Below are 161,563 nucleotides of genomic sequence, written 5' to 3' on the forward strand. Positions count from 1 at the left end.
CGACCAGTGGGGCGTGGAACTCGGCAAGGTCCTCGCCAAACGCGTCGAACCCGCCCTCACCGACGGCGCGGACGTCCCCGGCCTCGACGCCTCGACCAAGGCCCTCGTCGCCAGGTACCGGCAGCTGCGCGGCCGTAGCTGACCGTCCCCGAGCCGCGGCTGCCTCGGCGCCCCCTCTTGCGCGTGCAGTGCGCCCGCGAGAGGGGGCGGGTGTGCGTCCGTCCGCCCGCCGGGCTCAGGCCACCGCGCTCAGCGTGTCCGCCATGCGCCTGCGGGCGGCGCGGGCCGCGGGCAGCGCCGCCAGTCCCGCCGCCCCCAGCACCGCCGCCGTGCCCAGCAGGAGCAGCAGCCCGGGGGAGGGGGACCGGGCGATCCCCGCGCCGATGCCGCTGGAGCTGCCCTCGGCGTCGATCAGCAGGCGGGCCAGCGGCACGCCCAGCGCGGTGGCCGCGACGGCCGCGGCCAGGGCCGTACAGCTCGTCGCCGTGACGGTGATGGCGGTGATCTGCCGCGGGGACATGCCGATCGCCCGCAGCGCCAGCACGTCCCGCTCGCCCTCGCGGACACTGCCGCCGATCGCCGTGAGCAGCTCGACCAGCCCGATGAGGGCCAGGACGGCGATCAGCCCGGCGACGACCGCGCGCAGCGGGGACAGCCCGTCGGCGGGGTTCGTCACGGGGTGCACGTCCAGGTGGCCCCGGCCGGCCGAGGTGAGCGCGGCGGCCACGCGGTGCGGGTCGGCACCGGGACGCAGACGCAGTTCGCAGAAGGCGGGGGACAGCCCCGGATTGTTCTCGCGCAGGGCGTCCAGGGAGGTCGTCACCACCCGGCCGGCGTTCTGCGGTTCGATGCTCCGGCCCACGATGTGCAGGATCTGCGGCCGGTCGCCCACGGTGATCCGCACCCAGTCACCGACCCGCGCGTGCAGCAGGTCCAGCAGTCCTTGGCCGGCCACCGCCTCGTCCGGTCCGCTCGCGGCGCGGCCCTCGGCGAGCGCGTACGGGTAGGGCTCGTCCCGGGTGCCGATGCCGCGCAGCGCTACGGTCCCGGTCTGCCCGGGGACCAGCGCGGCCTCCTCCACGCCCGGATAGGCGGCGGCGACCCCCGGGTCTCGTGCCGCCAGGGCCCGTACCCCCGCCGGGTCCACGTCGCTGTCGTAGCGCACCGTGAGCGCGGTCGGCAGGCCCATGTGCCCGGGGCTGTCGTGGAACCGGTCGATGGTGGTCCACGCGCTCAGCGCCACCACGATCAGCACCAGCGGCAGCGTCAGCCGGGCCACCGTCGCGAGGGACCGGCCGCGTCCCGCGAACGCCCTGTGGCAGCCGAGGACCAGCGCTGCCGGCAGCCGCAGCCCCAGCGCCCGCCGGGTCAGGCCGGTCAGCCGGCCGCCCGCCGGCGCGGCCGGCCGGGGCACCGGGACCGGAGGCACCCGGCCCGCCCGCCAGGCCGCGAGCCCCGTGGTCAGACCGATGAACAGCACCGCGCCCACCGGTATCAGGAACAGCGCCGGGGTGTGCCCGGGCAGTCCCTGCCACACGCCGACGGCGTCCCCGAGCCGCCCCGGGACCCGGCGGCCCAGGGCCTCGGTGAGCGCGGCCGCGGCCACGGAGCCGAGCAGGGCGTACGCGAGGTGCTGGAGCAGAAAGACCCGTACCACCTGGCCCGGGGTGAAACCGATCGCCTTGAGCACCGACAGGTCCCGCAGGTGCCCGCGGATGCGGGTCGCGATCGCGCCGTGCACCGCCAGTCCGGCGGCGATCAGGGCGCCGAGACCGAACAGCCCGAGCACCTGCCCCAGCAGCCGGTTGTCGCCCTGTGCCGCGGAGCGCGCCTGCTGCCAGGTGGAGACCTCGCCGACCGCGCCCGAGCCCAGCGCGGTGACGGCGCGCTGCACCACGTAGTCCGTGTCGGCCGGATCGTCCAGCCGCAGTCCGATCACCTGGCCGCCGAAGGCGCGCACGGCCGACGGCGGCGCCCACACCAGACCCGGCTGTTCACCCGGGCTGTAGTGGGGTTCGGCGCTCTCCGCGACGCCCTCGACGGTGAGGGTGCGGGTGGTGCCGGGCAGGGTCAGGGTGTCCCCGGGCTCGGCCAGCAGGGACCGGGCCAGGCCGCTCTCCAGCACCACACCGTGCGGCTCGGCCGGGTCCAGCCAGTGACCGGCGGTGAGCAGCGGGCGGCCGACGGCGGGCAGGCCGGGGGTGCCGCGCAGTTCGACGGAGGCGCGGGTGCCGCGTACGGAGACGGTGGCGGCCTCGGTGCGGTAGGGCCCGGCGACGGAGTCGACGCCGTCCAGCCGGGCGAGCCTGCGGGCGTCCGCCGAGGGCACGGTGTGGATCCACACGTGGGCCCCGCGTGCCTGCGTGAAGACCCGCTGCCAGGGGTTCGTGGCGTAGCCGAACAGGGCGGTGGCCAGCAGCAGCGACGCGACGATGCCGGCGGTGGCCAGCACGAGGAACAGCGCCTCGCCGCGGTGCGTGCGCAGATCGGAGTGCGCCCAGCGCAGGGTGGCCCGCACGCGTCTCAGCCCCTCGCCCCGCACGGCACCGCCGCGCACGCCGTCAGCGCCGCCGGCCGGGCCGCCGGCCGTCCCGCCGCCGTCCCCGCCATCAGTCCCTCAGCTCCAGCACACCGGATATGCCACCGCGCCGGGAGGGGGCGCCGTCCAGGGCGGCGTCGTCGGCTATGCGGCCGTCGAAGAAGCTGATCACCCGGTCCGCGGCGCTGGCCAGCCGGGCGTCGTGCGTGACCAGCACGATGGTCTGGCCGCGCCCGTGGAAGCGGGACAGCAGCCGCATCACCTCGCGGGTGCCCTTGCTGTCGAGACTGCCCGCGGGCTCGTCCGCGAGCAGCAGCGGCGGATGGTTGACCAGGGCCCGGGCGAGCGCGACCCGCTGCTGCTCGCCGCCGGACAGCTCGCCGGGCATGCTGCGTTCCTTGCCCTTCAGGCCCAGCTCGGCGAGGAGGGCCTCGCGCTCGGCGCGTGCCTTCTTCGGCGGGACGCCGGCGAGCAGGGCGGGCAGCTCGACGTTGTCGGCTACGGACAGGTCCGACACCAGGTTGAAGAACTGGAAGACGATGCCGATGGCCTTGCGGCGCTCCACCGCCCAGCGCGCCTCGCCGAAGGAGTCCGTGCACCGGCCGTCCAGCCAGATGCTGCCCTCGTCCGGCCGCTGCAGCCCGCCCAGCAGGTGCAGCAGCGTCGACTTCCCGGCCCCGGAGGGCCCGGTGATCGCGACGAACTCGCCCGGCGCGACGGCCAGGTCCACCCCGCGCACGGCGTGCGCGGGCGCGCCCTCGCCGTGGTGGGTCTTCACGAGCCCTTCGGCGCGCAGCAGGGGAGCGGCAGAGCCGTCGCTCATTCCAGCTCCTCCAGTTCCTCCTGGCACCGCTCCAGCCAGTCGAGGTCGGCCTGCAGGTGCAGCATCGCGCCCTCGATCAGCAGATGGGCGATTCGGTTGTCCCGGTTCTCGGCCGCGGCCAGTTTCGAGAGATTGCGCATGGTGTTGAGGTACTGGCGCCGCTGCCTGTTGATGAGGGCGATCTGGTCGGCGAGACCGGTCTGCGGGGCGAGGGCGAGCTTCATGAAGAACTCGTCCCGCACCCGAGGCTCGTCCTCGGTCTCCTCGAACCAGGCGTGCAGCGCCTCCCGCCCGGCGTCGGTGAGGTGGTAGACCTTCTTGTTGGGCCGGCTGGACTGCTCGACGTCCTCGCCCTCGATCAGTCCCGACTTCTCGAGGCGGCCGAGGGTGACGTAGATCTGGCCGACGTTCGGCTGAGGGTACGCGGAGCCCAGCAGGAGCTCAAGGTCCTGCTTCAGCTCGTAACCGTGGGCGGCGCCGCGCGCGAGGAGTGCCAGGAGGGGCAGGCGCACTCGTGCTGTCCTCCTAGTCTGCGTAATGTGCTCCAGGCCCTAGTATCGCCCATACCTAACAGGTATACATGGCCTCTGACTCCCGGGCGAGGGTGCCCGGAGCCGGGTGTACGTGTTCAGGGAGGAACCTATGCGGTGGATGCGCGCCGCCGGTAGGGGCCTTCTCGCCCTCGTCGTGATCATGACCGGGTACGTCGCCTCCGGCGCCCGCGCCGGCGAGGGCGCCGTCCAGGGGCGCGGCCCGCTCACCCTCGCCACGGCCGGCGACCTCACCGGCTACCTCGGCCCGCTGCTCCAGGGCTGGAACCGTACCCACCCCGGCGAGAAGGTCACGCTGGTCGAGCTGCCGGACTCCGCGGACGAGACCCACGCGCAGATGACCACCGACCTCAGCGGCGGCGACCGCGGCCGCTTCGACGTCCTGAACATCGACGTCAACTGGACCTCGGAGTTCGCGGCGGCCGGCTGGATCCGCCCGCTGCCCCGCGACCGCTTCCCGCTGAAGAGCTTCCTGCGGCCGGTCGTGGACACGGCCACCTACGACGGACGCCTGTACGCCGTCCCCTACGTCACCAACGCCGGGCTGCTGCTGTACCGCAAGGACGTCCTCGACAAGGAGGGCGTGCCGCCGCCGCGCACCTGGGCCGAGCTGGAGCACGACGCGAAGACCATCGCGCCCAGGTACGGCCTCGGCGGCTACGCGGGCCAGTTCCTGCCCTACGAGGGCCTCACCGTGAACGCGGCCGAGGCGGTGTACTCGGCGGGCGGCACGATCCTCGGCTCCGAGGGCACCCGGGTCACCGTCGACTCCGCCGCCGCCCGCGAGGGCATCGGCTTCCTCGCCCGCGGCGTACGGGAGGGCTGGATACCGAAACAGGCACTGACGTACAAGGAGGAGGAGTCCAAGCAGGCGTTCCAGGACGGCAGGCTGCTCTTCCTGCGCAACTGGCCCTACGCCTACGCCGTCGCCTCCGCCAAGGGCTCGAAGGTCGCCGGGCGGATCGGAGCCGTGCCGCTGCCCGGTCCCGACGGGCCGGGCCGGAGCGTGCTCGGCGGCTCCAACCTCGCGGTCAACTCCCGTGCCCGGCACCCCGACTCCGCCGCGCGCCTGATCGCCTACCTCACCAGCGCGCCCGTCCAGCGGCAGGTGCTCACCCGGGGCGCACTGCCCCCCGTGCGCGCCGCGCTGTACGAAGACCCCGCACTGGTGAAGCGCTTCCCCTACCTGCCGACGCTGCGCGCCGCCGTCGTCACCGCCTCGCCGCGCCCCAAGAGCGCGCACTACGACCAGGTCAGCCTGGTGGTACAGGCGGTCGTGCAGGACGCGCTCGCCGGGCGTCAGACGCCCGGACAGGCCGTGCGCCGACTGGCGCGCGAGCTCGACGCCATCGCGCGCCGATAAGCCCTCCCTAGTTACTTGTTAAGTAACGCCGCCATCACGACTGCTGTCACCTTGGGGTGAAATGCCCTTATTTGAACGGTGGACCGGCCGGTAACGTCTGTTCATCTCATTGACACCCTCAAGCGACGCCTACCTAACATGCATGCATAACAGCCCCTCTTCAGAGACAGGTCCACTGGGTTGAACAGGCATCATTGGTGGCGTGACGCGGTGATCTACCAGGTCTACGTGCGCAGCTTCCTGGACAGCACCGGCGACGGCGTCGGCGATCTGGCCGGCGTCCGAGCCGGGCTCCCGTACCTGAAGAAGCTCGGCGTCGACGGCATCTGGCTGAGCCCGTTCTACCCCTCGCCGCAGCACGACCACGGCTACGACGTGGCCGACTACTGCGGCGTCGACCCGCTCTTCGGCGACCTCGACGAGTTCGACCTGCTGATGGCGGCCGCCCGGCGGCTCGGCATCAAGGTCCTCCTCGACATCGTCCCCAACCACTGCTCCAGCGAGCACCCCTGGTTCCGCGAGGCGCTCGAGGACGCGCCCGGCGGCCCGGCCCGCGCCCGCTTCCACTTCGCCGACGGCCGCGGCCCCGACGGCAGCGAGCCGCCCAACAACTGGCACGCCATGTTCGGCGGCCCCGCCTGGAGCAGGGTGACCGGGCCCGACGGCCGCCCCGGCCAGTGGTACCTGCACATGTTCACGCCCGAGCAGCCCGACTGGAACTGGCGCAACCCGGAGGTCCCCGCCGAGTTCGAGCGCGTCCTGCGCTTCTGGCTCGACCGGGGCGTGGACGGTTTCCGCATCGACGTCGCCGCCGGCCTGTTCAAGCACCCCGAACTGCCAGACTCCGACGACCCCGAGGCCGACGCCCGCACCCGCGACTCGGTCAACCCGCTCGCCTGGAACCAGCCCGAGGTGCACGAGGTGTGGCGCCGCTGGCGCTCCATATGCGAGGAGTACACCGGCCGCGACGGCCGCGAACGCCTCCTCGTCGGCGAGGTCTCCGTCCCCACCGCCCGCGAACACGCCCGCTACGTCCGGCCCGACGAACTCCACCAGGCCTTCTTCTTCGACCTGCTCGGCGCCCACTGGGACCCCGACGCCTTCCGCAAGGTCATCTCCGAGGCCATGCAGGACATCGCCGGCACGGGCTCCACCGTCACCTGGGTTCTCAACAACCACGACCAGGTCCGCACGGTCACCCGCTACGGCGAGCCCGCCACCGAGGGCAGCGGCCTCGGCGCCGCCCGCGCCCGCGCCGCCGCGCTGCTGATGCTGGCGCTGCCCGGCGCCGCGTACATCTACCAGGGCGAGGAGCTGGGCCTGCCCGAGGTCGTCGACCTGCCCGACGACGTGCTCACCGACCCGATCTTCCACCGCACCGGAAGCCGCGCCCGCATCCGCGACGGCTGCCGGGTGCCGCTGCCCTGGTCCGGACAGGCCTCCCCGTTCGGATTCACCTCCGGCGCGGACGGCGCCCGGCCCTGGCTGCCGCAGCCGTCGTACTTCGCCGAGTACGCCACCGACCGCGCCCTCGCCGACACGCAGTCCTTCTGGCACCTGTACCGCGACGGCCTCCAGCTGCGGCACTCCCTGCCCCAGCTGGGCGAGGGCACCCTGCGCTGGCTGGACACCCCGCCCGGCGTGCTCGCCTTCGACCGCGGTGACGGACTGGTCTGCGCCGTCAACTTCGGCACGGCCCCCACGCCCGCACCGGTCCCCGGCACCCCCCTGCTCTCCAGCGGCCCCTGCCCGCCCGGCGTCCTGTCCGGATCCACGGCGGCCTGGTGGCTCGCCGACCTCTGATCCACCGTCCACACCCATTTCCCTGAAGGGACATCGATGATGATGCGACGACGTACCACCCTGCTCACGAGCTGCACCGCGCTCACCCTCGCCCTCGGCGCCACCGCGTGCGGCGGCGACGACGTCTCCGCGGGCGGCGGTGACAAGGCACTGAGCGGCCAGACGGTCACCGTGGCCGGCGTCTGGTCCGGCAGCGAGCAGAAGAACTTCCAGAAGGTGCTGGACGCGTTCAGCGAGAAGACCGGCGCCAAGACCCAGTTCGTCTCCACCGGTGACAACGTCTCCACCGTCGTCGGCAGCAAGATCGAGGGCGGCAACGCGCCCGACGTCGTGATGGTCCCGCAGGTCGGCGTGCTCCAGCAGTTCGCGAAGAAGGGCTGGCTCAAGCCGCTCTCCGGCACCGCCCGGCAGACCATCGGCGCCGACTACGCGCCCGTGTGGAAGAAGTACGGCAGCGTCGACGGCACCCTGTACGGCCTCTACTTCAAGGCCGCCCACAAGTCGACCGTCTGGTACAGCCCCGACGCCCTCGCCCAGGCCGGGGTCAAGGCGCCCAAGACGTACGACGCGCTGCTCAAGGCCGGGCACACCGTCTCCGACTCCGGCCTCGCCGCGTTCTCGGTCGCCGGACAGGACGGCTGGACCCTCACCGACTGGTTCGAGAACATCTACCTCTCCCAGGCCGGGCCCCAGAAGTACGACGCCCTCGCCGCGCACGAGCTCAAGTGGACCGACGCGAGCGTGGTCAAGGCCCTCGGCACGCTCGGCAGGCTCTTCAAGGACAAGCAGCTGGTCGCCGGCGGCCAGAAGGAGGCCCTGAACACCGACTTCCCCGGCTCGGTGGAGAAGGTGTTCGGGCCCGAGCCCAAGGCGGGCATGGTGTACGAGGGCGACTTCGTCGCCGGTGTCGCCCACGACCAGTACGGCAAGGCGATCGGCAAGGACGCGGACTTCTTCCCCTTCCCCGCGGTCGACGGCGGCAAGGCCCCGGTGGTCAGCGGCGGTGACGCGGCGGTCGTCCTCAAGGACGGCAAGAACGCCAAGGCCGGTATGAAGCTCCTCGAGTACCTCGCGACCCCCGAGGCGTCCGCCGTGTGGGCGAAGGCGGGCGGCTTCCTGTCCCCGAACAAGAAGCTCGACCTCGCCTCCTACGGCGACGACGTCACCCGCGCCACCGCCAAGTCCCTGGTGGGCGCCGGGGACTCGGTCCGCTTCGACATGTCCGACCAGGCCCCGGCGGCCTTCGGCGGCACCAAGGGCGCCGGCGAGTGGAAGCTGCTGCAGGACTTCCTGCGTGACCCGTCCGACCCGAAGGGCACCGCGGCCAAGCTCGAAGCCGCGGCGGCCAAGGCCTACCAGGACTGAGCCGCGCCATGTCCGCCACCACACTCGTGAAACAGCAGGCGGGCCCGCGGGCCGCCGGCCCGGCGCCCGCGCGCCGCGGCCGGCGGCGCGCCCGGCTGATCGCCCTGCTCTTCGTCTTCCCCGCGCTGCTCCTGCTCGGCGCGCTCGTCGTCTACCCGGTGCTGTTCTCCGTCGGCCGGAGCTTCTTCGACGCATCCGGCACCCGGTTCGTCGGCGGCGACAACTACGCCGAGATGTTCCGCGACCCGGCCACACTGAAAGCCATCCGCAACACCACCATCTGGGTGGTGGTGGCCCCCGCCCTGCTGACCGGCCTCGGGCTGATCCTGGCCGTGCTGGTGGAGAAGGTCCGCTGGGCGACCGCCTTCAAGCTGCTGCTGTTCATGCCGATGGCGGTCTCCTTCCTCGCCGCCGGCATCATCTTCCGGCTCGCCTACGACGAGGACCCGGACAAGGGCGTCCTCAACGCCGCCGTCGTCTCGGTCCACGACGCCTTCAAGGACCCGTCGGCGTACCCGACGGCCCGGGGGCGTCAGGGCGTGCTGACCCAGGGACGCGACGGCTCCTACGGCACGACCGCCGCGACGGGCCGGACGGTGACGCTGCCCATGGTCGGCGTCCTGCCGGCGGACCTGCCCCGGGACGCGGCGCCGGCGCACCGGGCGGCCGCCGCCGGGGCCCGCCCCGACGAGCTGCGCGGCGTCGTCTACCTGGACTTCACCCCCGGCGGGGGAGGCAGGCAGGGCGTGGTCGACCGGCGCGAGAGCGGACTGCCCGGCATGAAGGTCGAGGCGGTACGGGCGGGGAGGACGGTCGCGAGCACGACGACCGCCGCCGACGGGTCCTTCCGCTTCTCGGGGCTGGACGGCGGCTCGTACGCGGTGCGGCTGCCCGCCGCCAACTTCGCCGCGCCCTACCAGGGGGTCTCCTGGCTCGGACCGACGCTCGTCACCCCGGCGATCATCGGCGCGTACCTGTGGATCTGGACGGGCTTCGCCATGGTGCTGATCGGCGCGGGCCTGTCGAGCCTGCCCCGGGACGCGCTGGAGGCGGCCCGGATGGACGGCGCGAACGAGTGGCAGATCTTCCGCCGGATCACCGTCCCGCTGCTCGCGCCCGTACTCACCGTGGTCTTCGTGACCCTCGTGATCAACGTGATGAAGGTCTTCGACCTCGTCTACATCATCGCGCCGGGACCGGTGCAGGAGGACGCCACCGTCCTCGCGACCCAGATGTGGCTCGTGTCCTTCGGCGGCGGCAACAACCAGGGTCTCGGCAGCGCCCTCGGAGTGCTCCTGCTGCTCCTGGTCATCCCCGCGATGGTGTTCAACGTCCGCCGTTTCCGAAGGAGTCAGCGATGAGGGCGATGAACGCGATCCGGCGGGGCCTGGCCAACGGACTGGTGCAGGCGTTCCTCGTGGTGATCGGCCTGGTGTGGCTGACCCCGCTCGCGGGACTGTTCCTGTCCTCGCTCCGGTCGGTCCAGGACACCGCCAAGGGCGGCTGGTGGACGGCGCTCGCCAGTCCCGGCCGGCTGTCCTTCGACAACTACTCGGCGCTGCTGAAGAACTCCGGCATGACGCAGGCGTTCTGGAACACCGTGCTGATCTCGGTGCCGACCACCTTCCTGGTCGTCGTCATCGCGGCGCTGGCCGGATACGCCTTCGCCTGGCTGGACTTCCCGTTCCGGGAGCCGCTGTTCCTGCTGGTGGTCGCCCTGCTGGTGGTGCCGGTGCAGATCGGCCTGCTGCCGGTGGCCAAACTCTTCGGGCAGCTGGGCCTGTTCGGCACCATCCCCGGCGTCGTCCTGTTCCACGTGGCCTACGGACTGCCGTTCGCGGTGTTCCTGCTCCGCAACTACTTCGCGGAGATGCCCAAGGAGATGCTGGAGGCGGCCCGGATGGACGGCGGCACCGAGTGGCGCATCTTCACCCGGCTGGTACTGCCGGTGGGCCGCCCGGCCATCGCCTCCCTCGCCATCTTCCAGTTCCTGTGGGTCTGGAACGACATGCTGGTGGCCCTGCTCTTCGCCGACAGCTCCTCCCAGCCCCTGACCGTCCAGCTCCAGTCCCAGATCCGCCAGTTCGGCAGCAACATCGACGTCCTGGCCCCGGGCGCCTTCCTGTCCCTGATCGTGCCGGTGGTGGTGTTCTTCGCCTTCCAGCGGCACTTCGTCCAGGGCGTCATGGCAGGCTCGGTGAAATGACCCCACCTGACGGGGGTCGCACGGAGGCGGCCGGAACCCCGGCCGCCTCCGCGTCGGGCGCCGTCAGGTGACGCGCCCTCAGCCGTGGAAGGTGATGTAGCCGTTGCCGTCCCGGTCGTCGCGGGACTTGGTGTAGGCGTGGGTGTCCGCGTGGGCGCCGGACGGCTTGTACAGGTAGATGGTGTCCTTGTCGTTGTTCCAGAGGAAGTTGCAGTTCTGGCGGTAGACGACGTTCTTCGCGTCCGAGTCGGTGCCGTGGCCCCCGCGCAGCTTCACGTAGTCGCCCGGACCGAGGTAGTGATCGGCACGGAAGGTGAACTTGTTGCTGGTGGTGGTGTCCTTGACCACGTAACCCTTGAGGTTCACGGTCGCGGTGCGCGAGTAGTTCTTGATCGTCACGTACTCGCTCTTGGAGTTGCCGGTGCTGCAGCTGTTGGAGTCCCGCCCCGGAGCGTCGTACTGGACGCCCTTGACCTTCAGGGCGGAGGAGTACTCGGCGGCCTGGGCCGGGGCCGAGACGACGACGGCGAGAGTGCCGGCCGCCACGGTTGCGGCCAGCGCGAAGCGTATACGCATGAGGTCCCCCCTCAATGGTGCGGATGGAGCGGCAGGAGCTTACACAAAAGATGGCCGGTACATGAGGTTCCGGTGCGGAAAGTGTGAAGAACCTGACTGAGGGGGTGTCACGCAAAACGGGAGGAGGGCGGCGAAGGGGTCGTCCCCTCGCCGCCCTCGGAGCCTCACACGCTCAGGGCGAAGCCGGTGGGTACAGCGACCGCGGCAGGTTGGAGGCCGCCGCGGCGTCCAGCAGCCACAGCGTGCGCGCCCGGCCGTACGCCCCCGCCGCCGGCGCCTGCACCTCGCCCGCGCCCGACAGGGCGATGGCCGCGGCCTCCGCCTTGTCCTGGCCGGCCGCGAGGAGCCACACCTCGCGGGCCGCCCGGATCGCCGGGAGGGTCAGGCTGATCCGGGTCGGCGGCGGCTTCGGCGCCCCGTGCACCCCGACCACCGTGCGCTCGGTCTCCCGCACGGCGGGCAACTCCGGGAAGAGCGAGGCCACATGGGTGTCCGGGCCGACGCCCAGCATCAGCACGTCGAAGGTGGGGACCGAGCCGTGGTTGCCCGGCCCGGCTGCCTTCGCCAGTTCGGCGGCGTAGGCCTCCGCCGCCGCGTCGACGTCCGCGCCGTAGGGGCCGTCGGAGGCGGGCATGGCGTGCACGCGCTCCGGGTCCAGCGGCACGGAGTCCAGCAGCGCCTCGCGGGCCTGCGTGACATTGCGCTCGGGATCGCCCTCGGGCAGGTAGCGCTCGTCGCCCCACCACAGGTCGATGCGGCCCCAGTCCACGGCGTCCCGGGCGGGAGCCGCCGCCAGCGCGGCCAGCAGACCGTTGCCGTTGCGGCCGCCCGTGAGCACCACGGACGCGGCGCCCCTGGAGGCCTGCGCGTCCACGATCCGGGTGATCAGGCGGGCCGCGGCGGCCTGCGCCATCAGCTCCTTGTCACGGTGGACGACCAGCTGCGGAGTGCTCACTTCGCCGCCGCCTTCCTCGCCGGGGCCTTCTTCGCGGTCCGCGCCGCGGCCTTCTTCGCGGGCGCCGTCGCGGCCTCCTCCGCCGGCTCGGCCCCGGCCGGGGGCTCGTCCGCCGCGGGCTGCTGCTCCGGCACCGTGTTCAGCCGCTCCACGCCGTAGCGCAGCGCCGACGCGTAGGTGTCGTCCGGGTCGAGCCGGCGCAGTTCCTCCGCGATCAGCTCGGCGGTGTCCCGCCGCTTGAGCGCCACCGCGCGGGCCGGCTGGCCCTCGATGGACAGCGTGGCCAGCGAGCCGTCCGCGCGGTCCAGGACGATCGGGCCGCAGCTCGTGTCCAGCCGCACCGCGGTGAGCCCCGGACCGGACGACAGCGACCGCTTCACCCGCACGTCCAGCCGGTCCGCCAGCCACATCGCCAGCAGTTCGCAGCTCGGGTTGAACTCCTCGCCCTCCACCTCGACGGCCCGCACCTCGCAGACCACCTGGTCCAGCGCGGCCGCGAGCATCGAGCGCCACGGGGTGATCCGGGTCCACGACAGGTCCGTGTCGCCGGGCGTGTAGGCCTCGGCGCGGGCGGACAGCTCCCGCACGGGCTGCTCGGCGGCGTAGGTGTCGGTGACCCGGCGCTGGGCGAGCGCGCCGAGGGGGTCCTTGGCCGGGTCCAGCGGCGCGTTCACCGGCCACCACACGACGACGGGGGCGTCCGGCAGCAGCAGCGGCAGCACGACCGAGTCGGCATGGTCGGACACCTCGCCGTACAGCCGGAGCACGACCGTCTCGCCGGTGCCCGCGTCCGCGCCCACCCGGACCTCCGCGTCCAGCCGCGAGGACGTGCGGTCGCGCGGGCTGCGCGAGACCCGTTTGATGACCACCAGCGTGCGCGAGGGGTGCTCGCGCGAGGCGTCGTTGGCGGCCTTCAGGGAGTCGTAGGCGTTCTCCTCGTCGGTGACGATGACGAGGGTCAGGACCATGCCGACGGCGGGTGTGCCGATGGCCCGGCGGCCCCTGACGAGCGCCTTGTTGATGTCGCCGGCGGTGGTGTCGGTCAGGTCTATCTTCATGGCCGGCGCCAGCTCCGTCCGTCTCGTGCGAGCATCTCGTCCGCCTCGGCCGGCCCCCAGGTGCCCGACTTGTACTGTGCGGGCCTGCCGTGCGCGTCCCAGTGCTGCTCGATCGGGTCGAGGATCTTCCAGGACAGCTCGACCTCCTCCGTGCGCGGGAAGAGGTTGGCGTCGCCGAGCAGCACGTCCAGGATGAGCCGCTCGTACGCCTCCGGGCTGGACTCCGTGAAGGACTCGCCGTAGGCGAAGTCCATGGACACGTCCCGGATCTCCATCGAGGTGCCGGGCACCTTCGACCCGAAGCGGACCGTGATGCCCTCGTCGGGCTGGACGCGGATGACGATCGCGTTCTGCCCCAGCTCCTCCGTCGCCGTGTGGTCGAAGGGGGAGTGCGGGGCCCGCTGGAAGACGACCGCGATCTCCGTCACCCGGCGGCCGAGCCGCTTGCCGGTGCGCAGGTAGAAGGGGACGCCCGCCCAGCGGCGGTTGTCTATCTCCAGCTTGACCGCCGCGTAGGTGTCGGTCTTCGACTTCTGGTCGATGCCCTCTTCCTCGAGGTACCCGATGACCTTCTCGCCGCCCTGCCAGCCGGCCGCGTACTGGCCGCGCACGGTGTCGCGGCTCAGGTCCCTCGGCAGCCGGACGGCGCCCAGCACCTTGGTCTTCTCCGCGGCCAGCGCGTCCGCGCCGAAGGAGGCGGGCTCCTCCATGGCGGTGAGCGCCATCAGCTGGAGCAGGTGGTTCTGGATGACGTCCCGGGCGGCGCCGATGCCGTCGTAGTAGCCGGCCCGGCCGCCGATGCCGATGTCCTCGGCCATCGTGATCTGCACGTGGTCCACGAAGGACCGGTTCCAGATCGGCTCGAACATCGTGTTGGCGAAGCGCAGCGCCAAAATGTTCTGGACGGTCTCCTTGCCGAGGTAGTGGTCGATCCGGAACACCTGGTCCGGCTCGAACACCTCGTGCACGATCCCGTTCAGCTCCTCGGCCGACCGCAGGTCGTGCCCGAACGGCTTCTCGATGACCGCGCGCCGCCAGGAACCCCCGGTCTGGTCGGCGAGGCCGTGCTTCTTCAGCTGCTGGATGACGACGGGGAAGGAGCGCGGCGGCACCGACAGGTAGAAGGCGAAGTTGCCGCCCGTGCCCTGGGCCTTGTCCAGTTCGTCGATGGTGGAGCGCAGCCGCTCGAACGCGTCGTCGTCGTCGAAGGTGCCCTGGACGAAGCGCATCCCCTGGATGAGCTGCTGCCAGACCTCCTCGCGGAACGGGGTGCGGGCGTGCGCCTTGACGGCGTCGTGGACCTCCTGCGCGAAGTCCTCGTTCTCCCACTCGCGGCGGGCGAAGCCCACCAGCGAGAAGCCCGGCGGCAGCAGACCCCGGTTGGCGAGGTCGTACACCGCGGGCATCAGCTTCTTGCGGGACAGGTCGCCCGTGACCCCGAAGATGACCAGGCCCGACGGCCCCGCGATGCGCGGGAGCCGTCGGTCGGCCGGGTCACGAAGCGGGTTCGCTCCGGAACCGGAAACGGGTGACAAGTCAGCCCTCCGAGGGGGCGAGGCGCTCGAGCTCCGCCTGGGTCGACTTCAGCAGGTCGTTCCAGGACGCCTCGAACTTCTCGACGCCCTCCTCCTCCAGCACCCGCACGACGTCGTCGTACGAGATGCCGAGCTTCTCCAGCGCGTCGAGGTCGGCGCGGGCCTGCTCGTAGGTGCCGGCGACGGTGTTGCCGGTGATCTCGCCGTGGTCCTCGGTGGCCTCCAGCGTGGCCTCCGGCATGGTGTTGACCGTGTTCGGCGCGACCAGCTCGGTGACGTACAGGGTGTCCTGGTACGCCGGGTCCTTCACACCGGTCGACGCCCACAGCGGACGCTGCCTGTTGGCGCCCGCGTTCTCCAGCGCGTTCCAGCGGTCGGAGGAGAACACCTCCTCGTACGCCTGGTAGGCCAGGCGCGCGTTGGCGACGGCGGCCTTGCCGCGCAGCGCCTTGGCCTCGTCGGTACCAAGATCCTCCAGGCGCTTGTCGATCTCGGTGTCCACGCGGGAAACGAAGAAGGACGCCACCGAGTGGATCTTCGACAGGTCGAGGCCGCGCTCCTTGGCCCTCTCCAGGCCGGTCAGGTAGGCGTCCATGACCTTGCGGTAGCGCTCCAGGGAGAAGATCAGCGTGACGTTGACGCTGATGCCGAGCCCGATCGTGTCGGCGATCGCCGGCAGGCCCGCCTGGGTGGCCGGGATCTTGATGAGGGTGTTCGGGCGGTCGACCAGCCAGGCCAGCTGCTTGGCCTCGGCGACCGTCGCCTTCTCGTCGTGCGCGAGGCGCGGGTCGACCTCGATGGAGACCCGGCCGTCCTGACCGCCGGTGGCGTCGAAGACGGGGCGCAGGATGTCGGCGGCGTCCCGGACGTCCGCCGTGGTGATCATGCGGATGGCCTCTTCGACGGTGACCTTGCGGGCGGCGAGGTCCGACAGCTGCTGGTCGTAGCCGTCGCCCTGCGAGATCGCCTTCTGGAAGATCGTCGGGTTGGTGGTGACGCCCACGACGTGCTGCTGGTCGATCAGCTCGGCGAGGTTGCCGGACGTGATCCGCTTGCGCGACAGGTCGTCCAGCCAGATCGCGACGCCTTCCTCGGAGAGGCGCTTGAGTGCGTCTGTCATGGAATTACATCTCCTACGTGTCGTATATGAGCGTCAGCGCTGGGCGGCGGCGATGGATTCCCGGGCCTTGGCGGCCACGTTCTCGGCGGTGAAGCCGAACTCGCGGAAGAGCACCTTGCCGTCGGCGGAAGCACCGAAGTGCTCCAGGGAAACGATGCGGCCGGCGTCCCCGACGTACTTGTGCCAGGTCAGACCGATGCCCGCCTCCACGGCGACACGGGCCTTCACGGACGGCGGCAGCACGGAGTCCCGGTACCCCTGGTCCTGCTGCTCGAACCACTCCACGGACGGCATCGACACCACGCGCGTGGGCACGCCCTCGGCCTGGAGCCGCTCGCGGGCCTCGACCGCCACGTGCACCTCGGAACCGGTGGCGATCAGGATCACCTGCGCCTCGCCGCCGTCGGCCTCGAACAGCACGTAGCCGCCCTTGGCCGCGTCCTCGTTCGGCTCGTACGTCGGCACGCCCTGACGGGTGAGGGCGAGGCCGTGCGGCTGCCCCTTGCCGAACTCCTTGGTCCAGCGCCCGAGGATCTCGCGCCAGGCGATCGCGGTCTCGTTCGCGTCCGCCGGGCGGACGATGTTCAGACCCGGGATGGCGCGCAGCGAGGCCAGGTGCTCGACCGGCTGGTGGGTGGGGCCGTCCTCGCCGAGGCCGATGGAGTCGTGCGTCCACACGTACGTCACCGGCAGGTGCATCAGGGCCGACAGGCGCACGGCGTTGCGCATGTAGTCGGAGAAGACGAGGAAGGTGCCGCCGTAGATCCGGGTGTTGCCGTGCAGGGCGATGCCGTTCATCTCGGCGCCCATGGAGTGCTCGCGGATGCCGAAGTGGATCGTGCGGCCGTACGGGTTGGCCTCGGGCAGCGGGTTGCCCTCGGGGAGGAACGAGCTGTCCTTGTCGATGGTGGTGTTGTTCGATCCGGCCAGGTCGGCGGAGCCGCCCCACAGCTCGGGGATCACCGCGCCGAGCGCCTGCAGCACCTTGCCGGAGGCGGCACGCGTGGCGACGGCCTTGCCCGGCTCGAACACCGGGAGCTTCTCCTCCCAGCCGGTGGGCAGCTCGCCCCTGGCGATCCGGTCGAAGTCGGCGGCCCGCTCGGGGTTGCCGTCCCGCCACACCTGCAGGGACTTCTCCCACTCGGCCTTCGCCTCGGCGCCCCGCTCCAGCGCCTTGCGGGCGTGGCCGATGACCTCGTCGGAGACCTCGAAGGTCTGCTCGGGGTCGAAGCCGAGGACGCGCTTGGTCGCCGCGACCTCCTCGTCGCCCAGGGCGGAGCCGTGCGCGGCCTCGGTGTTCTGGGCGTTCGGGGCCGGCCAGGCGATGATCGAGCGCATCGCGATGAACGACGGACGGTCCGTGACCCGCTTGGCCTCCTGGATCGCCGCGAACAGCGCGGCCGGGTCCAGGTCGCCGTCGGCCTTGGGCTCCACACGCTGCACGTGCCAGCCGTAGGCCTCGTACCGCTTGACGGTGTCCTCGGAGACGGCCGTCTCGGTGTCGCCCTCGATCGAGATGTGGTTGTCGTCCCACAGCAGGATCAGGTTGCCGAGCTTCTGGTGGCCGGCCAGCGAGGACGCCTCGGCGGAGATGCCCTCCTGCAGGCAGCCGTCACCGGCGATGCAGTAGACGAAGTGGTCGAACGGGGACTCGCCCCGCGGGGCCTCCGGATCGAACAGGCCGCGCTCGTAGCGGGCGGCCATCGCCATGCCCACCGCGTTGGCCACACCCTGGCCCAGCGGGCCGGTGGTGGTCTCCACACCCTTGGTGTGCCCGTACTCCGGGTGACCGGGGGTCTTCGAACCCCACGTCCGGAAGGCCTTCAGGTCGTCCAGCTCCAGGCCGAAGCCGGCCAGGTAGAGCTGGGTGTAGAGGGTCAGGGACGAGTGGCCGGCTGACAGCACGAAGCGGTCGCGGCCGACCCACTCCGGGTCGGCCGGGTCATGCCGCATCACCTTCTGGAAGAGGGTGTAGGCGGCAGGCGCCAGGCTCATCGCCGTACCGGGATGGCCGTTGCCGACCTTCTGTACGGCGTCGGCGGCCAGGACACGGGCGGTGTCCACGGCCCGCTGGTCCAGGTCGGTCCACTCAAGGTCTGTGGTGGTCGGCTTGGTGCTCACCCTGGGTCAGGGCTCCTCTCCACATGTCGGTCGCCGGTCTTCGGGGCGCGCGGCCCACCCGGCCGCCGGCGTGCTTCTGCCCGCCGGCCGCTGCCGAGCCTACCCCTGTGAGGACGTGCATTTTTTCGAGTGTTTCCAGACTGACGGGACTCAGTGCGATCCGCCTCCCGACTGGCCGGCAAGGCATTTGGCACATGAATACGGAGCTGCTCATCTGACCGCTCAATCGAGTGCCGGGGGACCTCGAACGAGGCGCGTGCCAACACGAGCGCACCCCCGCGAAGGCCGGGGTCTGGGCAACGTCTAAAGTGGCGTGGTACGCGCGAGCCTTTACCGCCCGTTCACACGGGAGGCTCGCTGGGATGTCTCTGTCAGGGGTGTGCGTGACGGCCGTCGAATCCCGGCCTGGGGGCACCTCCCAGGCCCTCCGGGCCCTGGGGGAGGGTGCGCTCGGAGCGAGCCAAAGCCCGGTTCACCGGCCGTTCGGGGCCCGTGTCAAGGCGTTCGTGGCGCTGACCAAGCCGCGGATCATCGAGCTGCTGCTCATCACCACCGTTCCGGTGATGTTCCTGGCGCAGCAGGGGGTGCCCGACCTGACGCTGGTCCTGCTCACCTGCGTCGGCGGCTACCTGTCCGCGGGCGGCGCCAACGCGCTGAACATGTACATCGACCGGGACATCGACGCCCTGATGGACCGCACCTCGCAGCGGCCGCTGGTGACCGGCATGGTCAGCCCGCGCGAGTGCCTGGCCTTCGGCATCACCCTGGCGGTCGTCTCGACGCTGCTCTTCGGCCTCACCGTCAACTGGCTGAGTGCCTGGCTGTCACTCGGAGCGCTCCTCTTCTACGTCGTCGTCTACACGATGATCCTCAAACGGCGTACGGCGCAGAACATCGTGTGGGGCGGCATCGCGGGCTGCATGCCGGTGCTGATCGGCTGGTCGGCCGTCACGAACTCGCTCTCCTGGGCGCCGGTCGTCCTCTTCCTGGTCATCTTCTTCTGGACGCCGCCGCACTACTGGCCGCTGTCGATGAAGGTCAAGGACGACTACGCGCGCGTGGGCGTGCCGATGCTGCCGGTCGTCGCCTCCAACAAGGTCGTCGCCCGGCAGATCGTGATCTACAGCTGGGTGATGGTCGCGGTCTCGCTGCTCCTCACCCCCCTCGGCTACACCGGCTGGTTCTACACGGCCGTCGCGCTGGCCGCGGGCGGCTGGTGGCTGTGGGAGGCGCACGCCCTGCAGAACCGTGCCCGGGCCGAGGTGACGGGCGGCAAGCTGAAGGAGATGCGGCTCTTCCACTGGTCCATCACCTACGTCTCGCTGCTGTTCGTGGCGATCGCGGTGGACCCGTTCCTGCGCTGACCCGCCGGATCGCCGTTCCGGCACGCCGGGCGTACGTCACAGGGCCCTCCTCTCGCCAGTCGATCTACCGCTGAGTAGCATCCTGACCATGGCAGACACGCAGCAGGTTGACGCGAGGGCCGAGCGCAAGGTCTCCCGGCTCGCCCACCAGATCAGCGCCTTCGCGAAGGCGCACGGCGGCGCGGAGGGCCAGGTGGCCTACATCGGCGAACGCGGCGCCCGGATCGTCCTCGTCGGCGAGGACGGCGGCTGGGGCGATCTGGTGGCGCCCAGCACGGAGATCGCCCGCAAGGCCGTGGAGAAGGCCGGCATCACCGTCCACGAATCCTTCGACGGCGAGTTCGCGGCGAAGGTGAGGACGGGGCCGTACGAGTGGAGCCGCATGGCCGGGATCCAGGTGGGCGGCCCGGCCAACGGCTGAGCGGCCCGCCCCCGGGGGCGCGACCGCGACCTCCACCCCCGTTCACCCGTTAGGACGTGTGAGCCAGCGCAGCGCCACGCGTCCTACGGGGAGCCCCGGATGATCGAAACGCCGTCCCTCGTGGACCAGTACTGCCACGGCGTACTGCGCACGGAACTGGGCCTCGGCACCTTCGAGGCCCGGCTGGCCCGCACCGAGGGACCACCGGCTCCCGGCACCACCCTCTTCGACACCCAGACCGGCTTCGCGCTACGGCGCTGGTGTCCGCCCCTGCTCGGCCTGGAACCGCACTGCCCGCCCGCCCGCTACCTGGCCCGGCGCCGGGAACTGGGCGCCCTGGAGGCGGGGCGCAGACTGCTGCGGGGCAGCGGGATCACCGCCTACCTCGTCGACACGGGCCTGCCCGGCGACCTCACCGGCCCCGCCGACATGGCCTGCGACGGCGACGCCGACGCCCGCGAGATCGTCCGGCTGGAACTGCTGGCCGAGCAGGTCGCCGACACCTCCGGCACCGTCGAGTCCTTCCTCGCCAATCTCGCCGAGTCCGTGCACACGGCCGCCGCGACCGCGGTCGCCTTCACCTCCGTCGCCGGCCTCCGGCACGGCCTGGCCCTCGCCCCGGAACCGCCGGGGCCGGGGGAGGTCCGGGGCGCGGCGGGCCGCTGGCTGGCCGGGCGGCCGGTCGGCGGCCCGCTCACCGACCACGTGCTGCTGCGGCACCTGCTGTGGATCGCCGTCTCCTCCGGGCTGCCGCTGCAGCTGCACGCCGGGCTCGGTGAGCCGGGCGCCCGCACCGACCGCGCGGACCCGGTGCTGCTGACCGACTTCGTGCGGGCCACGGCCGGCCACGGCACCGACCTCGTGCTGCTGCACGGCTACCCGTACCACCGCAACGCCGCCCACCTGGCCGGCGTCTTCCCGCACGTCTACGCCGACTCGGGTGCCGCGCTCGTACGCACCGGCGCCCGGGCGGCCGCTGTCCTCGCCGAGATCCTGGAGCTGGCCCCCTTCGGCAAGATCCTCTTCTCGACCGGCGCGCACAGCCTGCCCGAACTGCACGTGATCGGCGCCCGGCTGTTCCGCGACGCCCTGGGCCGTGTGCTCGGCACCTGGGTGGCCGAGGGGGCCTGGTGCCTGGAGGACGCCCAGCGGGTGGCCGGCATGATCGCGGCGGGCAACGCCCGGCGGGTGTACGGGCTGGAATGAGCCCTGTGCACGGGGGCCGTCCCCGTACAGACTGGGGTATGCCGACCGAAGCACTCCTCGACCGTTTCCTGCGGGACCTCGCGCCCCTGCGTCCCCTCGCGCTCTGGGCGCACGGCTCACTGGCCGGCGGGGACTACCAGGAGGGCCGCAGCGACCTCGACCTGATCGCCGTGGTGCCCGGGCCCCTGGGGCCGCGGCAGGCCCTGCGGGTCGCGAGGACGCACCGCGCACTGCGCGCGGAGCCGCTCGCGGCGAGACTCCACTGCAGCTACCTGACCCCGGCCACGACGGGCGACCCCGGGCGGTCACATCTCACCTGGGCCCACGACAGTCTGCTGCGCCGCCCCGTCACCCCCGTCACCCGTCGTGAACTGCATGACTTCGGCCGGGTGCTGCACGGAGAGGCGCCGGCCGCACTGCTTCCCCCGGTACCGGACCGGCAGCTCACCGGCTTCGTCGTACGCGACCAGCGCGACTACTGGCGCCCGGCGGTGGACCGGCGCCGGCGCTGGCGGCAGGACGCCTGGGTCGACCTGGGCCTGCTGACCTTCGCCCGGGCCACCGTGACCCTGCGGGAGGGCCGGCTGATCTCCAAGAAGGAGGCCCTCGACGAGCTGCCCCGCCTGGGTGCCCCCGCCGAGGTCGTCCAGGACGTCGCCCGGCGCCGCTACGGCGACCCCGCTCCCCGGGACGGCGCCTGGACCGAGCGCCGCGCCGGACTGACCCGCGGCTACCTGGGCCCGGCGATCGACGCGCTGGTGGCCCGGTACGGCTGAGTCACGCGCGCGTGGTGACCGGCACCTCGGCCGGGGTGCCGGTCAGGCCGGGGGCGGCCTCCGGGCGCTCGCGCAGGGACAGCAGGACGCGCAGGGTGCCGATCCACACCAGGCACGAGCCCAGCATGTGCAGGCCGACGAGCACCTCGGGCAGGTGCGTGAAGTACTGCACGTACCCGAGCACGCCCTGGGCGAGCAGGATGAGGAACAGCTCCCGCGTCCGCCCCAGCGGGCCCCGGGGCGCGTCCACCGCCTTCAGCACGAACCACAGCGCGAAGGTCAGCGTGACCACGATCCAGGCGAGCACCGCGTGCAGCTTGGCCACCGTCTCCCAGTCGATCGGGATGCGGGCCACCTCGGTGGAGTCGCCGGCGTGCGGCCCGGCCCCGGTGACCACCGTGCCCACCGCGATGAGCAGCGCGGACGCGGTCACCAGGAACCACACCAGCTGCTGCACCGCCTTGCCGACCAGCGGGCGCGGCGCCTCGTCGCCCTCGCGGGTGCGCTGCCACATCGCCGTGGCCAGGGCGATCAGCGCCGAGGAGAGCAGGAAGTGCGCGGCCACCGTGTACGGGTTGAGGCCGACCAGCACCACGATGCCGCCGAGCACCGCGTTGCCCATGACCACCCAGAACTGGGCCCAGCCCAGCCGGGTCAGGCTGCGCCGCCAGGGCTTCTCGGAACGGGCCGCGATGATCGCCCAGCCGACGGCCGCGCACAGCACGTACGTCAGCATGCGGTTGCCGAACTCGACGACCCCGTGGAAGCCCATGGCCCGGGTGGTGGTCAGCGAGTCGTCGGTGCAGGTGGGCCAGGTCGGACAGCCGAGGCCCGAGCCGGTCAGCCGGACCGCGCCGCCGGTGACCACGATGATCACCGCCATCACGAGCGCGGCGAGGGCCGCCCGCTGGACGGTCCGGGGGTCCGGGGTCCAGCGGCCGGCGATGAAGGCGAGCGGGTTGCGCAGGGCCGCCACGGCGTCGGCGGGGGTCAGCTTTGGCACGTGCACCATCGTAGGCCGCCGCTTGTGCACTCTTTCACGAGGGTGCGTGTGGCCTTACTCCCAGCGGAAGAACCGGCCCGCCGCCGCCAGCCCCACGACCGCCCACACGGCGAGGACGCCCAGGTCGCCCCACGGCATCCCGGCCCCGTGCTGCAGCACGTCGCGCAGGCCGTCGGAGAGTGCCGAGATCGGCAGCAGACCGAGCACGTGCCGGCCGGCCGCGCCGAACTTCTCCAGCGGGACGATGACCCCGCCCCCGACGAGCAGCAGCAGGAAGACCAGGTTGGCGGCGGCCAGCGTCGCCTCGGCCTTCAGGGTCCCGGCCATCAGCAGGCCGAGCCCGGAGAACGCGGCGGTGCCGAACACCAGCAGGAGCAGGACGGCGAGCGGGTCGCCGTGCGGGGACCAGCCCAGCGCGAAGGCGATCACCGTCAGCAGGATCACCTGGAGGACCTCCGTGACCAGCACGGACGCCGTCTTCGCGGTCATCAGGCCCCAGCGGGGCAGCGGGGAGGAGGCCAGCCGCTTGAGGACGCCGTAGCGGCGCTCGAAGCCGGTCGCGATGGCCTGGCCCGTGAACGCCGTCGACATCACGGCGAGCGCCAGGATGCCGGGCGCGAGGAAGTCGACGGCCTCGCCCTTGCCGGTGTCGACGATGTCCACGGTGCTGAAGAGCACCAGCAGCAGAGTCGGGATGACGACCGTCAGCAGCAGCTGCTCGCCGTTGCGCAGCAGCATCTTCGTCTCCAGCACCGCCTGCGCCGCGATCATGCGGGGGAGCGGTGCGGCACCCGGCTTGGGGGTGTACGTACCCGAGGCGGTGGTCATGAGCGCAGCTCCTTGCCGGTCAGCTCCAGACTGTGTCGTCCCGGGGGGCGACCCCCGGACCCCCGGCCGGTCTCGGTGCGGGGCGGAATCATGAGCGCAGCTCCTTGCCGGTCAGCTCCAGGAAGACGTCCTCGAGGGTGTGCCGTTCGACCGAGATCCGGTCCGGCATCACCCCGTGCTGGGCGCACCACGAGGTCACCGTGGCCAGCAGCTGCGGATCCACCTTGCCGGCGACCCGGTAGCTGCCCGGGGTCAGCTCGGCGGCCGTGCAGTCGGCCGGGAGGGCCTTGAGCAGGGAGCCCACGTCGAGGCCGGGCCGGCCGGTGAAGCGCAGGGTGTTCTCGGCGCCGCCCCGGCACAGCTCCTCGGGGGAGCCGTGGGCGATGACCCGGCCGCCGTCGATGATCGCCACGTCGTCGGCGAGCTGCTCGGCCTCCTCCATGTGGTGCGTGGTGAGGATGACCGAGACGCCGTCGCCGCGCAGGTCCCTCACCAGGTCCCAGGTGGCCCGGCGGGCCTGCGGGTCGAGGCCGGCCGTCGGCTCGTCCAGGAACACCAGTTCCGGGCGGCCCACCACGGCCATGGCGAGCGCGAGCCGCTGCTGCTGGCCGCCGGACAGCCGCCGGTAGGAGGTCCGGCCGCAGGAGCCGAGCCCGAGGCGTTCGATCAGCGCGTCCACGTCCAGCGGGTGCGCGTGCAGCCGGGCGACGTGCCGCAGCATCTCGTCGGCCCGGGCGCCGGAGTAGACACCCCCGGACTGGAGCATCACCCCGATGCGGGGACGCAGCTCGGCGGACTGCCGCACCGGGTCGAGGCCCAGGACGCGCACCGTGCCGGAATCCGGCTTCCGGTACCCCTCGCAGGTCTCGACCGTGGTCGTCTTCCCCGCCCCGTTGGGGCCGAGTACGGCGGTCACGCCCGCCCGGGCCACCAGGTCCAGCCCATCCACCGCGGTCTTCGTGCCGTACCGCTTCACCAGGGCCTGGACCTGGACCACGGGCTCACTTCGCATGGGTCCAGAGTCTAGGGAGAACGCCGGCGCCTCAGACGCGGGGGTGCTGGAACTCCTCCTCACGGGGCCGGTGCACCGGCAGCCAGCGCTGCGCGTAGGCCACCGCGTCCGCCACCGGGAACAGCCGGGCCTCGGCCGCGCCCACCGTGCCGCGGACGACGGGCCGGTCCCGCTCGAAGTCGTGGCCCAGCTCGTCGAAGCGGTCCGAGGTGATCGACACCTCGGTCACCGTCTCCCAGCCGCCGCCCGGGGCCGGCCGGCCGACGCTCACCAGCGGCGACGGTATGCGGTACTCGGCCAGGTGGAAGCTGGTGCAGGCGTCGTAATCCGCGCCGAGCAGCAGCACGCGGGCGCCGAGGCGCTCCAGCCGGGCGAGCGGGCTGTGCTCGCCGAGCCGGCAGTCGCGGGCGTGCCCGTCGACGATGCCGGCCGCACGCGGGCCGAGGGCCGCGAAGGACGTCTGCGGGTGCGCGCTGCGCAGGGCGCCCGGCCAGGTCCGCACGGTCTCGGGTATCACGCCCACGCCGAGCGAGCGGGTGATCGCGGGATCGTACGGGGGCATCGTGGCGCGGATCCGGTCCCACCACTCCTCGGGCACCGGGGGATTCGCCCACGCGGCCGGGTCGGACTGGTCACCGGTCTGGGTGGGGACGACGAGCGTGCCGGACGGGCCGAGCGTGTCGAGCAGTGCCCGGACGACGGCCACGGCGCCTCCGTTCACCCAGCCGAGGGAACTCAGCGAGGAGTGCACGAGGAGTGTCTCGCCGGCCTCCACACCCAGCAGGCGCAGCTGTGCGGCGATGCCGTCGCGGGTGAGGAGCGGGCCGGCCGGAGGGGGCGTGGGCATGGTCCGGGAGTCTCCCGGAGGACGGCCCGCGGCGCCACCGAATTGCCTGGTCGGGGGTCTGCGGTCATCGACCGGCGGATCGAACGCGCAGGTCGGATTAGGTATGCCTAAGTGATGCAGGGCACCGCGCGGTGATCCGGACGGCGCTTGTCAGTCTCCGCGGAATTACGCAACAATGGCGTTGTGAAAAACGTCGGCGAGGCTCGGGAGACCCCCACGGGGGCCCCTCAGGAGGAACTCGCGGCCGGTGTGCGCTCGGACCGCTCGACGCGCAACCGGGTCGCGCGGTCCCTCCTGGACCACGGCCCGTCGACCGTCGCCGAGCTCGCCGGCCGGCTGGGCCTGACCCAGGCGGCCGTCCGCCGCCACCTGGACGCGCTGGCCGCCGACGACGTCGTGGAGGCCCGCGAGCAGCGGGTGTACGGCACGCGCACGCGCGGCCGACCCGCGAAGGCCTTCGCGCTCACCGACTGCGGCCGGGACGCCTTCGACCAGTCGTACGACAAGCTGGCCGCGGACGCCATGCGCTGGATCGCCGAGCGCGAGGGCGGCCCGCAGGCGATCGCCGCCTTCGCCCGCGCCCGGATCGCCGCGCAGGCGAGCGCCTACCGCGACGCGATCGAGAGCGTGAGCCCCGACAAACGCGCCGAAGCGCTGGCCAAGGCCTTGAGCGCGGACGGGTACGCTGCTACGGCGCGCAGCGCACCGGTCGGCGAGCAGCTCTGCCAGCACCACTGCCCGGTCGCCCACGTCGCGGAGCAGTTCCCGCAGCTGTGCGAGGCGGAGACGGAGATCTTCGCGGAGCTGCTGGGAACCCATGTCCAACGGCTGGCGACCATCGCGCACGGCGACGGCGTCTGCACGACGTTCATCCCCAAGATTTCCACTGACGCACCTGCAAGCACGGCCGGGAGGAACCCCGCATGACTCTCCCCACGGAGACTGCTCACCCCGAACTCGAGGGCCTGGGCAAGTACGAATACGGCTGGGCCGACTCCGACGTGGCCGGTGCCTCCGCCAGGCGCGGTCTGGGCGAGGACGTCGTCCGCGACATCTCGGACAAGAAGTCCGAGCCGGAGTGGATGACCAAGCTGCGCCTGAAGGGCCTGAAGCTCTTCGAGAAGAAGCCCATGCCGAACTGGGGCTCGGACCTGTCGGGCATCGACTTCGACAACATCAAGTACTTCGTGCGCTCCACGGAGAAGCAGGCGGAGTCCTGGGAGGACCTGCCCGAGGACATCAAGAACACCTACGACAAGCTGGGCATCCCGGAGGCCGAGAAGCAGCGCCTCGTCGCCGGTGTCGCCGCCCAGTACGAGTCGGAGGTCGTCTACCACCAGATCCGTGAGGACCTGGAGGAGCAGGGCGTCATCTTCCTCGACACCGACACCGCCCTGAAGGAGCACCCGGAGCTCTTCAAGGAGTACTTCGGCACGGTCATCCCCGCCGGTGACAACAAGTTCGCCTCCCTGAACACGGCCGTGTGGTCGGGCGGCTCCTTCATCTACGTGCCCCCGGGCGTCCACGTGGAGATCCCGCTGCAGGCCTACTTCCGCATCAACACGGAGAACATGGGCCAGTTCGAGCGGACCCTGATCATCGTCGACGAGGGCGCCTACGTGCACTACGTCGAGGGCTGCACGGCGCCGATCTACAAGTCCGACTCGCTGCACTCCGCGGTCGTCGAGATCATCGTCAAGAAGAACGCCCGCTGCCGTTACACGACCATCCAGAACTGGTCGAACAACGTCTACAACCTGGTCACCAAGCGCGCCGTGGCCTACGAGGGCGCGACCATGGAGTGGATCGACGGCAACATCGGCTCCAAGGTGACGATGAAGTACCCGGCCGTCTACCTGATGGGCGAGCACGCCAAGGGCGAGACCCTGTCCATCGCCTTCGCGGGCGAGGGCCAGCACCAGGACGCCGGCTCCAAGATGGTCCACATGGCGCCGAACACCTCGTCCAACATCGTCTCCAAGTCGGTGGCGCGCGGCGGCGGCCGCACCTCGTACCGCGGCCTGGTCGAGATCGGCGAGGGCGCCGCGGGCTCCAAGTCCAACGTGCTCTGCGACGCGCTGCTGGTCGACACCATCTCCCGCTCCGACACGTACCCCTACGTGGACGTCCGCGAGGACGACGTGTCCATGGGCCACGAGGCGACCGTCTCCAAGGTCTCCGAGGACCAGCTCTTCTACCTGATGAGCCGTGGTCTGTCCGAGTTCGAGGCGATGGCGATGATCGTGCGCGGCTTCGTCGAGCCGATCGCCAAGGAACTCCCCATGGAGTACGCCCTCGAGCTCAACCGGCTGATCGAGCTCCAGATGGAAGGCGCGGTCGGCTGATCGCCGCCGCCGGTTCCGTCAAGCCACTCACGTAAGAAAGCGAGCAGACCGACAGCCATGGCTGAGGCCCAGAACTCCCCCACCCCCGACTCCTCTCGGGCGGGGGGAACCCCACCCGTGGGCTCGACCACCGCGGGCCAGATCGCGGTGGCCGCCGAGTCGACCGTCGCCACGCGCATGAGCGTGCCCCCGTCCTTCGACGTGGCGGACTTCCCGGTCCCGCACGGCCGCGAGGAGGAGTGGCGGTTCACTCCCCTGGAGCGCCTGCGCGGCCTGCACGACGGCACCGCCGTCGCGAACGGCGCGGGCGTGAAGGTCGCCGTCGAGGCCCCCGAGGGCGTCACCGTCGAGACCGTCGGCCGCGACGACGCGCGGATCGGCAAGGCGGGCACCCCGGTGGACCGTGTCGCCGCCCAGGCGTACTCGGCGTTCGAGCAGGCCGGCGTGGTCACCGTCCCCAAGGAGACGGTGCTCACCCAGCCGATCCGCATCGCCGTGCACGGCGAGGGCGGGGTCGCCTTCGGCCACCAGGTCATCGAGCTGGGCGCCTTCGCCGAGGCCGTCGTGGTCATCGACCACACCGGCGACGCGGTCCTCGCCGCGAACGTCGAGTACCTCCTGGGCGACGGTGCCAAGCTGACCGTCGTCTCCGTCCAGGACTGGGACGCCAAGGCCGTCCACGTGGCCCAGCACAACGCGCTGATCGGCCGGGACGCCTCCTTCAAGTCCGTGGTCGTCACCTTCGGCGGCGACCTGGTCCGGCTGCACCCGCGCGTGGAGTACGCCGGTCCCGGTGGCGAGGCCGAGCTGCTCGGCCTGTACTTCACCGACTCCGGGCAGCACCAGGAGCACCGGCTGCTGGTCACGCACAACACCCCGCACTGCAAGTCCAACGTCGTCTACAAGGGCGCCCTCCAGGGCGACGCCGCGCACGCGGTCTGGATCGGTGACGTGCTCATCGAGGCCAAGGCCGAGGGCACGGACACCTACGAGATGAACCGCAACCTGGTCCTCACGGACGGCGCGCGCGTCGACTCGGTGCCGAACCTGGAGATCGAGACCGGCGAGATCGTCGGCGCCGGACACGCCTCCGCCACCGGCCGCTTCGACGACGAGCAGCTCTTCTACCTGATGGCCCGCGGCATCCCGGAGCAGGACGCCCGCCGCCTGGTGGTCCGCGGCTTCTTCGCCGAGCTGGTCCAGCAGATCGGTGTCGCCGACATCGAGGAGCGCCTGCTCGCCAAGATCGAGGAGGAGCTGGAGGCCTCGGTCGCATGACGCCGTTCGTACGCGCCTGCGGGCTGAGCGAGCTGGAGGAGGACACCCCGAAGCGGGTGGAACTCGACGGCACGCCGGTCTCGGTCGTGAAGACCGAGGGCGAGGTGTTCGCCATCCACGACATCTGCTCCCACGCGAACGTCTCGCTCTCCGAGGGCGAGGTGGAGGACTGCCAGATCGAGTGCTGGCTGCACGGCTCCGCCTTCGACCTGCGCACCGGCAAGCCGTCCGGCCTCCCGGCCACGCGCCCCGTCCCCGTATACCCCGTAAAGATCGAAGGGGACGACGTTCTCGTCTCCCTCACCCAGGAGTCCTGAGGCACCCATGGCAACGCTTGAAATCCGAGACCTGCACGTCACCGTCGAGGCCGACAACGCCACGAAGGAGATCCTCAAGGGCGTCGACCTCACCGTGAAGCAGGGCGAGACGCACGCCATCATGGGCCCCAACGGCTCGGGCAAGTCGACCCTCGCCTACTCGCTCGCGGGTCACCCCAAGTACACGATCACCGGCGGCACCGTGCTGCTCGACGGCGAGGACGTCCTGGAGATGTCCGTCGACGAGCGCGCCCGCGCGGGCCTGTTCCTGGCGATGCAGTACCCGGTCGAGGTCCCCGGCGTCTCGGTCTCCAACTTCCTGCGCACCTCCGCCACCGCCATCCGCGGCGAGGCCCCCAAGCTGCGCACCTGGGTCAAGGAGGTCAAGGAGACCATGGAGCGTCTCCACATGGACCCCTCCTTCGCCGAGCGCAACGTCAACGAGGGCTTCTCCGGCGGTGAGAAGAAGCGCCACGAGATCCTCCAGCTCGAACTGCTCAAGCCGAAGGTCGCGATCCTCGACGAGACCGACTCCGGCCTGGACGTCGACGCGCTCCGCATCGTCTCCGAGGGCGTCAACCGCGTCCGCGAGACCGGCGAGGTCGGCACCCTGCTGATCACGCACTACACGCGCATCCTGCGCTACATCAAGCCCGACCACGTCCACGTGTTCGCCGGCGGCCGCATCGTCGAGTCCGGCGGCCCCGAGCTCGCGGACAAGCTGGAGAACGAGGGCTACGAGGCATACGTGAAGGGTGGCGCATCCGCGTGACACAGCTGCCGGGCCTCCTCGACACCGAGGCGATCCGCAAGGACTTCCCCGTTCTGGACCGAGTCGTCCACGACGGCCGGAAGCTCGTGTACCTGGACAACGCGGCGACGTCGCAGAAGCCGCGCCAGGTACTGGACGCCCTGAGCGAGTACTACGAGCGCTACAACGCCAACGTCCACCGCGGTGTGCATGTGCTCGCCGAGGAGGCCACGGCGCTGTACGAGGGCGCGCGCGACAAGGTCGCCGAGTTCATCAACGCGCCCAGCCGCGACGAGGTGATCTTCACCAAGAACGCCTCCGAGTCGCTGAACCTCGTGGCCAACATGCTGGGCTGGGCCGACGAGCCCTACCGGGTGGACCACGAGACCGAGATCGTCATCACCGAGATGGAGCACCACTCCAACATCGTGCCGTGGCAGCTGCTCGCGCAGCGCACGGGCGCGAAGCTGAAGTGGTTCGGGCTGACCGACGACGGCCGGCTCGACCTGTCCAACATCGACGAGGTCATCACGGAGAAGACGAAGATCGTCTCCTTCGTGCTGGTGTCGAACATCCTGGGCACGGTCAATCCGGTCGAGGCGATAATCCGGCGTGCGCAGGAAGTCGGCGCGCTGGTCTGCATCGACGCCTCCCAGGCCGCCCCGCACATGCCGCTGGACGTGCAGGCGCTCCAGGCCGACTTCGTGGCCTTCACCGGCCACAAGATGTGCGGCCCGACCGGCATCGGCGTCCTGTGGGGCCGCCAGGAGCTGCTGGAGGACCTGCCCCCGTTCCTCGGCGGCGGCGAGATGATCGAGACCGTCTCGATGCACTCCTCGACGTACGCCCCGGCGCCGCACAAGTTCGAGGCGGGCACGCCCCCGATCGCCCAGGCGGTCGGCCTCGGCGCGGCCATCGACTACCTCGGCTCGATCGGCATGGACAAGATCCTCGCCCACGAGCACGCGCTCACCGAGTACGCGGTGAAGCGGCTCGCCGAGGTGCCGGACCTGAGGATCATCGGCCCGACCACGGCCGAGGACCGCGGGGCCGCGATCTCCTTCACGCTGGGCGACATCCACCCGCACGACGTGGGCCAGGTCCTCGACGAGCAGGGCATCGCGGTGCGCGTCGGCCACCACTGCGCGCGGCCCGTCTGCCTCCGTTACGGAATTCCTGCGACCACGCGGGCGTCGTTCTATCTGTACTCCACGCCGGCCGAGATCGACGCACTGGTCGAGGGGCTGGAGCACGTACGGAACTTCTTCGGCTGACGGGACGAGCGATCGCATGAAGCTGGATTCGATGTACCAGGAAGTCATCCTGGACCACTACAAGAACCCGCACGGGCGGGGCTTGCGGGATGGCGACGCCGAGGTGCACCACGTGAACCCGACGTGCGGCGACGAGATCACCCTCCGGGTGAAGTACGACGGTACGAAGATCGAGGACGTCAGCTACGAGGGCCAGGGCTGCTCCATCAGCCAGGCCTCGGCCTCCGTGCTGAACGAGCTGCTGGTCGGCAAGGACCTGTCCGACGCGCAGAAGATCCAGGAGACCTTCCTGGAGCTGATGCAGTCCAAGGGCAGGATCGAGCCGGACGACGCCATGGAGGAGGTGCTGGAGGACGCGGTCGCGTTCGCCGGTGTCTCCAAGTACCCGGCACGGGTCAAGTGCGCCCTCCTGAGCTGGATGGCGTGGAAGGACGCGACGGCCCAGGCGCTGGGTGGCGCCGACGCCGAAAGGAAGACGGCATGACCGACACCGCAGAGATGAAGCCCGCCTCGGAGGAGGAGCTTCGCGAGGCCCTGATGGACGTCGTGGACCCCGAGCTGGGCATCGACGTCGTCAACCTCGGCCTGATCTACGGCATCCACGTCGACGACGCGAACATCGCGACCGTCGACATGACCCTGACGTCGGCGGCCTGCCCGCTGACCGACGTCATCGAGGACCAGGCCAAGTCCGCCACGGACGGGCTGGTCAACGAGCTGCGCATCAACTGGGTCTGGATGCCGCCGTGGGGTCCGGACAAGATCACGGACGACGGCCGCGAGCAGCTCCGGGCGCTCGGGTTCAACGTCTGAGGACGCCTCGCGCGTGAAGCGGCGGCACCGCGTGTGCCGCCGCTTCCGCGTACCCGGGCCGCCCCGCCCACCCGGGGAAGGGCCACGCCAGGGTGCGCGGCCCCGGCCGACCCCTCGCGCACGCGCCCGGCACATGAGACGCCCCCGGCGGCGGTTGGCCTCGGCGACCCCGCCCACGTTAGGTTTTCCCCATGACCGACTCTGCTTCCCGCACCACCGGCGCCGTCGCCGCCGGCCTCGCCACGATCGCCTCCGACGGCACCGTTCTCGACACCTGGTTCCCGTCCCCCGAGCTGGTCGCCGAGCCGGGCCCGGCCGGCACCGAGCGGCTGACCGCCGAGCGGGCGTCGGAGCTGCTGGGCGGCGGCGCGACCGCGGCCGTCGGCCCGGACAGCCGCCGGGGCGTCGAGGTGGTCGCGGTCCGCACGGTCATCGCCTCCCTGGACGAGAAGCCGATCGACGCGCACGACGTCTACCTGCGGCTGCACCTCCTCTCGCACCGCCTGGTCAAGCCGCACGGCCAGAGCCTGGACGGCGTCTTCGGTCACCTCGCCAACGTCGCCTGGACCTCGCTCGGCCCGGTCGCCGTGGACGACATCGAGAAGGTGCGGCTCAACGCCCGCGCCGAGGGCCTGCACCTCCAGGTCACCTCGATCGACAAGTTCCCGCGCATGACGGACTACGTCGCCCCCAAGGGCGTGCGCATCGCCGACGCCGACCGGGTCCGGCTGGGCGCCCACCTCGCCGAGGGCACCACGGTCATGCACGAGGGCTTCGTCAACTTCAACGCCGGCACCCTCGGCACCTCCATGGTCGAGGGCCGCATCTCCGCGGGCGTCGTGGTCGGCAACGGCTCCGACATCGGCGGCGGCGCCTCAACCATGGGCACCCTGTCCGGCGGCGGCAACGTGATCATCTCGATCGGCGAGCGCTGCCTGATCGGCGCCGAGGCGGGCGTCGGCATCGCGCTCGGCGACGAGTGCGTGGTCGAGGCCGGCCTCTACATCACCGCGGGCACGCAGGTCACCATGCCCGACGGCCAGATCGTCAAGGCCCGCGAGCTGAACGGCGCCTCCAACATCCTCTTCCGCCGCAACTCGGTCACCGGCAAGGTCGAGGCCCGCCCGAACAACGCGGTCTGGGGCGGCCTGAACGACATCCTGCACAGCCACAACTGACCGACGGCGGTCACCATCGAGCGCCCTTCCGCGGTCCGGGAGGGCGCTCGCAGGCGGGACCCCGAGCCGGCTGGAACCCCGGCTCACGTGCGTGCGTCCTCCAGTGCACCATGTTCCGCTTCAGCGCCCACCTCACCGGCCCCCTGGCCTCATCTGTCCGCCAGCTGTGCGATTTCGCCTGGACACAGACCAGAGCGTGCGCCTTCGCCATCGCGCTGCTGTCCGGCGTGGCGGTGTCGACCCAGCTGCCCGGCCTGCCGGTGGCCCGGTACGACCTGCTCGTCGTCTACGGCGTGCTGCTCACCCTCCTTTTCTGGCTGCGTGGCTGGGAGAGCGGGCGCGACATCGCCGTCATCGGCGTCTGCCATGTCATCGGCCTGGCGTTCGAGCTGGTGAAGGTGTCCCTCGGCTCGTGGAGCTACCCGGAGCCGGCCGTGCTGAAGTTCGCCGGTGTGCCGCTGTACGGGGGGTTCCTCTACGCGGCCGTCGGCAGTTACGTCTGCCGGGCCTGGCACCTCTTCGACCTCGAACTGGTCCGCTACCGGCCCAGGGCGACAGCAGCGGTGGCCGCGGCCGTCTACCTCAACTTCTTCAGTCACCACTGGCTGCCCGATGTGCGCTGGCCGCTGGCCGGACTGCTGGTGGCCGTCACAGCGGGCACCTCCGCCCGGTTCACGGTGCGCGGGGTACGCCGGCAGATGCCGCTGGCCGTGTCGTTCGTCCTGATCGGCTTCTTCCTGTGGGTGGCGGAGAACCTCGCCACCTACGCGGGCGCCTGGCGCTACCCCTACCAGCTGCACGGCTGGCAGCCCGTCGGCGTCGAGAAGTTCGGCGCATGGTCCCTGCTGATCAGCATCACGGTCGTCCTGGTGGCCGCGAGCCGCCCGAGTGCCGCTCACCGGCCGGGCTGACCGAGTCGCCGTCGTCAGGCGACGCCCGCTGCCCGGCGGGCCGTCCGCCCGGCAGACACCGCCTGATTTTTCGTCACCGCAGGCATAGCGGAGGTGCGCGGCGGGCGTCTCGAGGGATACAGGGCCCGGACATCACGTCGGCCCCGAGAAGAGAAGGTGACGATGGATGCCGAAGCGCAGGAGAGTTTTCAACAGTTCGTGGCCGCTAGATCCTCGGCCCTGCTGAAGACGGCCGTCCTGCTGACCGGCGGGGACCGGCACGCGGCCGAGGATCTGCTGCAGAACGCGCTGATCAGGACGGCCGAACGATGGCAGCGGATCGACGAGCCGGAGGCCTACGTCCGGCGGGTCCTGTACCGGCAGCAGATCAGCCGGTGGCGGCTGAAGTGGCCGCGCCGGGAGGTCCCGGTCGCCGAGTTGCCCGAGGCGGGCCACGCTCCGGACGCCTCCGGGGCCGCCGAGCAGCGCCTGCTGCTGCGCACCGCCCTGTCCAAGCTCACCGCCCGCCAGCGCACCGTGCTGGTGCTGCGCTACTTCGAGGACCTGCCCGAGGCCGACGTGGCCCGGCAGCTGGGCTGTTCCGTCGGCACCGTGCGGTCGACCACCCACCGCTCCCTCGCCCGGCTGCGCACCCTCGCGCCCGAGCTGACCGCGCCCGACGGCGCCGCCCCGCGGCCGTCGCGCGACTTCTCGCCCGTGGAGGTGCGTCCGTGAACGTCGAGGAACTGGTGCGCGACTCCCTGCGGGAGATGGCGCGGGAAGCCCGGCCGGCGGCCGCGGACCTCGCCGACCGGGTGCTGGAGCTGCGCCGCAGGCGCCGTACGCGCCGAATCACCGTGTCCGCGGTGTCCGCCGCGGCCGTGGCCGCCGTCGCCGTCGCCGTGCCGCTCACGGACGGCGGCGGGCGGGACGTACGGCCGGCGCACATCACGGACGGCCGTGTCGCGGCACACGCCGACCAGTCGCCGCCGCGCGAGCTGATCGGTGCGGGCGACGCCCTCATGGCCGGTTACAGCACCCAAAAGGGGGTCGATCAGCCCAACAAGGACAGGATCCTCACACGGACCTACCGGCTGCTGGATCCCGGGACCAGGACCTACCGGAAGGACGACCGCTGGGCCTTCGCGACCGTCGCGCCCGGCGCCCGGATGGCCGCGGTGCTGGAGCGCGACCTGCCGGCCTCCCGGGTCGGGCTGCTGGACCTGGCCGACGGCGAGGTCAAGCGCTGGGTCCCGGTGCCGCAGGGTGCCGGCGCGGCCGTCTTCTCGCCCGACGGCGGCAAGCTGCTCGTCACCACGTACGCGAAGAACCCCGACCGGGCCTACTGGAGCGCGAGGATCCAGGAGAACGGCACGATGCAGCCGCAGGGGGTGCCCAGCCGGACGGGGTTCACCCTGATCGACGTCGCCGCGGGAACGGGCCAATGGCACAAGCTGCCCTACTGGAAGGACCGATATGGCGAGGCACTCAACGCACGCGCGGATCTGGAGTTCAGTCACGACGGGAAGTTCCTGTGGGAAGCCGTGGAGACGAGCCCGGGCCGCAAGTACCACGCCCTCGACGGCACGGACGTCCGGGCACCCGCTGTAGAAAGCCACCTGTGGCCCTCCGTCGAGGCCGGCCTGTCGCCCGACGGCAGGCTTGCGGCCGGTGCCTTCGCCGGGCGGGGCAAGGAGATCGCGTCCGCCATCGACGACCCCGTCACCGGCCGCCGCGTCACCACGGTGCCGGGTCAGCAGCTGCTGGCCTGGGCGGACGGCAGGCGGCTGATCGCCTGGGGCATCGGCGGCGACGGCGACGAGTTCCACCAGCGACTCGTGCTCGTCACCGTCGGCAGTCAGAAGGTCCGGCCGCTCAGCGGCTTCCGCTCGCCCAGGGACAACAGCGCCGGCCGCTGGGAGCCGCTGTTCACGACCCGCTGACCAGCTCCTCGTACAGCCCCAGCAGCCCGTCGGCCGTCTCCCGGCCGGCGGGCAGCAGGGGCCGGCGCACCGGGCCCGCGGGCAGGCCGAGCCGGCCGAGGAGGGCCTTCGCGGTGACCGTGCCCGGCAGGCCCGCGCCCATCATCGCCTCGATCAGCGGTGTCGCCCTCAGCTGCAGTCGCCTCGCCCGGCCGGTGTCGCCCGCGTCGAAGGCGTCCAGGATCGCGGCCATGTGGGCCGGTACGGCGTTGCCGACGGTGGTCACACAGCCCGCCGCGCCGACCGCGTACAGCGCGAGGACGTGCTCGTCGCAACCCGCGTAGTACGCCAACTCCGTTCGCTCCAGCACCTTCTGGGTGCCCAGGAAGTCGTAGGAGCAGTCCTTGACGGCCACGATCCCGGGGTGGCCGGCGAGGCGGATCATCGTCTCCGGCTCGATCCGGGTGCCGGTACGGCCCGGGATGTCGTAGACCATCACCGGCAGACCGCTCGCGTCGGCGACTTCGAGGAAGTGGGCGGCCACGGCCTCCTGCGGCGGCCTGCTGTAGTACGGCGTCACCACCAGCACGCCGTCCGCGCCGGCCTTCTCGGCGGCAAGGGCCAGTTCGGCCGTGTGCCGCGTGTCGGCCGTGCCCACGCCCGCCACCAGCGCGGCCCGGTCGCCGACCGCCCCGCGGACGGCCGCGATCAGCTCGGTCTTCTCCGCGTCCGTCGTGGTGGGCGACTCGCCCGTCGTGCCGCTCAGGACCAGTCCGTCGCACCCCTCGGCCACCAGCCGCGCGGCCAGGCCCGCGGCGCCGTCCAGGTCGAGGGCCCCCTCCTCGGTGAACGGCGTGATCATCGCGCAGAGCGTGCGGCCGAAGGGCCGCGGGGGGTGCTGTGTGCTCGTCATGGGAGTAGTCTCGCCCCGGCTTCGGTGAAGCTCTACTTAATTCTGCTACGTAGTATTGATAAGCAAGGCTGACGCATTCGCCCCATGAGGCGTCGTCCTGTGTCCAACTCGTACCTCATGGGTCACTATGGCCGGAGGGTCACCGACGTCAGGTCATGGGAGGCACCATGAAGCTCGGCAAGGCACTGGCCACCGGAGTCGCCGAGGACCGGCCGCTCGTCCAGAAGGAGGAGGCACACCTCCCCGTCGAACCCGTCCGCACCGAACCGGCCCAGCCGGACCGCGAAGAGGCTCCGGCCGCCCGATGAGGCTTCGGCTCCCGGTGGAACGCCCGACGGAGCCGCCGACCGGATACAAGATCGCCCACCCGGTGCTGTCCCAGGACGGCACCCGGGCCGGGTTCACCGGCGTGCCGCTGGGCGGCGCGCGTCCTGCTGCCCGTCTGCGCGGGCTGTGCGCGCAGACGTACCTCGGTCTCGCTCGCCGGGTTCGCCCGGCTGGCCGGAGAGGGACTGCGGGTGATGCCGGGAGCCGGCGCCGGGCCGGGCCCGGCCGCCGGGCCGGCGCGCGGCGCCGACCCGGGCGTGCCCGAACTCGTGGCCCAGGCGGCACTGTTGCAGGCACGCCTGGACTGGTACCAGACCCAGCTCGCCCGCCTCGGTGAACGTGGCGCGGCAGACGGCGAGCACGGCTGAACGCGCTCCTGCCGGGGTACCCGGACACCCTGGTGCGGACCGGGTACCCGGTCGGCGCGGACGCCGACGCGATAGGGAAAGGGCACACCGATGACGGACAGCACCCCGCAGGGATCGGGCGCCAAGGGCCCCGACGAGCTGCGCCGGCAGGTCGAGCAGACCAGGAACCAGCTCGGCGACACCGTCGCACAGCTGGTGGAGAAGACCGATGTGAAGGGCCGGGCGCGCGCCCGGGCCGCGGACCTGAGGGACAAGGCCGGTGCCATGACCGTCCAGCTGCGCGCGAGCGCCGCGCACGCCGGTCACACCGTGCAGGACAAGGCGGCCAGGACAGGGCACCTGGTGCACGACAGGGCCGGGCACGCCGGTCATGTCGTCCAGGACCGGGCCAGCCGGGCCGGTCACGCCGTGCAGCACCGGGCCGGGCAGGCCGGCCACGCCGTGCACGACTCCGTCCCGCGGACGCTGCGTGACACGCTGCGCGCGGCCGGGCGGCATCCGGTGCCGGTTCTGGCCGCCGGCGTGCTGGGGGCGGCCGCCGTCGCGGTGGGCGTCGCCCGGCGCAGGCCCCCGGAGCCGACGGGAATCGCCCGGTACCGGTACGCGGTGGCGGCGGGCGTCGCTCGCTACAGGCGGGCCATGGCGACGGACATCGCCCGGTACAGGCGGGCCATGGATGCGGAGATCGCCCGGTACAGGCGGGCCATGGAGACGGAGATCGCCCGGCGCGGGCGGCACGACCCCTGCTGACCGCCTCAGGGACACCGCACGGGTCGGTGCGAGGACCGGATGGACGGGGCCGGCCGAACGGTGTGTTCGGCCGGCCCCGAACCGATGGAGCTACGGACGGAACCGCAGCACCTGCGGGTCGTGGTCGCTGATCTGGTCGTTGAACTCCGAGTTGACGTGCACGCTGTCGTACTCGAAGTCGCAGCCGCGCCGGATCGCCGGGCTGATCAGGATCTGGTCCAGGACCTGCTGGTTGCCCTGGTAGTCATAGGTGTAACGCTCGCTCCTCGGCAGCGACTTGATCGCCGACCACAGCTCGCCGTCGCCCTCCAGGATCTTCGCGGTCCCGGAGAACTCGAAGTCGTTCATGTCGCCGAGGGCGATGACGTCGGCGTTCTTCTGGACGTCCAGGAGGTTCTTGACGAACGCGTGCACCACGGCCGCCTGCGCGTGGCGCTGGACCTCCGAGCTGCGCACCGGCGGCTGGTACTGGGAGGCCAGTCCCTGGTCGCCGCCCTTGGAGTTGAGGTGGTTGGCGATCACGAAGACCGACTTGCCGCGGAAGACGAACTCGCCGGCCAGCGGCTTGCGGCTGTTCGCCCAGGCCGCGTTCGCCGGGTCGATCCGGCCCGGGGAGGCCGTCAGCTGTGCCTTGCCGTGCACCTTGGTGACACCGACCGCGGTGGTCGAGTCGCCGCCCGCGCGGTCCGTGAAGGACACCCGCTCGGGGTTGAACAGGAACACCTGGCGGATGTTGCCGCCGGGCTCGCCGCCGTCCTGGTCGTTGACCGGGTCGATGGCGCGCCAGTCGTACTTCGGGCCGCCGGCCGCGACGATCGCGTCGATCAGCTTGGTCACGGTCTGGCTCGCATCGACCGTGCCGTCGTCCTTGGCGCCGTTGTCGTCCTGGATCTCCTCCAGGGACACGATGTCCGGCGACTGCAGGTGGTTCACGATCGCGGAGGCGTGCTTGTCGAACGTGGCGTCCGACGGGTCGAGGTTCTCGACGTTGTACGTCGCCACCGCCAGCTCGCGGCTCGACTGCCTGCGCGTCGTCTCGCGCTCCAGACCGGCGCTGTCCAGCGTGCCCAGCTTGCTCGCGACGAGGGTGTAGCCGCCGTACTGGTTGAAGTCCAGCGGGCCGGTGGTGGCGCCCTCCAGGGTGTCACCGACGTTCGCCTTCGGGAAGTCGGCGGTGGCGCCGAGCGACTGGACCTGCAGCCGGCCGGTGTTCTGGGACGTGTAGGAGCCGTAGACCGTGCCGCCGCGGCGGTTGCGGTGCTCCCACGGCTTCACGGTGACCCACAGCTCGCTGTACGGGTCGGTCGCGGTGACCACGCGGGCGTCGGCGACCTGGACGTTCATGCCCTCGAGGGACTCGTAGTAGTCCAGGGCGTACGCCGACGGGTCCAGGGTCAGGCCGTTGACGGAGCCGGCGGCGGCCGTGTCGCCCTGCGGGGCGTAGGCGTCCGGCACCGCGTCCTCGTCGACCACGACCGGCGCCGGAACGGCGTTGCCGGTGGAGACGGTGGCGACCGTCGGCTTGGTGATCTCCGTCAGCGACTGGTTGCCGGACGAGGCGCCGCCCGGGACGTACTCGGAGACCGTGCCGGTCACCGTCACCGAGTCGCCGACGGCGGCCTTCGGCGTGGAGCCGGTGAAGACGAACACGCCTTCGCTGGTGGCCGGGTTGTCGTCCGGAGCCGCGTCCTGCAGCCAGAAGCCCTTGGAGGAGCCGTAGGTGCGGACGGCCGTGACGATGCCGGGCACGTCCGTGACCTTCTGCCCGGCGAACGGCGATATCCGGGTCGTGCCCTGGATGTCGTGGACGCGCACCGACTCGGCGTGCGCGGGGGAAGTGAGGACGACGGCGGACGCCGCGCTGCAGACGGCGGCGACGGTGAGCGCGGCGAGGCGCGCGGAAGACCTGCTCGGCAAGGAAATCCCTCCGGGGACGTGACGATGCGCCGGGACGAGGGTGGAACGGGAGCGTGTGGGGCCCGTAGCCCTCAGTGACGCCCGTAGAGCCGAGTGAACAGTTGTCCCCCCAACTTCTACGCGCGTCAATGTCCTGCCTGAGCCCGGGAGTTGTCAAGGTTTCGGCCAGGTGCGGCCCCCGGCGGGGAGATGAACCGGGCGGCATGGGTGGAAATCCGTCTAGGCTGAGCGGCTGAGCCCGTTTCACGGTCCGAGGAGAACCAGCCGATGTCAGACAGCTCCCCCCTGCCGCCCGTTCGGCTGCACCCCGAAGCGGAGCTGGCGCGCGCCGCGCTGTCCACGCCGGTGCTCTCCCGCGCCGCCCGTCTCGCCCGCTGGGCCGGATCCGGAACCCGCGTGGACGCCGGCGGCGGACTGGTCGACGAACAGCTTCCGGACGCCGCCGGACTCCTCGGGCTGAGCGGCGACGACGCCGCCGCCTGCGCGAGCGAGGCCTGGCGGGTCGCCGTGGACGCGGGCCTGGTCGAGATCGTGGACGAGGACGCCGGGACGGTCCGGGCCGGGGCCGCGCTGGCCCGGCTCACCGGTGGCTCCCCGCACGACGTGCTCACCGTGTGGCTCGCCGCCCTGGAGACGATCGTGGCGGACGCGAGCGTGCCCGACCTGGACGATCTGGTCGACGCCCTGGACGAGGGCGGACAGGTCGATTTCTCGTCACTCGACTGGGACCCGGAGGCCGAGGCGGACTTCCTCGACGGAGTCCTCGGCAACCTCTACCTGCTGACCGTCAGTGAGGACGGCCCCGGCGAGGCGGCGGTCCCGCTGCCCGCCCTGGCCGCGTCGGTGATCGTGCCGGACGGCATGGGCGAGCCCAGCAACGACGTCCTGGAACAGGTCTCCGACGCGATGATGCGGCTCGACGACCAGTTCCGGATGCTGGAGCCGATCGGGCTGGTCGAGTACCAGCCGGTGGACGAGGCGCTGATGGCCGACGCCGACGAGGAGCCCGCCGCCCCGGTGGACGACACCGACGTCTCCCGCTACGGCATGGTGCGCCTCACCCCGCTCGGCGTCTACGGGCTGCGGACGCGGCTGCTGGAAGCCGGCGTCACGGCGCCCGCCGTCGGTGAACTCGTCGACAAGGGCGCGGACGCGCTGCTCGACGGCACGGCGGGCTTCGGGCAGGCCGCTGCCCGGGCCGAGACCGAGCAGTGGCTGGCCCGACGAGAATCACTGGCCGCCGCACGGGAGTTGCTGGCGGCGGCGCGCGGAGCGGACGCCGGGGCGCCGCTGCGCAGGCTGCGCTGCCAGCAGGCGCTGTCGCTGGTGGGCCCGGAGGCCGAGCCGGCGCTGCGGGAGGTCCTCGACGATCCCGAACTGGGCGGTCTCGCCCGGGTGTGGCTGAGCGAACGGGGCGCCGCCGAGGTGCCGGCGCCCTCGCCGGAGCTGGTCTTCTGGCTGACCATCGACACGGTCGCCGCGCAGTTGCAGGCCGAGGGGAACTCGGACGAGCTGCAGGCGCTGGTGGAGGGGCTCGCCGAGCAGCACAGCGGGTTCTTCGCCGCGGCCTGGCGGGTGGGCCATCCCGCCACCGCGGACGTGCTGGAGGCGATGGGCCGGCTGCACCCCGACAGGAAGGTGGCCAAGGAGGCCCGCAAGGCCGCGTTCAAGGCGCGCTCCCAGCAAGGGAGTTGACGGACCCGGCTGGCGGCGGACGCGATCGGTGCGCGGCCGGGCCGCGGTGCGGTGCACACGGGTTCGCGAACCCGGGCCCGTGAAGTAGCACTGCGTTCAACTGCCGTTCAGAAGTGGACGGGAACGTGTGCGCCGAACCGAGGCCCCCCACCCTCCACGGCACCGACACCGTCACAGGAGACACCATGCCGCTCACCCGCAGGGACTTCGCCAGAAAATCCGCGATCACCGGTGCCGGGGTCGCCCTCGCGGGCAGCGTCGGCGCGCTCGCCACCGCGCCGAACGCCCTCGCGTCCACGGAGACCGACGCCGAGGGCGTGGACGGCGCGCCGGCGCACGGCCACCACGGCGTCGGCTACGGACCGCTGCTCCCCGACCCGGACGGCATCCTCGCCCTGCCCGAGGGCTTCGAGTACCGGATCATCACCTACAGCGGCCGGACCACGCTGGAGTCCGGCGAGTTCACCCCGTCCAACCACGACGGCACCGCCACCTTCGACGGCCCCCGCGGTACCACCCTCCTCGTCAACAACCACGAACTGGCCGGCGCCCGCGCCCAGTGGCCGCACCCGGTGCCGCTCACCGAGGGCCTCGTCTACGACCCGGCGGCGGCCGGCGGCTGCACCGTCGTCGAGGTCCGCCGCGGCGGCGAGGTCGCCGAGTGGGTCGGCATCGCCGGCACCGCCACCAACTGCGCGGGTGGCAGGACCCCGTGGGGCACCTGGCTGACCTGTGAGGAGACCGAGGACAAGGCCGGTAAGAACGGCTTCACCAAGGACCACGGCTACGTCTTCGAGGTCGACCCTGAGGACCGGCGGGCCAACCGCGACCCGAAGCCGATCAAGGCGCTCGGCCGCTACGCCCACGAGGCCGTCGTCGTCGACCCCAAGCGCGGCCACCTCTTCCTCACCGAGGACGCGTCCGGCCCCAACGGCCTGCTCTACCGCTGGACCCCGCCGGAGGGCTTCCGCCACGGCCGCGGCCGGCTGCGCACCCTCGCCGACGACGCCGGCGTGCTCCAGGCCTTCAAGTGCTTCGACTCCGGGGGCCAGTTCGTGGACGACCTGTCCCGCGCCACGAAGACCGGCACCGTCTACGGCGTCGACTGGGTGGACGTCCCCGACCGCGACGCCCGGACCGTCTCCGTGCGCAAGCAGTTCACCGACGGCCAGGTCACCCGCGCCCGCAAGCTGGAGGGCATGTGGTGGGGTGACGGCGGCGCCTACATCGTCTCCTCCTTCGCCCGCGCGGAGAGCCCCGTCCAGCACGACGGGCAGGTCTGGTTCTACGACCCCAAGCGCCGCACTCTGACCCTCAAGGTCCTGCTCGGCGTGAACCCCGCCCCGGCCGCGGACGGCGCCTTCGACGGGCCCGACAACATCACGGTCTCCCCGTACGGCGGCCTGGTCATCGCCGAGGACGGCGAGGGCGTCCAGCACCTGTTCGGGGCCACCGACAGCGGCCGCACCTACCCGATCGCCCGCAACGAGCTGAACATCGGCACCGACGAGGCGCCCGAGTACAGCGAGTTCACCGGCGTCACCTTCTCGCCCGACGGCCGCACCCTGTTCGCCAACATCCAGACGCCGGGCATCATGCTGGCCATCACGGGGCCCTGGAAGCGGCAGAAGCGGTAATCAATTCATTCGCGCGACCCGCGGCCGTCCTCCTAGGGTGATGCACGTCCAGGTGCGACAGGCAGGACCTACTTCCGCTGATAACGGGGAGGCCGCGGGTTCGAATCCCGCCACCGGTACGACAGGCCGGTGTAGCTCAGGGGCAGAGCACCAACACGTCGGTTCCGCCGCCCTCGGTCTCTGGACACACGAACTCACGCACCTCCCGGTGCGAGGCGACGGCTGCTTCTCCGCCAGGAGATCACCACCGTTGCCGGCCCGACCTCGGGAGGCGTGGCACATGGTGGGTGTCCGGTGCGCAGGCAGCGGTTACTCCATCGGATCGGACGGTTGCGGGTTCGAGTCCCGTCGACGACCACTGGGTCGGTGTAGCTCAATCGGCAGAGCATCCGGAAAAGTCCGTCGCCGACCTCGGTTCTCGGGCACCCTCCATTTGCCGCGCTCTCCCGGACACGACACGAATTCGGGGGAATTCACCATGGCGCGATTCAACACGCGAGCCGCCAAGGCGCAGCCGACGTCGGCGGTGATCTCGACCGGCCGCACCCTGCGGACCCACCAGGGCGGGCGCGGCCAGGAGCGCGACCCGCGCTCGGAGCTGTTCCTCCTCGCGGTGTCCCACTTCGTCGCGGACACGTTCTACGAGAAGGCCGAGGACCGCGACGCCCGGTACACCCGCCTCGTGCGCGATCTCGCCGTGAGCGACGCGGCCTGGACGGCCGGCCTGCTGAGCTGGCTGCGCGGTGAGGGCAACATGCGCACGGCCGCGGTCGTGGGCGCCGCCGAGTACGTCCACGCACGCCTAGCGGCCGGCGCGACCGGCGGGCCGGCGAACCGGCAGGTCGTCCAGAGCGTGCTGCGCCGCCCGGACGAGCCGGGCGAACTGCTGGCGTACTGGACGTCGACGTACGGCCGTGCCGTGCCCAAGCCCGTCAAGCGCGGTGTCGCCGACGCCGTGCGCCGGCTGTACCACGCCAAGTCGCTGCTGAAGTACGACACCGCGTCCAGGGGTTACCGTTTCGGCGACATCCTCAACCTCGTGCACGCCTCGCCGGACCCGGACAAGCCGTGGCAGGGCGACCTGTTCCGGTACGCGCTCGACCGGCGGCACCACCCGGAGACGGCGGTGCCGCCCGCCGCGCTGCCGGTGCTCACCGCACACCGCGAGCTGATGGCCCTGCCGGTCGCCGAGCGGCGGGCGGTCGTCACGGCACCCGGTGGCGCCGAGCGGCTGGCCGCGGCCGGGATCACCTGGGAGGCGCTGGCCGGCTGGCTGCAGGGACCGATGGACAGGGCGGCCTGGGAGGCCGTGATCCCGTCGATGGGCCCGATGGCACTGGTCCGCAACCTGCGCAACTTCGACGAGGCCGGGGTCTGCGACGAGGCCGCCGCCCAGGTCGCGGCACGGATCAGCGACCCGGAGCAGGTGGCGCGCTCGCGGCAGTTCCCCTTCCGCTACCTGGCCGCCTACCAGCACGCGCCCTCGCTGCGCTGGTCCTACCCGCTGGAGCGGGCGCTCGGCCACTCGCTGGCCAACGTGCCCGCGCTGCCGGGCCGGACGCTGGTGCTCGTCGACCGGTCGGGCTCGATGTTCTGGTCGCGGCTGTCCGAGCGGTCGCAGCTCAGCCGGGCCGACGCGGCGGCGATCTTCGGCACCGCGCTCGCGCTGCGGGCGGCCGACGCCGATCTCGTGCAGTTCGGCTCGACCAGCGAGCGGGTGGGGTACCGCACGGGCGAGTCGGTGCTGAAGGTCCTGGACCGCTTCGGCGACCTGGGCGGCACCGACACCACCGAGGCGGTGCGCCGGCACTACAGGGGGCACGACCGGGTGCTGATCGTCACCGACGAGCAGTACGCCCCGAACCGGCACGGTGACCCGACCGCCCAGATCCCCGCCCACGTCCCGGTCTACACCTGGAACCTGGAGGGCTACCAGGCGGGCCACGGCCCGTCGGGCACGGGGAACCGGCACACCTTCGGCGGCCTGTCGGACGCGGCCTTCCGGATGGTGCCGCTGCTGGAGGCCGCCCGTGACGCCCGCTGGCCGTGGGAGTCCTGAACCCACAGCCGGCCGGTGGACGTGGCCCGCACTGCTACGGGGGGTGCGGGCCACACTCCTGCCCGGGGCGCCTCGTCCCTTGGGCCTGCGCCGACGCGCTCCGGGGCGGCAGGGCCATGATGGAGACGTGCCCCGTCCCCCGGCGCCGGGCCCGGCCGCGGTTCCGGGCCGCCTCGAGTCGGCGCCCACGCCCCGGACCGCCGTCGCCTGGCTGCCGCCGGCCGTGCTGTGGCCCGCCATCCAGGGCGTCCGTGCCGAGCACGACCCGCAGATACGCCGCTGGCCGCCCCACGTGAACCTGCTCTTCGGCTTCGTACCGGAGGAGGACTTCCCGGCGGCGCTCCCGCTGCTGGCCGCCGCGGCCGCGGAGCGCGAGCCCTTCGACATCCGGCTCGGCGGTGTCCGTTCCTTCCGCCACCGGGCATACGCGACCGTGTGGCTCGACCCCGCGGCGGACGGCGCCGCACCGTGGACGGAGCTGCGGCGCGCGCTGGCGGAGCCCTTCCCGTACTGCGCGGACCGCTTCCCGCGCTTCACCCCGCACCTCTCGCTCGGCCGCACCCGGGCCCCGCGCGAGCTGGCGGCCGAATGCGCCGCCCGGCTCGGCGTGCTGCAGGCGCGGGTGGCCGGGATCGCCGTGCTGTCCCGCCGCGGTGACGGCCCCATGCGCACCCGCGCCACGATCGCCCTGGGCACCGGTTCGGTAGTCCGCCGGACCGGCCCGGACCCGGCCGCCACCTGCGGGTACGAGTCGCCGGAACGGTACTGACCGCTCGGCGGCGCGCGGGCTCCCGGTAGTGTGCGCGAGAGGATCCCCGGTTCCCAAGGAGTACGTGGATGGCGCAGGCCAGGCCCATGCGCGCGGACGCTCGGCGCAATTACGAGCGGTTGCTGCAGGTGGCGGCGGAGGCCTTCGCCGAGCACGGGGAGAACGCGTCGCTGGAGCGGATCGCCAGGCGGGCGGGCGTCGGCGCGGGCACGCTCTACCGGCACTTCCCGACCCGGCACGCGCTGCTGGAGGCGGCGTACGTGGACCGGATCGAGGCGCTGGGCAGGCGGGCCGACGAGCTGGCGCAGCGGTTGCCGCCGGGAGAGGCGCTGACCGAGTGGCTGCACGAGCTGTGCGTCGCCACCATCCAGCTGCGGGGCATGAAGGCCCTGCTGGGGGCGGCGGTCGCGGACGGTGGCGCGGCTGCGGCGACGGCCTGCGGTACGGCGGTGCAGGGCGCGGCGGGCCGGCTGGTGGCGGCGGCGCGGGCGCAGGGTGCCGTGCGCGCCGACCTGGAGCCGATCGAGCTGCTGCGGCTCGCGCACGGGGTGGCCACGGCCTCGGAGCTGGCGAACAGGCGGGGCGAGGAGATCCGCCGGTACCTGACGCTGCTGACGGAGGGGCTGCGGCCGTAGCCCACAGGGGTACGACGCCCGTGGGGGCGGGGGAGGGGCCGGTGCCGGCTCCCCGCCCGCCGCCGTGGGGGCTACAGCGCCAGCGCTCCGGGCTCGACCATGTTGCGCACCGTCCGTGCCTTCACGAAGTCGCCCATCGCGGTCATGTCCCACTCGCCGGAGAACTGGCGGATGAGCTTGGCCATCATCACGCCGGTCTGCGGCTCGGCGTGGGTGAGGTCGAAGCGGACCAGTTCCTCGCCGGTCGCCGGGTCGACAAGGCGGCAGTAGGCCTTGGCGACCTCGGTGAACTTCTGGCCGGAGAAGGAGTTCACCGTGAAGACGAGTCCGGTGACCTCCTGGGGCAGCCGGCCGAGGTCGACCACGATGACCTCGTCGTCGCCGCCGCCCTCGCCGGTCAGGTTGTCACCGGAGTGCTTCACCGCGCCGCTCAGGATCGACAGCTTGCCGAAGTAGCAGCTGTCGACGTGGTTGCGCTGCGGGCCGTAGGCGATGACCGAGGCGTCCAGGTCGATGTCCGCGCCGCGGAAGGCGGGCTCCCAGCCGAGGCCCATCTGCACCCGGGAGAGCAGTGGGCGGCCGCCCTTGACCAGGGAGACGGTCTGGTTCTTCTGCAGGCTGACCCGGCCCTTGTCCAGGTTGATCTTCCCGGCGCCCGGGGCCGGCGGGGCCGGGGCCGCGGGCGGCGCCGGCGGGGTCACCTGGGACTGCATGGCGGGCGGCGGGGGAGCCACGGGCCGCGGCGGGGTGCCCGGGTGCGGCGGGGCGACCGGCTGCGGGGGTGCGGCCGGCTGGGGCGGGGCGGTCGGCGCGGACGCCGGTTCCTCCACCGTCACACCGAAGTCCGTCGCGATGCCCGCCAGCCCCTCGGCGTACCCCTGGCCGACCGCGCGGGCCTTCCACTGGCCGTTGCGACGGTAGATCTCCACGACCACCAGGGCGGTCTCGGTGCCCAGGCGCGGCGGCGTGAACGTGGCGAGTTCCGTGCCGCCGTCCGCGTCGCGGATCGTCGCCGTCGGCTCGATGCCCTGGAAGGTCTGGCCTGCCGCGTCGGGGCTGGCCGTGACCACGATCTTCTCGATGTCCGCGGGCACCGCGGCGGTGTCCACCGTGATCGCGTCGGGGGCCGCCCCGCCGCCGGACCGGTACGTCACGCCCGGTCCGGCAGGCTGGTTGTAGAAGATGAAGTCGTCGTCGGAACGCACCTTGCCGTCGGCGGTGAGCAGCAGGCCCGACACGTCGAGCCGCACCGGGGCGGCGACGTCCACCGTCACACGCGCGGTGGAGAGAGGGATGTTCGAGCCAGGGGTCATAGCTGTCATGCCGGGTGAACGAACGACACCGCTTTACCGTTCCCTTACCCGCCGAACGGGTTACGGCACCACGAGGATCTTGCGCCCCACCCCCGCCGCGAACTGCTCCAGCGCCTGCGGGTACCGCTCCAGCGGGATCCGGTCGCTGATGAACACGTCGGGGTCCAGCACGCCGTTCGCGAACAGCTCCGCCGCCCGCTCGAAGCTGTGCAGCACCGCCATGGAGCCGGTGATGGTGATCTCCTGGTTGTAGATCCGGTACGGGTCGATGGTCACGCGTGTCGCGGAGTCGGACACCCCGAACTGCAGGAACGTGCCCGCCTTCGCCACCCGGCCGAGGCCGTCCTGGATCGCGGCCGCGTTGCCGGTCGCGTCGATGACGAGGTCCCAGCCCTGCGGCCGGTCCAGCTCGTCCGCGTTCGCGGCCGACGCCGTGACGCCGAGGCGCCGCGCCGTCTCCAGCCGGCCCGGGTTCCGGTCGACGACGTCCACCCGGGCCGCGCCCGTCCGCTTGGCCAGCTCCAGCATCATCAGTCCCATCGTCCCGGAGCCGTAGACCAGGACGTGGGCGCCGAGGCGCGACCGGAGCACGTCGTAGCCGCGCACCGCGCAGGACAGCGGCTCGATCAGGGCCGCGTCCTCGGTGCGCACGTGCTCGGGCAGCTTCACGCAGTTCGCCACGGGGGCCACCGCGTACCGGGCGGCTCCGCCGGCCGTCGTCACGCCGATCGCGGCATAGCGCTCGCACAGGTTGTTGTGGCCGGTACGGCAGTAGCGGCATTCGTGGCAGTGCAGGTTCGGGTCCACGGCCACCCGGTCGCCGACCGCGACCTCCGTGACCCGGGTGCCGGTGCCGACCACCGTACCCGCGAACTCGTGCCCGGGGACGATGGGCAGCTTGGGGGCGAACTCGCCCTGGAGGATGTGCAGATCGGTGCCGCACAGGCCGCAGGCGGCGACCTCCACGACGACCTCGCGGGGTCCCGGCGTCGGGTCGGGGACCTCGGTGACGACGGCGCGCCCCACGGACTCGATGACGGCGGCCTTCATTTCACGGCTCCCAGCGACAGGCCCTGGACCAGCTTGTCCTGGGCGGCGAACCCCGCGGCGAGCACCGGCAGGGAGACGACGAGCGACGCGGCGCACACCTTGGCCAGGAACAGGCCCTGGCTGGTGATGAAGCCGGTCAGGAAGACGGGGGCGGTCTCGGCGACCACGCCCGTGAGGACCCGGGCGAACAGCAGCTCGTTCCAGCTGAAGATGAAGCAGATCAGGGCGGTCGCCGCGATGCCGGGCAGGGCGATCGGGGCCACCACGCGGGCGAGGATCACCGGCAGCCGGGCGCCGTCGACCCGCGCCGCCTCGATGACGGCCACCGGCACCTCGGCGAGGAAGGACTGCATCATCCACACCGCGATCGGCAGGTTCATGGAGGTGTAGAGGACGACCAGGAGCCAGATGTTGTCGAGCAGCCCGGCGTTCTTCGCGAAGAGGTAGACCGGCAGCAGGCCCGCCACGGCCGGCAGCATCTTCGTGGAGAGGAAGAAGAACAGCACGTCCGTCCACTTACGCACCGGCCGGATCGACAGCGCGTAGGCCGCGGGGAGGGCGAGCAGCAGCACGCAGGCGGTGGAGACCACCGAGGCCACCGTGGAGTTGATCAGCGCGGGCCAGGGGCTCGCCCCGCCGCCGGTGCCGAAGAACTCGCGGTAGCCGTCCAGGGTGAGGGAGGCGGCGAAGGAGGGCGGGTTGGTCGCCGCGTCCGCCTCGGAGTGGAAGGACGTCAGGGCCATCCAGGCGATGGGCAGGAAGAACAGGATGCCGGCCAGCCAGGCCACCAGGCCCAGGCCGGTTCCGGTGCGCACCCTGCGCTTGACGACGGTGTCGCTCATGCGCGGGACACCTCCTCGCGGAACAGGGACGACACCACGCGCAGGGCGAGGGTCGCGATGACGATCGAGCCGATGACCACCAGGACGCCCGCCGCCGAGGCGAGCCCGTTCTCGTGGGCCTGGTAGAAGCTCTGGTAGACGGTGTAGGGCAGGTTGGCGGTGCCGAGACCGCCGGAGGTGATCGTGAAGACCGCGTCGAAGTTCTGGACGATGTAGATCGACCCGAGCAGGGCGCCGAGTTCCAGGTAGCGGCGCAGGTGGGGCAGGGTCAGGTGGCGGAAGATCTGCCAGTCGCTCGCGCCGTCGACCCGGGCGGCCTCTATCTGCTGCTGGTCCCGGCTCTGCAGTCCGGCCAGCAGGATCAGCATCATGAACGGCGTCCACTGCCACACCAGGGAGGCCTCGACCGCGAGCAGCGGGGTGTGCGAGATCCAGTCCGGCTGGGGACCGCCCACATAGTGCAACAAGCCATTGAACAGGCCGTATTCAGGGTTGTAGAGCACATGCTTCCAGAGCAGGGCCGCGGCCACCGGGACCACCAGGAACGGGGCGATGAGCAGGGTCCGCACGGCGCCCCTGCCGCGGAAGGGCCGGTCCAGCAGCAGCGCCAGGACCAGTCCCAGCACCAGGCTGGCCAGCACCACCGCCGTCGTGAGCAGCACGGTCGTCCACACCGAGTGGCGCAGGTCCGCGTCGGTGAGCACCTGGTGGTAGTTGTCGAGGCCGGTGAAGCGGCGGGCCCTGGGGTAGAGGGCGTTCCAGTCGAAGAAGGAGATCACCAGCGTGGCCACGAACGGGAGCTGGGTCACCGCGACCATGAAGACCAGGGCCGGCAGCAGCGGGGCGCGGGTGGCCCAGGCGCGCAGCCGGGCCGAGGGCCGCCGGACCTGAGGTGCGGAGGCGGTCGCGATCGGGGCTGTGGTCGTCGCCGTCATCGTCCCTCGTACTCCTCGGAGATCTTCTCGGCGAGGGCCTGCGACTTCCGCAGGGCCGAGCCGACGGACTGGCGCCCGGCGATGGCCGCGCTGATCTCCTGGGAGACCTTCGTGCCGAGGTCGGTGAACTCGGGGATGCCGACGAACTGGATGCCGGGCACGGGACGCGGCTGCACGCCGGGGTCGTCGGGGCGGGCGTTCTCGATGGCCTGCCTGGTCATGTCCTGGAAGGACGCGGCGGCCTTGCGGTAGGCGGCGTTCTCGTACGTCGAGGCCCGTTTGCCGGCCGGGACGTCCGACCAGCCGCTGGTGTCGCCGACCAGCCGCTCGTAGCCCTTGCCCGATGCCCAGGAGACGAACTTCCAGGCCTTGCCGGGGTTGCGGGACGCCTTCTGGATGCCCCAGGCCCAGGTGTAGAGCCAGCCGGAGGACCGGGTCCGCTCCACGGGGGCGGGGGCGTAACCGATCTTGCCCCTGACCGGGGATCCCGCCGCCTCCAGCAGTCCGGCCGCGGAGGTGGCGTCGTACCACATGGCGACCTTCCCCTGGGTCATGTTGTTCAGGCACTCGGCGAAACCGGACTGGGCGGCGCCGGACTCGCCGTGCTCGCGGACCAGGTCGACGTAGAACTTCGTCGCCTTGGTGAACTCCGGTGAGTCCAGCCGCGCCTTCCAGTCCTTGTCGAACCAGGTTCCGCCGAAGGTGTTGACGACCGTGGTGAGCGGTGCCATCACCTCGCCCCAGCCGGGCAGGCCGCGCAGGCAGACGCCCTTCATGCCGGGCCGGGCGCCGTCCGCCTCGGCGGCGAGGCCGGCCACCTGCCGCCAGGTGGGGTGCGCGGGCATCGTCAGGCCCTTCGCCGCGAACACGTCCTTGCGGTACATGAGGAAGGACGACTCGCCGTAGAAGGGCTGTCCGTAGAGCCTGCCGTCGTCGCCGGTGAGGGACTGGCGCATGGACGCGAGGACGTCCTGCTCGTCGTACGACGGGTCCTTGGCGACGTAGCCGTTCATCTCGTGCAGCCAGCCGTTGCGGGCGTAGATGGGTATCTCGTAGTTGGAGAGGGTGGCCACGTCGTACTGGCCGGCCTGGTTGGCGAAGTCCTGGCTGATCTTGTCGCGGACGTCGTTCTCCGGCAGGACCGTGAAGTTGACCTTGATGCCGGTCTCCCGGGTGAAGTGGGCGGCGGTCAGCTTCCGCAACTCGGTCATCTGGGGGTTGTTGACCATCAGCACGTTGATGGAGTCGCCGGAGCCGGTTCCGCCGGCACCGGCCCAGCAGCCGGTGAGCAGAGGGGCGAGCAGCGTCCCGGCGGCGGCCGTGGCGAGCGCGGCTCGCGGCCTCCGTCGGCTCGGGGTGCGCATGGATCACTCCTGGGTGAATGGCGGGATAGGGGGAGATAAGGGGCGCGCGTGGGTGTGCGCGCGCCCGGGGGAGCGGGGAGGAGGGCAGGGGAGGGGAGGGGAGGGGAGGGGACGGTCGGTGGATCAGACCCGGATGACCTGCGGGCCCAGCAGGGAGTAGCGGTGGGCCTCGGCGGCCGGCAGCAGGGTGCTCGTCACGATGGCCTCCAGCGCGTCGATCCCGGCGAACCGGCAGAAGCCGGCCACCCCGAACTTGGTGTGCACGCCGGCGAAGACGGTGCGCCGCGCGGCGCGGACGGCCTGGGCCTTGACCTCGGCGACCGCCGGGTCCGGGGTGGTGAGACCGTGCTCGCGGGAGATGCCGTTGGCGCCGATGTAGGCGAGGTCGATCACGAAGCCCGCCAGCATCTTCGTCGTCCAGTGGTCGACGGTCGCCAGCGTGCCGGCCCGGACCCGGCCGCCGAGGAGCAGGACCGAGACGTGTTCGGCCCCGGCCAGGGCGCCCGCGACCGGGAGGGACGCGGTGACCACGGTCAGCGGCCGGCCGGCAGGCAGGGACTGGGCGATGAGCTGCGGGGTGAAGCCCTCGTCCACGAAGACCGTCTCCGCCTCGCCGAGCAGCTCGGCCGCGGCGGCCGCGATCCGGCGCTTCTCGGGTACGTGGCTGGTGGCGCGGAAGGCGAGCGTCGTCTCGAACCCGGCGCTCTCGACCGGGTGGGCGCCGCCGTGCGTCCGGCGGACCAGGCCGTGGTCCTCCAGTGCGCGCAGGTCGCGCCGGACGGTCTCCCGGGCCACGCCCAGCTCGGCGGCGAGCGCGGTGACGTCGACCGAGCCGGCCGCGCGTGCGGCCCGCACGATCGCGTGCCGGCGTTCCTCCGCCGTCCTGGTGTTCATGCGCTCACCCGCTTCCTTGCCGAGGTGCCCGTTCGGTCCCACGGGAGAAGTTCTACAGCGGGCGTGCGGCGCGGACCAGGTCTGTCGTGCAACCGATCCTGCCCGTGTGTGCCCGTTCGGCGCCTGGTGTGCCCGTCGCGGACCTGCGCGGCCGTTCCGGTGACGGGTGGGATCGGGCGGCCCGGATGCCCGAATGCGGCGGCGGGCGGGCCCGTTCGGTGCCCGCCCGCCGCCGTGAGCGATCGTTTCCGGCCCGCGGGCCGCCCGCGTCAGTACGGCCAGCGGGGCGGGTCGGTCACGAAGTGGCCGCCGAGGTGGCTGTGCGCCGGGTTCTCGGGGTCGAGCTCGCCCTGTTCGGCGATGAGCTTGTTTGCGTAGGGCTCGGAGTCGTCCTGGGGTTCGTAACCGAGCGCCCGCGCGCTCGTGAGGTCCCACCACAGGCGGGTGTTGGCCGAGGAGCCGTGGACCACGGTGTGGCCGACCCCCTCGGCGGTCAGGGCCGCGTGGAAGAGGCGGGCGCCGTCGGCCGGGCTCATCCACACCGAGAGCATGCGCACGCTGGTCGGCTCCGGGAAGCAGGAGCCGATGCGCACGGAGACGGTCTCCAGGCCGTGCTTGTCCCAGTAGAGCTGGGCGAGGTCCTCACCGAAGGACTTGGACAGGCCGTAGAAGGTGTCGGGGCGGCGCGGGGTGCCGACGGGGATCAGCGCCTCGCCCGCGCGCGGGGCGGGGGTGAAACCGACGGCGTGGTTCGAGGAGGCGAAGACGATCCGGGGCACGCCTTCGAGGCGGGCGGCCTCGTACACGTTGTAGGTGCCCTCGATGTTCGACCTCAGGATCTTCCCGAACGGCGCCTCCAGGGAGATGCCCGCGAGATGGATGATCGCGTCCACGCCCCGCACCGCCTCGCGCAGCGAGTCCGCGTCGGTGAGGTCGGCGGTGATCGCGTCGGGCTCGCCCTCGATGGGGCGTACGTCGAACAGGCGCAGCGTGTAGCCGTACTCGGGCAGCAGGGACCGCATCAGGCTGCCGAGCCCGCCGGCGGCGCCGGTGAGCAGGACGGTGCGGGGAGCGGGCATCCTCGGTCTCCTTGATCGCCTCGATCGACTGGTGAACGGCCCTGTGCATGGACACCATTCACATCCGTGGACACGCTAGGAAGGGGTGGCTGATCTCGTCAAGTGTGCCGTGGGGTGGGGAAATCGGCTGCCGTGTCGCGGGTGCGCCCGCTTGACCCGTGCCGAGAGGGGCCCGTAGCGTGGAGGCGTTCAGAAATATAAACAGCGATCAGAATTATGCACCGCCAGGGAGCGCCCGTGACGCCAGCCCCTCTCGCCGACCGGCTCCGCGAACCGAGCGGACCGCTGTTCTTCCCCGTCACGGCCTACGGCCCCGGCCCCGGCGCGCCCGTCGACCTCGCCGTCTACCGCGCCCATGTGCGCGAAGGCGTCGCGGCCGGCGCCGCCGCCGTCTTCGCCTGCTGCGGCACCGGTGAGTTCCACGCCCTGCTGCCGGAGGAGTTCGAGGCCTGCGTCCGGGCCGCGGTCGAGGCGGCCGAGGGGCGGGTGCCCGTCGTCGCCGGCACCGGCTACGGCACCGCGCTCGCCGTGCGCCACGCGCGCATCGCCGAGGAGGCGGGCGCCGACGGACTGCTCGCCATGCCCCCGTACCTGGTGGTCGCCGGGCAGGAGGGCCTGCTGCGCCACTACCGCGAGATCGCCGCCGCCACCCCCCTGCCCGTCATCGTCTACCAGCGCGACAACGCCGTCTTCGCCCCGGACACCGTCGCCGCGCTCGCCCGCACCGACGGCGTCATCGGCCTGAAGGACGGCCTCGGCGACCTCGACCTCATGCAGCGGACCGTCAGCGCCGTGCGCACCGAGGTCCCCGGCGACTTCCTGTACTTCAACGGCCTGCCGACCGCCGAGCAGACCCAGCTCGCCTACCGCGCCCTCGGCATCACCCTGTACTCCTCGGCCGTCTTCTGCTTCGCCCCGAAGATCGCCCTCGCCTTCCACCGGGCGCTCGGCTCGGGCGACGAGGCCACCGCGCGGCGCCTCCTGGACGGCTTCTACGGCCCGTTCGTGGAGCTGCGCGCACAGGGCCGGGGCTACGCCGTCTCCCTCGTCAAGGCCGGCGTACGGCTGCGCGGCCTGGACGTCGGCGGGGTCCGGCCGCCCCTGGACGAGCCGGGCGAGGACCATGTCAAACAGCTCGCCCGGCTGATCGAACGCGGACACGCGCTGCTGGCGGAGGACGCGTGAGGGCCTCGGCGTTCGTCTACCCCTGGGACGTCAACGGCGACCCCGCGGCCCCCGCGCGCATCGCCGGGCTCGGCGTCGGACAGGTCACCCTCGCCGCCGCCTACCACTCCACCCGGGCCCTGACCCCCCGCCACCCGCGCCACCGCGTCGTCACCGCCGAGTACGCGGCCGTCCTCTACCCCCCGGACACCCGCTGGACGGGTCGCGCCCTGCGGCCGTACCCCGCCGGCCGGTGGGCCCCCGGCGACGCCTACGGCGACGCGGCGCAGGCCCTCACCGGGGCCGGCCTGGAGGTGCACACCTGGGTCGTCCTCGCGTACAACTCCCGCCTCGGCGCCGAGCACCCGGACACCTCCGTCGTCAACGCCTACGGCGACCGCTATCCGTGGGCGCCCTGCATCGCCCAGCCCGCCACCCGCGCGTACCTGGTCGACCTGGCCGCCGAGGCCGCCGTACGCCCCGGCGCGCACGGCACCGGACTGGAGTCACTCGGCTGGTACGGCCTGCAGCACCTGCACGCCCACGACAAGACCTCCGGCGTCGGGCTCGGGGAGGCCGGGCAGTACCTGATGTCGCTGTGCTTCTGCCCGTCCTGCCGCACGGGCTACGCCGGGCAGGGACTCGCGGCCGGCGAGGCGGCGGCGGCCGTGCGGACCGCGCTGGAACCGCTGTGGCGCGGCGCCCCGGACGACGGGGGCTGGCCCACGGTCGAGAAGCTGCTCGGCGAGGACGCGGCGGCCGCCACGCGCGCGTGGCGCGACACGACCGCCCGCACCCTCCAGGAGGAGGCCGTCGCCGCCGTGCGCGCCGCCGCGCCCGACGGCTTCCGGCTACTGGTCCACGCCGACCCGGTCTCCTACCACTGCGGTGCCAACGCGGGCGTCGACCCCGCCCACATCCTCTCCGTCGCCGACGGCGTGGTGGTGCCCTGCACGGACGGTACGGACCGGCTGGCGCCCTTCGCCGGGCGGGCGGCCGGGCGGAGGGTCCTGGCCGCCAACCTCACGGTGGTCGCCGGAATGGGCGGCAGCCCCGGCACGCTCGCCGCGGACGCGGCACGAGCGCGTGCCGCAGGCGCGACGGAACTGCGGCTGTATCACGCCGGGCTGGCGTCGGACGACGACTTGGCCGCGGTGCGCGAGGCGCTGCCGGCCCGGTGAGCCAGGGCGGCCCCCGTGGCGAGCAGCGCGCCGCCGTACAGCGGCAGCAGCAGCCCGGGGCCGGCCAGTTCGACCAGGCCGGCCCCCACGGCCAGCCCGAGCACGTTCGGGGTGAGGACCAGCGTGTTGGCGGTGGCCGTCGCGCGGCCGAGCAGCGGGCCGGGGGTCTCGCGCTGCACGGCGGTGAACGCGGCGATCAGCACGCAGGGCAGGCCCACACCGGCCGCCAGGCCGGTCACCAGGGCCACCGGGTCCGACGGCACGGCCCGCGCGGCCACCGCGGCCCCGGTCAGCGCGATCCCCGCCGCCGCGAACCGGCGCGCGCCCAGCCGGCGCAGCGCGGGCCCCGAGCACAGCCCGACCGCCACCGAACCGGCGCCCTGGAAGGCGTACAGCACACCCGCGTAGGCCGGGGAGTGGCCGAGGCGGTCGACGACGGCGTACACCGAGGAACCGGCGAGCGCGGCCAGCAGCATCGTCGTACCGCCCGCCGCGACCAGGGGCCGCAGGACGGGGTGCCCCCACAGGTGCCGGACGCCCTGCGCGGTCTGGGCGAGCCGCCCGCCGCCGGACCGGACGGGCCGCTCCTCGCGCACCCGCAGCAGGGCGCACGCGCCGGCGGCGAGGAGGAAGGTGACGGCGTCCAGGCAGGCCACGGCCGGACCGCCGCAGAGCGCGTACAGACCCGCTCCCGTCAGCGGGGCGACGAGTTTCATGCCCTCCGTCACGGCCGTCCGCAGCCCGTTGAAGTCGCCGAGGAGCTCCGGGGCGACGACGGCGGCGACCAGGGCCGACTCGGCGGCGTCGTGGACGACGCCGACGGCGCCGTACAGGAACAGCACGGTGAACAGCAGCCACAGGCGGCCGCGGGAGTCGACGGCGAACAGGGTGAGGAGCAGCGTCGCGAGGCCCAGGTTCGCCACGACGAGCAGGGGCCGGCGCCGCGTCCGGTCGGCGAGGGCGCCGAGCGCCGGGCCGGCCGGCGTGGGCGCCCACATGGCGAGCACGCACAGGGCGGCCAGGCCGTCGGACCCCGTGAGGTCCTTCACCCACACCCCCGAAGCCAGCCACATCGAGGAGGTGCCGAAGGCGGACACCACCACGCCGCCGAGGTAGAGGCGCGCATTGCGGTCCCGCAGCACGCGGATCACGGACCAGGAAGTCGTCATGCCCGCTCATCGTGGTCCTGAGGCGGGGGCCGCGGCATCGGGAAGATGCCCTATCGGCGGCACCGATGAGTTCCGGGGACCCGGACGGTCAGTCCTTCGTACGCACTACGCGACCTTCGAAGGAGTGCGCCATGACCATGGTGGATCTCGGCCCGCAGACCCGGATCGTGGCGCGGCTCGCCACGGCCGTGACCGATGAGCGGCTCACGGCCGCCACGCCGTGCCCCGGCCTGCCGGTGCGCAACCTGCTCGGCCACGTCCTCCACCTGTCGGTGGCCTTCCGCGACGCCGCCCGCAAGGACCTCGGCCCGACGACCGACACCAGCCCGGACGCCACCGTCCCGGACATCGGGCCCGGCTGGCGCGAGGAGCTGGCCGAGGCGCTGGACGACCTGGCCGACGCCTGGCGCGACCCGGCGGCCTGGACCGGCTCCACCCGGGCCGGCGGCGTGGACCTGCCGGGAGCGGTCGCGGGAGCGGTCGTCGCCGACGAGCTGGTGGTCCACGGCTGGGACCTGGCCCGCGCGACGGGGCAGCGCTACGACCCCGACCCCGATGCCCTCGACGCGGCCCACGGCTTCCTCCTCGCCGCCGCCGGGGACGCCGGCCGCGGCAACGGCGTCTTCGGCCCCGTCGTCCCCGTACCGCAGGACGCCCCCCTGCTGGACCGGGCGGTGGGGCTGAGCGGCCGGGACCCGGGGTGGCGGCCGGCTGAGTAGCCCGTCCGCGGCATGAGCACCCGGACCGGTGCGCCGGCCCCGCCGCGCCGGTTCACGGCTCGCACGACGCCACCCCTGACGGTGCTCTTCCCCGTGTTCACGCCGCCCGCCCCCTGACCGGCCGGGGTTCCGGCTCGTTTCGGTCAGCCGGGACGGGGCGGCGGGCGTCGTACCCTCCTCCCATGCCGCTCACCCTGACCGTCCTCGGCACCGCCTCGCCGCACCCCGGCCCCGGCCGGCCCTGCTCCGGGTACCTGCTGTCCGGCGGCGGCGCCGAGGTGTGGGTGGACGCCGGGCCCGGCACGTTCGCCGCGTTGCAGCAGCACACGGACCCGGCGCGGCTCACCGCGATCTGGATCTCGCACCTGCACGCCGACCACAGCGCCGACCTGCTGTCCGCCGCCTACGCCTTCGCCTTCGGCGGGATGATGCCGGCCGCGCCCGTCCCGGTCTACGCCCCGCGGGACTGCGCCCGTCGGCTGGCCGGCTTCTTCGGACGCCCCGACACCGGCTTCCTCGAAACCGTCTTCGACTTCCGTGACCTGCACGACGGCCACGACGTCCGGCACTGGAACCTCCGCCTCACCGCCCGCGCCGTCGCCCACGGCACCGAGGCGTACGGCCTGCGCGCCGAATGCCAGGGCAGTGTGCTCGCGTACTCCGGGGACAGCGGACCGTGCGCCGCGCTCACCGAACTCGCCGCCCTCGCCGACCTGTTCCTGTGCGAGGCGGACGTCGACGCGCATCGCGACGGCGAACACCCCGGACCGGTGCACCTGACGCCGGAGGACGCCGGCCGCATCGCCCGTGACGCCCGCGTGCGCGAACTGCTCGTCACCCATGTCGGGCCCGGTCTCACCCGCGAGTCGGCCACCGCACGGGCCGCCGCCGTCGCCGGCCGGCCCACCGGCACGGCGCGCGAGGGCGACACCCGCACCTTCTGAGGCGCTTCGCGACTTCCTTCGTCAGAAGCATTGACGAAATCCGGGCCCCTCCTACCTTCAACGCGTCGTACTTCGTACGACATATATGAGACGCGATATGGGAGATCCGAGAGGGCCGCATGACCTCTGTGCCCACACCGATCCCGTCCCGCACGCAGCGACAGCGCCGCCACGGCCGCCGTGGACCGTGGGCACCTGAAGGTCACCTTCCACCACAACCTGTTCCGCGACCTGGTCGAGCGGGCACCGCGCGTCCGCTTCTGGCAGGTGGACTCGTACGACAACCACTTCGTCGCCGGTGACGGCTGGTCCTACAGCTACGGCATCGGCATGGAGTCCCAACTGGTCGCCGAGCGCAACGCGTTCACACTGCCGTAGGGGACGGGCGCCGGGTCGGTCCTCAAGAAGTGGAAGGAGGCACCGGTCACCGCGGCCGACAACTACGTCAACGGCGTGCGCACCGACCTGATCGCCGTCCACAACGCCGAAGTGCCGGGCGGGATCCTCCGGCCCGGGGCCGGCTGGACCCCGGTCCTGCGGACCGGTGTCGACCGGCCGCAGGCCGTCCCCGCCCTCGTCGACCACCACGCGGGCGCCGGGCGCCTGCGCTGAAGGGGTGCCGACAGCACCCCCTCCGCCTCACTGGACGGTCACGCCGACGTCTTCCGGGTCCGGGAGTTCCGTGGGAGCGGTGTCGCCGTACCACGTCAGTTCGAGGGCGGAGAGCCGTCCGTCACCGACCCAGACGAGCAGTTCGCCGGAGAGGCCGCCCGAGGCGTCCGTGACGGTGCCCGTGGCCGGAAGGACACCGTCCGCGATCGGTGCTCGCGGGGCCGGCCCGGACACGTCCAGGTCGACGCTCGGCGACTCGGCCCCCCAGTGACCGGTGACGCGTGCCGCCGCGACCTGTTCCCTCAGCTCCCGTGCGCCGGGGAACTCCGGCGAGAGCAGTTTGCGCAGTACGCGCTGTTCGAGGGCGGACAGGGGCCGGGGAGTGGTGCGATCGGTCATGGCGTCTTTCCTGGGAACTTGTCCTGGATGAAAGCGGTTCCGACGCGGGGCACTCCGTTGACCATGGCGCCGCGGATGGTGACCGTTTCCCCGTCGATTGTACGGTCGACGACGAAACCGCCGGCCTCCGGAAGGTCATCGCCGTCACCGAGGCTGTTGACGATGCGCCTGAACGCCTCGGCCCGGCCGCCCGAGTTCTCCACGATCCGCTCGAAGCCGTGTTTCGGCGGATCGATGACGTGTTCGAGCTTGCGGGGGGTGTTGTCCATCTCGAAGGCCTTGTCGAGCGCCTCCTGCGTGCACTTCACCAGCCCCGTCGGGTCGATCCACCGGAACGGGTTGGGAATGTAGGCGTGATGGTTCGGAGCGGGGTCCAGCCCGAGCGGGTCGGGGGAGAGATAGCGTCCGGTCTCGGGGTCGTAGTAGCGGAAGTAGTTGTAGTGGAGGCCCGTCTCCGCATCGTCGTACTGACCGGGGAAGCGCAACGGGCAGCCCACGGTGCCGGTCTCCGCCCCGGCGCCGACGGGCGTGCCCCACAGCGTGGTGCGCCGCTGCCAGGGCATGGAACCGTCCGCCGCGACGAGCTCGGTGGGCGTGCCCGCAGGGTCGGTGATGACCGCGTGGAACCGGGTGGTGCGATCGGCGTTCGTCTCCTCGGCCAGCCTGGCCAGGAAGGACTTCTCCGACGAGCGGGTGGCGGACCAGTGGTCGGTCTGCGTCAGCGGACGGTGGGTCCCGGGGGCGTACTCCCAGGTGGTGGTCCTGCCGTCGTCGCCGGTCTGTTCCGCGAGACGCGTGTCGTCCCACGCGAAATCGGTGCGGTCGGCCAGCGAACCGTCCTCGGTCACCCGGCCCTTGGCGATGCGGCGGCCCAACGGGTCGTAGCGGTAGCCCCATCGGTAGCCGTCCGGCGTGACCACCTCGGTCAGGCGGTCCTCACAGTTCCAGACGTAGGTCCAGGTGCGCCGCTGCCCGTTCAGGAGCCGGCGGGTCCTTCGGACGAGCCGGCCCTGGCCGTCGTGCTCGTACGCCGAGTCGCCCGCGCGGCGGATCAGCGTGCCCTCGAACTCCCGGTCTCCCGGTGCGCCGTGCCCGGGAGCGGCGGCGTGCGTGACGTTCCCGGCCGTGTCGTAGGCGTAGTTCTCGGTCCACCCGTGGGCACGTACGCCGGTGACGCGACCCGTGCCGTCGATGTCGAAGCGGCGTGTACCGGCGGTGAGCTCGCGGATGCCGGTGAGGAAGCCGTCGGCGCGGTAGGCGTACTCCCGGTACTGGAGAAGGCGGCCAGCCCCGGTGGGGCCCGGTGCCGGCGTCAGGGACTGGACGGTGAGGCGGCCGGCCGCGTCCCAGCCCTGGTCGAGGACGACGCCTTCGTCGAGGCGGCGTCGCGTCTCGCGGCCCGCCGCGTCGTGGAAGAAGGACAGGGATCCCGCGTCGGATCCCAGCTTCGTGGGGCGCCCGGCAGGGTCGTGGCTCCAGTGCGACGCCAGCCCGGACGGAGTCGTGCGACATGTTCGCCGGCCCAGCGCGTCGTAGGCGTACGCCATCGCCCGGCCGTTCACCGTCTCCGTCAGGACCCGGCCCAGCGGGTCACGCTCGTAGACGATCTCGGCGTCCGCGCCGACGGCCCGTGCGAGCTGCCCGGTCGGGGCGTAGTGGAACGTGGTGACGTCGTCCCCACCGCTGCGCTGCTCGACCACGCGGCCCTGCGCGTCACGCGTGAAGGTCAGTGTCTCGCCCGCGCCGTTGGTGCGGGCGAGCAGACCGCCCGCCGCGTCGTGCCGGTATGTCAGCGTGCGGCCGTTGAAGTCCCGCTCCGCCACCAGACGGCCGGCTTCGTCGTAGGTGTACGTCCAGGTGTGGCCCTGGGCGTCGGTGACCCCGGTGAGGCGGAGTTCGGTGTCGTAGGTGAACGCGTAGTGTGCGCCGTCGGGACCGGTACGGGTGGCGGGCACGTCGAAGTGAGTCGGCGTGTGGTGCGTGGTGTTGCCCGCGGGATCCGTGTGGGAGAGCAGGTTGCCCTCCGCGTCCCAGGTCCACGACTCCCGCGAGCCGCCCGGCTGTTCCCGCCAGGCTGGCCTGCCCTCCGTCGTCCAGCCCAGGCGGGTGGTGTGGCCGAGGGGGTCGGTCACCTCCACCGCCCTGCCGAACGGGTCACGTCGGATCGTCGTCGTGCGGCCCAGTTCGTCCGTCAGGGCGACGGGCAGTCCCGCCCCGTCGCAGGCGATATCCCGTGAGTGGCCGAGGGCGTCCGTGATCGTCACCGGCCGGCCGGTGTCGTCGTAGGCGTACCGGGTCCGAGCGCCGAGCGGGTCGGCCTTCGTCAGCAGGTTGCCCCGGTCGTCGTAGGTGTGCCGCCAGACCGCGCCGCCCGGCTCGACGACCTCGGTCGGCAGGCCGAGCGCGTTGTAGGCGGCCCGGGCCACCGAGCCGTCGGGGAGGGTGAGTTCGGTGAGGTTGCCGGCGTCGTCGTAGGCGTACCGGGTGGTGTGGCCCAGCGGGTCGGTGACCGCCAGGCGCCGGAAGCCGTGCTCGTCCCACTCGGTGCGGGTGACGTGCCCGAGCGGGTCGGTCTCCTCCACCACCAGCCCGTCGGCGTTGTGGCGGTGGACCGAGACGTGGCCCTGGGAGTCCGTGTACGTCGTCGTGCGCGTGTCGTCGTCGTAGGTGAGGGTGCCGGAGAGGATGCCGTCGACGCCCTCGGTACGGGTCACGCGGCCGCGCTCGTCGTAGACGTAGGAGAACCAGGTGCCGTTGCGGTCGGTCCAGCGGGTGACGCGGCCTTCGGCGTCGTAGGCGAAGCGCAGGGGCTCGCCGCTGGAGTTGACGACCTCGGTGAGGTTGCCCGAGGCGTCGTAGGCGTAGCGCATGACGACCGTGCCCTCGTCGGCCGTGCTGTCCGGGCGGTAGCGGGAGGGCGCTTCGTCCAGCAGGCGCAGGGCGGTGATGCGCGGGCCCTCGGTGTCGACGGCGACGTAGTAGCCGCCGGAGTGGCGGATGCCGAACGGGACGCCCTCGTCGTCGCGTTCCACGTCGATGCGGTTGCCGTTGCGGTCGGTCCAGGAGTCGAGGGCCAGGTGGAAGACGCCGAAGGAGGGGGAGGGGACGGGGGCGGCGAAGGTGCGGACGAGGCCCGTCGCCGGGTCCGTGACCGTCATCGCTCCGTCCGGCTTGCCGTCCCACTCCAGGGACCAGCGCGGCCCCCGCACCGGCATCGTGGCGACGCCGGGTTCCGGTACCGGGTAGACCAGGCGCATGCCGTCCGCCGCGGCGAGGACGACGCCCTCGCCGTCGATCTGGAGGCACTCGTCGAGGGTCGATATCCAGGTCGGACCGAAGCAGACGCCGCCCCGGTAGGAGGAGAGGTGCGTGCGCGTGAACTCCAGCGGCAGGCTGCCCGGCAGGGTCAGGTCCGTCTGCGTCATCAGCATCGCGCCGGTCGCCACGTCGATCGGCTCGCCCACGCACGGGGTGCGCTCGGCGTTGCGGGCCGCCGGGCCCAGGTCGACCAGGTCGGGGCGGAGCGAGGGCGGTCGCAGCAGCAGCGGGGTGGTGTCGGCGAGTCCGCCTTCCATGCTCGCCTTCAGCAGGCCGCCGCCCGTGCCCAGGGCTCCGCCGAAGAGCATGCCGTCCTTGGCGGCCTGGTTGACCTCGTCCAGGCTGAAGCCCTGCTGCAGACCGGTCACCATCTTCAGCGGCTGGGCCACCGCGAGGTCGACGGTGACCGACTCGACGCCGCCGAACGCGGCGGCCACCAGCGCGCCCCCGGCGATCTCGGCGATCGTGGTCGAGACCGCGATGCCCATCGTGGCACCGAACTCGATGACCGCGTCGGCCGCCGCGACGGCCGCTCCGGAGGCCAGGCCCGCGGTGAAGAAGGCGAGCGTCACCCCGCCCGCGATCACGGCGGCGTCGATGCCGATCTGCGTCCAGAGCTTGTTGATCGCGTCGTCGATGGCGTCGGCGAACTTGTCGAGGGCCTTGGCCATCTCCCGCGAGGAGTCCGCCAGGTCCTTCAGCCAGCCGCCGTCCTGGTCCTTGGCGTAACGGCCCCAGAACTTGTCGAACGCCTCGATCGACTCGCCGGTGTTGTGGTGGATGATCGACGACGCGCTGCGGTGCACGGGCGAGCGGACGTCGTCCACGGCGCCGGCGAAGGTGCGCCAGGCCTTCGCCGCGTCCCGCAGCTTCCCGGAGTCGGCTTCCGGCCACCACATGCCCAGCTTGAGGAGGATGTGGCGGGCCGTGTCCTCAACGCTCACCGGCACCGTCGCTCTGCTTGTCGGTCTTCACTCGCGCGAACATGCCCGCGATGAGCTCGTCGTTGTCCACGTGACCGTCCGACAGGTCCACCATGGCCTCGTGGATGCTCGTCAGGCCGAGCACCAGGACGCCGGCCGCGCTCTCGATCTTCTTCTGCTGGGGCTTGTAGGCGTTGCCGAACTTGTCGCCCTGCTCGTCATGACCCCAGGGCTCGCCGAGTCCGTCCAGGGCGTTGACGAGAGCGGTCAGCGCCTTGCTCAGGTCGATGGCGCCCTGGTGGAAGGCCGGTGCCGCCGCCTTGATGTCGGCGGTCTTGATGTTCAGGACCTTGCCGGGGACCTTGCCGTCGCCCATGGATGAACCCCCGTTCGCAGGTGCAGTCACCGACCCTAGGGGGACGAGGTCAACGGGTCGTCATATCCGGGTCACGGAACGGCAATAGGACGGCGGACCGGTACGGGCCGTGGCCGGAACACCTCGTGCGTATCGATCGGATAACAGCCCTCGCGGTGTGGTTGTGATGCGCGTAGACAGTGCGTGACCTGCTACAGCGGTCTCATCCATAAGATCCGGAGAATTCATGCGGAAGTCCCTGCGAGCGGCTGCCCTCGGCGCCGCCTGTGTCGTCGCCGGTGCGGCGCTCTACGGCGCCGGCGCGGCAACCGCCGGTCAGTCGACGGCGAACTCCACCCACGAGCCCTACAACATCGGGCTCCTGGTGCAGGACATCGACACCTACTACGGCACCACCGCCGACAGCAACGGCGTCTACCAGGCGTCCCCGGACAGCCAGTACGCCAAGGACCTGGCGCGCATCGACGCCGATGCCAGGCGGTACATCGACAAGGCGGCCCGCAAGGCGCACCGCCACGGCGAGAGGCCGGCCGTCGTCTTCGACATCGACGACACCCTGCTGCTCAGCCTCGACTACGAGAAGCGCTACAACTACACGTACAACTCGGCCACCTGGGCCGACTACGTGAACCGCGCGGACCGTCCCGCCGTGTTCGGCAGCGCCGAGCTGGTGCGGTACGCCGAGGCCAAGGGCGTCGAGGTCTTCTACAACTCCGGTCTCAGCGAGGCGCAGCGCACCGCCGCCGTGGCGAACCTGAAGAAGATCGGCGCCGATGTGAACCTCGACGCCGGCCACATGTTCCTCAAGGACAAGGCCAACCCGCCGGCCTACCTGAGCGCCTGTGCCACGCCGGGCACCTGGACCTGCACCACGGTGCAGTACAAGTCCGGCACCCGCAAGCACATCGAGGACGACCTCGGCTACGAGATCGTCGCCAACTTCGGTGACCAGTACTCGGACCTCGACGGCGGTCACGCGGACCGCACGTACAAGCTGCCGAACCCGACGTACTTCGTGTCCTGACCCCCGGTCGGCCGTCCGTCCGGGCAGCCGCTCGCACCCCGGCCCCCGTCACCGGCACCACGTGCCGTGGCGGGCGCCGGGGTTGCGCTCAGGAGCCGCCGTCGCCGCCGGTGTGCCGCGTTGCTGTGCGGGTCCACCGAGCCGTCCGACCCCCGGGGTGGGGGTGGTGGCGGTCGTCTCCGACCGCCCTCTGCCGGCACGCGCCCCTCACGGGGGGCGTCACTTCAGCGCCGCCTCCATCATCGCCCTGGCCACCGGCGCCGCCAGCCCGTTGCCGCTGACCTCCGAGCGGGCCGCGTCGGACTGCTCGACCATCACCGCGACGGCGACCTCCTTGCCGCCGCTGTCCGACTTGCCGTAGGACGTGAACCAGGCGTACGGCGTCTCGCTGTTGTTCGCGCCGTGCTGGGCGGTACCGGTCTTGCCGCCGACGGTCACCCCGTCGATCAGCGCGTTGGTGCCCGTGCCGTCCTTCACGACCGTCTCCATGGCCGACCGCAGCTGCCCGGCGGTCGAGGAGCTGACGACCTGCTCGCTCTCCGCGCTGTCGTCGTAGTCCTTCACCACCTCACCGCCGCTGTCGGTGGTCCGCGACACCATGTGCGGCGATACCAATTTGCCGTCGTTGGCAATGGCAGCGGACACCATGGCCATCTGCAGCGGGGTCGCGGTGACGTCGAACTGGCCGATGCCGGACAGCGCGGTCTGCGCCTTGTCCATGCCGGAGGGGTAGACGCTCGGGTACGCCCGCACCGGAACGTCCTGCTCCTGGTCGTTGAAGCCGAACTTCTCGGCCATGGCCCTCACCTTGTCCTGCCCGAGCTGGACGGCCATGTGCCCGAAGACGTTGTTGCAGGAGTACCGCAGGGCGACCCGGATCGAGGCGTTCCTGCACGGCGCCGACTTGCTCTCGTTCGGCAGCTCGCGCACCGTGCCCGGCAGCATGTAGGGGTCGGGGCTGTCAGTGGGGTCGTCCACGTTCTCGTACAGCCCGTCCTCCAGCGCCGCCGCCGCCACGACCAGCTTGAACGTCGAGCCCGGCGGCAGCGGCTGGCGCAGCGCGCGGTTGGTGAGCGGCTTCTCCTTGTCCGCGTTGAGCGTCTTCCAGGCCTTGCCGGCCGTGTTCGCGTCGGTCAGGGAGGCGGGGTCGTACGACGGCGTCGACACCACCGCCAGGATCCTCCCGGTCCCGGGATCGATCGCGACGGCCGCGCCCTTCTTGTCGCCGAGCGCGCGGTACGCCGCCTTCTGCACGGCCGGGTCGATCGTCGTGAGCACGTTGCCCGGCTCGGCGCGCCGGCCGGTGACGGTGTCCATCACGGTCTTCAGCTGCGGGTCCGTGCCGTTGAGCAGGTCCGTGTAGATGCCCTCCAGCTGGGTGGGGGCGTAGGCCTGCGAGGCGTAGCCGGTCACGGCCGAGTACAGCTCGCCGTTCCTGTACGTCCGCTTGTACGCGAGGTCGCTGCCCTTCGTCCGCGTCGAGCCGGTGATCGTGTCGCCGGCCACGATGATGTTCCCGAGCGGCCGCGAGTAGGTCTCGATCGCGTTCCGCCGGTTGTGTTTGTCGTCCGCGAGGGCCGTGCCGTCGTAGAACTGCACCCACGTCGCCCTGACCAGCAGGGTGAGCACGAGCAGCAGCGCGAAGACGGAGGCCCGCCTGATCGTCTTGTTCATCCCACCCGGAAGACGAGCGGGACGGGGGTGGTCGTTCCCGCACGCCCCGACTTCTCATCCGGTGCTCAGGAAACCGCTCGCGTACGCGGCGATCACCGCCTGGGTGCGGTCCCGGGCGCCGGTCTTCGCCAGCACGGCCGCCACGTGCGACTTCACCGTGGCGGGGCCCACCTCCAGGCGCCGGGCGATCTCCGCGTTGGTCAGCCCGGCGGCCATGTGCCGCAGCACGTCCCGCTCGCGCCCGGTGAGCCTGCCCACCCACGGCGCGGGCGCGGCGGCCGGCGCGGCGTGCCGGTGGGCGAGCGCCCGCACGGCCGACGGGAACAGCAGGCTGTCGGTGCGGGCGACCAGCCGTACCGCCTGCACCAGGGTGTCGGCGTCGGACCGCTTGAGTAGGAAGCCGGCGGCTCCGGCGCGCAGGGCGTCGTACACGTAGGAGTCGTTCTCGAAGGTGGTCACGACGACGATCCGGGGCGGCTGCGGCAGGCCGGCCACGATCTGCTCGGTGGCCCGGATGCCGTCGATCTCCGGCATGCGGACGTCCATCAGGACGACGTCGGGCCGTCGCTCCCGCACCACCGACACGGCCTCGGCACCGGTCGCGGCCTCGCCGACCACCTCCAGGCCGGGCTCGGCGGAGAGGATGGCGCGCAGGGCGGTACGCACCATGCGCTCGTCGTCGGCGAGGACGATGCGGATGGCGGGCGGGGTCATCGGGATCCCTTCGGTCGGGGGGCGTCCGCGGCGCCGGGTGCGCCGGTCACGTGGCCGTCAGCGGCAGCCGCACGTGCAGCCGCCAGGTCCCGTCGGCGGCCCCCGCCTGGGCGGTGCCGCCCAGCAGCCGGACCCGGTCGGCGATGCCGCGCAGGCCGTGGCCGCCACCGGGGCGGGACGCGGGGGCGGCGCCGAGGCCGTTCTCGACGGTGATCTCCAGCCGGCCGCCGGCGCTGCCGATGCGGACGGTGACCGGTTCCCCGGCGTGCCTGAGGGCGTTGCTCAGCCCCTCCTGCACGATCCGGTACGCCTCCCGGGAGACCAGCGGGGGCAGGGCGGCGGGGTCGGCGTCGACGGCGGCCGTGACGGTCTGGCCGGCGGCCCGGGTCCGGCGCAGCAGCCCGTCGAGATCGTCGGCGAGGGTGGGTGCCGGCGCGGTGCCGGGCGCGTCCCCGTCCCGCAGCACGCCGAGGACGGCGTCGAGTTCGCCGACCGTGCGCCGGGTGGTCTCCTCGATGGCGGCGAGCGCCTCGCGGACGAAGTCCGGGTCGGTGTCGAGCACACGGCGGGCGGCGCCGGCCTGGAGGGTGACGGCGCTGAGGGCGTGGCCGACGCAGTCGTGCAGTTCGCGGGCGAGCCGGTTGCGGACGGCGAGGTCGGCGGCGCGGGCCTCGGCGGCGGCCAGCCGGTCCTGCTGACTGGGCCCGAGCAGCGCGGGCGCCCAGCGGGCCAGCAGGGCCCCGCAGCCGGCCGCGCACGCGGCGAGCGCGCACAGCAGCGCGAGCCCGGCGACCGGTGACAGCGCCAGAACCCAGGTGTGGTCCAGGAAGTGCGGCGCGAGCGGGAGGTCGCGCAGCCCGGCGAACACGGGCAGCGCCATCAGCATCACCGCGAACGGCGGCACGGACAGCGACATCCCGGAGACGATCCCGCCGAGCCCCAGGTGCAGGGTGAACCAGACGGCCGTGCGCGCGCGTTCGGCCCGGGTGCGGGCCGGGCCGTGGGCGAGAGCGTCTCCGTCGACCCCGCACAGGGCGCGCACGGCGCCGGTCTCCAGGGGCCGGGTCAGCGGGAAGAGGGAGGTGACCGCGGCGATCGGCAATCCCGCCGCGAACGAGCCGAGGTTGAGCGGGAACGAGCCGAAGATGTCGTCCTCGCCCATGAGCGGCCCGAGGACCAGCGAGCCGACGAAGACGTACGGCATGGCGAGCGCGCCGCCGAGGATCAGGTGGATCCAGCGCCGCCGTGCCCGGCCGCCGAACAGCAGCCGCCCCGAGCGTCTCATGCCGGGGGCCGTTCGGCGGCCGCGGCGGAGCGCTCCGCGAGGAAGTGGACGCCGAGGGCCGCCACGAGTATGCCGACGATCATCTGGCCAGCGTAGGTGAGGTTCGTCAGCGGTGTCGGGCGGCCGGCGGCGTCGGCCAGGCCGACCAGCAACAGGTAGGCGCCCCAGCAGGCCGTCGCGCCCGAGCCGGTCCAGGCGAGGGCGAGCGGCACCCGGACCGGCAGCCCGGGCACCCACCGGAAGGCGAGCAGACAGGCCCCCGCCAGGGCGGCGAGGAGGAAGAGGACGTACACGGCCTCGACGACGTGGAAGTCGCTGGTGCGTTCACCGCGGCCCTCGCCCAGCCCGGAGGCGCCGCCGGCGGCCCACAGGGTGTGGGTGGCCAGGGGGAGCAGAGCGGCCAGGGCGGCCAGGGCGGCGCACACCCGCTGCGCCGGATGGGCCGGTCCGGCGGGCAGTTGCCGCAGCGTTCCCCGCCAAGCGTGCCCCCACCGGTCCCGGGCGTACAGCGCGAACAGCGTCCCGAGGGCGAGCCCCTGCACGATGAACCCACCGTAGACGACGCCGAACACCCACTCGTCCAGGAACGGTTCGCGCGTGCCGCCGGACGCGTGGTCACCGCCGCCGCCCAGCACCCTGACGAGCAGCTGGAGCGGATACCCCGTCATGATCGGCGCGAGCAGTCCACCGGCCGCCCACGCCGGGAAGACGAGCAGCCACGCGGGCGCCCGCAGCCCCCACGGCCGGGTCAGCACCAGCGCCAGCACGATCACGGCCGCGTCCGCCAGCATGGACAGACCGTTCGCGACGATCAGTGCCGTCCGGTGGTCCAGCAGGGAGCTGCCGGCCGGTATGCCGATCCGGCTGCCCGAGATCCACGCAGCCTTGAGCGAGAGGTAGGGCACACAGGCGGCGACGGCGGCCAGCCGCAGCAGCCGGCGGCGCCGGCCGGGGAGGGCGGCAGCGGGATCGGACGGCCCCGGGTGCGTGGAGGGGAGTGACTGCGTCATGCGTCCACCCTTGCGCCCGCGCCCCGGCCGGCACGTCGTGCGCGACGACGATCCCTCTCCGCCGGACGGGGGAGACGGTGGGCGCACCCGCGCCGGAGCGGCCCGGAGAACCTGCTGTGGTCCGGATCGTGGCGCGGCAGGCTCAGTCCGGGAGGATCAGCACGACCTCCTCGATCTCCTCGCCCCGCCCGCTCGCGAACCCCCGGGCCCGGGCCGTCTGCCGGAACCCGCACTTGTCCAGCACCCGGAGCGAGGCGGCGTTGTCGGCCGCCGCCCGGGCGTACAGGGGCCGTTCGGGCACCTCGGCGAGCAGGGTCCGCAGGGCGGCGGTGGCCACGCCCCGGCCCCAGTAGGCGCGATCGACCCAGTACGTCACCTCGCGCTCGCCGGCCGCTCCGTAGACCGCCGCGCTGCCGGCCACGTCGCCGTCGGCCAGGATGGTGCGCAGCACCTGCGAGGCGGCCCGCAGGCGCTGCCACTGGGCCGCGAAGGCCTGCCGGTCGTACGGCCGCTCCGGCCCGAACGCGGCCATCCGGACCGCTTCCGGATCGGTCATCTGCCGGAAGAAGACCGGCAGGTCGCTGTCCTGAACGGCACGCAGCGCGATCTCCATGGCCCGCAGCCTACGCGTCGTCCCCGGCCCGGGACCCGCCCGGCCGTCCGCGGTCAGAGCCTGCGTGTCGCCAGCGTCAGCCGGTCCCGGGCGTCGAACAGCGCGTCCTTGATCAACTGCTCGTGGGCGGGGGTCAGCCGCGCCACCGGCACCGAGCAGCTGATGGCGTCGCGCGCGGGCGTGCGGTACGGGATCGCCACGCCGAAGCAGCGCAGGCCCAGCGTGTTCTCCTCGCGGTCGACGGCGAAGCCCTGCTCCCGGACCTGGTGCAGTTCCTCGATCAGCTTCTCGCGGTCGGTGAGCGTGTGCCCGGTGAGCGCGGGCAGCGTCTCCGGCAGCAGCTTGCGCACCTGTTCGTCGGAGTACGTGGCGAGGATCGCCTTGCCGAGGGACGTGGAGTGGGCGGGCAGCCGGCGCCCGACGCGGGTGAAGGGGCGCAGGTAGTGCTGGGACTGGCGGGTGGCCAGGTAGACGACGTTGGTGCCGTCGAGGCGGGCCAGGTGGATGGTCTCCGTCGTGTCGTCGGAGAGCCGGTCGAGGGTCGGCCGGGCGGCGGCCACCACCTCGTCGCCGTCGATGTACGACGTGCCCACGAGGAGCGCCCGCACCCCGATGCCGTAGCGCGTGCCCGTCGCGTCCGTCTCCACCCAGCCCAGCTCCACCAGGGTGCGCAGCAGCATGTACAGGCTGGACTTGGGATACCCCACGGCCTCCTGGACCGCCGCGAGGGAGTGCATACCGGGCCGGCCGGCGAAGTACTCCAGCAGTTCCACGGTCCGCACCGCGGACTTGACCTGCGCCCCGCCGCCTGTGTCGCCTGCCGTCATCGCCCTTGACCCCTTCGTTCGACGAGGACCTGGATATCGAGCACCCAGATATATAGTCTCCGAGCAGCAGTTCATCATCAGAGACGGCGTTCAGTATATCGAACACGGTCGATGGGTGACCGAGACAGTGCGGCCTTACTGGGAGGGACCCGCGGTGGCAGCAACACCAGTCTGGAGTGTCGACCCGCGCACCGGGAAGCGGCGTGAAGAGGTCGCGGTGGAAGCCACGGCCGAGGAGGTGGACGCGGCGGTACGGGCCGCCCACGCCGCCCGCGGCGCACTCGCCGACCGCGCGGTCCGTTCGGCGTTCCTGCGCTCGGCCGCCGCGGGCCTGGAAGCGGCCGGGAACGGGCTGATCGAGACCGCCGACGCCGAGACCGCCCTCGGCCCGGTCCGGCTGACCGGAGAACTCGCCCGCACGGCCTACCAGCTGCGCGCCTTCGCGGACATCGTCGAGGAGGGCGCCTTCCTCGACGTCATCATCAACCACCCCGACGACACCGCCACCCCGCCCGTCCCGGACCTGCGGCGCTACAAGGTGCCGCTCGGCGTCGTCGCCGTCTACTCCGCCTCCAACTTCCCCTTCGCCTTCTCCGTCGCCGGCGGTGACACCGCGAGCGCGCTCGCCGCGGGCTGCCCCGTCGTCGTCAAGGCCCATCCCGACCACCCGGCGCTGTCCGAGCTGGTCGCCAAGGTGCTGCGCCGGGCCGCCGCCGGACACGGCATCCCCGAGGGCGTCGTCGGCCTCGTGCACGGCTTCGACGCGGGCGTCGAGCTGATCCGGCATCCGCTGGTCGCCGCCGCCGGCTTCACCGGTTCCGTACGGGGCGGCCGTGCCCTCTTCGACGCGGCCGCCGCGCGTCCGGTGCCCATCCCGTTCCACGGCGAGCTGGGCTCCCTGAACCCGGTCCTGGTCACCGAGGCGGCCGCGGCCGAGCGGGCCGAGGCCATCGGCGCCGGGCTCGCCGGGTCCATGACGCTCGGCACCGGCCAGTTCTGCGTGAAGCCGGGGCTGGTGCTGGTGCCGTCCGGCGCGGCCGGCGACGGCCTGGTCAAGTCGCTCACGGACGCCGTCAGCGACACGGACGCGGGCGTGCTGCTCGACCACCGGATGCGGGAGGCCTTCGTCGCCGGGGTCGCCGAGCGCGCCGGACTCGAGGACGTTCGGACCCCGGTGACCCCCGGCGCGGGCGGCGAGCACACCGTCAGCGCGGGCTTCCTGACCGTCCCGGCGAGCAGGCTGGCGCGGGAGGGGGCCTACGACCTGCTCCTGGAGGAGTGCTTCGGCCCGGTCACCGTGGTGGCCCGCTACGAGGACGGCAGCGAGGCGAGCGCGGTCCTGTCCCGGCTGCCCGGCAACCTGACGGCCACCGTGCACCTGTCCGCCGAGGAGGCGGCGGGCGAGGGCCGCGGCGCCGAGATCCTGGCGGAACTGACCCCGCTCGCCGGCCGCGTCCTAGTGAACGGCTGGCCGACGGGTGTCGCGGTCGCCCCGGCCCAGCACCACGGCGGCCCCTACCCCGCGACGACCTCGACGTCCACGTCCGTGGGCGGCACGGCCATCGAGCGGTGGCTGCGGCCGGTCACCTACCAGAACGCCCCCGAGGCCCTGCTGCCCAGGGAACTGCGGGACGGCAACCCCCTCGGCCTTCCCCGGCGGTTCAACGGGGTGCTGGAGCGGTAGCGTCGTCCGATGGACATACGACTTCCCGAACTCCCCTTCCCCCTGCGGACCTACGGCCCCGACGGTCACTGGTCCCACGAGGACGGCGTGCTCACCGGCTGGGCCGGGCCCCGGCAGGACCGGTTCGTGCCGCCCACCGGGGAGGCGCTGGACAGCGCCTGCGACGCGCCCCGGCTGCTGGGGGCTCCCGAGGGGGACTTCCAGCTGATCGCCCGGGTGACCGTGGGGTTCGGGGCGGCCTTCGACGCCGGGGTCCTCTACGTCCACGTCGGCGACCGAGCGTGGGCCAAGCTCTGCCTGGAGTACTCCCCGGACGTGCCCACCGTCTGCACGGTGGTCACCCGGGGACACTCCGACGACGTCAACTCGTTCACAGTGCAGGGCAGTTCGGTCTGGCTGCGGGTCAGCCGGACCGGCCGGGCCTTCGCCTTCCACGCCTCCCGGGACGGCGAGCGATGGACCTTCGTCCGGCTCTTCACCCTCGGCGGGGAGAAGGAGACGGGAGCCGCGCTGGTCGGGTTCATGACGCAGTCCCCGCTCGGGGAGGGATGCGTGGTCACGTACGACCACATCGAGTTCAGGGCCGCCTGGCCGAGCGACCTGAGGGACGGGAGCTGAGCCGCCTCGCGACGACGGCCGTGCGCCGCGCGCGGACCGGCCGGACGGAACCGGGGCGGCCGCCGTCACGTCCTCCGTTGCATGATCAGTGAACGCGTGACCGGCGCCCTGGTGATCCGCACCGCCCTGCCCGCCGAAGCCGAGGCCATCGCCGATCTGCACCTGCGGGCCCGCTCGACGTACTACCCGGACGGCGTCCCGCAGTCCGACGTCGACTGGCGCGAGGCCTGGCTGGGCTCCATCGAGCGCCCCGACGGCCACGTCCTGTGCGCCGTCGAGCGCGGCCGGATCGTCGGCATCGCCTCCTTCCGCGCCCCGGACGGCGCGGCCGCGCACACGGTGAAGCTGTTCCAGTTCCACGTCGACCCGGGCCGCTGGCGCGCCGGTATCGGCACGGCCCTGCACGCGGCCTGCGTGGAGCAGTGGCGGGCGGACGGCGAGCGGACGGCCGTGCTCGACGTGCACGTGGACAACCGGCGGGCCCAGGCCTTCTACGCCCGCCAGGGCTGGATCCCCGACCCGGACAACCCGCCCGCCGAGGACGACCACCACCTCTTCCTGCGTTTCGCCGTGCCCGGGGAATGAACCCGGCTGTTTGAACGTTCACGTACCGGCGCGGGGAGAGTCCCGGCGCCCGTACGACCCGAAGAGAGCCCGTACATGCGCGTCGAGATCTGGAGCGACATCGCCTGCCCCTGGTGCTACGTGGGCAAGGCCCGCTTCGAGAAGGCGCTCGCCGCCTTCCCGCACCGCGACGACGTGGAGGTGGTGCACCGGTCCTTCGAACTGGACCCGGGCCGAGCCAAGGGCGACGTCCAGCCGGTGATCACCATGCTCACCCGGAAGTACGGCATGAGCGAGGCACAGGCCCGGGCCGGCGAGGACAACCTGGGCGCCCAGGCCGCGGCCGAGGGGCTGGACTACCGCACCCGGGACCGCGACCACGGCAACACCTTCGACATGCACCGCCTGCTGCACCTCGCCAAGGAGCACGGCAGGCAGGACGAGCTGATCCAGATCCTGTACCGGGCGAACTTCGCCGAGGAGCGGTCCGTGTTCACCGAGGGCGACGAACGCCTGGTGGAGCTGGCCGTCGAGGCCGGGCTGGATGCCGCCACCGTGCGCAAGGTGCTCGCCGACCCGGACGCCTACGCCGACGACGTGCGCGCCGACGAGCGCGAGGCCGCCGCCCTCGGGGCGAGCGGCGTGCCCTTCTTCGTCCTCGACCGCGCCTACGGCGTATCCGGCGCCCAGCCCGCCGAGGTCTTCACCCGGGCACTGAGCCAGGCCTGGGGTGAGCGGTCCCCGCTGCGGCTGGTCGGCGAGGAGGACCCGGGCGACGGGACGGTCTGTGGCCCGGACGGGTGCACGGTCCCGCAGCGGGGATGAAACCGCAGGCCGGCGCGGACGTATAAGGATCGCTAAGCGGATCCACGTAAAAATCCGCAATGGACGGGGGTCCCGGGGGACCGCAGAGTGGACCCATGGAGACCACGGAGACGTTCGAGAGCCTCGTCCGCGCCGAGTTCACCCCGAAGAGCATCTACCTCAACACCGCGAGCAACGGCCTGCTGCCCGCCCGCACCGTCGCCGCCCTCCACGAGGCGGCGCTGCTGCGGGCCGAGGGCCGGCCGGCCACGCCGCTGTACGAGGACGTGGAGGCCAGCCGGGCCGCCTACGCCCGGCTCGCCGGCGTCCCGGACACCCGGGTGGCCGCGGGCGCCTCGGTCGCCGCGCACACCGGCGTGATCGCCGCATCGCTGCCCGCGGGCGCCGAAGTCCTCACCGCGGAGGGCGACTTCACCTCCGTGCTCAACGCCTTCCACGTGCGCGGCGACCTCAAGGTCCGCACGGTGCCGCTGGAGCGGATCGCCGAGTCCGTCCGGCCCGGCACCGCGCTCGTCGCGGTCAGCGCCGCCCAGTCCGCCGACGGACGCGTCGCCGACCTCGCCGCCCTGCGCGAGGCCGCCCGCACCCACGGGGCGCGCACCTACGTCGACTTCTCCCAGGCCGCGGGCTGGCTGCCGATGGACGCCGGCGCCTACGACTTCACCGCCAGCGTCTCCTTCAAGTGGCTGCTCGGCCCGCACGGCGCCGCCTTCCTCACCGTCCCCGAGGACTTCGGCGGACTCACGCCGGTGCTCGCGGGCTGGGTCGCGGGGGAGAGGCCGTGGGACAGCTGCTACGGCCCGGTCATGGAACTCGCCCGCTCCGCCCGGCGGTTCGACCTCACCCACGCCCTGTTCACCTACGCGGGCCTGCGCCGTTCCCTCGCCCTCGTCGAGGAACTGGGGGTGGCGGCGATCCACGCCCACGACGTGGCCCTCGCCGACCGGTTCCGGGAGGGCCTCGCCGCCCTCGGCCACGAGCCCGTGCCCGCTACCGGCTCGGCGATCGTCTCGGTGCCCGGACTCGGCGTCCGGCAGCCCGGACTCAGCGAGGCGGGCATCGAGGTCTCCGACCGCGCCGGCAACCTGCGCGCGGCCTTCCACCTCTACAACACGGCGGCGGACGTGGACCGGCTGCTGGAGGCGCTGTCCGGCTGACGGCACGACCGGGCCGGGACCCCCCGTCCCACACGAGGGGGTCCCGGCCCGGTGGCCCTGCGGGGTCACCGCACGGGGGTGAAGTCCCGTGCCCCGATGAACTCCGGCCGGCGCACCGGCGCCGCGAACGGCTCCACCGCCGTGTTCTCCACGCTGTTGAACACGATGAAGACGTTGCTGCGCGGGAACGGCGTGATGTTGTCGCCCGAGCCGTGCATGCAGTTGCAGTCGAACCAGGTCGCCGAACCGGCCCGGCCGGTGAACAGGCGGATGCCGTGCTCGGCCGCCAGCTCGGTCAGCGCCTCGTCGGAGGGCGTGCCCGCGTCCTGCATCTGCAGGGACTTCTTGTAGTTGTCCTCGGGCGTGGCCCCGGCGCAGCCCAGGAACGTGCGGTGCGAACCCGGCATGATCATCAGGCCGCCGTTGGTGTCGAAGTTCTCGGTCAGGGCGATCGAGACGGACACCGTGCGCATGTGGGGCAGGCCGTCCTCGGCGTGCCAGGTCTCGAAGTCCGAGTGCCAGTAGAAGCCGCTGGCGCCGAAGCCCGGCTTGACGTTGATCCGGGACTGGTGGACGTACACGTCCGAGCCGAGGATCTGCCGGGCCCGGCCGACCACCCGCTCGTCGCGCACCAGCCTCGCGAACACCTCGCTGATGCGGTGCACCTCGAAGACCGAGCGGATCTCCTTGGACTTCGGCTCGACGATGGAGCGCTCGTCGGCGCGGATCGCCGGGTCGGTCACCAGCCGGTCCAGCTCACGCCGGTAGACCTCGACCTCGTCGGGGGTGATCAGCTGGTCGACGGCGAGGAAGCCGTCGCGCTCGAAGGCCTGCAGATCGGCGGTCGGGATCGGGCCCGGCGTGTCCGGGGAGCCCCAGACGACCGGGTCCTGGCGCGGGACGGTCACCTCGCTCGTGCCGCGGGTGGGGTACAGATCGGTGACAGTGGTCGTGGCGGTCACTGGCCGTCACACCTCCTCGGGCTCGGTGAGCAGCGGGTAGACGCCGTTCTCGTCGTGGTCCTCCCGTCCGGTCACCGGCGGGTTGAACACGCAGATGCAGTGGAAGTCCTCCTTGACGCGCAGCGTGTGCCGCTCGTGCCCGTTCAGGAGGTACATGGTGCCGGGAGTGATCGTGTAGGTCTTCCCGGTCTCGCGGTCGGTGAGTTCGGCCTCGCCCCGGGTGCAGACGACGGCCTCGATGTGGTTCGCGTACCACATGTGCGTCTCGGTGCCGGCGTACAGGATGGTCTCGTGCACGGAGAAGCCGACCCGCTCCTTGGCGAGGACGATCCGCTTGCTCTCCCAGGTGCCGGACTTGCTCTTGACGTGCCGGTCGGTGCCTTCGATGTCCTTGAACGATCGGACGATCACGGTGCTGTACTTCCTCCTGTCGTACGGACTGCGGAACGAGAAGAGCGGGTCAGACGGTCTCGCGGACGGCGCGCGCGAGGACGCTCAGCCCCTCGTCCAGCTCCTCGGGGGTGATGGTGAGGGCGGGCAGCAGCTTGACGACCTCGCCCTCCGGACCGGACGTCTCGATGAGCAGGCCGAGTTCGAAGGCGCGCCGGGCGACCCGCGAGGCCCGGTCCTTGTCGTGGAACTCCAGGCCCCACACCAGCCCGCGCCCGCGGTACTCCTTGACGTCGGCGAGGTTCTCCTCGGTGATGGAGATCAGCGCCTGCTCGACCTGCTCGCCGCGGGTGCGGGTCTGCTTCTCCATGGCCGACCCGTCCGTCCAGTAGGTCTCCAGGGCGGCGGTGGCCGTGACGAACGCCGGGTTGTTGCCGCGGAAGGTGCCGTTGTGCTCGCCGGGCTCCCAGACGTCCAGCTCGGGCTTGAACAGGCACAGCGACATCGGCAGCCCGTAGCCGCTGATCGACTTGGAGACGGTGACGATGTCGGGCACGATCCCCGCCTCCTCGAAGGAGAAGAAGGCGCCGGTGCGGCCGCAGCCCATCTGGATGTCGTCGACGATCAGCAGCATGTCCTGCCGTTCGCACAGCTCCTTGAGAGCGCGCAGCCACTCGGGGCGGGCGACGTTGATGCCGCCCTCGCCCTGCACGGTCTCCACGATCACGGCGGCCGGCTTGTTGAGGCCGGAACCCTGGTCCTCCAGCAGCCGCTCGAACCACAGGAAGTCCGGGACCCGGCCGTCGAAGTAGTTGTCGAACGGCATCGGCGTGCCGTGCACCAGGGGTATGCCGGCGCCGGCCCGCTTGAAGGCGTTGCCGGTCACGGCGAGGGAGCCCAGGGACATCCCGTGGAAGGCGTTCGTGAACGACACGATCGCCTCGCGGCCCTTGACCTTCCGGGCGAGCTTCAGCGCCGACTCGACGGCGTTGGTGCCCGTCGGCCCCGGGAACATGACCTTGTACGGCAGGTCGCGCTGGCGCAGCACCAGGTTCTCGAAGGTCTGCAGGAAGGCGCGCTTGGCCGTGGTCGACATGTCCAGGCCGTGGGTGACCCCGTCCCGGGACAGGTAGTCGATCAGCGCCCGTTTCAGTACGGGGTTGTTGTGGCCGTAGTTGAGTGAGCCGGCGCCGGCGAAGAAGTCGAGGTACGCGTGTCCGTCCTCGTCGTACATCCGGCTGCCCTGCGCGCGGTCGAAGACGGTGGGCCAGCCGCGGCAGTAGCTGCGCACCTCGGACTCGAGGGTCTCGAAGACGCTGAGGTCGGGCTGGGTGATGGTCACGGTGAATCGCTCCTCGTGGGGGGAAGTCGGTGGACGGGCCGTACGGGTGTGCCGCGGTGCGCGCGGTCAGCGGGCCAGCGGGCCGATGCGGTAGAGGACCTCGGGGTCGTGCGGGCCGTCCGGGAACAGGTCCGCGGAGAACAGCACCTCACGCTCGACCCGGGCCCCGTGCCGGGCGGCGAACGAGGTGAACAGGCGCTCGGAGGCCGTGTTGCCGGGGGTGATGGTCGTCTCGACGTCGGTGATGCCGCGTTCGGCGGTGAGCCGCGCGGTCAGCCCGTCCAGCAGCGCCGCGGCGATGCCGTGGCCGCGGTGGGCGGAGTCCACGGCGACCTGCCAGACGAGCAGGGTGCGGGGGCGGTCGGGCCGCACGTAGCCGGTGACGAAGCCGACCGGCTCACCGTCCGCGCCGCGCGCCACCGCCGAGGTGCCGGCGAAGTCCCGGCACCACAGCAGATAGCTGTACGAAGAGTTCAGGTCGAGGGTTTTCGAGTCCCTGGCGAGACGCCAGAGCGCGGCGCCGTCGGTCGTCGCCGGTCGGTCGACAAGCAGGTCTGCGGGTGCGGCAGTCATGCGGCACGAATTTAGCGAGGCGAATTAGAAAATGCACGGGCGGCGTCTCTGCGCCACACAGAGGCTGGTCCGATATAGCCGGATTGACCTGCATCAAAACAGGACAAAAGTGCAGTCTTGTGGAATGGATCACAGCCTGGGAGTCGCCGTAAATGTGCCGGAAATCTCCCCCGTTTAGCTTCGCAAAAAGCGGGCAGAAGAAGACGGGAAGCTATCGTCCGAAGAATCGGCGGGAATTGTGAAAGTAAATTGAATTCACGCTCGGTTGTTTTCGCCGATTCGTTCACGTGGAATGTCGGCCGCCCTCGGCGGTCACCTGCCGGGGGCGGCCCGCCGCTACCGCCAGGCGTCGTTCACGGCGCGCTCGGCCGCCGCGGGATCCACCGTCAGACCCTTCCCGGCGAGCGCGGCGCCCAGGGCCGCCAGGGACGCCCGGACCGCGTCCGGCGTCGCGTCGGGTCCGTAGTGATTGACCCGGATCATCTCCTCGGCCAGTGCGCCCCCGCCCGCGGCCAGCGGCAGTGCCGGGTCGCTCTCCAGGGCCCGGGCCACCAGCTCCGCGGCCACCAGGTCCGACGGCACCCGCAACGTCGTGGCCACCGGCGCGGCGTCCGCCGCCTCGCGCACATAGGGCTCCAGGCCCCCGCCCAGCGCCACCGCACCCGCCCGCGCGGCCCGTGCGGCGTTGCGGTGCCGGGCCATCACCGCGTCCAGGCCCGCCGACTCGATCCGCTCCAGGCACGCCTGGAGCGCCAGCATCTCCAGCTGTGCGGGGGCGTGCGGCAGCACCTTGCGGCCGGCGTCGGTCCAGCGCTCCTTCCAGTCGAGCAGGGAGAGGTACGAGCGGCGCGGCGCGTTCGGGTTCGCCGCCATCCGGGCCCAGGCCCGCTCGCTCACCGAGATCGCCGACACGCCAGCCGGGCCGCCCATCGCCTTCTGGGCCCCGATCACGCACAGGTCCACACCCCACGCGTCGGGCAGCACAGGCTCCGCGCCCACGGAGGCGACCGCGTCCAGATAGAACAGCGCGCCGTGCTCCCGCACCACCTCGCCGATCTCCGCGACCGGGTTGGTGTTGCCGGTCGCCGCCTCCGCGTGCACCAGCGACACGAAGTCGATCTCCGGGTGCTCGGCGAAGGCCTCCCGGATCCGCCCGGCGCTCACCGCCGAGTGGAAGGGGGCGGAGAGGTCGTGCACGGCCGCGCCGCAGTCGCGCAGCCAGTCGCCGAAGGTCTGCCCGTACGGTCCGGTGATCACGTTCAGGGCCACCGTGCCGGGACCGGCCGCCGAGCGGATCGCGCCCTCCAGCGGCAGCAGCGCCTCGCCCTGGGTGATCAGGACGTCCTGCCGGGTACCCAGCAGCCGGGCCACGCCGTCCTCGATGGCGGCGAAGCGCTCGGCACTCAGCGGCGGCAGGTCCAGGAAGGGGTGGTTCACGGCGGTGCTCTCCTCTTTCGCTGAGGTCGTGGAAGCCCTCTGGGTGAGGGGTCGACTCCCTCGATCTTAGGTCGGAGCGCCCCGCAGCCCTTGGTTTGGTTTGAGAGGCCCAAACCTTTCCTTATAATCGGAACCCATAGTTCCCCCCACAGGAGATTTCCCCCATGACAACGCTCCTCGGGCGCCGGACCCGCCTCCTGGCTGCCACCACCGCGACCGCCGGGCTCGTGCTCGTGGCCGCCGGCTGCTCCTCGGACGACAACGGGGGGAGCGGCAAGACCACCGTCAAAGGCGTCCACCTCGCCAAGGCCGGCCGGCTGACCACCTGCACCCACCTGCCGTACCCGCCGTTCCAGTCGGAGATCGACGGCAAGGTGCAGGGCTTCGACGTCTCCCTCATCGACCTCGTCGCCAAGGACCTCGGCGTCGAGCAGCACATCCTCGACACCCCGTTCGAGAACTTCAAGACCGGCGCCTTCCTCAACTCCGGCGAGTGCGACCTGGCCGCCGCAGGCATGACGATCACCGCCGAGCGCAAGAAGAACGTCGACTTCTCCGACCCGTACTTCGAGGCCACCCAGGCCGTCCTCGTCGACAAGGGCAGCGGCGTGGGCTCCCTCGCGGACGTCAAGGCCAAGGGCAAGAAGCTGGGCGCCCAGGCGCAGACCACCGGCGAGGACTACGTCAAGGGCAAGGGCTACGACCCCATCTCCTTCGAGTCCTCCGACGCCGTCCTCAACGGCCTGCGCACCGGCCAGGTCCAGGCCGTCGTCATCGACTACCCGGTCGTCCAGGGCTGGCTCAAGGACAAGGCGAACGCGGACAGGTTCAAGGTCGTCGACAACCTCAAGACCGGTGAGCAGTACGGCTTCACCGTGAAGAAGGGCAACACGGCGCTGCGCGAGGCCATCGACAAGGCGCTCAAGGAGGCCAAGGCCGACGGCACGTACAAGAAGATCTACGAGAAGTGGATCGGCCCGTACAACGCCACCGTCGCCTCGCCGGCGGCCTCATGACCGACACGGACGCGAAGCTCCAGCCGAAGAAGAAGGGGCTGACCCGGCGGCAGAAGCGCACCCTGTCCAGGGGTGTGCAGTACGCCGTCTTCCTCGCCGCCGTGATCGCGTTCGCGGTCACGGCCGACTGGGACCGGCTGCAGAACCAGTTCGCCCAGGCCGACATCGCCAAGCAGATGTTCCCGGACGTCATCACGCTGGCGCTGAAGAACACCGTGCTCTACACGGTGTCCGGCTTCGTCGTCGGGCTCGTCCTCGGCATGGTCGTCGCGCTGATGCGGCTGTCCTCCGTGGGCCCGTACCGCTGGCTGGCCGGCGTCTACATCGAGATCTTCCGCGGCCTGCCCGCCCTGCTGATCTTCATCTTCGTCGGCGTCGCCGTGCCCCTCGCCTTCCCCGGCACGGAGATCCCGGGCGGGACGTACGGCAAGGTCGCCATCGCGCTCGGCCTGGTCTCGGCCGCCTACATGGCGGAGACCATCCGCGCCGGCATCCAGGCCGTGCCCAAGGGGCAGATGGAGGCGGCCCGGTCGCTCGGCTTCTCGCCCGCGAAGGCCATGGTCTCCATCATCGTCCCGCAGGCCTTCCGGATCATCCTGCCGCCGCTCACCAACGAACTCGTCCTGCTCTTCAAGGACTCCTCGCTGGTGCTGTTCCTCGGCGTCACCCTGGAGGAGCGGGAACTGTCCAAGTACGGCCGCGACCTGGCCAGTACGACCGCCAACTCCACGCCCATCCTGGTCGCGGGTCTGTGCTACCTGCTGGTCACCGTCCCGCTCAGCTTCGTCGTCCGCCGCATGGAGTCCAAGTCGCAGGAGGCGATCCGGTGAGCCGTCCGGAGATCGAGGTCCGTGGACTGCACAAGTCCTTCGGCGCCAACGAGGTGCTGCGCGGCATCGACCTGGAGATCGGCCAGGGCGAGGTCGTCTGTGTCATCGGCCCCTCCGGCTCCGGCAAGTCCACGCTGCTGCGCTGCGTGAACCTGCTGGAGGAGCCCAGCGGGGGACAGGTCTTCGTCGGCGGCACCGAGGTCACCGACGAGGACGTCGACATCGACGCCGTGCGCCGCCGCATCGGCATGGTCTTCCAGCAGTTCAACCTCTTCCCGCACCTGAGCGTCACCGAGAACCTCACCCTGCCGCAGCGCCGGGTCCTCGGGCGGGACAAGGCGGCCGCGGCGCGGATCGCCGCGGAGAACCTCGCCCGGGTCGGTCTCACGGAGAAGGCCGGCGCCTACCCGTCCTCGCTCTCCGGAGGCCAGCAGCAGCGCGTGGCCATCGCCCGCGCCCTCGCCATGGGGCCCGAGGTGATGCTCTTCGACGAGCCGACCTCCGCACTCGACCCCGAACTGGTCGGGGACGTCCTCGCCGTGATGCGCGGGCTCGCGCAGGAGGGCATGACGATGATGGTCGTCACGCACGAGATGACCTTCGCGCGCGAGGTCGCCGACCGGGTCGTCTTCATGGACGGCGGCGTGATCGTCGAGGAGGGCCGGCCCGGACAGGTCATCGGCGCGCCCCGGCACGAGCGCACCCGGCACTTCCTGTCCCGCCTGCTCGACCCGGCGATGGCCGAGGTCGAGGAAGAGACCTCCGACCAGGTGGGCAAGGGCGACGCGTAGGCCGTTAGGGTGCCTGGCATGAGCGATGGCGCGGTGCTGCACGTGAAGGGCCGGGTCCTGGCGGGGCCCGAGGACGTCCGTGACGAGCTGTGGGTGATCGGCGGGCGGATCTCCTACGACCGCCCCGCCGGCGCCCGCGACGTCACCACCGTCGAGGGCTGGGCACTGCCCGGCCTGGTCGACGCGCACTGCCACGTCGGCCTCGACGCGCACGGCCCGGTCGACCCCGAGACCGCCGAGAAGCAGGCGCTCACCGACCGGGAGGCCGGCACCCTGCTGATCCGGGACGCGGGCTCGCCCTCCGACACCCGCTGGATCGACGACCGCGCGGACCTCCCGAAGATCATCCGGGCCGGCCGGCACATCGCCCGAACCCGCCGCTACATCCGCAACTACGCGTGGGAGATCGAACCGGAGGACCTGGTCGCCTACGTCGCCCAGGAGGCCCGGCGCGGCGACGGCTGGGTCAAGCTGGTCGGCGACTGGATCGACCGCGGCGCCGGCGACCTGGCCCCCTGCTGGCCCCGCGACGCCGCCGCGGCGGCCATCGCCGAGGCCCACCGCCTCGGCGCCCGCGTCACCGCCCACTGCTTCGCCGAGAGTTCCCTGCGCGACCTCGTCGAGGCGGGCATCGACTGCGTCGAGCACGCGACCGGCCTGACCGAGGACCTGATCCCGCTGTTCGCCGAACGGGGCGTCGCGATCGTCCCGACCCTGGTCAACATCGCCACCTTCCCGCGCCTCGCCGACGGCGGCGAGAGCCGTTACCCCCGCTGGTCCGCCCATATGCGGCGGCTGCACGAGCGGCGCTACGACACCGTGCGCGCCGCCTACGACGCCGGCATCCCCGTCTACGTCGGCACGGACGCCGGCGGCTCGCTGGCCCACGGCCTGGTGGCGGCGGAGGTGGCGGAACTGGTCACCGCCGGCATCCCGCCCGTGCGGGCCCTGTCGGCGACGAGCTGGGGCGCCCGCGCCTGGCTCGGCAGGCCCGGCCTGGAGGAGGGCGCGCCGGCCGACCTCGTGGTGTACGGGGCCGACCCCCGCGCGGACGTACGGGTGCTGGCGGCGCCGCGACGGGTGGTGCTCAACGGCATCGTCGTCGAGTAGATGTGCCCGCGATTCGAATCACCGTGCGGAATTTCCACGTTTGAGTGAAGTACCCCCGGATTGCTGACTGTTCACCCATATCGCGTACAAGGTTGACGGGTCCCAAGCAAGTCCCGTCTGGGGGTCCCACCGCCTTGAACAGCAACAACTTCCGTATGCCCGCGCGCCGTCTCGCAGCCGTCGCGACGGTCACCGCCCTCACCGCGGCGCCCGCGGTCCTGGGCGCGGGCGCCGCGCACGCGTCCATCGGCCACGGTCGCGCCTCCGCCGTCGTCCTGCGCACCGGGCTCGACGTGTCCCTGCTCAGCAAGACCGTCCACGTACCGCTCGCGGTCTCCCTCAACGAGGTCCAGGCGCCGCAGAGCGCCGACCGGACGACGCTGACCGCCCGGCTCGACGGTGTGGCCGGCGGCAAGCCGTTCACCGTGGCCCGTGCCGACGTGGCCCGGTCCCGGGCCACGGTCACCGCCCGGCGCGCCGAGGGCTCGGTCCGGCTCGTGCACGCCAAGGTGCACGTCCCCGGCCTGCCGCTGCTGTCGCTGATCGAGGTCGACACGGTGACCGCCAAGGCGACGTGCGAGGCCGGCAAGGCGCCGGTCGCCTCCGCGAACGTCCTCGGCGCCGTCACCGTCCTCGGCAAGCGCGTCACCCTGACCGCGGGCGGGCCCGCCGAGGTGAAGGTGCCCGGCGTCGGGAAGGTCCGCCTCGACCTCTCGCAGCGCCGGACCACCACCCGCACGGCCGCCGCGACGGCCCTCCGACTCAAGGTGTCCGTCAACCCGTTGAAGCTCAACGTGGCCGACGTCGAGGGCACCGTCACCCTGGCCAGGGCCACCTGCGAGTCCCCGGCGGCCCCGCACGGCAAGCACTCGGCGCCGAGCCAGGACCCGGCGGGCGACGTCCGTCCCCAGGGCGCCCCGGGCGACGAGGCCAACCTCGCGGAGACCGGAGGCAGTTCCGCGACCCCGTACATCGCGGGCGGCGCGCTGGCCCTGCTGCTGGCGGGCGGGGGAGCGGTGGTGGTGGCCCGGCGCCGCAGGAGCTGACGCCGCGACCGCGATCTCGGTCCGGCAGCGCCGCCCTGTCCCCGGGCCGGCGTTGCCGGGCGGTGGTGGCGCCACGCCGTGAGCACTGACCTCTGATCCGCGGTGATCGGGCCCGCCTCGCCGGGCGGCGGCCGGCGTTTCCCGTCCCCGGGCCGCCGGCCGCTCCCCGTCCCGCCGTTCCCGTCCGGTCCCCGCCCGGTCCGCGGTCCGGCCGTCTCCGTCCGGTCCCCGCCCGGTCCGCGGTCCGGCCGTTCCCGTCCGGTCCCCGCCCGGTCCGCGGTCCGGCCGTCCCCGTCCGGCCCCTGCCCGGTCTGGTCCGTCCGCTCGTCACCCCGGGTACGGGGCCGCCTCCCGGCCCGCCCGGAGGGTGGCCGACCACCAGGCGAGCTGGTCGAGAAGGGTCTTGGCATAGACGGGCGCGTCACCGTCGACCGGCTCGCCGTCCTGCCACGCGGTGAAGTAGTTCGGGAAGGCCAGACCGTCCCGGATGGTCACCGCATGCAGCTCGGTCAGCACGTTCTCCAGGTGCAGCACGGCGTGCCGTCCGCCCGCCGCGCCGCCGTAGCTGACGAAGGCGACCGGCTTGGCCGTCCACTGGGTGAAGTGCCAGTCGATGGCCGCCTTCAGCGAGGCGGGGTAACTGTGGTTGTACTCGGGCGTGACGACGACGAACGCGTCGGCCCACTCCAGGGCGGAGGTCAGCCGCGCCATACCGGCCGGACGCGGGTAGTCGTCACCGGCGGACTTCGGTGAGGCCGCGGGCAGCGCCAACGGGATGTCGATCCCGGCGAGATCGACGACGTCCACCTCGAACCCTCCGTGCAGCCGCGCCTGTTCGGCCACCCACGAGCCCACGACCGGACCGAACCGGCCTTCCCGGACGCTTCCGACGATGATCAGCAACTTCTGCTCGTTCTCCATGTCCACCACCTTCGGCCGGCGCGCGTCACGCAACCAGGCCGGGGTCAGGCTGGCCCCCGCAGGGCCACCCTGAGCACTGCGCACCCGAGGGACCCGCGGCCTATCCTCGCCGCATGGGGACACCACTGGGGGACTTCGTCCGGGCCAAGCGCGACAGCATCCAGCCGGAGGCACTGGGCCTGCCGGAGCGCGGGCGCCGCCGCTCACCGGGCCTGCGCCGCCTCGACCTGGCCGCACGGGCCGGCATCAGCGTCGAGTACCTCACCCGCATCGAGCAGGGCCGCGACCGCAACCCGTCGGTGGCCGTGGTGAACGCCCTCGCCGACGCGCTCAGTCTCGCCCCCGCCGAACGCAATCACCTGCGCTACCTCGCGAAGATCACCGGAGGCGAGTGCACCGCGCACAAGCGGCCGGCCCCGCCCCGGCGCGAGGTGCGCCCCTCCGTGCTGTGCACGCTCCGCCTGCTGGAGCCGGGGATCGCCGTCGTGACGAACCGGCTCGGCGACATCCTCGCGCACACCAGCGGCTACGAGACCCTGACCAGCGGAACCGGACTCCTCGACGGCGACGCCCCGAACCTCACGAGGTACGTCTTCACCGATCCCCGTGCGCGCGCCTACTTCGTCGATTGGGACGCCGTCGCCGACGAGCAGGCCTTCGACCTGTGGCTCGGGCCGTCCATCGAGAACGCCGAGTGGTTCACCGCCGAACTCGCCCCCGAGGCCGGCCCCGACTTCACGCGCCGCCTGAACCGCCATGTGGTCCCGCAGCGGGGCGTGCTCCGGCTCAACCACCCGGCGGGCCCCGAGCTCCGCCTGGTCCGCGAGCTGCTGGACGTCCCGGGGGACGCCCAGCAGCTCATCGTCTTCCTCCCGGTCGACGACGCGACGGCCGAGGCCCTCGCCGCGCTCGCCGACCACCCGAGGGGCCGGCTCCGCGTGGTCTAGGGGACTGCCGTAACGGGCCCTCGGGGCCCGTTACGGCAGCGCCGCCGACAGCGCCTTCAGGAACCCGCTCACCGTGCTCCGGTCCCGTACGGCGATCCGCACCCACTCCTCGTCGAGCCCCGGGAACGTGTCCCCGCGGCGCACGGCGTAGCCGAGGTCGCGCAACCGCCGCCGTACCGCGGCGGCGCCCGCCACGTGGACCAGCACGAACGGACCCTGCGCGTCCTCCACCACCCGCACCCCGCGGTCCGCGAACGCGGACAGCCCCGCGACCAGGTGGGCCCGGTCCCCGGCGATGCGGTGCGCCGCGTGCATCGCCTCCGCCAGCGCCCGCGGCGCCACACAGGCCCGGGCCGCGGCCAGCGCCGGCGTGGACACCGGCCACAACGGCTGGGCCCGCTCCAGCGCGGCGATCGTCTCGGGCCCGGCCAGCACGTACCCGATGCGCAGCCCGGCCAGCCCCCAGGTCTTGGTCAGGCTGCGCAGCACGACGAGACCGGGCACGTCGGTCCGCCCGGCCAGCGCCTCCCGCTCGCCCGGCACCGCATCCATGAACGCCTCGTCGACCACCAGCACCCGCCCGGGCCGCGCGAGCCCGGTGATCACTTCGGCCGGATGCAGCACCGACGTCGGATTCGTCGGGTTCCCGATCACCACCAGGTCCGCGTCCTCCGGCACCGCGGCCGGGTCCAGCCGGAAGCCGTCCTCGGCCCGCAGCAGGACCCGGTCCACGGTGTGCCCGGCGTCCCGCAGCGCGGCCTCGGGCTCCGTGAACTGCGGGTGCACGACGACCGGCCGGCGCACCTTCAGCGCCCGGGCGAGCAACACGAACGCCTCAGCCGCCCCCGCCGTCAGCAGCACCCGCTCCGCGTCGAGCCCGTGCCGCGCCGCCACCGCCGCCCGCGCGGCCCGCCCGTCCGGGTAGGCCGCGAGGGACGCCAGCGAGCCGGCGATCTCCTCGCGCAGCCACGGCGGAGGCGTGCCGGTACGGACGTTGACGGCGAGGTCGACCAGCGCCGCCCCGTCGTCCCGCACCTCGGCGTCCCCGTGGTGACGCAGGTCATGCCCGACGCCGTCCACTTCCTCAGTGCGCATGGCTGTGCGAGTGCCCCCCGTGATGGTGGTGCCCGTGCCCGTGGTCGCCGTCGTCGTCCGGGTGGAAGTGCGGCTGCTGCGGCAGCCCCACCTTGTCCTCGAAGCCCGGCAGCGCGATCCGGTACACGCACGAGTCGCAGTTCATGCGCAGATCGCCCTTTACGGCCTCCTCGTACCGCTCCAGCACCAGGTCCAGCAGCTCCGGCTCGGGCCCGATGACGTCGGCCGACCGCACCTCCGTCTCCGGGTGCGCGGCCGCCCACTCCCCGGTCTGCCGGCGCACCCGGTCCGGCAGGATGCCGGTGAACAGGAAGTAGGGCAGGACGACGATCCGCCGCGCGCCCAGCCTCGCGCACCGGTCCAGGCCGCTCGGCACGTCCGGCGCCGCCAGCGACACGAACGCCGTCTCCACCGACGCGTATCCGCGGCCCTCCCACAGCAGCCGCGCCGCCTTGTACACCTCGGCGTTGGCGTCGGGGTCGGTGGACCCGCGCCCGACCAGCAGCACGGTGACGTCCGAGCGGTCCCCTGGCGTGCCGCCGAGCGCCTCGTCCAACCGCCGCTCCAGCACCTCCAGCAGCGCCGGATGCGGGCCGAGCGGACGGCCGTAGGTGTACGAGATGCCCGGGTGCCGCTCCTTCTCGCGGGCCAGCGCCGCCGGGATGTCTCCCTTGGCGTGCCCGGCGGACACCAGCATCAGCGGCACCGCCGCGAACCGGCGCACGCCCCGCTCGACCAGTTCGGCGACGGCCTCGCCCAGCGGCGGCGGGGACAGCTCGATGAAGCCGCCCGCGACGGGCAGGCCGGGCCGGCGGCGCCCCAGTTCCCGTACGAAGTCGCGGAACGCCTCGGCTCCGGCGTCGTCCCGGGTGCCGTGGCCGGCGATGAGCAGGGCGGGCGGGGTGGTCACGAGATCTCCTCAGACGAAGTGGGGTGGTACAGCAGGGCGTTGAGCGCGGCGGCGGCGACCGCCGAGCCGCCCTTCTCGGACACGTTGCTCACGGCGGGCAGCCCGCTCGCGCGCAACGCCTCCTTCGACTCGGCCGCGCCGACGAAGCCGACGGGAAGGCCGATGACGAGTGCGGGGGAGGCGTCCAGGGTCAGCAGCTCCTCCAGGGCGGTCGGCGCGCAGCCGATCACCCACAGGGCGCCCGGCCCGACCTGCTCGTACGCCAGCCGTACCGCGTGCGCCGAACGGGTCAGCCCCGGACCGGACACGGCTTCCCCGAGCCGGCAGACGGTCTCGCGCCGGGTGATGCCGGCCGCGACCATCTCCACGTCCACCACGACGGGCGCCCCGGCGTGCAGCGCCGCGTGCGCCTTGACCAGGTCGTCCTCGTCCATGACGAGATCGGTCGCGTACTCCAGGTCGGCGGCGGAGTGGATGACCCGCTCCACCACCGCCCGGGTCAGCGGCGGGAAGTGCGAGGTGTCCAGGCGGGCGCGCAGCCGCCGGAAGGACTCCTGCTCGATGGGGTGGACCACTCGGTTCACTGGGCGCCCTCCTGCCAGCGGTAGCCGCGCGGGGTCACCATGCGGCCCGCGATGTTCCGGGTCGCGGTGTTGCCCACGGTCACGACCGTCATCATGTCGACCGTCGCCGGGTCAAGCGCGGCGAGTGTCGTCACCCTGCTCGACTCGTCCGGCCGCGAGGCGTTGCGGACGACGCCGACCGGGGTGGCCGGCTCCCGGTGCCCGGCGAGGATGTCCAGCGCCTTGGGCAGCTGCCAGTCCCGGCCACGGGAACGCGGGTTGTAGAAGGTCACCACGATGTCCGCCTCGGCCGCCGCGCGCACCCGGCGCTCGATGACCTCCCACGGCGTGTGCAGGTCGGACAGGCTGATGGACACGTGGTCGTGACCCAGCGGCGCCCCCAGGACCGCCCCGGCGGCCAGCGCGGCCGTCACCCCGGGCACCCCGACCACGTCGATGTCGTCGGAGGCCTCGGCGAGCGCGGGGGACGCCATGGCGTACACGCCCGCGTCCCCGCTGCCGATCAGCGCCACCGCGTGCCCGCGCCGGGCCTCGGCGACGGCGGTGCGGGCCCGCTCCTCCTCCGCGCCGAGCCCCGACTCCAGCACCCGGGTGCCGGGCCGCAGCAGGTCGCGGATCTGGTCCACGTACTGGTCGAGACCGACCAGTACCGACGCCCGCCGCAGTTCGGCCGCCGCGCGCGGGGTGAGCAGGTCCCGGGCGCCGGGCCCGAGCCCCACCACGGCGAGCCGGCCGCGCCCCGGACGCCTGACGACGGCACAGGTGGCCATCGCGGGCCGGGCCGCCGACTTCCGCTTGGGCACGAGGAGTTCGCCACCGCGCAGCAGGGCGGCGGCCTCGGCGACCGACGGGGTGCCGACGGCCGCGAGCGGTGCGCCGGACGGGTTCGGCACGTCCACGGCGGCCAGCTCCGCGGCGGAGTACGTCACCAGGGGCACCCCGAGCCGCCCGGCGGCCTCGACGATGCCGGGCTCCCCGGCCTTGGCGTCCACGGTGGCCAGCTCGGCCACGGATCGCTGCGACAGGCCCGCCTCCCGCAGCGCCTCCTCGACCAGAGCGAGGACCTCCTCGGCCGGCGCGCCCTTCGAGGCGCCGACCCCGACCACGAGCGACGGCGGCCGCAGCAGCACCTCCCGGTCGCCCGGCGCGACGGCCCGGTCGGTGAGCCGGACCGTGTACGCCCCCCGCGGCGCGGTCGGCAGCGGCGGCAGCGGCCACGGCACCTCGGCCTCCAGCACGACCGGTTCGCCGTCCAGCAGCGCCCGCGAGACCCCGGCGACCGCACCCTCGTACGGCAGCCCGAGCGTGTCCAGGGCCGCCAGCCCGACGGAGTCGGTCGCGGTCGTCACCACCGGCTCGGCGCCGAGCGACTCCCCGACCTCGCGGGCCAGTTCGTTGGCGCCGCCGCCGTGCCCGCCGACCAGGGACACCGCGAACCGGCCGCCCTCGTCCACGCACACCACACCCGGGTCGGCCGCCTTGTCGCCGAGCAGCGGCGCGAGCAGCCGTACCACCGCCCCGGTCGCGAGGAAGCACACCAGCTGCTCGCACTCCCCGAACGCGGCCCGTACGGCCTCGCCGACGGGACCCTCGTACACCCGGGTGCGGTCCGGCCACGCCGCGGCCAGCCGGTCCCGCGCCGCCGCCCCCGCCGCGGTGGCGGAAATGAGGCCGATCACTGGTCAACTCCTTCTCTCGGTACCGGGGTTCTCAAGCCCCAGAGCAGAAACACGGGATTGGTGGCCGCGAGCCGGGTCACGTCACCCGGCAGCGGCGCGAGCCGCGAGGACTGCAGCAGCACCCCGTCGCAGGCGAACCCGGCGGCCGTCAGCGCCTCGCGCACCGCCGGCACCCGGTCCAGCGCGGCCAGCGCCACCACCACGCTCCGCCGCGCCCGCCGCGCGCAGGCGGTGACGATCGCGGGCAGCTCACGCCCCCCGCCGCCGACGAACACCGCGTCCGGATCGTCCGCCAGCCCCGACAGGGCGTCCGGCGCCGAGCCGTGCACCACGCGCACGTCCACGCCGTGGGCCCGCGCGTTGGCGCGGACCCGCTCCACCCCGTCCGGGGTCTTCTCGACGGCGACGACGGCCGCCCCGAACCGCGCGCACTCCACCGCCACCGAGCCCGAGCCGGCGCCCACGTCCCACACCAGATCGCCCGGCCGCGGACCCAGCCGGGCCAGGGCCAGCGCCCGCACCTCGAACTTGGTGATCATCGAGTCCCGGTGGGCGAAGCCGCCCTCGTCCAGCGCCCACCCGCCGGGGTGCGCGGCCGGCCCGGCGACCGTCCGCACCGCGCCCAGGGCGCGTGCCTCGTCCAGGCAGAGCACCACGCTCACCGCCGTGCCCCAGTCCCGGGCCGCCGCCTCGGCGGGCGTCACGCGCTCCACCCGCTCCCGCGCCGGATCGCCGAGCGCGCTCGCCACGACCAGGACACGCCCGTCGGGCAGCGCGGCGCCCAGCTCGGCCGGCCCGGCCCCCGGCCCGGTCAGCACCGCCACCTTCGGGTGCGCCCGGCAGACGTTGACCGCCGTCCGCACGTCCCGGCCATGGGCGCTGACCACGACCGCGTCGTCCCAGGGCAGCCCGATCCGGGCGAACGCCGTGGCCACCGAGGACACACCGGGCAGCACCCGCAGCGCACCGGCCCCGAACCGCTCGGCCAGCGCCCGCACGATCCCGAAGAACCCCGGATCCCCGGAGGCCAGCACGACCACCGGCAGCTCCTTGCCGACGTACCGGGCGACCGTGTCCAGGGCGGGCGCCAGCGGGCCGAGCACCACCCGCTCGGCGCCCTCCGGCAGCCGCGCGGCGTCCAGGTGCCGGCGCCCGCCGACCACCAGAGCCGCCCCGGCGAGCACGTCGTCCGCGACCGGCGCCCCGGTCCCCGTGCCGACGACCGTGATCAACTGCTCGCCCCCCGCTCGCGCAGCGCCCGCCGGGCCTGCGGGTCGGCCTTGCGGTACCCGTGGAAGTGCCCCGGGTGGTACAGGTGCGACCGGGTGCCGTGCGCGTCCAGCGCCGGGCCCACCAGGAACAGCGTGTGCTTCCAGAGCTTGTGCTCCTTGACCGTCTCCTCCAGCGTGCCGATCGTGCACCTGACGACCAGCTCCTCGGGCCAGGTCGCCTGGTACGCGACGACGACGGGGGTGTCGGTCGGATAGCCGCCCTCCAGCAGCTCGCGCACCAGCTGCCCGCTGCGCGCCGCCGACAGGAAGATCGCCATGGTGGTGCCGTGCCGGGCGAACTCGCGGACCTCCTCACCGGGCGGCATCGGCGTCTTGCCCCCGCCCAGCCGGGTGAGCACGACGGACTGCGCGACCTCCGGGATCGTCAGCTCGCGCCGCGCCAGCGCGGCCACCGCCGAGAACGACGACACGCCCGGCACGACCTCCGTCGCGATCCCGAGCCGCGCACACCGGTCCAGCTGCTCCTGGGTGCCGCCCCACAGAGCCGGGTCGCCGGAGTGGATGCGGGCGACCTTCAGTCCCTCGGCGTGGGCACGCTCGTAGACGGCGACGACGTCCTCCAGGGACATGGCGGCCGAGTCCAGGACCTCCGCGTCCCCGCGCGCGTGCTCGAGGACCTCCGCCTGGACCAGGCTGGCCGCCCAGATCACCACGTCCGCCTCGGCGATCGCGCGCGCGGCACGGAACGTCAGCAGGTCGGCGGCGCCGGGGCCGGCACCGACGAACGTCACCTTGCCGGTGGGGGCATCGGCCATGGGAAGGGTCCTCTCATACGGGAAAGCAAGACGGAATCAAGCGGAATGTCAGGGTCTGGGGGAGTGCGGACGGCGCCGGATGTGCGCGAAGGCGCCTCCATCGGATAGCAAGGGCCTATGGCGGTCTTCGTCGCGCTCGGCGCGTTCCTGATGACGCTGGCCGGCGGCTGGACGGCGCAGCGTGTGACCGACCGCAGGCATCTCGTCCTCGGCCTGGCCGGCGGACTGATGCTGGGCGTGGTCGGCCTCGACCTGCTGCCGGAGGCACTGCGGGCGACGGGCCGCGAGGTGTTCGGGGTGCCGGCGGCCCTGCTGCTGTTCGTGGCCGGATTCCTGCTGGCCCATCTGGTGGAACGCACCCTCGCCGCCCGGCAGGCGCCGCACGGCGGCGCCGAGGGACACCAGCACCGGACGCCCGAGGTCGGCCTTACCGCCGCCGGCGCCATGGTGGGCCACAGCGCCATGGACGGTGTGGCCATCGGCGCGGCCTTCCAGGTGGGCGGAGGCATGGGCGCGTCGGTCGCGCTCGCCGTCATCGCGCACGACTTCGCCGACGGCTTCAACACCTTCACCCTCACGAGCCTGTACGGCAACGCGCGCCGCCGGGCGATAGGCATGCTGGTGGCCGACGCCTGCGCACCCCTCGTGGGCGCGCTGTCGACCGCCTTCTTCCGCATCCCCGAACCGGTCCTCGGCGGCTACCTCGGCCTCTTCGGCGGCGTACTGCTCTACCTCGCCGCCGCCGAGATCCTCCCCGAGGCGCACCACGAGCACCCCGCCCGCTCCACCCTGCTGTGCACGGTGGCGGGCGCCGCGTTCATCTGGCTGGTGGTCGGCCTCTCCGGCTGAGCGCGGGCCCGGCGTCACAGCTTCCCGCCCCGCCCGCCGTCGCGCCGCGGCGGCGCGATCAGCGTCGACAGGTACGGCAGCGGCGTCCCCTGAAGCTCGGCGGCCGGCCGCACCGACTCCTCCGGCAGACCCAGCGCCGACCCCCACACGGCGTCCCCGAGCCGCCCGGTCTCCCGCAACGCCTCGGCTACCTCGGCGGCCTGCCGCCCGAACTTGTACGCCACGACGGTGCCCGGCCCGGCCAGCGCCTCCTTGAGCACGGCCGACCCCGCCGTCACCGGCACCAGCGTCAGCGGCTCCGTCCCCTCGGTCAGCACGGCACCCGAGCGCGCCGCCAGGTCCTGCATGGCGGTGATCCCGGGCACCGTCTCCACCGCGAGCCCCGGCACCAGCTCCCCGACGGTCTGGGCGAGATAGGTGAACGTCGAGTACACGTTCGGGTCGCCGATGGTGGCGAAGGCGACGCTCCCGTGCCGCCGCAGCAGCTCCGCGACCCGCTCGCCCGCCGCGTCCCAGGCGGCCTCGCGCCGCGCCCGGTCGGTCCGCTCGTTCAGCGCGAACACCACCCGCAGCACCTTCTCCGCGGGCACGTAGTGGAGCACGGTCGCCTCGGCCCGCCCCCGCTCGCCCGTGTCCATCACCGGTACGACGACGACGTCGGCGGCACGCAGCGCGTTGACCCCCTTGACGGTCACCAGCTCCGGGTCACCGGGACCGACCCCGACTCCGACCAGCCTGCTGCTCATGACGTCCGGCACCTCTCCACGAACCGACGGGCCACACCGGGCTCGGACGCCCAGTGCGTGTGCAGGTAACTCGCGTGCACGCCCTGCTGTACGAAACCTTCGACCCGCCGGGCGGGGGCGGTGATCCCCCAGGCGGGAGCCGCGCCGGCGCCGGGCTCGACGACGGTGCGGTGGAACTCGTGACCCCGCATCCGCGTCCCGGCCGCAGCCAGCGCGCTGTCCCCGACGGCCACGGCGTCCCGGTAGCCGAGGGTCAGCCGTTCGCCCATGCGGGCGCCGGCGTCCAGCACCCCGCACATGGGCTGCCCGTCCAGCTCACGGCACAGGTACAGCAGCCCGGCACACTCGGCGGCGACGGGGGCGCCGCTCAGCGCGAGGCCGGCGACGGCCCTGCGCAGCGGCTCGTTGGCGGACAGCTCGGCGGCGTACACCTCCGGGAAGCCGCCCCCGATGACCAGCCCGGCCGTACCCTCGGGCAGCCGCTCGTCCCGGAGCGGATCGAAGACCACGACCTGGGCCCCCGCCGCCGCGAGCAGCTCGGTGTGCTCGGCGTAGGAGAAGGTGAAGGCTTCCCCACCGGCAACAGCCACAACCGGCCCGTCCGGCGCTTGGGGACGAGGCCCTGCGGGCTGCTCCCGGGGGTCCGGGGGCGCCGCCCCCGGGGACGGGACGGGAAGGGGCGGCGGGGGCGAGGAGGCCAGGACGTCAGCGGCGTCCCAGCCCGCACCCGGCAACGCGCCGGCACTGCGCGCCAGCGCCATCAGGGCGTCCAGATCGCATCCCGCCAGGACCTGCGCCGCCATCGCCCCGACGGAGTCGACGGCGGCGGCACGCCGCTCGGCGACGGGCACCAGCCCGAGGTGCCGCGACGGCGTGTCCACCTGCGGCACCCGCCGCAGCACCCCCAGGACCGGCACCCCGGCCGAGTCCAGCGCCTCCCGCAGCAGCGTTTCGTGCCGGTCCGAGGCGACCTTGTTCAGGATCACGCCCCCGACCCGCACCTCGGGGTCCCAGGACGCGAACCCGTGCACCAGCGCCGCCACCGACCGCGACTGCGAGGACGCGTCCACGACCAGCACCACCGGCGCCCGCAGCAGCTTGGCGACATGGGCCGTGGACGCGAGTTCGCCCTGGCCCGCCGCGCCGTCGTACAGCCCCATCACGCCCTCGACCACGGCCAGGTCACAGCCCCGTGCCCCGTGCATGAACAGCGGAGCGACCAGCTCCGGCCCGCACAGGTACGCGTCGAGGTTGCGCCCCACCCGCCCGGTCGCGAGCGCGTGGTACCCGGGGTCGATGTAGTCCGGCCCGACCTTGTGCGGGGACACGGCGAGCCCCCGCGCGGCGAACGCGGCCATCAGCCCCGTGGCCACGGTGGTCTTGCCGCTGCCCGAGGAGGGCGCGGCGACGACCAGCCGGGGCACCGGCGAGCAGGTCACCACTCGATGCCCTTCTGGCCCTTCTGGCCGGCGTCCATCGGGTGCTTGACCTTGGACATGTCGGTCACCAGGTCGGCGAGGTCCACCAGCTCCGGCGGCGCGTTCCGCCCGGTGACGACGACGTGCTGGGTGCCCGGCCGGTTGCGCAGCACCTCGACGACCTCGGCGGTGTCCACCCACCCCCAGTGCATCGGGTACGCGAACTCGTCCAGCACGTAGAGCCGGTACGTCTCGGCGGCCAGGTCCCGCTTGACCTGCTCCCAGCCCTCCCGGGCCTTCTCCTCGTTGTCCATCTGCGCGTCGCGCTGGACCCAGGACCAGCCCTCGCCCATCTTGTGCCAGTCGACGGTGCCGCCCTCGCCGGAGGCGCCGAGCACGCGCAGCGCGTTCTCCTCGCCGACCCTCCACTTCGCGGACTTGACGAACTGGAACACCCCGATCGGCCACCCCTGGTTCCAGGCGCGCAGCGCCAGTCCGAAGGCGGCGGTGGACTTGCCCTTGCCGACGCCGGTGTGCACGACCACCAGCGGACGGTTGCGTCGCTGACGGGTCGTCAGACCGTCGTCCGGTACGACACTCGGCTGCCCCTGCGGCATTACGCGGCCCTCCTCGAAGTCCCCTGCACATCCCTGACCAGCCCGGCGATGGAATCCGCCCGCAGCCCGTCCAGCGTCACCGCCGTACCGCCCAGCTCACCCGCGAGCTGCCCGGCCAGCCCGAGCCGCACCGGCCCAGACTCGCAGTCCACGACCACGCTCGCGGTGCCCTCGGCCGCGAACAGCCGCGCCGCCCGCCTCGCCAGCGCGACCGGCTCGGTCCCGCCCGTCGCCCGGCCACCGTCCCGGCCGGAGGCGCTTCGCGCCGCCCCGTCACCGGTGGCCCGGCCGTCGGTCACCACCACGACCAGCGCCCGCCGCGCCGGATCCCGCAACCGCTCCACGCGCAGCACCTCGTGCGCCTTGAGCAGCCCGGCCGCCAGCGGCGTCCGGCCTCCCGTCGGCAGCGACTCCAGCCGCGCGGCGGCGGCGTCGACGGAGGAGGTCGGCGGCAGGGCGACCTCGGCGTCCTTGCCGCGGAAGGTCACCAGCCCGACCTTGTCCCGCCGCTGGTAGGCGTCCAGCAGCAGCGACAGCACCGCGCCCTTCACGGCGCCCATCCGCTGCCGGGCCGCCATGGACCCGGAGGCGTCGACCACGAACAGCACGAGGTTCCCCTCCCGGCCCTCCCGGGTCGCCTGCCGCAGATCGTCGCGGCGGATCACCAGCCCGGGCCCGGACCGGCCCCGCGCCCGCTGGTGCGGGGCGGCGGCCTGCACGGTCGCGGCCAGGTGCAGCTTGGTCAGCGCGCCCCGGGGCCGGCGGGCCCCGGTCGTCCGCCCGTGCTCGGTCCGCGCCCGCGACCGCCGCCCGGCGGCCCCCTCGCCGATCCCGGGCACGCTCAGCGCCTTGGTCCGGAACGGTTCGGCGGCACGGGCGGGCGCCTGCTCCCGCGAGCCGGACGGCTGCGACTGCCCGCCCTCACCGGCCTCGGGCCGCGCGGCGCTGCCGCCGTCGTCCTGCGGACCGGCGTCGGGCGCGGGCCGCCCACCGCCGCCACCGGGACCGTCGGGGTCGGGATCACCGTCGCCGCCGCCGTCCCCGCCGTTACCGCCCTCCTCGTCGCTCCCGGAGGACTGCTCCAGCGTCTCGTCCAGCTTGTCCTCGTCGAGACCGGGCGCGTCGAAGGGATTGCGCCGGCGCCGGTGCGGCAGCGCGAGCAGCGCGGCCTGCCGGACGTCCTCGGCGAGCACGTCCGTGCGCCCGGCCCACGCGGCCAGCGCGGTCGCCGTACGGGCCATCACGATGTCGGCGCGCATGCCGTCCACCTCGAAGGCCGCGCAGGTCGCCGCGATCTGCCGCAGCGCACCGTCGCCGAGCCGCACCCGCGGCAGCAACTCCCGTGCCGCGACGATGCGCTGCCGGACGGCCGCCTCCTCACCGGCCCATCCGGCGGCGAACGCGGCCGGATCGTCGTCGTAGGCGAGCCGGCGCCGGACCACCTCCACCCGCTGCTCCGGCTCCCGCGACGCGGCGACCTCCACGGTCAGCCCGAACCGGTCCAGCAACTGGGGCCGCAGCTCGCCCTCTTCGGGATTCATGGTGCCGACGAGCAGGAACCGGGCGGCGTGCCGCACGGAGACGCCCTCGCGCTCGACGTACGAGGCGCCCATGGCCGCGGCGTCCAGCAGCAGGTCGACCAGGTGGTCGTGGAGGAGGTTGACCTCGTCGACGTAGAGGATGCCCCGGTGGGCGTCGGCCAGCAGACCCGGCTCGAACGCCTTCACGCCCTCGGCGAGCGCCCGCTCGATGTCGAGCGCGCCGACCAGCCGGTCCTCGGAGGCGCCGACGGGGAGTTCGACCATGCGGGCGGCCCGCTGGGCGCCCGGCCCCGGCTCGTGCGGGCCGTCCGGGCAGGACGGGTCCGGTGCCGCCGGGTCGCAGGAGAACCGGCAGCCCGGCACCACGGCCACCTCGGGCAGCAGCGCCGAGAGGGCCCGCACCGCCGTGGACTTGGCGGTGCCCTTCTCGCCGCGCACCAGCACACCGCCCACCGCCGGGGACACGGCGTTCAGCAGCAGCGCGAGCCGCAGGTCGTCCTGGCCGACAACGGCCGTGAACGGAAACGGGGTTGTCACTGGTCGCCCTCCAGATCGCCTTCCAGCTCCAGGTAGGTGGCGCGCAGCCGCTCCAGCGTGTCCGCGTCCGGCTCCGCCCACAGCCCGCGGTCCGCCGCCTCCAGCAGCCGCTCGGTGATGCCGCGCAGCGCCCACGGGTTGGACTTCCTCATGAAGTCCCGGTTCTCCGGGTCGAAGACGTACTCGGCGCTGAGCTTCTCGTACATCCAGTCGTCGACCACGCCCGCCGTGGCGTCGTAGCCGAACAGGTAGTCCACGGTCGCCGCCATCTCGAAGGCGCCCTTGTAGCCGTGCCGGCGCATCGCCGCCATCCAGCGCGGGTTGACCACCCGGGCCCGGAAGACACGGTGCGTCTCCTCGCCCAGCGTGCGCGTCCTCACCTGGTCGGGGACGGCCGAGTCGCCCACGTAGGCCTCGGGGTTGGCGCCGGTGAGGTGCCGCACCATGGCGACCATGCCGCCGTGGTACTGGAAGTAGTCGTCGGCGTCGACCAGGTCGTGCTCGCGGGTGTCGACGTTCTTCGCCGCCACCGCGATCCGCCGGAACGCCGTCTCCATGTCCCCGCGCGCCGCGCGCCCGTCGAGCCCGCGGCCGTAGGCGTAGCCGCCCCACACCGCGTACACCTCGGCGAGGTCGGCGTCGGATCGCCAGTTCCGGGCGTCGATCAGCGGCAGCAGACCGGCGCCGTACGCGCCCGGCTTGGAGCCGAAGATGCGGGCCGTCGCGCGCCGCCGGTCACCGTGCTCCGCCGCGTCCTCCGCCACGTGCGCCCGCACGTAGTTGGACCCGGCGGGCTCGTCCAGCTCCGCCACCGCCCGCACCGCGTCGTCGATCAGACCGACCACGTGCGGGAACGCGTCGCGGAAGAACCCGGAGATGCGGACCGTGACGTCGATGCGCGGCCGGCCCAGCTCCTCCAGGCCGATCACCTCGAACCCCGTCACCCGGCGCGAGGCGTCGTCCCAGACCGGGCGGCAGCCCAGCAGCGCCAGGATCTCGGCGATGTCGTCGCCCTGGGTGCGCATCGCGGACGTGCCCCACACGGTCAGGCCCACGGACCGCGGGTACTCGCCGGTGTCCTGCAGATACCGCTGGACCAGGGAGTCCGCGAGCGACTGGCCGACCTCCCAGCTCAGCCGGGACGGAATCGCCTTGGGGTCGACCGAGTAGAAGTTCCGGCCCGTGGGCAGCACGTTGACCAGGCCACGGGTCGGCGAACCCGACGGACCGGCCGGGACGTATCCGCCGTTCAGGGCGCGCAGGATGTTCCCGATCTCGTCGGTGGTGCGGGCGAGCCGCGGTACGACCTCGGCGCAGGCGAACTCCAGCACCGCGACGGCGTCCGGGAGCCGCGTGCCGAGCACGTCGTCCAGCACGACGGGCACGGCCGCCCGGTCCCACGCCCGGGACTCCATGCCCTCCGCGATCCGCCGGCACAGCTGCTCCAGCAGGTCGATGGCGTCGGACGCCGTACGGGATGGGCCCGCCGCCAGGTCCGTCAGTTCCACCGGCACCTTCACCGGCGCACCCGGCTCGGCCAGCAGCTCCTTCTCCACCAGCCCGAAGTGTCCGGCCAGCGAGGCCCGCAGACCCGGCAGCGCGTTGGCACGGCCGCCCCAGACCTGCGAGGCGCGCAGCACGGCGAGGACGAGGTTGACCCGCGGTTCGCCGGCCGGGCCGCCGCCGAGGATGTGCAGGCCGTCGCGGATCTGCACGTCCTTGATCTCGCACAGATAGCCGTCGATGTGCATGACGAACTCGTCGAACTCCGCGTCGTCCGGCTGCTCGTCCACGTGCAGGTCGTGGTGCAGCTCGGCGGCCTTGACGAGGGTCCAGATCTGGGCGCGCACGGCGGGCGCCTTCACCGGGTCCAGGTCGGAGACGAGCGCGTACTCGTCGAGCAGCTGCTCCAGCTTGGCCAGGTCGCCGTAGGTGTCCGCGCGCGCCATCGGCGGCACCAGGTGGTCGACGACCGTGGCGTGCCCGCGCCGCTTGGCCTGCGTGCCCTCGCCGGGATCGTTCACGATGAACGGGTAGACCAGCGGCAGGTCGCCGAGGACCGCGTCGGGGGCGCAGCCGCCGCTCAGGCCCAGGCCCTTGCCCGGCAGCCACTCCATCGTGCCGTGCTTGCCCATGTGCACGACCGCGTCGGCGCCGAAGCTGTTCTCCAGCCAGCGGTAGGCCGCCATGTAGTGGTGGGAGGGCGGCATGTCGGGGTCGTGGTAGATGGCGATCGGGTTCTCGCCGAAGCCGCGCGGCGGCTGGATCATCACGACGACGTTCCCGAACCGCAGCGAGGCCAGCACGATGTCGTCGCCGTCCACGTACAGGCCGCCCGGCGGCTCGCCCCACGCCTCGGTCATGGCGTCGCGCAGCTCCGGGTCCAGCTTCGCGAACCACGCCCGGTAGTCGGCGAGCGGTACCCGCGCGGGCGCGGCGGCCAGCTGCTCCTCCGTCAGCCACTCCACGTCGTGGCCGCCCGCCTCGATCAGCCGGTGGATCAGCTCGTCGCCGCCGGCCGGGTACTCGGTGAGCGAGTAGCCGGCGTCGCGCAGCGCGTCCAGCACCCGTACCGCCGAGGCGGGCGTGTCCAGGCCGACCGCGTTGCCGACGCGGGAGTGCTTCGTCGGGTACGCGGTGAAGACGAGGGCGACCTTCTTCTCGGCGTTCGGCTTGTGCTTCAGCCGCGCGTGCCTGACGGCGATGCCGGCGACCCGGGCGGACCGCTCGGGGTCGGCGACGTACACCGGGACCTCGTCCGGGCCCTGCTCCTTGAAGGAGAACGGCACGGTGATCAGGCGGCCGTCGAACTCGGGGATCGCGACCTGCATCGCCGCGTCCATGGGGGACAGGGCGGCGTCCGACTCCGCCCACGCGGCCCGCGAGGAGGTGAGGCACAGGCCCTGCAGCACGGGGACGTCGAGGTCGGCGAGCGCGCCGATGTCCCAGGACTCCTCGTCGCCGCCCGCGGAGGCCTGTGAGGCGTGCGTGCCGCCCGCCGCGAGGACGGTGGCGACCAGCGCGTCGGCCCGGCCCAGCAGCTCGTACAGCCCGGCGTCCGCGCCGCGCAGCGAACCGCAGTACACGGGCAGGGCGTTGGCGCCCTGTGCCTCGATCGCGTCGCACAGGGTGTCCACGAAGCCGGTGTTGCCGCTCAGTTCGTGCGCCCGGTAGAAGAGCACGCCCACCGTCGGCCGGCCCTCGGTGAAGGCGCGGTCGCCGTGGACGCCGTACTCGGGCATCTTCCGCGGCCCGTCGAAGCCCTCGCCGGTGAGCAGCACGGTGTCGGACAGGAACCGGGACAGCTCCAGCAGGTTCGCGGGGCCGCCCTCGACCAGGTACTTCAGCGCCTCGGCCACCACACCGGCGGGCACGGACGACTCGGCCATCAGCTCGGCGTCCGGGACGGACTCGCCGCCCAGCAGCACGGCCGGCACACCGGACGCCTTCAACGCGGCCAGCCCGTCCTCCCAGGCCCGCTTGCCGCCCAGCAGCCGTACGACGGCGATGCCGGCGCCGTCGATCAGGCCCGGCAGCTCCCCGGCGACGTCGATCCGGGTCGGGTTGCCGATCCGGTACCCGGCGCCACAGGCCCGGGCCGCCAGCAGATCCGTGTCGGCGGTCGACAACAACAACACTGTGCTCATGCGGGCGCTCCCGGTGGAATGAATGGCAGTCCTTGCGGCGCGCCCGACTCGATGAGCCGCCAGAGCGCGTCCGTGTCCGCGTGCTGTTCGATCAGGTCGCCGAGCCGGTCGAGCTGCTCCTCGCGCAGCGCGGCGAAGGAGGTGTCCGGGGCCGGTACGAAGCGGCGGCCCGCGGCGGCGGCCACCTCGCGCAGGAAGGCCCGCCGGAAGCCGTCCGACTCCAGCGAACCGTGCCAGTGCGTGCCCCAGACGGACCCCACTCGGCAGCCGTCCAGGAAGGTCTCGCCGCCGAGGACCTCGGCGACGCCGTGGTGGATCTCGTACCCCTCGACGCGCTCGCCCAGGGCCTCGCCGGCCGGGCGGGCGAGGGTCTTCTCGCGGGAGAACCGCACCCGCACCGGGAGCAGACCGAGTCCGGGGACGGCGCCGGCGCGCGACTCGACGTCGTCCTCGATGTGCTCGCCGAGGATCTGGAAGCCGCCGCAGACGCCGAGGACCGGGCGGCCCTCGGCGGCCCTGCGCACGAGGGCGTCCGCGAGCCCGCGCTCGCGCAGCCACTCGAGTGCGCGCACGGTGCCGCGGGTGCCCGGCACCACCGCCAGGTCGGCGTCGGCCAGTTCCTCCGGCCGGTCCACGAAACGCACGACGACCCCGGGTTCGGCGGCGAGCGCGTCCACGTCGGTGAAGTTGGACATGAGCGGGATCGCGCAGACGGCGACCCGCAGCACGTCCTCGCCGACCGGGGGAGCGACGGCGGACTCCCGGACGGTTCCGCGCAGCGAGACCCGCAGTCCGTCCTCCTCGTCGATGCCGAGCCCGTGCCGGAAGGGCAGCACGCCGTACGTGTGCCGCCCGGTGAGCCCGTGCAGCATCTCCAGGCCCGGTTCCAGCAGGGAGACGTCCCCGCGGAACTTGTTCACCAGGAACCCGGCGACCAGTTCCTGGTCCTCGGGCGAGAGAAGGGCGACCGTGCCGAAGAAGGAGGCGAAGACGCCGCCGCGGTCGATGTCGCCGACCACGAGCACGGGCAGCCGCGCGTTCCGCGCGATCCCCATGTTGACGATGTCGGTCCGCCGCAGATTGATCTCCGCGGGCGACCCGGCCCCCTCACAGATCACCGCGTCATACGTGCCCCGCAACTCGGCCAGGCACTCCAGCACGGTGCCCAGGAGCCGCTGCTGCCGGCCACCGTGGTACCCGCGCGCGCTCAGTTCGCCCACCGGCCTGCCCAGCAGCACGACCTGGCTGCTCTGTTCGCCGCCCGGCTTGAGCAGCACCGGGTTCATCAGCGCGGTCGGCTCCACGCGGCACGCCTGCGCCTGCATGGCCTGCGCCCGCCCTATCTCCGCGCCCTGACGGGTCACGAAGGAGTTGAGGGACATGTTCTGCGCCTTGAACGGCGCGACCTTCACGCCCTGGCGCACCAGCCACCGGCAGATCCCGGCCGTGACGACGCTCTTGCCGGCGTCGGAGGTGGTGCCGGCGACGAGGAGACCCCCGCTCACTTCCCACGTCCCTTCACGAGTCGGCGCGCGGCGACGGTGACGCCGAGCGCGAGCAGGCCGACGCGGCGGGAGAGCCGCACGGCGCGGTCGATGTCGGTGGTCCGGACGGCGCGCCCGGCGTCCCCGTTGAGCACGGGCCGGTGTTCGACGCGTCCGGCATAGGAGAGCGTTCCGCCGAGCCGCACGCCGAGGGCGCCCGCGAACGACGCCTCGACGGGGCCGGCGTTGGGACTCGGGTGCTCGGCGGCGTCCGCCCGCCAGGCCCTCACGGCCCCCCGGGGGTCGGGTCCGGCGAGCACGGCGAGCGCGGCGGTCAGCCGTGCGCCGGGCCATCCGGCGAGGTCGTCCAGACGGGCGGAGGCCCATCCGTAGCGCCGGTGACGGGGCGACCTGTGACCCACCATCGCGTCGAGGGTGTTGACCGCGCGGAAGCCCAGCAGTCCGGGCACCCCGGCCGCGGCGCCCCACACCAGGGCGCCCACCACGGCGTCGGAGGTGTTCTCGGCGACCGACTCGACCACGGCCCGGGCGATCCCGTCGGCGTCGAGCGCCTGGGGGTCCCGGCCGCACAGATGGGGCAGCCGCGCGCGGGCGGCCTCGACGTCACCGGTCTCGAGGGCGCGCCCGATGGTGCGGGCCTCCCGGGCGAGCGAGGTGCCGCCGACGACGGCCCAGGTGGCGGCGGCGGTCAGCGCGGCGGAGGCGGTGGGGGAGGGGCGTACGGCGCGTGCGGCCACGGCACCGAGTGCGACGGCGCCACCGGCGCACACGACGGTGTGCAGGGCGCCCCAGCCGCGGTGGTCGTGCCACAACGCGCGTTCCACGGCCGCGGCCGTCCGCCCGAACACGGCGACCGGGTGCCCGCGGCGCGGATCGCCGAGGAGCAGGTCACCGAGAAGGCCGGCGGCGGCGCCGTACGCGTAGGAGCGATCGGCACCCATCGGCTCAGCCGGCCGCGAGGGCCGTGGGTACAGGAGCGGGCCTGGTACGGGTCCTTCGGCAGCCGAGCATGGCGATATGGGTCCTCACTCAGGGTGTCCGCGCCCTGGTTCGACGAGTTCCGGCGGTGAGAGTTCCTGGCTCCCGGGGAGTTCTTCCCCGGTGACAGTGGCGGGACCGCGCCGGATTCGCACCGGCTTCCTCTTCTGCCGCCGTTCATGGCCTGGGCAGTCCACCACGCACCCGGAAGGGCCGTCAACTTGCCGTTGACCTGCGCGGGGAGAGTGTGCCGATCCCCACACCCGGACTGTGACCGGGAGGGTTTGCCGGGAAGCTCGCGGCGTCCGGTGCTGGGGGTACCTGCCTCAGGGGCGTGCGAGCACGCGGAAGGCTCCGCTCCCGAAGTGCCGGGAGCGGAGCCCTGGGTCGTTCGCGAGTGCCGGTCAGGCCTTCGCGACGATGAGGTACATGCCGTACGCCACCGCCGCCGCGCAGGCGGCGAAGCAGACGTAGGCGCCGGTGACGGCGAGGGCGGCGGAGTCGCCCTGGGCCGCGGCCCGCTCGCGCCGGGCCAGGCCCCTGATGCCGACCGTGAACAGGGCCACCAGGCCCACCGTGACCACGAGGCTGACGCCGAAGACGGAACCGATGGCCGCCCAGTCGATCTTCATGATGCTTCCTTCGTAACCGGGTGCTCGGGGTCAGACCGTGGCGGCCGGCGGGGCCGCCGGGGCGTGGCCGGCGATCGGGGCCGGCTCGGTGGACTGCTGCGGGAAGGCGATGGCCGCCTCCCCGGCGACCGTGCCCGCGGGCGGCGGGATCACGGCGGCGATGGCGGTGGTCACCACACCGGCCGGCTCCGCGTCGTCGGCGACGACGTTGGTGTGGTCGACGACCTCGCGGCGGGAGATCTTCCAGATCGCGGCGCTCGCGGCGACCAGGAAGACGGCGACGGCGGCGGTGCCCCAGTCACCCAGGTCCGTGACGGCCTCGGCGCCGGCGCCGACCAGTGCGGCGGCCGGGAGGGTCAGCGCCCAGGCGACGAACATGCGGGTCGCGGTGGACCAGCGGACCACACCGCCCTTGCGGCCCAGGCCCGTGCCCATCACCGAGCCGGAGACGACGTGGGTGGTGGACAGGGAGAAGCCGAGGTGAGAGGAGGCCAGGATGGCGGTCGCGGCGCTGGTCTGCGCGGCGAAGCCCTGACGCGGCTCCAGGTCGGTCAGGCCCTTGCCCATGGTGCGGATGATGCGCCAGCCGCCGATGTAGGTGCCGAGCGCGATGGCGAGGCCCGCGGAGAGGATCACCCAGACGGGAGGGTTCGACCCGGGGGCGATGGAGCCGCCCGCGATCAGCGCGAGGGTGATGATGCCCATCGTCTTCTGGGCGTCGTTGGTGCCGTGGGCGAGGGAGACCAGGCCCGCGGAGGCGATCTGGCCGGCGCGGTAGCCCTTGCGGGTGGCCTCGCCCTCGGCCGTGCCGCCGATGCCGTAGGAGAGGCGGGTGGCCAGCATGGCGGCGAGACCCGCCACGACCGGCGCGGCGACCGCCGGGAGCAGGACCTTGGTGACGAGGACGTCGCCGTGCACGGCGCCGAAGCCGGCGGAGGCGACGGTGGCGCCTATCAGGCCGCCCATCAGGGCGTGGGAGGAACTGGAGGGGAGGCCCACCAGCCAGGTCAGCAGGTTCCAGAGGATCGCGCCGACCAGGGCGGCGAAGATGACCTCGGGACGGATGCCGTTCTCATCGACGAGACCCTTGGAGATCGTGTTGGCGACCTCCACGGAGAGGAAAGCGCCCACAAGGTTGAGCACGGCGGACATGGCCACCGCGACCTTGGGCTTCAGCGCGCCGGTCGAGATGGTGGTGGCCATCGCGTTGGCGGTGTCGTGGAAACCGTTCGTGAAATCGAACGCGAGTGCGGTTACCACCACAATCGCGAGGATCAGCGAGAAGCTTTCCATTTACCCAGGCAATCGTTCGAGCGTCATTGGCGCGTCGACCGTAGGCAACCTGGGTGAACAGAAGATGAACTGGGTCGGGCGTGGTGGTGTCCGTAACGAGGGATCGGGGTTCCGCTTGGCCCCGCCCGGCCCCCGCGCCCCTTGGCTACCGGCCCCGCGCGAAGGCCCGCAGCCGGCCGGCCCGGCCGTTGAAGAGATTCTGGTCACCCGGCAGCCCGCCCTTCACGCGGTACTGCCAGAACGTCCAGTACCGCCATCCGCCCGGCAGCCTCCCCGGCCGCGAGCTGCCGTGATGGGCGATCCACAGGGCGTGGGTGGCGGAGAAGGCGTGGCTGTCGCCGGTGCAGAGCCTCCACCAGTGGGCCGTCGTGTAGATCACCGGACGGCGGCCGGTCTCCCGCTCGACCTCGTCGCTGAAGGAGCGGATCCAGCGGACCATCCGGGCCCTGCCCACCCCGTAGCACCGCTGCTTCCTGTCGTACGGGTTGTATTCGATGTCCAGCGCGGGCGGCAGCGTCCAGCCGTCCGGCCGCCAGTCGCCGCCGTGCCGCACGAAGTAGGCCGCCTGCCGGGCGCCGGACGAGGTGTCCGGCCGCGCGAAGTGGTACGCGCCCCGCAGCAGGCCCGCCCGGCGCGCACCGGCGTACTGCGGGGAGAAGTAGGGGTTGCGGTAGTCCGTGGACTCGGTCGCCTTCACGTAGACGAACCGCGCTCCCTTCGCCCGCGCGGTCGGCCAGTCGACGTGCCTCTGGTGCGACGACACGTCATGGCCCCGGGGCGGCCGGGCGGCCGCCGCCGGTGCGACGCCCGCGAGGGCGAGCACGGTCGTGGCCGCCGCCAGGGCCCCGGCGCGGCGACGGAGCGGAGTGCGGTCACGGGCCATGCGTCGGCTCCCGGAGTGGCGGGCGAAGGATCGCCGGGCGGAGCCTCATTCAAGATGCTGTGATCACCGGATCAACAGTTCCTCCGGCTGGTTCGTGACCGTTTCCGTCCGTTCGGGGGTACGGCTTCCGGCCCGGTACCGGCGGCCGCCCCACCCCGCGGCGCACCGGCTGGCAGGATCGCCGCATGGCTGAACGACGGTGGGACGCGGCAGGGCGGGCGGCGGGCGGAGCGACGGGGGAGCGGGAGAGGGAGACCGCGCGTGGCTGGGCGGCGCTGGTCGCCACGGCCCGCCGGACGGTCGCCGACGGCCTGGTGGTCGGCACCTCGGGCAACGTCTCCGCACGCGTCGGCGACCTCGTCCTGGTCACCCCGTCCGGCGTCCCCTACGACCGGCTCGGCCCGGACGACGTCACCGGTGTCGACCTCACCGGACGCCAGGTGCTCGGCACCCTCGTGCCGACCAGCGAGCTGCCCATGCACCTCGCCGTCTACCGCACCACCGACGCCCGCGCGGTCGTCCACACCCACGCCGTGCACGCCACGGCCGTCTCCACCCTGGTGGACGAGCTGCCCCCGATCCACTACATGACCGGCGCCCTCGGCGGCCCCGTACGGGTCGCCCCCTACGCGGCCTACGGCACCGACGAACTGGCCGGGAACATGCTCCGCGCCCTCACCGGCCGCTCCGGCTGCCTGCTGCGCAACCACGGCACGATCACCTACGGCGCCACCCTCGACCAGGCCTACGACCGCACCGCCCAGCTGGAGTGGATGTGCCGCCTGTGGCTGACGGCGTCCTGCGTGCCGGGTCTGACGCCGTCGTTGCTGACGGAGGCACAACTCGCCGAAGCCGGGGCACGCTTGAAGGGATACGGCCAACGGAGGTGACCCCTTGCCGCGCAGTCCCCAGGTCCGACGGTTGTTCGACCGGCTCTCCCGCACGGTGACCGGGAAGGCGGTGCGGAGTCCCGCACCACCCCGGTGGGCACTCCGCCCGGCCCTTCCGCTGGCCGGTGTCGGTGGCGCCCCCGACACTGGACACGTGCGTCCAGTCAAAGCGACCGCCACCGCGCTCACCGCCGTCCTCGCCGCCGGCGCGGCATCCGTGGCCGCAGGCCGCCTCGCCAGCGACGCCGCGCTCAGAGCACCCGCGGGGCGCCCCCTGCCGACCGAGCCCCGGCTCACCGTGCACGGCACGGACACCGGCCGGATCGCCCTGACCCGCGACCTGGCCTCCCTGCGCCCCGGCACCTACGGGCTGGCCGGCGACGGCTCCCACGCGGTCGTCGGCCCCGTCCTGGAGACGGCCGAGCACACGGCCGACAGCGTCGTACGCCGCCTGGAACGCGTCACACACGGCGCCTTCGCCCCGGGCGACGCGGTCTGGCTCACCCCGAACCTCTACGTCGGCAACCCGGGCACCGCCCTCGGCCTCGACCACGCCGACGTCGACGTGCCCGGCGAACTGGGGGCCCTGCCCGCCTGGTTCCTGCCCGGCCACCGGGACACCTGGGTGATCGCCGTGCACGGACTCGGCGCCACCCGCGAACAGGCCATGAACGTCATGCGCTTCCTGCACGGCCGCCGGCTGCCGGTCCTCGCGCTCGCCTACCGCGGGGACCTCGGCGCCCCCCGCCCGCCGGACGGGCTGAACCACCTCGGCGAGACCGAGTGGCGGGACGTCGACGCGGCGATCCGCTACGCCGTCCGCTACGGCGCCCGCCGCGTCGTCCTGCTCGGCTGGTCCACCGGAGCCACGATGGCCCTGCGCGCCGCCGAGCACTCCGCGGTGCGCGAGCGCGTCGCCGGGCTGTTCCTCGACTCGCCGGTGCTGAGCTGGGAGGCCACCCTGCGGGCCCTGGCCCGGGCCCGGCACACCCCGCAGCCCCTGCTGCCGCTCGCCGTGCGGGCCGCGCAGGGCCGCGCCGGGCTGCACGCCGACCGGACCGCCGAGATCACCGACCCGGCCCGGCTGGCCGTGCCCACCCTGGTCGTCCACGGCCCGGACGACCACGTGGCCCCCTGGGAGTTCTCCCGCCGGCTCGCCCGGCGCCGTCCCGATCTGGTGGCCCTGCACACCGTCGCGGGCGCCCCGCACGCGGCGATGTGGAACGCGGACCCCAAGGAGTACGAGGAGCGCCTTCGCCGCTTCCTGACCCCGCTGATGTGAGGGCCGCGGGCCCCGGCGCGCGACCCGGCGCACGCCCGCGCCCCGGAGCGACCCCCGGCCGTTCCGTTTCAAGCCGTACCACTGGCCGGATCCCGCCTGTCCGCTCCGGAGCCGCCCCGCGGCACGGTCGCCCCTGTCGCCCGCTGTGTCATTCCGTTTGGGTTTTCGGACCGTCAACCGCAAGACTGCACCCGTGACGTCCCGTATCCCGCGCGACTCCAGGCTTCGACTCGTCCGACCCCGACCCCTGGCCGCCGCCCCCAGAGCTGTGAACCAGCGGCGCCCGCGCCGCCCCGCGCCCCGGCCGCCGGAGGGCACCCCCGCCCCCGCCGAACTGGCCGGAATGGCCCGCACCGGCCTGGCCGGCCCGGTCCGCGTGGCCCGCTGGGCCGACGCCGCCCTCGGCCCCGGCCGGGACGGCGCCACCGGCGACGGCAAGGCCACCCTCTCCGACGCGACCGCCGAACGGGCCGCCGCCGATCTCGGCCTGAGCGCCGCTCAGGTCCGCGCCGACTGGGACACCGCCCGCCTCGCCGGACTCGTCGAGGTGCACGGCGACGACGCGCGCCCCGGCTGGCGGCTGCGCGCCTGGAACCGCGACGACAGCGCCGTGCTGCGCGGCTGGGTCGCCCTCTTCGACGCCTGGTCCCTGGCCTGCCCCGAACCCGCGGGGCACGAACCGGCCGCCGTCGCCGAGGTCGTCTCGGCCATGCCCCAGGTGCTCTCCTTCCTGCAGCTGTCCGCCGGGCCGGTCCCGGTGGAGCAGCTGCTCGACCTGCTCCAGCAGCGGGTCACGGAACTGCGCACCGAGCGCTGCGAGGTCTCCTACGAGGCCGGTGCGGAGCGTCCCGCCGGATCCCCGGGCCCGGCCGATCCCGCGCCCGCCGCCGACGCCCCGCTCGCGCCCCTGCTCGACTGGGCGCTGGGCGCCCTCGCCTCCGTCGGCGCCCTGACCTACGGCGACGGCCAGGCCACGCTCACCCCGCTGGGCAGCTGGGCGGTCTGGGTCAAGCTGGAGCAGATCTGCGTGGCCGCGCAGAGCCCCGCCGGGAACATCGAGCAGTCCGCCGAGAACATGCTCCGCGGCTGCGCGCAGCTCCGCCCCAACGCGGCCCGCGCCGAGTACCGCGCCTGGCTCGCCGCCCGCACCGTCGGCGGCGCCGTCACCGAGCTGATCGACGCCGCCCGGGGCGAGGACGCCCTGCTGCGCGGTCTGGCCTTCGAGGCGCTGCGCGTCGTCGGCGCCCCGGCCGAGCCCGACGTACGGGCCGTGGTGGACGAGCCGGCGCTCAGACCGTACGCCCTGCTGTGGCTCGCCGAGCACGACGGCGTCGACCCGGAGGACGCCCACGAGGCACTCACCCGCGAGGAGGCCACCTGGCTGTGGGTGGACACCGCCGCGGCCGTCGCCGACCACGGTGAGGCGCCGATGCTGGTCCGGCACCTGGAGGCCGCGGTGCAGCCCACCGTCCCCCAGCTGCTCGACGAGGTCCGCGCCGTCGGTCACCCCCGCACCGTGCAGGTCCTGGTCGCCCTCGCCGCCGCGCACCCCGACCCCGCCCTGGCCAAGGCCGTGCGCCGGGCCGCCTTCCAGGTGCACACCGGGGGCTGAGCGGCCGGCCCCGGGCGCCGGTCGAGGGAGCGCGGGCGCCGGGGCCCGGAGGCCGCCCCCGGCGTCCCGGGACGTGTGCCACCGAACACGCGGACGCAGGAAAACCGCTTGCACGACCCCGTTAGACTTTCCTCCATGGCCATTCTCCTCGCGCATTAGACGGCGGGAACGTCCTCAGCCGTCCACCCGTCAACCCCTGTACGCCCTGGAGTCTGTCCGTGATCTCCGCCTCCGGTATCGAGCTGCGCGCCGGTGCGCGCGTCCTCATCGAGAACGCCACCTTCCGTATCGCCAAGGGCGACCGCGTCGGCCTCGTCGGCCGCAACGGCGCGGGCAAGACGACGCTCACCAAGTGCCTGGCCGGCGAGGGCATCCCGGCCGGCGGCACCATCACCCGCTCCGGCGAGGTCGGCTACCTGCCCCAGGACCCCCGCACCGGTGACCTGGACGTCCTCGCCCGCGACCGCGTCCTGTCGGCGCGCGGCCTGGACGTGCTCATCCGCAAGATGCGCGAGAACGAGCAGCGCATCGCCAACGGCAAGGGCGCCACCCGCGACAAGGCCATGAAGCAGTACGAGCGCCAGGAGACCGAGTTCCTCACCAAGGGCGGGTACGCCGCCGAGGCCGAGGCCGCCACCATCGCCGCCGCGCTCAACCTGCCCGACCGTGTGCTCGGCCAGCCGCTGCACACCCTCTCCGGCGGTCAGCGCCGCCGCATCGAGCTGGCCCGGATCCTGTTCTCGGACGCCGACACCCTTCTGCTGGACGAGCCGACCAACCACCTCGACGCGGACTCGATCACCTGGCTGCGCGACTACCTGAAGACCTACCGCGGCGGCTTCATCGTGATCTCCCACGACGTCGACCTGGTCGAGACCGTCGTGAACAAGGTGTTCTACCTGGACGCCAACCGCTCCCAGATCGACATCTACAACATGGGCTGGAAGCTCTACCAGCAGCAGCGCGAGGCCGACGAGAAGCGCCGCAAGCGCGAGCGGGCCAACGCCGAGAAGAAGGCCGCCGCGCTGCACTCGCAGGCCGACAAGATGCGCGCCAAGGCCACCAAGACGGTCGCCGCGCAGAACATGGCCCGCCGCGCCGACAAGCTGCTCTCCGGCCTGGAGGCGGTGCGCCAGTCCGACAAGGTCGCCAAGCTGCGCTTCCCGGAGCCCGCGCCCTGCGGCAAGACCCCGCTGATGGCCGAGGGCCTGTCGAAGTCGTACGGCTCGCTGGAGATCTTCACCGACGTCGACCTGGCCATCGACAAGGGCTCCCGGGTCGTCATCCTGGGCCTCAACGGCGCCGGCAAGACCACGCTGCTGCGGCTCCTCGGCGGCGTCGAGCAGCCGGACACCGGCAAGGTCGTCCCCGGTCACGGCCTCAAGCTCGGCTACTACGCGCAGGAGCACGAGACCCTGGACCCCGAGCGCACGGTCCTGGAGAACATGCGCTCGGCCGCCCCCGACATGGACCTGGTGGAGGTCCGCAAGGTGCTGGGCTCGTTCCTGTTCTCCGGCGACGACGTCGACAAGCCGGCCGGCGTCCTGTCCGGCGGCGAGAAGACGCGTCTGGCCCTGGCCACGCTCGTCGTCTCCTCGGCGAACGTTCTGCTCCTGGACGAGCCGACCAACAACCTGGACCCGGCCAGTCGCGAGGAGATCCTCGGCGCCCTGCGCACCTACAAGGGTGCGGTCGTCCTCGTCACCCACGACGAGGGCGCCGTCGAGGCGCTCCAGCCGGAGCGGATCATCCTGCTGCCGGACGGCGTCGAGGACCTGTGGGGCTCCGACTACGCGGACCTCGTCGCCCTGGCGTGACCGGAGGCCGTTGATCCACCGCGTATGGATCATTCGGCCTAGCCGTGATCCATCATCTGTGTGAGATCTCCTCGTATCGGGGTGTGTCGTACACGGATTTTCCGGCCGATCCCTTGCGTGCCAAGGGGTCGGCCGCTTCGCGTCCCTGACCTGGCACTTCGTGAATCCACCCGTTCGGCCGCGCGGACACGTCCCCTTGGAATGTCGTATTCCGCTTGTGGGGATGCGCTCCTGTCGTCACGACGATGTCTCACGGACCTTGCCGAATGGGTGGCCATCGGGCCCGGGAGGGGTGATCATGAGGAGACCAGAGCGCACTTCCCATGAGGAGGCACGGGTGGCCGAGACTCTGAAGAAGGGCAGCCGGGTGACCGGCGCCGCGCGCGACAAGCTCGCGGCAGACCTGAAGAAGAAGTACGACTCCGGTGCGAGCATCCGGGCGCTGGCCGAAGAGACCGGCCGCTCGTATGGCTTCGTGCACCGGATGCTCAGCGAGTCGGGCGTCACGCTTCGTGGGCGTGGCGGAGCGACCCGGGGCAAGAAGGCCGCGACGTCCTGATTCCGGGCGGCCCATCGGCTTCGATGGTGGCCACCCGGTCGGCCGGCTGATCGACCGGGTGGTTACTGTGCAGTCACTTAGCCTGTCGTGCATGCCGTACGGCAGCGCGTGATGACCGCACTCATCGGAGGCGCCCCATGGCTTCGCCCGACCAGGACCTCGCTCCTGTACTCGACAAGGACGGCGTACGGCTCACCGTCGACGACGCGCTCGCCACGGTGACGCTGACCAATCCGGCCAAGCGCAACGCGCAGAGCCCCGCCCTGTGGCGGGCGCTCGCCGAGGCCGGCCGGTCGCTGCCGGGCTCCGTCCGGGTCGTGGTGCTGCGCGGCGAGGGCAAGTCCTTCTCCGCCGGGCTGGACCGCCAGATGTTCACCCCGGAGGGGATCCCGGGCGAGCCGACCTTCATCGACCTCGCGCGCCGTGACGACGCCGGGCTCGATGCGACCATCGCCGAATACCAGGAGGCTTTCACCTGGTGGCGGCGCAACGACCTCGTGTCCGTCGCCGCCGTACAAGGACATGCCATCGGGGCCGGGTTCCAGCTCGCGCTCGCCTGCGACCTGCGTGTGGTCGCCGACGACGTGCGGTTCGCCATGCGCGAGACCAGCCTCGGCCTCGTCCCCGACCTCACCGGCACGCATCCGCTGGTGGGCCTCGTCGGGTACGCCCGTGCGCTCGAGATCTGCGCGACCGGGCGGTTCGTCGGCGCCGAGGAGGCCGTGACGAGCGGGCTGGCCAGCGTGTCCGTGCCCGCCGGCGACCTCGACGCCGCCACGCGCGACCTGGCGGCGGCGCTGCTGGCCGCCCCGCGGGACGCGGTGGTGGAGACCAAGGCGCTGCTGCGCGGCGCCCTCGACCGCACCTACGACGAGCAGCGTGCCGCGGAGCGGGCCGCCCAGGCCCGGCGCCTGCGGGACCTGGCGGGCGTCGGCGAGTAGGCGCGCCCGTCAGGGTCCGGTGACCGCGGCGGCCGGCCGGTCCACCGCCGTCACCAGCACCCCCACCGTCGGCCGGTCCTCCAGCGCGTCCCGTACGGCCGCGCGGACCCGCCGGGCCACGTCCACGGCCCGGTGGTCCGCGCGCGTCGCCAGCTCCACGCGCACGTGCCGATGCGGCAGGGCCGCCGGCGCACCCCGCTCCTCCAGGTGCACCGCCCGGCCCAGGCCGCCCAGCGCACCGGTCAGAGTACTCACCCCGGGAACGGCCAGCGCGGCGTCCGCCACCCGGGACTCCTCGGCGTCCGTGACCTCCCTGGCGGGCACGGGCCGCGGCGCGCTCACGGCCGAACGCGCGTCACCGTCCTCCTCCAGCAGCTCCGTCACCCGCAGGTCGACGTCCGTCACCGTGAGGCCGAGCCGCCCGGCCGCGGCCGCCGCCAGCGCCCGCCGCAGCCGGGCCGCCACCGCCGGCAGCGGCTCGGCGGCCGACGCGGCGAAGTCCGCCGTCACCCGCAGCGCGCCCGGCGGCAGGGCCCCCGGCGGAGGCGGCACCACCGGTGCCGGCGCGTCCTCCGCCCCGGCGAGCGCGATCCGCAACGCGCCCAGTCGCACCTGCGGGACGCCGTCGGCCGCAGCGAGCCCCAGCACCGCCCCCGCCGCCGCCTCCGTGATCCACGCGCCGTCGTGCGGCCCGCCGAGCGGCAGCAGTCTGCCGAGCCCCACCTGCTGCCGTACCGCCCGCGCCCACCGTTCCGCCGTCATTCCTCCAGACTGCCGCATCCTCGGCGCGCAACCGAGCAACCTTGCTTACGGTGGTAGGGACGACGACCGAGAGGGACGTACGGCGATGACCGAGATGACGACGACCCCGGAAGGCGGCCACGAGCCGCAGGTGTCGACCCACAAGACCACCCGGCGCGGCGGTGGCGATCCGGCCACCCGGGGACGGACCACCATCGCCGACGGCGTCGTCGAGAAGATCGCCGGGCTCGCCGCCCGCGACGTCCTCGGCGTCCACGCCATGGGCAGCGGACTCGCCCGCACCTTCGGGGCCGTGCGCGACCGGGTGCCCGGCGGCGGCAAGTCGGTGACCCGGGGGGTGAAGGCCGAGGTCGGCGAGGTGCAGACCGCGCTCGATCTGGAGATCGTCGTCGACTACGGCGTCGCGATCTCCGACGTGGCCCACGCCGTGCGGGAGAACGTGATCGCCGCCGTGGAACGCATGACCGGACTCGAAGTGGTCGAGGTCAACATCGCGGTGAGCGACGTCAGGCTGCCCGAGGAAGAGGAGGAGGAACCCGAGGTGCCCCGCATTCAGTGAACCGGCACGCACGCGGCACCGTCGGTGCCACGAGTAACAGGAGCGCTGCATGAACATGGCCGCGATCGGCATGATCGCCGGAATGGCACTCGGCTTCGCCGGCTGGTTCGGCGGGTTCGGCGCCTTCCTCCTGGTGGCGGCGCTCGGCGCCGTCGGCTTCGTCGCCGGCCGGTTCGCGGAGGGCGACCTGGACCCGGGCGACTTCTTCCGCGGCCGCGGTGGCCGCCGCGGCCCGCGGTGAGCACGGTGAGCGCCGGCACCGGCACGTCGCGCCCGCCGTCGCCCGCCGTGCCGCCGGGGGAGCGCGGTGCCACGCGCATCGCCGACCGGGTCGTGGCGAAGATCGCCGCCCAGGCCGCCCGAGAGGCGCTGCCGCCCCCGCCCGGTGCGGCCGCCGCCCCGCACGCCACGGTCGTGCTCCGGCACGAGACCGCCCGCGTCCGACTCCGCCTCGCCCTCGGCTACCCCTGTGACATCGGCGCCCGCTGCGCCGCCGTCCGCCGCCGTGTCACGGAGCGGCTGGGCACCCTGGCGGACCTGGAGGTGACCGAGGTCGCCGTCAGCGTGGAGCGGCTGCACCCGACGCCGGCGACCGGCACGGCCGACGGGAGGACGCGATGAGCGAACCGCACGCCGGCCCGGCCCTCGGGGAGACGCCCGGCACCGCCGCACCCGCACCCCGCGGCAGCGGCCGCTTCTGGTCCCCGCGCCGTGTCCCCGCCGCCCTCGCCGCCGTGCTGCTCCTCGCCGGCACCGGCCTCCTGCTCTACGACATCGCCGCCGTACGGGCCGGCCACCCCGCGATGCACTGGCGCCGCGCGCTGGCCCTGGACCTGGCCGAGCGGCACCTCGACGACCCCTGGGTGCTCACCGGCGCGGGCGTCGCCGCCGCCCTCGGCCTGTGGCTGGTCGTCCTCGCCGTCACACCCGGCCTGCGCGGCCTGCTGCCCATGCTGCGCCCCCACCCCGACGTCCGCGCCGCCCTGCGGCGCGACGCGGCGGCGCTCCTGCTCCGCGACCGCGCCATGGACGTGTCCGGGGTCCGCTCCGTACGGGTGCGGATGCGCCGCGGGAAGGCCGACGTCCGCGCCGTCGCGCACTTCCGCGAGCTGGACGAGGTGCGCGCCGACCTGGACGCCTCGCTCACCGACACGATCCACGGCCTCGGCCTGGCCCGGCCGCCCGCCCTGTCGGTGCGGGTGGCCCGCCCCCGCCGGAAGGGGTGAGGACGATGCGCACCGGCCGCGTCAACCGCGTCCTGCTCGCACTCCTGGGCCTGCTGCTCCTCGCGCTCGGCGGCGCGGTGCTGGCCGTAGCCCTGGGCGCGCCGCCGCCCTCCTGGTGGCTCCACACGGGCCCGCACGACGTCCTGCTCACCAGGGCCGAACGCACCCGGTGGCGGGAGGCCGGCTGGTGGTGGCCCGCGGTCATCGCCGTCCTGGCCGTCGTGTTCCTGCTCGCCCTGTGGTGGCTGATCGCGGTACTCGGCCGCCGCCGGCTGCCCGAGATCCTGGTCGGCGCCGACGGCGGTGAGGCGGCGGTCCTGCGGGTGCGGGCGCTGGAATCGGCGCTCGCCGAGGACGCGCTGCGGCAGGAGGGCGTGGCGCACGCCGAGATCCTCCTCAGGGGCCGCCGCACGGCGCCCACGGCGAGGGCCCGGCTCCGGCTGGAGCCCTCCGTGGATCCGGCGGCGGCCCTGCAGGACTTCACCGCGGGGCCGCTGACCCGCGCGAGCGAGTCGGTGGGGGCCGTGTCCCTGCCCGCGGAGGTGCGGCTGCGGGCGGTCGGGCACCGCGCCGAAAGGGTCACCTGACCGTCAGAACCCGTGCCGCATGCCCCCGTCGACCGGCAGCATGACGCCGCTCAGGTAGGACGCCGCGGGGGACAGCAGGAACGCGGCCACCCTGCCGAACTCCTCGGGCCTGCCGTACCTGCGCAGCGGGATCCGGGACTCGTTGGCCGCCCGGGTGGCCTCCGGGTCCGCCGACAGCCCGTCCAGCTGGCGCACCCGGTCCGTGTCGATGCGCGACGGCAGCAGGCCCAGCACGCGGATCCCGCGCGGCCCCAGCTCGTCCGCGAGGGACTTGGCGAAGCCGGCGAGTCCGGGCCGCAGACCGTTGGAGATGGTCAGCCCCGGGATCGGCTCGTGCACCGACCCGGACAGCACGAACCCGATGACACCGCCCTCCTCCAGTTCGGCCGCCGCCGCCCGGGCGAGCCGCACCGCCCCGAGGAACACCGACTCGAACGCGTCGCGCCACTGCTCGTCGGTGTTGTCCGCGACGAACCCCGGCGCCGGGCCGCCCACGCTCACCAGCACCCCGTGGAAGCCGCCGAAGTGCTCGCGGGCGGCCGCGATCAGCCGTTCGGCCGCGTCGGCGTCCGCGTTGTCCACGGCCACACCCACCGCGTCCGGCCCCAGCTCGGCGGCCGCGTCGGCGACCCGCTGCGCGTCCCGGCCGGTGATGACCACCTTCGCCCCGTCGGCGACGAGCTCGCGCGCCGCGGCGTTGCCCAGCCCGCGCGTCGCTCCGGTGACGACGTACACCCGGTCCTTCAGTCCAAGATCCATGGCCCTATCCTGCCCGGTCGTCCCCGTACAGCGTGAGGGCGGTGTTGACCAGGCCGACGTGGCTGAAGGCCTGGGGGAAGTTGCCGAGCTGGCAGCCGTCGACGGGGTCGTACTCCTCGGCGAGCAGACCCACGTCGTTGCCGAGCCCCACCAGACGGTCGAACAGCTCCCGCGCCTCCTTCGTGCGTCCCGTCAGGTGCAGCGCGTCGGCCAGCCAGAACGAGCAGGCCAGGAAGGCGCCCTCACCGCTCGGCAGCCCGTCGATCACCGAGTCCTCGGTGTCGTAGCGGCGCAGGAAGCCGCCGTGGCCGAGGTCGTCACGGATCGCGTCGACCGTGCCGACGACCCGCGGGTCCCCGGGCGGCAGGAAACCGACGCGCGGGATGAGCAGCAGCGCCGCGTCCAGTTCGCGGGAGCCGTAGTACTGGGTGAAGGTGTTGCGTTCGCGGTCGAAGCCCTTCTCGCAGACCTCCCGGTGCACCTCGTCGCGCAGCCTGCGCCAGCCCTCCAGGTCCCCGTCCAGGTCCTCGTGCTGCTCCAGGGTCCGCACGGCCCGGTCGGCGGCGACCCACGCCATCACCTTCGAGTGCACGAACCGGCGCCGGCCGCCGCGCACCTCCCACAGTCCCTCGTCCGGCTGCCGCCACGCCGACTCCAGGAACCGCATGAGCGAACGCTGCAGGGCCCACATGTGCGGCCGGGTGGGCAGCCCCGAGCCGCGGGCCAGCGACAGGGTGTCCATCACCTCGCCGTACACGTCGAGCTGGAGCTGGTCGACGGCGCCGTTGCCGGTCCGTACGGGGGTGGCGCCGGCGAAGCCGGGCAGCCACGGCAGCTCGGTCTCCGGCAGCCGGCGCTCGCCCGCGACGCCGTACATGATCTGCAGGTCGGCCGGGTTGCCCGCGACCGCGCGCAGCAGCCAGTTGCGCCACGCCTCGGCCTCCTCGTGGTAACCCGCTGCCAGCAGCGCGCCCAGCGTGAGGGTGGAGTCGCGCAGCCAGCAGTAGCGGTAGTCCCAGTTGCGTACTCCGCCCGGCTTCTCGGGCAGCGAGGTGGTCGCGGCGGCGACGATCCCGCCGGTCGGCGCGTAGGTGAGCGCCTTGAGGGTGATCAGGGAGCGGACGACCGCGTCCCGGTGCGGGCCGTCGTACCGGCACCGCCGCGCCCAGCGCCGCCAGTCGCCGACGCTGTGCTCCAGCGCATCGTACGGGTCGATGAGCGGCGGGCGCGGTTCGTGCGAGGGGTGCCAGGTGAGGACGAACGCGACCCGTTCGCCCTCGCCGACGGTGAACTCGGAGTGGGTGCCGTAGTCCTCGCCCCAGGTGCGCACGGCCGGGGTGCTGCGCAGCCACACCGAGTCGGGGCCCGCGACGGCCACCCGGTGGCCGTCCGTGCGGCGCATCCACGGGGTGACCGAACCGTAGTCGAAGCGCAGGCGCAGCGTGCTGCGGACGGTGACCCGGCCGCTGACCCCTTCGACGACGCGCACCACGTCCGGGGCGCGGTCGCGCTGCGGCATCAGGTCGGTGACCCGCACCGTGCCGTCGGCGGTCTCCCACTCGGTGTCCAGGACGAGGGTGTCGGTCCGGTACGCGCGCCGGGTGCAGGTGTCCGCTCCCGCGGGGGCGATCCGCCAGTGGCCGTGGTCGTCGTCGCCCAGCAGCCGGGCGAAGCAGGAGCCGGAGTCGAAGCGCGGCAGGCACAGCCAGTCGATCGAGCCGTCCCTGCCCACCAGGGCCGCGGTCTGTTCGTCGCCGATGAGGGCGTAGTCCTCGATGCGCGCGTCCACGGGATGCGGCTTCCCGGCGGATCGGGGGGCCAATCAGGTGGTGCGCCGGGGGAGTGACGTCCGCCCGGCGGGGACCGCGCTCCGGGCGGCGGTCACACGATGGCCGGTTCGCTCGCCTCCGGCGTCTGACGCGCCGCGGCCTCCTCCCGGTCGCGGACCTCGCGCCGGACCAGGAACCACCAGCCGACCGGGACCGCGGCCGCGAACAGCCACCACTGGATCATGTACGCGTAGTTCAGCGGGGCGTCCTCGCTGCCGGGGTCGGAGATCTGCTCCGGGGAGCCGCCCTTCGGCGTGGGCGCGGTCTGCTCGACGTAGCCGCCGAGCACCTGCGTGCCGAGTCGCCGGGCCTCCTCCGCGCTGCTGATCAGCATGATCTGCCGGTCGGGCAGGCCCTTGACGTTCTTGATGCCGCTCGCCGCGGTCGTCTCGTCGGCCTTCAGCCGCCCGGTGATGGTGGTGCGGCCGGCCGGCGGTGCGGGGACGCGGGGGAAGGCGGTCTGCGCGCCGTTCGCGGGGATCCAGCCGCGGTTGACGAGGAGCACCTTGCCGTCGGCGAGGACGAACGGGGTGAGGACGTGGAAGCCGACCTCGCCGTCGGAGCTGGTCCGGCGCCGGACCACGACCTGCCGGGCGGTGTCGAAGGTGCCGGTCGCGGTCACCGTGCGGTACTTCTCGGTGCGGGTGACCGCGTGCCCGGGGGAGGTCAGCCGCTCGACCGGGACGGGCTCGGCGTGCAGCGCGGCGGAGACCAGGTCGTTGCGGGCGGTGCGCTCCTGGTACCGGTGGTGCTGCCAGAATCCCAGCTTGATCATCGTCGGGATCAGCGCGATCGCGACGAGCGTGAGGATCACCCACTGGCGGGACGACAGGAAGCGGTAGCGGTGCACCCCACGACGGTACATCCGAGGCGTGGGGTGCAATCGGGCGGGTACCGGGTCACACCCGGTCCACCACTCCCGTCCTCCCCTCCGCCCGCGCGCAGTGGGCGCCGCAGTACCAGTGGCCCTCCACCTCGACGCCCTGCCCGATGATCTGCACCCGGCAGTGCTCGCAGAGGGGGGCCATGCGGTGGATCGCGCAGGAGAAGCAGTCGAACACGTGCACCGCGCCCTGGGCATGGACCTCGAAGGTCATTCCGTAGTCGTTACCGCACACTTCGCATGTCGCCATGGGCCACAGGGTGGGCCGTCGCCGGGGCGCGGGCGAGTGGGCGCCGGGTGAGTCGCACACCAACCACCCGTTCGTACGATTACCTGCTGGTTCGGGCGGCTTCGTCGCGGCCGGCCGGCCGGCGCTCCGCGCGGTCACCCGTCCGCGGGCTCCACGTCCGCCAGCAGCTGCCCGAACGCCGCCTCGTCCACGACCGGCGTGCCGAACTGCCGGGCCTTCACCGTCTTGGACGTGCCCGAGTCGGGGTCGTTGGTCACCAGCAGGCTGGTCAGCCGGGAGATGCTGGAGGCCACGTGCAGCCCGGCCCCGGTCGCCCGGTCCTCCAGCAGTTCGCGCTCGGTGGAGGTGTCGCCGGAGAACGCCACCCGCATGCCCTGTTTGAGGCGTTTGCCCTCTTCGTACCGGCCGGGGTTGGGGTGGGGGCAGGCGGGCCGCTTCCGGGAGGGCCGCCAACTGCCCGTCCGCTGGCCGCCGTAGCCGCCGGACGCCTGCCGGGGCACCGGCCGGTCCGACCACTCCGTCAGCGGCCTGCACTCCAGCAGCGGCAGCCGCACATCCCCCGCCGCCGCGGCCACCAGACTGGGCCGGAACGCCTCCGCCAGCACGCGCGCGTCGTCCAGCGCGTGGTGCGCCCGCTGCTGCACGACCCCGAAGTGCGCGGCGAGCGACTCCAGTTTGAAGTTCGGCAGCGGCAGCCCCAGCTCCTTCGACAGGGCGATGGTGCACAGCCGCTGCCGCACCGGGGCCTCGCTCCGCACGCGCGCGTACTCACGCGCGATCATCTGCCAGTCGAAGACGGCGTTGTGCGCGACGAGCACCCGGCCGGCCAGGCGGGCGGCGAACTCCTCGGCGACGTCCGCGAACAGCGGCGCCCCTTCGAGCACCTCGCTCGTCAGCCCGTGTATCCACACGGGTCCCGGATCGCGCTCCGGGTTGACCAGCGTGTACCAGTGGTCCTCGACCTCGCCGCGCGCGTCCAGCCGGTAGACGGCCGCCGAGATGATCCGGTCGTCCCGGGCCAGGCCGGTGGTCTCCACGTCAACGACCGCGTATCCCTGGGGATACGCGGCCGGCCACTGGGTGGGGGAGGACACTGCGGTCGCGCGGTCTTCGAGCATGGTCACTGAGGATACGGGCCACGGCTGACAGGGCCGTCCCCCAGGTGCCGGCCGCGGGCCCGCGGATCCGTCCTGCCGCTCGGCCGTCGCACACGTGTGTCCGTTCCGTCGGTGACGGCCCGTCAGCGGGAGGCCCACCGCCGAAGCCTCCGGTTTCGCGTCGGTATGGCACGGGCGCCGCCCGCAGTGCGATCCTCCCTGCTGTGACGGAACCCACCCACGACGAGTCCCACGGGGGCGCGCTCGGCTCCCGGCTGAACTGGCTGCGGGCCGCCGTGCTGGGCGCCAACGACGGCATCGTCTCCACCGCGGGCCTGGTCGTCGGCGTCGCCGGCGCCACCGGGAGCCGGGCCGCCCTGCTCACCGCCGGACTGGCGGGCCTGCTCGCCGGATCGATGTCCATGGCGGCCGGCGAGTACGTCTCCGTCTCCACCCAGCGCGACTCGGAGATGGCCGCGCTGGCCGTGGAGAAGCGCGAGCTGAGGGAGCAGCCGGAGGCCGAACTGGCGGAGCTGACCCAGATGCTGGAGGAGCGCGGCCTGTCCCGGGAGGTGGCCCGCGAGGCCGCCGAGCAGCTGACCGCGCGGGACCCGCTGCGGGCCCACGCGCGCGTGGAGCTGGGCATCGATCCCGACGAGCTGACCAACCCCTGGCACGCGGCGTGGGCGAGCTTCCTGGCGTTCACGGTGGGTGCCCTGCTGCCCCTGCTGGCCATCGTGCTGCCCCCGGCCGGGTGGCGGCTCGCCGTCACCGTCGTCTCCGTCCTGGCCGCCCTTGTCCTCACCGGCTGGAGCAGCGCCCGCCTCGGCGCGGCGAACCCCGGGCGGGCGGTCGTGCGCAACGCTCTGGGCGGAGCGCTCGCGATGGGGGTCACGTACGCGGCGGGGAGCCTGCTGGGGGCGGCCGGGGTCTGAGCCGCGGGCCGGCACCCTCGGCGCGCGGCCCGGCGCGGCCGCGGCGTACGGCGAGGTGCGCCCGACCACCCCCCGGGCACGCCGTACGACTCCGCACCACCCCTGCACGAGAAGGACCGGCCCTGCGCCGCCCACTCCGGCACCGGCGCCGTGCGGGTGTCCAGCCGCCGCAGCGCCCTGCCCCTCTTCGGCGCCCCGGCCCCGTGGAGTCCGGCGTGCCCGCGAGCGCGAACGGGCGTGACCGCGCCGCACGCGTCCGCGCCGCACGCGTCCGCGCCGCACGCGTCCGTGTCGTACGCGTCCGCACGCCTCCGGACGGCCGTGGGCTCATCGCCAGCCGGCCGGGTCCGTGCCCCAGGGCGCGGGGGGCCGCGGCCAGCCGGTGGGGCCGCCCGCGAAGGTCACCGGGGGCAGGGCGTGCCGCAGCCGGCCGAGCGGGCTGTCCGCCTCGGTCAGCCAGGCGTCCGGGCCCGTGTACGGTGCCCCCGCCGCCGCGACCGGCCGGATCTCGTCCGTCAGCCAGTGGGCGGTCCGGGCGAGCGCCAGCCGTACGCACCGGCTGTGCCCGTCGCGGGACTGCTCGGTCAGCGCCCGCAGCACGGCCGCGGCCAGCAGGTAGCCGGTGCCGTGGTCGAGGGCCTGCGCGGGCAGCGCGCCCGGCTCCCCGGCCGAGCCCTCGGTCACCGCGATGCCGGTGGCGACCTGCACCAGGCTGTCGAACCCGCGCCGCCCGGCCCAGGGCCCGTACGCGCCCCAGGCCGAGACCTGCGCGACGACCAGACCGGGCCGCCGCTCGGCCAGCGCCCCGGGGGAGAGTCCGAACCGGTCGAGGGCGCCCGGCCGGTAGCCGGTGACCACGACGTCCGCCGCGGCGAGCAGCTCCTCGAACCGGTCCCGGTCGACGGCGAGATCGAGCGTCGCCGACCGCTTCCCGAAGCCCGTGTCGGCGTGCTGGTCCGGCAGTTCGGGCAGCCACGGGGCGTCCACGCGCAGGACGTCCGCGCCGAGCAGGCCGAGGGTGCGCGTGGCGATCGGGCCGGCGAGGACCCGGGTCAGGTCGAGGACGCGGAGCCCGGCGGCGGGCAGCAGGGCGGCGGCGCCCGGGTCGAGGGGCGGGAGCACGCGCGTGGGCGCGGGGCCCGGCCGCTCCCGCTCGACCAGCGGCCGGGCGGCCACCTCGGCGGCCTGCCGGTGCGCTCGCCACTCCTGCGGGGTGCGCAGGGCCACGGCGAGACCGCCGGCGTCCTGGACGGTCTCCTCGGCCTCCAGGGCGGTGAGTCCGGCGAAGCGCACGGCGGCGTCCTCGGCCCCGGCGTCCCGGGGCAGGTCCAGCGCGGTGAGCAGCCGCGCCCGGTGATGCGGGTAGTTGGCGTGGGTGCGCACCCAGCCGTCGGCCGTCCGCCAGAACCGTGACAGGGGCGCGAAGGAAACGGGCGCCCGCCCGTCGATCCGCAGGAGACGCTCGCTGTGGAAGGCGGCCGCGACCGCGCCGTCGTCCACCCGGACTCCGGGCACCTCGCCGAGTGCGGCCCGGCGGGCCGCCAGCTCCGCGGCCGCCAGGGCGCAGACACCGGCACAGGCGCGGGCCAGCTGCCGTACGGGAAGGCGCGCGTCGAGCGCGCCCTCCCGCGCGACGCTGGTGAGCCGTGCGAGAAGGGCGGGGTCACCGCCCAGAGCGGACCACGCCGACTTGATTGCAGTCATGACTTCACTATGCAGTATTGACTGAATCAATATATAGGCGGGTGCCGGGGTGTTACTTGGTCACCGCGGCCAGCGCGTCCGCCGTGCCCCAGCCGTAGAAGCCGTTGCGGTTCTTCGGCCCCTCGCACACCGCGTCGGCCTTGCCGTCACCGTCGATGTCGTAGGGATCCGTGCACGGCGTGGCGTCGGCCTCCGCGTACAGCAGCGCCTTCACCAGGGCCGCCGGGGCGTGCGGATGCGTCGACTTGATCAGCGCGGCGACGCCCGCGACGTGCGGGGTCGCCATCGACGTCCCCGCCATGTAGCCCCACTTGCCGCCCGGCAGCGGCCCCAGGATGAGGCCGCTGGTCGCCGGGGGCTCCGGCTTCTGGTAGGCCGTGGAGTCGCCGCCGGGCGCCGCGATGTCGATCACGCCGAGGCCGTAGTTGGAGAAGGACGACTTCAGGCCCTTGGCGCCCGTCGCCGCGACCGTCACGACGCCCGGCAGCTGGGTCGGTATGTCGTAGCACTCGTGCGGGTCGATCACCCGGTCCGACGGCGTGCCGTCGTTCGGGGAGACCGGGTCGGTGATCGAGTCGGACGCGAGGTCGTAGGCCTCGTTGCCCGCCGCGGCGACGTTGACCGCACCCTTCTTCTCCGCGTACCGCGAGGCCCGGGCGACGGCGTCCAAGAGTGCCCGCTGGTCCGGGTCGTTCTTGCAGTTGAAGTACCACGGGTCGGTGTAGTAGCTGTTGTTGGTCACGTCGACGTGGTGCTCGGCCGCCCACATGAAGCCGCAGACCACGGCCTCCGTGTAGAAGTACCCGTCCGGATTGCCCACCTTGATGCCGGCGACCCTGACGCCGGGTGCCACGCCGGTGACGCCCACGCCGTTCTTCGCGGCCGCGATCTCGCCGGCCACGTGCGTACCGTGCGGGCTCTCCGACGCGCTCGGCCGCCAGGCGCCGTCCGTCGTGTCCGCCTTGCCCGACACGCAGTCGGCGGACGCGTCACGGTCGAAGTTGGGCGCGATGTCCGGGTGGGTGTCGTCGACGCCCGTGTCGATGACGGCGACGGTGACGTCCCGGCTGCCCAGGGTCTTCTCGTGCGCCTTGTCCGCCTTGATGGCCGGCAGGTCCCACTGCAGCGGCTCCAGCGGATCCTGCCCGCCGGCCGCCTGCGCGTCGGCGACCTCCTCCGCGGTCAGCACCTTCGGCGTGCCCATGTCGGTGGTGGACTGGGCGGGCAGCGGCGCGTTGCGCGTGGCTCCCGCCGAGTCGACCCCGTGCACCTTGCGGATCTCCTCGGCGAAGTCCGGGTCGGAGGAGTGGACGACGATCACGCCGATCCGGTCGTACGAGACCACCACCGAGCCCCCGGCCCGGGCGATCGCCTTCTGGACACGGGCCGATACCCCGTGTCCCGGGCTGACGTTGATGACATAGCTGAGGGCGGTCCCGCCGGCGGTGGCCGCCGGAGCGTTGCCCGCGGCGGAGGCGGTGACGTCGGGCAGGAACGCGAGTGCCGTCGCCAGGGCCATTCCCGCGGGGATCGCGAGGGCGCGGCGGTAGCGCTGCTTGGGCGCTGTCATTCAGTTCTCTCCAGTTCGTTCGCGGTACGGGCGTGCCGTGCGGGACGTCCTCGTCGTACGGACGTCCACCCGTCGGCTACTTGACTGCACGCAGGGCGTCGACGATGCCGAACCCGTAGAAGCCGTTGACGTTCTTGTCACCGGCGCAGGTCGCGTCCACGACTCCGTCGCCGTCCCCGTCGTAGGGGCCGGCCGGGCAGCCCGGGTTGTCCGCCTGGACCTTGAGCAGCGCTCGCAGCCGGGCCGGAGTGGCGTGCGGGTGGGCCGACTTCAGCAGCGCGGCCACCGCGGCCACGTGCGGGGATGCCATCGAGGTGCCCTGCAGGAAGCCGTACTGGTCATTGGGCAGCGTGGACAGGATGCGGCCGTTCTTCGACGGCGTGTCCGGGATCTGGTACTTGTCGCCGCCCGGCCCGGCCACGTCGACGACCCCCCGGCCATAGCTGGAGTAGTACGACTTGGCGCCCTTGGCGCCCACCGCGCTCACGGTCACCACACCGGGCAACTGGGTGGGCACGTCGAAGCACTTGTGCGGATCGACCGTCCGGGGCCGGGCCGTGGAGTCGTCGGGGCTGGAGTCGTCCACCAGCGCCTGCGAGTCCAGGTCGTCGTTGGAGTTGCCCGCCGAGGCCACGTTGAGCGTGCCCCTGCTCTGGGCGTACAACTGGGCCCTGTTGACCGCGTCGACGATGGCACGTTGATCGGGATCGTCCATGCAGTTGTACAGCCACGGATCAACGTAGTAGCTGTTGTTGGTGATCTCGATGCCGTGGTCGGCGGCGAACACGAAGGCGCAGACCACGCTCTCCGGGTAGAACAGCGACGACGGGTCCGGCTGGGCCACGGTGATGCTCGCGACCTTCACGCCGGGCGCCACACCGGCCACTCCGACGCCGTTGCGGGCCGCCGCTATCTCACCGGCCACATGGGTGCCGTGGTAGTGGTCGGCGTCCGCCGGCCGCCACGCGCCGTACGTCGTGTCCGCCTTGCCGCTCGCACAGTTCGCCGACTGGGAGGCCGAGAAGTTCGGGGCGATGTCCGGGTGGGTGTCGTCGACGCCCGTGTCGATCACGCCGACGGTCACGTCCCTGCTGCCGGGGTTGATCCGCGCGGCCTTGTCGGCGCCGATCGCCCGCAGGTCCCACTGATCGGCCTCCATCGGTTCCTCGCCCGCCGCGGCGCCCCTGGCGAGCTTCGCCGCCTCGGCCCTGGACAGGACCCGCACCGGGCCCTCGTCCGTCGTCCCCGCCGCGCTCAGCGGCGCCGTACGCGTGGCGCCCGCCGAGTCCACGCCGCGCACCGCGCGCATCCGCGGGCCGAAGTCCGGGTTCGCCGAGTGGACGACGAAGACGCCGATCCGGTCGTAACGCGCCACGACGGTGCCGCCGTTGCGTTCGATCGCCCGCCGCACCGACTCGATCGTGCGATGGTCGTGCCGGGTGTTGACCACGTACGCGAGACTCGTGCCGTCCGCCGCCCGCGCCGTCGTGGCCGCGGTGGGCGCCGCCGAGGCCGCGGACGGCAGGAAGCCGAGCGAGGCGGTCAGCGACAGCACGACCGGCACGGCGAGCGCGAGCCGGCGTCTGGAGCGCAGATGAACCATGGGATCTCCACATCATCCGGATACGGAACCGCCCGAGACGCGGGTGCTGCTCGGGCAGGTACATGACGGGTGGTGCAGGCCGAAGCTAATCCGCCGCCCCCGGTTCCCGAAAGAGCGCGACCGACTTGAACCGCTCCGCGCGTGGCGCCGTGACCGTGGACAGGAGGCCCAGCAGGATCGTGGCTTCCCCGGAAATCACGCACGGGAGTTGGATCATGACTGACCGTCACGTGAGGTCCGGCCGTCGAGGCCAGAAACGCGCAGCCCGTCACACGAGGAGACTCAGTGGCCACCGAGACACCACCCCCCGCCAACCCCGGGGCCCCACTTCCCTCCACCGAGGAGTTCACCGGCGTGCAGCAGAGCCCGGAGTTCGGTGAACTGCGCCGCGCCCACCGCTCCTTCGCCTTCCCGCTGACCATCGCCTTCATCGTCTGGTACCTGCTCTACGTCCTGCTGTCCAACTACGCCGGCGGGTTCATGGGCACCAAGGTGGCCGGCAACGTCAACGTGGCCCTCGTCCTGGGCCTCGCCCAGTTCCTCACCACCTTCCTGATCGCCTGGTGGTACGCGCGGCACGCCGCCGCCAGGCTCGACCCCAGGGCCGAGGCCATCAAGTCCCGGATGGAGGGCGGAGAATGACTCCGGCAGCGCACACCCTGCTGGCCGCCGGCGAGGCGAGCGAGCACCGGCCGCTGATCATCAGCCTGTTCGGCGTGTTCGTCGCAGCGACCCTCGTGATCACCGTCTGGGCGGGCCGCCAGACCAAGGACGCCGCCGACTTCTACGCCGGCGGGCGGCAGTTCACCGGCTTCCAGAACGGACTCGCCGTCTCCGGCGACTACATGTCCGCCGCGTCGTTCCTCGGCATCGCCGGCGCCATCGCCCTCTTCGGCTACGACGGCTTCCTGTACTCCATCGGCTTCCTGGTCGCCTGGCTGGTCGCCCTGCTCCTGGTCGCGGAGCCGCTGCGCAACTCCGGCCGCTACACGATGGGCGACGTCCTGGCCTACCGGATGCGCCAGCGCCCGGTCCGCACGGCCGCCGGCACCTCCACCATCGTCGTCTCGATCTTCTACCTGCTGGCCCAGATGGCGGGCGCCGGCGTCCTCGTCTCGCTCCTGCTGGGCATCACCAGCGACGGCGGCAAGATCGGCATCGTCGCCCTGGTCGGGGTCCTGATGATCGTGTACGTCACCATCGGCGGCATGAAGGGCACCACCTGGGTCCAGATGGTCAAGGCGGTGCTGCTGATCGCCGGCGCCCTGCTGCTGACCTTCCTGGTCCTGCTGAAGTTCCACTTCGACATCTCCGACCTGCTCGGCAAGGCCGCCGGAAACAGCGCCAAGGGCTCGGCGTTCCTGGAGCCCGGCCTGAAGTACGGCGCCACCGGCACCACCAAGCTGGACTTCATCTCGCTGGGCATCGCCCTGGTCCTGGGCACCGCGGGCCTGCCGCACATCCTGATCCGCTTCTACACGGTCCCCACCGCCAAGGCCGCCCGGAAGTCCGTCATCTGGGCGATCGGCCTGATCGGCGCCTTCTACCTGATGACCCTCGCCCTGGGCTTCGGCGCCGCCGCGCTGATCAAGCCGGACGAGATCATCGCCTCCAACAAGGCCGGGAACACCGCGGCACCGCTGCTCGCCCTGCACCTCGGGGGAGTGGACTCCACCTGGGGCGCCGTCCTGCTCGCCACCATCTCCGCGGTCGCCTTCGCGACGATCCTCGCGGTCGTCGCCGGCCTCACCCTGGCCTCGTCCTCCTCCTTCGCCCACGACATCTACGCCAACGTCATCAGAAGGGGACAGGCCACCGAGAGGCAGGAGCTGGGCGCGGCCCGCTGGGCGACCGTCGGCATCGGCGCGGTCTCCATCGTCCTCGGCGCCCTCGCCCGCGACCTGAACGTGGCCGGCCTGGTCGCCCTCGCGTTCGCGGTCGCGGCCTCCGCCAACCTGCCGACCATCCTCTACAGCCTGTTCTGGAAGCGGTTCACCACCGCGGGCGCCCTGTGGTCGATCTACGGCGGCCTCGTCACCGCGGTCGGCCTCGTGCTCTTCTCGCCGGTGGTCTCCGGCAAAGCGACCTCGATGTTCCCGCACGCCGACTTCCAGTGGTTCCCGCTGGAGAACCCCGGGATCATCTCCATCCCGGTCGGATTCCTCCTCGGCGTCGTCGGCACCCTGCTGTCCAAGGAGGCGCCGGACGCCGGCAAGTACGCGGAGCTGGAGGTGCGGTCCCTGACCGGCACCGGGGCGCACTGACGCTCCGCACGGACGGCCGCGCCGGCCGGGGCTGTACGGTCCTACGACGCGGCCGCGCCGCGGCTCGTGGGATCGGGCCGCTGTCGTTGTCGGTGGCGTCACGTAGGCTCGACCTGGACGGGAGACTCGCGCTGGTTCCAGACGGAGTGATCCGGAGAGGGAGGGGGCCCACGTGCTCATCGACACCTACGGCCGAGTGGCCACCGACCTGAGGGTCTCGCTGACCGACCGGTGCAACCTGCGCTGCACCTACTGCATGCCCGAGGAAGGCCTGCAGTGGCTGGCCAAGCCCGATCTGCTCACCGACGACGAGATCGTCCGGCTGATCGGCATAGCGGTCCGCACGCTCGGCATCGAGGAGGTCCGCTTCACCGGCGGCGAACCGCTGCTGCGACCCGGCCTGGCCGGCATCGTCGAGCGTGTCGCGGCCCTCGCCCCGCGTCCCCAGATGTCCCTCACGACGAACGGCATCGGCCTCCGGCGCACCGCCGGCGCGCTGAAGGCGGCCGGCCTGGACCGGGTCAACGTCTCCCTGGACACCCTCCGCCCGGACGTCTTCAAAACCCTCACCCGCCGCGACCGCCACAAGGACGTCCTCGAAGGACTCCAGGCCGCCCGCGAGGCCGGCCTCACCCCGGTGAAGGTCAACTCCGTCCTGATGCCGGGCCTCAACGACGACGAGGCCCCGGACCTGCTGGCCTGGGCCGTCGAGCACGACTACGAACTGCGGTTCATCGAGCAGATGCCGCTGGACGCGCAGCACGGCTGGAAGCGCGAGGGCATGGTCACCGCCGGGGACATCCTCGCCTCCCTGCGCACCCGCTTCGACCTCGCCCCCGAAGGCGCGGACGAGCGCGGCTCGGCACCGGCGGAGCGCTGGCTGGTCGACGGCGGCCCGCACCGGGTCGGCGTGATCGCCTCCGTCACCCGCCCCTTCTGCGCGGCGTGCGACCGCACCCGCCTGACCGCCGACGGCCAGATACGGACCTGCCTGTTCGCCACCGAGGAGACCGACCTCCGCGCCGCCCTGCGCTCCGGCGCTCCCGACGAGGAGATAGCCCGCATCTGGCGCCAGGCCATGTGGGGCAAGAAGGCGGGCGCCGGACTCGACGACCCGTCGTTCGTACAGCCGGACCGGCCCATGTCGGCGATCGGCGGTTAGGACCCCTCAGGCGCTTCCCATTGCTCGAACCTGACGACGTCCTTGAGGAATCCCCGGACGCCGAGGAACTGCGAGAGATGCTCGCGGTGCTCCTCGCAGGCGAGCCAGGTCTTGCGCCGCTCCGGCGTGTGGATCTTCGGGTTGTTCCAGGCCAGCACCCATACGGCAGCGTCACGGCAGCCCTTGGCGGAGCAGATGGGGGTCTCGTCGCTCACAGGTTCGTCACTGGTTCCGTCTCACAGAGCCCCCGCGAAACAAGGCGACGCCGAGCAGCCACGGGGGGAGCTGCCCGGCGTCGGTCCGTCGCTCCGACGGGGGATGCGGAGCGCGTACGCAGTATGTCACGGGTAACCCGTCGCCCGGCACCGGAACTGCATGATTGATCTGAGGTTTTCTTGAGCTTGCCGCACGGCCGCATTCCGCTTCCGAGTGACCGCCGCGCTCACGACGGAGAAGGCGGATCCTCGCGCACGCCGGCCGCCGGACCGCCCGGCGCGTCGTCCGCCGCCGGCTTCGCCGATCCGTCCTCACCCCGGGACGGCGTGACCATGGGCCGTACCGGCGTGGTGACGAACGTCGAGGGAAGGGACGGCGGACGCTCCCGGCCGGCGTTCGCGATCACCACGGCGATGTAGGGCAGGACCGCACCGGCCACCAGCGCCACGACGGCGACGTAGCGTTCCACATTCCACAGCGTGGCGGCGAGAATCACGGACAGGGTGCGGATCGCCATCGAGATGACGTACCGCCGCTGCCGGCCAGCCACGTCCTCGGCGAGCCCGGTCCGGGCGCCGGTGATCCGGAACACCTGGGCGTCGCCGCGCTGTCTCCGCATCACGATCCACCATCCACCCGCATGGCACACTCCCCGGCCCACACCGTCGTCCACGCCCGGCGGGGAACCTGGCCGGGGACGTCTCCCACGGTACGCCGCGCCCGCGCCGCCCACGAGACCGGGTCGCCCCTCCCGCCTGCGGCGACGTCCCCGGCCCCGCCACGGATGGGGTAGCCCCGCACGCGCCGTACGGCCGACCGGCCCAAACTGGCCGTAATGCTCGCGTCGAGCGGTACGAGGAGGCAGCCATGGGCTGGGTATGGGCGATCATCGTGGGATTCGTGCTGGGCCTGATCGCCAAGGCGGTCATACCGGGCAAGCAGCACAGTCCCCTGTGGCTGACCACCATCTGCGGCATCCTGGGCGCGATCGTGGGCAACGCCATCGCCCGTGCCGTCGGCGTAGGCGCGACCCCCGGCATCGACTGGACCCGGCACATCTTCCAGCTCGTGGCCGCGATCATCATCGTCGCCGCCGTCGACGCCCTGTACATGGCGACGCTGGGCAAGCGGAAGGTGCACCGGGTCTGACACCGGACGAGCCTGCGCTCCGGCACCGGACGTGCCGGCGTGCCGAAGGACGGCCCCCGGGTGGGAAGCCGCCCTCCGGCGCGGCTCACGCGGCCTTGACCTCGACCGCGGCCAGGTTCTTCTTCCCCCGCCGCAGCACCAGCCACCGCCCGTGGAGCAGGTCCTCACTCGCCGGGACCGCGTCCTCGGCGGCGACCTTCACGTTGTTCACGTAGGCACCGCCCTCCTTGACCGTCCGCCGCGCGGCGGACTTGCTCGCCACGAGACCGACCTCGGCGAACAGGTCGGTGACCGGACCCAGCTCGGCGACCTGGATGTGCGGCAGCTCGGACAGGGCGGCGGCCAGCGTCCGCTCGTCCAGCTCCGCCAGCTCGCCCTGGCCGAACAGCGCCCTGGACGCGGCGACGACCGCGGCCGTCTGATCGGCGCCGTGCACCAGCGTCGTCAGCTCCTCGGCGAGCGCGCGCTGCGCGGCCCGCGCCTGCGGGCGCTCCTCGGTCTGCCGCTCCAGCTCCTCCAGCTCCTCGCGGGACCTGAAGGACAGGATGCGCATGTACCTGGAGATGTCCCGGTCGTCCACGTTCAGCCAGAACTGGTAGAACGCGTACGGCGTCGTCATCTCCGGGTCGAGCCAGACCGCGCCGCCCTCGGTCTTGCCGAACTTGGTGCCGTCCGCCTTGGTCATCAGCGGGGTGGCCAGGGCGTGCGCCTCGGCTCCCGGCTCCAGCCGGTGGATCAGGTCGAGACCCGCCGTGAGGTTGCCCCACTGGTCGCTGCCGCCCTGCTGCAGCGTGCAGCCGTACCGCCGGTACAGCTGCAGGAAGTCCATGCCCTGCAGGATCTGGTAGCTGAACTCGGTGTAGCTGATGCCCTGGTCGGACTCCAGGCGGCGGGCCACGGAGTCCTTGGTCAGCATCTTGTTGACCCGGAAGTGCTTGCCGATGTCCCGCAGGAACTCGATCGCGGAGAGGTCCGCGGTCCAGTCGAGGTTGTTGACCATGACGGCCGCGTTCTCACCCTCGAAGGACAGGAACGGCTCGATCTGCGCGCGCAGCTTCCCGACCCAGCCGGCCACCGTCTCCGGGTCGTTCAGCGTGCGCTCCGCGGTCGGGCGCGGGTCGCCGATCAGGCCCGTCGCGCCGCCCACCAGGGCCAGCGGCCGGTGCCCTGCCTGCTGGAGCCGGCGCACGGTGAGCACCTGGACCAGGTGCCCCACGTGCAGCGACGGCGCCGTCGGGTCGAAACCGCAATAGAACGTGACGGGACCGTCCGCGAGCGCCTTGCGCAAGGCGTCCTCGTCGGTGGACAGGGCGAACAGCCCACGCCACTTCAGCTCGTCGACGATGTCCGTCACGGTTCTCGTGTCTCCTCGGTGTTCTTCGGGGCGGTCGGGTGACAGCCGACTACGAGGTTATACGCCCTGGCTGACAGAGCTCATGTTGAAATCGGGGATCCGCAGCGCGGGCATCGCGGCCCTGGTGAACCAGTCGCTCCACTCGCGCGGCAGCGTCTTCTCCGTGCGCCCGGCCTCCGTGGCCCGGCCCAGCAGGCCCACCGGCGACTCGTTGAACCGGAAGTTGTTCACCTCCCCGGTCACCTCGCCGTCCTCCACGAGGTAGACGCCGTCCCGGGTCAGACCCGTCAGCAGCAGCGTGGCCGGGTCGACCTCGCGGATGTACCACAGGCAGGTCAGCAGCAGCCCGCGCCGGGTGTTCGCGACCATCTCCTCCAGCGACCGGTCCTGCCCGCCGTCCAGGATCAGGTTCCCGAGCACCGGGGCCACCGGCAGGCCGGTGAGGCCCGCGCTGTGCCGGGTCGTCGTCAGGTGCTTGAGCACGCCCTCGCCGATCCACTCGGTGGCGTGCGCCGGCAGTCCGTTGTCGAACACCGACTGGTCGCCGCCGGAGGAGTGGGCGACCACGAACGGCGGGCACTCGAGGCCCGGCTCGTTCGGGTCGCTGCGCAGGGTCAGCGGCAGGTCGCTCAGCCTCTCGCCGACACGGGTTCCGCCGCCCGGCTTGGAGAACACCGTGCGCCCCTCGGCCGCGTCCCGGCCCGAGGCCGACCACAGCTGGTAGATCAGCAGGTCCGCGACCGCGGTCGGCGGCAGCAGCGTCTCGTAGCGGCCCGCGGGCAGCTCGACGCGCCGCTCGGCCCAGCCGAGCCGTACGGCCAGCTCGGCGTCCAGGGCGCCCGGATCGACGTCCTTGAAGTCCCGGGTGGACCGGCCCGCCCAGGCCGAGCGCTTACGGTCCGGGGACTTGGCGTTCAGCTCCAGCGTGCCGGTGGGCTGGTCGTGCCGCAGGCGCAGCCCGGTGGACGTGCCCACGTACGTCGACACCAGCTCGTGGTTGGCGAAGCCGTACAGCTCACGGCCGCCCGCACGCGCGCGTGCGAACGCCTCGCCGAGCGCCGGCGCGAACTCGCCGAACACCGCCGAGGAGGTCTCGGCGGGCGCGTCCGTGAAGTCGGGGGACTGAGGCACCCCGCCGACCAGCGGCTGCGCGTCCTCGGCGGGCCCCGCGCCGCGCGCGGCGGCCTCGGCGGCACGCACCAGGGGCTCCAGCTCCCGCGCGGTCACCGCCGAACGCGACACGACACCGGAGGCGGTGCCCTCCTTGCCGTCCACGGTCGCGACGACGGTGAGCGTACGGCCCCGCGTCACACCGTTCGTGGTGAGCGCGTTCCCCGCCCAGCGCAGGTTCGCGGTGGAGTGCTCGTCGGCGATGACGACGCAGCCGTCGGCCCGGGACAGCGCCAGGGCCTGCTCGACGACCTCGTGCGGCTTGTTGGTGCGGGCGCTCATCGACCGGCCTCCTGCGTGGTGTTCAGAATGTTGACGCCCCTGAAGAGGGCGGAGGGGCACCCGTGGGACACGGCCGCCACCTGGCCGGGCTGGGCCTTGCCGCAGTTGAAGGCGCCGCCCAGGACGTAGGTCTGAGGACCGCCCACGGCCGCCATCGACCCCCAGAAGTCGGTGGTCGTGGCCTGGTAGGCGACGTCCTTCAGCTGCCCGGTGATCCGCCCGTTCTCGATTCTGAAGAAGCGCTGCCCGGTGAACTGGAAGTTGTAGCGCTGCATGTCGATCGACCAGGACCGGTCGCCGACGACGTAGATGCCCCGGTCGACACCCCCGATCAGGTCCTCGGTGGACATCCCGGCCGGATCCGGCCGCAGCGACACGTTGGCCATGCGCTGCACCGGCACGTGGGCGGGGGAGTCGGCGAACGCGCACCCGTTGGAGCGCCCGGACCCGGTCAGCCTCGCGATGCGCCGGTCCAGCTGGTATCCCACCAGCGTGCCGTCCTTCACCAGGTCCCAGGACTGCGCCTCGACGCCCTCGTCGTCGTAGCCGATGGTGGCGAGGCCGTGCTCGGCGGTGCGGTCGCCGGTGACGTTCATCAGCTCGGAGCCGTACCGCAGCTTGCCCAGCTGGTCGAAGGTGGCGAACGAGGTGCCGGCGTAGGCGGCCTCGTAGCCGAGGGCGCGGTCCAGCTCCGTGGCGTGCCCGATGGACTCGTGGATGGTCAGCCACAGGTTGGACGGGTCGACGACCAGGTCGTACAGCCCCGGCTCCACGCTCGGCGCCCGCATCTTCTCGGCGAGCAGTTCCGGGATCCGCTCCAGCTCGTCGTCCCAGTCCCAGCCGGTCCCGGTCAGGTACTCCCAGCCGCGCCCCACCGGCGGCGCGATGGTCCGCATCGAGTCGAACTCACCGCTGGACTCGTCCACCGACACGGCCGTCAGCTGCGGGTGCAGCCGCACCCGCTGCTGGGTCGTGACGGTCCCCGCCGTGTCCGCGTAGAACTTGTTCTCGTGCACGGTGAGCAGCGCGGCGTCCACGTGGTTCACGCCGTTCGCCGCCAGCAGCCGGGCGCTCCACTCCGCGAGCAGGTGGGTCTTCTCCTCGTCGGGAACGGAGAACGGGTCGATCTCGTACGACGACACCCACGTCCGGTCGGCGTGCACCGGCTCGTCGGCCAGCTCCACCCTCCCCCACTGCCCGAAAGGCGTGGGCGGTGCCCCCACGCCGGACCCGGCCGCCCTGATGACCTGCGCGGAGAGCTTCGCCATCGCCACCGCCTGGGAGGCGACCCCGGCGGCCGCGTCCATGGTCAGGTCCACCCCGGACGCGAAGCCCCACGTGCCGCCGTGCACGACCCGGACCGCGTACCCGAGGTCGGTGGTGTCCGACGACCCGGCGGGCTTGGCGTCCCGCAGCCGCCAGGACGCGCTGCGCACCCGCTCGAACCGGAAGTCGGCGTGCTCCGCCCCCAGCGCACGCGCGCGTGCCAGCGCGGCGTCGGCGAGGGCGCGTAGCGGAAGCGCCGTGAAGGCTTCGTCGATGGTGTGAGGCACCGAGGTCTCCCTGCTGTCGTGGCCTGTCGCCCCGATCATGTCGTGGGAGCGGCCCGGCGGACCACACCTTTGAGTCCCGGAGCGGGGCCGTTTCTGTAGGGACCCCACAGCGACGCCCCCGAGCCACTGTCGGTGCCCCAATGCCCACCGGAGGAGCGCTACCGATAGGTTTTCGATGAAGCCGCCTGTCATCCACGTGTCCGGGCGGGTTGTCGGACCGCTGCAGACCGCTATCGAAGGGGTGATCCGTTGAGCCGCTCGGTTCTCGTCACCGGAGGCAACCGGGGCATCGGCCTCGCCATCGCCCGCGCATTCGCCGAGGCCGGCGACAAGGTCGCGATCACGTACCGCTCGGGTGAGCCGCCGGCCGCCCTCGCGGAACTGGGCTGCCTGGCCGTCAGGTGCGACATCACCGACCCCGAGCAGGTGGAGCAGGCCTACAAGGAGATCGAGGACCAGCACGGTCCGGTCGAGGTCCTGATCGCCAACGCCGGCGTCACCAAGGACCAGCTCCTGATGCGCATGTCCGAGGAGGACTTCACCTCGGTCATAGACACCAACCTCACCGGCACCTTCCGCGTCGTCAAGCGCGCCAACCGCGGCATGCTGCGCGCCAAGAAGGGCCGCGTCGTCCTGATCTCGTCCGTGGTCGGCCTGCTCGGCTCTGCGGGCCAGGCGAACTACGCCGCCTCCAAGGCCGCCCTGGTCGGCTTCGCGCGCTCGCTCGCCCGTGAGCTGGGCTCGCGCAACCTCACCTTCAACGTCGTCGCGCCCGGCTTCGTCGACACCGACATGACCAAGGCGCTCACCGACGAGCAGCGCAAGAACATCGTCTCGCAGGTGCCTCTCGGCCGTTACGCGCAGCCGGAGGAGATCGCCGCGACGGTGCGGTTCCTCGCCTCGGACGACGCCTCGTACATCACTGGAGCCGTCATCCCCGTTGACGGCGGACTGGGAATGGGTCACTGATCACCATGAGCGGAATTCTCGAGGGCAAGCGCATCCTGATCACGGGTGTGCTGATGGAGTCCTCCATCGCCTTCCACGTCGCCAAGCTCGCCCAGGAGCAGGGCGCCGAGATCATCCTGACCGCGTTCCCGCGGCCCACGCTGACCGAGCGCATCGCCAGGAAGCTGCCCAAGCCCGCCAAGGTCATCGAGCTGGACGTGACGAACGAGGAGCACCTCGCCCGTCTGGCCGACGTCGTCGGCGAGGAGCTGGGCGGGCTCGACGGCATCGTCCACTCCATCGGCTTCGCCCCGCAGGACGCGCTCGGCGGCAACTTCCTCAACACGCCGTTCGAGTCGGTCGCCACCGCCATGCACGTCTCCGCGTTCTCCCTGAAGGCGCTGACCATGGCCTGCCTGCCGCTGATGCAGAACGGCGGCTCGGTCGTCGGCCTCACCTTCGACGCGCAGTACGCCTGGCCGCAGTACGACTGGATGGGCCCGGCCAAGGCCGCCCTGGAGGCCACCAGCCGCTACATGGCGCGCGACCTGGGCAAGCAGAACATCCGCTGCAACCTCATCTCGGCGGGCCCGATCGGCTCCATGGCCGCCAAGTCCATCCCGGGCTTCAGCGAGCTGGCCTCCGTGTGGGACACCCGCGCCCCGCTGGAGTGGGACCTGAAGGACCCGGAGCCGGCCGGCCGCGGCGTCGTCGCCCTGCTGAGCGACTGGTTCCCGAAGACCACGGGCGAGATCATCCACGTCGACGGTGGTCTGCACGCCATCGGCGCGTGACCTCCGCCTGACACCGGCGCCCCGTTTCCGCGGCACGCGGAGGCGGGGCGTCACCCGTTCGGCTCACCGGCCGGGCCGCCGCGCCCCCGGCGGCGCACCCTGGAGACGCGTTCACCCCGCGCGTCCCTCCGCAGCCCGGCCGAGGAGGTCCCCTTGTGCGCCTGTCCCGCAGCCTGGCCCCGGTGACCGTGGCCGTGATCCTCGTGCTCTGCCTGCCGTACGACGCGATGTCGCACGTACGCGCGGACGACGGGAAGCCGCCGGCACCGGATCCGTTCGGCGCCGAGTGCCGGACGGACGTGAGCGGCTCCCACGTGGTGGCCTACTGCCACAACCCCTATGTCGACACCGATCGCCTGCGCCTGCACATCGAGTGCGCCCGCTGGTGGGACATCGACACCGACAGCGCCCCGGTGGACGCCGGGCCCGCCATGACCGTGCGGCTGAGCGGCCGGTGCTGGACGGACGTCGGCTCGGCCTGGGTCAGCCACCAGAAGAAGCGCTGAACCGGTCCGGACGGCACAGGAACGGATAGCTCGCGGCCTCCGCCGCTGCCGCCTCGGCGTCCCCGGCGCGGATCGCGTCCACCAGCCGCGTGTGGTCCATGTGCGCCTGGGGCGTCAGCCGGGCGCCGACGTCCGCGCGCAGCCAGTCGCGCAGCACCTCGCCCAGGTCGGCGTACATCGCCGTCATGACGTCGTTGTGGGAGGCGGCCACGACGGCCAGGTGGAAGGTCGCGTCCGCCGCCACGAAGGTCTCGGCCTCGCCCGACTCCCAGGCCGCCTCGCGCCGCGCCAGCAGCGCGTCCAGCTGCCTGAGGTCCTTCTCCGTGCGCCGCTCGGCTGCCAGCTTCGCCGCGGCCGACTCCAGCGTGGAGCGCAGCTCGGCGATGTGCCGGGGATCGGCGCCCGCGAAGCGGCGGTGCATCACCCCGGCCAGCTCGCTCGTCGCCACGACGTACGTGCCCGAGCCCTGGCGGATGTCCAGCAGGCCGTTGTGCGCGAGCGCCCGGACGGCCTCACGAACGGTGTTGCGGGCCACCCCCAGCTGCTCGACCAGCTCCGGCTCGGTCGGGATGCGCGAGCCCACCGGCCACTCGCCGGAGGTGATCTGGTTGCGCAGCTCGGCGATGACCTGCTCGGAGAGCGCCGAACGGCGCGGGTGGCTCAGGGGCATGGCACACCTTCGCACGAGGAGTCCGGGCGGGAACGCCCCGAACATGGACAACCAATCATCCCATGATTCTATGATGGTGGTATGGCTAGTGAGGAAACGCGGACAGCGGAGACCCGTACGGCGATGTCACCGAGCGAACGGGCCGCGGCGGCCGCGGGAAGCGCACACCGGACGCCATCCGGCGCGCCCCGCACGCGCGCGTGGGCGACCCGGCTGATGGTCGCCGGCATCGTGCTGTCCGCCCTGAACCTCCGCCCGGCCATCACCAGCCTCGGCGCGCTCCTCGAGGAGGTCCGCGACGGGCTCGGCATGAGCGGCGGCGTGGCCGGCCTGCTCACCTCGGTGCCTCCGCTGTGCTTCGCCGTCTTCGGCGTGACCGCTCCCCGTCTGGCCCGCAGGTTCGGCCCGGCCGCGGTGGTGTGCGCCGGCATGGCCGCCATCACCGCGGGCCTGCTGATACGCCCGTACGCGGGCGGCACGGCCGGATTCCTGGCCGCGAGCGCGCTCGCGCTGATGGGCATCGCCGTCAGCAACGTCCTGATGCCGGTCATCGTCAAGCGCTGGTTCCCCGACCGGGTCGGCTCCATGACCGGCCTGTACTCGATGGCCCTCGCCCTCGGCACCTCCCTCGCCGCGGCGGCCACCGTCCCGCTGACCGACGCCATGGGCGGCGACTGGCGGTCCGGGCTCACCGTGTGGGCGGCCGTCGCCGCGGTCGCCGTGCTGCCGTGGCTGCCGCTCGTGCGCGACCGCGGCACCGCACCCCCGCGGCAGGGGGAGCGGGCCCACGCACGGGAGGGGGAGCAGGCGCGGGAGGGACAGGCGGCACAGCAGGCACCGCTGCGGATCACCCGGAGCCGCACCGCCTGGGCGCTCGCCGTCTTCTTCGGCCTCCAGGCCACCGCCGCCTACATCACCATGGGCTGGATGCCGCAGATCTTCCGGGACGCCGGAGTCCCGGCGGGCACCGCGGGCGTGCTGCTCGCCGTCACCATGGTGATGGGCGTGCCGCTGGCCTTCGTCATCCCCCGGGTCGCCACGCGGCTGCCCCACCAGGGGCCGATCGCGCTGGTCCTGGGGGCCTGCGGTCTGGCCGGGTACGCCGGCCTGTTCTTCGCGCCGGCCGGCGGCGCCTGGCTCTGGGCGCTGCTGCTGGGCGTCTCGAACTGTGCCTTCCCGCTGGCGCTGACCATGGTCGGCATGCGGGCCCGCAGCGGTCCGGGCGTGGCCCAGCTGTCCGCGTTCGCGCAGAGCACCGGCTACCTGATCTCCATCCCCGGCCCGCTGCTGGTCGGCGTGCTCTACCAGCACAGCGGCGGCTGGGGCCTGCCGATCGCCCTCATGGCGGGCCTGATGCTGCCGCAGATGGCGGTGGGCTTCCTGGCCGGCCGCGACCGCACGGTGGAGGAGGAGGCCGGGGCGCGCTGAGGGCCGCCCGCGGCGCGCTGGGCGCCGACCCCGGCGGAGCCCTCCGGGCGAGGGGTGCGAGACTGGGCGCATGCAGCCTGTGCTCGACCCGAACCCGAAGGACGGCCAGAAGAAGATGCTCCTCGTCTTCGGCTCGTTCCTCGCCATCCTCGTGATCATCGCCATCGTCGCGACCATCGCGTCCCCGTGACGGCCGCCCCGGCGGTGGATGGTGGGGCTGGCCCCACCATCCCTTAGGGGGTCAGGGTCAGGGTCAACTGGGTGGACTTCCGGATGGGTTGGCGGCCCCCGAGTCCGTAGCTTCGAGATGTGACCGCGCACGGCGGTCACGGACCCGCTCGAAGACCACCGGAGGCGATCATGTCGGCCCGCACCCCCTCCCGGCCCCACCCGGCGACCACGGGCGGCGTGGACATCCGGCTGCCCTGGTGGGCCCTCGCCCTTCCCGCGCTCGCCTTCGTGGCGCTGCTCGCGCTGATACTGAATCCCTCGGAGGCCCACGCGGCGAGCGGCGACCCGGCCGTCACCCACCTCCTGGAGCGCGCCCAGCAGCTCCTCGGGCGCTGACGCGGCCCCCTCGTCCGGTGAATCCGCATGTCAACTGCCTGCGCCACATGGCCTGTTTCATGCGAAGCTGGGACTCATGAGCGCCGCTGAACCCCGCAGGATCGTCCTCTTCCGGCATGCGAAAGCCGACTGGCCCCAGGTGTCCGACCACGAGCGCCCGCTCTCCGAGCGAGGCCGCACGGACGCCGCGGTCGCCGGACGCAAGCTGGCCGATACCGGTATCTCCTTCGACCTGGCCCTGTGCTCCACCGCGACCCGGACCCGCGAGACCTGGAAGCTCGCCGTCCATGAACTGGCGCACCGGCCGAAGACCGTCTACGAGGAGCGGATCTACGAGGCCTCACCCGGCGAGCTGATCGTCGTGCTCAACGAGCTCCCGGACGAGGTGCGCAACGTCATCATGATCGGCCACAACCCGGGCGTGCACGGTCTCGCCGAGATCCTGTCCGGATCGGCCGAGGGCGACGCCCGCGAGCGGATGCACCGCCGCGATTTCCCCGCCGCCGGCTTCGCGCTGCTCACCTGCGACGAGCCCTGGAAGAGCCTGGAGCCGGGCGTGGCCACGCTCACGGACTACTGGGCACCGTCCGACTGACCCCCGAGTGACGCGGTGCGCCGCCGCATGACGTCGTACGCCGAAGGGCCCGGCACCCCCCCCGTGCGGCGCCGGACCCGTCAGCATGCCCCGGACGGACGAACGGAGGGGCGGACGGACGAACGGAGGGGCGGACGGACGAACGGAGGGGCGGACGGACGACCGTTCCGCCCCGACCAGGCGTTTCCGTGTGCGGCTCAGCCTTCGTCGTGCGGCTCAGCCCTCGTCGTGCGTGTCGGCCGCCTCGACCTCTTCGCGGGTGACGCCGAGGAGGTAGAGGACCGTGTCGAGGAAGGGGAAGTTGACCGCCGTGTGCGCCGCCTCGCGGACCACCGGCTTGGCGTTGAAGGCGACACCGAGACCGGCCGCGTTCAGCATGTCCAGGTCGTTGGCGCCGTCGCCGATCGCCACCGTCTGCGACAGCGGTACTCCGGCCTCCGCGGCGAACCGGCGCAGCAGCCGCGCCTTGCCCGCCCGGTCCACGATCTCGCCGGTGACCCGGCCGGTCAGCCTGCCGTCGACGATCTCCAGCGTGTTGGCCTGCGCGAAGTCGAGCCCCAGCCGCTCCTTGAGATCGTCCGTGACCTGGGTGAAACCACCCGAGACGACACCGACCTGGTAGCCGAGGCGCTTCAGGGTGCGGATCAGGGTGCGGGCGCCCGGCGTCAGCCGCACCTCGCTGCGCACCTTCTCCACCACCGAGGCGTCCAGTCCCTCCAGCAGCGCCACGCGCGCGTGCAGTGACTGCTCGAAGTCCAGCTCCCCGCGCATCGCCGCCGCCGTCACCTCGGCGACCTTGTCCTCGCAGCCGGCGTGCGCCGCGAACAGCTCGATGACCTCGTCCTGGATGAGGGTGGAGTCCACGTCCATGACCACCAGCCGCTGGGCGCGCCGGTGCAGGCCCGCCGCGACGACAGCTATGTCGACACCCAGTGCCGCGGCGTCGGAGGCGAGAGCCGTGCGCAGCGGCTCGGTCTCCACACCGGACACGGCGAACTCCACGGCCGTCACCGGGTACTTGGCGAGCCGGAAGATACGGTCGATGTTGCCGCCCGCCTTGGCGATCCGGGTGGCGATGGCCGCGGTCGACTCGGCGGTGAGGGGATGGCCGAGCACGGTCACCAGGGAGCGCCCGACACCACGCGGGCGGTTGTCGCCGTGGCCCGAGATTATCTCCGCCTGCATCTTCATCGACTCGGCCCAGCTGTGCACGGTCGCCCTCAGGTCGCCCTCCACGCCGGCCGGTGGCTGCGTCACCAGGGCGCACAGCACCAGGCGGCCCCGGGTGACGACCTGCTCGATGTCGACGACGTCGAGGGAGAAGGCGGCCAGGGTGTCGAAGAGGCCGGCCGTGATGCCCGGCCTGTCCTTGCCGAAGATCTTGACGAGGAGAGTGGGGACCTCGGAGGTCTGCGAAGCGCTCATGGTGTCACCACCGTATCCGGCACCCAGTGCCTCCCGCCCCCGAGGTCCGCCTGGCGGACACGGAATCGATCGGTGCCGGGCCGGTTTCCGACGATGTTGCCGCCGGGAGACGACACGTCCACCACGTGCCCGGTCCCGGCTCCACCACGACTGTCCCACGGCGGGCCCCGTCGAGCAGGTCCGGGAGGTCCTCCGGGTGGCCCGGAGGGAGCATCGGCGAGAGGGGGCCGCCTGCGCCTCAGCCGCCGCGCTCCGGCCGCTCCGGCCGCTCCGGCCGCTCCGGCCGCTCCGGCCGCTCCGGCGGGGGCGGCGGGGGCGGCGGCGGGGGCCACCGTGGACCGTCCGGCCCGGACGGCCGGTCGCCCGGCCGGGCGGCGGGCCTGCTCCGCGGCGGCCGGTCGACGGGGCCGAGCGGCCGGGCGACGGTCGGGGCGCCGTAGAGGTCGTCCCCGGTGGCGGGCGGCGCGTCCCGCGGTTGAGCCGGCATCCTCAGATAGGGATTCGTGTCCGGGTTCGGCGGCCGGTACGGCCGTCCCGGCGCGTACGGCCCGGCCGGCTCATCCCCACGGCCTTCCGCCTCCCCCATGCCGGGCGCCGCGCCGGTCGCACCCGCCGCCTGGGCCCCCGCCGCACTCGCCGCGCCCGCCGCCCTCGCCGCCCGGGCCCCCGCCGTCCCGGTCGCCAGGGCCAGCAGGGCTCCGGCCGCTCCCGCCCCCGCACCCCACAGGGCGCCCAGAAGCAGGGCCGTGCCCGGCCGGCCGTGCAGGAAGACGCCCGCGCCGAACGCGTCGAAGCCGAGGACCGACAGGGAGGCGTCCACGGACACGTCGGTCAGCCGGGCGAGCAGGGGAAGTGCGAGCGCGGTGGTGATCCCCAGGCTCAGGGCGCACCGGCCGGCCAGGCCGAGGGCGCCGCCGGCAGGCCGGGCCGGCGGTGTTCGTACCGCCGTCAGCACCCCGGTCAGCAGCATCGCCAGCGCGGCCGCCACGGCCAGCAGCCACACCCGTCCGTCCAGCTCGGCCAGCCGGCCCACCGTCACGGGCCGGCCGGACCGGGCGGCGAGGAACCGGTCCAGCGGATGGGGGAGCAGTCCGCCGAGGACGCCGGTGGCCCGGCCCTCGAAGGGGACGAACAGGCCGAGCGGGAGGCCCAGCCAGACCCCGTTGGGAGCGCCGAGGAGCGCCGCGCCTGCGATCCGCCGCGGATGGTCGTCGCCGGTCGCCGCGTACGCCGCCGCCGCGAGCCCCGCCAGCACGGCCAGCAGCAGCACGGTGACGAGCGCGGAGACCGCCGGCCGGACCACCCGGTGCAGGACGCCCCAGCCGGGCGGCAGGGGGGCGCGGCGGGAGGCGAGCAGGGCGATCAGCAGGACTCCGGCGCACCAGCCGAGACCGCCGACGAGCGTGGCCGGGGTGTCCACGGTGAAGCCGACCGCCGCCCTGGCGTGGATCAGGTCGCCGATCCGGTCCGGCAGCAGTCCGCCCACGTCCCCGAGGCCGGGGATGCGCGGTCCGCCGCCTCTCTTGCCGCCGCCCGGCAGTTCGTCCAGGCCGAGCGCGTCGCCGTCGAGGGTGATGACGTCGTGGCCGGCCCAGGAGAGACCGCCCAGCATCGCCACGAAGAGCAGGATCACCGTGCCGCAGCGCGCGAGGAGTTCGGAGGGAGCGACGGCAACTCCTGCCGTGCGCAACGACCGCAGGAAGAACCACGACAGCAGCAGCGCACCGACCAGGCTCACCCCGAGTGGCGTGATCTCGATGGCGGTGTGGGCCTCGGCGCCTTTCAGTCCGAAAGCGGACACATCGCCCGACGGCGTGACCGAACCACCCGCCCCGAGCACCACAACCGCCGCCGTCATGGGGCCGAGTGACCCCGCCGCGTCCGCCCGCAGCAGGTGCAGCCCGAGCGCGGCGGCGCCCGCCATCCCGGCCAACGCCCAGCTCACCGAGGCGATCGCGGACATCACGATGTCCGTCCAGGGCAGCCGTGTCCCGCGCCGCGCCCTTCCGGTGCCCGTGGCAGTGCTCATGGCGAACCCCCCCGATCCGCGGCACGGCGTCACAGCCGCGCTTGTCCCCCTCGCGGGGGATTACCACTCTCCGGCCCGGTTTCAACCGCGTCAACGGGGCGAGTTGAAGCGTGTACCGGCGCGCTTGGCAAGGCCCGGGTTTCGGTCAGGGGGCCGAGCCTGAAATAGTTCCCCACGATGTTCGACATCCCTAGACTCCCTCTGATGGGGGTAACTCGGGGGACAACTCAGTGGGGCATGGAGTGCCGGAACTCGTACTGGAAACAAACGGACGGACCTGGACGCTCGACCCGTCCAGGCCCTACACCCTCGGCCGCGATCCGCAGGGTGACATAGTCTTCGACGACGCCAGGGTCTCCTGGCGACACGCCACGGTCAGTCACAACGGCCGCAGTTGGGTCGTCGAGGACCACGGCAGCACCAACGGCACGTTCGTGCAGGGCCGGCGGATCCAGCACATGGAGATCGGCCCCGGCTCGTCGCTGCACCTCGGCAACGCGACCGACGGGCCGCGGCTGAACCTGTCGGCGGCCGCCGCCCCGGTGGGCGGCCCCGCCGGGCAGCCGCAGTCGGCGGCGCCGTACGCGGCCCAGAACGCCGGCACGCCCGGCTGGGCCCAGCAGGCCGCACCACAGCAGGCCTCGCCGCCGCAGTCGGTGCCGCACCAGGCGCCCGCGCACCAGCAGGCCCCGCAGGCCGGCTGGCAGCAGCCGCAGCAGGCGTCCGGGTTCCCGCAGCAGGCGGGTCCCGCCGAGCAGTACGCGCAGAAGACACCCGGCGGCGCGGCGGGGGCGCCGCCGGTCTACGGCGACCGCAGCCCGACCACGTTCCACCAGTTCGCGGCCGGCCGCGTGATGCGCATCGGCCGTGCCCTGGAGAACGAGCTGGTCGTCTCCGACCTGCAGGTCTCGCGGAACCACGCCGAGTTCCACTCGACGCCCGACGGCCGCTTCGAGATCCGCGACCTGGGCTCGCACAACGGCACCTACGTCAACGGCCAGCCGATCGCCAAGGGCGGCACGGCGCTGCTCGGCCCGAACGACATCGTCGGCGTCGGCCACTCCACCTTCCGCATCGTCGGCGACCGCCTCGAGGAGTTCGTCGACACCGGTGAGGTCTCCTTCTCCGCCCGCCATCTCACCGTCACGGTCGACGGCGGCAAGCAGATCCTGCGGGACGTCTCCTTCGGCGTCCCGGAGAAGTCGCTGATCGCCGTCATCGGCCCGTCCGGCTCCGGCAAGTCCACCCTGCTCAAGGCGCTCACCGGCTACCGGCCCGCCAACCAGGGCGAGGTGCTGTACGACAACCGGAACCTGTACAAGCAGTTCGCCGAGCTGCGCCAGCGCATCGGCCTGGTCCCGCAGGACGACATCCTGCACAAGGAGCTGAGCGTCAAGAAGGCCCTGAAGTACGCGGCCAAGCTGCGCTTCCCGGCGGACACCACCGCGCAGGAGCGCGACGCCCGCATCGACGAGGTGCTGCGCGAGCTGAAGCTGGACATCCACAAGGACAAGAAGGTCACGTCCCTCTCCGGCGGCCAGCGCAAGCGTGTCTCGGTGGCGCTGGAGCTGCTGACCAAGCCGTCGCTGATCTTCCTGGACGAGCCGACCTCGGGCCTCGACCCGGGCATGGACCGCGACGTCATGCAGCTGCTGCGCGGCCTCGCCGACGACGGCCGCACGGTTCTCGTGGTCACCCACTCGGTGGCCGAGCTGGCACTGTGCGACAAGCTGCTGGTGATGGCCCCGGGTGGTGCGGTCGCCTACTTCGGCCCGCCGGAGGAGGCGCTGAACTTCTTCGGCTACGACAGCTGGGCCGACGTCTTCTCCGCCTTCGAGAACTACCGCGACTACGACTGGGCGGGCCGCTGGAAGGGCTCGCAGCACTACCAGATGTACGCCGCGGACATCGACGCGGTCGCCCCGCAGTCCGTGCACATGCCCCCGCCGCAGGCCATCAAGCCGCCGAAACCGCAGAGCTGGGGCTCCCAGCTGATGACGCTGATCCGGCGCTACGTGGCGGTCATCGTGTCCGACAAGGGCTTCCTGGCGCTGACGGTGGTCCTGCCGGCGGTCATCGGCGCGGTCAGCCTGCTGATCGACCACGACCGCGGTCTGCTGGTGAACCCCCCCAACTCCAAGACGGGCCTGCCCGTCCCCAACGGCACCGCCACCACCGTCCTGCTGATCCTCGCCGTCGGGGCGTGCTTCTCGGGGGCCGCGAACTCCGTGCGCGAGCTGATCAAGGAACGGGTCATCTACGAGCGGGAGCGGGCGACGGGGCTGTCCCGGTCGGCGTACCTGATGTCCAAGGTGGTCGTGCTCGGCGCCGTCACGGTGCTGCAGGGCCTGATGGTCGGCCTGATCGGCTTCTCCAGCCGTGAGATCCCCGGCGAGGGGCTGATCCTGGGCGGCTCGACGCTGCTGGAGCTGTGCCTGCCGATCATGGCGCTGGGCTTCGCCTCGATGATGGTCGGCCTGGTGATCTCCTCGCTGGTGAAGACCGCGGAGAAGACCATGCCGCTGCTGGTGATGTTCGCGATCATCCAGGTCGTCTTCACCGGCTGCCTCTTCACGCTGCACGGCACGCTCGGCGTCAACGAGTTCTCGTACCTGATGCCGTCGCGCTGGGCGGTGGCCGCGGCCGGCACCACGCTGGACTTCAACAAGATCGCCCCGAACACGGACGACCCGACCAGCACCGACCCGCTGTGGGACCACGCGGCCTCGGCCTGGACCCTGGACATGTTCGTGCTCATCGTGCTCGGTGTGGCCTGCGGCTTCTTCGTGGCCCGCTTCCTGCGCCGCCACGAGCCGGAGGTCATGCGGAAGTAACCGCGCTCCTGCGACGCGCGAAGGGCGGCACCCCTCGGGGTGCCGCCCTTCCGCGCTACGTGAGAGGTCCGCGCCGACCTCAGTACGCGCTGTTGACGTTGTCGATCGAGCCGTAACGGTCGGCGGCGTAGTTGGCGGCGGCGGTGATGTTGGCGACCGGGTCGTAGATGTTCCACGACGTGCCGGCGACGTGGTACGCCTTGAAGGTCGGCGGGATGACCTGCAGCAGGCCCTTCGACGGGATGCCGTTGATGGCGTTGATGTCCCAGTCGTTGATGGCCGTCGGGTTGCCGGAGGACTCGCGCATGATGTTCTTGTGCAGGCCGTGGTAGCTGCCCGGGATGCCCTTGGACTTCATGATGTCCAGGGCCTGGCGGATCCAGCCGTCGAGGTTGTTCGTGTACGTCTTCGCGGCGACCGGCTGCATCTGCGGGCGCTGCGCCGAGCGGCTCGCGGCCGCCTTGGCGGCGCGCTCCTGCGCGGCCTTCTTCACGGCGGCGGCCTGGACGGCCTTCTTGGCGGCGGCGGCCTCGGTGGCCTTCTTCGCCACGGCCGCGTCGGCGGCCTTCTTCTGGGCCGCGAGGGTGTCGAGCTTGACGGTGTCGGTGGCGAGCTGGCCGGTGACGGTGCCCTTGACGTTCTGCAGGGCGGTGCCGGCGGCGACCTGGGCGGTCGTGGCCGGGGCGCCCGTGGTGACGGTCTCGGCGCTGCCCGGAACGGCCGAGAGGGCGATGGCGGCGGTACCCAGAGCGGCGACACCGGTGATGGCGATCTTGTGCTGCTTGGTCAGGGCACGACTAGCTCGGTTGAGGATGTTCTTGGGCATGGCTGTTGGACCTCTTCTGTAGCGCGGAGGTCGCTCCTGCGTCCGCCGGGGGAATCGGTTCCTCCCACACGAACGCCGCGGGCCGGAAACCCACGGCGCTGAGCGACGGAAGCAATTCTTAGCTGGCGCAAAATGCCCAGGCAAAGGTGTGACGTACGATCCCCGGTAGTGGATCAGGGAGGGGCAAATCGGGACAGACGGGGGCGTCCGCCCCGTTCATCTGGGTGGCTTTATCTCCTATGCCCTTTCGTACGTGATGTGGGCCCTATGCGCGGCCTCACATCGGACATGTCCGGAATTCACCTTGAGTCGATGAAGCGATGCTTTGGGTGAGGGTGTCGGCCGGGTCGTCCCACCCGGCACCACCCCTGTCCCCGCGCGCGGGGACCCTCCGGTCCCGCACGCGCGCGGCCGGAGTGCCCGACCGCCGGACCTAGGCCCCAAGGACCGCCCCCGGCCGCCCACCGGACCGATCCGGGCCATGACAGACCGCCGGTACCGTGAGGTCATGAGTCAAGGCCCTCGGTCCGGCCTCGCCGCGGTCAGCTCCGCGCTGCTGGCCATGAGCAGGCACCTGGAGGTGCGCGACGTCCTCAAGACGATCGTCGCCTCCGCCCGCGAGCTGCTCGACGCCCGGTACGCCGCCCTCGGCGTCCCCGACGACCACGGCGGCTTCGCCCAGTTCGTGGTGGACGGCGTCAGCGACGCCCAGTGGAAGGCGATCGGCCCGCTGCCGCGCCAGCACGGCATCCTCGCCGCGATGCTGCACGACGCCCGCCCCGAGCGCCTCGCCGACGTGCGCGAGGACCCCCGCTTCGAGGGCTGGCCGTCCGCCCACCCCGAGATGTCCGACTTCCTGGGCCTGCCGGTCAAGGACGGCGACGAGGTCATCGGCGCGCTGTTCCTGGCCAACAAGAACCGCGAGAACCCCGGGGCGGGCTGCGGCTTCACCGAGGAGGACGAGGAACTGCTCGCCATCCTCGCCCAGCACGCCGCCATCGCCCTCACCAACGCCCGCCTCTACGAACGCAGCCGCGAGCTGACCATCGCCGAGGAGCGCTCCCGCCTCGCCCACGAGCTGCACGACGCGGTCAGCCAGAAGCTCTTCTCCCTGCGCCTGACCGCCCAGGCGGCGGCGGCCCTCGTCGACCGCGACCCCGCGCGGGCCAAGGACGAGCTGCACCAGGTCGCCGTCCTCGCCGCCGAGGCGGCCGACGAACTGCGCGCCGCCGTCGTGGAGCTGCGCCCGGCAGCCCTCGACGAGGACGGCCTGATCGCCACCCTGCGCACCCACACCCAGGTCCTCGACCGCGCCCACGCCGCGCGCGTGACCTTCACCGGCAGCGGATTCCGCGCCCTGCCCGCCGCCCAGGAGGAGGCGCTGCTGCGGGTCGCCCAGGAAGCCCTGCACAACGCCCTCCGCCACTCCGGCGGCGCACACGTCGACGTGAGCGTGGAGCGGCGCGGCGGCGGAGCCGTCCTGCGCGTCACCGACGACGGCTGCGGCTTCGACCCCAAGGCGGTCCGCCACGCCGGCCGCCACCTCGGCCTGGTCTCCATGCGGGACCGCGCGAGCGGCGTCGGCGGCACGCTGACCGTGTACTCGGCGCCCGGCGAGGGCACCACGATCGAGATGGAGGTTCCCGGTGGGTGAGACGATCAAGGTGCTGCTGGTCGACGACCACCAGGTCGTCCGCCGGGGCCTGCGTACGTTCCTGGAGGTGCAGGACGACATCGAGGTCGTCGGCGAGGCCGCCGACGGCGCCGGGGGAGTCGCCCGGGCCGAGGAGCTGCGCCCCGACGTCGTCCTGATGGACGTCACGATGCCGGGCATGGGCGGCATCGACGCCCTGCGCCGGCTCCGCGAGCTCGGCAACCCCGCGCGCGTGCTGATCGTCACCAGCTTCACCGAGCAGCGCACGGTCGTCCCCGCCCTGCGCGCGGGCGCCGCCGGATACCTCTACAAGGACGTGGACCCCGACGCCCTCGCCGGCGCCATCCGCTCCGTGCACGCCGGGCACGTGCTGCTCCAGGCGGAGGTCGCCGGCGCCCTGCTCTCCCAGGAGGAGGCCGGCCCGGGCCAGGGCAGGGGCGGCTCGCTCACCGAACGCGAACGCGAGGTGCTGGGCCTGATCGCGGACGGCCGCTCCAACCGCGAGATCGCCCGCGCCCTCGTCCTGTCCGAGAAGACCGTCAAGACGCACGTCTCCAACATCCTGATGAAGCTCGACCTGGCGGACCGTACCCAGGCGGCGCTGTGGGCCGTGCGGCACGGCGTCACGGACTGAGATCCGTGCCCTGCGCGGGCGGGCCGCCGGCGAGGAGGAGACCGGTCAGCGCACCCCCCGCTCCCGCTCCTCCACGACGGCGTTGTACGACGCCACCTGCGCCCGCCGGGCCGTCCGCTCCACCGGCCGCAGCGCCTCCGCCCGCGCGGCCATCTCGGCGGAGCTGACCGCACCCCCGTGCCCGCGGCCGTACGCCAGCGACACCAGCAGCCCGACCCGCTGCGCGAGCTCCAGCACCCGCACCGCACGCGGCGGATACCCCGGCGCCAGCACCTCGCGCCCCCGCTCCGCCCGCGCCCGGTACGCGTCGATCGCGGCCTCCGCCACCGGCCCCGAACCGGCGACGTCCAGCTTCGAGAGCACACCGGTCGCCTCCCGCAGCGCCTCCGCCAGCTCCCGCTCCGCCTCGCCCAGCGAGGGCACGTCGGCCGGCGGCGCCTCCCGCACCGGCAGCACGTGCCAGACCACCTCGGCGTGCACGTCGCCCGCGGGCCCGGCCTCGTACACCTCCGGCACCAGCCCGAACGCGGCGCCGTGACAGACCACCGCCTCCTCCGCCTCCAGCGCCCGCGCGTTGAACTCCGGCGGGCCGCTCAGCCCCAGCGGATGCCCCGGCGCCGGCAGCGCCACCCGCAGCCCGCTCACCCCCAGCCTGCGCAGCCGGCCCAGCGCGAGCGTGAGCCCGACCGGAGCGGACTCGCCGGGCAGCCCCGCCACCCGGTGCACCGCGTCCTCGCCCACGATGGCGAGCGCGGCGTCATCCGGAGAGGCAAGTCCGGCCAAAAGGGCGTTTCCCCAAGCGGCGAGGCGTCCTGAACGCGGTTCCGAGAGCATGCCCCCACCCTAAGGACCGGACCGATGGAATGGAGCGGGGCACTCGTGGCGTAGATTTCATGAGGGCTGCGCCCACCGGCGCGGCGGACCGAGCCACAGGCGTACGCGACAGCCGAGACCGGCCACACTGCAAGGGGAGACAACGCGCTCATGAGCGATGTTCTGGAGCTTCAGGACGTATCCGTGGTCCGCGAGGGCCGGGCTCTGGTGGACCAGGTCTCCTGGTCGGTGAAGGAGGGCGAGCGCTGGGTCATCCTCGGCCCCAACGGCGCCGGCAAGACCACTCTCCTCAACGTCGCCTCGACCTACCTCTTCCCCAGCAGCGGCACCGCGGCGGTCCTCGGCGAGCCCCTCGGCAGGCCCGGCACCGACGTCTTCGAGCTGCGCCCCCGCATCGGCATGGCCGGTATCGCCCTGGCCGAGAAGCTCCCCAAGCGCCAGACGGTCCTGCAGACGGTCCTCACCGCCGCCTACGGCATGACCGCCGGCTGGCAGGAGGAGTACGAGGACGTCGACGAGCAGCGCGCCCGCGCCTTCCTCGACCGCCTCGGCATGAGCGAGTACCTCGACCGGAAGTTCGGCACCCTCTCCGAGGGCGAGCGCAAGCGGACCCTGATCGCCCGCGCCCTGATGACCGACCCCGAGCTGCTCCTCCTCGACGAACCCGCCGCCGGCCTCGACCTCGGTGGCCGCGAGGACCTCGTCCGCCGCCTCGGCCGGCTCGCCCGCGACCCCATCGCACCCTCGATGATCATGGTCACGCACCACGTCGAGGAGATCGCCCCCGGCTTCACCCACGTCCTCATGATCCGTCAGGGCAAGGTCCTCGCCGCGGGCCCCGTCGAGCTGGAACTGACCTCCCGCAACCTCTCCCTCTGCTTCGGCCTGCCGCTCGTCGTCGAGCAGGTCGGCGAGCGCTGGACCGCCCAGGGCCTTCCCCTGTCCTGACCCGGCCGGGCCCGGCACGCCCCCCTACGCGCCCTGTCCGCCGCCCGACCGCGGTCCTACCATGACCATGTGAACGACATCGACGCGTGGGTGTGGTGGCTCGTCGGCGCGGCGGCGCTCGGAATCCCCCTAGTGGTCACCGCCATGCCGGAGTTCGGCATGTTCGCGGTGGGAGCCGTCGCGGCCGCGGTGGTCGCCGGCCTCGGCTTCGGCATCGTCATCCAGGTGCTCACCTTCGTCACCGTCTCCGTCGCCCTCATCGCCGTCGTCCGGCCCATCGCCGCCCGACACGGCGACCAGCGTCCCCGACTCGCCACCGGCGTCGACGCGTTGAAGGGCAAGCAGGCCGTCGTCCTCGAACGCGTCGACGGCTCCGGCGGCCGCATCAAACTCGCCGGGGAGATCTGGTCGGCCCGCGCCCTCGACACCGGCCGCGCCTACGAAGTGGGCCAGGAGGTGGACGTCGTGGACATCGAAGGGGCCACCGCGATCGTCATCTGAGGCATCCGGCTTACGAGTTGGGCGACGGTCTGACAGACTCGACCAGCAAGATCTTCAATATCCGCGAGATCTGCCGAAGGCGCCGAGGCGGAGAGGGGTACGGGGAACACGATGGATGCGATCATCATCGTCCTGATCGTTCTGGTGGTGCTGGTCTTCATCGCCCTGATCAAGACCATCCAGGTCATCCCACAGGCCAGCGCCGCCATCGTGGAGCGCTTCGGCCGCTACACGCGGACGCTGAACGCGGGCCTGAACATCGTGGTGCCGTTCATCGACACCATCCGCAACCGCATCGACCTGCGCGAACAGGTCGTGCCGTTCCCGCCCCAGCCGGTGATCACCCAGGACAACCTGGTCGTGAACATCGACACCGTCATCTACTACCAGGTGACCGACGCCCGGGCCGCCACCTACGAGGTCGCGAGCTACATCCAGGCCATCGAGCAGCTCACCGTCACCACGCTGCGCAACATCATCGGCGGCATGGACCTGGAGCGCACCCTGACGTCCCGCGAGGAGATCAACGCCGCACTGCGCGGAGTCCTCGACGAGGCCACCGGCAAGTGGGGCATCCGCGTCAACCGCGTGGAACTGAAGGCCATCGAGCCGCCCACCTCCATCCAGGACTCGATGGAGAAGCAGATGCGCGCCGACCGTGACAAGCGCGCCGCGATCCTCACCGCGGAAGGCACCCGCCAGGCGGCCATCCTCACCGCCGAGGGCGAGAAGCAGTCCCAGATCCTGCGCGCCGAGGGTGAGGCCAAGGCCGCCGCCCTGCGCGCCGAGGGCGAGGCCCAGGCCGTCCGTACGGTCTTCGAGGCCATCCACGCCGGCGACCCGGACCAGAAGCTCCTGTCCTACCAGTACCTGCAGATGCTCCCGAAGATCGCCGAGGGCGACGCCAACAAGCTCTGGATCGTCCCCAGCGAGATCGGCGACGCCCTCAAGGGACTCTCCGGCGCGATGGGCAACTTCGGCCCTCTGGGAGGCGGTTCGGGCGGCAACGGGTCATCGGGCAACGGCGGAGCCGGCACTCAGCGCCGCGAGAAGCCGCCGATCGACTGAGGCGCGGACGCCTACGCCGCTTCCCGAGCGAGCCACTCGGGAAGCGCGGCGAAGTCCTCGTGCCCCAAGGCCAGCAGCATGGCATCGGCGGGAGTCGGCTCGAACGGCTCCCGCAGGAGGGCCATCCCCGCCTCCTCCGGAGTCCGGTTCGCCTTGCGGTGATTGTCCTCCGCACAGGCGGCCACCGTGTTCAGCCACGTGTCCTGCCCGCCCTGCGACCGCGGCAGCACGTGGTCCACGGTCGTCGCCCTGCGCCCGCAGTACGCGCACCGGTGCCGGTCCCGGACCAGGACCCCGCGCCTCGACCACGGGGCTTGTCTTCGGAACGGCACCCGTACGTATCTGCACAGCCTGATCACCCGGGGCGCGGGAATGTCCACATCGGCACCGCGCATGCGCAGTTCGGGGTGGGACTGCTCGACCACGGCCTTGTCCTGCAGAACCAGCACGACAGCCCGGTTCAACGTCACCGTCGACAGCGGCTCGAAGCTCGCGTTCAGTACCAGCGTGTCACGCATCCAGCCCACCTCCCGTGTGCACCTGCCCACCCCCCGGCGGGCTCGGATCAACTCTGTACGGGCGCGCCGAGATGGACAACGCAATAAAAAAGGTGCCCGCCCCTGATCACTTCCAAGACCAGAGGCGGGCAAACGTTCAGTGAACGCCCGGCTGAACGAGTCTGCCTCGATCAGCCCTTCGCGGGGTTCTCGTACTCCCCGACGAGCTGGGCACGCGCGATCGCGTGGAACCGCAGGTTGAAGCCGACGACGGCCGGAGAGGCGTCCGAGTCCGGACCGAGTTTCTCCTGGTCCACCGCGTACACCGTGAAGACGTACCGGTGCGGGCCGTCCCCGGGCGGCGGCGCGGCACCGCCGAAGTCCTTCGTCCCGTAGTCGTTCCGCGCGTGCACGGCGCCCTCGGGCAGCCCCTCGAACTTGCCGCCGCCCGCACCCGCGGGCAGCTCCGTCACCGACGCCGGGATGTCGAACAGGACCCAGTGCCAGAACCCGCTGCCGGTGGGCGCGTCGGGGTCGTAACAGGTCACGGCGAAGCTCTTGGTCTCCGGCGGGAAGCCCTCCCACCGCAGCTGCGGCGAGGTGTCGCCCTCCGCCTGGACCTGTGCGCTCCCCAGCGTCGCGCCCTCCTCGACGTCCGCGCTCGTCACCGTGAACGACGGCACGGGCGGATGGAAGTCGTGGGGGAGCGGCCGCCGCTTGAGCTCGGTCACCTCGGTACCTCCCGATCGATGATCTGCAACCAGTGGTTCCGAGCCTAGAACCAGTTGCGCTTGCTGCCGACCTCGGACAGCCACTGGTTGAGGTAAGCCGCCCAGTCGGTCCCCTGCCAGTCGCTCAGACCCACCTGGAAGGACCGGTAGGTGTCAGAGCCCTCGCTGAAGAGGCCCGGCTTCTTGTCCATCTCCAGGACGACGTCCATGGCGTGCTCGTCGGCCACGAAGCTCAGCTCGACCTGGTTCAGACCCCGGTACTGCGACGGCGGGTAGAACTCGATCTCCTGGTAGAACGGCAGCCGCTGCCGCGTGCCCCGGATGTGGCCGCGCTCCATGTCCGCGTTCTTGAAGCGGAAGCCCAGCTGGATGAAGGCGTCCAGGATGGCCTTCTGGGCCGGCAGCGGATGCACGTTGATCGGGTCCAGGTCGCCCGAGTCGACGGCCCGCGCGATCTCCAGCTCCGTGGTCACACCGATGTGCATCCCGCGCAGGGCCTGCCCGTCGATCATCGTGACCGGCGTCTCCCAGGGGATCTCCAGACCGAACGGAACCGCGTGCACGGCGCCCGCCTGCAGCTCGAACGCGCCACCGAGCCGCACCTTGGTGAACTCGATGTCCTGCTTGTACTCCTGGTCGCCGCTCTCCACCTCGACCTTGGCCTGCAGGCCCACGGACAGGCCCTCGATGTTCTGGTTCACGGACCCGCCCTGGATCCTCACCTCGCCCTGGACGACACCACCGGGCACGACGTTGACCTCGGTCAGCACCGTCTCGACCGAGGCCCCACCGGCCCCGAGGCTCGCGAGCAGCTTCTTGAACGCCATTGACTCTCCCTTTACGAATGGACCGTCGCCCCCACAAACGCGATCCGTCCCCGGCCGGTTCCGGCCGGGACGGTGACCCGTCTGGGCTACCCTCGGAGTGCATGATCGCGCCCCCGGACCGTACGCCACTGCCCCGGACCTTCTTCGACCGGCCGGTCGTGCAGGTCGCCCCCGACCTCCTCGGCCGCATTCTGGTCCGGACGACCCCCGACGGCCCGATCGCCCTCCGCCTGACGGAGGTCGAGGCGTACGACGGCCCGAACGATCCGGGGTCCCACGCCTACCGCGGCCGCACGGCCCGCAACGCGGTCATGTTCGGACCGCCCGGACACGTGTACGTCTACTTCACCTACGGCATGTGGCATTGCATGAACCTCGTCTGCGGCCCCGAGGGCAGGGCGAGCGGCGTCCTGCTCCGCGCCGGCGAGATCGTCGAGGGCCTCGAGCCCGCCCGGAAACGTCGACTTTCGGCCCGCGATGACAAGGAACTGGCCAAGGGGCCGGCCCGTCTCGCCACGGCCCTCGGCGTCGACCGGTCCTTCGACGGCGCCGACGCGTGCGGCGCCGGCGAGACCCCGCTGCGGATGCTGACCGGCACGCCCGTCCCCTCCGACCAGGTACGCAGCGGGCCGCGGACCGGAGTCGCCGGCGAGGGCGGCAACGGGGATCTCCATCCCTGGCGCTTCTGGGTGGCCGGCGACCCGACGGTGAGCCCCTACCGTGCCCACGTGCCGAGGCGCCGCCGGAGTTGACGCGCCCCCGGATGGTGCGTAGTGTATTCCGAGCCGCTGAACCGGGTACGGCAATCGCCTGCAGCCGGAGCGGCCAAACCACTACCTAGTCAGAGCCCCTCGGCGGGGTCGTTTCAGGCGCGCTCGCGCGCCCGAATTCGAACTCGCGAGACTCGATTATGAGTCGCCGGAGAAATCGGCTAGCGTAGTGAATGTCGAAAGGCGCCGCGGCGAAAGCCCAAAGCCCTGAGACAAAATCCCGCCGACCGGGAATCGGACGCCGAAAGGATCTGATAGAGTCGGAACCGCCGGAAAGGGAAACGCGAAAGCCGGGAACCTGGAAAGCATCGAGGAAATCGGATCGAGAAAAGGTCTGATAGAGTCGGAAACGCAAGACCGAAGGGAAGCGCCCGGAGGAAAGCCCGAGAGGGTGAGTACAAAGGAAGCGACCGTTCCTTGAGAACTCAACAGCGTGCCAAAAATCAACGCCAGATTAGTTGATACCCCGTCTCCGGTCATCACGATCGGGGCGAGGTTCCTTTGAAAAACACAGCGAGGACGCTGTGTGCGAGGGGATTATTCCTCCTC

Annotated in this window: 151 protein-coding genes, 3 pseudogenes and 1 riboswitch; of the genes and pseudogenes, 78 read left to right on the forward strand and 76 right to left on the reverse strand. The window is 72.7% G+C overall.

The genetic code is table 11. From position 1 onward, the window contains the following. Positions 1-142: phosphoglucose isomerase-related protein (locus IE177_RS28395; RefSeq protein ID WP_190018316.1), on the forward strand; the 142-nt coding region annotated here is incomplete at its 5' end. 93 nt (positions 143-235) lie between these two features. On the opposite strand, the gene IE177_RS28400 is transcribed toward IE177_RS28395, so the two are convergent. From IE177_RS28400 to IE177_RS28410, 3 genes are all read right to left on the reverse strand, one after another. Further along, positions 236-2,518, reverse strand: a complete 2,283-nt coding sequence (locus IE177_RS28400) for an ABC transporter permease (protein WP_190018317.1) — start codon at positions 2,516-2,518, stop codon at positions 236-238. A 91-nt stretch (positions 2,519-2,609) separates the two neighbouring features. Then, positions 2,610-3,362: an ABC transporter ATP-binding protein gene (locus IE177_RS28405; protein ID WP_190018318.1), complete on the reverse strand. Its 753-nt coding sequence runs from the start codon at positions 3,360-3,362 to the stop codon at positions 2,610-2,612. Then, positions 3,359-3,874: a PadR family transcriptional regulator gene (locus tag IE177_RS28410; protein ID WP_190018319.1), complete on the reverse strand. Its 516-nt coding sequence runs from the start codon at positions 3,872-3,874 to the stop codon at positions 3,359-3,361. Before IE177_RS28410 ends, IE177_RS28405 begins: the two co-directional genes overlap by 4 nt. A gap of 130 nt (positions 3,875-4,004) precedes the next feature. Between IE177_RS28410 and IE177_RS28415 the strand changes: the two genes are divergently transcribed. The 5 genes from IE177_RS28415 to IE177_RS28435 all read left to right on the forward strand — a co-directional run bounded on the left by IE177_RS28415 (position 4,005) and on the right by IE177_RS28435 (position 10,650). Beyond that, complete coding sequence (locus IE177_RS28415) at positions 4,005-5,276, forward strand: ABC transporter substrate-binding protein (RefSeq protein WP_190018320.1); 1,272 nt, start codon at positions 4,005-4,007, stop codon at positions 5,274-5,276. 180 nt (positions 5,277-5,456) lie between these two features. Beyond that, complete coding sequence (locus IE177_RS28420; RefSeq protein WP_190018321.1) at positions 5,457-7,079, forward strand: glycoside hydrolase family 13 protein; 1,623 nt, start codon at positions 5,457-5,459, stop codon at positions 7,077-7,079. Positions 7,080-7,118: 39 nt separating this feature from the next. Further along, positions 7,119-8,444: an ABC transporter substrate-binding protein gene (locus IE177_RS28425; protein WP_190018460.1), complete on the forward strand. Its 1,326-nt coding sequence runs from the start codon at positions 7,119-7,121 to the stop codon at positions 8,442-8,444. Between the two features lie 8 nt (positions 8,445-8,452). After that, on the forward strand, positions 8,453-9,805 hold the full coding sequence (locus IE177_RS28430; protein ID WP_190018322.1) for an ABC transporter permease: 1,353 nt from the start codon (positions 8,453-8,455) through the stop codon (positions 9,803-9,805). 5 nt (positions 9,806-9,810) lie between these two features. Beyond that, positions 9,811-10,650, forward strand: a complete 840-nt coding sequence (locus IE177_RS28435) for a carbohydrate ABC transporter permease (protein WP_190018461.1) — start codon at positions 9,811-9,813, stop codon at positions 10,648-10,650. A 78-nt stretch (positions 10,651-10,728) separates the two neighbouring features. Here the strand turns inward: IE177_RS28435 and IE177_RS28440 are convergent, their stop codons facing one another. The 6 genes from IE177_RS28440 to tkt form a co-directional block, all read right to left on the reverse strand. After that, on the reverse strand, positions 10,729-11,226 hold the full coding sequence (locus IE177_RS28440; protein ID WP_190018323.1) for a lamin tail domain-containing protein: 498 nt from the start codon (positions 11,224-11,226) through the stop codon (positions 10,729-10,731). A gap of 172 nt (positions 11,227-11,398) precedes the next feature. Beyond that, the gene (pgl, locus tag IE177_RS28445; protein ID WP_190018324.1) at positions 11,399-12,181 is read right to left on the reverse strand and encodes a 6-phosphogluconolactonase; all 783 of its coding nucleotides are present in this window, start codon (positions 12,179-12,181) and stop codon (positions 11,399-11,401) included. Then, on the reverse strand, positions 12,178-13,239 hold the full coding sequence (opcA, locus tag IE177_RS28450) for a glucose-6-phosphate dehydrogenase assembly protein OpcA (RefSeq protein ID WP_190018325.1): 1,062 nt from the start codon (positions 13,237-13,239) through the stop codon (positions 12,178-12,180). The genes pgl and opcA overlap by 4 nt, the downstream gene beginning before the upstream one ends. Beyond that, complete coding sequence (gene zwf / locus IE177_RS28455) at positions 13,236-14,774, reverse strand: glucose-6-phosphate dehydrogenase (protein WP_190018326.1); 1,539 nt, start codon at positions 14,772-14,774, stop codon at positions 13,236-13,238. The genes opcA and zwf overlap by 4 nt, the downstream gene beginning before the upstream one ends. A 1-nt stretch (position 14,775) precedes the next feature. Further along, positions 14,776-15,894 carry a transaldolase gene (gene tal, locus IE177_RS28460; RefSeq protein WP_190018327.1) on the reverse strand — a complete coding sequence of 373 codons (1,119 nt, stop codon included), beginning with the start codon at positions 15,892-15,894 and terminating at the stop codon, positions 14,776-14,778. Between the two features lie 33 nt (positions 15,895-15,927). After that, complete coding sequence (gene tkt, locus IE177_RS28465; RefSeq protein WP_190018328.1) at positions 15,928-18,015, reverse strand: transketolase; 2,088 nt, start codon at positions 18,013-18,015, stop codon at positions 15,928-15,930. 377 nt (positions 18,016-18,392) lie between these two features. Between tkt and IE177_RS28470 the strand changes: the two genes are divergently transcribed. The 4 genes from IE177_RS28470 (at position 18,393) to IE177_RS28485 (ending at position 21,782) form a co-directional block, all read left to right on the forward strand. Next, entirely contained in the window at positions 18,393-19,379 is a 987-nt protein-coding gene (locus IE177_RS28470) for a heme o synthase (protein WP_373305200.1), read from the forward strand. An 88-nt stretch (positions 19,380-19,467) separates the two neighbouring features. Then, on the forward strand, positions 19,468-19,800 hold the full coding sequence (locus IE177_RS28475) for a hypothetical protein (protein WP_190018329.1): 333 nt from the start codon (positions 19,468-19,470) through the stop codon (positions 19,798-19,800). Between the two features lie 99 nt (positions 19,801-19,899). Continuing rightward, positions 19,900-21,006 carry an amidohydrolase family protein gene (locus IE177_RS28480; protein WP_190018330.1) on the forward strand — a complete coding sequence of 369 codons (1,107 nt, stop codon included), beginning with the start codon at positions 19,900-19,902 and terminating at the stop codon, positions 21,004-21,006. A 38-nt stretch (positions 21,007-21,044) separates the two neighbouring features. Further along, positions 21,045-21,782 carry a nucleotidyltransferase domain-containing protein gene (locus IE177_RS28485; RefSeq protein WP_190018331.1) on the forward strand — a complete coding sequence of 246 codons (738 nt, stop codon included), beginning with the start codon at positions 21,045-21,047 and terminating at the stop codon, positions 21,780-21,782. A 1-nt stretch (position 21,783) separates the two neighbouring features. Here IE177_RS28485 and IE177_RS28490 read toward each other — a convergent pair whose 3' ends face one another. From IE177_RS28490 to IE177_RS28505, 4 genes are all read right to left on the reverse strand, one after another. Continuing rightward, the gene (locus IE177_RS28490) at positions 21,784-22,794 is read right to left on the reverse strand and encodes a COX15/CtaA family protein (protein WP_190018332.1); all 1,011 of its coding nucleotides are present in this window, start codon (positions 22,792-22,794) and stop codon (positions 21,784-21,786) included. 45 nt (positions 22,795-22,839) lie between these two features. Beyond that, positions 22,840-23,613 carry an ABC transporter permease gene (locus IE177_RS28495; protein ID WP_190018333.1) on the reverse strand — a complete coding sequence of 258 codons (774 nt, stop codon included), beginning with the start codon at positions 23,611-23,613 and terminating at the stop codon, positions 22,840-22,842. An 88-nt stretch (positions 23,614-23,701) separates the two neighbouring features. Next, positions 23,702-24,625, reverse strand: coding sequence for an ABC transporter ATP-binding protein (locus tag IE177_RS28500; RefSeq protein ID WP_190018334.1), 924 nt, complete (start codon positions 24,623-24,625; stop codon positions 23,702-23,704). Positions 24,626-24,656: 31 nt separating this feature from the next. Next, positions 24,657-25,472 carry an AAC(3) family N-acetyltransferase gene (locus tag IE177_RS28505; RefSeq protein WP_190018335.1) on the reverse strand — a complete coding sequence of 272 codons (816 nt, stop codon included), beginning with the start codon at positions 25,470-25,472 and terminating at the stop codon, positions 24,657-24,659. 183 nt (positions 25,473-25,655) lie between these two features. Between IE177_RS28505 and IE177_RS28510 the strand changes: the two genes are divergently transcribed. From IE177_RS28510 to IE177_RS28565, 12 genes are all read left to right on the forward strand, one after another. After that, positions 25,656-26,399, forward strand: coding sequence for a helix-turn-helix transcriptional regulator (locus tag IE177_RS28510; protein ID WP_190018336.1), 744 nt, complete (start codon positions 25,656-25,658; stop codon positions 26,397-26,399). Further along, on the forward strand, positions 26,396-27,817 hold the full coding sequence (gene sufB / locus IE177_RS28515) for a Fe-S cluster assembly protein SufB (RefSeq protein ID WP_190018337.1): 1,422 nt from the start codon (positions 26,396-26,398) through the stop codon (positions 27,815-27,817). Before IE177_RS28510 ends, sufB begins: the two co-directional genes overlap by 4 nt. Before the next feature lie 57 nt (positions 27,818-27,874). Then, positions 27,875-29,095 (forward strand): Fe-S cluster assembly protein SufD, encoded by a 1,221-nt coding sequence (gene sufD / locus IE177_RS28520; RefSeq protein ID WP_190018338.1) that lies wholly within the window; start codon positions 27,875-27,877, stop codon positions 29,093-29,095. Next, entirely contained in the window at positions 29,092-29,412 is a 321-nt protein-coding gene (locus tag IE177_RS28525) for a non-heme iron oxygenase ferredoxin subunit (RefSeq protein ID WP_190018339.1), read from the forward strand. Before sufD ends, IE177_RS28525 begins: the two co-directional genes overlap by 4 nt. 7 nt (positions 29,413-29,419) lie before the next feature. Beyond that, positions 29,420-30,184 carry a Fe-S cluster assembly ATPase SufC gene (sufC, locus tag IE177_RS28530; protein WP_190018340.1) on the forward strand — a complete coding sequence of 255 codons (765 nt, stop codon included), beginning with the start codon at positions 29,420-29,422 and terminating at the stop codon, positions 30,182-30,184. Next, a complete protein-coding gene (locus tag IE177_RS28535) occupies positions 30,181-31,437 on the forward strand; it encodes a cysteine desulfurase (RefSeq protein ID WP_190018341.1) in 1,257 nt (418 codons plus the stop codon). Before sufC ends, IE177_RS28535 begins: the two co-directional genes overlap by 4 nt. Before the next feature lie 16 nt (positions 31,438-31,453). Next, positions 31,454-31,921, forward strand: a complete 468-nt coding sequence (gene sufU / locus IE177_RS28540; protein WP_190018342.1) for a Fe-S cluster assembly sulfur transfer protein SufU — start codon at positions 31,454-31,456, stop codon at positions 31,919-31,921. Beyond that, a complete protein-coding gene (locus IE177_RS28545; protein WP_190018343.1) occupies positions 31,918-32,250 on the forward strand; it encodes a metal-sulfur cluster assembly factor in 333 nt (110 codons plus the stop codon). The genes sufU and IE177_RS28545 overlap by 4 nt, the downstream gene beginning before the upstream one ends. A 191-nt stretch (positions 32,251-32,441) precedes the next feature. Further along, positions 32,442-33,428: a 2,3,4,5-tetrahydropyridine-2,6-dicarboxylate N-succinyltransferase gene (gene dapD / locus IE177_RS28550; RefSeq protein ID WP_190018344.1), complete on the forward strand. Its 987-nt coding sequence runs from the start codon at positions 32,442-32,444 to the stop codon at positions 33,426-33,428. A 110-nt stretch (positions 33,429-33,538) separates the two neighbouring features. After that, complete coding sequence (locus tag IE177_RS28555) at positions 33,539-34,339, forward strand: DUF817 domain-containing protein (RefSeq protein ID WP_190018345.1); 801 nt, start codon at positions 33,539-33,541, stop codon at positions 34,337-34,339. A 162-nt stretch (positions 34,340-34,501) separates the two neighbouring features. Continuing rightward, positions 34,502-35,053: a SigE family RNA polymerase sigma factor gene (locus IE177_RS28560; protein ID WP_190018346.1), complete on the forward strand. Its 552-nt coding sequence runs from the start codon at positions 34,502-34,504 to the stop codon at positions 35,051-35,053. Continuing rightward, positions 35,050-36,261 carry a WD40 repeat domain-containing protein gene (locus IE177_RS28565; RefSeq protein WP_190018347.1) on the forward strand — a complete coding sequence of 404 codons (1,212 nt, stop codon included), beginning with the start codon at positions 35,050-35,052 and terminating at the stop codon, positions 36,259-36,261. The genes IE177_RS28560 and IE177_RS28565 overlap by 4 nt, the downstream gene beginning before the upstream one ends. On the opposite strand, the gene dapA is transcribed toward IE177_RS28565, so the two are convergent. Beyond that, positions 36,248-37,153 carry a 4-hydroxy-tetrahydrodipicolinate synthase gene (gene dapA, locus IE177_RS28570; protein ID WP_190018348.1) on the reverse strand — a complete coding sequence of 302 codons (906 nt, stop codon included), beginning with the start codon at positions 37,151-37,153 and terminating at the stop codon, positions 36,248-36,250. The two genes, IE177_RS28565 and dapA, sit on opposite strands and share 14 nt — an antisense overlap. A 167-nt stretch (positions 37,154-37,320) precedes the next feature. On the opposite strand from dapA, the gene IE177_RS28575 reads away from it, so the two are divergent. The 3 genes and pseudogenes from IE177_RS28575 (at position 37,321) to IE177_RS28585 (ending at position 38,598) form a co-directional block, all read left to right on the forward strand. Continuing rightward, positions 37,321-37,461, forward strand: a complete 141-nt coding sequence (locus IE177_RS28575) for a hypothetical protein (RefSeq protein WP_190018349.1) — start codon at positions 37,321-37,323, stop codon at positions 37,459-37,461. Further along, a pseudogene (locus IE177_RS28580) lies at positions 37,458-37,848 on the forward strand (hypothetical protein). The gene IE177_RS28575 and the pseudogene IE177_RS28580 overlap by 4 nt, the downstream one beginning before the upstream one ends. A 90-nt stretch (positions 37,849-37,938) precedes the next feature. Next, the gene (locus tag IE177_RS28585; RefSeq protein ID WP_190018350.1) at positions 37,939-38,598 is read left to right on the forward strand and encodes a DUF3618 domain-containing protein; all 660 of its coding nucleotides are present in this window, start codon (positions 37,939-37,941) and stop codon (positions 38,596-38,598) included. 90 nt (positions 38,599-38,688) lie between these two features. Here the strand turns inward: IE177_RS28585 and IE177_RS28590 are convergent, their stop codons facing one another. Continuing rightward, positions 38,689-40,515, reverse strand: a complete 1,827-nt coding sequence (locus tag IE177_RS28590) for a DUF8508 domain-containing protein (protein ID WP_190018351.1) — start codon at positions 40,513-40,515, stop codon at positions 38,689-38,691. Positions 40,516-40,782: 267 nt separating this feature from the next. On the opposite strand from IE177_RS28590, the gene IE177_RS28595 reads away from it, so the two are divergent. The 5 genes from IE177_RS28595 (at position 40,783) to IE177_RS28615 (ending at position 47,310) form a co-directional block, all read left to right on the forward strand. Then, entirely contained in the window at positions 40,783-42,210 is a 1,428-nt protein-coding gene (locus IE177_RS28595) for a hypothetical protein (RefSeq protein ID WP_190018352.1), read from the forward strand. A gap of 185 nt (positions 42,211-42,395) precedes the next feature. Beyond that, a complete protein-coding gene (locus IE177_RS28600; protein WP_190018353.1) occupies positions 42,396-43,847 on the forward strand; it encodes an alkaline phosphatase PhoX in 1,452 nt (483 codons plus the stop codon). Between the two features lie 478 nt (positions 43,848-44,325). Further along, on the forward strand, positions 44,326-45,906 hold the full coding sequence (locus tag IE177_RS28605) for a TROVE domain-containing protein (protein ID WP_190018354.1): 1,581 nt from the start codon (positions 44,326-44,328) through the stop codon (positions 45,904-45,906). A gap of 127 nt (positions 45,907-46,033) precedes the next feature. Continuing rightward, entirely contained in the window at positions 46,034-46,675 is a 642-nt protein-coding gene (locus IE177_RS28610; RefSeq protein ID WP_190018355.1) for a 2'-5' RNA ligase family protein, read from the forward strand. 68 nt (positions 46,676-46,743) lie between these two features. Next, positions 46,744-47,310, forward strand: coding sequence for a TetR/AcrR family transcriptional regulator (locus tag IE177_RS28615; protein WP_190018356.1), 567 nt, complete (start codon positions 46,744-46,746; stop codon positions 47,308-47,310). A gap of 71 nt (positions 47,311-47,381) precedes the next feature. On the opposite strand, the gene IE177_RS28620 is transcribed toward IE177_RS28615, so the two are convergent. The 7 genes from IE177_RS28620 to IE177_RS28650 form a co-directional block, all read right to left on the reverse strand. Further along, the gene (locus IE177_RS28620) at positions 47,382-48,623 is read right to left on the reverse strand and encodes a TerD family protein (protein ID WP_190018357.1); all 1,242 of its coding nucleotides are present in this window, start codon (positions 48,621-48,623) and stop codon (positions 47,382-47,384) included. A 60-nt stretch (positions 48,624-48,683) separates the two neighbouring features. Beyond that, complete coding sequence (locus tag IE177_RS28625) at positions 48,684-49,673, reverse strand: zinc-dependent alcohol dehydrogenase family protein (RefSeq protein ID WP_190018358.1); 990 nt, start codon at positions 49,671-49,673, stop codon at positions 48,684-48,686. After that, the gene (locus IE177_RS28630; protein ID WP_190018359.1) at positions 49,670-50,515 is read right to left on the reverse strand and encodes a carbohydrate ABC transporter permease; all 846 of its coding nucleotides are present in this window, start codon (positions 50,513-50,515) and stop codon (positions 49,670-49,672) included. The genes IE177_RS28625 and IE177_RS28630 overlap by 4 nt, the downstream gene beginning before the upstream one ends. Further along, positions 50,512-51,450, reverse strand: coding sequence for a carbohydrate ABC transporter permease (locus IE177_RS28635; protein WP_190018360.1), 939 nt, complete (start codon positions 51,448-51,450; stop codon positions 50,512-50,514). Before IE177_RS28635 ends, IE177_RS28630 begins: the two co-directional genes overlap by 4 nt. After that, entirely contained in the window at positions 51,447-52,814 is a 1,368-nt protein-coding gene (locus IE177_RS28640) for an ABC transporter substrate-binding protein (protein WP_190018361.1), read from the reverse strand. Before IE177_RS28640 ends, IE177_RS28635 begins: the two co-directional genes overlap by 4 nt. A gap of 123 nt (positions 52,815-52,937) precedes the next feature. After that, complete coding sequence (locus IE177_RS28645; protein ID WP_190018362.1) at positions 52,938-53,708, reverse strand: DeoR/GlpR family DNA-binding transcription regulator; 771 nt, start codon at positions 53,706-53,708, stop codon at positions 52,938-52,940. A 269-nt stretch (positions 53,709-53,977) separates the two neighbouring features. Beyond that, positions 53,978-54,787, reverse strand: coding sequence for an NAD-dependent epimerase/dehydratase family protein (locus tag IE177_RS28650; protein WP_190018363.1), 810 nt, complete (start codon positions 54,785-54,787; stop codon positions 53,978-53,980). Positions 54,788-55,024: 237 nt separating this feature from the next. Here IE177_RS28650 and IE177_RS28655 point away from each other — a divergent pair, with 237 nt between their 5' ends. Further along, on the forward strand, positions 55,025-55,972 hold the full coding sequence (locus IE177_RS28655; protein WP_190018364.1) for a 5-dehydro-4-deoxyglucarate dehydratase: 948 nt from the start codon (positions 55,025-55,027) through the stop codon (positions 55,970-55,972). Beyond that, the gene (locus IE177_RS28660; RefSeq protein WP_190018365.1) at positions 55,969-57,132 is read left to right on the forward strand and encodes a hypothetical protein; all 1,164 of its coding nucleotides are present in this window, start codon (positions 55,969-55,971) and stop codon (positions 57,130-57,132) included. Before IE177_RS28655 ends, IE177_RS28660 begins: the two co-directional genes overlap by 4 nt. Here the strand turns inward: IE177_RS28660 and IE177_RS28665 are convergent. Next, positions 57,069-58,301 (reverse strand): MFS transporter, encoded by a 1,233-nt coding sequence (locus IE177_RS28665; protein ID WP_190018366.1) that lies wholly within the window; start codon positions 58,299-58,301, stop codon positions 57,069-57,071. The two genes, IE177_RS28660 and IE177_RS28665, sit on opposite strands and share 64 nt — an antisense overlap. A 131-nt stretch (positions 58,302-58,432) precedes the next feature. On the opposite strand from IE177_RS28665, the gene IE177_RS28670 reads away from it, so the two are divergent. The 3 genes and pseudogenes from IE177_RS28670 to IE177_RS28680 all read left to right on the forward strand — a co-directional run. Beyond that, complete coding sequence (locus IE177_RS28670) at positions 58,433-59,020, forward strand: TIGR03086 family metal-binding protein (RefSeq protein ID WP_190018367.1); 588 nt, start codon at positions 58,433-58,435, stop codon at positions 59,018-59,020. 182 nt (positions 59,021-59,202) lie between these two features. Then, positions 59,203-59,964 carry an MBL fold metallo-hydrolase gene (locus IE177_RS28675; protein WP_190018368.1) on the forward strand — a complete coding sequence of 254 codons (762 nt, stop codon included), beginning with the start codon at positions 59,203-59,205 and terminating at the stop codon, positions 59,962-59,964. Between the two features lie 156 nt (positions 59,965-60,120). Beyond that, positions 60,121-60,576 (forward strand): annotated as a pseudogene (locus tag IE177_RS28680) (pectate lyase family protein); the annotation flags it as partial. Between the two features lie 27 nt (positions 60,577-60,603). On the opposite strand, the gene IE177_RS28685 reads toward IE177_RS28680, so the two are convergent. The 3 genes from IE177_RS28685 to IE177_RS28695 are packed head-to-tail and all read right to left on the reverse strand — an operon-like array spanning position 60,604 to position 65,592. Continuing rightward, positions 60,604-60,975 carry a hypothetical protein gene (locus tag IE177_RS28685; RefSeq protein ID WP_190018369.1) on the reverse strand — a complete coding sequence of 124 codons (372 nt, stop codon included), beginning with the start codon at positions 60,973-60,975 and terminating at the stop codon, positions 60,604-60,606. Beyond that, positions 60,972-65,237, reverse strand: coding sequence for a DUF6531 domain-containing protein (locus IE177_RS28690; RefSeq protein WP_229816322.1), 4,266 nt, complete (start codon positions 65,235-65,237; stop codon positions 60,972-60,974). The genes IE177_RS28685 and IE177_RS28690 overlap by 4 nt, the downstream gene beginning before the upstream one ends. Beyond that, the gene (locus IE177_RS28695) at positions 65,227-65,592 is read right to left on the reverse strand and encodes a hypothetical protein (RefSeq protein WP_190018370.1); all 366 of its coding nucleotides are present in this window, start codon (positions 65,590-65,592) and stop codon (positions 65,227-65,229) included. Before IE177_RS28695 ends, IE177_RS28690 begins: the two co-directional genes overlap by 11 nt. 226 nt (positions 65,593-65,818) lie before the next feature. On the opposite strand from IE177_RS28695, the gene IE177_RS28700 reads away from it, so the two are divergent. Then, positions 65,819-66,616, forward strand: a complete 798-nt coding sequence (locus IE177_RS28700; RefSeq protein ID WP_190018371.1) for an HAD family acid phosphatase — start codon at positions 65,819-65,821, stop codon at positions 66,614-66,616. Between the two features lie 219 nt (positions 66,617-66,835). On the opposite strand, the gene IE177_RS28705 is transcribed toward IE177_RS28700, so the two are convergent. From IE177_RS28705 to IE177_RS28730, 6 genes are all read right to left on the reverse strand, one after another. Then, the gene (locus IE177_RS28705; protein ID WP_190018372.1) at positions 66,836-68,290 is read right to left on the reverse strand and encodes a peptidoglycan D,D-transpeptidase FtsI family protein; all 1,455 of its coding nucleotides are present in this window, start codon (positions 68,288-68,290) and stop codon (positions 66,836-66,838) included. A gap of 54 nt (positions 68,291-68,344) precedes the next feature. Next, positions 68,345-69,004, reverse strand: a complete 660-nt coding sequence (locus IE177_RS28710) for a response regulator transcription factor (protein WP_190018373.1) — start codon at positions 69,002-69,004, stop codon at positions 68,345-68,347. 46 nt (positions 69,005-69,050) lie between these two features. After that, positions 69,051-70,289 carry a sensor histidine kinase gene (locus IE177_RS28715; RefSeq protein WP_190018374.1) on the reverse strand — a complete coding sequence of 413 codons (1,239 nt, stop codon included), beginning with the start codon at positions 70,287-70,289 and terminating at the stop codon, positions 69,051-69,053. Continuing rightward, a complete protein-coding gene (locus IE177_RS28720) occupies positions 70,286-71,299 on the reverse strand; it encodes a hypothetical protein (RefSeq protein ID WP_190018375.1) in 1,014 nt (337 codons plus the stop codon). The genes IE177_RS28715 and IE177_RS28720 overlap by 4 nt, the downstream gene beginning before the upstream one ends. 142 nt (positions 71,300-71,441) lie before the next feature. Further along, positions 71,442-71,912: a GNAT family N-acetyltransferase gene (locus tag IE177_RS28725; protein ID WP_190018376.1), complete on the reverse strand. Its 471-nt coding sequence runs from the start codon at positions 71,910-71,912 to the stop codon at positions 71,442-71,444. A gap of 53 nt (positions 71,913-71,965) precedes the next feature. Beyond that, positions 71,966-72,739, reverse strand: a complete 774-nt coding sequence (locus IE177_RS28730; protein ID WP_190018377.1) for an IclR family transcriptional regulator — start codon at positions 72,737-72,739, stop codon at positions 71,966-71,968. 154 nt (positions 72,740-72,893) lie between these two features. On the opposite strand from IE177_RS28730, the gene IE177_RS28735 reads away from it, so the two are divergent. From IE177_RS28735 to IE177_RS28755, 5 genes are all read left to right on the forward strand, one after another. Beyond that, positions 72,894-74,423, forward strand: coding sequence for an aldehyde dehydrogenase (NADP(+)) (locus IE177_RS28735; protein WP_190018378.1), 1,530 nt, complete (start codon positions 72,894-72,896; stop codon positions 74,421-74,423). A 9-nt stretch (positions 74,424-74,432) separates the two neighbouring features. Then, a complete protein-coding gene (locus IE177_RS28740) occupies positions 74,433-75,041 on the forward strand; it encodes a DUF1349 domain-containing protein (RefSeq protein ID WP_190018379.1) in 609 nt (202 codons plus the stop codon). Between the two features lie 81 nt (positions 75,042-75,122). Continuing rightward, positions 75,123-75,626, forward strand: a complete 504-nt coding sequence (locus tag IE177_RS28745; protein ID WP_190018380.1) for a GNAT family N-acetyltransferase — start codon at positions 75,123-75,125, stop codon at positions 75,624-75,626. A 75-nt stretch (positions 75,627-75,701) separates the two neighbouring features. After that, positions 75,702-76,430, forward strand: a complete 729-nt coding sequence (locus IE177_RS28750) for a DsbA family oxidoreductase (RefSeq protein ID WP_190018381.1) — start codon at positions 75,702-75,704, stop codon at positions 76,428-76,430. Between the two features lie 95 nt (positions 76,431-76,525). Continuing rightward, positions 76,526-77,587 (forward strand): aminotransferase class V-fold PLP-dependent enzyme, encoded by a 1,062-nt coding sequence (locus tag IE177_RS28755; protein ID WP_190018382.1) that lies wholly within the window; start codon positions 76,526-76,528, stop codon positions 77,585-77,587. A gap of 65 nt (positions 77,588-77,652) precedes the next feature. On the opposite strand, the gene thpD is transcribed toward IE177_RS28755, so the two are convergent. The 5 genes from thpD to IE177_RS28780 all read right to left on the reverse strand — a co-directional run bounded on the left by thpD (position 77,653) and on the right by IE177_RS28780 (position 82,291). Next, the gene (thpD, locus tag IE177_RS28760) at positions 77,653-78,549 is read right to left on the reverse strand and encodes an ectoine hydroxylase (protein WP_190018383.1); all 897 of its coding nucleotides are present in this window, start codon (positions 78,547-78,549) and stop codon (positions 77,653-77,655) included. 6 nt (positions 78,550-78,555) lie between these two features. Then, positions 78,556-78,960 (reverse strand): ectoine synthase, encoded by a 405-nt coding sequence (locus IE177_RS28765; protein ID WP_190018384.1) that lies wholly within the window; start codon positions 78,958-78,960, stop codon positions 78,556-78,558. 49 nt (positions 78,961-79,009) lie between these two features. Further along, entirely contained in the window at positions 79,010-80,281 is a 1,272-nt protein-coding gene (gene ectB, locus IE177_RS28770; RefSeq protein WP_190018385.1) for a diaminobutyrate--2-oxoglutarate transaminase, read from the reverse strand. 66 nt (positions 80,282-80,347) lie between these two features. Continuing rightward, the gene (gene ectA / locus IE177_RS28775) at positions 80,348-80,854 is read right to left on the reverse strand and encodes a diaminobutyrate acetyltransferase (protein ID WP_190018386.1); all 507 of its coding nucleotides are present in this window, start codon (positions 80,852-80,854) and stop codon (positions 80,348-80,350) included. A gap of 336 nt (positions 80,855-81,190) precedes the next feature. Continuing rightward, positions 81,191-82,291, reverse strand: coding sequence for a pyridoxal-phosphate-dependent aminotransferase family protein (locus IE177_RS28780; protein WP_190018387.1), 1,101 nt, complete (start codon positions 82,289-82,291; stop codon positions 81,191-81,193). A gap of 164 nt (positions 82,292-82,455) precedes the next feature. On the opposite strand from IE177_RS28780, the gene IE177_RS28785 reads away from it, so the two are divergent. The 5 genes from IE177_RS28785 to IE177_RS28805 all read left to right on the forward strand — a co-directional run bounded on the left by IE177_RS28785 (position 82,456) and on the right by IE177_RS28805 (position 87,084). Beyond that, complete coding sequence (locus IE177_RS28785; RefSeq protein WP_190018388.1) at positions 82,456-83,307, forward strand: transporter substrate-binding domain-containing protein; 852 nt, start codon at positions 82,456-82,458, stop codon at positions 83,305-83,307. Beyond that, complete coding sequence (locus tag IE177_RS28790) at positions 83,304-84,137, forward strand: amino acid ABC transporter permease (protein WP_190018389.1); 834 nt, start codon at positions 83,304-83,306, stop codon at positions 84,135-84,137. The genes IE177_RS28785 and IE177_RS28790 overlap by 4 nt, the downstream gene beginning before the upstream one ends. Beyond that, a complete protein-coding gene (locus tag IE177_RS28795; protein ID WP_190018390.1) occupies positions 84,134-84,928 on the forward strand; it encodes an amino acid ABC transporter ATP-binding protein in 795 nt (264 codons plus the stop codon). The genes IE177_RS28790 and IE177_RS28795 overlap by 4 nt, the downstream gene beginning before the upstream one ends. An 18-nt stretch (positions 84,929-84,946) precedes the next feature. Beyond that, positions 84,947-86,038, forward strand: coding sequence for an amidohydrolase family protein (locus IE177_RS28800; protein ID WP_190018391.1), 1,092 nt, complete (start codon positions 84,947-84,949; stop codon positions 86,036-86,038). A gap of 134 nt (positions 86,039-86,172) precedes the next feature. Beyond that, positions 86,173-87,084, forward strand: a complete 912-nt coding sequence (locus IE177_RS28805; RefSeq protein ID WP_190018392.1) for an SCO1860 family LAETG-anchored protein — start codon at positions 86,173-86,175, stop codon at positions 87,082-87,084. Positions 87,085-87,411: 327 nt separating this feature from the next. On the opposite strand, the gene IE177_RS28810 is transcribed toward IE177_RS28805, so the two are convergent. Then, the gene (locus tag IE177_RS28810) at positions 87,412-88,005 is read right to left on the reverse strand and encodes an NADPH-dependent FMN reductase (RefSeq protein ID WP_190018393.1); all 594 of its coding nucleotides are present in this window, start codon (positions 88,003-88,005) and stop codon (positions 87,412-87,414) included. Between the two features lie 113 nt (positions 88,006-88,118). On the opposite strand from IE177_RS28810, the gene IE177_RS28815 reads away from it, so the two are divergent. Then, complete coding sequence (locus IE177_RS28815; protein WP_190018394.1) at positions 88,119-88,952, forward strand: helix-turn-helix domain-containing protein; 834 nt, start codon at positions 88,119-88,121, stop codon at positions 88,950-88,952. A 30-nt stretch (positions 88,953-88,982) separates the two neighbouring features. Here the strand turns inward: IE177_RS28815 and cobC are convergent, their stop codons facing one another. Genes cobC through cobM form a run of 6 tightly spaced genes read right to left on the reverse strand, consistent with a single transcriptional unit; the run spans position 88,983 to position 95,267 of the window. After that, positions 88,983-90,047, reverse strand: coding sequence for an Rv2231c family histidinol phosphate aminotransferase CobC (gene cobC, locus IE177_RS28820; protein WP_190018395.1), 1,065 nt, complete (start codon positions 90,045-90,047; stop codon positions 88,983-88,985). Further along, complete coding sequence (locus IE177_RS28825) at positions 90,037-90,957, reverse strand: sirohydrochlorin chelatase (RefSeq protein ID WP_190018396.1); 921 nt, start codon at positions 90,955-90,957, stop codon at positions 90,037-90,039. Before IE177_RS28825 ends, cobC begins: the two co-directional genes overlap by 11 nt. Beyond that, positions 90,954-91,541 carry a precorrin-8X methylmutase gene (locus IE177_RS28830; RefSeq protein WP_190018397.1) on the reverse strand — a complete coding sequence of 196 codons (588 nt, stop codon included), beginning with the start codon at positions 91,539-91,541 and terminating at the stop codon, positions 90,954-90,956. The genes IE177_RS28825 and IE177_RS28830 overlap by 4 nt, the downstream gene beginning before the upstream one ends. Then, positions 91,538-93,220 (reverse strand): precorrin-3B C(17)-methyltransferase, encoded by a 1,683-nt coding sequence (gene cobJ / locus IE177_RS28835; protein ID WP_190018398.1) that lies wholly within the window; start codon positions 93,218-93,220, stop codon positions 91,538-91,540. The genes IE177_RS28830 and cobJ overlap by 4 nt, the downstream gene beginning before the upstream one ends. After that, a complete protein-coding gene (gene cbiE / locus IE177_RS28840; RefSeq protein ID WP_190018399.1) occupies positions 93,217-94,452 on the reverse strand; it encodes a precorrin-6y C5,15-methyltransferase (decarboxylating) subunit CbiE in 1,236 nt (411 codons plus the stop codon). Before cbiE ends, cobJ begins: the two co-directional genes overlap by 4 nt. After that, on the reverse strand, positions 94,449-95,267 hold the full coding sequence (cobM, locus tag IE177_RS28845; RefSeq protein WP_190018400.1) for a precorrin-4 C(11)-methyltransferase: 819 nt from the start codon (positions 95,265-95,267) through the stop codon (positions 94,449-94,451). Before cobM ends, cbiE begins: the two co-directional genes overlap by 4 nt. A gap of 117 nt (positions 95,268-95,384) precedes the next feature. Between cobM and IE177_RS28850 the strand changes: the two genes are divergently transcribed. After that, on the forward strand, positions 95,385-96,116 hold the full coding sequence (locus IE177_RS28850; RefSeq protein WP_190018401.1) for a ZIP family metal transporter: 732 nt from the start codon (positions 95,385-95,387) through the stop codon (positions 96,114-96,116). A 14-nt stretch (positions 96,117-96,130) separates the two neighbouring features. Here the strand turns inward: IE177_RS28850 and cobI are convergent, their stop codons facing one another. The 10 genes from cobI to IE177_RS28900 all read right to left on the reverse strand — a co-directional run bounded on the left by cobI (position 96,131) and on the right by IE177_RS28900 (position 109,913). Continuing rightward, positions 96,131-96,862 carry a precorrin-2 C(20)-methyltransferase gene (cobI, locus tag IE177_RS28855; protein ID WP_190018402.1) on the reverse strand — a complete coding sequence of 244 codons (732 nt, stop codon included), beginning with the start codon at positions 96,860-96,862 and terminating at the stop codon, positions 96,131-96,133. Next, entirely contained in the window at positions 96,859-98,304 is a 1,446-nt protein-coding gene (locus IE177_RS28860; RefSeq protein ID WP_190018403.1) for a cobyrinic acid a,c-diamide synthase CobB, read from the reverse strand. Before IE177_RS28860 ends, cobI begins: the two co-directional genes overlap by 4 nt. Next, positions 98,298-98,897: a cob(I)yrinic acid a,c-diamide adenosyltransferase gene (gene cobO, locus IE177_RS28865; protein ID WP_190018404.1), complete on the reverse strand. Its 600-nt coding sequence runs from the start codon at positions 98,895-98,897 to the stop codon at positions 98,298-98,300. Before cobO ends, IE177_RS28860 begins: the two co-directional genes overlap by 7 nt. Then, positions 98,897-100,975, reverse strand: a complete 2,079-nt coding sequence (locus IE177_RS28870; RefSeq protein ID WP_190018405.1) for a putative cobaltochelatase — start codon at positions 100,973-100,975, stop codon at positions 98,897-98,899. Before IE177_RS28870 ends, cobO begins: the two co-directional genes overlap by 1 nt. Next, a complete protein-coding gene (gene cobN, locus IE177_RS28875; protein WP_190018406.1) occupies positions 100,972-104,622 on the reverse strand; it encodes a cobaltochelatase subunit CobN in 3,651 nt (1,216 codons plus the stop codon). Before cobN ends, IE177_RS28870 begins: the two co-directional genes overlap by 4 nt. After that, positions 104,619-106,127: a cobyric acid synthase gene (locus tag IE177_RS28880; protein WP_190018407.1), complete on the reverse strand. Its 1,509-nt coding sequence runs from the start codon at positions 106,125-106,127 to the stop codon at positions 104,619-104,621. The genes cobN and IE177_RS28880 overlap by 4 nt, the downstream gene beginning before the upstream one ends. Continuing rightward, positions 106,124-107,068: a cobalamin biosynthesis protein gene (locus IE177_RS28885; RefSeq protein ID WP_190018408.1), complete on the reverse strand. Its 945-nt coding sequence runs from the start codon at positions 107,066-107,068 to the stop codon at positions 106,124-106,126. The genes IE177_RS28880 and IE177_RS28885 overlap by 4 nt, the downstream gene beginning before the upstream one ends. Before the next feature lie 109 nt (positions 107,069-107,177). Beyond that, positions 107,178-107,319: riboswitch (cobalamin riboswitch) on the reverse strand. Positions 107,320-107,509: 190 nt separating this feature from the next. After that, the gene (locus tag IE177_RS28890; protein WP_190018409.1) at positions 107,510-107,737 is read right to left on the reverse strand and encodes a hypothetical protein; all 228 of its coding nucleotides are present in this window, start codon (positions 107,735-107,737) and stop codon (positions 107,510-107,512) included. A gap of 30 nt (positions 107,738-107,767) precedes the next feature. After that, positions 107,768-109,030: an inorganic phosphate transporter gene (locus tag IE177_RS28895; RefSeq protein WP_190018410.1), complete on the reverse strand. Its 1,263-nt coding sequence runs from the start codon at positions 109,028-109,030 to the stop codon at positions 107,768-107,770. A gap of 145 nt (positions 109,031-109,175) precedes the next feature. Beyond that, positions 109,176-109,913, reverse strand: a complete 738-nt coding sequence (locus tag IE177_RS28900) for a lysozyme (RefSeq protein WP_190018411.1) — start codon at positions 109,911-109,913, stop codon at positions 109,176-109,178. A 185-nt stretch (positions 109,914-110,098) separates the two neighbouring features. Between IE177_RS28900 and IE177_RS28905 the strand changes: the two genes are divergently transcribed. The 6 genes from IE177_RS28905 (at position 110,099) to IE177_RS28930 (ending at position 117,014) form a co-directional block, all read left to right on the forward strand. Then, complete coding sequence (locus IE177_RS28905; protein ID WP_190018412.1) at positions 110,099-110,803, forward strand: class II aldolase/adducin family protein; 705 nt, start codon at positions 110,099-110,101, stop codon at positions 110,801-110,803. Between the two features lie 154 nt (positions 110,804-110,957). After that, the gene (locus tag IE177_RS28910; RefSeq protein ID WP_190018413.1) at positions 110,958-112,085 is read left to right on the forward strand and encodes an alpha/beta hydrolase; all 1,128 of its coding nucleotides are present in this window, start codon (positions 110,958-110,960) and stop codon (positions 112,083-112,085) included. A gap of 193 nt (positions 112,086-112,278) precedes the next feature. Then, positions 112,279-113,697: a hypothetical protein gene (locus IE177_RS28915; RefSeq protein ID WP_190018414.1), complete on the forward strand. Its 1,419-nt coding sequence runs from the start codon at positions 112,279-112,281 to the stop codon at positions 113,695-113,697. A gap of 218 nt (positions 113,698-113,915) precedes the next feature. Next, the gene (locus IE177_RS28920; protein ID WP_190018415.1) at positions 113,916-115,514 is read left to right on the forward strand and encodes an ABC-F family ATP-binding cassette domain-containing protein; all 1,599 of its coding nucleotides are present in this window, start codon (positions 113,916-113,918) and stop codon (positions 115,512-115,514) included. A gap of 337 nt (positions 115,515-115,851) precedes the next feature. After that, on the forward strand, positions 115,852-116,073 hold the full coding sequence (locus IE177_RS28925) for a helix-turn-helix domain-containing protein (protein WP_010355597.1): 222 nt from the start codon (positions 115,852-115,854) through the stop codon (positions 116,071-116,073). Between the two features lie 137 nt (positions 116,074-116,210). Further along, positions 116,211-117,014, forward strand: a complete 804-nt coding sequence (locus IE177_RS28930; protein ID WP_190018416.1) for an enoyl-CoA hydratase/isomerase family protein — start codon at positions 116,211-116,213, stop codon at positions 117,012-117,014. 9 nt (positions 117,015-117,023) lie between these two features. On the opposite strand, the gene IE177_RS28935 is transcribed toward IE177_RS28930, so the two are convergent. Continuing rightward, complete coding sequence (locus IE177_RS28935; RefSeq protein WP_190018417.1) at positions 117,024-117,776, reverse strand: nucleopolyhedrovirus P10 family protein; 753 nt, start codon at positions 117,774-117,776, stop codon at positions 117,024-117,026. Positions 117,777-117,861: 85 nt separating this feature from the next. Here IE177_RS28935 and IE177_RS28940 point away from each other — a divergent pair, with 85 nt between their 5' ends. The 5 genes from IE177_RS28940 to amaP are packed head-to-tail and all read left to right on the forward strand — an operon-like array spanning position 117,862 to position 120,148. Further along, complete coding sequence (locus IE177_RS28940; RefSeq protein WP_190018418.1) at positions 117,862-118,335, forward strand: Asp23/Gls24 family envelope stress response protein; 474 nt, start codon at positions 117,862-117,864, stop codon at positions 118,333-118,335. Between the two features lie 49 nt (positions 118,336-118,384). Then, positions 118,385-118,576 (forward strand): hypothetical protein, encoded by a 192-nt coding sequence (locus tag IE177_RS28945; RefSeq protein WP_190018419.1) that lies wholly within the window; start codon positions 118,385-118,387, stop codon positions 118,574-118,576. After that, positions 118,573-118,956: an Asp23/Gls24 family envelope stress response protein gene (locus tag IE177_RS28950; RefSeq protein WP_190018420.1), complete on the forward strand. Its 384-nt coding sequence runs from the start codon at positions 118,573-118,575 to the stop codon at positions 118,954-118,956. Before IE177_RS28945 ends, IE177_RS28950 begins: the two co-directional genes overlap by 4 nt. Then, positions 118,953-119,561: a DUF6286 domain-containing protein gene (locus IE177_RS28955; RefSeq protein ID WP_229816324.1), complete on the forward strand. Its 609-nt coding sequence runs from the start codon at positions 118,953-118,955 to the stop codon at positions 119,559-119,561. The genes IE177_RS28950 and IE177_RS28955 overlap by 4 nt, the downstream gene beginning before the upstream one ends. 5 nt (positions 119,562-119,566) lie before the next feature. Continuing rightward, positions 119,567-120,148 (forward strand): alkaline shock response membrane anchor protein AmaP, encoded by a 582-nt coding sequence (gene amaP, locus IE177_RS28960; protein WP_190018421.1) that lies wholly within the window; start codon positions 119,567-119,569, stop codon positions 120,146-120,148. Positions 120,149-120,151: 3 nt separating this feature from the next. Here the strand turns inward: amaP and IE177_RS28965 are convergent, their stop codons facing one another. From IE177_RS28965 to IE177_RS28985, 5 genes are all read right to left on the reverse strand, one after another. After that, the gene (locus tag IE177_RS28965; RefSeq protein WP_190018422.1) at positions 120,152-120,907 is read right to left on the reverse strand and encodes an SDR family oxidoreductase; all 756 of its coding nucleotides are present in this window, start codon (positions 120,905-120,907) and stop codon (positions 120,152-120,154) included. 4 nt (positions 120,908-120,911) lie between these two features. Next, positions 120,912-122,696, reverse strand: coding sequence for a glycoside hydrolase family 15 protein (locus tag IE177_RS28970; protein ID WP_190018423.1), 1,785 nt, complete (start codon positions 122,694-122,696; stop codon positions 120,912-120,914). Between the two features lie 92 nt (positions 122,697-122,788). Further along, positions 122,789-123,586 (reverse strand): SURF1 family cytochrome oxidase biogenesis protein, encoded by a 798-nt coding sequence (locus tag IE177_RS28975; RefSeq protein WP_444545628.1) that lies wholly within the window; start codon positions 123,584-123,586, stop codon positions 122,789-122,791. A gap of 49 nt (positions 123,587-123,635) precedes the next feature. Then, complete coding sequence (locus IE177_RS28980; RefSeq protein WP_190018425.1) at positions 123,636-123,869, reverse strand: metallothionein; 234 nt, start codon at positions 123,867-123,869, stop codon at positions 123,636-123,638. A 134-nt stretch (positions 123,870-124,003) separates the two neighbouring features. Further along, positions 124,004-124,987, reverse strand: a complete 984-nt coding sequence (locus IE177_RS28985) for a DEDDh family exonuclease (RefSeq protein WP_190018426.1) — start codon at positions 124,985-124,987, stop codon at positions 124,004-124,006. Positions 124,988-125,190: 203 nt separating this feature from the next. Here IE177_RS28985 and IE177_RS28990 point away from each other — a divergent pair, with 203 nt between their 5' ends. Beyond that, positions 125,191-125,901 (forward strand): VIT1/CCC1 transporter family protein, encoded by a 711-nt coding sequence (locus IE177_RS28990; protein ID WP_190018427.1) that lies wholly within the window; start codon positions 125,191-125,193, stop codon positions 125,899-125,901. 327 nt (positions 125,902-126,228) lie between these two features. Here IE177_RS28990 and IE177_RS28995 read toward each other — a convergent pair whose 3' ends face one another. From IE177_RS28995 to IE177_RS29005, 3 genes are all read right to left on the reverse strand, one after another. Beyond that, positions 126,229-127,605: a CoA transferase gene (locus IE177_RS28995; protein WP_190018428.1), complete on the reverse strand. Its 1,377-nt coding sequence runs from the start codon at positions 127,603-127,605 to the stop codon at positions 126,229-126,231. A gap of 52 nt (positions 127,606-127,657) precedes the next feature. Beyond that, on the reverse strand, positions 127,658-129,175 hold the full coding sequence (locus IE177_RS29000; RefSeq protein ID WP_190018429.1) for a S8 family serine peptidase: 1,518 nt from the start codon (positions 129,173-129,175) through the stop codon (positions 127,658-127,660). Positions 129,176-129,251: 76 nt separating this feature from the next. Further along, positions 129,252-130,778, reverse strand: a complete 1,527-nt coding sequence (locus IE177_RS29005) for a S8 family peptidase (protein WP_190018430.1) — start codon at positions 130,776-130,778, stop codon at positions 129,252-129,254. Between the two features lie 285 nt (positions 130,779-131,063). Between IE177_RS29005 and IE177_RS29010 the strand changes: the two genes are divergently transcribed. The 3 genes from IE177_RS29010 to moaA all read left to right on the forward strand — a co-directional run bounded on the left by IE177_RS29010 (position 131,064) and on the right by moaA (position 134,204). Beyond that, a complete protein-coding gene (locus tag IE177_RS29010) occupies positions 131,064-131,420 on the forward strand; it encodes a DUF485 domain-containing protein (protein WP_190018431.1) in 357 nt (118 codons plus the stop codon). Continuing rightward, positions 131,417-133,042: a monocarboxylic acid transporter gene (locus IE177_RS29015; protein ID WP_190018432.1), complete on the forward strand. Its 1,626-nt coding sequence runs from the start codon at positions 131,417-131,419 to the stop codon at positions 133,040-133,042. The genes IE177_RS29010 and IE177_RS29015 overlap by 4 nt, the downstream gene beginning before the upstream one ends. Positions 133,043-133,214: 172 nt before the next feature. Beyond that, positions 133,215-134,204 (forward strand): GTP 3',8-cyclase MoaA, encoded by a 990-nt coding sequence (gene moaA, locus IE177_RS29020; protein ID WP_190018433.1) that lies wholly within the window; start codon positions 133,215-133,217, stop codon positions 134,202-134,204. On the opposite strand, the gene IE177_RS29025 is transcribed toward moaA, so the two are convergent. Beyond that, positions 134,201-134,419 carry a hypothetical protein gene (locus tag IE177_RS29025; protein ID WP_190018434.1) on the reverse strand — a complete coding sequence of 73 codons (219 nt, stop codon included), beginning with the start codon at positions 134,417-134,419 and terminating at the stop codon, positions 134,201-134,203. The genes moaA and IE177_RS29025 overlap by 4 nt on opposite strands. Positions 134,420-134,646: 227 nt before the next feature. Beyond that, complete coding sequence (locus IE177_RS29030) at positions 134,647-135,039, reverse strand: DUF3099 domain-containing protein (protein WP_190018435.1); 393 nt, start codon at positions 135,037-135,039, stop codon at positions 134,647-134,649. A 248-nt stretch (positions 135,040-135,287) separates the two neighbouring features. Here IE177_RS29030 and IE177_RS29035 point away from each other — a divergent pair, with 248 nt between their 5' ends. Continuing rightward, positions 135,288-135,569, forward strand: a complete 282-nt coding sequence (locus IE177_RS29035; RefSeq protein ID WP_190018436.1) for a GlsB/YeaQ/YmgE family stress response membrane protein — start codon at positions 135,288-135,290, stop codon at positions 135,567-135,569. Positions 135,570-135,654: 85 nt separating this feature from the next. Here the strand turns inward: IE177_RS29035 and tyrS are convergent, their stop codons facing one another. Genes tyrS through IE177_RS29050 form a run of 3 tightly spaced genes read right to left on the reverse strand, consistent with a single transcriptional unit; the run spans position 135,655 to position 139,928 of the window. Further along, the gene (gene tyrS, locus IE177_RS29040) at positions 135,655-136,923 is read right to left on the reverse strand and encodes a tyrosine--tRNA ligase (RefSeq protein WP_190018437.1); all 1,269 of its coding nucleotides are present in this window, start codon (positions 136,921-136,923) and stop codon (positions 135,655-135,657) included. Between the two features lie 57 nt (positions 136,924-136,980). Further along, positions 136,981-138,375, reverse strand: coding sequence for a metallopeptidase TldD-related protein (locus tag IE177_RS29045; protein WP_190018438.1), 1,395 nt, complete (start codon positions 138,373-138,375; stop codon positions 136,981-136,983). Beyond that, complete coding sequence (locus tag IE177_RS29050; RefSeq protein ID WP_190018439.1) at positions 138,372-139,928, reverse strand: TldD/PmbA family protein; 1,557 nt, start codon at positions 139,926-139,928, stop codon at positions 138,372-138,374. Before IE177_RS29050 ends, IE177_RS29045 begins: the two co-directional genes overlap by 4 nt. A gap of 249 nt (positions 139,929-140,177) precedes the next feature. Between IE177_RS29050 and fabG the strand changes: the two genes are divergently transcribed. From fabG to IE177_RS29065, 3 genes are all read left to right on the forward strand, one after another. Continuing rightward, a complete protein-coding gene (fabG, locus tag IE177_RS29055) occupies positions 140,178-140,897 on the forward strand; it encodes a 3-oxoacyl-[acyl-carrier-protein] reductase (RefSeq protein WP_190018440.1) in 720 nt (239 codons plus the stop codon). A gap of 5 nt (positions 140,898-140,902) precedes the next feature. Beyond that, the gene (gene fabI, locus IE177_RS29060) at positions 140,903-141,670 is read left to right on the forward strand and encodes an enoyl-ACP reductase FabI (protein ID WP_190018441.1); all 768 of its coding nucleotides are present in this window, start codon (positions 140,903-140,905) and stop codon (positions 141,668-141,670) included. Positions 141,671-141,825: 155 nt separating this feature from the next. Next, on the forward strand, positions 141,826-142,176 hold the full coding sequence (locus IE177_RS29065; RefSeq protein WP_190018442.1) for a hypothetical protein: 351 nt from the start codon (positions 141,826-141,828) through the stop codon (positions 142,174-142,176). Here IE177_RS29065 and IE177_RS29070 read toward each other — a convergent pair. Next, positions 142,154-142,846 carry a FadR/GntR family transcriptional regulator gene (locus IE177_RS29070; protein ID WP_190018443.1) on the reverse strand — a complete coding sequence of 231 codons (693 nt, stop codon included), beginning with the start codon at positions 142,844-142,846 and terminating at the stop codon, positions 142,154-142,156. The genes IE177_RS29065 and IE177_RS29070 overlap by 23 nt on opposite strands. 123 nt (positions 142,847-142,969) lie before the next feature. Between IE177_RS29070 and IE177_RS29075 the strand changes: the two genes are divergently transcribed. From IE177_RS29075 to IE177_RS29085, 4 genes are all read left to right on the forward strand, one after another. Next, entirely contained in the window at positions 142,970-144,274 is a 1,305-nt protein-coding gene (locus IE177_RS29075) for a CynX/NimT family MFS transporter (RefSeq protein ID WP_190018464.1), read from the forward strand. A 70-nt stretch (positions 144,275-144,344) separates the two neighbouring features. Further along, entirely contained in the window at positions 144,345-144,464 is a 120-nt protein-coding gene (locus tag IE177_RS35510) for an SGM_5486 family transporter-associated protein (protein WP_268253188.1), read from the forward strand. Positions 144,465-144,634: 170 nt separating this feature from the next. After that, positions 144,635-144,841 carry a hypothetical protein gene (locus tag IE177_RS29080; protein ID WP_190018444.1) on the forward strand — a complete coding sequence of 69 codons (207 nt, stop codon included), beginning with the start codon at positions 144,635-144,637 and terminating at the stop codon, positions 144,839-144,841. Positions 144,842-144,917: 76 nt separating this feature from the next. Next, positions 144,918-145,436 carry a SixA phosphatase family protein gene (locus IE177_RS29085; protein WP_190018445.1) on the forward strand — a complete coding sequence of 173 codons (519 nt, stop codon included), beginning with the start codon at positions 144,918-144,920 and terminating at the stop codon, positions 145,434-145,436. Positions 145,437-145,652: 216 nt separating this feature from the next. On the opposite strand, the gene serB is transcribed toward IE177_RS29085, so the two are convergent. Further along, the gene (serB, locus tag IE177_RS29090) at positions 145,653-146,861 is read right to left on the reverse strand and encodes a phosphoserine phosphatase SerB (RefSeq protein WP_190018446.1); all 1,209 of its coding nucleotides are present in this window, start codon (positions 146,859-146,861) and stop codon (positions 145,653-145,655) included. Positions 146,862-147,099: 238 nt separating this feature from the next. Further along, positions 147,100-148,890, reverse strand: coding sequence for a streptophobe family protein (locus tag IE177_RS29095; RefSeq protein ID WP_190018447.1), 1,791 nt, complete (start codon positions 148,888-148,890; stop codon positions 147,100-147,102). A gap of 242 nt (positions 148,891-149,132) precedes the next feature. Between IE177_RS29095 and IE177_RS29100 the strand changes: the two genes are divergently transcribed. Next, a complete protein-coding gene (locus IE177_RS29100; RefSeq protein ID WP_190018448.1) occupies positions 149,133-151,724 on the forward strand; it encodes an FHA domain-containing protein in 2,592 nt (863 codons plus the stop codon). A gap of 79 nt (positions 151,725-151,803) precedes the next feature. Here the strand turns inward: IE177_RS29100 and IE177_RS29105 are convergent, their stop codons facing one another. Beyond that, entirely contained in the window at positions 151,804-152,550 is a 747-nt protein-coding gene (locus tag IE177_RS29105) for a transglycosylase SLT domain-containing protein (RefSeq protein ID WP_190018449.1), read from the reverse strand. Positions 152,551-153,058: 508 nt separating this feature from the next. Here IE177_RS29105 and IE177_RS29110 point away from each other — a divergent pair. Both IE177_RS29110 and IE177_RS29115 read left to right on the forward strand, forming a co-directional pair. Further along, positions 153,059-154,204 (forward strand): GAF domain-containing sensor histidine kinase, encoded by a 1,146-nt coding sequence (locus IE177_RS29110; protein WP_190018450.1) that lies wholly within the window; start codon positions 153,059-153,061, stop codon positions 154,202-154,204. Beyond that, positions 154,197-154,838: a response regulator gene (locus IE177_RS29115; RefSeq protein WP_190018451.1), complete on the forward strand. Its 642-nt coding sequence runs from the start codon at positions 154,197-154,199 to the stop codon at positions 154,836-154,838. The genes IE177_RS29110 and IE177_RS29115 overlap by 8 nt, the downstream gene beginning before the upstream one ends. A gap of 45 nt (positions 154,839-154,883) precedes the next feature. On the opposite strand, the gene IE177_RS29120 is transcribed toward IE177_RS29115, so the two are convergent. Further along, positions 154,884-155,672: an Rv1486c family protein gene (locus IE177_RS29120; RefSeq protein WP_190018452.1), complete on the reverse strand. Its 789-nt coding sequence runs from the start codon at positions 155,670-155,672 to the stop codon at positions 154,884-154,886. A 150-nt stretch (positions 155,673-155,822) separates the two neighbouring features. On the opposite strand from IE177_RS29120, the pseudogene IE177_RS29125 reads away from it, so the two are divergent. The 3 genes and pseudogenes from IE177_RS29125 to IE177_RS29135 form a co-directional block, all read left to right on the forward strand. Then, positions 155,823-156,353 (forward strand): annotated as a pseudogene (locus IE177_RS29125) (ABC transporter ATP-binding protein); the annotation flags it as partial. A gap of 336 nt (positions 156,354-156,689) precedes the next feature. Then, positions 156,690-157,121, forward strand: coding sequence for an NfeD family protein (locus tag IE177_RS29130; protein ID WP_190018454.1), 432 nt, complete (start codon positions 156,690-156,692; stop codon positions 157,119-157,121). Positions 157,122-157,232: 111 nt separating this feature from the next. Continuing rightward, positions 157,233-158,189: an SPFH domain-containing protein gene (locus tag IE177_RS29135; RefSeq protein WP_190018455.1), complete on the forward strand. Its 957-nt coding sequence runs from the start codon at positions 157,233-157,235 to the stop codon at positions 158,187-158,189. An 11-nt stretch (positions 158,190-158,200) separates the two neighbouring features. On the opposite strand, the gene IE177_RS29140 is transcribed toward IE177_RS29135, so the two are convergent. From IE177_RS29140 to IE177_RS29150, 3 genes are all read right to left on the reverse strand, one after another. Then, a complete protein-coding gene (locus IE177_RS29140; protein ID WP_190018456.1) occupies positions 158,201-158,707 on the reverse strand; it encodes an HNH endonuclease in 507 nt (168 codons plus the stop codon). A 170-nt stretch (positions 158,708-158,877) separates the two neighbouring features. Then, the gene (locus IE177_RS29145; RefSeq protein ID WP_190018457.1) at positions 158,878-159,417 is read right to left on the reverse strand and encodes a YbhB/YbcL family Raf kinase inhibitor-like protein; all 540 of its coding nucleotides are present in this window, start codon (positions 159,415-159,417) and stop codon (positions 158,878-158,880) included. Between the two features lie 44 nt (positions 159,418-159,461). Then, entirely contained in the window at positions 159,462-160,244 is a 783-nt protein-coding gene (locus IE177_RS29150) for a sporulation protein (protein ID WP_190018458.1), read from the reverse strand. A gap of 101 nt (positions 160,245-160,345) precedes the next feature. On the opposite strand from IE177_RS29150, the gene IE177_RS29155 reads away from it, so the two are divergent. Further along, the gene (locus IE177_RS29155; protein WP_190018459.1) at positions 160,346-160,996 is read left to right on the forward strand and encodes a DNA-3-methyladenine glycosylase; all 651 of its coding nucleotides are present in this window, start codon (positions 160,346-160,348) and stop codon (positions 160,994-160,996) included. Positions 160,997-161,563: the final 567 nt, after the last annotated feature.

It is taken from the genome of Streptomyces lucensis JCM 4490, from assembly GCF_014650035.1.
Classification (GTDB): Bacteria; Actinomycetota; Actinomycetes; order Streptomycetales; family Streptomycetaceae; genus Streptomyces; species Streptomyces lucensis.

Coding starts and splice junctions, on each gene's coding strand:
- IE177_RS28405 (WP_190018318.1), bottom strand. CDS start 3,362: ATGAGCGACGGCTCTGCCGCTCCCCTGCTGCGCGCCGAAGGGCTCGTG.
- IE177_RS28415 (WP_190018320.1), top strand. CDS start 4,005: ATGCGGTGGATGCGCGCCGCCGGTAGGGGCCTTCTCGCCCTCGTCGTG.
- IE177_RS28425 (WP_190018460.1), top strand. CDS start 7,119: ATGATGCGACGACGTACCACCCTGCTCACGAGCTGCACCGCGCTCACC.
- IE177_RS28430 (WP_190018322.1), top strand. CDS start 8,453: ATGTCCGCCACCACACTCGTGAAACAGCAGGCGGGCCCGCGGGCCGCC.
- IE177_RS28435 (WP_190018461.1), top strand. CDS start 9,811: ATGAACGCGATCCGGCGGGGCCTGGCCAACGGACTGGTGCAGGCGTTC.
- IE177_RS28440 (WP_190018323.1), bottom strand. CDS start 11,226: ATGCGTATACGCTTCGCGCTGGCCGCAACCGTGGCGGCCGGCACTCTC.
- opcA (WP_190018325.1), bottom strand. CDS start 13,239: ATGAAGATAGACCTGACCGACACCACCGCCGGCGACATCAACAAGGCG.
- tal (WP_190018327.1), bottom strand. CDS start 15,894: ATGACAGACGCACTCAAGCGCCTCTCCGAGGAAGGCGTCGCGATCTGG.
- IE177_RS28475 (WP_190018329.1), top strand. CDS start 19,468: ATGGCAGACACGCAGCAGGTTGACGCGAGGGCCGAGCGCAAGGTCTCC.
- IE177_RS28480 (WP_190018330.1), top strand. CDS start 19,900: ATGATCGAAACGCCGTCCCTCGTGGACCAGTACTGCCACGGCGTACTG.
- IE177_RS28485 (WP_190018331.1), top strand. CDS start 21,045: ATGCCGACCGAAGCACTCCTCGACCGTTTCCTGCGGGACCTCGCGCCC.
- IE177_RS28490 (WP_190018332.1), bottom strand. CDS start 22,794: ATGGTGCACGTGCCAAAGCTGACCCCCGCCGACGCCGTGGCGGCCCTG.
- IE177_RS28495 (WP_190018333.1), bottom strand. CDS start 23,613: ATGACCACCGCCTCGGGTACGTACACCCCCAAGCCGGGTGCCGCACCG.
- IE177_RS28500 (WP_190018334.1), bottom strand. CDS start 24,625: ATGCGAAGTGAGCCCGTGGTCCAGGTCCAGGCCCTGGTGAAGCGGTAC.
- IE177_RS28505 (WP_190018335.1), bottom strand. CDS start 25,472: ATGCCCACGCCCCCTCCGGCCGGCCCGCTCCTCACCCGCGACGGCATC.
- sufB (WP_190018337.1), top strand. CDS start 26,396: ATGACTCTCCCCACGGAGACTGCTCACCCCGAACTCGAGGGCCTGGGC.
- sufD (WP_190018338.1), top strand. CDS start 27,875: ATGGCTGAGGCCCAGAACTCCCCCACCCCCGACTCCTCTCGGGCGGGG.
- IE177_RS28525 (WP_190018339.1), top strand. CDS start 29,092: ATGACGCCGTTCGTACGCGCCTGCGGGCTGAGCGAGCTGGAGGAGGAC.
- sufC (WP_190018340.1), top strand. CDS start 29,420: ATGGCAACGCTTGAAATCCGAGACCTGCACGTCACCGTCGAGGCCGAC.
- sufU (WP_190018342.1), top strand. CDS start 31,454: ATGAAGCTGGATTCGATGTACCAGGAAGTCATCCTGGACCACTACAAG.
- IE177_RS28545 (WP_190018343.1), top strand. CDS start 31,918: ATGACCGACACCGCAGAGATGAAGCCCGCCTCGGAGGAGGAGCTTCGC.
- dapD (WP_190018344.1), top strand. CDS start 32,442: ATGACCGACTCTGCTTCCCGCACCACCGGCGCCGTCGCCGCCGGCCTC.
- IE177_RS28555 (WP_190018345.1), top strand. CDS start 33,539: ATGTTCCGCTTCAGCGCCCACCTCACCGGCCCCCTGGCCTCATCTGTC.
- IE177_RS28560 (WP_190018346.1), top strand. CDS start 34,502: ATGGATGCCGAAGCGCAGGAGAGTTTTCAACAGTTCGTGGCCGCTAGA.
- dapA (WP_190018348.1), bottom strand. CDS start 37,153: ATGACGAGCACACAGCACCCCCCGCGGCCCTTCGGCCGCACGCTCTGC.
- IE177_RS28575 (WP_190018349.1), top strand. CDS start 37,321: ATGAAGCTCGGCAAGGCACTGGCCACCGGAGTCGCCGAGGACCGGCCG.
- IE177_RS28585 (WP_190018350.1), top strand. CDS start 37,939: ATGACGGACAGCACCCCGCAGGGATCGGGCGCCAAGGGCCCCGACGAG.
- IE177_RS28595 (WP_190018352.1), top strand. CDS start 40,783: ATGTCAGACAGCTCCCCCCTGCCGCCCGTTCGGCTGCACCCCGAAGCG.
- IE177_RS28600 (WP_190018353.1), top strand. CDS start 42,396: ATGCCGCTCACCCGCAGGGACTTCGCCAGAAAATCCGCGATCACCGGT.
- IE177_RS28605 (WP_190018354.1), top strand. CDS start 44,326: ATGGCGCGATTCAACACGCGAGCCGCCAAGGCGCAGCCGACGTCGGCG.
- IE177_RS28615 (WP_190018356.1), top strand. CDS start 46,744: ATGGCGCAGGCCAGGCCCATGCGCGCGGACGCTCGGCGCAATTACGAG.
- IE177_RS28620 (WP_190018357.1), bottom strand. CDS start 48,623: ATGACCCCTGGCTCGAACATCCCTCTCTCCACCGCGCGTGTGACGGTG.
- IE177_RS28625 (WP_190018358.1), bottom strand. CDS start 49,673: ATGAAGGCCGCCGTCATCGAGTCCGTGGGGCGCGCCGTCGTCACCGAG.
- IE177_RS28630 (WP_190018359.1), bottom strand. CDS start 50,515: ATGAGCGACACCGTCGTCAAGCGCAGGGTGCGCACCGGAACCGGCCTG.
- IE177_RS28635 (WP_190018360.1), bottom strand. CDS start 51,450: ATGACGGCGACGACCACAGCCCCGATCGCGACCGCCTCCGCACCTCAG.
- IE177_RS28640 (WP_190018361.1), bottom strand. CDS start 52,814: ATGCGCACCCCGAGCCGACGGAGGCCGCGAGCCGCGCTCGCCACGGCC.
- IE177_RS28645 (WP_190018362.1), bottom strand. CDS start 53,708: ATGAACACCAGGACGGCGGAGGAACGCCGGCACGCGATCGTGCGGGCC.
- IE177_RS28650 (WP_190018363.1), bottom strand. CDS start 54,787: ATGCCCGCTCCCCGCACCGTCCTGCTCACCGGCGCCGCCGGCGGGCTC.
- IE177_RS28665 (WP_190018366.1), bottom strand. CDS start 58,301: ATGACGACTTCCTGGTCCGTGATCCGCGTGCTGCGGGACCGCAATGCG.
- IE177_RS28670 (WP_190018367.1), top strand. CDS start 58,433: ATGACCATGGTGGATCTCGGCCCGCAGACCCGGATCGTGGCGCGGCTC.
- IE177_RS28675 (WP_190018368.1), top strand. CDS start 59,203: ATGCCGCTCACCCTGACCGTCCTCGGCACCGCCTCGCCGCACCCCGGC.
- IE177_RS28685 (WP_190018369.1), bottom strand. CDS start 60,975: ATGACCGATCGCACCACTCCCCGGCCCCTGTCCGCCCTCGAACAGCGC.
- IE177_RS28695 (WP_190018370.1), bottom strand. CDS start 65,592: ATGGGCGACGGCAAGGTCCCCGGCAAGGTCCTGAACATCAAGACCGCC.
- IE177_RS28700 (WP_190018371.1), top strand. CDS start 65,819: ATGCGGAAGTCCCTGCGAGCGGCTGCCCTCGGCGCCGCCTGTGTCGTC.
- IE177_RS28705 (WP_190018372.1), bottom strand. CDS start 68,290: ATGAACAAGACGATCAGGCGGGCCTCCGTCTTCGCGCTGCTGCTCGTG.
- IE177_RS28710 (WP_190018373.1), bottom strand. CDS start 69,004: ATGACCCCGCCCGCCATCCGCATCGTCCTCGCCGACGACGAGCGCATG.
- IE177_RS28715 (WP_190018374.1), bottom strand. CDS start 70,289: ATGAGACGCTCGGGGCGGCTGCTGTTCGGCGGCCGGGCACGGCGGCGC.
- IE177_RS28720 (WP_190018375.1), bottom strand. CDS start 71,299: ATGACGCAGTCACTCCCCTCCACGCACCCGGGGCCGTCCGATCCCGCT.
- IE177_RS28725 (WP_190018376.1), bottom strand. CDS start 71,912: ATGGAGATCGCGCTGCGTGCCGTTCAGGACAGCGACCTGCCGGTCTTC.
- IE177_RS28730 (WP_190018377.1), bottom strand. CDS start 72,739: ATGACGGCAGGCGACACAGGCGGCGGGGCGCAGGTCAAGTCCGCGGTG.
- IE177_RS28740 (WP_190018379.1), top strand. CDS start 74,433: ATGGACATACGACTTCCCGAACTCCCCTTCCCCCTGCGGACCTACGGC.
- IE177_RS28745 (WP_190018380.1), top strand. CDS start 75,123: ATGATCAGTGAACGCGTGACCGGCGCCCTGGTGATCCGCACCGCCCTG.
- IE177_RS28750 (WP_190018381.1), top strand. CDS start 75,702: ATGCGCGTCGAGATCTGGAGCGACATCGCCTGCCCCTGGTGCTACGTG.
- IE177_RS28755 (WP_190018382.1), top strand. CDS start 76,526: ATGGAGACCACGGAGACGTTCGAGAGCCTCGTCCGCGCCGAGTTCACC.
- ectA (WP_190018386.1), bottom strand. CDS start 80,854: ATGACTGCCGCACCCGCAGACCTGCTTGTCGACCGACCGGCGACGACC.
- IE177_RS28785 (WP_190018388.1), top strand. CDS start 82,456: ATGACAACGCTCCTCGGGCGCCGGACCCGCCTCCTGGCTGCCACCACC.
- IE177_RS28790 (WP_190018389.1), top strand. CDS start 83,304: ATGACCGACACGGACGCGAAGCTCCAGCCGAAGAAGAAGGGGCTGACC.
- IE177_RS28800 (WP_190018391.1), top strand. CDS start 84,947: ATGAGCGATGGCGCGGTGCTGCACGTGAAGGGCCGGGTCCTGGCGGGG.
- IE177_RS28810 (WP_190018393.1), bottom strand. CDS start 88,005: ATGGAGAACGAGCAGAAGTTGCTGATCATCGTCGGAAGCGTCCGGGAA.
- IE177_RS28815 (WP_190018394.1), top strand. CDS start 88,119: ATGGGGACACCACTGGGGGACTTCGTCCGGGCCAAGCGCGACAGCATC.
- cobC (WP_190018395.1), bottom strand. CDS start 90,047: ATGCGCACTGAGGAAGTGGACGGCGTCGGGCATGACCTGCGTCACCAC.
- cobM (WP_190018400.1), bottom strand. CDS start 95,267: ATGGCCGATGCCCCCACCGGCAAGGTGACGTTCGTCGGTGCCGGCCCC.
- IE177_RS28850 (WP_190018401.1), top strand. CDS start 95,385: ATGGCGGTCTTCGTCGCGCTCGGCGCGTTCCTGATGACGCTGGCCGGC.
- cobI (WP_190018402.1), bottom strand. CDS start 96,862: ATGAGCAGCAGGCTGGTCGGAGTCGGGGTCGGTCCCGGTGACCCGGAG.
- cobO (WP_190018404.1), bottom strand. CDS start 98,897: ATGCCGCAGGGGCAGCCGAGTGTCGTACCGGACGACGGTCTGACGACC.
- cobN (WP_190018406.1), bottom strand. CDS start 104,622: ATGAGCACAGTGTTGTTGTTGTCGACCGCCGACACGGATCTGCTGGCG.
- IE177_RS28885 (WP_190018408.1), bottom strand. CDS start 107,068: ATGGGTGCCGATCGCTCCTACGCGTACGGCGCCGCCGCCGGCCTTCTC.
- IE177_RS28890 (WP_190018409.1), bottom strand. CDS start 107,737: ATGAAGATCGACTGGGCGGCCATCGGTTCCGTCTTCGGCGTCAGCCTC.
- IE177_RS28895 (WP_190018410.1), bottom strand. CDS start 109,030: ATGGAAAGCTTCTCGCTGATCCTCGCGATTGTGGTGGTAACCGCACTC.
- IE177_RS28900 (WP_190018411.1), bottom strand. CDS start 109,913: ATGGCCCGTGACCGCACTCCGCTCCGTCGCCGCGCCGGGGCCCTGGCG.
- IE177_RS28905 (WP_190018412.1), top strand. CDS start 110,099: ATGGCTGAACGACGGTGGGACGCGGCAGGGCGGGCGGCGGGCGGAGCG.
- IE177_RS28930 (WP_190018416.1), top strand. CDS start 116,211: ATGGCTTCGCCCGACCAGGACCTCGCTCCTGTACTCGACAAGGACGGC.
- IE177_RS28935 (WP_190018417.1), bottom strand. CDS start 117,776: ATGACGGCGGAACGGTGGGCGCGGGCGGTACGGCAGCAGGTGGGGCTC.
- IE177_RS28940 (WP_190018418.1), top strand. CDS start 117,862: ATGACCGAGATGACGACGACCCCGGAAGGCGGCCACGAGCCGCAGGTG.
- IE177_RS28945 (WP_190018419.1), top strand. CDS start 118,385: ATGAACATGGCCGCGATCGGCATGATCGCCGGAATGGCACTCGGCTTC.
- IE177_RS28955 (WP_229816324.1), top strand. CDS start 118,953: ATGAGCGAACCGCACGCCGGCCCGGCCCTCGGGGAGACGCCCGGCACC.
- amaP (WP_190018421.1), top strand. CDS start 119,567: ATGCGCACCGGCCGCGTCAACCGCGTCCTGCTCGCACTCCTGGGCCTG.
- IE177_RS28965 (WP_190018422.1), bottom strand. CDS start 120,907: ATGGATCTTGGACTGAAGGACCGGGTGTACGTCGTCACCGGAGCGACG.
- IE177_RS28980 (WP_190018425.1), bottom strand. CDS start 123,869: ATGGCGACATGCGAAGTGTGCGGTAACGACTACGGAATGACCTTCGAG.
- IE177_RS28985 (WP_190018426.1), bottom strand. CDS start 124,987: ATGCTCGAAGACCGCGCGACCGCAGTGTCCTCCCCCACCCAGTGGCCG.
- IE177_RS28995 (WP_190018428.1), bottom strand. CDS start 127,605: ATGACTGCAATCAAGTCGGCGTGGTCCGCTCTGGGCGGTGACCCCGCC.
- IE177_RS29000 (WP_190018429.1), bottom strand. CDS start 129,175: ATGACAGCGCCCAAGCAGCGCTACCGCCGCGCCCTCGCGATCCCCGCG.
- IE177_RS29005 (WP_190018430.1), bottom strand. CDS start 130,778: ATGGTTCATCTGCGCTCCAGACGCCGGCTCGCGCTCGCCGTGCCGGTC.
- IE177_RS29015 (WP_190018432.1), top strand. CDS start 131,417: ATGACTCCGGCAGCGCACACCCTGCTGGCCGCCGGCGAGGCGAGCGAG.
- IE177_RS29030 (WP_190018435.1), bottom strand. CDS start 135,039: ATGCGGAGACAGCGCGGCGACGCCCAGGTGTTCCGGATCACCGGCGCC.
- IE177_RS29035 (WP_190018436.1), top strand. CDS start 135,288: ATGGGCTGGGTATGGGCGATCATCGTGGGATTCGTGCTGGGCCTGATC.
- IE177_RS29045 (WP_190018438.1), bottom strand. CDS start 138,375: ATGAGCGCCCGCACCAACAAGCCGCACGAGGTCGTCGAGCAGGCCCTG.
- fabI (WP_190018441.1), top strand. CDS start 140,903: ATGAGCGGAATTCTCGAGGGCAAGCGCATCCTGATCACGGGTGTGCTG.
- IE177_RS29070 (WP_190018443.1), bottom strand. CDS start 142,846: ATGCCCCTGAGCCACCCGCGCCGTTCGGCGCTCTCCGAGCAGGTCATC.
- IE177_RS29075 (WP_190018464.1), top strand. CDS start 142,970: ATGTCACCGAGCGAACGGGCCGCGGCGGCCGCGGGAAGCGCACACCGG.
- IE177_RS35510 (WP_268253188.1), top strand. CDS start 144,345: ATGCAGCCTGTGCTCGACCCGAACCCGAAGGACGGCCAGAAGAAGATG.
- IE177_RS29080 (WP_190018444.1), top strand. CDS start 144,635: ATGTCGGCCCGCACCCCCTCCCGGCCCCACCCGGCGACCACGGGCGGC.
- IE177_RS29085 (WP_190018445.1), top strand. CDS start 144,918: ATGAGCGCCGCTGAACCCCGCAGGATCGTCCTCTTCCGGCATGCGAAA.
- serB (WP_190018446.1), bottom strand. CDS start 146,861: ATGAGCGCTTCGCAGACCTCCGAGGTCCCCACTCTCCTCGTCAAGATC.
- IE177_RS29095 (WP_190018447.1), bottom strand. CDS start 148,890: ATGAGCACTGCCACGGGCACCGGAAGGGCGCGGCGCGGGACACGGCTG.
- IE177_RS29105 (WP_190018449.1), bottom strand. CDS start 152,550: ATGCCCAAGAACATCCTCAACCGAGCTAGTCGTGCCCTGACCAAGCAG.
- IE177_RS29110 (WP_190018450.1), top strand. CDS start 153,059: ATGAGTCAAGGCCCTCGGTCCGGCCTCGCCGCGGTCAGCTCCGCGCTG.
- IE177_RS29120 (WP_190018452.1), bottom strand. CDS start 155,672: ATGCTCTCGGAACCGCGTTCAGGACGCCTCGCCGCTTGGGGAAACGCC.
- IE177_RS29135 (WP_190018455.1), top strand. CDS start 157,233: ATGGATGCGATCATCATCGTCCTGATCGTTCTGGTGGTGCTGGTCTTC.
- IE177_RS29140 (WP_190018456.1), bottom strand. CDS start 158,707: ATGCGTGACACGCTGGTACTGAACGCGAGCTTCGAGCCGCTGTCGACG.
- IE177_RS29150 (WP_190018458.1), bottom strand. CDS start 160,244: ATGGCGTTCAAGAAGCTGCTCGCGAGCCTCGGGGCCGGTGGGGCCTCG.
- IE177_RS29155 (WP_190018459.1), top strand. CDS start 160,346: ATGATCGCGCCCCCGGACCGTACGCCACTGCCCCGGACCTTCTTCGAC.